At 39.8% G+C, this 165,799-nt stretch carries 151 protein-coding genes, 2 tRNA genes and 1 riboswitch (1 of these 154 running past the window's edge); of the genes, 77 read left to right on the top strand and 76 right to left on the bottom strand.

Features of this window, described 5'->3' with window-relative positions; all coding sequences use genetic code 11:
- Positions 1-180: 180 nt before the first annotated feature.
- The 7 genes from IE080_RS19710 to IE080_RS01680 all read right to left on the bottom strand — a co-directional run bounded on the left by IE080_RS19710 (position 181) and on the right by IE080_RS01680 (position 8,467).
- On the bottom strand, positions 181-477 hold the full coding sequence (locus tag IE080_RS19710; protein ID WP_189578695.1) for a four helix bundle protein: 297 nt from the start codon (positions 475-477) through the stop codon (positions 181-183).
- An 84-nt stretch (positions 478-561) separates the two neighbouring features.
- Positions 562-1,566: a type I-B CRISPR-associated endonuclease Cas1b gene (gene cas1b / locus IE080_RS01705; protein ID WP_189578694.1), complete on the bottom strand. Its 1,005-nt coding sequence runs from the start codon at positions 1,564-1,566 to the stop codon at positions 562-564.
- 64 nt (positions 1,567-1,630) lie between these two features.
- Positions 1,631-2,143 carry a CRISPR-associated protein Cas4 gene (gene cas4, locus IE080_RS01700; RefSeq protein WP_189578693.1) on the bottom strand — a complete coding sequence of 171 codons (513 nt, stop codon included), beginning with the start codon at positions 2,141-2,143 and terminating at the stop codon, positions 1,631-1,633.
- Between the two features lie 57 nt (positions 2,144-2,200).
- Positions 2,201-4,864, bottom strand: a complete 2,664-nt coding sequence (gene cas3 / locus IE080_RS01695; RefSeq protein WP_189578692.1) for a CRISPR-associated helicase Cas3' — start codon at positions 4,862-4,864, stop codon at positions 2,201-2,203.
- A 1-nt stretch (position 4,865) separates the two neighbouring features.
- Positions 4,866-5,648 (bottom strand): CRISPR-associated protein Cas5, encoded by a 783-nt coding sequence (cas5, locus tag IE080_RS01690; protein WP_189578691.1) that lies wholly within the window; start codon positions 5,646-5,648, stop codon positions 4,866-4,868.
- 2 nt (positions 5,649-5,650) lie between these two features.
- Complete coding sequence (locus tag IE080_RS01685; protein ID WP_189578690.1) at positions 5,651-6,592, bottom strand: type I CRISPR-associated protein Cas7; 942 nt, start codon at positions 6,590-6,592, stop codon at positions 5,651-5,653.
- Between the two features lie 12 nt (positions 6,593-6,604).
- The gene (locus IE080_RS01680; RefSeq protein ID WP_189578689.1) at positions 6,605-8,467 is read right to left on the bottom strand and encodes a hypothetical protein; all 1,863 of its coding nucleotides are present in this window, start codon (positions 8,465-8,467) and stop codon (positions 6,605-6,607) included.
- Between the two features lie 184 nt (positions 8,468-8,651).
- Between IE080_RS01680 and IE080_RS01675 the strand changes: the two genes are divergently transcribed.
- Positions 8,652-8,927, top strand: a complete 276-nt coding sequence (locus IE080_RS01675; protein ID WP_189578688.1) for a hypothetical protein — start codon at positions 8,652-8,654, stop codon at positions 8,925-8,927.
- A gap of 29 nt (positions 8,928-8,956) precedes the next feature.
- Positions 8,957-9,124, top strand: coding sequence for a hypothetical protein (locus IE080_RS01670; protein ID WP_189578687.1), 168 nt, complete (start codon positions 8,957-8,959; stop codon positions 9,122-9,124).
- Positions 9,125-9,460: 336 nt separating this feature from the next.
- Here the strand turns inward: IE080_RS01670 and cas6 are convergent, their stop codons facing one another.
- Together cas6 and pckA are read right to left on the bottom strand one after the other, a co-directional pair.
- Positions 9,461-10,246, bottom strand: a complete 786-nt coding sequence (gene cas6 / locus IE080_RS01665) for a CRISPR-associated endoribonuclease Cas6 (RefSeq protein ID WP_189578686.1) — start codon at positions 10,244-10,246, stop codon at positions 9,461-9,463.
- A 448-nt stretch (positions 10,247-10,694) separates the two neighbouring features.
- Positions 10,695-12,302 carry a phosphoenolpyruvate carboxykinase (ATP) gene (gene pckA / locus IE080_RS01660; RefSeq protein WP_189578685.1) on the bottom strand — a complete coding sequence of 536 codons (1,608 nt, stop codon included), beginning with the start codon at positions 12,300-12,302 and terminating at the stop codon, positions 10,695-10,697.
- A 295-nt stretch (positions 12,303-12,597) separates the two neighbouring features.
- Between pckA and IE080_RS01655 the strand changes: the two genes are divergently transcribed.
- Positions 12,598-14,160, top strand: coding sequence for a peptide MFS transporter (locus IE080_RS01655; RefSeq protein ID WP_189578684.1), 1,563 nt, complete (start codon positions 12,598-12,600; stop codon positions 14,158-14,160).
- A 39-nt stretch (positions 14,161-14,199) separates the two neighbouring features.
- On the opposite strand, the gene IE080_RS01650 is transcribed toward IE080_RS01655, so the two are convergent.
- The 6 genes from IE080_RS01650 to IE080_RS01625 all read right to left on the bottom strand — a co-directional run bounded on the left by IE080_RS01650 (position 14,200) and on the right by IE080_RS01625 (position 16,616).
- Positions 14,200-14,340, bottom strand: coding sequence for a hypothetical protein (locus IE080_RS01650; protein ID WP_189578683.1), 141 nt, complete (start codon positions 14,338-14,340; stop codon positions 14,200-14,202).
- A gap of 117 nt (positions 14,341-14,457) precedes the next feature.
- A complete protein-coding gene (locus tag IE080_RS01645) occupies positions 14,458-14,661 on the bottom strand; it encodes a hypothetical protein (protein WP_189578682.1) in 204 nt (67 codons plus the stop codon).
- Between the two features lie 69 nt (positions 14,662-14,730).
- Positions 14,731-15,216 (bottom strand): hypothetical protein, encoded by a 486-nt coding sequence (locus tag IE080_RS01640; RefSeq protein WP_189578681.1) that lies wholly within the window; start codon positions 15,214-15,216, stop codon positions 14,731-14,733.
- Between the two features lie 70 nt (positions 15,217-15,286).
- Positions 15,287-15,643 carry a response regulator gene (locus IE080_RS01635; protein ID WP_189578680.1) on the bottom strand — a complete coding sequence of 119 codons (357 nt, stop codon included), beginning with the start codon at positions 15,641-15,643 and terminating at the stop codon, positions 15,287-15,289.
- 89 nt (positions 15,644-15,732) lie between these two features.
- Positions 15,733-16,056: an Mpo1-like protein gene (locus tag IE080_RS01630; RefSeq protein ID WP_189578679.1), complete on the bottom strand. Its 324-nt coding sequence runs from the start codon at positions 16,054-16,056 to the stop codon at positions 15,733-15,735.
- Positions 16,056-16,616 carry a DUF4136 domain-containing protein gene (locus IE080_RS01625; protein ID WP_189578678.1) on the bottom strand — a complete coding sequence of 187 codons (561 nt, stop codon included), beginning with the start codon at positions 16,614-16,616 and terminating at the stop codon, positions 16,056-16,058. The genes IE080_RS01630 and IE080_RS01625 overlap by 1 nt, the downstream gene beginning before the upstream one ends.
- 166 nt (positions 16,617-16,782) lie before the next feature.
- On the opposite strand from IE080_RS01625, the gene IE080_RS01620 reads away from it, so the two are divergent.
- A complete protein-coding gene (locus IE080_RS01620; RefSeq protein ID WP_189578677.1) occupies positions 16,783-17,673 on the top strand; it encodes a DUF3078 domain-containing protein in 891 nt (296 codons plus the stop codon).
- Positions 17,674-17,873: 200 nt separating this feature from the next.
- On the opposite strand, the gene IE080_RS01615 is transcribed toward IE080_RS01620, so the two are convergent.
- The 3 genes from IE080_RS01615 to sucC form a co-directional block, all read right to left on the bottom strand.
- Entirely contained in the window at positions 17,874-18,707 is an 834-nt protein-coding gene (locus IE080_RS01615; protein WP_189578676.1) for a universal stress protein, read from the bottom strand.
- A 144-nt stretch (positions 18,708-18,851) separates the two neighbouring features.
- A tRNA-Arg gene (locus IE080_RS01610) sits at positions 18,852-18,925 on the bottom strand.
- Between the two features lie 9 nt (positions 18,926-18,934).
- On the bottom strand, positions 18,935-20,149 hold the full coding sequence (sucC, locus tag IE080_RS01605) for an ADP-forming succinate--CoA ligase subunit beta (protein WP_189578675.1): 1,215 nt from the start codon (positions 20,147-20,149) through the stop codon (positions 18,935-18,937).
- Positions 20,150-20,286: 137 nt separating this feature from the next.
- Here sucC and IE080_RS01600 point away from each other — a divergent pair, with 137 nt between their 5' ends.
- Positions 20,287-20,952 (top strand): ABC transporter ATP-binding protein, encoded by a 666-nt coding sequence (locus IE080_RS01600; protein WP_189578674.1) that lies wholly within the window; start codon positions 20,287-20,289, stop codon positions 20,950-20,952.
- Between the two features lie 17 nt (positions 20,953-20,969).
- Here IE080_RS01600 and IE080_RS01595 read toward each other — a convergent pair whose 3' ends face one another.
- Positions 20,970-21,419, bottom strand: a complete 450-nt coding sequence (locus tag IE080_RS01595) for a DUF6252 domain-containing protein (protein WP_189578673.1) — start codon at positions 21,417-21,419, stop codon at positions 20,970-20,972.
- 166 nt (positions 21,420-21,585) lie between these two features.
- Between IE080_RS01595 and IE080_RS01590 the strand changes: the two genes are divergently transcribed.
- From IE080_RS01590 to pncA, 4 genes are all read left to right on the top strand, one after another.
- Complete coding sequence (locus IE080_RS01590; protein ID WP_189578712.1) at positions 21,586-22,386, top strand: DMT family transporter; 801 nt, start codon at positions 21,586-21,588, stop codon at positions 22,384-22,386.
- A gap of 81 nt (positions 22,387-22,467) precedes the next feature.
- Positions 22,468-23,949: a nicotinate phosphoribosyltransferase gene (locus IE080_RS01585; protein WP_189578672.1), complete on the top strand. Its 1,482-nt coding sequence runs from the start codon at positions 22,468-22,470 to the stop codon at positions 23,947-23,949.
- Positions 23,936-24,856 carry a ribose-phosphate diphosphokinase gene (gene prs / locus IE080_RS01580; RefSeq protein ID WP_189578671.1) on the top strand — a complete coding sequence of 307 codons (921 nt, stop codon included), beginning with the start codon at positions 23,936-23,938 and terminating at the stop codon, positions 24,854-24,856. The genes IE080_RS01585 and prs overlap by 14 nt, the downstream gene beginning before the upstream one ends.
- A complete protein-coding gene (pncA, locus tag IE080_RS01575; protein ID WP_189578670.1) occupies positions 24,853-25,470 on the top strand; it encodes a bifunctional nicotinamidase/pyrazinamidase in 618 nt (205 codons plus the stop codon). Before prs ends, pncA begins: the two co-directional genes overlap by 4 nt.
- Positions 25,471-25,785: 315 nt before the next feature.
- On the opposite strand, the gene IE080_RS01570 is transcribed toward pncA, so the two are convergent.
- The 4 genes from IE080_RS01570 to mnmA all read right to left on the bottom strand — a co-directional run bounded on the left by IE080_RS01570 (position 25,786) and on the right by mnmA (position 29,723).
- On the bottom strand, positions 25,786-27,273 hold the full coding sequence (locus tag IE080_RS01570; RefSeq protein ID WP_189578669.1) for a M28 family peptidase: 1,488 nt from the start codon (positions 27,271-27,273) through the stop codon (positions 25,786-25,788).
- 116 nt (positions 27,274-27,389) lie between these two features.
- Positions 27,390-28,115 (bottom strand): pseudouridine synthase, encoded by a 726-nt coding sequence (locus tag IE080_RS01565; RefSeq protein WP_189578668.1) that lies wholly within the window; start codon positions 28,113-28,115, stop codon positions 27,390-27,392.
- Positions 28,108-28,503 carry a VOC family protein gene (locus IE080_RS01560; protein ID WP_189578667.1) on the bottom strand — a complete coding sequence of 132 codons (396 nt, stop codon included), beginning with the start codon at positions 28,501-28,503 and terminating at the stop codon, positions 28,108-28,110. Before IE080_RS01560 ends, IE080_RS01565 begins: the two co-directional genes overlap by 8 nt.
- 8 nt (positions 28,504-28,511) lie before the next feature.
- A complete protein-coding gene (gene mnmA / locus IE080_RS01555; protein ID WP_189578666.1) occupies positions 28,512-29,723 on the bottom strand; it encodes a tRNA 2-thiouridine(34) synthase MnmA in 1,212 nt (403 codons plus the stop codon).
- A 413-nt stretch (positions 29,724-30,136) separates the two neighbouring features.
- On the opposite strand from mnmA, the gene IE080_RS01550 reads away from it, so the two are divergent.
- The 7 genes from IE080_RS01550 to IE080_RS01520 all read left to right on the top strand — a co-directional run bounded on the left by IE080_RS01550 (position 30,137) and on the right by IE080_RS01520 (position 38,766).
- Positions 30,137-31,513, top strand: coding sequence for an OmpA family protein (locus IE080_RS01550; protein ID WP_189578665.1), 1,377 nt, complete (start codon positions 30,137-30,139; stop codon positions 31,511-31,513).
- A 170-nt stretch (positions 31,514-31,683) separates the two neighbouring features.
- Positions 31,684-32,568, top strand: coding sequence for a lipase family protein (locus tag IE080_RS01545; RefSeq protein ID WP_229800448.1), 885 nt, complete (start codon positions 31,684-31,686; stop codon positions 32,566-32,568).
- 17 nt (positions 32,569-32,585) lie between these two features.
- Positions 32,586-33,101: a hypothetical protein gene (locus tag IE080_RS01540; RefSeq protein WP_189578663.1), complete on the top strand. Its 516-nt coding sequence runs from the start codon at positions 32,586-32,588 to the stop codon at positions 33,099-33,101.
- 10 nt (positions 33,102-33,111) lie between these two features.
- Positions 33,112-34,446, top strand: coding sequence for a hypothetical protein (locus IE080_RS01535; RefSeq protein WP_189578662.1), 1,335 nt, complete (start codon positions 33,112-33,114; stop codon positions 34,444-34,446).
- Positions 34,447-34,453: 7 nt separating this feature from the next.
- Positions 34,454-35,086: a hypothetical protein gene (locus IE080_RS01530; RefSeq protein ID WP_189578661.1), complete on the top strand. Its 633-nt coding sequence runs from the start codon at positions 34,454-34,456 to the stop codon at positions 35,084-35,086.
- Between the two features lie 10 nt (positions 35,087-35,096).
- A complete protein-coding gene (locus tag IE080_RS01525) occupies positions 35,097-35,651 on the top strand; it encodes a hypothetical protein (protein ID WP_189578660.1) in 555 nt (184 codons plus the stop codon).
- A gap of 58 nt (positions 35,652-35,709) precedes the next feature.
- The gene (locus IE080_RS01520; protein WP_189578659.1) at positions 35,710-38,766 is read left to right on the top strand and encodes a CHAT domain-containing protein; all 3,057 of its coding nucleotides are present in this window, start codon (positions 35,710-35,712) and stop codon (positions 38,764-38,766) included.
- Here IE080_RS01520 and IE080_RS01515 read toward each other — a convergent pair.
- Together IE080_RS01515 and IE080_RS01510 are read right to left on the bottom strand one after the other, a co-directional pair.
- Positions 38,746-39,468 (bottom strand): tetratricopeptide repeat protein, encoded by a 723-nt coding sequence (locus IE080_RS01515; RefSeq protein ID WP_189578658.1) that lies wholly within the window; start codon positions 39,466-39,468, stop codon positions 38,746-38,748. The two genes, IE080_RS01520 and IE080_RS01515, sit on opposite strands and share 21 nt — an antisense overlap.
- Positions 39,461-40,006, bottom strand: coding sequence for an RNA polymerase sigma factor (locus tag IE080_RS01510; protein ID WP_189578657.1), 546 nt, complete (start codon positions 40,004-40,006; stop codon positions 39,461-39,463). Before IE080_RS01510 ends, IE080_RS01515 begins: the two co-directional genes overlap by 8 nt.
- Before the next feature lie 252 nt (positions 40,007-40,258).
- On the opposite strand from IE080_RS01510, the gene leuS reads away from it, so the two are divergent.
- Entirely contained in the window at positions 40,259-43,033 is a 2,775-nt protein-coding gene (gene leuS / locus IE080_RS01505) for a leucine--tRNA ligase (RefSeq protein WP_189578656.1), read from the top strand.
- A 57-nt stretch (positions 43,034-43,090) separates the two neighbouring features.
- On the opposite strand, the gene IE080_RS01500 is transcribed toward leuS, so the two are convergent.
- Together IE080_RS01500 and rluF are read right to left on the bottom strand one after the other, a co-directional pair.
- Positions 43,091-43,852 carry a hypothetical protein gene (locus IE080_RS01500; protein ID WP_189578655.1) on the bottom strand — a complete coding sequence of 254 codons (762 nt, stop codon included), beginning with the start codon at positions 43,850-43,852 and terminating at the stop codon, positions 43,091-43,093.
- Between the two features lie 26 nt (positions 43,853-43,878).
- Positions 43,879-44,610, bottom strand: a complete 732-nt coding sequence (rluF, locus tag IE080_RS01495) for a 23S rRNA pseudouridine(2604) synthase RluF (RefSeq protein WP_189578654.1) — start codon at positions 44,608-44,610, stop codon at positions 43,879-43,881.
- A 113-nt stretch (positions 44,611-44,723) separates the two neighbouring features.
- Here rluF and IE080_RS01490 point away from each other — a divergent pair, with 113 nt between their 5' ends.
- Positions 44,724-45,164, top strand: coding sequence for a hypothetical protein (locus IE080_RS01490; RefSeq protein ID WP_189578653.1), 441 nt, complete (start codon positions 44,724-44,726; stop codon positions 45,162-45,164).
- 751 nt (positions 45,165-45,915) lie between these two features.
- Here IE080_RS01490 and IE080_RS01485 read toward each other — a convergent pair.
- Genes IE080_RS01485 through IE080_RS01475 form a run of 3 tightly spaced genes read right to left on the bottom strand, consistent with a single transcriptional unit; the run spans position 45,916 to position 48,615 of the window.
- Positions 45,916-47,103 (bottom strand): ATP-grasp domain-containing protein, encoded by a 1,188-nt coding sequence (locus IE080_RS01485; RefSeq protein WP_189578652.1) that lies wholly within the window; start codon positions 47,101-47,103, stop codon positions 45,916-45,918.
- Between the two features lie 28 nt (positions 47,104-47,131).
- On the bottom strand, positions 47,132-47,548 hold the full coding sequence (locus tag IE080_RS01480; RefSeq protein WP_189578651.1) for a DUF2141 domain-containing protein: 417 nt from the start codon (positions 47,546-47,548) through the stop codon (positions 47,132-47,134).
- A complete protein-coding gene (locus IE080_RS01475) occupies positions 47,521-48,615 on the bottom strand; it encodes an AMP-binding protein (protein WP_189578650.1) in 1,095 nt (364 codons plus the stop codon). Before IE080_RS01475 ends, IE080_RS01480 begins: the two co-directional genes overlap by 28 nt.
- 75 nt (positions 48,616-48,690) lie before the next feature.
- Here IE080_RS01475 and IE080_RS01470 point away from each other — a divergent pair, with 75 nt between their 5' ends.
- Positions 48,691-49,530: a 1,4-dihydroxy-2-naphthoyl-CoA synthase gene (locus IE080_RS01470; RefSeq protein ID WP_189578649.1), complete on the top strand. Its 840-nt coding sequence runs from the start codon at positions 48,691-48,693 to the stop codon at positions 49,528-49,530.
- 91 nt (positions 49,531-49,621) lie between these two features.
- On the opposite strand, the gene IE080_RS01465 is transcribed toward IE080_RS01470, so the two are convergent.
- A complete protein-coding gene (locus IE080_RS01465; protein WP_189578648.1) occupies positions 49,622-50,020 on the bottom strand; it encodes a hypothetical protein in 399 nt (132 codons plus the stop codon).
- Between the two features lie 221 nt (positions 50,021-50,241).
- On the opposite strand from IE080_RS01465, the gene IE080_RS01460 reads away from it, so the two are divergent.
- The 3 genes from IE080_RS01460 (at position 50,242) to cydB (ending at position 54,788) form a co-directional block, all read left to right on the top strand.
- Complete coding sequence (locus IE080_RS01460; RefSeq protein WP_189578647.1) at positions 50,242-52,146, top strand: acetate--CoA ligase; 1,905 nt, start codon at positions 50,242-50,244, stop codon at positions 52,144-52,146.
- 221 nt (positions 52,147-52,367) lie between these two features.
- The gene (locus IE080_RS01455; RefSeq protein ID WP_189578646.1) at positions 52,368-53,744 is read left to right on the top strand and encodes a cytochrome ubiquinol oxidase subunit I; all 1,377 of its coding nucleotides are present in this window, start codon (positions 52,368-52,370) and stop codon (positions 53,742-53,744) included.
- 6 nt (positions 53,745-53,750) lie between these two features.
- Complete coding sequence (cydB, locus tag IE080_RS01450; RefSeq protein WP_189578645.1) at positions 53,751-54,788, top strand: cytochrome d ubiquinol oxidase subunit II; 1,038 nt, start codon at positions 53,751-53,753, stop codon at positions 54,786-54,788.
- A gap of 145 nt (positions 54,789-54,933) precedes the next feature.
- On the opposite strand, the gene IE080_RS01445 is transcribed toward cydB, so the two are convergent.
- The gene (locus IE080_RS01445; protein ID WP_189578644.1) at positions 54,934-55,332 is read right to left on the bottom strand and encodes an STAS/SEC14 domain-containing protein; all 399 of its coding nucleotides are present in this window, start codon (positions 55,330-55,332) and stop codon (positions 54,934-54,936) included.
- A gap of 169 nt (positions 55,333-55,501) precedes the next feature.
- Here IE080_RS01445 and IE080_RS01440 point away from each other — a divergent pair, with 169 nt between their 5' ends.
- The 17 genes from IE080_RS01440 to IE080_RS01365 all read left to right on the top strand — a co-directional run bounded on the left by IE080_RS01440 (position 55,502) and on the right by IE080_RS01365 (position 71,103).
- On the top strand, positions 55,502-56,404 hold the full coding sequence (locus tag IE080_RS01440) for an OmpA/MotB family protein (protein WP_189578643.1): 903 nt from the start codon (positions 55,502-55,504) through the stop codon (positions 56,402-56,404).
- Positions 56,405-56,614: 210 nt separating this feature from the next.
- The gene (locus tag IE080_RS01435; protein WP_189578642.1) at positions 56,615-57,517 is read left to right on the top strand and encodes an NAD-dependent epimerase/dehydratase family protein; all 903 of its coding nucleotides are present in this window, start codon (positions 56,615-56,617) and stop codon (positions 57,515-57,517) included.
- Positions 57,518-57,580: 63 nt separating this feature from the next.
- Entirely contained in the window at positions 57,581-57,703 is a 123-nt protein-coding gene (locus IE080_RS19620) for a hypothetical protein (protein ID WP_262893047.1), read from the top strand.
- Positions 57,688-57,870: an alpha-amylase domain-containing protein gene (locus tag IE080_RS01430; protein WP_189578641.1), complete on the top strand. Its 183-nt coding sequence runs from the start codon at positions 57,688-57,690 to the stop codon at positions 57,868-57,870. The genes IE080_RS19620 and IE080_RS01430 overlap by 16 nt, the downstream gene beginning before the upstream one ends.
- A gap of 489 nt (positions 57,871-58,359) precedes the next feature.
- The gene (locus tag IE080_RS01425) at positions 58,360-58,554 is read left to right on the top strand and encodes a hypothetical protein (protein ID WP_229800447.1); all 195 of its coding nucleotides are present in this window, start codon (positions 58,360-58,362) and stop codon (positions 58,552-58,554) included.
- Between the two features lie 31 nt (positions 58,555-58,585).
- Positions 58,586-58,792 (top strand): hypothetical protein, encoded by a 207-nt coding sequence (locus tag IE080_RS01420; protein WP_189578640.1) that lies wholly within the window; start codon positions 58,586-58,588, stop codon positions 58,790-58,792.
- 5 nt (positions 58,793-58,797) lie between these two features.
- Entirely contained in the window at positions 58,798-59,706 is a 909-nt protein-coding gene (locus tag IE080_RS01415) for a helix-turn-helix domain-containing protein (RefSeq protein WP_229800446.1), read from the top strand.
- A 147-nt stretch (positions 59,707-59,853) separates the two neighbouring features.
- Positions 59,854-61,212: an alpha/beta hydrolase gene (locus IE080_RS01410; protein WP_189578639.1), complete on the top strand. Its 1,359-nt coding sequence runs from the start codon at positions 59,854-59,856 to the stop codon at positions 61,210-61,212.
- Between the two features lie 201 nt (positions 61,213-61,413).
- Positions 61,414-62,202: an alpha/beta fold hydrolase gene (locus IE080_RS01405; protein WP_189578637.1), complete on the top strand. Its 789-nt coding sequence runs from the start codon at positions 61,414-61,416 to the stop codon at positions 62,200-62,202.
- Positions 62,199-62,990: an alpha/beta fold hydrolase gene (locus IE080_RS01400; protein WP_189578636.1), complete on the top strand. Its 792-nt coding sequence runs from the start codon at positions 62,199-62,201 to the stop codon at positions 62,988-62,990. The genes IE080_RS01405 and IE080_RS01400 overlap by 4 nt, the downstream gene beginning before the upstream one ends.
- A 94-nt stretch (positions 62,991-63,084) precedes the next feature.
- Positions 63,085-63,843: a CPBP family intramembrane glutamic endopeptidase gene (locus IE080_RS01395; RefSeq protein WP_189578634.1), complete on the top strand. Its 759-nt coding sequence runs from the start codon at positions 63,085-63,087 to the stop codon at positions 63,841-63,843.
- On the top strand, positions 63,840-64,655 hold the full coding sequence (locus IE080_RS01390; protein ID WP_189578632.1) for a type II CAAX endopeptidase family protein: 816 nt from the start codon (positions 63,840-63,842) through the stop codon (positions 64,653-64,655). The genes IE080_RS01395 and IE080_RS01390 overlap by 4 nt, the downstream gene beginning before the upstream one ends.
- A gap of 94 nt (positions 64,656-64,749) precedes the next feature.
- Positions 64,750-65,613 (top strand): LytTR family DNA-binding domain-containing protein, encoded by an 864-nt coding sequence (locus IE080_RS01385; RefSeq protein WP_189578629.1) that lies wholly within the window; start codon positions 64,750-64,752, stop codon positions 65,611-65,613.
- A 147-nt stretch (positions 65,614-65,760) separates the two neighbouring features.
- Complete coding sequence (locus IE080_RS01380; protein ID WP_189578628.1) at positions 65,761-68,085, top strand: TonB-dependent receptor; 2,325 nt, start codon at positions 65,761-65,763, stop codon at positions 68,083-68,085.
- A gap of 75 nt (positions 68,086-68,160) precedes the next feature.
- Positions 68,161-68,928, top strand: a complete 768-nt coding sequence (locus IE080_RS01375) for a hypothetical protein (RefSeq protein WP_189578626.1) — start codon at positions 68,161-68,163, stop codon at positions 68,926-68,928.
- Positions 68,925-69,950 carry a S41 family peptidase gene (locus tag IE080_RS01370; RefSeq protein ID WP_189578625.1) on the top strand — a complete coding sequence of 342 codons (1,026 nt, stop codon included), beginning with the start codon at positions 68,925-68,927 and terminating at the stop codon, positions 69,948-69,950. Before IE080_RS01375 ends, IE080_RS01370 begins: the two co-directional genes overlap by 4 nt.
- Positions 69,951-69,960: 10 nt before the next feature.
- A complete protein-coding gene (locus tag IE080_RS01365; RefSeq protein WP_189578623.1) occupies positions 69,961-71,103 on the top strand; it encodes a hypothetical protein in 1,143 nt (380 codons plus the stop codon).
- Between the two features lie 179 nt (positions 71,104-71,282).
- Here IE080_RS01365 and IE080_RS01360 read toward each other — a convergent pair whose 3' ends face one another.
- Positions 71,283-72,401 carry a fatty acid desaturase family protein gene (locus IE080_RS01360; protein ID WP_189578621.1) on the bottom strand — a complete coding sequence of 373 codons (1,119 nt, stop codon included), beginning with the start codon at positions 72,399-72,401 and terminating at the stop codon, positions 71,283-71,285.
- Between the two features lie 232 nt (positions 72,402-72,633).
- Positions 72,634-74,091, bottom strand: a complete 1,458-nt coding sequence (locus IE080_RS01355; protein ID WP_189578620.1) for a Gfo/Idh/MocA family protein — start codon at positions 74,089-74,091, stop codon at positions 72,634-72,636.
- A 206-nt stretch (positions 74,092-74,297) separates the two neighbouring features.
- Here IE080_RS01355 and IE080_RS01350 point away from each other — a divergent pair, with 206 nt between their 5' ends.
- The 3 genes from IE080_RS01350 to IE080_RS01340 all read left to right on the top strand — a co-directional run bounded on the left by IE080_RS01350 (position 74,298) and on the right by IE080_RS01340 (position 77,124).
- Positions 74,298-75,896, top strand: coding sequence for a beta-N-acetylhexosaminidase (locus tag IE080_RS01350; RefSeq protein WP_189578618.1), 1,599 nt, complete (start codon positions 74,298-74,300; stop codon positions 75,894-75,896).
- A 196-nt stretch (positions 75,897-76,092) separates the two neighbouring features.
- Entirely contained in the window at positions 76,093-76,350 is a 258-nt protein-coding gene (locus IE080_RS01345) for a hypothetical protein (RefSeq protein WP_189578616.1), read from the top strand.
- A gap of 3 nt (positions 76,351-76,353) precedes the next feature.
- Positions 76,354-77,124 (top strand): LexA family transcriptional regulator, encoded by a 771-nt coding sequence (locus IE080_RS01340; RefSeq protein ID WP_189578614.1) that lies wholly within the window; start codon positions 76,354-76,356, stop codon positions 77,122-77,124.
- Here the strand turns inward: IE080_RS01340 and IE080_RS01335 are convergent.
- The 4 genes from IE080_RS01335 to IE080_RS01320 all read right to left on the bottom strand — a co-directional run bounded on the left by IE080_RS01335 (position 77,114) and on the right by IE080_RS01320 (position 80,512).
- On the bottom strand, positions 77,114-77,623 hold the full coding sequence (locus IE080_RS01335; RefSeq protein WP_189578613.1) for a hypothetical protein: 510 nt from the start codon (positions 77,621-77,623) through the stop codon (positions 77,114-77,116). The two genes, IE080_RS01340 and IE080_RS01335, sit on opposite strands and share 11 nt — an antisense overlap.
- 141 nt (positions 77,624-77,764) lie before the next feature.
- Positions 77,765-78,121, bottom strand: coding sequence for a hypothetical protein (locus IE080_RS01330; protein WP_189578612.1), 357 nt, complete (start codon positions 78,119-78,121; stop codon positions 77,765-77,767).
- A gap of 57 nt (positions 78,122-78,178) precedes the next feature.
- Entirely contained in the window at positions 78,179-79,291 is a 1,113-nt protein-coding gene (locus IE080_RS01325) for an AEC family transporter (RefSeq protein WP_189578611.1), read from the bottom strand.
- Positions 79,292-79,348: 57 nt separating this feature from the next.
- On the bottom strand, positions 79,349-80,512 hold the full coding sequence (locus IE080_RS01320) for a pyridoxal phosphate-dependent aminotransferase (RefSeq protein ID WP_189578610.1): 1,164 nt from the start codon (positions 80,510-80,512) through the stop codon (positions 79,349-79,351).
- A gap of 522 nt (positions 80,513-81,034) precedes the next feature.
- Here IE080_RS01320 and IE080_RS01315 point away from each other — a divergent pair.
- The 5 genes from IE080_RS01315 (at position 81,035) to pgi (ending at position 90,490) form a co-directional block, all read left to right on the top strand.
- A complete protein-coding gene (locus IE080_RS01315) occupies positions 81,035-84,493 on the top strand; it encodes a 1,3-beta-D-glucan phosphorylase, GH149 family (protein WP_189578609.1) in 3,459 nt (1,152 codons plus the stop codon).
- Positions 84,494-84,629: 136 nt separating this feature from the next.
- Positions 84,630-86,705 (top strand): S9 family peptidase, encoded by a 2,076-nt coding sequence (locus IE080_RS01310; RefSeq protein WP_189578608.1) that lies wholly within the window; start codon positions 84,630-84,632, stop codon positions 86,703-86,705.
- 184 nt (positions 86,706-86,889) lie between these two features.
- The gene (gene fahA, locus IE080_RS01305) at positions 86,890-88,161 is read left to right on the top strand and encodes a fumarylacetoacetase (RefSeq protein ID WP_189578606.1); all 1,272 of its coding nucleotides are present in this window, start codon (positions 86,890-86,892) and stop codon (positions 88,159-88,161) included.
- A gap of 69 nt (positions 88,162-88,230) precedes the next feature.
- A complete protein-coding gene (locus IE080_RS01300) occupies positions 88,231-88,782 on the top strand; it encodes a hypothetical protein (RefSeq protein WP_229800445.1) in 552 nt (183 codons plus the stop codon).
- 55 nt (positions 88,783-88,837) lie between these two features.
- On the top strand, positions 88,838-90,490 hold the full coding sequence (pgi, locus tag IE080_RS01295) for a glucose-6-phosphate isomerase (protein ID WP_189578604.1): 1,653 nt from the start codon (positions 88,838-88,840) through the stop codon (positions 90,488-90,490).
- A 93-nt stretch (positions 90,491-90,583) separates the two neighbouring features.
- Here pgi and IE080_RS01290 read toward each other — a convergent pair whose 3' ends face one another.
- From IE080_RS01290 to IE080_RS01280, 3 genes are all read right to left on the bottom strand, one after another.
- Entirely contained in the window at positions 90,584-90,991 is a 408-nt protein-coding gene (locus IE080_RS01290; protein ID WP_189578602.1) for a hypothetical protein, read from the bottom strand.
- A gap of 946 nt (positions 90,992-91,937) precedes the next feature.
- Positions 91,938-93,110 (bottom strand): trans-sulfuration enzyme family protein, encoded by a 1,173-nt coding sequence (locus IE080_RS01285; RefSeq protein WP_189578600.1) that lies wholly within the window; start codon positions 93,108-93,110, stop codon positions 91,938-91,940.
- Positions 93,111-93,307: 197 nt separating this feature from the next.
- Positions 93,308-93,410, bottom strand: a riboswitch (SAM riboswitch).
- Between the two features lie 99 nt (positions 93,411-93,509).
- Complete coding sequence (locus IE080_RS01280; RefSeq protein WP_189578598.1) at positions 93,510-93,920, bottom strand: hypothetical protein; 411 nt, start codon at positions 93,918-93,920, stop codon at positions 93,510-93,512.
- A gap of 93 nt (positions 93,921-94,013) precedes the next feature.
- On the opposite strand from IE080_RS01280, the gene IE080_RS01275 reads away from it, so the two are divergent.
- Positions 94,014-94,619, top strand: a complete 606-nt coding sequence (locus IE080_RS01275; RefSeq protein WP_189578596.1) for an alpha-ketoglutarate-dependent dioxygenase AlkB family protein — start codon at positions 94,014-94,016, stop codon at positions 94,617-94,619.
- Here the strand turns inward: IE080_RS01275 and msrB are convergent.
- Positions 94,608-95,708, bottom strand: coding sequence for a peptide-methionine (R)-S-oxide reductase MsrB (msrB, locus tag IE080_RS01270; protein WP_189578594.1), 1,101 nt, complete (start codon positions 95,706-95,708; stop codon positions 94,608-94,610). The genes IE080_RS01275 and msrB overlap by 12 nt on opposite strands.
- Before the next feature lie 162 nt (positions 95,709-95,870).
- Here msrB and IE080_RS01265 point away from each other — a divergent pair, with 162 nt between their 5' ends.
- On the top strand, positions 95,871-96,455 hold the full coding sequence (locus IE080_RS01265; protein WP_189578592.1) for an outer membrane beta-barrel protein: 585 nt from the start codon (positions 95,871-95,873) through the stop codon (positions 96,453-96,455).
- 634 nt (positions 96,456-97,089) lie between these two features.
- Here the strand turns inward: IE080_RS01265 and IE080_RS01260 are convergent.
- From IE080_RS01260 to IE080_RS01215, 10 genes are all read right to left on the bottom strand, one after another.
- Positions 97,090-97,962 (bottom strand): dienelactone hydrolase family protein, encoded by an 873-nt coding sequence (locus IE080_RS01260; protein WP_189578590.1) that lies wholly within the window; start codon positions 97,960-97,962, stop codon positions 97,090-97,092.
- A gap of 71 nt (positions 97,963-98,033) precedes the next feature.
- Positions 98,034-99,437 (bottom strand): NAD(P)(+) transhydrogenase (Re/Si-specific) subunit beta, encoded by a 1,404-nt coding sequence (locus IE080_RS01255; protein WP_373295115.1) that lies wholly within the window; start codon positions 99,435-99,437, stop codon positions 98,034-98,036.
- Positions 99,434-99,751, bottom strand: coding sequence for an NAD(P) transhydrogenase subunit alpha part 2 (locus IE080_RS01250; protein WP_189578588.1), 318 nt, complete (start codon positions 99,749-99,751; stop codon positions 99,434-99,436). Before IE080_RS01250 ends, IE080_RS01255 begins: the two co-directional genes overlap by 4 nt.
- A 4-nt stretch (positions 99,752-99,755) precedes the next feature.
- Complete coding sequence (locus IE080_RS01245; RefSeq protein ID WP_189578586.1) at positions 99,756-100,880, bottom strand: NAD(P) transhydrogenase subunit alpha; 1,125 nt, start codon at positions 100,878-100,880, stop codon at positions 99,756-99,758.
- Positions 100,881-101,020: 140 nt separating this feature from the next.
- Positions 101,021-102,211, bottom strand: coding sequence for a hypothetical protein (locus tag IE080_RS01240; RefSeq protein WP_189578584.1), 1,191 nt, complete (start codon positions 102,209-102,211; stop codon positions 101,021-101,023).
- A gap of 8 nt (positions 102,212-102,219) precedes the next feature.
- The gene (locus tag IE080_RS01235) at positions 102,220-103,044 is read right to left on the bottom strand and encodes a type 1 glutamine amidotransferase (RefSeq protein WP_189578582.1); all 825 of its coding nucleotides are present in this window, start codon (positions 103,042-103,044) and stop codon (positions 102,220-102,222) included.
- 110 nt (positions 103,045-103,154) lie between these two features.
- Positions 103,155-104,261 carry a carboxylate-amine ligase gene (locus IE080_RS01230; protein ID WP_189578580.1) on the bottom strand — a complete coding sequence of 369 codons (1,107 nt, stop codon included), beginning with the start codon at positions 104,259-104,261 and terminating at the stop codon, positions 103,155-103,157.
- A 3-nt stretch (positions 104,262-104,264) separates the two neighbouring features.
- Positions 104,265-105,221 carry an ATP-grasp domain-containing protein gene (locus IE080_RS01225; RefSeq protein ID WP_189578578.1) on the bottom strand — a complete coding sequence of 319 codons (957 nt, stop codon included), beginning with the start codon at positions 105,219-105,221 and terminating at the stop codon, positions 104,265-104,267.
- Positions 105,222-105,328: 107 nt separating this feature from the next.
- The gene (locus IE080_RS01220; RefSeq protein WP_189578576.1) at positions 105,329-106,042 is read right to left on the bottom strand and encodes an esterase family protein; all 714 of its coding nucleotides are present in this window, start codon (positions 106,040-106,042) and stop codon (positions 105,329-105,331) included.
- Positions 106,043-106,381: 339 nt separating this feature from the next.
- Positions 106,382-107,287, bottom strand: coding sequence for a DUF1684 domain-containing protein (locus IE080_RS01215; protein WP_189578573.1), 906 nt, complete (start codon positions 107,285-107,287; stop codon positions 106,382-106,384).
- 175 nt (positions 107,288-107,462) lie between these two features.
- Between IE080_RS01215 and IE080_RS01210 the strand changes: the two genes are divergently transcribed.
- From IE080_RS01210 to IE080_RS01185, 6 genes are read left to right on the top strand one after another with little or no spacing between them, the layout of a single operon-like run.
- Entirely contained in the window at positions 107,463-108,914 is a 1,452-nt protein-coding gene (locus IE080_RS01210) for a circularly permuted type 2 ATP-grasp protein (protein WP_189578571.1), read from the top strand.
- Between the two features lie 29 nt (positions 108,915-108,943).
- Positions 108,944-109,924 (top strand): alpha-E domain-containing protein, encoded by a 981-nt coding sequence (locus IE080_RS01205; RefSeq protein WP_189578569.1) that lies wholly within the window; start codon positions 108,944-108,946, stop codon positions 109,922-109,924.
- The gene (locus IE080_RS01200) at positions 109,921-110,661 is read left to right on the top strand and encodes a proteasome-type protease (protein ID WP_189578567.1); all 741 of its coding nucleotides are present in this window, start codon (positions 109,921-109,923) and stop codon (positions 110,659-110,661) included. The genes IE080_RS01205 and IE080_RS01200 overlap by 4 nt, the downstream gene beginning before the upstream one ends.
- On the top strand, positions 110,658-111,500 hold the full coding sequence (locus tag IE080_RS01195) for a transglutaminase family protein (protein ID WP_229800444.1): 843 nt from the start codon (positions 110,658-110,660) through the stop codon (positions 111,498-111,500). The genes IE080_RS01200 and IE080_RS01195 overlap by 4 nt, the downstream gene beginning before the upstream one ends.
- A 48-nt stretch (positions 111,501-111,548) precedes the next feature.
- Positions 111,549-112,805 carry a metallophosphoesterase gene (locus IE080_RS01190; protein WP_189578565.1) on the top strand — a complete coding sequence of 419 codons (1,257 nt, stop codon included), beginning with the start codon at positions 111,549-111,551 and terminating at the stop codon, positions 112,803-112,805.
- A gap of 1 nt (position 112,806) precedes the next feature.
- Complete coding sequence (locus IE080_RS01185) at positions 112,807-113,226, top strand: DUF4174 domain-containing protein (RefSeq protein WP_189578563.1); 420 nt, start codon at positions 112,807-112,809, stop codon at positions 113,224-113,226.
- A 296-nt stretch (positions 113,227-113,522) separates the two neighbouring features.
- On the opposite strand, the gene IE080_RS01180 is transcribed toward IE080_RS01185, so the two are convergent.
- Entirely contained in the window at positions 113,523-113,939 is a 417-nt protein-coding gene (locus IE080_RS01180; RefSeq protein WP_189578561.1) for a CBS domain-containing protein, read from the bottom strand.
- 177 nt (positions 113,940-114,116) lie between these two features.
- On the opposite strand from IE080_RS01180, the gene IE080_RS01175 reads away from it, so the two are divergent.
- The gene (locus tag IE080_RS01175) at positions 114,117-114,872 is read left to right on the top strand and encodes an SDR family NAD(P)-dependent oxidoreductase (protein WP_189578559.1); all 756 of its coding nucleotides are present in this window, start codon (positions 114,117-114,119) and stop codon (positions 114,870-114,872) included.
- A 467-nt stretch (positions 114,873-115,339) separates the two neighbouring features.
- Here the strand turns inward: IE080_RS01175 and IE080_RS01170 are convergent.
- Positions 115,340-115,413 (bottom strand) — tRNA-Pro (locus IE080_RS01170).
- A gap of 214 nt (positions 115,414-115,627) precedes the next feature.
- Between IE080_RS01170 and IE080_RS01165 the strand changes: the two genes are divergently transcribed.
- Positions 115,628-117,019: an MATE family efflux transporter gene (locus IE080_RS01165; protein ID WP_189578557.1), complete on the top strand. Its 1,392-nt coding sequence runs from the start codon at positions 115,628-115,630 to the stop codon at positions 117,017-117,019.
- A 9-nt stretch (positions 117,020-117,028) separates the two neighbouring features.
- Here the strand turns inward: IE080_RS01165 and IE080_RS01160 are convergent, their stop codons facing one another.
- The 3 genes from IE080_RS01160 to IE080_RS01150 all read right to left on the bottom strand — a co-directional run bounded on the left by IE080_RS01160 (position 117,029) and on the right by IE080_RS01150 (position 121,722).
- The gene (locus tag IE080_RS01160; RefSeq protein WP_189578555.1) at positions 117,029-117,676 is read right to left on the bottom strand and encodes a Crp/Fnr family transcriptional regulator; all 648 of its coding nucleotides are present in this window, start codon (positions 117,674-117,676) and stop codon (positions 117,029-117,031) included.
- A gap of 112 nt (positions 117,677-117,788) precedes the next feature.
- Positions 117,789-121,025: a TonB-dependent receptor gene (locus IE080_RS01155; RefSeq protein ID WP_189578553.1), complete on the bottom strand. Its 3,237-nt coding sequence runs from the start codon at positions 121,023-121,025 to the stop codon at positions 117,789-117,791.
- Between the two features lie 172 nt (positions 121,026-121,197).
- Positions 121,198-121,722: a gamma carbonic anhydrase family protein gene (locus IE080_RS01150; protein ID WP_189578551.1), complete on the bottom strand. Its 525-nt coding sequence runs from the start codon at positions 121,720-121,722 to the stop codon at positions 121,198-121,200.
- Between the two features lie 130 nt (positions 121,723-121,852).
- Between IE080_RS01150 and IE080_RS01145 the strand changes: the two genes are divergently transcribed.
- A complete protein-coding gene (locus tag IE080_RS01145; RefSeq protein ID WP_189578549.1) occupies positions 121,853-122,569 on the top strand; it encodes a YceI family protein in 717 nt (238 codons plus the stop codon).
- A 73-nt stretch (positions 122,570-122,642) separates the two neighbouring features.
- A complete protein-coding gene (locus IE080_RS01140) occupies positions 122,643-123,893 on the top strand; it encodes an anthranilate synthase component I family protein (protein WP_229800443.1) in 1,251 nt (416 codons plus the stop codon).
- Positions 123,894-124,078: 185 nt separating this feature from the next.
- Here the strand turns inward: IE080_RS01140 and IE080_RS01135 are convergent, their stop codons facing one another.
- Positions 124,079-124,405, bottom strand: coding sequence for a tetratricopeptide repeat protein (locus IE080_RS01135; RefSeq protein ID WP_189578547.1), 327 nt, complete (start codon positions 124,403-124,405; stop codon positions 124,079-124,081).
- Positions 124,406-124,479: 74 nt separating this feature from the next.
- Between IE080_RS01135 and IE080_RS01130 the strand changes: the two genes are divergently transcribed.
- The 4 genes from IE080_RS01130 (at position 124,480) to IE080_RS01115 (ending at position 128,183) form a co-directional block, all read left to right on the top strand.
- A complete protein-coding gene (locus tag IE080_RS01130; protein ID WP_189578545.1) occupies positions 124,480-125,217 on the top strand; it encodes an electron transfer flavoprotein subunit beta/FixA family protein in 738 nt (245 codons plus the stop codon).
- Between the two features lie 25 nt (positions 125,218-125,242).
- Entirely contained in the window at positions 125,243-126,211 is a 969-nt protein-coding gene (locus IE080_RS01125; RefSeq protein ID WP_189578543.1) for an electron transfer flavoprotein subunit alpha/FixB family protein, read from the top strand.
- A gap of 5 nt (positions 126,212-126,216) precedes the next feature.
- The gene (locus IE080_RS01120) at positions 126,217-126,816 is read left to right on the top strand and encodes a bifunctional nuclease family protein (RefSeq protein WP_189578542.1); all 600 of its coding nucleotides are present in this window, start codon (positions 126,217-126,219) and stop codon (positions 126,814-126,816) included.
- An 80-nt stretch (positions 126,817-126,896) separates the two neighbouring features.
- On the top strand, positions 126,897-128,183 hold the full coding sequence (locus tag IE080_RS01115) for a NupC/NupG family nucleoside CNT transporter (protein ID WP_189578541.1): 1,287 nt from the start codon (positions 126,897-126,899) through the stop codon (positions 128,181-128,183).
- A 94-nt stretch (positions 128,184-128,277) separates the two neighbouring features.
- Here the strand turns inward: IE080_RS01115 and IE080_RS01110 are convergent, their stop codons facing one another.
- Positions 128,278-128,715: a peptidylprolyl isomerase gene (locus tag IE080_RS01110; RefSeq protein WP_189578540.1), complete on the bottom strand. Its 438-nt coding sequence runs from the start codon at positions 128,713-128,715 to the stop codon at positions 128,278-128,280.
- Positions 128,716-128,906: 191 nt separating this feature from the next.
- Positions 128,907-130,226, bottom strand: a complete 1,320-nt coding sequence (locus IE080_RS01105; RefSeq protein ID WP_189578539.1) for an amidohydrolase — start codon at positions 130,224-130,226, stop codon at positions 128,907-128,909.
- Positions 130,227-130,322: 96 nt separating this feature from the next.
- On the opposite strand from IE080_RS01105, the gene IE080_RS01100 reads away from it, so the two are divergent.
- Positions 130,323-131,282 carry a YheT family hydrolase gene (locus IE080_RS01100; RefSeq protein WP_189578538.1) on the top strand — a complete coding sequence of 320 codons (960 nt, stop codon included), beginning with the start codon at positions 130,323-130,325 and terminating at the stop codon, positions 131,280-131,282.
- A 362-nt stretch (positions 131,283-131,644) separates the two neighbouring features.
- Here IE080_RS01100 and lhgD read toward each other — a convergent pair whose 3' ends face one another.
- The gene (gene lhgD, locus IE080_RS01095) at positions 131,645-132,847 is read right to left on the bottom strand and encodes an L-2-hydroxyglutarate dehydrogenase (protein WP_189578537.1); all 1,203 of its coding nucleotides are present in this window, start codon (positions 132,845-132,847) and stop codon (positions 131,645-131,647) included.
- Positions 132,848-132,951: 104 nt separating this feature from the next.
- Here lhgD and IE080_RS01090 point away from each other — a divergent pair, with 104 nt between their 5' ends.
- The 6 genes from IE080_RS01090 to rplT all read left to right on the top strand — a co-directional run bounded on the left by IE080_RS01090 (position 132,952) and on the right by rplT (position 138,727).
- Positions 132,952-134,139, top strand: coding sequence for a DUF4934 domain-containing protein (locus tag IE080_RS01090; RefSeq protein ID WP_189578536.1), 1,188 nt, complete (start codon positions 132,952-132,954; stop codon positions 134,137-134,139).
- Positions 134,140-134,144: 5 nt separating this feature from the next.
- Positions 134,145-135,365 carry a DUF4934 domain-containing protein gene (locus tag IE080_RS01085; RefSeq protein ID WP_189578535.1) on the top strand — a complete coding sequence of 407 codons (1,221 nt, stop codon included), beginning with the start codon at positions 134,145-134,147 and terminating at the stop codon, positions 135,363-135,365.
- A gap of 115 nt (positions 135,366-135,480) precedes the next feature.
- Positions 135,481-137,430, top strand: a complete 1,950-nt coding sequence (gene thrS / locus IE080_RS01080) for a threonine--tRNA ligase (RefSeq protein ID WP_189578534.1) — start codon at positions 135,481-135,483, stop codon at positions 137,428-137,430.
- An 85-nt stretch (positions 137,431-137,515) separates the two neighbouring features.
- A complete protein-coding gene (gene infC, locus IE080_RS01075; RefSeq protein ID WP_189578533.1) occupies positions 137,516-138,067 on the top strand; it encodes a translation initiation factor IF-3 in 552 nt (183 codons plus the stop codon).
- Between the two features lie 21 nt (positions 138,068-138,088).
- Entirely contained in the window at positions 138,089-138,286 is a 198-nt protein-coding gene (gene rpmI, locus IE080_RS01070; RefSeq protein ID WP_189578532.1) for a 50S ribosomal protein L35, read from the top strand.
- Between the two features lie 96 nt (positions 138,287-138,382).
- Entirely contained in the window at positions 138,383-138,727 is a 345-nt protein-coding gene (gene rplT, locus IE080_RS01065; protein WP_189578531.1) for a 50S ribosomal protein L20, read from the top strand.
- A gap of 388 nt (positions 138,728-139,115) precedes the next feature.
- Here rplT and IE080_RS01060 read toward each other — a convergent pair whose 3' ends face one another.
- Positions 139,116-139,469, bottom strand: a complete 354-nt coding sequence (locus tag IE080_RS01060) for a PEGA domain-containing protein (RefSeq protein WP_189578530.1) — start codon at positions 139,467-139,469, stop codon at positions 139,116-139,118.
- Between the two features lie 245 nt (positions 139,470-139,714).
- Between IE080_RS01060 and IE080_RS01055 the strand changes: the two genes are divergently transcribed.
- The 4 genes from IE080_RS01055 to IE080_RS01040 all read left to right on the top strand — a co-directional run bounded on the left by IE080_RS01055 (position 139,715) and on the right by IE080_RS01040 (position 144,276).
- Positions 139,715-140,830 carry a site-2 protease family protein gene (locus IE080_RS01055; protein WP_189578529.1) on the top strand — a complete coding sequence of 372 codons (1,116 nt, stop codon included), beginning with the start codon at positions 139,715-139,717 and terminating at the stop codon, positions 140,828-140,830.
- Positions 140,831-141,045: 215 nt separating this feature from the next.
- Positions 141,046-141,750, top strand: coding sequence for a DsbA family oxidoreductase (locus tag IE080_RS01050; RefSeq protein ID WP_189578528.1), 705 nt, complete (start codon positions 141,046-141,048; stop codon positions 141,748-141,750).
- A gap of 190 nt (positions 141,751-141,940) precedes the next feature.
- Positions 141,941-143,308, top strand: a complete 1,368-nt coding sequence (locus IE080_RS01045) for an exonuclease domain-containing protein (protein ID WP_189578527.1) — start codon at positions 141,941-141,943, stop codon at positions 143,306-143,308.
- A gap of 131 nt (positions 143,309-143,439) precedes the next feature.
- Positions 143,440-144,276: an alpha/beta hydrolase gene (locus IE080_RS01040; protein ID WP_189578526.1), complete on the top strand. Its 837-nt coding sequence runs from the start codon at positions 143,440-143,442 to the stop codon at positions 144,274-144,276.
- 72 nt (positions 144,277-144,348) lie between these two features.
- Here IE080_RS01040 and IE080_RS01035 read toward each other — a convergent pair whose 3' ends face one another.
- From IE080_RS01035 to IE080_RS00995, 9 genes are all read right to left on the bottom strand, one after another.
- Positions 144,349-145,755, bottom strand: coding sequence for an MBL fold metallo-hydrolase (locus tag IE080_RS01035; RefSeq protein WP_189578525.1), 1,407 nt, complete (start codon positions 145,753-145,755; stop codon positions 144,349-144,351).
- A 143-nt stretch (positions 145,756-145,898) separates the two neighbouring features.
- Positions 145,899-147,053, bottom strand: coding sequence for an MFS transporter (locus tag IE080_RS01030; protein ID WP_189578524.1), 1,155 nt, complete (start codon positions 147,051-147,053; stop codon positions 145,899-145,901).
- A 6-nt stretch (positions 147,054-147,059) separates the two neighbouring features.
- A complete protein-coding gene (locus IE080_RS01025; RefSeq protein WP_189578522.1) occupies positions 147,060-148,454 on the bottom strand; it encodes an aldehyde dehydrogenase family protein in 1,395 nt (464 codons plus the stop codon).
- A 7-nt stretch (positions 148,455-148,461) separates the two neighbouring features.
- Positions 148,462-150,090, bottom strand: a complete 1,629-nt coding sequence (locus IE080_RS01020) for an acetolactate synthase large subunit (protein WP_189578520.1) — start codon at positions 150,088-150,090, stop codon at positions 148,462-148,464.
- A gap of 732 nt (positions 150,091-150,822) precedes the next feature.
- A complete protein-coding gene (locus IE080_RS01015; RefSeq protein WP_189578518.1) occupies positions 150,823-152,031 on the bottom strand; it encodes a BamA/TamA family outer membrane protein in 1,209 nt (402 codons plus the stop codon).
- 326 nt (positions 152,032-152,357) lie between these two features.
- A complete protein-coding gene (locus IE080_RS01010) occupies positions 152,358-154,829 on the bottom strand; it encodes a zinc-dependent metalloprotease (protein WP_189578516.1) in 2,472 nt (823 codons plus the stop codon).
- Positions 154,830-154,900: 71 nt separating this feature from the next.
- Entirely contained in the window at positions 154,901-156,997 is a 2,097-nt protein-coding gene (locus IE080_RS01005) for a ComEA family DNA-binding protein (protein WP_189578514.1), read from the bottom strand.
- On the bottom strand, positions 156,994-157,824 hold the full coding sequence (locus IE080_RS01000; protein ID WP_189578513.1) for a PorV/PorQ family protein: 831 nt from the start codon (positions 157,822-157,824) through the stop codon (positions 156,994-156,996). The genes IE080_RS01005 and IE080_RS01000 overlap by 4 nt, the downstream gene beginning before the upstream one ends.
- An 89-nt stretch (positions 157,825-157,913) precedes the next feature.
- The gene (locus IE080_RS00995) at positions 157,914-159,368 is read right to left on the bottom strand and encodes a BamA/TamA family outer membrane protein (protein WP_189578511.1); all 1,455 of its coding nucleotides are present in this window, start codon (positions 159,366-159,368) and stop codon (positions 157,914-157,916) included.
- A gap of 61 nt (positions 159,369-159,429) precedes the next feature.
- Between IE080_RS00995 and yidD the strand changes: the two genes are divergently transcribed.
- Positions 159,430-159,651: a membrane protein insertion efficiency factor YidD gene (yidD, locus tag IE080_RS00990; RefSeq protein WP_189578509.1), complete on the top strand. Its 222-nt coding sequence runs from the start codon at positions 159,430-159,432 to the stop codon at positions 159,649-159,651.
- Here the strand turns inward: yidD and IE080_RS00985 are convergent.
- From IE080_RS00985 to IE080_RS00965, 5 genes are all read right to left on the bottom strand, one after another.
- Entirely contained in the window at positions 159,633-160,748 is a 1,116-nt protein-coding gene (locus tag IE080_RS00985; protein WP_189578507.1) for a prolipoprotein diacylglyceryl transferase, read from the bottom strand. The two genes, yidD and IE080_RS00985, sit on opposite strands and share 19 nt — an antisense overlap.
- Before the next feature lie 32 nt (positions 160,749-160,780).
- Positions 160,781-162,628: an NAD(+) synthase gene (gene nadE, locus IE080_RS00980; protein WP_189578505.1), complete on the bottom strand. Its 1,848-nt coding sequence runs from the start codon at positions 162,626-162,628 to the stop codon at positions 160,781-160,783.
- A 44-nt stretch (positions 162,629-162,672) separates the two neighbouring features.
- Complete coding sequence (rnc, locus tag IE080_RS00975) at positions 162,673-163,332, bottom strand: ribonuclease III (protein ID WP_189578503.1); 660 nt, start codon at positions 163,330-163,332, stop codon at positions 162,673-162,675.
- An 82-nt stretch (positions 163,333-163,414) separates the two neighbouring features.
- Positions 163,415-164,668: a beta-ketoacyl-ACP synthase II gene (gene fabF, locus IE080_RS00970; RefSeq protein ID WP_189578501.1), complete on the bottom strand. Its 1,254-nt coding sequence runs from the start codon at positions 164,666-164,668 to the stop codon at positions 163,415-163,417.
- Between the two features lie 21 nt (positions 164,669-164,689).
- On the bottom strand, positions 164,690-164,926 hold the full coding sequence (locus tag IE080_RS00965) for an acyl carrier protein (RefSeq protein ID WP_008629501.1): 237 nt from the start codon (positions 164,924-164,926) through the stop codon (positions 164,690-164,692).
- A gap of 151 nt (positions 164,927-165,077) precedes the next feature.
- Between IE080_RS00965 and IE080_RS00960 the strand changes: the two genes are divergently transcribed.
- Positions 165,078-165,506: an IPExxxVDY family protein gene (locus IE080_RS00960; protein ID WP_189578499.1), complete on the top strand. Its 429-nt coding sequence runs from the start codon at positions 165,078-165,080 to the stop codon at positions 165,504-165,506.
- A 14-nt stretch (positions 165,507-165,520) separates the two neighbouring features.
- Positions 165,521-165,799, top strand: partial view of a pyruvate kinase gene (gene pyk / locus IE080_RS00955; protein WP_189578497.1) — the start only. 1,152 nt of this gene lie beyond the right edge of the window; only the first 279 of its 1,431 coding nucleotides appear in the window; the start codon lies at positions 165,521-165,523; the stop codon falls past the right edge of the window.

Below are 165,799 nucleotides of genomic sequence, written 5' to 3'. Positions count from 1 at the left end.
TAATTTATGTTGTCGTAAACACAAAGTACACAAAATAGGGTAGGTTTAAGCAATTGAATCTACCCTTATTTTAAAATCGTTTCTCGGACACTAGTGATTTTGAATTTTTTCTTGCAGTTGAGAATATGCTCAATAATTCTTCAGATTCTTTGAATAACTTTTGAAATGTTTCTACATCAATTAATTGAGCTTCAAATAACATTTCAAGCAAAAGCATGTTTCATCAGCCTCTTCGACAACAATTGAAATTTTACTAAAAAATTCTGCTCCCGACCTTGCCCTACATGCTGCGCAGTAATTTGCTGATTGAGAAGTGGTACTTTTAATGATTTGATAAGATTTCACAGATGATGATTTTTTGCTTGGCAAGTCATCACAGATCTTAATTACCTCAAGCGCTAAATTCTTTGATCGATTTTGTACCTGCTTAATAAATGCAAACCGGTTATTCTCATTAAAATCCCTGCTCTTTTCCATTATTATAAAACATAAATTTAGTATTCAGTTCGTTAATTGATCTTTTCAACCCTTCAATTATTTAACCCTTCAATCGATCAATCCCTACCACCAAATTTTAAAAGGCTGATAGGTTTCCATTCCCAAAAGATGCTTGCTGAGTTTGTAACATTCCAATTTCACCAAACTTTTGTAGCTCACTTGCTTATTCAATGTGCGGTGCTTGATGGTTTCATTGAGTCGCTCCTCAAATGCCCGGATAAAAACCTTTTTTCCTGATTCTTTTAATATTACTTTGTTGACATGGAAATCAAAATCTTTAGATTGAATTTCTTTTTTGTTCAAAACCCTAAATATTGTTCTATCAACTAAAATTGGCTTGAAAATCTCTGCTAAATCAAGCGCCAAGGAATATCTCCTGTATCCAGGTTCATGCAAAAAGCTTATTGTTGGGTTCAATTGGGTATGGTAAATTTGATCCAAGCATAGGGTGTAGCACATCATATTCCCAAATGAAATCAAGGCATTAAGCTCATTCATGGGTGGCTGCTTGCTTCTGCCTTCCATCGCATGTTCCTTGACGATTATGTCAAATGCCTGATAATATACCTGTCGAATATTACCTTCTATACCCATCAGCCCAGGTATGGTAGTGGTATTTTCAATTTCTTTGGCATAGTGTTCAATTTTTGCTAGCTGAAGTTCCAGATCTTTACCTCGATTATGGTAATACCTAAGATTTTTGGACAAATTGAATGCCGCTCCAGTTATCAATTTCTGGGCGATGGCCATACGTTTTCCAGTATGGAGATAATGTTGGGTTTGGTTAATTTGCATTTTACCGGCTAGCAAGTATTCTTTAGATTGAAAACTTCCAGTATAGTGCTCGTAATAATCGAAAAAGTGCACGCTTATTCCATTTTTTCCTAAAAAATTGTAGAGTGCACTGTTAGCATCGAGTGAACCGAAACAATAGAAATCAGATACCCCCTCCACTGGGATGTACTTAGGCATACCTTCTTTACCAGATTCATCTACAGGAGTGAACTTGAGCGTATTGTCTTTTCTGCTCATTCTTCCTGGATTAAAGAGGTAGTAGGTCTTTTTCATAAGAATTGATTGGTCATTTTAAGTATTATATTCAAATTGAATTTGAGAAAGGAGGGTTTATATATTATTCAGGGTCTTCACCAGAATAACAAAAATCATAATAACTGCAGGAACGGCAAATGCTCTTTTTCTTCAGAGGCGGGCAGTTATCTTGGGCTATCAAGTCTTGAATGGCCTTCATCCACTCTTGAACCATTGAGTCATCTCCATCTTCCCATTCCACTACCTGTTTTTGGCGCATTTTGGGATATTCCAGTATGGCGGTGACTCCCTCAATTCCATGCTGCTGTAATACGTACATATAGTATTTCACCTGAGCGATGTGGGCATATTCCGCCTTGTCAGACTTCTTCACTTCATGGATTACTTTGTTTTTAGCATCGTAGTAGTCAATTTTGATGTTTCCAATTTGTAGTTCGGTATATTTCTGTGCTCTGTCTTGATAGGTAGTTTCGCCAATGAGTTTGCCTTCGGCTACCACCTCAGAATTATGCTCCATTCTGATTCCATGAGCATGCAGCCACATTTGGCGCTTGCAAACATGAAAGAGGTTGATTAGGGTAGCGTTTATTTGCATAAATTATAAATTGATTAATTATGGAATTACCGTTACATAACTTGCGTAATAATTGAACTACAAGAAAATCATTTCTCTAAACTTGTTGTCTTCCAATCCTTTTTCAAAATCATAAACCTGTTCATGTGATGCTAAATAAAGGTATCCATACTCTTCCCGATTTCCTCCAGCTTTAAGTTCTTTTACTACTTTACTATCGGAGAATAGAGAAAATGTGTACACAGACATGATGGATTGTAGCATTTTTAGATTTCTTTTTTTTGCATTAAAACCATCTAAATTACTTGTAATCAGATTTTTGTAAAGATTAAAAACCTCTTCTCCAGAAAGTTTACCCTCATAAATTTTTACCCCAAATTCTTCTAAAAATTGTAATTGTTGATTCGAAAAAACAGAAGATGCATCAGGTAGATCAAGAGGAACAAAGACACTTGTATTCGAATGTCCAATCAGCGTAAATTCTTCATCAATCTTTGGGAAGTTTAGTTTCCCTATTAACTCTTTCTCATACGAAGAGGCTGTTCCAGCTAAATTACTTTCCTGATTGGTAATACTTAGCCATTCCTTTACCTTTTCATAAAGCCTATCAAAGCTCTTATGTTTAAGAATATCGAAGTATTCATTTTCAAGATGTGATCTTGTTTCCTTAAACCTTCTATCCTTACCATAGATAACTGAGGCATCATCAAGTTCAAAGAGATAAACCATGCAGTTTTTCTTATTTACGTTTCTGTTGACTCTGCCAGCTAATTGTTCCTCTGAATCTATAATGGAACGGTTTTTAAAACCAAGATCCATATCAATATCCACTCCTGCTTCAACTACTTGAGTCGTAATTAGAAGAACATTTTTGCTCTTATTTTCTTCACTTTTAAGCTCTTCAATAATCTGTTTTCTTCTCGGCTCAAGAATAGTTCCACTTAAAATTTTGATTTCATACTCTTGAAATAATTTTTCTGCAAACAATGCAAATTCAGTAGTCGATTTTTTAAATATGAATTCAATGATTGTTCGTACTTGACCATTGGTTTGTCTGTATTGCTCCGACTTTTCAAAAACTACCTTTGTCAACCATTCAAGATATGATTCCCTTTCTTCTTTCTCAGGACGATTTTTTTGAAGTAGTTCATCACTAAAGCTTACACGATCTGCGAAATTTGGATTCACAAAATAGCGTTCGATAGCATTGGGAATAAGGTAGCAGAATTCAGAAGCAGCTAGATCACCAATCTTTGGCAAAGTTGCAGACATTACAATGAATCTTATATTTAGAGCATTTGCATATTCCCGAATCAAATAGGCCATTTTGTCCCAAAGTATTGGGTTGTATGCTTGGATTTCATCGATTACAACAATGCTATTGGCAAGTCTGTGCATTAAGTAAATACTGCTCTTGTCATTGGCTTTTAGAATGTCAAAAAATCGAACATGACTGAGAAAAGTATATGGATAGTTTACAAATTGATTGTGAATATCATCCAGACGTTCGTCTCCATACAATCCATCCTTATCTTTTTCAGGATCTTCTTTTTGTTTCCATGCAGCCCGACCATGCAGCTCCATCCACTCATCTGATTGTAATCCTAGCGTTTGTATTGCCGCTTTTTGTGTTTGGGTCACTAATGTTGTGAATGGGAAAACATAAAAAACCTTATTTAATTCAGGGTTCGCTTGAAGTAATTCTTGAGTAGCTATGAAAGCCATATTGGTCTTACCTCCTCCCGTTGGTGCTTCTATATAAAAAAGTTTTTTATCAGCATTTCCACGTATTTTTTCAATCGTTTCAGCAGCCATTTTAGAGCGTAGTTTGTTAAGGTGGGTGTTTGATGGCTCCTGAAGTTCCTCTAATGGTTGGCTGTGAAACTCTTTCTGTTTTAAATAGAGATTCTTATTGTGGGTTTGGGTTTCTTGCAAATTTTGAAAGTGTCGATCTTTTTGCTCAATAGATAGCACTCCAAACTCATCATAAGGTTTTGTCCATTTATTGCAGTAATGTGATGTAGCGTAATAATCAGATGCTGTTAGCAGAGAAAAATTTAAACGAATCAATGAAAACCACTCAAATCCTAGGTTTTTAAATATCACATTATTCCTTTTCAAGGAAACAAAACCATTCATCAATTCAGATGGCACAACTTGCTCGTAGCAAGAGAGATAATTTTCCAATTGATTTATTAATTCAGAATTGAGCTTTTGGAAAACGTTAGGGTCGGAGAGGTCATCTAGCTTTGAATTATGGTGCCTTATAATATTATGAGCAAATGCAAAAATTAGACAAATTATTTTTTGTTGCATTTCAGGTTCTTCCTCACTAAACAATTTATAGGCAACAGTCAATTGGTGCATTAGAAACAGATAAGCACTTAAGATAGAATGTTGTGAATCTATCCCATTTTTCACATTTTCAGAGAAGTGATTATAGTTTTTCAGCTTTCGCTGAAAATTTTCATTCACTTTCCCAAAATCATGGTAAAGGATTGCATTCCAAAAAAGTTGTTTACTATATTCAGCAATTGAGACAGATTGATTCGAAACTTTCAAAAACTGAAGGTCAAGCAAAGGTTCTAATCCATGTTTATTTACTAAACCTTGAAAATATTGAGTGACCAATTTCATATGGTCACTCAAAGTTTCATCGGGAGTATGAGCCAAGTAAATTTTCGGTTGCTTTAATAAACTAAAAACATCTGAAATTGATATTAACTCCTTAAATGATTTCATATTAATTCAGTTGAACTACTTCATTTCCTTCAATTACATATAGGTTATCTAATCTGTAGTCATTTGAAAATTTTGCATTGGAAAAAACAAAAGAATCAAGCTCATATTGATACTCTTTACCTCTCTTAGTATTAAACTCCTGAAAGCCTATTGGCAATCTTTCGAAATAGAAAAAAGAATCTATAAGTTTGGATAAAGTAGCTCCAAATCCTATACTCTTCATATTCACTTCTTGGCTTCTACTAACATCACCTTCTTTTTTAGAGAATAAGGTCTTTACCACATATTCTCGATCAAAGTCAAAAGGTTTCAAGTCATATTCCTTGAAACTATCCTTATGCCACCATACTGGAAATTCATTTTTCCCTAGATAGGGGATATACTCAGATTCACCGCTTTTAAGGTAGTCATATAGCGAATGATCGGATGGTAAAGAAATATATACTCTATAGCCAGGCTTTATCAAAGTATTTTCATAGGCAATAAAATTCCCATCCTTATTTGCATAGCCAACGGTATTGGTATATACGATGGTAGTTTTGGGGAAATTTCCCTTTTCAGCACCAATTGGCTCAATTCCTATTTTTAGGTCATGGAGTACTTGATAGTATTGGGGCAGTACACCTCTTTTCTGATAGCCTTCCAATCCTAGGATAGCACCAAATATTCCAATAACAGCAGGTTTATGGAGCATGTTATAACTCATGGCTATCCCGTCATTGGTATCAGGCTTCCTTAAGAATCCAAAATCGGCACATAGATCTATAGAAACTAGTTTTTCCATAATCAAAGATCTAGTTCAATAGCACCGCTAGGAAGGTTAATTACTGAGGTAGTCGCTTTATTGTAATAAACCTCAATTTTTTCAATCTCTGCCAGAATATGCTTTTGTTCTAATAAACCCGATAGGGCAGCTAAATCTATATCCCTTTTGTCATTATCCGTTACTTGAATTAACTCAGTAAAAGAAGGAAGCACCAGTTTAGAACCTTCTTTTAGTTCAACCCAAACAAGCATCTCATTGTCGGTACCAGCTTTTGCAGAGGAATTGTAGTAAGTAGCTCCACTTCTCAGTCCAAGTTTGAGTTTCTCTATATCATCCGTACTTAAATGATTTTCAGTACCCGAAAGCTGTGTAAGCATTTCAAGGTTTTTTGAATTAACCGAAACACCATGTACATAATGACCTTCTCTAAGTTTTGACTGAGAACCAAGGGTAGTCATGGCAGAGTCTGCTTTATCATCATTTGAGTTTCTAAAAGGAGACATGATTTGTTCGGAATAAATCTCTCCTCTTACAAATTGATTAATGCCATGTGTAATTTGTACAGGTCCGTGCATGGATAGATTAGTAGCTCCTGCATAGGTTCCTCCAAAAAGCCTTACATCAAGACATTGGAGCAGGTTACCTAGCATTTTCCTTTTTATCGATGCATCCTTTTCTGCGCCTTTCCCTTCGCCTTTAGGAATTTCTCCGAAATATTTCACATAGGTTTCATCTAGAGACCTGGGATTAAGTGTATCTTCCTTAAGCGTTTTGTAATAGAAGATTTTTTCGCCACCTTCGTGCTGTAGATAATTTCTTACCAAATACTTCAAGGCCTTATCTGTCGCATAAACACGGCCATCGGGTAAAGTTCTAGGTTGATGTGTGAAATCAGCATTGTAATTGGAGTTGATGCTTTTAATTACGACAGCTCCGTAGGCTCTTTTGTTAAACTTGCTCATATTTTTACTTTTTTAGTTTTGTGATTCAGTTTTTTTAGTGTAGAAAATGTTTGGACAGAAATAGCCAACAAGTAAAGTTGCTCTTAGTTCAGTTAGTTGTCCTTCTTTAATTGGAAAGCCCAATGTCTCACTAAGGAGTTTATTTAGTTTTTTCCTTCTTAAACTAAGCTTGTGTTTGTATTTGTTGAAAGTGTTGATTATTGCATCCTGAAATGGTTTAGCTGTTGTCTTTTGTAAAAATGGTTCAAGTAAAGCATGAGTTTTTTCATTAGTCTCGCTTTGGTCCAATAGGAAATAAATTAATTGACCAGCTCCAAAAGCAAAAAGTTCTGCATCATTTTCATGATGATAATGTAGATCATCATTTTCAAGAACCTCCAATAGTCGGATCTTGTATTCTTCTATTTTATTTGGCATAATTGATTGATTTAGATTATTTGCAAAATATTGGCACAGACTGAAATATATGTTAAGTTTTGATCTTATAGTATTGGCTTTATTTTCTTTCAAATCATCCATAATTCCAGCCATACAGATGTCCGTAAATTGCTGCCATCCTAAACTTGATCTCATGGACTTATAAATAAAATCATAGACAGGCTTTCGGTATTTGAGCATAAGTGAAAACATTGTTGGTCGATACCATTTAGATTCGATTTCCTCAAAATATTTAAATGTAGCTCCTTTTTCTTCATCATAATTTACTAGTTTATAATCAAATAAGCGACCTATCACTTCTCTTTCAAAGTCAAAGACATCAGTAAGGTAGATTGCCTTGACTAGTTCCTGCTCTTTCTTATTGATATATTTCTCATTCTCTGTTACATTCTCAATAATCCATCTTTTAGGATTTCCATCCTCATCTTTTACATTAGACAATAAATACTGGAATTTAGATATATATTCGAAATCCTTGAGTTCTACTTTTTTTCCGGTTGTGATATATAGTAAATAGTAATTGCCTATATCTTTTTGCTTTTTGAAAAGTAATTCTCTAATAATATCTCTGTGAGATAGTTTTTGATTTTCTGTTCGATGAAAATACTGTATAGCTTTTTCCGTTAATTCTGGTTCATCAATAAATATAGGCAAAGGATTTGGTAACAACCTTTTGTTGGCATAAAGCTGGAACTCTGTAAGCGCTTTAGCTTCTTGGGCACTTATTCTACCCGTGATATCGAAAGCTGCTGTTTGATGTGTTAAAAAAGGTTTTTTACTATTGAATCCATTATAAAAATTACTTGTGCCCAATATCTGATCTTCTACTTCAATATTGAACTCAGAAGTATTAAAAAGACCGTCAGCAATATAAAGTTCTTTAAAGTTAATGTACTTTTCAATTGGTTCATCTTTGTAAAAAATTATATAATTACTAGCATCCAGTTCCTCATATGCCGGTAGTTTATTTAAAATTTCATCTAACTGATTTTGCAGGAAATTTTTGAATTGTACAGCCTTTTGTTTCTCTAGATCATCCAGTTTAAACTTTATATCGAAGGTTTTTGAGAAATAACCCTCCAAACGTTCCTTGATGTTTGGCTTGGTACTGTCTTTTGGATACTTCTCTCCACCAATCCAAGATTCTCGTTTAAATGCTACACAAAAGGGGCTGGCAGAATGGATTCCCTTGGCAGGTAAGTCAAAACACTTATTTGTATCTATCATCCAAGCAGATTCCTGCTTTTTAGCACATTCCTTTAGGAATTGAGATGTTTCTCCATGTTTTTTTCCTAAGTAGCGTTCGCTTCCTAGAATATGAGCGTTACCTTCTTCATCAAATTTTATAAGAATATGAAGACCTGCCTTTGGCTCAAGTGCGCGTTCCTTTATTATTTCAGGAACAGTATATATGAATTGTGTGAGTTCTTTAATCATATTAGCAAATTAATATTTTTTTCTCAAGTATTATATTAGTAAGATAGTTTTTTTATCTTTACATCTCCACAGGAATTGAAAGAGTATCAGATTTGTAAGTTGAAATCTTTAATCGCACCAATGTGGATTCCCTGGAGGAATTTGTTTTCCTCCAGTTTTCTAATCAAATAAAAGCTAAAGGAATATGGATATAGATTTTTCTGAGCTAAGCCTCGCGAACGGAGATTATCCTGATGGAATCTCACAAAGAGAAATTTTGTCTGTTCTGTCAAATGCAAATCACAAATTGCATAATATCCCAGGTTTTCCTTTGAAAGAGTTTTATACCCTAGCTTGTGGCTATAGTCAAAGTAAGAGAATCCTGTTGATTGCTTCTCGTGTAGTAGAATTGAAAAGGCAGATAATTCAGGTGAAAGTTGCTGATGAAAATGAGATTGAATCCTATTATTGCAAAGGTTGAAATCACCATTTTTTTTATATATTTGGTCTATGAAATCAAAAGCTAACTTCAGTCCTAATCCATTTGCTAATGCCCATACAAAAGAAGAAAAAGAAAATGTATGGAATTTATTGAAATCAAAAGCTGTACGCTTGAGTAGGGAAGAGGCGGAAAAGCTTTTGAAGGAAGCTATTCGCTTACAAAAAGCAGAAAAGTAATTCCACAATGACTGTTTTGTTTTTTTGATTAAGTTTCCTCTGTAAAATAAATATGAGGTAATATGAAGGAATGTAGGATTTAATTGCTGCATGTAAAGATGTTTTTCAATTCGCTTGGTATCACTTATGTCCAAAAAATACATCCCAATTTGCTTTAATGATCGTAACCTACCAATCAATCCCATGTCAAAAGAAAGGATGAATGATTTGGAAAAGAAGTTTGCACCTTTTGTCGAAGAGATCAAGGAAAAACTAAAAAAAGATAGTTCCGAAAAGGTTAAATTAACTTCCACTCTTAAATCCTGACAATATGTTGGTTTTAGGATAATCATTTCTTTATTGTTTCACCTCCACACACCCAAATCCCTGACTACCCAAATGCCCAAATCCGGCATAATAACCTATTTCCTGAAGCTCAACCGGTGCAGTAAGCTGAAACTCGAACATGTACCCTATGAGATGAGAGGCCATATGAGTGTGTTGTTTAATGCGCACACCTTTTTTATATACTTTTCCATGGACCAATAATTCACACGAAGGAACGGATTCTGTTAAAAATTTATGTTCAGTTGTTAATGCAAATGCAAGAGACTTATTGCATAAGTTTTGAATCAGTATTTCTTTGTAAAAATCCTGATTAGGGGCTAAGTAATTTTCACCTCCATCTGCTCTTTTTTGCTTTATGAGTAAAGGGGAAATACATCTGTAGTTCATTTTTTCTTGAAATATTGGTGGAGTAGAGCCTTCTATCCCAACTACTTCAAAATCTATCCTTGAAATTTTGTCGCCAATGCTAATTTTTTGATGAATAAATAATCCCTTAACAAATTCTTCGGCAGCTTTATCTACCAAAAAGCTTATGTAAAAATAAGCATACTCACCTTGATGTTCTATCCGCTGCTCACTTGTGTAAACTTTACTCTTATCAAATTTTAGTTGAGAAAAAGTAAATAGTTTGAAACTATTCCCTTTGACAGTATAACCCGATTCATGCAAAAATTTTGCAAAATCACTATCTGAATTATTGATGATTTTATAAATGACGGATGATAATTCGTATTTATAGTTAATTGGAATAAATTTTCCTCGACTTGTTCTTGCTAGATTTATTTTAAACCTCATAACTATAAATTTTTCTGTAAGGTAAAAACTACTTCCATATAAGTAAAATTAGTGACATAAATTGTCAGTAAAATAATTTTATTACTCTTGTAAGGTTTGAAAAATAGGTTGTAGTTACAATACCCTGATCAGGGTATTTTTTAGGAGATTTTCTTGGAAAACAACAAAACGACACCTGCCTTTTTAGAAAAATGATGTTTTGCTCTTGTGTGAAAAGAATATAATTAACATTAAGGACGATCATCCAAAAACTGCTTCTTAGCTAAAAATATTTCTCCACGCATTTTTCTGTCCTTTCCGTGTGTTCTGTGAGATCCTCTTGTCTAACTTCTAATATCTAGCGTCTCACGTCTACCTTTAGGAAGATATCAATTTATTCACAGTATAAAAAAAGGGCACTTTTCAGCGCCCTTCTGTTTGGGTTTATAACTCGGAAAAGAGTTAGATTTTATAGGTTTGGAGCACCTGCCAGGATATCTTCGCTGGCAAATTCTTTGTACTTTTCAAAATTTTGGATAAATGCAGCTCCTAATTCTCTAGCCTTTTTATCATACGCTTCTTTGTCTGCCCAAGTTGCCCGTGGACTTAAAACTTCATCCGGAACATTTGGACAGGTCTCAGGAATGCCAACGCCAAACACGCTATGGGTACGATAGCCTACATTGTCCAAAGCTCCTTCTAATGCAGCAGTAATCATGGCCCGGGTATAGGCTAGCTTCATGCGATTGCCTACTCCATAGGGACCTCCTGTCCAGCCGGTGTTTATCAACCACACATTCACCTGATGTTTTTCCATCTTCTCACCAAACAGAGCTGCGTACTGCGTGGGGTGCAAGGGTAGGAAAGCAGCTCCAAAACATGCGGAGAAGGTGGTTTTAGGCTCTGTAATCCCTACTTCTGTTCCTGCTACCTTGGCAGTGTAACCTGAAATGAAGTGATACATTGCCTGACTCTTGTTCAGCTTAGAGATAGGAGGGATCACTCCAAAAGCATCTGCGGTTAAGAAGAAGATATTTTTCGGAATACCTGCCTCGGATGGAATCAATGCGTTGGAAATATGATCAATAGGGTAGGAGGTACGCGTATTTTCAGTAACTTCTTTATTGCTATAGTCCACCGTTCTGCTTCCAGGAAAAAACCGTGTATTCTCTACAATCGCACCAAATTTGATGGCATCCCAGATCTGAGGTTCTTTTTCACGGCTCAAATCGATTACTTTTGCATAGCAGCCGCCCTCAAAATTGAATATGGAGTCTTCGGTCCAAGCATGTTCATCATCGCCGATAAGCGCTCTTTTTGGGTCTGCTGAAAGGGTTGTTTTTCCTGTACCGGATAAACCAAAAAAAACAGCAGTGTCTCCATCTTTGCCCATATTTGCAGAACAGTGCATAGATAATACCCGATGTTCATGAGGTAAAATATAATTCAAAATAGAAAAAATTCCTTTTTTCATTTCGCCAGCGTATGCTGTGCCTCCTATTAGAAGCATGCGCTTGCTAAAGTTGATGATGGCAAAGTTTTTTTGTCTGGTGCCATCTACCGCAGGGTCGGCTTCAAATTCCGGAGCGCAGATGATCGTAAAGTCACTACTGAAGTTCTGCAATTCTTCCGCTGTAGGCCGGAGGAACATGTTGTTACAAAATAAATTATGCCAAGCTAAGGTATTGACAACCGTCAGGTTTAATCGGTAGCGGGCATCGACTCCTGCAAATGCTTGTCTGGTGTAAAGATTTTTATCTTTCAGGAAGTTGAGCATTTTGTCCAATAGAAGATCAAATTTCTCTTCCTCAAAAGGGATATTGATATCTCCCCACCATACGGAGTCCTTGGTCTGTTCATCAAGGACAACGAATCTGTCTTTTGGCGATCTTCCCGTAAATTCACCGGTATCGGCCATCAATGCGCCAACATCGGTTAGTGTGCCCTCACCGTTTTGAAGTGCATGTTCTACCAATTCGGCAGGTGTAAGGTTACAAAATACCTGTTTGGTGGTGTGTATCCCTAAAGAAGATAAGGTTTGGGTTGGTTTTTGTAGGATTAATTCTTGTGTTTCCATAAAAAGGATAGCTGTGCAAATGAAGCCCCAAAGATAGAGATAAAATTATTTCAATCCTGTGTAAAAAGTCCTTTTTTTTGCTTTTCAATCGATTTCGAAAATAATTTTTGCTTATTTAGTATAGCTATAATAATTTCAAAAACAACCTTGTTTTGATTGAATTTTTTCAAAAAACCAATAGTCTTACTGATGAAAATGGATTTATGTTGAGTAGTGTGAGGAAGCGAGAAAAAAATCTTATCATTGTAAGTATAACTATTTGAATGTATAGACAAAAAATTATTTATTAGACTGAATGAAAGATCAACAGATTGATTTGTTTCCTGGCCCAACCCTATTTGGCCATCCCAAAGGATTGATGACTTTGTTTTTCACAGAAATGTGGGAACGCTTCAGTTACTATGGTATGCGAGCTCTTTTAATCTTGTTTATGACTGCTGCCATCGCCGATGGAGGTTTGGGTTTTGATGATAAAACTTCGGGGGCTATCTACGGGCTGTACACGATGGGCGTATATTTATTTGCTTTACCCGGTGGTTGGTTTGCAGACCGTTTGTTAGGGTTAAAAAAGTCAGTGTGGTACGGTGGGATTATCATTGCTTTAGGTCACTTTACTATGGCTTTGCCGGGCTTGATGGCTTGGATATCTCCAGAAACGGGGGTCAAAGAATCCTTAACCGCATTAGATACCAATTCCTTCTTTCTAGGATTGATTTTGATCGTCTTGGGCACTGGCTTGCTAAAGCCAAATATCAGCTCTATCGTTGGGCAATTGTACCCTGCTGGTAGCTCTAAAAGAGATGCTGGATTTTCAATTTTTTATATGGGTATCAATATTGGTGCTTTTATTGCTCCAATTGCTTGCAGTACTATGGCTATTTACGATTGGCATTTGGGCTTTGGATTGGCTGGATTGGGAATGGTCATAGGATTGATTCAATATAAGTTGACGGGGGGAAGTCTTTACGGTTATGGAGAAGAAGTTTCATTTGTGACTTCAGAGGAGTTACGGAAAAAAGAGAAGTTACAACGGGCTATTTTGATGATTGGAGCCATCTTTGCGCTTATGCTATTACTCTTTTTTTTGGGAGTGATTCCGATTGATGTTACGGTAATTGCCAAAGCCTCAGGGAATATTATTGCTGCAGTCGCAGTTCTTTATTTAGGCTATGTTATTTTCTTCGGGGGCTTAGATTTGTCCGATCAAAAGAAAGTGGGAGTGATTGCTATTCTCTTTTTGTTTTCCGCTTTGTTTTGGTCTGGTTTCGAGCAGGCAGGTTCTACCCTGAATTTGTTTGCAGAGCGCTTTACAGATCGGGATTTATTTGGATGGGAAATTCCAGCAGGATACTTTCAATCTGTAAATTCCATGTTTATCATCCTTTTTGCTCCTTTTTTTGGTGCTATGTGGGTATGGTTAGGTAGAAGGAATTTGGAGCCTAGTTCTCCGTTGAAATTTGCATTTGGATTATTATTGTTAGGGTTAGGTTTCTTAGTTATGTATTTTGCTGCCAAGATTGCTGCATCGGGAGATTTGGCTGCACCAACTTGGTTAATCTTTACTTATATGCTCCATACCTTTGGAGAGCTGAGTTTGAGTCCTGTAGGGTTGAGTTTGGTTACCAAACTGGCACCGGCACAATATGGAGGTCAAATGATGGGCATCTGGTTTCTATCGGTTTCTTTGGGGAATTTGATTGCCGGACTGATTGCAGGTGAGGCGAGTGGGGGTACGGAAGAAGCATTGGCACAGATGCCAAGCCAGTATTTGATGATTGTCGCTACTACTGTCGGGACAGGTTTACTCTTATTATTATTGAGTAAACCAATTCGAAAAATGATGGGAAATGTGCATTGATAGAAAGACAATAAAAAAAGGAGGGAAAGCCTCCTTTTTTTATTCTTCGTCTTTTTTGGAGACGGTGTTTCTGAAATCAATAGCTGAAAGTCCTGCACCTAATCCTACAAGGATGCAAACAATCAACAAGAATAGCTGGGCTCCTGACTCAATTGGAGAACTGAAAATTTGTAGTAACATGATATGACTGTTTAATAGTTTTCTCTTTTTTAAACGTTCCAAAGATAAGGCGGTTGCACTTTCCTTCAAAGCCTTTAAAATAAAAAGCAGCGAATTAAGTACTCGCTGCATTTCTGATTAGTCAATTTCGTCATCGAAGTCATCAAAATCTTCATCGTCGAAATCATCATCAAAGTCGTCGTCGTCATCGAAGTCAACGAAATTATCATCAATCAATTCGTTTTCTTCGTCTGCATCGTAGACTTCGTCTTGGAAATCTTCTGCAAACTCATCCTCTTCAAAGTCATCGAACTCGTCGAAATCGTCATCTAATTCCTCCATAGTGTGATAATGATTTTAATATTAGTTTCAACTTGGTTTGTCTGCTGCTAAATACGTTAAAATATGTATTTAAGCCAATACTTTTGATGGGATATTTTTATTACTTATTTCTTCAAGGGTGACAGGATTTTGGCTAAGCCACTCATTTTCTAAGATATCAGCCCATGTTTCCATATATAAAATTACATCCTCTTTCCTGTTTTTTTCCATTTTCTCTCTGCGTTCAAATGGAATTTTTTGAAGAATTTTTGGATCTGACAAACGCTCAAGGTGTTTAAGCTCATCTATAGTCAACCCTGCTTCTGTCATTTTTGAAATCATCAAGTCCATAGGATAGCCACTTGTCGGACAATAATCGATCAATTGATCGTTCCAATCACCGCTTTTCTGCATTGCAAATTGGTGTATTTCCGCTTTTGTTAGCTGTGTTAATTCCTGTGCAAGATTACCACAATTGCAGGCTCCCATATGTCCCCATTGATATGGAGCGTTGTTTTTAAGTTTCTTAACAGTTTTTCTAAATGCCTCAATCAGCTTTAAACTTATTTTAGCCATATTCATCAAAATTTAATTCCATGAATATAACAATTAAAAAAATGAGGATGTTTACAGGTTTGTAAAAAAGCTACACAAAAATTTTCTTGATGAATTTCTTTATCAATGGTTTAGAAATATAATCTTTTACGATTTCATAATTGGATGCTTTGGAAATATCCCTTTCATCAACAGAACTACTTAAGATATAGACCTCAGGCTTATAATCGGATGGTTCATATCTTTCTAGAAAATCCCAGCCGTTCATTTCAGGCATGTTTAAATCTAAAAATAAAAAATTAGGTGTTATAGAAGATACCTTCTCTAATGCCTCAATAGCACTTTGATATTTGTAAATAATGTGAGGACAATCAATGTTACTTGAAATCAATTTTTCTGTAACAAACGAACTAATCGGATCGTCATCAATTAAAACTATTTTTAGCATTATGTTTCAAATAAGGTGTTGTGAAATACAAAAAACAATATACAAATATAATTGAGAAAAATCAATAAAAATTAAAAAGAGACTTTTTTTTACTTATTTTTTGGATTGAACTTTTGCTTTCCCATTAATAGATCAAAAAACAGAATAAAATCTGATGCTAAGCTGTACAATGGATATTGAAAAGTTGCTGGCTTATTTTTTTCATAAAAAAAATGGCCAATCCAAGCAAATCCATAGCCAATTAATGGAATAAGCAATAAAATCCATGCATTCACGAGGTAAATAGCTAAAAATAATACCATAAATACAAGGGCTGTTCCAATAAAATGCAGCCTTCTACAAGTGGGATTTTGGTGTTCTGATAAGTAGTAGGGATAAAATTCTTTTAAGGATTTGATTCGTTTAGTAACCATTATCGTTTGGGTTGATTGTTTGTATGTTCAAGATAAGCTTTACCTACTAATTTTACGGCTTTTTCTAGTTTTTTTTGTTTTTCCCGGGGATTGGCTGTTTCAGTGACAGCAGTAATCCTGATCACAAGCTTTTCTTGGGTAGGGTCTATAAAATCTACAATAAATTGAAATAGCTCATAGTTCTTTGTTGAAATTGGGTTCATTCGGTTATTCCACATGGGGTCAAACATCCATGGATCCCAAACACGCATTCCCCACATTGGCATCATAGGAGCGTTATAAGTTTCTTTTTGTCTGGGGTCTTGGTTGGATGTATATCGGATAACTACATCAGGGTTTGTTTTATCATAAACCATACCTTGGCTTTCCAAAAAATTTTGTAGGCCACTTGATGCAATTGCATCCAAAAATGTATCTTGAAAACCTGCTATTTTTGCCTCCTGATTGACAATGACAAATGTCTGATAGGAAGGAACAGGTCTTACTTCCATCTTCTCTTTGAAGATGTCAATAGAGCTACAAGCACATAGAAAAAAGGCCAAAAGGATTAAACTTCTCATAATTCTTTTTTTGTTACTAAACGTAAGTTCTGATTTTTAGATTAGGTTTATATTCATTTATAATTCGTTTTTTATTGCCAACAATTATTTGAAATTTTGTGGAGTTTTAAAAATCATCTTTTACATTTAAAAATAAATGTGTTTTAGAATTTTAAATTTCAAGGAAATGAGAAAAGTTTTATCATTAATTTTATTTATCATTATTTTCAATGGTTTACAAGCTCAAGATGGGGCTTCAACTGATTTGCCGCAAGACACGACCTATTGGGACTCTGAATTTAGTATTGGTTTTAATTTTAATCAAGCATCGTTTAGTGGTAACTGGAAAGCAGGGGGAGTTAACTCAATTGCATTTGGTTCCATTGCTACAGGAAAAGCCAATTATGCAAAAGATAAGTTTTCTTGGGATAATCAACTTGAGTTAATCTATGGGGTTGTGAAAAATGAAGGTCAGGAGTTTAGAAAGTCCAATGACCGGATTTTTTTAGATTCAAAAATTGGTTATAAAATTAATGATAAATGGGGTTATTTTTCATCTCTCAACTTTATCACCCAATTCACAGATGGATTTGATTTTTCAGGGCCAGAAAACAGACTTATTTCAGGATTTTTTGCTCCAGCATTTTTGACTACAGGTTTTGGTTTAGAGTATAAACCAAATAGTGACTTTGCGTTAAGATTAGCTCCTCTATCTCCTAGATTTACATTTGTAAGTAATTCTGCGATTAGTGATAATATTCCGGGTAATTATGGTGTTCCGATTGGACAAAACATACGCACTGAATGGCTAGCTTTTCAACTATTTGCAACCTACAACAAAAAGATTTCTGAAAATTTAAGCATCAATTCTCGCTATCAGTTATTTGCTAATTATGAGACTTTGGCATTTAAAACTATAGATCATCGATTGGATTTTACCGTGATTGCTAAAATTACAAAATATGTAGACGTTACTTTCACAAGTATTAATGTTTACGATATTGATATGGATCCAGGAATTCAATTTTCGCAAGCTCTTGCACTGGGTATATTGTACAAGGTCAGCAATAAAAAGTAGGTTTGAGAATTAGATTTTTCCAAAATATTTTGATTTTTATAAATATGTATTATTTTTGTTTCAATTGTGGTAGTTAAATAATAGTTGGTTTAGTTTTCATATAAAGGGCAGGGGAATTTCTCCTGCTTTTTTATTGTCTATAAACCAAATAAGGCAGCTCTTTTGAAGCTGCCGGAAAAGTGCAATAAATCTTCTCATTATTATTTTTTTACTCGGATACTAATAACCGGTAATTCTGTCATTGCAATTAAGTTTTCAGTAATACTTGGGGAGAAGTACTGCATCAAATCAGACTTTCCATAAGTAATGGCGGCAATTCCATCACCACTGATTTTTGTGGCATATTGAATGATTCCACGCTCCTCTTTAAAGGCATCATAGATTTCAATGTCATGATTATAAGAGGCGTATTCTTTCAAATATTCTTTTCCAACATGGTAAATGTCGTCAGTTTCCAAGAAATAGGTTGGTGTATTCACAAACAGCACTTTCAGTTTTGCCTTTAAAGACTCAGCTAAGCGTTCCACTTGTTGGAAACTCTTCCCTGTCTCTTCTTTGAAATTGGTTGCAAATACAATAGTCTGAAGATCTTTTTTTGGATTATTCTCTTTGACGATGATTACGGGTACTTCTGAGCGTCTAATCATAGAATACGTGTTTGTACCCAAAACATGCTCTTTGAAGCCGTATTGACCATGGGATCCCATGATTACTAAGTCAATGTTTTCAGACCTCACATAATGGTGTATTTTTTCATTTCCATCGTAGAAGACAAGTAATTTTTTAGCGCTTAGCCCTTCGCTTTCTGCTTTATTGACCAAGTCAGTGAGCTGTTTTTTAGCGAATGCTATTCGCTCCTTTGTCTCAGGGAATAACTCCTCCTGATCTTTTCTCAACTTACTCCAGTCTACCGGAGTAATGACAATATGGAGGAATAATAATTCGCTTTGAAGCTTTTTTGCGATGGCAAATCCATAATCCACTGCGGCATTTGCGCAAGAGGAGAAATCTGTAGGGATGAGTATCTTTTTCATGGCTTTCGTGGGTTTTGTTCTTATTGTACCCAAAGCTACCGTAAATTTTAGCCAAAAAAGATGTTCGAAATCAGGTCAAAAAATGATAAAAATCATAATGAGAAAGCCCTGCATAATTTCTTATGCAGGGCTTTGAATGATTTGTACACCCGGAAGGATTCGAACCCTCAACCCTCGGAGCCGAAATCCGATATTCTATCCAGTTGAACTACGGGTGCAACAAAATCTTATGCAGAAATAGCTGCTCTAACTTTTTCAGCTGCTTCTTTCAAAGTAATCGCAGAAGCAACTTTTAAGCCTGACTCATCAATAATTCTTGCACCTTCTTCAGCGTTGGTTCCTTGCAAACGAACGATGATAGGTACTCGAATATCTCCAATGGACTTGTAAGCTTCTACCACACCATTAGCAATTCTATCGCAACGTACAATACCTCCAAAAACGTTGATCAAAATAGCTTTTACGTTTGGATCTTGTAGGATAATTCTGAAACCAGCTTCCACAGTGGTTGCATTTGCACCGCCCCCTACATCTAGGAAGTTAGCAGGTTCACCACCGGACAACTTGATCATATCCATGGTAGCCATCGCCAAACCAGCACCATTTACCATGCAACCTACGTTTCCGTCAAGTTTCACATAGTTCAAGCCTGATTTACCAGCTTCTACCTCCAAAGGATCTTCTTCAGCCAAATCTCTCAAGTCAGCCAAATTCTTTTGTCTATATAAAGCATTATCATCCAAGTTAACTTTAGCATCAACTGCCAAAATTTTGTCATCAGATGTTTTCAATACAGGGTTAATCTCGAATTGAGCAGAGTCAGAACCAACGTATGCATTGTAAAGAGATGTGATGAATTTTACCATTTCTTTGAATGCATTGCCTTCTAATCCAAGTTTGAAAGCGACTTTTCTAGTTTGGAAACCTTGAAGACCCAATTTTGGATCAATCCACTCTTTGATGATTTTCTCTGGATGCTTTTCAGCAACCTCTTCAATATCCATACCCCCTTCAGTAGAAGCCATGATCACATTGCAACCTTTCGCTCTGTCTAAAAGGATGGATAAATAATATTCTTTAGGTTCAGAAGCACCAGGATAATATACATCCTCCGCTACCAATACCTTATTTACTTTTTTACCTTCTTCACCAGTTTGGATGGTTACCAAAGTACCACCAAGGATATCCGCTGCTTTAGTTGGAACATCTTCCATTTTTTTCGCAAGGACCACACCATTGGATCCGGTTTCCTTTACTTTACCTTTACCTCTACCACCTGCATGGATTTGAGCCTTGATTACGTACCAGGAGGTTCCCGTTTCCGCATTAAGTTTTTTTGCCGCTTCTAGGGCTGCTTCCGGTGTATCTGCTACAATACCTTCCTGAATTCTAACCCCGTAGCTTTTCAAAAGTTCTTTTGCTTGATATTCGTGTATATTCATCCTTGTAAATTTTTGCCCGAAGTTAAGCGCTCTCGGTCGATTTTTCAAAAAAGTCTGTGCTCTTTTTGGGAAAATTATCCCATTTTTGAAAAGAAATACATCAGTGGTTAGTTAATCAAGCGCGTACAAAGTAATTCATGTTAGAGGCAAAAGGCATTCAAAAAAAATACGGAGATCTCCATGTACTTAAGGGTGTGGATGTTATCATCAAAGAAGGGGAAGTGGTGTCCATCGTAGGTGCTTCCGGGGCTGGCAAAAGTACGCTTTTACACATTTTAGGTACCTTAGACCAACCAGATGCGGGGGAAGTTTCTCTGAATGGGAAAAAAATTTCAGGACTGAAAGGGGATCAACTCGCAGACTTCCGAAATCAACATATCGGTTTTATTTTCCAATTTCATAATTTATTGCCAGAGTTTACGGCAGAGGAAAATATTTGGATTCCTGGCTTAATTGCTGGTAAAAAATTACGTGACATTCAGAAAAGGAGCTCTGAACTGGCCAAAATGCTCGGTCTATCTTCCCGATTGTCTCACAAACCTTCCGAGCTTTCGGGAGGAGAACAGCAACGGGTAGCAGTAGCAAGGGCTTTGCTAAATTATCCACAAGTTGTTTTTGCTGATGAACCTAGTGGGAATCTAGACACAAAAAATGCCCATGCGCTGCATAACTTATTTTTCACCTTAAGGGAAAACTCCGGACAAAGTTTTGTAATCGTGACCCATAATCAAGAATTAGCAAAAATGGCCGATCGAACACTTACCATGAAGGATGGAGCCATTTTGTCTATGATGAACAGGTAAGCAGGGTTCACTAATTATTACTTCATTACATTAACATCTGTAAACTTTCCTTCAGTTATTTGTATATCCGAACCTCCGCCCATAGCGGGTTTACCAATGAAGGAAAAAGTGCCACTAATTTTGTTGCCTTCGAATGAGGAAATAGTGACAGTGCCTGAATTAGCTAAATATACAGTTTGATTAGCATCTGTGTAACTTGCATTTCCTGCCAAATTATAAGTCCCTGCTTTGTCGCTCATAATTGTAATTGAAAAGGCAGATCGGTCGCCTTTTCCTGCTCCGATATTTGTGCTCACTATACTCCCGACACCAACAATTCTACTGTTTCCAGAGCCTTTCCAAACTGTTCCGTCGACTTTTGCTTCAAAGTTTATTGCGCCGTTTGGACTATCGTCATCACTGCATGCCGTAGTTAACATGATTACTGCCAAAAGGAATAATGAGAAGATGTTTAAGAAATGTTTCATAGCTTTTTTATGTTAAAATTCGCTGAATGTTAAAGGAATTGAAATACCAACATCAGGGTATTTTCTAATCCGTGCTATTGGGTACTAGGTTTATTTCTTGGATTAAGCTTACTTTTGCCCAAGTAATATGAAACCTACCGATTTGGGGAATAAGAGTATTGTACACATGCTGTTGGCAGGCTTCTTTTTTGCCTTGATGAATGTATCTGTCAAGATGATTCCTCATATCCCTGCGATAGAAATCATCCTTTTTCGATCAATTTTCAGTTTCTTTTTCACCTATTCGGTTTTGACAAAGCGTGCGATTCCCATCTTGGGGACCAATAAAAAACTCTTGATAGCCCGTGGAGTGGTGGGGTCCATTGGCTTAATGGCTTTTTTCTACACACTGCAAGCAATTCCTTTGGCGAGTGCTGTCACCATTAATTATCTCGCGCCCATTTTTACAAGTATCCTAGGGATTTTTATAGTGAAAGAAAAAGTTGCAGTCAGGCAATTCATTTATTTTGGGATTTCTTTTCTGGGTGTTCTAGTGATTCAAGGTTTCGATCCTCGTGTTTCCATGATGGATTTGTCTATTGGTTTGATTGCGTCTATTGCCATGGGCTTGGCTTATAATATCATCCGGAAACTAAAAAACAGCGAACATCCACTCGTCATCATGATCTATTTTCCTATGATCACCATTCCAATTGCCTCCATTTTAACCTATTGGGTATGGGTTCCACCTGTAGGCTGGGATTGGATGTATTTATTATTAGTAGGGATTTTTACACAAACGGCCCAGTATTTTATGACGATTGCCTATCAAAATGCCGAAGTAGCTAAAATATCAAGCTTGAGCTATGTTGGAATCATTTATGCTTTGGGCTTTGGCTTTTTAATCTTTGGAGAGACGTATGATTTAGTGGTATATATTGGAATGGCGTTGGTATTGTTAGGTGTGATTTTTAACATTCGGAAATGATTTCGTAATAAAAATTTAAATTCTAGGCTATCAATCGGCATGATTGGTTATTTTTGATTCATCAAATTTTATTTTCTACCCATGAAAATCACCAAAGACCTGTACCAAGGTTCACTGGCTTTATTGACGGATTTTTATCAAATCACCATGGCTTATGCCTATTGGAAGTCAGGAAAAGCAAATGAGGTAGCCACTTTCAATCTGTTCTTTCGTAAAAATCCCTTTCAAAGTGGCTTTACGATTGCTGCCGGTCTGGATTATGTAATTGACTTTTGCCGAAATTTTCATTTTGATCCAAGTGATTTGAAATACTTGGGAGAAATGAAAAATAAAGACGGAGCGCTCACCTTTGAACCAGCTTTTATTCATTACCTGGAAAAAATGGAATTCTCCTGCGATGTGGAAGCAGTGGAAGAGGGGACGGTTATTTTCCCGCACATGCCCATAGTGAAAGTAACGGGACCTTTGGTGCAATGTCAGCTGTTGGAAACACCCTTATTGAATATCATCAATTTTCAAACCTTGATTGCTACCAAAGCGGCGCGGATTTGCGTGGCCGCTAAAGGAGATCCAGTATTGGAATTTGGATTGAGAAGAGCCCAAGGGATTGATGGAGCATTAGCGGCAAGTAGAGCGTCTTATATTGGTGGGTGTACCTCGACGAGTAATGTGATGGCAGGTAAGCTTTTTGGGATTCCGGTATCAGGTACGCATGCCCACAGTTGGATCATGTCCTTTGATTCAGAAATTGAGGCCTTCAAAGCCTATGCAGTTGCATTTCCTGAAAAATGTGTTTTTTTAGTTGATACCTATGATACCATCAACGGGGTAAAAAATGCGATTGAAGTTGGGTTATGGATGCGGGAACAAGGTCACGAGCTGTTTGGTATACGGATTGATTCTGGAGATTTGGCCTATTACAGTACGATTGCACGAAAAATGCTGGATGAGGCAGGTTTTCTAGATGTGAAAATTGTGGCAAGCAATGATTTGGACGAACATATCATTACATCCCTGAAGATTCAAGAAGCGGCAATCAATGTCTGGGGAGTTGGAACCAAATTGGTTACGGCCTATGACCAGCCGGCACTTGGGGCAGTGTATAAATTAGCAGCCATTAAAAATGACTACGGAGTTTGGGAACCCAAAGTGAAAGTTTCTCAGCAAAGCATAAAAATTAACATCCCTGGTAGGCAAGAAGTTGTCCGGTTTTTAAAAGATGGAAAAGCTATAGCCGATATGATTTGTTTGGAGGGGGCCTTGGATGATTCAAAGGAGTTTTTAATAATCGATCCAAACGATTCTACCAAACGGAAAAAAATCAAGACTACAAATTTGGAGGTAGTTCCCTTACTGAAAACGATTTTCAAAGCAGGTAAAAAAGTCTACCGTCGCCCAAGCATAGACGCCATTCGTATCAATGCTCAAGCCAATTTGCAACAGTTTGATAAGGCGCATAAACGATTAGTCAATCCGCATATTTACCCTGTAGGATTAGAAGAAAAACTGTTTGAAATGCGTACATCTCTGGTGCTTAAAATGAAAAATTATGAAGGAGAGTAAGTTAATCGTCTTTTCAATCAAAGATTATCAGTATTTGCTCAAAGAAGTATTAGCAGGAGCTGATGTTGAAGAAGGGAAAATCGATGTAAAAATATTTCCAGATGGAGAAAGATATCAGCGTATACTCACTTCGGTCAATGGAAGGGATGTAGCCTTAATTGGCGGAACGATTTCTGATACTGATACCTTGGAGATTTATGATTTGGCGTATGCATTGATTAAGTATGGAGCCCGTTCCATTCGTCTTATTTTTCCATATTTTGGCTATTCCACCATGGAAAGGGCTGTCAAGCCAGGTGAAGTAGTTACTGCCAAATCTAGAGCGGTGATGTTTTCTTCTTTGCCTAGAACAAGCTTAGGAAATCACTTCTACTTTTTTGATCTTCATTCTGAAGGCATTCCTCACTATTTTGAAGGGCAAGCATTGATATCTCACATTTATTGTAAGTCTATTATCATTGAAGCAGCACAGACGTTGGCAGATGAGGGATTTGTGATGGCCTGTACAGATGCCGGTAGAGCCAAGTGGGTCGAGTCTTTGGCCAATGAAATGGGGATCAATGCAGCTTTTGTTTTCAAAAGAAGGGTGTCTGGTGAAACAACTGAAGTAACAAGTATTTCGGCAGATGTACAGGGAAAAGATGTGGTCATTTATGATGATATGGTCCGCACAGGTGGTTCTTTGATCAATGCAGCTAAAGCATACAAAGCAGCTGGAGCAAAAAATATCTATACCATCACTACTCATGGGCTTTTTACCAATAATGCAATTGAAAAAATTAAATCCTCAGGAGTCATTGAAAAGGTTGTCACAACAAACTCACATCCAAATTCACTCCATTTAGATGAATCGTTTGTTGAAGTGAAAAGCATTGCGTCCATTATTGTAAATCAATTATCCCAATGAAAGCATTAATAATCGTAGACGTACAAAATGATTTTATCCCAGGTGGTGCCTTAGCAGTCAATGAAGGAGATCAAATTGTACCCTTAATCAATAAAATCCAGGCAAAGTTTGACTTTATCGTTGCCACACAGGATTGGCATCCAGCTAACCATGGCTCATTTGCGGCAAACCATAAAGGAAAGAAAGTAGGAGAGTTTATTGACCTGAATGGAGTGAACCAATTTTTGTGGCCTGTCCATTGTGTGCAGGGAACTACAGGAGCAGAGTTTCATGCAGACTTGGACAGTTCTGCATGGAAAGCGATCTTTCAAAAAGGAACCAATCCTTTGGTGGATTCTTACAGTGGTTTTTATGATAACAATAAACAAGGAGATACAGGCTTGTCCGCATATTTAAAAAATGCAGGTGTAAGCGAATTGTTTGTTTGTGGCTTAGCTACTGATTACTGCGTAAAGTTTACAGTATTGGACGGACTGTCTGAAGGTTTTGCTGTAAATCTTATTGCTGATGCAACCCGAGCGGTAAACATAAAGGAAGGAGATTTTGATGCTGCTATCGAAGAAATGAGGACAGCTGGCGCCATGATCGTCCAAGCTAAAGAACTTATTTTATAAAAAACCGCAACTGATGGGGATTAATAGAAGTCCATCAGTTGCGGCTTTTGAATTTTGATTAATTCCAGTTTACGTGTCTAGAAAATACGCGAGTCATTTTTTTATGGTGTTATTTCTAACACCTCACGATTTTTCACTGTTCGTTTCACTACCAAGTGAAGAGTGTCAACGTAGAAAAACCATTAAGGAATTAAGAGGATTAATAGTTCTGACATCCTAACACTAAACAATCAATAACTGCTCACTGTCCACTGACTTCGGCTTCACTCAGCCACCGTGGTAGTTCACTACTACTCACTGTTCATTGTTCACTGCTCACTTCCCACCATAAAGCTGTCTTCCAACTTCCTCATACTTATCCCCAGGAGCCCATTTTGGACGTTGGTTCCAATTCGCGATTTTTTCTGCGGCTAGAATATATGATTTCCAATAAGCGACGGCATAATCCAAATCAAAATTATCTACCTGATCGCCGGGCTGATGGTAATATTTATTGATCTCATCATCGAATGCTCTGAAACCTAAACTGAAGGTCGGCGCTGGTATACCTTTTCTTGCAAAATTGACATTATCAGATCTATCGTAGAGTCCTTGTTCTGGTGATGGGTCGGCAATGGCTTCTTTTCCAAATGCAGCAGCAGCCTCTTCCAGTAAAAAATCTGCGCTTGTTCTTCCCAAGCCGATCACGGTGAAAATAGACGTATCATTGTATCCCCCGTTGTCAATATTCAGGTTGTATATGATTTGATTCAATGGAACCAATGGATTTTCAGCGAAATATTCGCTTCCTAATAGGCCTTTTTCTTCAGCTGTCCAAGCACAAAATAGAATCGAACGCTTTGGAGGGTTTTCTGCGAAGTACCTTGCTGCATTGATAACTGCAACTGTTCCTACCGCATTGTCACGGGCTCCATTGTAAATAGAATCACCATCTGCATTCGGTCTTCCTACCCCAATATGATCATAGTGTGCAGAAAGCATCACATATTCATTTTTCAGCACAGGATCTGTCCCTTCGATGACAGCTACTACATTTTTACCTACAATTGCTTTGTTGATTTTTCCCTCGATTTGGAAGTCTGCATGGGTCAATTGACGATTACCAACGGCATTGATGGTCTCATTTTTGGTATCCTGAATCCAGATGTATGGAATGCTTTCACCTCCGCCTGTTTTATCTACGGTTAGCTGTGGATTGTTTAAGAAATTAGCCACTAATGGCCAGGGAACAGTAGGTACATTGTATACTTCTACCAAGCCGATAGCTCCTTTAGATTGTGCTAAGGCTAATTTTTGTCTTCCTGCTGCAAATAGTCCTCGGGGAGAAAGATTTCCTGGACCACCTACATTGCAAACTACCACTTTCCCACGAACATCTTTTCCTTCAAAATCTGCTTCCAGTCCATAACCCGCTACAATCAATTCGTAGGAGCCTGTCAAGGAAGGTCCATCTAATACCAACATGCCTTCTCCTTGTTTGAATGTGTTATCTCCAAAAGTCACTTCTCCTTTGGTGGGAGGGGAAGATAAGCGGAATGGAATATGTTGATAATAGCCGTTTGCATTGGTTAGTTCTTTGGCTCCATACTTCCAAAATTGCTCAGCAATATAGCGGGCTGCTGCGTCGATTTCTGGACGGATAGGGTCTCTACCCATCAATTCATCAGATGCGAGGTATCTGAAATGGGAAATGGCTTCCAGCTCATGGAAGTTTTTTTCAATGGCATCTTTGCCTCCTTGTGCGAAACTTGCGAAAGAGGCCGCTGTAAGCAATAAACTGAGTAGTATGGATTTTTTCTTCATATATACATGTATTGTAGCCTTGAAGATAGTACTTCTCGAAAAAATAAACAGGATTATTGCTGCTTTTTGTCTAAGCGGTTGCTGCCCGGGCTTATGCCTGAGATGAAAACGTAGGCTTAAAACCCACTTGGATCTGAGGGATCCCATGTAAATTCTAAACGCTTTAGGTACTTTTGAAAGATAGGCGAGACCACTGCTTGAATGGTAATCGGTTCTTGCGTAAATGGGTGTACACAAGATAGCTGCCAAGCATGCAGGAGGAGGTTATTGAGTCCCCATTCTTTTCTGAAAAAATTGTTTTGGGTGTTGTCTCCATGAGTGGTGTCCCCAAGGATGTAATGACGTATATGAGCCATATGTCTACGGATCTGATGCATACGACCTGTATGAGGATGACAGCGTAGTAGGGAATATCTGCTACTTGGATATCTTCCCGTCGTGTTGTAAGGAATGCTTGTTTCGTCCAAGACCCAATAACTTGTTTGAGCTTCTTGCAGCTCCCCATAGATTTTCTTTTTGAGTGGTTGATCGATTAAACCTGATTTCTCTTTCAGATGTCCTCTAACAATGCAGAGATAGTTTTTCTCAACTTCAGAGGAGCGCAAAATGGGCTGCATGCGAGAAGCTGCTTCGCTTGATTTGGCAAATAATAATACACCTGTGGTGGGTCTGTCGATTCTATGAATAGGAAATACTTTGATGCCTGTCTGGGCTTGGAGGATTTTAACAGCAATCAAATCCTCCTCTTCATCTGCCAAATGAGTTTTATGTACCAACACACCCGCAGGTTTGTTGATAGCGATAAAGTAATCATCTTCGAAGATAATCTCCAGCTTAATCATGAACTGCTGGTTCTATTAGGTCCCAAAGGTTGCCATAGAGATCTTCGAAAACAGCCACTTTTCCATACGATTCTACCACAGGACCTCTCACGATGGTCACTTGATGGTCCTGAAGTCTGGCGAAATCCCGGTCAAAGTTATCGGTGTGTAAAAATAGAAATACCCGTCCACCTGTTTGGTTACCGATGCTTTGCGCTTGTTTTTCATTAGCAGCTTTTGCAAGCAATAATCCACAAGATGAACCAATTGGTCTAACCACTACCCAACGTTTGGTAGGGGACTGAACGGTATCTTCTATCAATTCAAATCCCAAAACCTTTGTATAATACTGAATAGCTTCGTCATAATCTCTGATTACGATAGCGATTTGTACTAGTGATTGCTTCATTGTTTTAATCAAAAGATGGTACCTGAACCAATACTTTCCACTCCATCATACCAAGCCACAAACTGCCCGGAAGCAATGCCTTTCTGTGGCTGATCAAAAATCACATATAAACCTTTTTCCCGCATCAATAAAGTAACTCCTGATAAAGGCTGTCTATAACGGATTCTTCCTTGGTATCGTTGATGTTCTCCTACTTGCAGTTTCAGATCTTCCCGTATCCAGTGAACGTCATCTTTTTTTACAAAGAGCCCATTTCTATTCAATCCAGGGTGTTCTTCTCCTAATCCTGTATAGATGACATTCGCTCGGGTATCTGTTGCGATAACAAATAAGGGTTTTCCTGTTCCTCCCACCTGCAGTCCTTTTCGCTGGCCTACGGTGAAGTAATGCGCACCATTATGTTCGCCTACTTTTTTACCGTCTGATGGTTGGTAATAAATTGGTGTGCACAGTGCATCCAATTGCTCATCGCTCAGACTTGTAAGTTCAGTATTTACTGGAAGTGACCATTGTGCATATGCTGGATAGTCCTCTGATATGCTTAGAATGTTTCCTTTTTTTGGTTTTAATTGTTGCTGCAAAAAGTCAGGTAGACGTACCTTTCCAATAAAGCACAATCCCTGACTGTCTTTTTTCTCTGCAGTAATTAACTCTTGTTGCTTTGCGATGGCCCGAACATCCGATTTTTGCAGGTGACCGATAGGGAATAAGGATTTACTTAATTGCTCTTGGCTCAATTGGCACAAGAAATAGCTTTGGTCTTTATTGGGATCCGCACCAGCCAATAATCTGTGGATGGTTTGACCATCTTTTTCAAAGCTATCTTTCTGGCAATAATGTCCGGTGGCAACAAAATCCGCATGCAGCTTTTCAGCAGCTTTCAGAAAAATATCAAACTTGATTTCTCTGTTGCATAAAATATCAGGATTGGGTGTGCGGCCTGCTTCATATTCCGCAAACATGTATTCTACTATCCGTTCTCGGTAATCTTCACTCAGGTCTATGGCTTGAAATGGGATTCCCAATTTTTCTGCCACCAACATGGCATCTGTGCTATCCTCCATCCAGGGGCATTCATTGGATATTGTGACACTTTCATCGTGCCAGTTTTTCATAAACATCCCGATAACTTCATAGCCTTGCTCTTTTAGCAAGTAAGCCGCAACTGAGGAGTCCACTCCTCCAGATAAGCCAACAACAACTCTCTTTTTCTTTTCCATGGGCGAAATTATTCATGGATTCAAGGTCCATGAGTTTTCAATTCGAATATAAACACACCCCAACTTTGATAAGGTTCCCAAAGGTAGGGAATATTGTTTGCATAGAGGTTATGATAGCAGTCAACTCGTCAGCAAGCTCAGGAATCATGCCTCAACTAACAATTCATGGTTAAAAAGCTTTTCTTCTAAAGGTAAAAATTGACCCGTAGAGTAGTTCAGTTACAAATTGATTCTGATATCAAAAAAACTTCAACTCGCATTTACACCCGTTATTTTCTATACTTGACTTTTTTTTGAAAGTCATAAATTGCTTTTATGTGGTTATTGTTTTACATAATTTCAAATTTTTTTTAAATAAGATGTTAATGATTTGGAGCGATTGCTTACTAATGGAAAAACAAAATAAATAATCCATGATAAGCATCTTTTACAAAATTATTTTATTTCTGTGTTTAGGTTTGTTTTCAATAGTTGCCTCAGCTCAAAATGTTAAACAAAAGTTAAATGATCGCGCTGATCGTGCATCGGATCGAGCTCTTGACAATCTTGAAGAATCTTTATTTTCAACAAAAATAAAATTACCCGCAAAGAAGGCTAAGGAAAAAAACAATGTTCCAGCCAAGCAAAATGAAGAGTATGATGATTTTTTATTTTCAGAAAATTCTGAACAGTTGATTTCAGAAAATTTGACTTTTAATGAGAATCGATCGCTGCAATCCTATTCGAATTATGATTTCATCATGGGAACCTCCATTCTCTTCGCGGAGGATTTTTCACGTGCGAAGCTTGGGGATCTGCCAGATGGCTGGAATACTTCTAGTACCCTTGAAGTGGTTGAACTCAGCACATATTCTGGGAAGTGGTTGAAATTAGGTAAGGGACAGACTAACTTCACACCACTTGCCTTCGGGAAAATACCGGATGATTTCACTCTTGAATTTGATCTCGTTTTGGATGTAGATGGGCAAAAGTTTGCGCCTGGTACACGTATGTTTGGGGTCATATTAAATGATTTACCAGATGCAAGTATCAATCTTGGAAACAGAAGAGCAGGGGATCATTGGATTTATTTAGGTTTTAGCGGAGACCGTAAACAAATGGAAAAAAGGTGGAAAAAAAGTGAATTCAATGAGTTTAATGCCACACCATTGCCTCTGTTAAGCAAAAGTAACTTACAAAGAGGGGATAAAGTGAGAGTGTCACTTTGGAAGAGTAAAAACAGAGTAAGATTATACTTTAATGAGGAAAAAGTTTATGATATTGTTCAAGCCCAGTATCAGGATAAACCTTATCAATCGTTGAAGTTTTTCTCAGATCAAGCCAATGAAGGAGAGTTTTTTTATGTGTCCAACATAAGAATCGGAGACGCACCACCAGTAATAAAGTCTGATTTGGAAGAGAAAGGGATTTTTGAAGCTACTGGGATTTATTTTGAAACTGGCAGTGCCTCCATTAAGCCTGAATCCTATCCTTCACTTAAACAGATTTCTGATTTCATGAAGCAGCATGGAGGAAGTTTTTCAATTGCAGGTCATACGGATAATGTTGGAGACAGTGAATCTAATCGTCTGCTATCCGAGCAGAGAGCCAATGCAGTCCGTAATTCGCTAATTAAAGACTTTGGAGTCAATACCAATCAATTGGCATCTCGTGGATATGGCCTTTGGTATCCGATTTATTCCAATAATACACCTGAGGGAAGAGCCAAAAACCGTCGTGTGGATATCATTAACCTCGATATCGTGCCTAACTATGAAGAAAGACTTGCCAAGGCAGTCGGTACTCTATAAACTGAATTTTGCAATAAACTACGTCTTACCAACAAAAATCTTATCCTATGAAAACAAATTTTTGGATTGCTCTTGGGTGTTTCATTTTGCTTTCAACTTCCGATTGTTTTGGTCAAATGGGCTCTTTTTTGAGTTCCTCTAACCAATTTGGTTTAGAAAAGATTAGGACAATGAAGTCCATGCAAGAACATATTCAGTGGGTGTCATTGGAAAATGAGTCAGAAGTTGTGAGACAACTTCAAGCAAATGGATTTACTATGCTTAGCAATGGTGTTATTTCAGCAGCAGGGATTACCAATGAACGACTTAGATGCTATGTAGCCAAAAAAGATAATGCTGTGGTAATCGTTTTTAGAGGCACCAAAGCAGTCGGTAATCCAGGACAGACGTTCATAAATACAGTGGTGTCAGATGCCAATATCAAACAAGTGGTACCATCATTTATCAACTCTAACTCTGTTGCACCCTCCTCTAGTTATAGAAATTCGAAGGTACATCAAGGCTTTAATAATGCGTATATGAGGGTGCGGCAATCCATTTTGGCCGCTCTCCAAAATCAACCTAATACAGTTAATGTTTTTGTGTTTCATAGTTTGGGTGGTGCTTTGGGAACCCTTTGTGCGCTGGATTTAGCGGTTAATCAAAATAGAAGGTATGCTTCGATCACGCATATAGTATCAGGATCTCCAAGAGTGGGAGATGCAACATTCCGAGCATATTTTGAGCGTGCTGTTAAAAATAATTTAAGGATAGTGGTTAATTCAGATCCAATTCCATCAGTCCCTAATTTTTATGGTTTAAGGGCTGCAAACAAATACCATCATGCGGGCAATTTACTGGTATTAGGGAAACAGGATGCAAATATAGCCTTAGCTACTATAGATGTACATCCTAATATCAGGCATTTCCCCAATCATGCCAATGAACTCTACTTGCAGGTTGTTTCTTCCTTTCTTTCCAAATCAATTCAAAATCCTTCGATCTATGCACGAGGGAATAAGATCATAGAAGAAATCGCAGATAAGGAACGTGAGTTGGCCAATAAACGATTTTAAGCTTCACTAATAATCCTATGAAAAAAATCACATTAATTCATCTCTTCTGCGCTATCATGTCTTGGACAGGCGTCAATGCTCAAAGTTCTTCGGGGAACTTATTGATCAACAATAGTTCTAGGACTAAGATTGAAAACCCAATAAGTATAGTACATCACTTTGGTGACTTCAAAACAGGGAAAAATAAGATTGTGTTTAATCTGGAAACCAAGGGATTTCCTACTACTTCTGACGGTAAGGAAGTTGCAATTATTGTTTTTGAAACGATCGTCAAATCTAATGGTCGAGTTATTTCCCAATCTAAAGGAAAACCACTTCCGTTTTTCCCAGGGGAAATGGGTATGCCAATTGAAGCATTCGATATTATCTCACCTATTTTTTTACATCAATATGGGATAGATAAGTCTATTAGAGATAATCCCAAATTGAATCCTGTAGTGGACAAAGGCGCCACTTATGAGGTAGAGGTTAGGGCAGAGGTTCTAAATGGGAACGGTAAAGTTGATCCAGCATTTTTAATAATCATTATTTAATTACAGTCATATGAAAAGATATAGTTATATACTTGCCTTTTTTCTATTCAGCTTTCAATTTTCCTATGCGCAAGAGTTATGGGAAGGTAACTGGAAGATAAATGGTGAAAACACTTCCATGATGCGTATGGGGAGTATGGTGTATGGCGTTTCGAATACATCTTACTGGTTTGGAAGAGTTTACCCAGGGGGAAGACGCTTGGGAGGCGTATATATCAATACTACTAATTCCAATTCAGGTCGATTTGATATTCAAATCAATGGGGATAACTTGTCCTTTTCAGGTCTCATTGCTGCTGGAGAACAAATGCGAGGATTAGATAACACCAATGCCATGAATCTTAACGGAGAAAAATTGGAATCTGAACATGTTTTGATTAAAGTTTCGGATAAAGCTGGTTTGGTTGCTTCGGATATGGGTTTTACAGTTGGTATACTAGATGATAGTAGGGTATTTTTTGGAAAACTAAAAACAGCTAATTGGCAATTGTTTCTAGCAAATGTGACATTTACCAGAATCAATACTATCACCTGTGAGCGAATGGATAATGGCGCTGAAGGTGAAGTTCTTCTTACCCAAAATCAGCGAGGTGAACTCAGACTTATGGGAGGGCAAAGGGGTGGCTATGATAGGCATATAGCAGCATTGGAGGCGGAGGAGCGGAAAAAACAGCAGGAATTGGCTAAAGTAGAATCAGCAATTACGAATTCAAACCCTACTACCACGCATCGTCTAAGGGTTACACTGAACTCTGTAAAAATGACCAAAGCTAGATTTGGGAATAGACAAACAGGAGGACTTAGGTTAGAGGCACGGATAGTTGGCTCATCCAATAGAATGGAAAAAGTGGCCGTAATTGGGAATCATGCCAGAAGATTTCATTATACCCATAGCGATAAAAAGACATCGGTTTCAGGTGCGGTAATTGAAAATATGGGTAGTTACGCTACTGAAGGAGGGCCAAGATGGATTCAAGGACAGGAGCGAAAGTCAAGCAAGTCAGTTGTTTGGAGGATTGATTTAACTGCGCAAGAAATCACTACTTCAAAACTACAATTAGAATTTTATTCCCATTTTGGTTGGGGACCAAATTTGCTTGCAGCAGATATGTGGGCTGACAGGTCAAATAATCTAGGCGAGATCATTAAATTCCTTTCAGGGGAGACCACCGCCAATAGTTACCCTAATTTGGGAGGTACCAAAAGACGAATTCCAAATTCAGATGACGAGATTTTTTTGGAATCCATGGGAGGTAAAAGATACGTCCGTATCAAAAGCGATGTCTTTGATGATAAAAATCATGTCCGGTTTGAAGTCCAGTATACTCTTGAATTAATCAACTAATTATTCTATGAAAAATTTATTGCTATTGCTCGTTCTATGGTTGTCTTTGACCATGCGGGCGCTAGAATTTCTTGTGAGGTCGTCCCAAGAAAAAATCGAAATCCATTCAAAAGATGGAAATTATGAAGAGCTGCTTGCTGTATTGGCTTCTCACAAGTTGTCTTTGGGTCTGAATGCGAGCCTGGTGGAAAAGTCAAGTCCAAAAGATTTGTTGACTACTTTGGTGTATTCGGTAAGTGAAAATGGAAAAACCATCTATCAGTCAGATCGAAATTCTATCCAGTTAACAGCAAAAATGAAGACTATAGAGCTTTTTCCTAATGGTTTGGAGGAATCCATGATTTCTACATGGGAAAAACAAGGCTTTATCAGGAGACAGGTTGGGAGAATTGAAAATCCTGATAAATCAACAGGTAATCTTCCAAAACCACAAGGTCCGGGTGCTGGGAAGACAAATCCCAATGATGATAAAAATCAAGGAGAACTAGGTAAGCCCAATACTAAAATAGAGCAACAAGGATTTATCAGAAGACAAGTCGGGAGAATACCAAAATCTTCATATGAAGTGAAGGTTACTGTACATTCCCCAAAAGATAAGGGTCAAAGTCATCCATCTACTTTTTTGATTATAATCATTTAATAAAATAATTATGAAAAAGTTAAACTATGCTATTGTTGCGTTATTCTTTATAGTAGGAATGTCTGCATGTGGTCAAAATCAAAATCATGAAGAAGCTAATGAGCTTCAATTATCCAGTTTGCAAAAGGGTGGTAGTTTCAATGCTTGCAAAGGGATAACTGAAAACAATTTTAGGGAAACATTTAACATACCGTCTGATTATGTATTAGGAGATGTTGAGGCTTTCAATGTTATGCCCGAAATGTCTTGCGTGATGGCTGCTGGAAAAGATGGTAAACAGTTGGCTATTATGGTTTCCATGATGGCCAACCCTTCAACCTATGATTTTGTTGCCACTAGGGTAAAAGAAGAATTCAGCACTGCTCCAGAGGAAGATAAAATCAAAGGTTTGGGAGAGTTTGCTATATATCGTGAAAATAGAACCAGAAAAGAATCAGCATTGGTAGTATTTCAGGATAAACATATAATTTCAATAGCGTTTGATCATTCCAACACTTATGAAAAAGAACAGCTTAAAGAAATGATGCAGAATTTTTACAAAAAATGGCTTAAACTTCAATCTTAAGTATTTTATGTTTTAGTATATTTACAAAACTTTATGTTGATTTTTAAATTGATTGTGTATGAAATGGATGACATTTGTTCTCCTTGCGGTTATTTTATTTGAAGGGACTGGAAAACCTTCTTCATCAGAATTGGCAGTCTTATACGATCAACGGGTCAGACAAGGAAGTAAGTCCATTGATGATCAACTACTGAAACGTCATTACTCGTATTGGATGGACGTTTTTAAAGCCCCAACAGTTCCTGAGGATACCTCAGGACTGTTTTTGTTTTTAACAGTTTGCAATTTGGAGAAGAAGTATCAATGGTCAGATAATTTGATCAATCACAAATCTGATTTAGTAAGAAAAATTTTTAGTAGGAACAATTGGGAATTGGCTGTAATCGACTACTTAGATTATACTAATCAGGTTTCATTTACAGGTAAAACTGATGTTGAGTTTTTGAAAGGCAAAGTTCAAATTCTGTCAAGATTTAAAGACCACAACAAAGAGTGGGAAGCATTGGTATTGGATAGGTTGGGAAGAACAATGTATGATAAGAATAGCTATGATTCTGCTCTCCTATATTTGGAAAAAGGTGGAGAACTAATGCAAAAAAATAAGTTGAAGCTGTACCATGCCAATAACTTGACAATGCAAGGTGTAGTTTGGGATGCTAAGGAGAAATTTGATAAATCAGCACAATTTTATGATGCATCTCTAGAAGTTTTAGGGTCTTTGTCACAACCACCATTTGGAACCTTAGGAGCCAATGCATACAATATAGGGTTGATTTATGAAGATCGTTTTGGTAATGGGTTGAAGGGCTTGCCATATTACTTAAAGGCTTTGGAATATGACAAACAATCAGGAACTGCGGGGTTGGGTGTTGTTTCGGAGGATTATGCTGCAATCGCCCGATGTTATTTGAGGGAGGGAGATATCCTAAAAGCTGAGAAGTATGCGCTATTATCCCTAGATGTCGCTAAGCAGATTCAGCCTTCTGCAGGTTTTGAATATGCAAAATCATTATTGGTAACTGCTGAAGTTTATGGTTATAAGATGCATCTAGCAACTGCTTTGGTCAAGGCTTATGAAGCATTGGAAATCTTCGAAAAAATTGAAAAATCGTATAATTACGATCTAAGAAGGCAGAAAGCCATGACTTACAATTTGATTGGAAGTTTGAAAATTAAAAATAATGAACCCATTGAGGCTGAGTCCAATTTTTTGAAAGCAGTTGCAATTTCTCAAGAAATATCGCGAGAGGTGTTCCTTATTCAGGCATATCCGGGATTAATTGAATCAGCTATTCAAAGATCCATGTGGTCTCAGGCCAGAGAATACTGGGCGTCATGGGGGGTAATAATAGAACAGAAATTTAAAGCAGCTACATATCAGCAACAATTACATAGATTGAAAGGTCTGGAAATTTCCATTAAAAGCAAGGAATTTGCATCGAATCAGAGTTGGGAAAAAAGGTTGCAGGATTTTTTAAATGCTGATAGTTTGATTTCAGATATTTATCTGAAAGGACTATTTCTGCAAACTAGGTATATGAACCATCAAAATATGGAAAATGATCAAGTGATTAATCATTTGTTAAAAGTCCAACAAGCCTTAATTGATTATTTGAATTTTCAATACCATGTTGTCAATGCAGCTTTCCAAAGCCCTAACTTAAAAGCATTGATCAGTGAATCTATTCAACTCGGAATCAAGCATCAACATTGGGATACTGATGATCGCATAAAACTTGTTTTAGTGAATTTACTAAGTTTGAATAAAAGTATAGGCAGTATTCCCAAAAGAAATTTTCAGAATTCAACTGAAGAGTCAGGAGCTTCATTGATTTATCAAGAAAAGAAATTATCAGAACGCTACGCAGAAGTGTCGTTTATGATTTATGCTCATGAGATAGGTCAAAAACAAGTTACCAAAAATCAATTGGTTGAATTGACACAAGAGGAAATTAGACTTGAAAGAGATCTTTTATCCATAAGAGAACAACTTCAAGCGCAATTCTCCGCTTACTTCTATTCGTACTTTGTTGCTCCTATAGGTTCTTTGAAAGAATTTCAAAGTAAAATAGGTAAGGAGGAATTATGGATAGAAACATTTATTTATGAGGATAAAATATTTGCTCTTTATGCAAATAGATCTGAAGTTTATGTAAGAGAAGTCAAGTTGGATCAATCAATCAAAGACCGTTGGCTAATTAGAAATCCAAAAGATATTAGAAATGGTAAAGTATTTGAAAGTCCGCAATTAGAGAAATTTATCGGAGAAAAACTGCCAAATTTCCAACGGTTGATTTTTGTGCCTGATTCATGGCTTGCTTTGGTACCACTCGAAGTGTTTACCTATCAACAAGAGCCCTTACTCTTTACTAAGGAAGTCGTTTATGATGTTAGTTTATTGGACAGGGTACGACGTGAAAAAAAGTCATTATCTCCATACCAATTACAATGGAAGGGATTTGCACCATATTATGAAAATAATTCTTTGGTGTTTGCTGAACAAGAGATCCAGCGTATTCATCAGCTTACAAAGGGCAAAAGTTTTATAGGCCCTTTGGTTACTAAAGATCTGTTCAAAGAAGAAGCATCTCATTCAAAAATATTTAATTTGGCGGCACATGGATATGCAGATGTCAATAACCCTGGCTATAATGCTTTGATCTTTGGAGAAGAGTTGGAAGAATACCTGACAGTAAATGAAATCTATGATTGGGTCATTGATGCGGATCTCGGTGTACTTAGTGCATGTGGCTCAGGGGTTGTCAATACCAAAGAAGGGGCGGGGTTACTGAGCCTGGGGAGAGCATTTAATTTTGCTGGTGTTCCTAGCCTAGTAATTGGCTTATGGGAGATACCTGATAAGCAATCAGCAACAATCATGGAAATGTTCTATGAAAATTTACTCAATGGAATGAGTAAATCAGAATCTCTTCGCCAAGCCAAAATCCGATATTTGCAAATTACAGAGGATGAATTTTTCAAACATCCTTATTTTTGGGCAGGATTAGTACTTTTAGGAGAGGATCAACAAAAGAGTGAAAGAAGCTTTTTTTGGATTTTCTTACTTCCGGGTATTGTGATTGTAGGGTTTTTATTAAGGAAGTTTTTCCAATAGTTTTTGAGCTTTTTTTAACTCAAAATCACCATTGATTACTAAATCATTCAACAGGGTCTTCGCCTCTTCTACATTTCCAGATTTGACCAAGGCAAGTGCTCTATACCATTGTATTCGATATCTACTGGATTCATCATCCAGATTTGTAATAATTAACACTTCTAAAGCATTCTCAGTATCTCCTATGGCTAGATAACTAGATCCTAAATATAGTTTTAGTTCATTGAATTCATTTGACTCCTGAAGTTGCTTAAAGAGAATAAGGGCTTGTTCAAAGTTTTTACTTTCATAAGCTGAGAAAGCTAATTTCAGCTCATTATCAACGTTCCCTCTAGTGATTGGATAGTGTATATTCTCGGCAGGAGTAAAATAGGTCAAGAAAAGATCTTCATGAACATCCTTTGGCGTAAATGTACGGATGAAAACTAAGGCAAAAGCTATAATTAGAATGGCAGCTGCAGGCCATTTGATTAAAAATGAGATCGATTGTTTATTTGTTGAGCGATAAGATTTTTCTAAATCTTTTAATTTAGCCTTAAGGGCAGGCTCTCCTTCTGAAATCATTACTTGTTTGATAGCGATCTGTAAATTAAACTCCTCTTTTAATTCAATGTCTGATTCCAATAGTTTATCAAGCCTAAGTTTTTCTTCAGCGGTCAAGGTTCCTTCAAAATATTTTTCGATTAAGTTTTCTTTATCCATGAATATCCTTGTTTATCATTTCTTTTAATTTTTTCAAACACCTACTTTTTTGTGCTCTTACGGTGTTTTCATTTTCATACCCACCAGTAATGACTAATTCTTTTATCGTTAGTCCCTGCAAGTAGAAGGATGTTAACAGTTTTTTACAAGCACTTCCCATCGATAGCAGGTTTTTCTTGATTTTTTCAATTAATGCATCATTGCATTCCTCATCAGTCGCGCCATCATTTGTTGCAGGAAGATTATCGGTTATAAAGACAATAGATTTGTTTTCTCTATTCAATAAATCGTAAGCTTTATTTTTCCCAATCGCAAAAAAATATGTTTTAAAACTTACTTGAATCTCTTGTAATTCGTAATTAAAAGCTTTTTTACGCATAACTAAAATCGACTCGTGAAATATTTCAATAGCGTCTGCAGTACTTATCCCTTTTTTTGTTAAAAATTTTACAAATTCCTGCCTGTAAGTTTTATAGAAGTTTTTAAAAAACATTTCATTATCCGAACGAAACCCTTCAATAATACTAGAGTCGATCATGTATACATCCGTTTAAAATAAAGACATCTATATTACTAAAAATTGTGATAGTAAGGTAGGTTGAGCATTAAATAAAAATTGAAGTAGTTAATTATTCATATAGTAATAAGTAAAGAGGTGTTTATTTAGCAGAATCCTATTAATCGATTACTCAGCTTCATAAGCTACATTTTCCCATTTTTCTTCGTCTACTGTAAGATATAATCCTATTTTTGCAGCCAATTAGTTGACACTTTCTATACTTATCCACTCATGGCAGAGTACAATCATCAGGAAATCGAACAAAAATGGCAGGCATATTGGGAAAAAAACCAAGTATTCAATGCCCAAGTAAATCCTGACAAACCAAAATTTTATACCTTGGACATGTTTCCGTATCCATCTGGGGCGGGACTTCATGTGGGGCATCCACTGGGGTATATTGCCTCAGATATCATCGCACGCTTCAAGCGCTTACAGGGATTCAATGTCCTGCATCCTATGGGCTACGATTCATTCGGTTTGCCTGCGGAGCAATATGCTATTCAAACAGGACAACACCCTGCCATCACTACAGCGCAAAACATCCAACGTTACGAAGAGCAGCTGAAAAATATTGGCTTTGCTTATGATTGGGCCAAGGAAGTCAGAACCTCTGATCCGTCTTATTACAAATGGACTCAGTGGATTTTTATGCAATTGTTCAATAGCTACTACGATAAAAAAGCCGATAAAGCTCAGTCTATTGACAGTTTGATTGCCCACTTTGAAACTCAAGGAAATGCTAGAATCGACGCAGTATGTGACGACGATACCCCACAATTTTCTGCTGCTGAATGGAAGACGTTTACAGAAGTTCAGCAACAAGAATTATTGTTAAAATACAGACTGACTTTTTTGGCAGAGACTACGGTCAACTGGTGTGCTGCTCTTGGAACAGTGCTTTCCAATGATGAGGTGAAAGATGGTTTCTCCGAGCGTGGAGGACATCCCGTAGAGCGCAAGAAAATGATGCAATGGAGTATGCGGATTACTGCTTATGCAGAGCGCTTGCTTCAAGGCCTGGATACCTTGCAGTGGACAGAGCCGATCAAAGAAATGCAGCGCAACTGGATTGGTAAATCCATAGGTGCGGAGATGGTTTTCCAAGTCAAAGGTCAGGATAAATTGATCAAGGTTTTTACCACGAGAATAGACACGATCTATGGTGTGACCTATTTGGCTTTAGCTCCTGAACATGAATATGTGCAAGAGTTGATCACGGATGATCAGCGAGCCACTGCAGAAGCCTATGTAGAGGTGGCCAAAAACAGGTCAGAACGCGACCGAATGTCAGATGTTAAGACCATTTCGGGAGCTTTTACCGGTTCGTATGCGATCAATCCATTCAATGGTGAAGAGATTCAGATCTGGATTGCAGATTATGTATTGGCTGGATACGGTACAGGTGCAGTGATGGCTGTACCTGCCCACGATGAGCGGGATTATAATTTTGCCAAGCATTTCGGTTTGGAAATCCGACAGGTGATCGAAGGCAGTATGGAAAATGGTTCATTCCCTGGCAAGGGAGGGACTATCTGCAATTCTGATTTCCTTTCTGGGTTAGAAATGAAAGCTGCTATGGATAAAGCCATCGCATTCTTGGAAGAAAAGCAGATCGGAAAAGGTAAAATCCAATACCGCATGCGTGATGCCATCTTTACCCGTCAGCGATATTGGGGAGAGCCTTTACCAGTGTACTTCAAAGATGGGTTGCCATACTTGATTGATGAAAAGGATTTGCCTTTGGTCTTGCCTGAGGTGGATAAATATTTGCCTACAGAAGATGGTGAACCACCGTTGGGACGTGCCAAAGACTGGGTTTACAAAACTGCTGATGGAGAGTTTCCACTGGAGAAAAGTACAATGCCGGGTTGGGCTGGATCGAGTTGGTATTTCTTCCGCTACATGGATCCACAAAACACCGAGCAATTTGTTGATCCCGTAGCTGAACAGTATTGGGGATCTGTGGATTTGTATATTGGTGGAGCGGAGCATGCTACGGGTCACTTATTATATTCCCGATTTTGGACCAAGTTTTTGTTTGATAGGGGCTATGTATCCATTGAGGAGCCTTTCCAGAAGATGATCAACCAAGGGATGATTCAAGGAAGATCCAATTTTGTCTATCGATTGAAAGGAACCAATACCTTTGTGAGTCATGGCTTGAGAGAGCAATATGATACTATTCCTATGCACGTGGATGTGAATATCGTGCATAACGATGTGTTGAATCTCGATAAGTTCAAAGCATGGAGGCCTGATTTGGCCGATTCAGAGTTTATCTTGGAGGATGGTAAATATGTATGCGGTGCGGAGGTAGAAAAGATGTCCAAATCCAAATACAATGTGGTAAATCCGGATGATATTATCGAACGCTATGGTGCAGATACCCTCCGCTTGTATGAAATGTTCTTGGGTCCATTGGAGCAGTTTAAACCTTGGAATACCAATGGCATCGATGGGGTTTCGAAGTTTTTGAAGAAACTCTGGAAGCTATACCACAATGCAGCCGGTAACTTTGAAGTGTCTGATGCTGAACCTACCAAAGAGGAGTTGAAGACCTTGCATAAGACCATCAAAAAGACACAGGAAGATCTTGAGAATTATTCCTTCAATACATCTGTGGCTTCTTTCATGATCTGCGTCAATGAGTTGACAGCTGCCAAATGCAATAAGCGGGCGATCTTGGAGCCATTAGCTGTGTTGGTATCACCATACGCACCTCACATTGCTGAGGAGTTATGGGCTTTGTTAGGAAACAAAGATTCTATTATCTATGCAAGCTTTCCAGAATTCAAGGAAGAATATTTGGTGGAAAATGCGCATGAATATCCGGTGTCTATCAATGGAAAGGTCAGAAGTAAATTACCATTACCATTGTCTCTAAGCAAAGAAGAGATCGAATCAGCTGCTATGGCTGATGGTACGGTTCAAAAATGGTTGGAAGGAAAAGCTCCTAAAAAAGTGATTGTAGTACCGGGTAAGATTATCAATATTGTGATCTAACTGAATTATGCCTAAAGAGAAAGAGGCTGTCTCCTAAATGGGGATAGCCTCTTTTTTTTACAATAACTTTTGAAAGCCTTCTTTGATATGCTTGATAGCATCAAAGCTTGAATCAATATTGATCAACCCTTTATTGACATCGTGCCAATATCCATCCCCACACTCAATGTAGCTGCCTGGTTTGTTGGGTTTTTGCTCCTTGGCAATACCATAATCATAATCAGGCATAAATACATAGGAGAGTAGTTTTTTTGTATCTTCCCAATCGGCTGTTTTTGGCTTACCATTCACAATTACCTCCACAATTCGGGTGGCAAACTTCATCTGTAACTGCAGGTGTTTACTTTCGGAAGCACCAATCTCCAGAAAATTGATTTTCAAAGGAGCCTCTTTTTTGTTGATTTCATAGATCGCCTGAATGATATCTTGGGATAAAATCATCCAATCTTGCTGATTGGCTGGCACAGCTCGGGATACTTTATGATCTGCATCTTTCGCAAGGAGTTTGATACCTCCATCTTCCTCATTTAATTTGGTATTTGACCATTTGCTCTTGCCGAACAAGCCTTTGATAGTTTCTTCCCAAATCTTCGGAATCTCTCCCTGAAAGGTGTAATCATCATCCAAGGTAAAGCCTTCATCCAAGATTTCTTCCTCGGTGATTTCTTCCCGGTGTGTATACTCCAAATACAATTGGGTATTTAGTGTGTTTTTAGCAAAGCCAAGTTTGATTTTAAATATGTGCGCAAATGGTGGAGGAATGAATCCAGAATCGTATTCAATTTCCAATTTGCTTAGGTGTTCTGTTTTGAGTTGCATGGATGCAAGTATTTCGATAGGATAAATTATTCAAATGTTTTGGAGGAATCGGCAATGGACTCTTCAAGTAATGCCATCTCCTTCGGAGTCAGGTCTCTCCATTTTCCTACAGGCAGGTCTAGATGTATATGCATGATTCTGATTCTTCTAAGTTGTGTTACTTCATAATCCAGGTACTCACACATTCTGCGAATCTGACGGTTCAGTCCTTGGGTCAGGATAATGGAAAATTTAAATTTAGACAGTTGTTTGACTTCACAAGGATTGGTCACTGTTCCCAAAATTGGGATGCCTTTACTCATGCGGTCAATAAAATCCTTATTGATGGGTCTATTGACGGTGACGATGTATTCTTTTTCATGGTTGTTTTTAGCCCGCAAAATCTTGTTGACAATATCACCATCGCTAGTCAGTAGGATTAATCCTTCGCTAGGTTTGTCTAGCCTGCCTATAGGAAATATTCGTTCGTTATGCTTGATATAATCGATGATATTGTCTTTTTCAGATTTGGTGTCTGTGGTGCATACAATTCCAACAGGTTTGTTGAAAGCTATGTACACATGTTTGGATTTTGGTTGCCCCACAGGCTTTCCATCAACTTTGACCACATCACCTGGCATTAATTTGGTGCCCATCTCTGGTTTTTTCCCGTTGATTGTCAGTCGACCTTCTTCGATGAGTTTGTCAGCGGCCCTTCTGGAACAAAAGCCTATTTCACTCAAATACTTATTGATGCGTGTAGCGTTGGATTCAGTCATGTATCAATCACCCCATGGTAAATTCCTGCAAATATACTCAAAAGCTATCCAAGGATTTTGAGAATCGAGAATAAGTTCTAACTTGGTGACATAAACAAAACCCAAAAATGACTATGGAATCCACAAAATTTAAGAAAGTTGGTATTTGGTTAGATCACTCTTTTGCCTATTTCGTCGGGTATGCTGATGGGAAAGCAACGCTGATAGAAAAGCTTGATTCACCACATGAAAGTATGAAGAGAGTTGAAGGGGAAGGAAATGATACCACTTGGTACACGCCAAATCCAGAGCATGCTTCTAATAATGAACACAAAAAACATAACATCACCCAAAATGAATTGAAAGAGTATTTTAAAATTCTGGAAGGAAAAATCCAATCCTATGAGGATGTGTTACTTTTTGGGCCGGGTACAGCAAAAGAGCAATTGAGAAACCGATTGAAAGATAATAAGGCGTTTGATAAAAAGTGGTTTGCCGTAGAAAACTCAGATAAATTGACTGATAACCAATTATTGGCTTATGTACGGGAATTCTTCGATAAACACAGCATCTAAGTGGCTCGCAGAAAGCGCTGAATCCGCAGAAAGGAAGTAAAAAGAGCCTTTGAGGTCTTGCAGGCTTCGAAGGTTTTTTGTTGTCCACAGATTTGACGGAGTTTCAAAGATTTACAATCTCATCATTCGAAGTTGGACATTTATCATTCGACATTTTTTTCTCCGTCCATACATGCAAGGTGAATTCCCCTTCTTCCAAATCTAAATGCTACCCTCTAAAATCTAAAAGAGCATGGCATAAAAAAAGTGATAAAAACAGATTTCAGGGGCGTAGCCCTGTTATCTTCATAGAAAAACGGTGGATGATGGGGTCAGAGGCGCGTAGCGCTGAGGTCTTGATAAGGATAGTATTTTTTTTGGACACAGATAAAAAAGTGATTTTCACAGATTAACACAGATGGTTTGCTGACGCAAATTTGGGCTCTCAGAAGGCGCTGAATCCGCAGAAAGGAAGTAAAAAGAGCCTTTGAGGTCTTGCAGGCTTCGAAGGTTTTTGCCACTGAAATGAGGGTTGTCCACTAATGACACGAATTACACGAAAGAGGGGAGCTCGCAGAAAGCGCTGAATTCACAGAAAGTAAGGAAAAAGAGCCTTTGAGGTCTTGCAGGCTTCGAAGGTTTTTTGTTTTCTATGGATTTGACTGAATTTCAAGTATTTACAAACTCATCATACGGAATTGGACATTTATCATTCGACATTTTTTTCTCCGTCCATATACGCAAGGTGAATTCCCTTGGTTTGCTAAATTTTTTATCCAACAACCGGCTCTTGCAAACGAATATATTTTGTTAAATCGGAATGTAGGATTGTGTATAATTCTTCCTCATTACCTTTTGATGTGGAGGTAAAAAGAAATCCAAATACGCCATAATGATTCAATGGATGTTTGCGAACATGGAGGACCTCTTCAAAATCATTGCTGATAGCCTCGTAGTCAAAGGCTGCAAACGCTTCTTGCTTGACGTTAGCTTGGTTATCCAAGAGGATTAAGCTAAAGATTTTGTTTTTTCTTGCGGCAAATATTTTCTCCCAATTGGGTTTTTTGCCTTCTAAGAAATACTCGTAAGAATTGATTCCATAAGCAAACCAAGCTAAATCTCCCGTCGTGCACCATCCACCAAAACGCATGGGATTCACTTCAATAGGGATGATTTCTCCAGATGCCGTTTTGCGAATTTCAATATGTAAAGGGAAATTTTGAAGGTTAACTTTTTCACCCACCATTTTCAGGAATGAAAGTATTGGTTCATACATTTCCGTAAAAATCTCCTCAGAAGTGCAATAAACTCGGTCGCTTACATCAGCTTCTGAAGCAAACAAATGCTTCAAAATGTTCAGGATAACTGGATTTCCTTCCTCATCAAAGTAGCAATCAAAGGCATATTCATCTCCTTTGATGTAGGACTCAAGAATAAATTCCGCATTGTCTACTACCTCGGTAGGATACATATCCTGAATCCTGGAGACTGTTTCTTGGATTTGAACTATTGTTGATGACCAGTCTTCTTTACGATCAACTTTGAAAACAGCCAAACTAAAGAAGCCAACAGCGGGCTTGATGATAAAAGGAAAAGTTAATTCAGATAAATCAACATCTTCTAATGCATCAAATGTGATTCTTTGAAAGAAGTAATTGGGATAAGCATCTTGAATAAGCTGACGGAATTTGTATTTATTCTTGAATACTTCGATCAAATGAGCTTTTGGTGAGTTTGGAAGATGCTTATGAACCCAGCTGATGCTATTTTCAGAATTGGTGTATAATTTTTGGTTTGGATTCTTTTTGAAGGTCTCTCTTGCCTCCATTTCGCAGAGCCAATTGACAGCTTGATCATGCATGATGGTTTTGGCTTCGGCTGTGGCAATCACTGGGATTTGCTTGCGCACAATTGTTTCTTTCAAAAAGTCTGAAACATAAGGAAAATCCAGAAGTATCATAGTTGGCGTGTTTTGCACAAAAATAACCCTATCGCATGGAAATGGTTATAGAATTTTTACCAGTGGTGATGGGGAATGCTGCTTTTTCAAAAGAAGGTGGACCCATGATTCCCGTAGCATTATTCGAAAAGCCATAACGGTCAAGGGGGAAGCCAACGAGATTGGTCCTGATTTTACCAGATTTTGAGCTGTCATGGAACACTGCAATTGCATAATTTCCAGGGGGCAAGTCGTCAAAAGTAATCACTGCAATCTTATTTTTGATGGATAAGTTGGCCATTCTTACAGCTTTGCCAGCCTTATCAGGAAATCCATCAGCTTGATTAAATACTAACACTCTAACCAATCCTTGATCGTTTTTGGCATTTTCAATACGTAGTTCAAGCGAAGCTTGATTTGATTGAAAAGAAAACAGGCTTATGAGGAGGAAGATAAGTTGGAACATAGGAGTTCGAGTGTTCGGATTCTATTGATTTTCCCGGTGTCAGTTCTTACGAATTCAGGTAAGAAATGGATTTCCTTAGGTTGATGATATTTGGGCAAATTACTTGCCAATCTTTTTAAAAAATCTGCTTTGTCTAAAGTAAGTTGGTCTTTTTCAATAATCAGAATAACCTTTTGTCCCAAAGACTCATCCGGAACACCTCCTATAATAAAGTTAACCTCCCCGATAATTTCGTAGATGAGTTTCTCAATAGCTTTTTCTACAAGTTCTGGCTGCACTTTTATTCCGCCAGTGTTAATGGTAAAATCAGCTCTGCCCAGCCATTTGAATGTGGTCGGTGAATTTAGGGCTATAAGGTCATTGGTTTGGATACGGTGTTCTTTTGCCATGGGTGCTTCCAGCCACAAACAGCCTCTTTCGTCGGTTCCGATAATAACTCCTGGTAGGACTTCATAGGTCAAGTCAATATCTACGATAGGAGCCAAAGCAATATGTGAGACCGTTTCAGTCATCCCGTAGGTTTGGTATGCTGAGATTTTCTCGTCAAGTAGTTTGTTGATCAGTCCATCACCGCTGGGGGCACCACCAATTATTAATTGCTTGATTTGTTTTAAACCACTTAAACCCATTTCATCATTCAGGCAATGTTCTACTTGAAGGGGTACCATTGCCACAAGATCGTAGGGGATTTGAAGGTTAGGGCTTGTAAATGGTTTGGAGGAAGGCGTCACTAAATAGATGCTTGCTTTCCATTCCATTCCTCTTACGAGCATCATCTTTCCAGCTATAAACCAAGTGTTTAAACAGCAGAGTAGGGAGGGGTTTTCTCTGATTTGAAAATAATCTCTTGTGGCTTTTGCTGAAATTTCCATTTGGCTTCTAGCTATCTGAATGTTTTTGGGCATTCCGGTAGAACCCGAAGTTTGTAATTCGAAGGTCTGTTGATTACTCAGCCAAGATTGGCAAAAATGCAGGGCATGAGTGAAATAATGATCTGTTTCATTGAATTTCCCAGCTTGGATTTCTTCAAAACTGTAGCTTCTGTTTTCGATGATGATTCTTCCCATTTTTGAAAGCGCTTGTCCAAAATTCAACAAAATTCCTCGAAGGCTGTTATCTTGCAGGAAAATTAATTGAGAAATATGAGTATAGCTTGGCAAACCGTAAAGGAATACGAGGATATTACATACAAGAAGTGCAATGGGGTCGCCCGGATTGCCTTCAATAGACCGGAAGTAAGAAATGCTTTCCGTCCGAAAACCACTTCAGAATTGTTGGATGCATTTAAGGATGCCCATGAAGATACATCTATAGGAGTTGTGTTGCTTTCGGGTGAAGGACCTTCTCCCAAAGATGGGGGTTGGGCATTTTGTTCCGGTGGTGATCAACGTGCCCGTGGGCACCAAGGATATGTGGGTGAGGATGGATATCATCGTTTGAATATCTTGGAAGTGCAACGATTGATTCGCTTTATGCCGAAGGTGGTTATTGCGGTTGTACCAGGTTGGGCTGTAGGTGGAGGGCATAGTTTGCACGTGGTATGTGATTTGACCTTGGCGAGTAAGGAACATGCCATCTTCAAGCAAACTGATGCGGATGTTACGAGTTTTGATGCTGGTTATGGTTCGGCTTATCTGGCCAAATTGGTAGGGCAGAAAAAGGCCCGTGAAATCTTCTTTTTGGGTAGAAACTACTCAGCCCAGGAAGCTTTTGAGATGGGAATGGTCAATGCGGTGATTCCTCATGATGAGTTGGAGGATACAGCCTATGAGTGGGCCCAGGAAATTTTAGGTAAATCACCAACCTCTATCAAAATGCTGAAATTTGCCATGAACCTGACAGATGATGGGATGGTAGGTCAGCAGGTCTTTGCAGGGGAAGCTACCCGATTGGCTTATATGACCGAGGAAGCAAAAGAGGGTAGAAATGCTTTCTTGGAAAAGAGAAAGCCGAATTTCAAGCATATTAAGTGGATTCCATGAAAATAGTTAAGACCGAGATTTACTTTCCTATCTCGGTTTTAATATCACTTAAATTGAATTTTTACTTTTCAATTTTAATACAAAGATTATATTAAAAAGCCAATGCAGCCAAGCCTAATTGTTTGTTCAAAGGTTTGAGTAGATTACCTACGCCTTTGTTGTAATTTCCTAAAAGTTGCTGACCTAGCAGCTGTAAAAGAAAGTTTTGACGTGTCATTTTAAGATTAGTGAAACTGCTCTTTTTTGCATCATCTGAAAGACTGGAATTGTTCAAAACTTTGAATACATCATCAACAAATGATTTGTTATGTGCTTTTAACTTAGTATCCTGATCAGCCGTCAAGCCTAATTTATCAACCGTGTTTATTGCTGATAATACTTGATTAGTCAAATCACCACTTCCTGACGGAAGCTTTAAACGCTGTGCAGTGGCACCATTTGTAAATAACAAAATACAAATAAATGTTAGGGAAAAAAGAATCTGTTTCATTGAATAACTTGTTTTGATTAAAGATAAAAAAAACAATCATCTTCTCAAAAAAAATTCCTTTTAAATTAACTTGGATATTGGTTAGTTAAAAAGCTAGGTTTTTTGAATCTATAGCTATTTAGCTTTTTATTATATAACTCCTTCGTTTTTTTGCTTTACCTTAGATTCAGAGAATTTTATCTCCCAAAATAACGTATTAGCACTATTTATTTGCAGTATTAATGGCTTCTATCAATGATTATCAACACTCGCTTGCCAATCCAGAACAGTTTTGGAAAGAAAAAGCTGAGACATTAGCATGGTTTAAATTTCCTGAAAAAATACTTTCCACCAATGAGCAGGGATTTTATCGTTGGTATGAAGGAGGTCAGTTGAATACCTCTTATCTCTGTTTAGATTATCATGTGGAAACAGGTAGGGGTGAACAGGCCGCCTTGATTTATGATTCTCCAGTGACCAATACTATAATGGAGTTTACCTATCGGGAATTACGTGATAAAGTGGCCGTATTTGCAGGGCTGTTGGCTTCCAAGGGAGTGGTTAAAGGAGATACAGTCATTATCTACATGCCAATGGTCCCTGAGGCTGTGGTGGCTATGTTGGCATGTGCTCGTTTGGGTGCTATCCATTCTGTTGTGTTTGGAGGCTTTGCTCCGCATGAATTGGCAATCCGTATCGATGATGCCGAACCAAAGGTGATTGTTTCAGCATCTTGTGGGATTGAATTTGATCGGGTGATTCCCTACAAACCATTAATTGATCAAGCATTGAAAGAGGCTACTTTTGAGCCGGATTATCATATTGTATTACAAAGGCCAATGGCCCTTGCAGAGCTACGCTCTGACCGAGAGGTTGATTGGAATCAAGCTTTGGAATCAGTCGAGCCTCACACCTATGTTCCGGTAGATGCTTGGGATCCTTTGTACATTCTCTATACTTCGGGAACTACGGGGAAACCCAAAGGCATAATCCGTGATAATGGTGGGCATGCGGTAGTCATGAAGTATAGCTTGCAAGCGGTCTATGATACTAATCCAGGAGATGTATTTTGGGCGGCGTCTGATATTGGATGGGCTGTGGGCCATTCTTACATAGTGTATGCTCCTTTGATTTCAGGTTGTACCACCATTTTGTTTGAGGGGAAGCCTATTCGAACTCCGGATGCAGGTACCTTTTGGAGAATTATCGAGCAGCACAAGGTTAAAACCTTTTTCACCGCTCCAACGGCCATCCGTGCGATTAAAAAGGAAGATAGTGAGGGCAAGTTATTTGAAAAGTACGATGTGTCTTCTTTAAAATATTTGTTTGTGGCTGGTGAACGCTGTGATCCTGCTACCTATGAATGGGTCAGTGATTTATTGAAGATTCCGGTGATTGATCATTGGTGGCAAACAGAATCAGGTTCCCCTATGCTGGCGAATATGGCCGGTGTTGGTCTGAAACCTGTTAAACCTGGTTCCTCCTCAACTCCTGTTCCTGGATATGATGTACAAATCATGGGTGAAAACGGGGAGCTGCTTGGACCTAATCAAGAGGGATATGTAGTCATTAAGTTGCCATTAGGTCCTGGTTGTTTCCCTACCTTATGGAAAGATGATGAGCGCTTCAGAAAGGGTTATTTGTCAAAATTTGAAGGGTATTACCTCACCGGAGATGGAGGCTTCAAAGATGATGATAATTACTTCTACATCATGGGGAGGGTAGATGATGTGATCAATGTCAGTGGGCATAGACTTTCTACCGGTGAAATGGAGGAAATTGTAGCAGCCAATACAGTCGTTGCAGAATGTGCCGTGGTAGGTATTGCCGACAAATTGCGTGGACAACGACCAATTGCCTTAGTAGTTTTGAAAGATGGGCGAAATATCAGCAGGGAAGATTTGGAAGCTGAGTTGGTAAAAAGTGTCCGTGAAACAATTGGAGCAATTTCTTACTTTAAAACGGTTGTATTGGTCAAGCGACTACCCAAAACACGCTCTGGAAAAATCCTACGCAAGATTATTCGGAATATTGCTGATGATGTGCCTTTTGATATTCCATCTACAATTGATGATCCGGCGATTTTAACCGAAATCAAAGAGGTGTTAAAATCCCATCAAATCGGTTTGGAGTTTGAGATGGATTAAAGAATTTAGGAATCCGCAATAGCTTAAAGTTATTGCGGGTTTTTTGTATTATGCCTAATATTTTCTTTATCAATTGATAGTTTTTTTAGTTCTATTGGGTTCAATGTGATATTGGTCTCTATGGTTTTATGATATTCATCATACATTTAACGAACCATAGCAATTCATCAAATGAAGTAATGCTATATACGTACCGTTAAAACCTGTGATTATCAAATACCATGGATGTAGAAGTTTTATCCCGGATCCAATTTGCCTTTACCGTTGCTTTTCATTACATCTATCCTCCTCTCAGTATTGGGATAGGCTTATTGATGGTTGTTTTTGAAACAATGTATATCCGAACTAAAAAGAAGGATTATGAAATACTTGCGAAATTTTGGACAAAGATTTTTGCGATCACATTTGGTATAGGTGTTGTCACAGGCATTGTAATGGAATTTGAATTTGGCACCAACTGGGCTACCTATTCCCGCTATGTAGGAGATATATTTGGTAGTGCCTTGGCAGCAGAAGGTATTTTTGCTTTTGCATTGGAAAGCAGTGCCTTAGGTGTGCTGTTATTTGGTTGGAACCGTGTCAAACCATGGGTGCATTTAGTTGCTACTTGGGCTGTTTTTTTAGGATCTATGTTTTCAGCTGTTTGGATAGTCGTCGCAAACTCTTGGCAACAAACACCCGCTGGGTATCACATAGTAGGAGAAGGAATGCAAGCCCGTGCAGAAATTGTGGACTTTTGGGCAATGGTTTTTAACCCTTCATCGGTAGATAGACTTACGCATGTGTGGCTAGGGGCTTTTTTAGCAGGTGCATTTCTTATTTTAAGTGTTCATGCCTATTACATTATCAAGGGTCATTTTGTTGGTCTTTCTATCAAAGCATTCAAGATCACCTTGGTAGTAGCAGTGATTGCTTCTTTAGCCCAATTGTTTACCGGCCATAACTCTGCAGAGGGTGTGGCTGTCAATCAACCAGCAAAACTAGCTGCTTTAGAAGGGCATTATGCTAAAGAAGCTCCAGCAGACCTGTATCTTGTTGGTTGGGTGGATAATGAAACTCAACAAGTCACTGGATTAAAAATCCCTGGAGGCTTATCCTTTATGTTGCATCAGGATTTTGAAGCACCTGTCATCGGTCTTGATGCTTTTGCCAAAGAAGATAGGCCGAGTCAGGTAAATGCGGTATTTCAGTTTTACCATTTGATGGTGGCTATAGGGATGTTTTTGATTGCCTTGAGCCTATTTGCTTTATGGCAGTGGAAGCGGGGTAAATTGTTTGAGAATAAGTGGCTTTTATGGGTTTTTGTATTTACAGCAATCCTTCCACAGCTCGCCAATCAATTTGGCTGGTTTGCAGCCGAAATGGGTAGACAGCCATGGGTAGTCTATGGGTTATTGAGAACTTCTGATGCCCTTTCCAAAAGTGTGCAGGCCAATCAGGTGTTGTTTTCTTTGATATTGTTTTTCATTGTGTATGCAGTGCTTTTTTTGTTATTCATTTATCTGATGAACAAAGCAATTCAAAAAGGACCATCTACTGAGTCCGATCATGGGGAAGGTGGGATCAATAGTCAAATTGCCAGCATTATTTCTAAATAATCAACTATGGAAACTTTATTAGGAATAGATTATCCCACTTGGTGGTTTTTAGTAGTAGGAGCGCTTTTCTCAGGTTATGCGATTTTGGACGGATTTGATTTTGGAGCAGGTGCCTGGCATATTTTCTTTAGAAGGGAGAGTAGTCGGCAGACTGCCCTGAAGGCGATTGATCCAACTTGGCATGGGAATGAAGTATGGTTGGTGATTGGGGGAGGTACGCTTTTTGCTGGTTTTCCGGTATTCTATGGCACCTTGTTTTCGGCAATGTATACGCCATTTATTCTTTTTTTTATGTTTATCATTTTTAGAGGTATTTCTATCAAATTTAGAAACATGGAAGAAATGTCTTGGTGGAGAAGCATGTGGGATTGGAGTTATTCTGTATCAAGTGTAATGTTGGCTTTTCTACTGGGTGTAGTATTGGGTAATATCCTCAATGGAATGCCTCTGGATGAAAATTATGAATATATTGGAGCTGGATTTTTTGAATTTTTAAATCCATTCTCCATATTGGTCGGAATCACTAGTGTTGGTCTTTTCATGATGCATGGGGCTGTCTATTTGTTGTTAAAAACAGAAGGCTCACTTTATTTTAGGATTCAAGGATTTTTAAATAAGGGCATGGCCTTTTTCATCATTTCTTATTTAATCACAACCATTTATGGATTACTTACTTTAGATCATCTCCTGGTAGTTTTTAAGGAGAATCCCATTTTATTCATTGTACCTTTTTTGGTATTTCTAAGTATTGCCAATGTGCCACGTTTGGCAAGTAAAGAAAAATATGGATGGGCATTTGTGTTTACAAGTCTTACGATAGCATTGCTTTTAGTAATTGTTGCATTTGAACTTTATCCACGATTACTATGGTCTAATGGAATAGAGGCGAACAGTATCACTATCTATAATGCAGCAGCATCTACAAAAACCTTAAAAATAATGATGGGCTTTGTTGCTGTCGGCGGACCTTTGGTGTTGTTGTACAGTTATTTTGTGTATAGAACGTTTTGGGGGAGGGTCAATTCTGAATCTGAGGGGTATTGATATTTGGGTTGAACTTCTCTAATTGCTGGGCATCGGGCATGCGGCACTGTTTCAGAGCCCTCAAGCTAAAATCATTTTCAATAATTTTTTAAAAAGTAGAACTGAGTAGGAAGCTTGCTTATAAAAGTTTTATGGGGCTTATCTTTTAAGCTAAATTTTTAGATAAAGCTGATTTAATCCATACTTGGGCCTCATCTATATTTTCACAAATCTGATAAGGGACTGGCTGCTTTTGAATTGAAAATATGACTCGTAAAATGGATCGAACAGCTGCGCTGGGGATAACGTAGGCTGTTCCAAGGCAGTATGCTTCCATTAATCCTTTATTTTCTTTGAGCCAAGCAGCTTGCATTTGTTGATGTTTCAGTGAAGGAAGTGATGCGTTAGTTGCATCAAAAATAATTCCTAGCTTTTCTTTGTGTCTGTAGCAATTCTTATTTTCTTGTAAGTAGGCTATGAAATTTTCATCCGTACTTTTTGCGCCTGTAAACTGTATAGTTATCAGGGGAAATGCTGACTCATCAATAATTGCATATTTTTCCATAGGGGTTTAACAGCGGAAAGCCTAAAGAGTTTACTCCTATTTTTTTTGGCATGGAATTTTCTCCTTCTTAGAATCTATTTTGGATAATTATTTCCAAAGACTAGCCTAACTGAAATCATACATTTCCGTTAACAATCATTGAAAAATTTACTTCGAAATTAAAGTATTTATGCAAAAACTACATGCCTTAGCACTAATGGGTGGCTTTCTTATGTTAGCTGCCTCCTCCTGCGCTCCTGTCTACCGATGCGGAGACCGTGTACCAGATAAACTGCCTGGAGGTAAACGGCTGAAAGCAGTCATCATCGAACGGGATGAGCTTTGTACCAACCTTGCCATCAGTGAATCCGAAAATGCAGATCTCACTGCAAGACTCAATGAAAGCACTGAACAAAATCAGACGCTCCGACAAGAATTTAACGATTTAAGGGGGCTCTATGATGATTTGAGAAATGAAAATGTCTCTCAAGCTCAGCAGTTCAATACTGCTCTTCAACAAAAATCCAATGAGCTGAATGAAAAAGAACGTTTATTACTCGAGCGAGAAAATGCTTTGCGGGAAATGCAGCAAATTATTGCCCGTCAGGATTCTATCACCCAACGCCTGAATGACATTGTAAGAAATGCCTTACTTGGTTTTAATTCCGATGAGCTGACGGTAGAAGTCAGAAATGGGAAAGTATATGTATCCATGTCAGATAAACTTTTGTTCAGGTCTGGAAGTGCGGATGTAGAGCAAAAAGGAAGACAAGCTATCCGTGTATTGGGTGATGTCTTGAATAAAAATGAAGAAATCGATGTCTTGGTGGAAGGCCACACCGATAATGTTCCCATAAGAACAGCCCGATTTAGAGACAATTGGGATCTGAGTGTGGTAAGAGCGACATCTATCGTAAGGATTCTTACAGATGAACACAGCATTTCCCCAAATAGAGTGACTGCTTCCGGTAAGGGAGAGTTTATGCCTAGAGCTTCCAACGATACAGCAGATGGAAGAGCACTCAACAGACGCACGGAGATCATTTTGTCTCCGAAGCTGGATGAGTTGATGAAGATTTTGACTGGGAATTAATCCCTAGGTTCTCTAATCGACTTTGTGTCTTGTTGTCTGGAAGGTAATCTTTTTAGAATTTCCACGAGGGCATCAAGGCACAAAGCTTTTTTTAACGGGAAGAATTGATTTTGCTAAAATTCATAGTTCCTTTTTGGGTATTTTTAAATCATTTTTAAACTTTGTTGGGGTTATTTTTGTAATCAACTCAACCAACAAATCATCGGAATCATGAGAATATTCTTTACTGGAGGATCTGGAAAAGCTGGTAAACATGCCATACAGTATTTATTGGATCAAGGGCATCAGGTATTAAATGTAGATTTAAAACCTGTAGATATCCCCGGTGTCAATACATTGATAGCTGATATTACAGATTCCGGTCAAATGTTCAACGCCATGACTTCCTACACTTGGTTTGATGAATTGGAGGCAGGCACAGGAGTTCCCAAATTTGATGCGGTAGTGCATTTTGCTGCTGTACCAAGAATTTTGATTAATCCTGACAATGAAACTTTCCGTGTCAATACGGTTGGAACTTACAACGTGATAGAGGCTGCTGTGAAGCTGGAGATTAAAAAAATCATCATCGCTTCATCGGAGACCACCTATGGGATTTGTTTTTCAGATGGGCAGACCAATCCAAAATCCTTGCCTTTGGAGGAAGATTATGATGTAGATCCAATGGATAGCTATGGCCTTTCCAAAGTAGTCAATGAGCAGACTGCCAGAAGTTTTCAGCGTCGCTCAGGAGTTGATATTTATGCTTTGAGAATTGGTAATGTGATAGAACCGCATGAATATGAGACACTTTTCCCATACTACTTCAAGCACCCTGAAGTTAGGAGAAGAAATGCTTTTTGTTATATAGATGCCCGAGATTTAGGTCAGATTGTGGATTTATGCCTACAAAAAGATGGCTTAGGCTATCAAGTGTTTAATGCAGGGAATGATCACAACGGAGCAATTATTCCAAGTAAAGAATTAGCAGAGCGGTTTTTTCCTGGAGTTCCCCTTACACGAGATATAAAAGAGCATGAAGCACTTTTTTCCAATCGTAAGATCAGGGAAGTCCTAGGATTCAAAGAACAACATAACTGGAGGATGTATGTGGAAGGGATGATGAAGAAATAAAGCTAAACTTTAAATTTCTTTTTAAAACCTGCTTAAGTATATGTCAAACACGTATATGTCAATATGCCAGAAAATAACGGTGCTATGATCCAATACTTCCACTGGTATACGCCAGCGGATGGGAGTTGGTGGAAGGAATTGGAAAAATATGCTTCTGATCTGTCCAAGGCATGGCTGTCCTTTTAAGTAATGGGATGGATGGAACCAAAAATATGGAGACGGGTGCACCTAATACTACTTATTTCGATATCACCGTTCATATCGCTGAGCTTATTACTACCAATGATGATGGATGGGTAAAATTGCAATGCAAGGCCAACTCAGTTTCTGTCTGGGTTCCAAAACAAGATTAATTTGGTATTAGAGATTTAAGTATTTTTATGGGTTGTTCGGGATTAGCAATCCCGAACTCCGGATAAATAGGAATTATAATCCTCTTTTAAAAATATACCAATTAACCTGGGGGAAACCTTATAACCCTGCGCTACCGCAAAAAGTCCTGCAATCTCCAAGCTTGTATATGCTTGATGCCTTGATTTGATGGTAATTTCATATCATCCAGTGATACAACAAAATTTTCGTCCATACTCGAAAAATTTTATTCGATTACATAAATCTCCGAATATACTCGAAAAATTTTAGTGGCTTAAATCCTGCTGCCTTGGTACAAGCCTTCTATTGGGTATTTGCCATTCCAAACTCCGGATAAAGTGGATTTGCGGTCCTCCTATTTCAAACCATTTTAAAATTGAAATTCCCTGTCCTGTCTCCTTACTTTTTTTATATTTATAGAATGAACAAAACATTCAACCTAAGCTTACTCCAAACTGCCCTGGGAAAAATTGTGGATTCCAAGAATTCTGTTCCCCTTCAAATACCCTGGGGAAATACTTGGATTCTGGGGACAGACAGGCACTTTTGCTTTTTACAACCCTAAAACAGATTTGTATTTCTGTGGCGCTACCAATCAGGTCAATGGTAAAGGACACCGAAAAGCCACAGGGCTGATGATAGACACCATAAAAAGCATGCTTTGAAACTGAATTTTGGACAAAAATCAATTGAATTATGGAAAAGCTTGTTCCATTATTTCTGCTTCCTCTTTTCTGGAGCCAATCGTTCGCTCAGTCCCATCAGGTATTAACTTCAGATGGCGAATTGCTCTACATTACGGTTAAAGGCAATGGGATGCCCTGTTTGTATTTGCATGGGGGACCTGGAAGCGGAAGTTGGTGGCTGGAAAAATTTATGGGTGAGGAATTGTCGAACTTTTAACCAATATGGGAGAGGGCTTTCAAATACCGATTTATAGAGACTTTAATGAATATTACGAGGCGGCAAACACCTGCATGCGCGCTAGGGATAAGGAATTCCATGCTTTTAGATTTTCAGATTTGGGAGAGGATATTGTACCTTCCATGGGGCCATTTAGTGTAGGCTTCTTCCAAATTGCTATCGGTAGCGAACTGGCGGCTGAAGTTGGTGTATTTGATTTGAAAGAAGACATCCAAGAGTTTACAATGGTAATTTATTTACCGGGACAAATTTTGTATTGGGAGAAAAAAGGGATTTGGGATGGATATGTCATTCATGTCAAAGAGCCCTTTTTACATTTGGATAATATCAGCCATTTGACAGAAAGTTTTGGTTTTCTCCATAGTGTCAAGCCCTTGGTTGTTTCCTTAAATAGGGAACAATATGAATTGATGGGCCAATTTTTTGAATTGATCCTTAAGGAGGGAACACCTTTTAATGAAGAAAGTAGATTAGTAGTGCGCAATCTGCTGCAGGTAATTGTAGTATACATCAATAGAATTGTCTCTAAAAATAACCCACATGGAGATTATACCGAGTTGCAGTACCACAAAATAGCAACAAAATTCAAGGCTTTAGTGATAGAACATTTCATAAACGAAAAATCAGTTGGGTTTTATGGAAACTCATTGGGCATTAGTACCTCTTACTTGGCGGATGCTGTTAAAAAGGTTTTTCAGACCACACCCAAAAACATCATCAATGAAATCACCTATTTACACGCCAAGACCCTGTTGTCCTCCACAGACATGGGTATTAAAGAGCTTGCTTGGACGCTTAACTTTGATGATTATAGCCATTTTGTCAAATTTTTCAAAAAAATGAGCGGGCTAACCCCTGCAGCTTTTCGGAAAACCTTGAAAAAAGAGGGCTAGCGATTTTTCAACATTTTTTTACTTCAACATCACTTTAGCTCTACCTGATTTTTTACCAAAATCCCACCCTGTTTTTCCCATTAAATCTAGCTGTAATTATTGAAATTTACAGTAAATCAATGAGTTGAACACTTAAACCCCACTACGATGAAAGCGCAAACGATAAACAACCCGGCAGTAAAAAGTACCACTCCAGCGGTACCCAAACACAATAAGCCTTTGGTCGGAAGGATGAAGTTTTACTACAAAAACCCGATTGTAGATGCCTACTTTTCTTACCTACTTGCTTTTGGTGCAAGAGGAGGAGCGGATGTAGGTGAAGCATTTGCCGCCGTCAGCAATGTCAGTCAATACGATACGGAAGCTTGGGTACGGGAACTGACCAAAGTGGCAGACCTCGCAGAAAAGGATGCAGAAAGAAGCTTCTCCCGTGGACATTTTATCACTGCCAGAGAAACTTTCCTAAGGGTGTATTACCTCAACAGGGCCGCCCTGTTTAACCTTAGTCCTGTCAAAGAAACCAAGCGTTATAGTGAGATTCTGGACCATGCAGTCGCAAATTTCAGAAAGGCTGCTGCCTTATTCAATCCTCCTATAGAACCTATTGAAATTGATTTCGAAGGAAAGAAGTTGAGGGGTTATTTTATGAAACCTGACAACAGCAATGTCAAAAGGCCTACCATTTACAATGTAGGAGGAGGAGAGTCCTTTAGTGAGGACATGTGTTTCCTTTTTGGGATTGGAGATCAGGAGCGTGGTTACAATGTCATCACGGTAGACCTTCCCGGGATGGGCAATACAGCCATTCAAGGAATGAAAATGGAGCCTACCATGGAAAAGCCCGTCAGTAAAGTGATTGATTACTTAGAAAGCCGGCCTGATGTGGACATGGATAAATTGGCAGTCTTTGGCCCAAGTTTGGGAGGATATACTGTGGCCAGGGCAGCAGCCCATGACAAGCGTATCAAAGCAATGATTGCCAACAGCATCATTTTGAACCAATATGAGTACTTGGTTCAGGCCAAGGAGCTGAAGGTTTTGGCCAAATATGAAAACTTTCCCTTATTTAAAATGATTACCAGGCTATTTGGTTCCTGGTTGGCCGGTCTGTTTAATTTCATGGACATTTACAAATGGAGATGGCAGGTAAATACGATTCAGGAATGGTTGGATGCCTGTAAGGAATTTACGGTAGACCCTTCGGATATTTGCTGCCCCAGTCTTTTATTGGTAGGTGAGGATGAGTTGGCCTACTCGGCTACCGATGGATTTATAGCAGATGCCATGCAAAAGATCAAAAACCCCAAAGTGGATTTGGTGATCGGCAAAGGTGATCAAGGCGCTTCAGGCAAAAACATGCTACCCAATGTTACCCTGATACGCCATACAGTTTTTGATTGGTTGGATGAAGTTTTCCAAAAAAATGATGAGGAACGCTTAAAAATGAATAAACAACATAATTCAATAAATGGTAAAATTGACCTCATGCGTCGTGTTGGAGCATAGTTCTCCTATTAAATAGTTTTAAAAAAGGGGGAGCTTTCCTTTTGGCTTTTTTAACCAAGAGAGGTCTTCCTTTAACTCCTTATTTACCTTAATTTAGCTACATTTTTGGACGTAAATTTCACCAATAAAACTGATTTTTGTCATTTTTTAAACCAGAGCTTTAGGTGAATTTTGTGTTTTAAATGTCCACATCGAATTACAATGATCATAAATACCATTCAACTTGAGTACAGCATTAGGGGAAAAGAGAACCAAGAAACCATTCTTTTTGTACATGGGGCGGGGGGAAGCATGATCCAATTTCAGCGACAACAGGAATTTTTCTCGGAACAATACAAGGTAGTGCTGATATCCCTTAGGGGACATGGGGATTCTCCAAAGCCGATACCCAATACCACTGAGCAATATGCCTTAACCCTTTTTGCTGAGGATATTATCCAATTGATCAAAGACCTGGATTTGGTGCGCATCCATTTTGTCGGAAATTCTGCTGGAGGGGTATTAGGTTTCTTAGTAGTCAGCCAAACGGCTGAGAGGTTCGCAAGCTTGACCACTTTCGGTACTACCGGACAAATGAAATTCCCCAAGTTTTTGGCTCCTGTATTCAGAGGTTTCGATGCCTTGATGCTCCGTTATTTTAAAAATTGGTACCTGAATCTGATGGCTGACCAAACCGCCATGAATGCATCCGCAAAAGAAGTGTGCTTACAAATGTTTGTAAAGGCAGTGGCTGCCATTCCCCATTTCAGGTATAATTTGGTAAATTATGATTTCACGGGTTTCATATCCCAAAGTACTGTGCCATACACCTTGATCAGGTGTGAGTTTGACAAAGGGATCAATGGGATGTTAAAGTCAACGCTAAAGGCTATTGAGGCCAATCCATCAGCAAAGGTGATTGACTTAAATGGGGTCGGCCATGTGGGCAATCTCGACAACCCTACGGCTTTCAATAATTGCTTAAAGGACATCTTAAACAAGCTACCATGAAGAAAGGAATCATTTCAAGCGCTTACGGAGATATCCATTATAAACTGTCAGGTATAGACTCTGGTCCTACTTTGGTATTTATTCATGGAGTAGGGATGGATCATTTTACTTTCCAAGAACAGCTTACATCCTTAGAGCAGCATTCCAAGGTTTTGGTTTGGGATTTACCGGGCCATGGTGCTTCCACTTTGGAAAATTACCACAAGCGCTTCACTGAATTGTCTGCAGAATGTTTGAATGAGCTGATGGAGGCCTTACAAATTTCCCAGGCAGTTTTGGTGGGTCAGTCCCTGGGCAGTATGGTGACCCAGCATTTCCAACTCAACTTTCCGGGAAAAGTGATGGCTGTGGTACACGCCCCTGGAATTGAACTGAAATCACATATGGGTAAATGGGTCAAAATGCTGGTTCCCATTTTTATCTTTTTGATGGGCTTGATACCTGAGAAAATGTTCTGTAGCTCTTTTGGGAAACACAGGGCAGTAAAAAAGGAAGTTCAGGACTATTTAGCCAGTACAATAGGGAAAATCGGGAAGAAGTTAGCATTGAAAATCACCGCTGACATGTGCTATGATTTGATAGACCCTTCGCCCAACCCCCCCAAGGTCCCCCTCTTGATAATTTATGGGGAAAAAGATTTAGCTTTTATCAGAAATGCTTCCAAAGCTTGGCATAAAAAGGAACCCTCCAGCCAATGTGCTGAAATCCCCAATGCCAACCATATTGCCAGTCAGGATAATCCTAAACATTTTAACAAAACATTGAAAGCTTTTTTGGAAGGTTTGTAAACCATTAGAAAGACCTGACAGGTTTCCTGTACTATCCACAAATAATATCTATTAGTATCCAATATCAATCAATATCTTCAATTCCCCAGCATCCATGAATTCAAAAAAGTTTTATCTCGGGCTAAGTTTATTTTTCCTTGGTCTTTTGGGCATGTTGTCCATGTTGACGGTGGATTTTCCATTACCTGAGGAAATGCAATCTATTTTGGAGGAACAGTTTACTCCATCCCAAATCCAATGGCTGATCTTGATCAACCCCACTATCATCATGTTGATAGCAGTTATTGTGGGGACCCTTCTCTACCAAAAGGTAAGCCTTAGTGTTCCCATCCTCGAAAAGATGGTCGGCCTAAAAGAAGATTCCCCCCAAACCCGCGAAATACTGATCTATGGGATTCTCGGAGGATTACTTACAGGAATTGTATTGGGATTACTTGGGCTAATTGGTAGAGGCTTGGTACCTTCCGAATTTGAACAACTCACCGCAAACATTCAACTTACTTTAGCCGCCAGGTTCCTATATGGTGGCATCACGGAAGAAATCCTAATGCGTTTTGGATTGATGACTTTGCTGGTCTGGATAGCGGCAAAGATTTTTAGGGGGACCAAACCTTTGGCTTATTGGATAGGAATCACCTTGGCAGCGCTCCTCTTCGCCCTAGGCCATTTCCCTATAGTTTTTCAGTCAGTAGATCATCCTAGCAGTATCATGCTTGCTTATGTCCTTATCGGCAATTCGCTAGGGGGTCTTGTTTTCGGATGGCTGTACTGGAAAAAAGGTCTGGAGAGTGCTTTTCTGGCCCATATTTTTGCTCATGTGGGCATGGTTGTTCTTGAAAAAATTTACTTATGAAGCCAGAGATATCAAATAATAAATCCATTCCCATCCGGTTCTTTGTAATCACCTTTTTATGGTCATGGCTACTTTGGTTGCCTTTTGTTTTGGGCGGATTGGGTATCTGGGACTGGGACGAAAACCTTAGAAGTATTTTGAGTATGCCTACAATCATTTTGGGGGCATTTGGTCCTGGCATCGCAGCGGTTTATTCTATCAGGACCCTCCAAGGGAAATCATCAGTTAAACCCTTTCTCTGGTCATTTCTCTCTTTCAAATTTGGTTGGAAAGTATGGCTGATCATTTTCGGGGCTATGGGAATGGCCAATTTTTTGGCTTGGTACTTACCGGGATTTTTCGGCTATGAGCGCTTGCCCATGCTGCTGCCCACCATTTTGGTTTTCCCGATTTACTGGCTGGTCATGGTCTTTTTTGGTGGAGGCCAAGAGGAGATAGGTTGGCGTGGCTACATCATGCCTTACTTGGAATCCAGGTATGGCATTTGGTTGGGGAATATCATCTTGGGAATCATTTGGACCTTGTGGCATGCCCCCCTCTGGTTTATTCCGGATTCCTTTCAGGTCTTTATGCCATTTCCTGCCTTTCTGATCGGATGTCTCGGCTTGTCCTTTTTCTTTTCTTGGGTAGTAAAAGCCTCTAAAAACAAACCCTTATCTGCCCTGGTAGCACACGGAACCTCCAATGCGATGTTGCCCGTTTTCCCCAGTTTGGTCCTGGCTTCAGAAGTTTTCCAGTTCCATTTTTGGATTTTGGAGATTTTGTATTTGCTTATTGGTATAGTTGCTTTGGCATCACTAAAAAAACAATGAAAATATGCTTGTTTACCTTAAATTCAGCCTGCTATTCGGTTTGCTTTCTGCCTGGTTATTATTTTAATTGTGAAAGATTTGCTTCTTTTCCATCATGCAGTCCAACTGGTTAAAAAAAGAAATCCCCCAAAACTTTTTACTACAAAAGCCCTGGGCCGCTTTTGCGGCGGTTACTGTTTTTGGTTTGTTGTTCATGATCATTTACAGTCCATTTGCCAGTGGACAGGAAGCGGAAGGAAGAATGGTTGGAAAATTGATGGTATATGGCTTATTGGTTGGTGCTTCCGCTTTTTTGGCAACCTGGGCAATTGTGCACCCATTGCTCTCCAAAAAAGGAAGCTTTTGGAATATTGGCAAAGAACTCTTGGCTTTTGCAGTGGTTTTGTTGGCCATGGGCCTGACCATCTATTTTGCTGCCTTTTTGCTGGAGCCCTCAGCCGATCGCTGGAACTTGCCCACATTCCTTGACTCCTTCAAATATGCTGTTTTCATTTGTTTTCTTCCTTATGTCTTTTTCAGCCTGATCCATTTCCCTTTTTGGTTCAGTAATCTGCCTGTGCAGGAAGAATTTTTCAAACGCCTCCCCATGGAAAGGGCCGAACATGAACCCCTGATCAATATCAGCTCCAAACTCAAAAAAGAATCCCTGGATTTTTATCTTTCCGAACTCCTTTGTATCAGCTCTGAAGGGAACTATGTGGTTTTCTATTTGCAAAAAGCGGATAAACTGCAGAAAAAAATCATCCGAAACAGCATGAATGAAGTTGAAGTACAACTTCAAGGTCACGCTTGTCTGTTAAGGGTACACCGGGCTTTTTTAGTCAATCTCAAAAAAATCACCCATAAAAAGGGAAATGCATTGGGTTACCGGCTCCGCCTCCATGGACTGGATATGGAAGTTCCCGTTTCACGTAATAAAGTCAAGGATTTTGAGGAAAAAATGGCTGAATTTCACTAATCCATTTATCCCAAAATTTTGCTTTTGGTAACAAGCCCTTCAATTTTTTTGTCCTTCAACCCAAAAACTTGGTGTCTGTACCAGTAATTCGGCGATGTCAAAAGCCTTCTTTTCCTTTGTTCTGTACAACCAAAGGACCAAAAGGCCATGAAATCATTTCCCAACTTCCACAAAAGGTTTGCGTTCGCCCTGATGGCTTTCGCGCTGACAGTTTCCTTTCTGTCAAATGCCCAATCTACCGAAAAACTCACAGGTACTTTGCTCCATTCACAGACTGAAGCCCCAGTGGCTTATGCCAATGTGGTCATGTACCAGCTTCCTGACTCCCTATTCATTGCCGGGGCCAATACCAATATGGATGGTTTTTTTGAACTGTCTTATTTAGTGGGAAAGTCATTCTTTCTACGCTTCAGTTATATGGGTTTTGAGAGTTTTACCTTGTCTTCTGAAGAGTTGCAAGGGAACGCCTTGGGTACTTTGTATTTCCAGGAATCTGAAAGCTTGTTGGAAGCAGTACTCATTGAAGGAGAAAAAGAAAAAGGAATAACGGAGGGCGAAAAGGCTGTTTTTATGATTAATAAGCAGCATGTGGGAGCGTCCAATACCGGTATGGACATCCTCAACCTGATTCCTGGGGTTTTTGTAGATTTCAATCAAAACATCAGTATCAGTGGAAAAAATAAGGTATTGATCTTTGTCAACGGTGCAGAAAGGGACCACCGCTTTGTACAACAGCTGAGGGCAGGGCAAATTGATCAGGTAGAGGTGATTTTGAATCCTTCTGCCAGATTTGCAGCAGAAGCAGATGCAGTTATTCATATCCTCTTGGCAGAAAGAGAAAGTGGTTTTTCAGGAATGGTCTATGGAGAAATGCCCATTTCCAGGAATGAAGTGTACAGCTTTCCAAGCGCCAGTATGTCCTTTTACACCCCAAAATTTCACGCCTACACCAGCTACAATGGCGCATTCAGCATATTTGATGTGGTGCAGACATATGAGCGGAATACCACAGAGGGAACCCAAATCCAGATGGAACAAAAAACCCGTCAAAGAAGCATTTCCAATACAATCCATCAAGGACTCGAGTATGCCCTTTCTTCCAATACCTTGTTGCATGGATACATTGCAGGAAGTTGGTTTTCAGAAACCCATAATGGGAGCATTGAACTTCAAAGTAACCAAGGGGACACTTGGACTGCCAAGCGGGAAGAGGAAGACCGTAACAGATCTTTGACAACAGCACTGTATTTTCAGCATCGGTTTCATGGTGAAAAAGAAAGCAGTATATCGGTCGATTGGACCCAAAGCCGCTTACGTGGAGAAAATCAATTGCGTTTTTTGCAGGAAGAGGAGCGCTTCATCAACTATATCCGTCCCAGCCAACAGGTTTCCAACCTGCGCACCGATTACAGCACCCAATTGAATCCCAATTGGCGTTTGATAACAGTTTTTCAGTTGCAACTCCGGCATTTTGCTAATGGTCATGAAAATGATTTCGACTTCAGAAGCCAGGTCCGCGCGCTATATGGCTCCTTCATTTGGAAAGGGGAAGACTGGGATGCGGAATTTGGAATGAGGGTGGAAGAAATACAGCTTCGAACCCTCAGCCAGGAGGGCAGAAAAAACCATTTTTTCTTTCTTCCCAATGCCCGATTGGGACATGTTTGGAATGAAAAACATTCCACCAGGTTTTTCTTTCGGTCAGCCATGGTTTATCCCTTGTTTCACCAGTTGAACAACTTTGAGGCCTTCTTAGATCCATTTACCCTGTCTTTTGGAAATCAGGACCTTCAGCCCTATACTTTCCATCAGGCCAATGTGGAACATACCTGGAATACCGGTAATCTCTTGTTGATGAATGCGGTATTCTTTGAAAAAAGGAGCCAAATGATCAATGAGCTGTATGCACTCAATTCCGAAGGACTGATGGAGGTGACCTTTGGCAACTTGGGTGATTTGTTCCAGACCGGGATTCAATCCAGTGGAGCGATGCGCTTGAGCAAACAATTTTCGATCAACCACATGCTGAGGGTATTCCATAGCAGGGGTATTGGAAATGATCGGGAGCAGTTTCCTGTAAGGGACCGAGTGGCCATAGAAACCGGTTTTTCAGGAGTGCTTGCCTTGGAAAAGGATATCTTCCTCACTCTCCGCTTCCGATACCTTTCTCCGGTCAATGATATACAATCAGATTTTTTCAGCGGCCCCCTTTATTTTCTGGCCGCTGAGAAAAAACTCGGGGACCAATGGAAGCTGGGGATGACTTCGGCCCTTCCCTTTTCCCGAAGGTTTACCTATTATGGATTGGAAACCCGAGGAAAAGATTTTCAACAACGCAGCACAGGTCAGATCCACATGTCAAGGATTCCTCTCTGGTTCACCTTGAGCTACTCCTTCCAAAAAGGAAAGTCTGTGCAAAAAGAAAAGAAGGAAGTCTCCAGTGGCTTGCACATCAATAAAAAAGGTTTCTGATGTTTAAAAGAAACTGATAGATATCATTTTTTCCTAATAGCAAGAAACCTATCTTTAACGTTTTAAGACAAAAGAATGAGAAAGTACGTTTTTGTAGTGTTGTTCACGTTGGTGCAGACGGTAGTTATAGGACAAGAGAAGCAACGAACGCTTTTGTGGAATGCTGGCCCGCAAAATGCCTGGGAAAGGGACTTTGCCTATTCTCCATTAGTTTATAGAGGAGGGAGTACGGGTTTTTCCTTTGGATTTATCAGTGCATCTGAGAAAAAAATAGACGAGGTCTATATGCACTATGCCCGAATCCCCATGGAAAATGAGTTTGGAGCAGGAATGATAGGAACCCAGGCTAGTATCATGACCTATACTTTTTACAAGGCCTCTTGGCTGCCAAGTAAATGGATGATCGGTTGGTCCAATAATAATGCGCTCAGTCTTCGGAATTTTCAGGATTCCCAAAATTTTAATCCACGGTTTGATTTCCATACTTCCTTTGGTCCGGCGATTCGGTATGAATCAGTTTTCGGAAAAAATGAACAGTGGCGATACAGCTTTCAAGGGCACTGGCAAGTGATAGGTTTTTTGTTTTCAGCATCCTATGTCACAAGCCCTCCTGATGCATTTTTGCACGAACAACCTACATTCAATGCCTTTTTACAATCCATCCGGTTCTTTCAACCATTTCAGCAGCAAGACTTAGGCATGATTAATCAAGTTTTTTATAAACTCACCAATGGGAATGAATTTGGGTTAGGCTATCGCTTCAATTTCAGTAATCTGGTTAATGAGCAACGTTCCCAGCGTGCTGCGGGACACTATTTCATACAGTTTAATTTTCAGTTATGAACAAGCGTTTTTCAATCCATAATTGGTTTTTTATTTCAATCATATTTATTCTTGGGGCATGTGAAGAAATGCTTACGCCTCCAAGACCAGCGTCAAGTCCTCAAGTGGTATTTGATCATTTATGGAATGATATCAATAACCGCTATAGCTTTTTTGAAGAAAAACAGGTGGACTGGAATGCGGTCAGAGAAAAATACAGTCCAAGATTATTTGCCACGATGACAGAACATGAGCTTTTTGATGTCTTGGGTAATATGCTTGGGGAGTTGGAAGATGGCCATGTCAATTTATTAAGCACTTTTGACAGATCACGAAATTGGCTTTGGTATGAGAATTTTCCCTTGTTTTACAATCAACAATTGATTGAGCAAGTATACCTACGAACTAATTTTTGGATTATTGGTCCTTTACAGGCACAAACGTTGGATGATGATGTGCTGTATGTTAATTATCGTTCATTTGAGCGAGCGCTTACAGAGCAGCATATGGACCAAATTATGTTTTTGATGCGAACGCATAAGGGGTTGATCATAGATGTGCGGAGTAATGGTGGAGGGAATTTGCAAAATGCGCTGAACATCATGGCAAGATTTACGGATGAGGAGGTGATTTATGGTCAACAACGCTTTAAGTCTGGGCCAGCAAGGAATGATTTTACCCCTTGGGCTCCTTTGCGGATTACTCCAAGTTCGGGTTCCACGTATCTTGGGAATGTTGCCATATTGACCAATCGCCGATCGTTTAGCACCACCACTTTTTTTGCACAGATGGGAAGGTCTTTACCACAAGTTCGCCTATTTGGGGATCAGACTGGTGGAGGTGGAGGGATTCCGGTTTTTGCAGAATTGCCTAACGGATGGACATACCGTTTTTCCGGATCCCAAGCCATCGATTTGGAAGGGAATCATTTGGAATTCGGAGTACAAGTAGATGAGGATTTAACTTCTTTTTTAATGGTAAGAGCCGGGAGAGATCATTTTATAGACACAGCGGTATCATGGCTCAAAGGACAATCGGAATAATGAATACGGTATGAAAAAGGAGATTGTTAAAGTGTTACTGATCCTGCTTTTGATAGCGGCATGTTCGGAAAAAAATGTTAATGAACAGTTGACAGACACCTACCAATGGGTTTTTCAAGACTCCATGCAGGTGGAATATATGGGAGAATTGTTTTTAATAGACTACGATCCTCTGCAAGAACTGTATTTAGGAAGGTGGAATGCTCAAGAGGAATACGTAGTTTTTGATGAATCCGGAGCAATCAAGCATACTTTCAAGTTAACTGAAGATGGTCCCAATAAAGTAGGTTGGGCTACAGGAGTAAATTTATTGGATGGGAAAATCTGTGTGATGGATCAGACTCAAGGTATCTATTTCTTTGAGTTGGATGGTACTTTTAGTAGTAAACTTCCAATAGGAGAAGATTACTTTCATATCAATGGTTTACCTTTCGGAGCGCATCGATCGGGTGATGAGTTCTTGTATTTTCGTCCAGAAAAAGGCGGGAGTTTGGAAGATTTTAGGACCATGTATACAAATGTCTATTCATCAGATATTTTAGAAATTTATAATTCCAATACAGGAAAGATTCGTACGAGTATGCCTTTTCCACCCAATACTGTGTACAGTACCGGTAATTTTTACAATTGGACTTTCCCAGGTCTTTATAAGTACAAGGACGAATGGATATTGTGGATCTTAGCAGAGCTAAAGTATTTTGTCTACAAAGAACAGGAGGGGCAGATTGTGCTTTCTAAAGTGGTGGATATCAACTTGAAAGATGCGGTTCCAATGCCCGGAATTCCAATAGGAAGATACCAAGACTGGTATGAAGAATATGGAAATATAATTTTTGGAAGGATTGAACAAATTTATAGAAGGGAATCTGACGTAGTGGTCATTTACACTAAGGGGGTGAGTGAAGATATTGCTAGTCAATATAATCGTGATAATTGGGAAGAGTGGTCGGCCTTTCTTGATGGTATACAGAGGTATGCAGCTATCTTCGACTCCAATCATGAGTTGATTCAAAAGGATATACAAGTTCCTAAAGGGATATGGCTCTCATCAATAGTTCACCCAAGTGGCGCAATCATCGCCCAAAAAAATCAGGAATATTTTGGTGTTGAGGAGGATTTTTTAACGTTTTATCAATTGAATTTAGCTAAATAATTCTTCGGATGTCTCTCGCAGATAAATAGGATTTGACAGATTTGACGCAGAGGCTTGATATGGAAAATAATCTGAAATAGTAGCCTAGAGCAGGCTTGATGGGCTTCTTTTGAACATAAAAAATTAGGGGTTTATCTATTGATAAAACCCCTAATAAAGCATTTGTTTTAATTTGGTGCTCAATGCGAATAAGAATGCTCCCGCACTTCTTTTTTTGCGATAACAGGGGAGCCTGCTTCCTTGAGGAAATTATAATGCGATTTTAATGCACTTGCAAAACTTTCATTTTCATGGTAAGGTAGATCAAACTCATGTGCCGTACTTTTGACGATTTCAGAAATTTCCGGATAATGGATATGGCAGATTTTTGGGAATAAGTGATGTTCCACCTGGAAATTCAAGCCTCCGCATAAGAAAGTAGCAATACCGCTTTTTCTCGAAAAGTTAGCAGTGGTACGCAACTGATGTGCTGCCCAAGATTCTTCTATGCTTTCACCTTCTTTTGGTACTACCTGATGCGTGTCTTCTACTAAATGCGCCAATTGGAATACTAGACCCAACACGAGCCCTTCAGCAAAATTCATCAGTAAGAAACCAATCAAAAATTGTTGCCAAGTAATTTCCATCACCAATAAAGGAATGATGATAAAAAGTCCATAGTACACTAACTTGTAAAAGAAGAGGTTGAAGTATTCGATTTTGGGATGCTTATTGACGTGGGAGCCGATTTTTTTCTGGAAAAACTTAACGTAGTCTTTTCTGAAAAACCAAGAAAGAGAAGCTAAACCATACAAAAAGAAGGCGTAAATATGTTGGAAACGATGCCAAGGTTTCCATGGATCATTTTCTGAAATTCGCACGATTCCTGGAGCTAGTTCCAAATCCCCATCATGGCCTACGATATTGGTATAGGTATGATGGATTTGGTTATGCGTAATATTCCAAACATAAACATTGGCGCCAATGATATTGAAAATAAAACCAAGGCTTTTGTTGACCCAAGGATGTTTGGAATAAGAGCCATGCAGGGCATCGTGACAGATATTAAAGCCGATAAAGGCCATATTCATACCTAGAAGAATGGCTAGACCCAATGTGACTGACAAGGGAAGTCCTCCCAATAGTATCAGAAAATAAAGACCGACAAATGAACTGAGATAAATCGTGGTTTTGACAACCATTGCCTTGTTGGCTTTTTTGGAAATGTTATTGATTTTGAAATACTCATCGACACGTTGCTTTACTGTGGCGAAAAATTGAGAGTTCCCTTGATCATTAAACTTGAGGGATTGATTCATAAGAGGTAATTGGTAATTAAACTAAACTGTGATTGAAATTTTTGATTCCGTCTAAAGCATTTGATATGTCATTAAAAAAGAACCGAATTTATTAAATATCCAAAAATACTATTCAATATCCTAACAGATTGACATATATAACTCAAATAAAAAAGAATCCCCTGATTTTCAGCATGCTTTAGTAGCCTATTAATCAGGGGAATTGATTAAAATTAATAGATTATTATCTTATTTACAAGGTCCATCCATCTCTGTAGGTTCTTTTTACAAATTGGTTAGCAGGCTCAAAGTTGGTTACCCGCATATTTGGGCCGTCCCATACTAATTTAATACCTCTTCCGGGATAGTTAAAGCCATTACCTGTTTCTCTTGGTTCACGATAGTCATAACTTCTAATTGCCAGATTACCCATAAGGACAGATTCTGTCAATGGTCCAGCAATGGAGAAAGGAGAACTCAGGTTTTCAAAAGCAGCTGAACCATACCCAGCTATGCAAGCATCTACCCAATTATTGTAATGGCCTCTATCTCCTCCTTCTATTCTCTTTTCTGTTTGTGATACATTCGCTTCTTTGGTTTTGCTGGTAGGCAAGAGTTGTGGATTCATACCATAAGTCCCACACATCATTTTGCCTTTAGTCCCTTCAATAATTACTCCATTGCCTCCATCTCCCATGACTTCATTTGGTCCCAATTCGATAGGTCTTGTAGGTTGGATACCTCCATCCATCCAATGAAACTCCAGATCATCTTTACCAGGTCTTTCAAAACGGAGTGTGATATGGGAGGAGGGAGGGCAACTTTCAGGGAAATATCCCCGCTGAAACTCGCCAACATATACAGAACCTACACTTGCTTCGGCAGACTTCGGGTATCCCAATCCTAATACACGGAATGGAGGCTCCATGATATGACAGGCCATGTCTCCAAGTGCACCCGTTCCATAATCCCACCAACCTCTCCAGTTGAAAGGTACTAAGTTGCTTATATAGTCTCTGTAAGGAGCTGTTCCCAACCAAAGGTCCCAATCTAAATCTGCGGGTGGTGTTGCTGGTGTTGTAGGCCAAGGAATCCCCTGAGGCCACACAGGTCGATCTGTCCAGCAATATACTTTGGTTGCTTCCCCAATCAGTCCAGCATTGTACCATTCCACCATTTGGCGCACACCATCTCCGGAGGAACCTTGATTACCCATTTGTGTTACTACCTTATATTTGTCAGCTGCTTCCGTAAGCATTCGGGCCTCATAGATGTCATGAGAAAGTGGTTTTTGTACATACACATGTTTGCCTAATTGCATAGCTGCCATAGTCTGTACAGCATGCATGTGGTCAGGTGTGGAAATGGTGACTGCATCAATGTTTTTATGCTCTTTCTCTAACATTTCCCGAAAATCCCGATAGTAAGTGGCTTTTGTGTGAGCATCTACACTGGCTTTTGCACGGCTATCATGAACGTCACAAAGCGCTACTATGTCAACTTTGCCAGAATTAAAAACTCCCCTGATATCGTTTCCTCCCATGCCGCCTACACCAATACCAGCAACCCTTAACTTATCGGATGGAGCTGTAAATCCAGGGCCTCCTAATACATGACGCGGAACTAAATAAAACCCTGCAAGTGCAGTGGCAGAGGCTTTAATAAAATTTCGTCTTGAATTGCTCCCCTGCTTTTGATTTTCGTTTTTCATAATTTCGGATTGAGTTTATTGTGCAGGTAATTTATTCTAAAAATGCTAGATTGAAAACTGCCCTCCTATTTTTTGATAGCAACGGGTAATTTTAAAGGATGGATGGGAGTATAGATTCTTCTGGTAAAGTTTTTAATTCACTTCTAATCTTTTAAAAAAAAATTATCTAAGTTTGGGTACTTTCATAAACCAAATTAGAGAAACTCATGAATTCGTTAGTTAAAGATTACATTTTCATTGTTGGTTTTGTTGCATTAATGGTGACTTCATGTACCGATAAAGTAGTGGAAGTTTCTTTAGAAAAGCATGCAATTATTCCAGTTCCTGTCCAAGTGATGACATCATCCTCCGATTTTTTATTAGAAAAATCAGTAAAAATAACAGTGAAGGAGGAAATTGACTTTTTTGGGAATCAATTAAAAACTATAATCCAAGAGACAACAGGATTGCAGCTGATGGTGCAGAATGAAACTGCTACTAAGGCTATTGAATTGAAAATTGATGCAAGTTTTGCTCCTGTAAGAGAGGCTTATAAAATTGAAATACAATCAGACAAAATTCAGTTAATTGGATCAGATGAAGCTGGGTTGTTTTATGCCATTCAGACTTTTAAGCAACTGTTGGATGGGGTGGATGGAAAAAATATCCTTATCCAAGGAGGGCTGATTGAGGATTATCCGGAGTATGCCTACAGAGGAATGATGCTGGATGTGGCGAGACACTTTTTTCCTTTAGCTGATGTGAAGCATTTGATTGATCAACTGGCCATTTACAAGATTAATCACTTACATTTACACCTTTCGGATGATCAAGGATGGAGAGTTGAAATCAAATCTTGGCCATTATTGACCACTATCGGTGGTGCCAACGAAGTTGGTGGGGGAGATGGAGGGTATTATACCCAAGAGGAATATCAGGAGTTGGTGTCTTATGCAGCCAAAAATTTTATAACTATTGTACCAGAAATTGATATGCCGGGTCATACCAATGCGGCCTTAAATGCATATGGAATCCTTAATCCGGGTATAGAAGTACCCAATGAAACAGCTGTTCCTATTGATTGGTCTGTGTTTGGATTAGAATCGGATTCTTTGGCAACTCCTTATCATACAGGAATCGATGTGGGTTTTAGTACCTTGGATATTCATTCTGAAATTACCTATCAGTTTGTGGAAGATGTGATCCGGGAAATAGCGGCGATAACTCCCGGTCCTTATTTGCATATTGGTGGGGATGAAACCCTGATCGTACCCATGGAAGATTATGTGTATTTCATTGAGAGAGCTCAGGATTTGGTGACAAAATATGGTAAAATCACCATGGGCTGGGATGAAGTGGCTCATGCAAAGTTATTACCAAGCTCTGTTGCACAATACTGGGCCAAAGCTGAAAATGCTTTACTAGCCATTGATCAGGGAGCCAAAGTATTGATGTCTCCGGCAGTTCGTACTTATTTGGATATGAAGTATGACAGTACAACGAATATTGGGTTAAAATGGGCTGCATTTATAGAATTGGATGATGCTTATAATTGGGACCCAACCACTCTTCATGAAGGAATTCACCGAAAAGATATCTTGGGAGTAGAAGCTCCATTGTGGACAGAAACTATTGAGACGAGAGCTGATATAGAATATATGACTTTTCCTAGGCTTGCGGCTATAGCGGAGATTGCTTGGTCACCTGCCTTCAATCGAAATTGGGAGGATTTTTCCAGAAGGATTTCAGCCCATGGAAGAACTTGGGAACGGAAGGGAATCAATTTTTATAAATCTCCGAAAGTGAAATGGGCGTTCCCCGATTAGGATTTATGATGGAAGATGTATCTCGGTCATCAATTATGTGCTTTTAACTAGCTAAAAGAACATCTGATTTTCAGATTCGAAACTCATAAAAGCAAAAAATGAGACAATAAATGTCTCATAAATGTTATTTTTATAAACACACGTATGTTTATAAAAATAACATATGTATATTAGCTCTTGTTAATCGCTTAGAGCTATGGAATTGAAAGAGAAAATCAGTATCACTCAAAAAGAGCTTCCTTCGGGAAAGTGCCAAGTTAAATTTGTCATCGAGGATGATCAAGTGCCATTGTATGGATATCTGCTGACGCAGGAGCCAAAGCCTGTAGGAGAGATTATTGATGAGATTACGAGACGAATGTATCAGCGAATGGTTCAATTGGAAAACAACCAACATTTCTCCCTGACGAAGTCTGTTAAGGATGATCATCAGTTTTACCTGTATTCAGCTTGATCTATGCTACTTTCAAAAAATCTCAAATTCTTACGATCCTCTGTTCAGATGACCCAAGCAGAATTGGCGGAAAAATTAGGTCTTCAACGGACGATGATTTCTGCTTATGAAGACGGCCGCTCAGAACCTAAATTGTCTACACTTGGCCTGATCGCAGAATTGTTTCAAACTTCTGTGGATGAATTATTATATCATGATATTCCCGCCTTGGGAAGAAAGGTGCAGCAATCCAAGCAAATAAAAGTATTGGCTATAACAGTGGATAGGGAAGACCGCGAGCAGATCCCAATGGTCCCTCAAAAGGCGTCTGCTGGATATTTAAATGGTTTTGCCGATCCAGAATTTGTAGAAAATTTACCACAGTTCTCCCTGCCAAATCTCTCGAATCATGTGACTTACCGTGCATTTGAACTGAGTGGGGACAGCATGCTGCCATTAGTGCCAGGCACAGTTGTGATTGGCAGTTATGTGGAGCAGTTGCATGAAATCAAAAGTGGGAAAACATATGTGTTGGTGACAATTACCGAAGGGGTGGTTTACAAGCGGGTGTTTAATTATTTGGAAGAAAATGGGAAGTTATTTCTTGTATCAGATAATGACCACTACAAGCCTTACGAGGTAAAAGGAGAAGATGTATTGGAAATTTGGGAAGCCAAAGCCTATATCAGCACTGACTTCCCAAGTCCAAAAGATAAGGCTCAGCCTGCAAGTCTAGAGGACATTTCTAAGATGATTCTTGACTTAAAGTCCGAAATCCTGAAGCTCAAGAGTTAACCAATTCAGCTTTTTTTAGCTGCTTTTCGATAATTTCTTTCCAGCGCTTAGCAAACACTGGTTCGCCGAAAAGATCAGAGAAATAATCCGAATTGAAGACTTCCAGTGTAAGTGTTTTGGAAGTATCCTTGGATTGTATGCTCAGATGGATACTATCAATGATATTTCTCCCGTTTTTTTTATCACCCACATGATGCGAAGTTTCATGAATCGAAACAGAGAATATTTTTTCAAGATCAATGATCCGAAGCGTCATCTTTGAGATGTCTTGGACGTAAATTAGTTTGTTTTTGCTTTTATCCAAGCCTAAGAAATAGCGATCTCTCCAAATTTCTTCTTCTTGAACAGATAGTTGATTTTCTAGCAACTTTTCATTCAATTGTTGGCGGATTTTGAGTGTTGTTTTTTTATTGCCTTGATGCTTGATCAAAAAAGGAGCTATAAATGCTACTATTCCAACTATTGAGATAGCAAGTGTTGTTAAATCTATGTCAAACATGATTGTTGTATTTAAAATTTGGGAATTAATAGAATGGTCATGCCAAAGGAAAAGCGAAGGCTTTCCATTCATTCTTTGTATGATGTGAAGTTGTGAGCTGATAAATTTTGTTTTTTTAATCAGCTTTAGAAAAAGTTTGAATTACCAAAAAAAATGAAAAGGAAAGATTATCTCCCGAATACCGAATTGTCTTGGCGTCTGTTCTAAAAGTTTGAATGCAACTTCTTCAGAAAGCTCCATCCAATCCAGTCTTTGCAAAAAGTTTGCCCACTCATTACCCCAAGACCAATCAGGTGTTAGGTTATAGCCATTATTTCCTAAGCCGGAAGTAAATAAAACTACATACTCTTGATAGGATGTCTCTTGAGTAAGTTGATTTTGAGCTACTCCTTCCTTACTCTTCTGAGAGGTGTCAACAAGCAACAAACCACTCCACAGCTTCAACGCCAAAATGGCGATAAAGACAAAGCTTGGGTAAGATTTTTGAATTATTGACATGGTTATACTTTGTTGATTATATGTCAATATGTATGCCAACTTAATAAATGGTAGTGATCAACCCTGCTCTTTTTTCAGCATAGAATTTAATAACCAATCATTGATTTTTAGATAGGTAGGTTTGATGGCACTGATGGAAATCATTCCTAATCCTAAACTTAAAAGTAGCGTAGGAGAAGTAAAGGTTTCTCCAAAGGAAAAGACCAAAAGCATAATGGCCGTTGCAAAGGGAAGAGATAGTGCCAAAATGTTAATTCCAAGTGCTAGGTCAAAGGTTTTTTTCTGTGGCTGGGGAGTTACCTGTTCCATTGCTTGGATGGCGGACATGTGTGCATAAGGCCAAAAGCTTATAGCGCTTTGAGGGAAAACAACCATGACCAATATTGCCATAGGGGAAAGTCCGGGTACAAAAGAAATCAGGAGACCACTGAGCAAAAATGTCAATCCCGAACGGAGCAATAATAGGTTGAATATCTTTTTAATCTGAGCCCAATTGAATACAACAGCTATTCCAATGTACATCAATACCAAAGGAGTCATCAGATTACTTAAACTCGTGATTGAGCTGGATAAAAATGGAGGTAAGTTTTCCATACGGATGCCAAAGGCCAATAAAACCAGGGCTATCACTATCACCATATTAATAGGTTCATTTACTAGGCTAACCAATAAAGACTTTATTTTTCCTTTACCATTGCCGTCCACCGAAGGATGGATATTGAAGAACCAATGGATCGCTAGCATGTAGGCAAAAATCAAGACAAAAAACTTATTCCCGATATCTGCGAGCGCTCCCCAAGCTAATGCATCGTCTCCCAAATATTCTATTAAGAATGGAAAACAAGAAAGACCTGGAGCAAGCGATGGAAAGAGTAGGAGATAGGTTCTGTAAGTGGCTGTGTTTTTTTCTATACCATAGATCGGAAGAATAAATTGTAGCCCAAAAAACAGAACAAAGTTGAAAGCCAAAGCGATAATAGGCAGCCATAAGAGCTCTTGGGAAATTTCAGCTTTTAGTAAAGCTACGAATATGATTGCAGGAAGCGCAATGGTCAGGATGATGGTTTTTAAACCTTTTTGGTGTTCCGATGATTGAAACTTACTACGTAGCAAGAAGCCAATAAACAGAAGTAATAGAAAAGCTAGCGTCTTTTGAACTGCCGGATTCATACAATGTGATAGTTAATGGTAAATCAATTCAAAAGGTTATTTTGGGTTTGGCTTAATTTAGCCTTCTGTGATTTTTAGTGCTTCTATGAAGTAATTCATTTCTTCCATGGTTCCCATACTCACCCTACACCAAGGTTTGTTGTCGATGGCGTACATACGAATGCCAACACCTTGTTCAACCATGGTTTTGGAGAATGTTTCCGCTTTTGAACGGATAGGGAAGATCATAAAGCTGGTATGGGATGGGATTTCCTGGTATCCTAACTGATGGATTTGCTCGGATGTAAATTCTCTGGAAGCTTTATTCAACGCTCTACATTCAGCAATAAAGCCTTCGTCCTGAAAGCTTGCAATCGCTCCCTTCAATGAGGTAATGCAAAGCCCCATGGTGCTTCTAACCATGTCGGAAACTGATTTGACGCGCTCCTCCGTAGCTACCATATACCCGATACGCAGGCCTGCCATTCCATGGATTTTGGAGAATGTTCGCGCTACAATGACGTCATGACCCTCAGCCACTAAGTTTACAGCACTTTTTTCTTGCGGATTATCTAAAAACTCCAAGTATGCTTCATCTACAAAAATTGGAGCCTTGGTGGCATTTGCTTTACAAAATGTTTTTACTGCTTCAAAATCTGTAACCGATCCCATAGGGTTATTGGGGTTGCAGATATAGACTAGTTTTGTGTTGGAATCAATGGCTTGGGCTATACTTGTCAAGTCGTGGCTTTGATCGGCTGTTAAGGGGACGGCTTTCCAATTTGCACCCACTGCCTTGGCTGTATTGACAAGTGAGAGGTAAGATGGATCTGCTGAAATTACATTTCCTCCATGTCTGCAGAGCGCAATGGCAGTTTTTTCCAATAAATCTGTAGAGCCAGGCCCTAACATAATATTTGCAGGTTTGACCCCTTCTTTTTCGGCAATCATCTCTATCAAATACTGTGCATCGGAATGTCCATAACGATTTCCTTGACTGATGGACTCCATGATGGCTTTTTGCGCTTTTGGAGAAGGACCAAACGGATTTTCGTTCGCCAAAAGCCTTGCCCGCATAGGAATTTTGAAATTCTCCATGAAAGGAAGTTCTAGTACCAAACTTTTATAGCTACTGTTTGTAAGGTTGGTGCTGCCGTGTAAAGGAAGACTAGAAAGAGCAGAAATTCCGCCCAAACCGAATGCGCTGGTTCTTAACCAAGCCCTTCTGGATAAATTTTTCATATGATTAGTGGTTTAATGGTTTAAAAATAAACCAAAAAAATTTAAAAATGATTATTATTTGTGATTAGTGGTTAAAATATAAGCAGTGAATGTCTGGTTTTGTTGATAAAAGTTGAAAAGTGGGTTTGTTTTTTTGTGAGATTGCAATAATTGCGATTTGTATGATCTGATTTTTAATATTGGTATATTGTTTTAATTTTTTGGGCTGAATTTTGGGATTTTTCTTGACAATTATCGAGATTGGATTTACTCGAAAAGATTGTCTCTAACGAATTTCTGAAGTAGGTATTGAAAAAGGCAAAGATGAATTCTTTCTGAGATCTAGAAAATCTCGAAAAAATCATTAACTACTGAATATTAGTAAGTTTATGTGAGTCTGTATAGTTTTTGAGAAATGATTTTCATCGCTTTGATGTAGTAATGATGTATCAGTAAATTAGTCCTTCCTATGAATTATCACTTGCTTTGATTTTCGATTTTTGAATAAATCAACCCAATAATTTAATACAACCCAAACTACGTATGACCAAACCTCAAACCCACCGGGTAAAAATTGGAAGTTCATCGCTGAATTTTTCAGATCAAGAAGTCACCGGTTCCTTCGTAAAAAGAAATGGTGAATTGTACTATAAAGTTGGTCATGTCAATCGAATGGACCCTTTCTTTATGTCCATTGTAAGTCATGATGAGCATTGGATGTTTATCGGATCTAATGGCGCCTTAACAGCCGGTAGAAAAAATGAAGAGCATGCGCTTTTTCCATACAGCACGGATGATAAAATTTTAGAAGCTGAGGGAAAAGTAGGTTCATTGACCTTAATTCGTGTCCATGCAGGTGAAGAGTTAATCTTATGGAAGCCATTTTCTAAAGACTATGCTGGAGTATATGCATTGGAGCAGAATCTGTATAAAAGTCAATGGGGAAATGAAGTTGTTTTTGAAGAAATCAATCATGATCTAGGTTTGAGCTTTACCTATACCTGGCAGTTTTCTTCTAAGTACGGTTTTGTAAAAAAGAGTCAGCTACTTAATCTTACTGATAAAGAAATTACCCTTGAAGTGATGGACCTTGTGCAGGATTTGATGCCATTTGGTATATCTTCTGCCTTGCAGCAACAACGCAGTAATCTAGGGAATGCCTACAAACGCAATGAATTGCATGAAGGCACAGGACTAGGTGTATTTGCATTGAGTTCCTTAATTGTGGATAGAGCTGAACCAAGTGAAGCCTTAAAAGCAACTGTTGCTTGGCACACGGGTATAGTTGCTGATGCGGTGTTCTTGTCTTCTTTACAGACCCATGCATTTGCAATAGGAAAATCCATTGAAACTGAAAAAGATATCAAAGGAACTATTGGCTCTTATGGAATCAAAGCCTCGTTGGGTTTAGCTTCCCAAGAGAAAAAGGAATGGTTCTTCTGCTTGGATATTGACCAAACTCCAGCTCAGGTTCATAATTTGATCGCTGAGCTGACGAAAGCCAAAGATTTAATCTTACCGATCTTGCATGCAGACTTGGCCAAAGGAACTGAGGAGCTTAAGAAAATTGTAGCAAAATCTGATGGCTTGCAGCTGACGGCAGATCAGGCATCTGTTAGCCGACACTACTCCAATGTCTTGTTTAACGTCATGCGTGGGGGGATTTTTGAAGATGACTATTCCGTAGATAAGCAGGATTTCTTGCATTATGTCAAAGAAATCAACAAACCTTTAATGCAGGATCATGCTGCATTTTTTGATTCTTTAGTAGCACGAGAGAATTATCAGGCCTTGATATCCAAAGCAAAGGCTATTGGTTCCTCTGATTTGATCCGGGTTTGCATGGAGTATTTGCCATTAAGCTTTAGTAGAAGGCATGGGGACCCAAGTAGGCCATGGAATAAGTTTAGCATTGACTTGAAAAATCCGGATGGTTCCAAGCGTAGGGCTTATGCCGGTAACTGGAGAGATATTTTCCAAAACTGGGAGGCCTTGGCAGTCTCGTTTCCACAGTTTTTGGAAGGGATGATTTGTAAGTTTTTGAATGCATCCACGATGGATGGATACAATCCTTACCGGATTTCCTGTAATGGGGTAGATTGGGAAGTGATTGAGCCAGATGATCCATGGTCTTACATTGGGTACTGGGGAGATCACCAAATAATTTATCTTTTGAAACTTTTGGAGCTAGCCAAAAAACATCAAGTTTTATCCTTTAAAGAGTTAGCACCAAAAGAATGGTTTGTCTTTGCAAACGTGCCTTACCGCATTCGATCATTTGAGGAAATTGTTAAAGATTCTCAGGATACGGTAATTTTTGACGAAGCATTAGAGCATCGCATACAGCAACGCTTTGCAAGTATGGGTGGAGATGGAAAACTAGTTCCTGCGAAAAACGGGACTATCCTGAAAAGTAGTTTCTTGGAAAAGCTCTTCATTCCTTGGTTAACCAAATTGGGTAACCTAGTGCCAGATGCAGGTATTTGGATGAATACGCAGCGTCCCGAGTGGAACGATGCCAATAATGCCTTGGTTGGCAATGGAACATCCATGGTAACTTTGTACTATATGTACCGATTTACCAAGTTTATGGAAACTTGGATTCAAGAAGAATTAAGTGGGGAGATTCAATTCCATGAGGAAGTAGAAGCTTGGATGCAGGGAATGTACGAAGTCTTAAAATCACATGAGGGACAACTTAACCAAGGTTTTGATGCCAATACACGGTATGCTTTTGTGAAAGCATTGGGATTGCTGTCTGAGCGCTATCGGGAGCAAACTTATGCAGGATTGTCAGAGAAAAAATCAAGTGTTTCTACGGACCAATTAGTAGCAATCCTGAAGCTTACCAAAGAATATCTTCGCAAATCCATTGAGCACAACAAGCGAGAGGATGGGCTTTATCATGCATACAATTTGATTGATTGCAAAAAAGGTGCAATTCAGGTAGATTATCTATATGAGATGTTGGAAGGACAGGTAAGTATTCTTTCTTCCGGTTATTTGGAAGCTTCTGAAGCTGTAGAGCTATTGGAGCAAATGAAGAAGAGTGCCATTTACCGAGAAGATCAATATAGTTATTTGCTATATCCAAACCGAACGTTGGCAGGCTTTTTAGGAAAAAGTAGTGTGCCGACTACTACTGTACAGAAAAATCCATTGTTAGCTGCAATGATTGCGAAAGGAGATACCCGCATCATTGATCAGGATGCACAGGGTAATTGCTTCTTCAATAGTGAATTTAACAATGTAAAAGCACTCCGTACAATTTATGATGCAGTCAAAGCTGACTACCCATCAACGACAGACGAGGTCTTGGAAGAAGTAGAAGGGATTTATGAAAGCGTGTTCAATCATAAAGCCTTTACAGGAAGATCGGGTACTTTCTTTGCCTTTGAAGGATTGGGGAGCATTTACTGGCACATGGTTTCCAAGCTTTTGTTGGCTGTAAGTGAAATCCTAGCGGAGGATACACCAATGGATCCTGTGGTTCGAGGAAAACTAATTGATAATTACTATGAAATACGGGCAGGAATTGGGATCAATAAAACACCAACTGTCTATGGCGCCATTCCAACAGATCCTTACAGTCATACCCCTTCGCATAGAGGGGCACAACAGCCGGGAATGACCGGGCAAGTGAAAGAAGATATCCTGAATCGCTGGGCCGAATTGGGAGTTGGTGTAGTGGACGGTTGTATTCAGTTGAATCCTACGTTCTTGGCAGCTCATGAGTGGTTGAAAACGCCTCAAGAGTTTTCCTACCTAGACTTGAACGGAGAGTTTAAAGTATTGCCCTTAGAAAAAGACAGTTTGGGCTTTACGTATTGTCAGGTTCCTGTGAAATATGTCAAAGGTTCCAAGAACTTGATTCAGGTGATTGGTGAAAATTCGCTGATTCTTGAAAAAATAGAAGGAAATAAATTGTCCGCTGCGATGTCCTCTGAGATATTCAATCGGACTGGAAAAATTAAGCTGCTGTACTTTACAGTAGCAGGTTAATGTTTGGGTTTATTTTAATGCCAAAGGCCATCTCGTTGAGGTGGCTTTTTTTATTCCGTTTTAAAGTGAGGAAAAATCAAAGAGAATTCTGGGTCTTCGTGTAATTTTGAGCTTTCATACATTTTAAATAAAGCTGATGTCAACAAACGAATTTATCTACCCAAGTATACCCGCACCACAAGCAGCAATCAAACCATTCGACATTCATGCCAAACATGGACATGTTCGTACGGACAATTATTATTGGTTAAATGATCGAGAGAACCCCGAAGTCATCGATTACTTGAATCAAGAGAATGCGTATTTTGAACAAATGCTGGGACATACGAAATCTTTTCAAGAGCAACTGTTCAAGGAAATGAGGGCTAGAGTCAAAGAGGATGATTCCTCAGTTCCTGCAAAAATTGATAACTACTTCTATTACACCCGATTTGTAGAAGGGGGTGAGTATCCAATTTATGCACGTAAAAAAGACTCTTTGGAAGCGGAAGAGGAAATCTTGGTCGATGGAAATGAGTTAGGAAAGGATCAGGCATTTTTGAATTTCTTTGTTTCAGTAAGTCCCAACCACCAAGTGATGGCCATCATTATGGATACGCAGGGGAGAAATCTCTATCAGGTTAAGATAAAAAATTTAGAGACCGGAGCGTTTTTTCCCGAGCAAATTATGGATATCAGAAGTTCAACCGCTTGGACCAATGATAATCAGTCTTTTTACTACGCCATACCGGATAAGCAGACCCTTCGGAATTTTCAGATCAAAAGACATTTTTTAGGAACCGACCCGTCTCAAGATGAGCTTGTTTTTCAAGAAGATGATGCGACCCTTAATTGTGGTATTGGAAAGACCAAATCCAAGGATTACATCATCATTTCTTCTGGTAGGACGGATGCTTCTTATTCCTTATATATTGATGCAAATGCTCCATCTGCACCAACAATCATCGAGCCTCTGCAGGATAATGTACAATATGATGTAGACCATGCCGGCGGTGATCTTTTTTACATTCATACCAATAAGGATGCAGTGAATTATAAATTATGTCAATGCACTGTACAAAATCCTTCTGCGGATTCTTGGAAAGATGTGTTACCACATCGGAAGGATATCTTTTTGGAAACAGTGGAATTTTTTAAAGACTTCATGGTAGCCCAAGAAACGGTGGAAGGTTTGACGAGAATTCGAATTATCCAAATGGATGGAGGGGGAGAGCATTTCTTGGCATTCGATGAACCAGCGTATGCTGCTGGGATCAATTACAATCCTGCCTTTGATACGGAAATTCTTCGATTTGACTATACATCACTCACAACGCCTGCTTCGATTTTTGATTACAATATGCGGACTCAGGAGCGGGAATTGAAGAAAGAAATGCCTGTTTTGGGAGATTTTGATAAAAGTAATTACCAAACAGAGCGAATCATGGTGCCTGCAAGAGATGGTAAATTAGTACCTATGTCCCTGGTATACCGCAAAGACAAGTTTAAAAAAGACGGATCCATGCCTGGTTGGATTTATTCTTATGGTTCTTATGGCTATTCTACGGATCCAACATTCAGCAGGCCTCGCTTGAGTTTGTTGGATAGAGGGTTTGTATTTGCCATTGCTCATATCCGGGGAGGTCAAGAGATGGGGGGGCATTGGTATGAGGAAGGAAAAATGATGCATAAGAAAAATACCTTCTATGATTTTATTGATTGTTCCCGATGGTTGCAGGAGAATGGATATGTCGCCAAGGATAAGTTGTTTGCTTCGGGTGGAAGTGCAGGGGGCCTATTGATGGGAGCTGTGGTGAATATGGCTCCGGAAATGTACAGAGGGATTATTGCAGCCGTAGCTTTTGTGGATGTGGTTACCACGATGATGGATGAGAGTATCCCTTTGACCACCTTTGAGTGGTTAGAATGGGGGAATCCCAATATTCAGGAGGAGTATGAGTACATGCTATCCTATTCCCCTTACGATAATGTAGAAGCAAAAGCCTATCCTCATATCTTGGCTACTACAGGATTACATGATTCCCAAGTACAATATTGGGAGCCTGCCAAATGGGTAGCTAAATTGCGGACGTTAAAAACTGATAGCAATCACGTGTTTCTTTACACTAATATGGATGCAGGTCATGGTGGGGCAAGTGGACGTTTTGAAAGCTTAAAAGAGTTAGCAAGGGAATATGCCTTTGTTTTTGACATTCTAGGTATTCGATCATAGTGTTTTAACGTAGGTTACCTGATCAAAAGGGAAAGGATAAGTATTGGGTTTAGAGGGTTTGATGGAATCATTCCTTCCATTTGATACTTAGGTAGATAAGTAAAGCCGCTCAGTGATTCAAAGAGCGGCTTTCCCTTTTCAAGCAATATTCCTTACATTTGCAGCTCCAAAATCATTTAACAAGATGACAAACCAAGATTTACCTACCTTACACTCATGGGTTTCTGTGCCTAAAAACTCTGATTTTACCATTTACAATTTGCCATTTGGTATCTTTCAAAGCAAGCGCCTTTCAGCCCGCGTGGGTATAGCCATTGGTGATAAGATTGTGGATTTGTCTGTCTTACACGAGGAGGGTTTTTTTGCTGATTTGACCCAACTTCCGCATGATATCTTTTTGAGAGATGCCTTAAATGATTTTATCGCACTTGGAAAACCTGTGACTAGGAGAGTCCGGGAAAAAGTACAGGAATTATTGCTGGATACGAATGATGCTTTGAAAGAACATACGTGCAGAGGTAAAGCAATGGTTAACCGTACTGAGGCTCAAATGCTCATGCCTGTAAAGGTTGGGGATTACACAGATTTTTACAGTAGCATCGAACATGCAACCAACGTAGGAACGATGTTCCGGGACCCTAATAATGCATTGCTGCCAAACTGGAAACATTTACCTGTCGGTTACCACGGTCGTGCATCCTCTATTATTCCATCGGGAGTACCTATTTATAGACCAAAAGGTCAATACAAGGATCCTAACATGGAAGTTCCTGAATTTGGCCCAAGTAGACGTTTGGATTTTGAATTGGAAATGGCCTTTATCGTGGGTAAAACCACTAAAATGGGTGATTCCGTTTCTACTGATCAAGCGGAGGACCATATTTTTGGAATGGTTTTATTTAATGATTGGTCTGCCAGAGATATTCAGGCTTGGGAGTATGTGCCATTAGGTCCATTTTTAGGTAAGAGCTTTGCATCCAGCATTTCACCTTGGGTGGTGACGATGGAAGCTTTGGAGCATTTCCGTGTCAAAGGTCCGGAACAAGATGTTCCCGTGTTACCATATTTGGCCTGTGAAGCTGACCATGCATTTGATATTCAACTAGAAGTTTTTATCCAACCGGAAGAAAGTACTGCCAGCAAAGTATGTACGTCCAACTTTAAGTACATGTATTGGAATATTGCCCAGCAATTAGCGCATCATACAATCAATGGTTGTAATGTCAATGTGGGAGATATGATGGCATCTGGGACTATTTCCGGTTCTACTCCAGATAGCTTTGGTTCCATGTTAGAACTTGCCTGGAAAGGCACCAAACCTTTGACCTTGGAAGAAGGAGTAGAGCGTAAGTTTATTGAGGACGGAGATACTGTCATCATGAAAGGCTTTTGTGAAAAAGAAGGAATACGCATTGGTTTTGGAGAAGTTTCTTCAAAAGTTTTGCCTGCGAAATAATTTTAACATATTAGTTGGTGGTTTATGGAATTATTCTCAGATTTGATGGTTCATAAACCCTGACTAATGATGAAAAATTTAATTTTGCTGACATGCCTTTTTATGGTAATGGCTGTCACAGCTAAGGCCCAAGAATCAAATGGATCTCAAGCTTTTTATGTGGAATTGGGAGGTGCTGGTTTGGCATATTCCTTTAATTACGATTTTCGTTTCGATAAAAATGACATTAATTCCTGGGGGATGAGGATTGGTGCCGGAGGATGGTCTAGAAGAAATAGAACTTGGAGTAATTCCTCAGAAGGCTTGTTGACTATGCCAATCATGTTGAATAGACTTTATGGTAGGGAAACACATTTTTTTGAAATGGGATTTGGAACCACTTTCATTTATTACAGAGATACCTGGGAAGATTGGAATGGAGGTGGAACTACTACCTACAAAGAATTTGATTTCATCCTTCCATCGGGAAATACGCCCGCTTTTATGGGGGTGTTCAATTTAGGCTATAGAAGAGTTCCTGTGGATGGAGGTTTCACCTTCCGAGCAAATCTTACCCCCCTTTTCAATCATAATGGGTTTTGGCCATTATGGGTAGGTGTAGGTTTTGGCTATGCATTCTAAAGAGATTCAAGAATAATTTTAACTTTGTGGTTTATCCTATTAAACCTACAGATGCATGAAGGCAATTAATCCGACTAGTACACACGCGTGGAAATCATTAACGGATCTTTCCGAGGAGTTTAACACTATTCAAATAAAAAACTTATTCGCTGATTCTGACCGCTTTCAAAAATATTCCATTCAATTCGAGGATGTTTTAGTGGACTATTCCAAAAACCGGGTTTCTGATGATGTGAAGCAACAATTGCTAAACCTCGCTTCAGAGTGTGGCTTGCAAGAAGCAATTGAAGCGATGTTTACTGGCCAAACGATCAATGGAACAGAGGGCCGGGCGGTTTTACATACAGCGCTAAGAAATCGCTCTAACACTCCCGTATTTGTTGATGGAGAAGATGTGATGCCTGCCATCAACGGGGTATTGGCTCAAATGAAGTCTTTTGCAGATCAAATTCAGCAAGGAGAATGGTTGGGTTACACTGGAAAGCCTATTAAGCATTTGGTCAATATTGGCATCGGAGGTTCTGATTTAGGTCCTGTAATGGTTACAGAGGCATTAAAGCCTTATCAGCATGCAGATCTATCCATCTATTTTGTTTCAAATGTAGATGGTACCCATATTGCCGAAACATTAAAGCAAGTGGACCCTGAGACTACCTTGTTTTTTATTGCCTCAAAAACCTTCACTACTCAAGAAACCATGACCAATGCCCACTCGGCAAGACGTTGGTTTTTAGCGCATGCACAGGATGAAGCTGCTGTTGCGAAACACTTTGTGGCTTTGTCTACCAATGCACAGGCTGTTGCAGCTTTTGGTATTGATACAGCAAATATGTTTGCCTTCTGGGATTGGGTAGGAGGTAGGTATTCACTATGGTCAGCTATTGGTTTACCTATTGCCTGTGCCATTGGCTTTGATAATTTTGAAGCATTGTTAGCTGGGGCTCATTCTATGGATCAGCATTTTAGAACAGCTGAATTTGAAGAGAATATTCCTGTGATATTGGCATTAGTAGGCTTATGGAATACCAATTTCTTAGGAGCTACTTCAGAGGCTATTTTACCTTATGATCAATATTTGCATCGATTCGCAGCGTATTTTCAACAAGGAAATATGGAGTCCAATGGGAAATATGTAGCCCGTGATGGAGGAAAGGTGAATTATGCAACTGGTCCGATTATCTGGGGTGAACCTGGGACGAATGGCCAACATGCATTCTATCAGTTGATTCATCAGGGTACGCATCTGATTCCTTGTGATTTTATTGCTCCTGCTATTTCTCATAATCCTGTAGGGGATCATCATCCCAAGTTACTTTCCAATTTCTTTGCTCAAACTGAAGCCTTGATGAATGGGAAATCTTTGGAAGAAGTGAAGTCAGAGATGGAAAAAGCTGGGAAATCAGCAGAAGCTATTGAAAAAATAGCCCCACATCGAGTTTTCGAAGGCAATAGACCAACCAATTCCATTTTGGTGAAGAAAATTACTCCATATACCTTAGGACAATTGATTGCAATGTATGAGCACAAGATCTTTGTGCAGGGAGTCATCTGGAATATCTATAGCTTTGATCAGTGGGGAGTCGAGTTAGGAAAAGTACTTGCTAATGCTATTCTTCCAGAATTGGAATCAGAGGAAGCTGTGACAAGCCATGATGCTTCTACGAATGGGTTGATTAATGCGTACAAATCCTTCCGAAAAGAAGCGTAATTATACGATTGAAAATTATATACCTCACAAGCCTAGGAGATTTTAAGTCTTCTAGGTTTTTTTGTTTCTTGCTCAAAGATAATTATGCGCAGTTTAGTCAGGTAACTCAAACACTCTCACAAACCTAGGCTGTTCACTCATAAGGACATCAAGTGCTAAGGATTGTGTTTGCCCATTTTTTGTGATTGAAAATCCTATTCTGCTTTGAGGTGGCATTGAATACAAACAAGAAACACAGGAAAAATCAATGGAGGCAACGCAGGTTTTGCAAATTATCCACTCCAATAGTTGCTCAATAATCTCTTGTTCGGATAAATTAGATGGCAAGCTCCCCAAAAATGCATCCACGGGTATACCAACCTTATTTTTATCATCTTGTAATAAAGGATTACAAAATGCCGCGTCTAAAGTGCAGATCAAAGGGTCATTGCGGTGAAACAATTCGCAGGAACTGGTTAATAAAAACCAGCCTAAGAGTAGAAGCTTGATTTGATTTTTCATCTGTCAATATTCTGATTGTAGCTAGGACGTAAGAAAAGCACAATCCGCTACACCCTTGTCCGAAATTTTTTTTATATCGTGTTTAAAGTCAAAATTTCATGATCATTTTCACTAGAAAACACAAGGCTCCTCCATCCTTCATTGAGGATAAGCACCAATTACTTGGTAAGATTTTATGTAGAAAACGAGGTTTATACCAAGTTGAGGTGCTGAAGACTATTTCCCGAAGGGGATTGCAAATCCCCATTATCTACAGTCCGAGATTACAAATCTCGGACAGCTGGACAGCAAGGAAGCTTCTCGAAATTTGCAATTTCGGGAAACAGATAAATTGGGATTTGCAATCCCACTAGGGTTATCGTATTTAAATTCAAATATTTATAATTTTTTTCACTAAGAAGTACAAGATTTCTCCATCCGTCTTAAGGTTAAGTGCTTATTACTTGGTGAGATTTATGTTGAAGACGAGGCTTGTACCAAGTTGAGGTGTTGAAGACAATTGCTCAAAGGGGATTGCAAAGCCCCATTATCTACAGTCCGAGATTGCAAATCTCGGACAGCTGGATAGCAAGAAAGCTTCTCGAAATTTGCAATTTCGGGAAACAGATAAAGTGGGATTTGCAATCCCACTAGGGTTATCGTTTTCAATCTCAAATTTTTACGATGTAATCCATAAAAAAGCACAAAGCTTTTCCATCCTTTAGTAAGGATAAGGGTCATTCACTTGGTAAGATTTTATGTTGAAGACGAGGTTTATACCAAGTTGAGGTGCTGAAGACAATTGCTCAAAGGGGATTGCAAATCCCCATCATCTACAGTCCGAGATTGCAAATCTCGGACAGCGGATTCTGTCTCTTTATCTCGCACCTGCTTGCAACATGCAAGTCTAATCTCTCGCATCTAATCTCTCGCCTCTCAACTTATTTAGCGGTAGAATAACTATCTCCTACAACCTTGACTTCTCCAAGGCCCGCTCTATATCAGCAATGATATCATCCTGATGCTCCAGACCCACCGAAATCCTAACCAACCCATCCGTAATGCTTACACGTGCCCGCTCTTCGGAACTGAGTTTGCTATGGGTAGTGGAGGCGGGATGGGTGACAATACTTCTGCTATCTCCTAGATTAGGAGTGATAGAGATCATCTGCAAGTGATCAATAAATCGTTGGGCTCTTGCCAAGCCACCATGCAGATTGAGTGTGAGAATGCCACCCCCGAGTTTCATTTGCTTTTTAGCTAGCTCATATTGTGGATGGCTAGGGAGAAATGGGTATTTGACAAACTCCACATCCTTGCTGTCTTGGAAGTATGAAGCCACGGCTAAAGCATTATTGCAATGCCGGTCCATTCTCACAGCTAAAGTCTCCATACTTTTTGCCAATACCCACGCATTGAAAGGAGACATGGAAGGTCCAGTGTGCCTTGTAAAGTAGGTCACTTCATCCATCAATTCCTTGGTCCCCAAAATCAACCCACCCAAGACTCTTCCTTGTCCATCGATGAATTTTGTTGCTGAATGTGTGACAATATGGGCTCCCCATTTAGCAGGTTGTTGTAAGTATGGCGTCGCAAAGCAATTGTCAACCACCAAGATCAGGTTATGTGCAGCGGCAAACTTTCCAGCCCATTCCAAATCTATGATCTCCAAGCCTGGATTGGATGGAGTTTCTAAAAAAAGCATTTTGGTAGTTGGCTGCACTAACTTATCCCAGTTTTGATAATCAGAAATATCTCCATAAGTAGAGGTTATTCCCCATTTAGGAAAGATTCGGGTCAACAATTGATGCGTAGAACCAAATAAGGAGCGCGCAGCCAAAATATGATCTCCCTGCTGTAAGATGGAAGCGATTGAACCAAACATGGCGGCCATGCCCGAAGCCGTAGCGATTCCAGCTTCTGTACCTTCAGCTACGCATAGTTTGTGGATCAACTCTGCTGTGTTAGGATTGGAGTAGCGGGAGTAAATATTTCCATCAATTTCATCAGCAAACATTTGTCTCGCTTCCTCAGCACTTTCAAAAGTAAATGAAGAGGTCAGCGCAATTGGGGTAGAGTGTTCCCGCTGATGTGGGTTTCCTGGGATATTTCTGATAGCGTTTGTTTCGAAATTGGACATATAGGTAGTATTAATCTTTTAATTAGGAATCGAATAAATCTATTTCTGTCAAGTTTTTTGAAACTGACAAAAAGGAGATGGATAGGGGTGATAAAGGGAATAAGTTTAAAATAGGATTTATAAAAAAAATCAAAGACAGATATGTTCGTCTGAGGTAAGCAAATTGAAGAAAGGAATTAGTTGTGTACATAGTTGCTAATTTATAGTTCCCATTTGGGCAGGTTTTGGCACCTTTTCCTTCGCTTGGAGTGGTTGCCAGAGGTTCACAGAGCCTGTTCTCTCGCCTCTTCTTTATAAATCAGATAAAGAATCTGTCACAAAGAAAAATACACAAACGCAGAAAACCAAATTTTGTAAAATCTTCTGCTTCGTAAACTTCTCTTTGTGACAATAAAGGTACTAATTGTTGTTCGTTGGAATATCCCGATTGCCCCCACCTTCTCGTTCGCCAACTTCCACAACCTCATAAATAACATATTTGGAAGCGCCTCTCCAAGGAAGTGCATTGAGGTATTCTTTGTAGCGAACTTCTACAAATCGACCACTTGCACGCTCAAGCTGGTTAGCTACCTCATCTCCTAAGGCGCTGAATCGGAATTCATTGCTTTGAAGGGCACCTGCTGTGGGACTTTGGAAGCCTTCTTGGACCAATCTACCTTCCCAGGTTTTGAATACAAAGCCTTTTTTCTCAAAATAATTGAGTGTGCCACCTTTGACTCCTTCGCCAAAAACGAAGAAATATCTCCAATAAATCAATGCTGCAAGCACCAAGATGATGATTGGAATGCTGATTTTTAAAAATTTTGCCATGTGATTGTTGATGAATTTTAACTAAAAGTAAGAAAAGCTCCGTGGAATTTCTACTTTTTGCAAACAATTTCTCCCAAGAACTATTCTCACAGTATGCAACTCTTTCACGCTTCATCACAGGAAAATTTACTGCCCTCTCAAGGCGAGGCTTATTATTACCATGAATTTTTCACCGGCGACCAATCTGCCCATTTTTGGGAGAAGCTTTTAAATGAAATTGCTTGGAAACAAGAGCCCATTTGGATGTTTGGAAAGCAGGTGATGCAGCCTCGGTTGACGGCCTTATATGGTGATCCGACCAAACCTTATGGTTATTCAGGTATAGAGATGACACCATTCGCATGGACTGATTTTTTAATAGACATTAAAGCTGCTGTAGAAAAGGAAGCCCAAGAAGAATTCACCCACGTCCTGCTCAACTATTACCGAAATGGTGCCGATAGCATGGGTTGGCATAGGGACAATGAAAAGGTACTTGGGGTCAATCCTACCATAGCATCCGTAAGCTTTGGTTCAACCCGTGCATTTCAACTGAGACACTACGAAAACAAACAGCTTAAAAAGTCGGTAGAGCTGGAAAATGGTTCTTTGCTTTTAATGAAAGGGGAGTGTCAGCATTTTTGGGAACATCAAATCCCCAAAACCAAAAAGGTCTTGGGGGGAAGGATTAATTTGACGTTTCGGAAATTACTGTACTAGCCATTTATAGCTACCATAGCCTTCTTTGTCCATCTCCGCTAGAGGAATGAACTTCATGGCAGCGGAATTCATGCAGTATCGCAAATTGGTTGGATTTGGGCCGTCATTAAATACATGACCTAAATGGGAGTCTCCCAGTTTACTTCTCACTTCCACACGCATCATGCCATAGGAAACATCAGTAGGTTTATCTATCAAGCGGGCATCTATTGGCTTGGTGAAGGATGGCCAACCGGAATAGCTTTCATACTTATCTGAACTGCTGAATAATGGAGCCCCTGAAACTATGCAGACATATATTCCCTTTTCCTTGTTGTCATTGTATTGATTGTTCCAAGCACGCTCAGTAGCTTCGTGCATCGTAACATCATATTGTAACTTGGTTAAGCGTTTTTTCAACTCTGCATCACTAGGTTTTTTATACTGATCTGACAGATTCACTGGCCAATGCTTGGCAATGAAAGCATCTCGACCCGAACCTCTTCTGTAGGCATAATATTCTCCTGGTTCTTTTTTGTAGTAATCTTGATGATATTCTTCTGCTTCGTAGAAGTTAGTGTATTTGATTACGGGAGTAACAATCGGTTTTTCAAAGATTTTTGCTTGGTCTAATGCTTTGATTGCTTGTTCAGCTACTTCTTTTTGGGTTTTGTCATGGTAGAAAATGGCTGAAGAATATTGAAACCCTCTATCATAAAATGAACCTCCCTCATCGGTTGGGTCAAATTGTTGAAAGAATATATCCACCAATTCGGAATAAGAAATGACATCAGGGTTAAATGTGATTTGTACAGATTCCCTATGAGAGGTTTTCCCAGAAGAAACATCGGAGTATGTTGGATTTTTTTCCTTTCCACCTGCATAGCCGGAAATCACACTGATGACCCCATCAATTTCTTCAAATGGCGCTTCAATACACCAAAAGCAACCACCTGCGAAAGTTGCTAAGGAACGACTGTTGGAGAGTGTAGTGGCATCCGCAGCTGTATCTTCTGCTTGAAGTTGTTTGTTTTCGGCCGAAGAACATTGTGAGAATAGCAAGGCAATCCCTAAGAATAAGTAACTAAATGGAACTTTTATTGAGCGCATAGGTCTTTTGATTATAATTTTATTTTCAGGCACGATTTTGGAAAAGGTGTCGTTCTGAGGAAGTCAATATTTTATTTGGTTTTATTTACGAGTTAAAACCATGAAATAGATGCAGGTGTTTGTAAGATTTCCATCTTTTACCAACTCTTAACAAAAAGTGCTATGAAAAAAATCCTTCAATTAACACTCGCCATGGCAGGTCTATTGTTCCTGTCTGTAACGCAACAAGTATATGCCCAAACATCAGGAGGCTTCGGAATCCGAGGGGGTGTCAATTACAATTCCAGTGGTCAATACTTCAAAGATGCAGGTCTTGCATGGGGCAATCCTATGGATAATGTAGGATTCAATCTTGGAATGTTTGGAAAGGTAAATTTAGGTCCTGTGTTTTTACGTCCCGAGTTGAATTATACGCAAGTCCGCTCTGAAGTCAATTCGGAGATTTTTAAAACACAATTATTGGATGCGCCATTGCTTCTTGGAGTAAATGTACTAGGTCCTATCTTTTCTGTTTTTGCCGGTCCTGCCATGCATTATTACATACAAGATGAGTTAAGACCTTTTGAATTTGATAAATGGAATGCAGGCTATCAGTTTGGAATTGGCCTGAATTTCGGGAATTTAGGGTTAGACCTTCGCTATCAGCGTGTACTGAATGGACAAACGATTGTGATTGATGATGTATTTACCGGTAATGGGGATTTTGCTTTACAAAATTTGATGTTGGGATTGTCTATCAAGTTTTAGTATGAAATGAGGTTCGCATAAAGCAGGAGTGTGGCTCGCAGAAAGCGAATAAATCACAGAAGGAGTGTGAACTCTATGAGCTTACTAGGATTTCTCTGAAAACCTTGGGTTAATGCAGACCTTCTCATGCCCGTAAAATCAGTGAAAATGTAAATAAAAATCAGTACACATGAACAGCCTGAAAAATCAACTCTCATGTGTACTGATTCCTCCTTCATCCTTCCTTCCTTATCCTTCCTCCTTCCTCCTTCATCTTTCCTCCTTCATCCTTTAATTTGGTTGTCTGTCCACAGATTTCGCAGATTTGCACAGATGATTTTTTGAGGTTATTTCATTCCCCGACTATTTACTCCTCCTCCAATGCCGGGGATTAAAATCCACGGCAATTGATTTGGGACATTCTTTTGAAATTCGATTAAATTTTGTCTCAAAAAAATTACGGACGTAGGTTAAAACCCACAGCCGGATCCATTATTCCACATTTATAATGCTTCATTTTCGCCTCTCATTCTAAATTCTTCATTCCTCATTCTACATTTCACTACGCTTCTCACCTCCTGCTTACAGCAGTTCTTGGATCTTGATTCTAAAATCTCGCTTCTCGTCTCTCGCATCTCGCATCTCGCTTCCATCTCTACATCCCAAACTTCTCCTTCAAATACGCCATAGCCATTCCATAGGCTTCTTCCGTAGCAGCTACATCATGGCGTGGATTGGATGGGTTGGCAAAGCCGTGAACGGCATCGAAGATTTTGTAATTCAGACTTTTATCGGCTTCTTTCATTGCTGATGCAAATTCTTCTATGATCTCTTTGGAGATATTTTGTTCGGTTGCGAATAGGCCTAAAACGTCTGAATTCAAGGTTTTTAATTGCTCCACATCTCTCACAGGCATGCCATAATAGATGATTGAACCAATGTTAGAAGGACCCAAAATTAAGGCAGATTTCAAAGACCAAGCACCTCCGAAACACCATCCTACATTGGCAATCTGAGCTCTCGGCCCTGCGAAGTTTTGTGCTGCTTTTACAATGTTGGTTAATCGCTCTCCATCTGTACCTCTCATAAAGGTCATAGCCTCTTGAGGATTGGCAGTGACATTGCCATCGTACATGTCCAATGCTAAGACATTTACTTTTCCTCCAAGGTCATTGAAAAACTTTTCAGCTTCTTCTTTGATGTTATCATTCAGTCCCCACCATTCCTGATATACGAATAACCAAAGTTCAGATTGATTGGTAGCCGGCAAATAGTATCCACTCGCATCCTTTCCATCTGGACTAGGGAAGGAGATCATTTGTCCGGAAGGATCGAAGTCAAATGGAATAGGGGAGGGATGGAATGCCACAAAAGTAGGGTCATCCAAAAAAGCAATCATTTCTGATGGACCTGAATGACACATAGTGATAGCTGGAGCTAACTCATTGGTATCATTTACAGGTTTTAGTTGGTTCCAAGCCAATAGAGCTAAGAAGAATGCTTGAAAGTAAAGTGTTAATTTAAACATGGCTTGATGGGTTTTTAATAGTTTACTAGCAATATACTAGCCTTTTGATAACCCATCAAGCCTCAATTGGTTTAAATCTCCTTCACCTCAGCAGTTAATTTCTGTAAGGTTGCTTTGGCATCCCCAAATAGCATCTTCGTTTTGGGATAAAAGAAGAGTTCATTTTCAATCCCTGCGTAGCCAGCAGCCATCCCACGCTTCATGATAATGACATTTTTTGCCTGCTCTACTTCCAATATCGGCATGCCATATATCGGAGAACTTGGATCGTTTTTAGCAGCTGGATTGACTACATCATTGGCTCCAATGACTACAACCACATCTGTATTGGTGAATTTATCATTGATTTCTTCCATTTCCTGCATGCGCTCATAGGGCACATCTGCTTCTGCTAGCAGTACATTCATATGTCCAGGCATACGGCCGGCGACAGGATGAATGGCATAATTGACTTCTACCCCTTTTTCCTCCAGTAATTTTTCCAGCTCATGGCAAATATGCTGTGCTTGGGCGACAGCCAAGCCATAGCCAGGTACAATCACTACATTTTGTGAATAAGATAAGAGAACAGCCGTATCCGAAATGGATATTTCACGGACAGTTTGATCTCCCGACCCTGTTTTAGCAGCGCCTGTAGCACCACCTCCAAAGGCCCCTAGGAGTACATTGGTAAGTGAGCGGTTCATGGCGTTGCACATGAGAATGGTCAGGATGGTTCCTGCTGAACCTACCAAAATCCCTCCAGTCAGCATGGCTTTGTTTCCATATAGGAACCCACCAAAAGCCGCTGCCATTCCTGTAAAAGAATTCAGCAAAGAAATAACCACAGGCATATCTGCTCCTCCGATAGGCATTACAAAGAGTACTCCATAGACCAAGGCAATAACCAAAATTCCATAAAATACCAATGGACTGGATCCGGCTACCATTTGATAGACAATCAACACAATAATGGCCAATAACATGCTCATGTTGATTACCTGATTGAAGGGCAGGACTTTGTCTTTGATTTTTCCTTCTAGTTTTCCATAAGCAATCAAAGAACCTGAAAAGGAAACAGAACCGATTAAAAGCCCTAGAAGCATCACCAATAGCTCCCCATCAAAACCTGTGACCGTACTGTGCTGATGGTGCTGAAATTCGATGATCGCAATCAGCGCTGCACAGGCTCCTCCCATTCCATTAAAGAAAGATACCATTTGTGGCATGGCGGTCATTTGCACGCGTTTGGCCATGATGGTGCCGATTACGGAACCTACTACCAAGCCACCGAAAATTAAGCCATAGTTTAACAGTTTACTGCTATCGAAATCCTGATACAAGGTCAATGTCACCACAATGGCCAACAACATGCCTGCTGCCGCCACCAAGTTACCTTTTCGGGCCGAATCTGGATGTGAAAGCATCTTGAGTCCTATGATAAAAGTCAAGGATGCAATCAAGTAAGCGATTTCTAAGAATGTGAGTTGTATCATGATTTTTTCGGCTTTTTCTTAAACATCTCCAACATTCTATCGGTGACCACAAAGCCTCCTATCACATTTAAGGTGCCTACAATCACTGCTAAAAAGCCTACGCCTAATGCTAGGTAATTATCTGGAGAAGCTTGTAACATAACTATGATGGCTCCGACAACTACCACTCCGTGGATGGCATTGGCACCGGACATCAAAGGGGTGTGAAGGATGGCAGGGACATTGGAGATTACCTCTACCCCTAAAAGGATGGCTAAAATCAGGAAATACACCATTTCCATATTTTCGCCTATAAATTGTAGTATACTTTCCATAAGCTTAGGACGTTACACATTGGATGATTCGAGGACTGATAGCTGTTCCCTGATGACATACACAGGTTCCTTGGACAATATCATCTTCAAAATTTAGATGGATCTGACCTTCCTTGATAATCAGTTTCAGGAAGTTCAAATAGTTTTTGCCAAACATTTTGCTGGCATCTTGAGGCATTTGGGCTGCTAAATTGCTTACGCCTACAATTCGCACACCTTCCACATCAATAGTTTGTTCAGGTTGGGAGAGCGCACAATTCCCACCCGAGCTTGCAGCTAAGTCTATGATTACTGAGCCAGCTTTCATTGACCTGACAGTTCGTTCTTCCACTAATTGTGGGGCTTTTCGTCCGGGAATTTGAGCTGTAGTGATAATAATATCTGCTTTCAAAGCATGCTCATGTATGGTATCTTTTTGCTTTTGCAAATAGGCTTCACTTTGTTCGACAGCATATCCTCCGGCAGATTTATCTTCCGTAGCTCCTTCTACATCCACAAATTTAGCTCCCAAGGATAAAACCTCTTCTTTCGCAGCTTGACGCACATCAAAAGCAAATACATTGGCGCCGAGTCTCCTTGCGGTAGCAATTGCCTGCAAACCAGCAACACCTGCTCCTAGAATCAAGACTCGCGCAGGAGTAATACTACCAGCGGCGGTCATAAACATCGGGAAAAATCTAGGAAGCATAGAAGCAGCTAAGAGTACGGCTTTGTATCCAGTCACTGTTGCCATAGAAGAAAGTACGTCCATAGATTGTGCACGTGTGGTACGTGGGACCAATTCCATACTGAAGGCTGTTTTGTTGTTTTTCAAGAGAAAATCAGTCAGATCTGTATTGTAAAGCGCATCCAATTGTCCCATTAAAACAATTTCAGGACGCGTTTGGGCAATTTCTGATTGTTTGAGTGGCTGAATGCCACAAATCAAATCAGCCTTTGAAAGGATTTCATCCCTACTGTGGATGCTTGCTCCTTGAGCTAGGTATTGTTCGTCAGGAGAGAATGCCGAGACTCCGGCACCTTTCTCTACCCAAATATCTAATTTCCAGTCGATAAGAGTTTTTACAGCCTCTGGGAGAAAAGCAACTCTTGCTTCTCCTTCGGGTTCTTTGAGGATTCCAATAATCATGAGTAGGTGTTTAAAAGTGGATAAAATGCATCCAACTTTTAAAGCTAGGAAAAACAATGACAAAAAAAAGTGATTTTTGTCATGTAAAGTAGGAATGGCAAGTAATTGTACGTGAACCCAAAGAAAATTGTGTCAAGAATTTATTTGGAAAAAAGTCCAATTGTACCGCCAACCCAATCTTTGTCCTTGTTAAACTTCACACCTATCATTTCTCCCCGGCTCAGGCGTACAAGATTCCCGACTAGGGTAGGGGATTCATCCTTTTCAGGCCAAACAGCCAAAATCCGAAGTTCGGCTTTTACCTGACCTTCCAAGGCTTGAATAATAGGTTTGTAAGTAGCTTTCTTTTGGAGGATATACAGGTCTTTTTCCTCAACCTTCATCACATCTTCTTTGGTCACATGAAAAATCACCCCGCTTCCCGAAAAAGAAAATAGTGGCTTGAGTACATAGTTTTCTAGGTCACTCGGGATTTCTTTCAAGTCGGACAATAATACGGTATCGTTAAAATAAGGTCCTTGAAGGTAGGGAAGAATAAATTTACTGATTCTAGCAAACCAATTGGGATGTCCTGCCCATTCTACGTCCAATTCTTCAAAGAATGAAAAGCTCATATCCAAGTCTTTTCGGGCCATCAGTTCATCGAAAATCACCCGGTTGTAAATCCGTTTGATTTGGATTTTTTCACCTTCTTCATTGGTGTAAAATAGCTTCTTTCCCTTTTTTTCAATAGCAGTAACACAGATGTAAGGTACCCCCAAATCTTTTTTGCAATAGTAGAAATCTATTTTTGTATTCTGTTTTTCTGGCTCAATTTCCAATAAAACCACTTCATGCGGTGCGTAACCATTCAAGATGGTTTCTTTCACTTTTTCGAAATACGTTTGCTCATTCAACCCACTGAGATAGGGGGTAAAATCCGCTAAGAAAGGATAGGTTTCCTGAAATTTCTGGAAGAGATTGAATTGAAAATTAAAAATCGAAGGAAAGCCCTGCACCTCAATGAGTTTTGGAAGAATCTTTCCATCTTCCTCGCAGATACCAAAATCGATTGCCAGAAATTGGGTATGCGCATCCTGATTAGGAACATCAAAGTTCACATCAATCGCTTTTTGAGTTATTTGATTAAAATCAGGCCGATTGATAAAGTCAATCACTTGTTGACAAGCTTCTTCCACTTGTGATTTCAGCTCATCGGAGATAAAAAAAGGTGTTTCCGCTATGCGAAAGGTAGGCATATAGTCAAATTCCTGCGCGATACTTTGAAGTAAGGACTGGTATCTTTCCTGACTAAACTGCTGATTGAAAAATTGTCTGTGTTGACTAATCATAGGTAACGTTAATGAGTGTATGCGTGCTGTTGATTGATAAGGTCTATAGACTGACGAATAAAGTTTGGTATCAAGGTTTCGTTGGTCTTGTAAATGGTATGCTCCTCTACGAGATGCTCGAGCATGCGTAAATAGCGTACTCTGCCCCGCATGTTGATGATTTTCTCCCTAACTTCCGGTTTACGTAGATGCACATGAAAGCTTTCAGGATCGGCCTCAGGATGGAATTGGGTACCTACCATCTCAGGACTGAAACGTACAGCCATGATGGCACGTTCGTATTCCACATGAGTTCTGATTTTTTCCAAGGCGATGATTTGTGCGCCCATTTCCCGGAATTTTTTATGGTGGGGTTGTACCACTTGGTAATCCCGACTATCGACTGCCCAAAATGGATTATCCAAATTTTCAAATAATGGATCGTCCATTCCTGCATCTGTTTTATGAATAGTCATCACTCCAAAAGAGGTGGACTTTCGTTTCGTTATTTCTGCCAAGCCAAAATGCTTGATGGCCATTTGGTAGGAGTGACAGATAAACAAAATGTATTTCTTTTGTTCGTGCTGTTTGTTCCATTCGTAAATGCTATCCAACAAAGCATAGTATTTAACATCCCAATTGCCGTCACCTTCCAAAGGATTACCCGGTCCGCCGGAAGATATGTATAAATCATATTCGCTAACATCAGGGATTTCTGCATGTTGCCTTACATTATAAGTTTTGCAGGTGATCTCTGATTGAAAGCGTCCTAGAATATCCTGAATACAGCGCATCCCTTGATTTGGCTCTCCGTCGTACATATCGAGGATGGCTACATTTATTTTGTCTTGCATGGTGATTTTGTTTGGGACCGCAAAGGTACGTAAATTAATCCAAGTGGCTGTTTTTCAAGAGGGTTGAATTTCAATCATTTCATTTTCACTAGAAAAACAGCCAGCTAGAATCAAATATTCTTGGAGAATTCTCCAACTATAAAGTCAACGACCTTGGATAAGTCTTTGCTGTCTTCAAATACTTTCAATTGCTTATCAGCACCTGTGCCTTCTTGGAAGATTTTGTGGATATAGTTGATTTCATCTCTGCTACCCAATTCATCTACCACATCATCCACAAATTCCAAAAGTTCCAACATCAGTTCCTTGTAAGGGACTTCTTTCTTTTGTCCAAAGTCAATCATCATACCATCCGTACCATAACGGGCAGCTCTGAATTTATTTTCCCGAATCAATGCAATGCGGTAAATATTGAAGCTGGTGTTCATCAAGTGCATTTTGTACAGCTTGGCAACTACTGCTTGAATCAAAGCAACCACACACATGGTTTCGTCTACGGTCAGACACATGTCGCAGATTCTAAACTCGATTGTGCTGAAGAAAGGATGCATGCGCAAGTCCCACCAAATTTTCTTCGGATTATCAATACAATTCGTTTTGACTAAAGTCTCCAAGAAATTATCATAAGACTGCACGGAGTCAAAGTACTCAGGTAGCCCCGTTCTTGGGAATTTTGCAAACACATGGGCTCTAAATGCTTTAAAGCCTGTATTCCTACCTTCCCAAAAAGGGGAGTTGGTAGTCAATGCATAGATGTGAGGCAAGAAGTAGCAGGCTTGATTCATGATTTGCAGGGCAATTTCACGGTTTTCAATTCCTACGTGCACATGCAATCCAAAAATCAGGTTGGACCGTGCAGTGTCCTGAAGCTCATTGACGATCATGTGATAGCGTGGATCGTCCGTGATGGGTTGATCTTGCCACTTGGAGAAAGGATGGGTGCCTGAAGCACCTACAACCAATCCTTGTTCAGCTGCCAAATCCACAATTTTTCTCCGAAGGAAAGAAACTTCTTTCCGGGCATCTTTGATGTTTTGGCAAATGTTGGTACCCACTTCTACCACAGACTGATGCATTTCAGCCTTCACTTGCTCTTTCAAAAATATCTTCGCCCCATCCACAATTTTGGACATATGTGAGCGCAGATCTCGGGTTTGAGGATCGATAATCTGATATTCCTCTTCTACTCCTAAGGTAAAAACGGGTAATTTTCTCATATACTAGAATCGTTTTGCATTGCTGACGGCATCTTTCATAAAAGTGCCCCAAGTCAAATTGATTTTACCTGGCTTCTGTGCTTTAGCGTAAGCAATAGCCATTTTTGCAGCTTCCTCCACCACCCAATCAAAATTTGCCTGACCTACAGAATTTACATCGGCATCAGGCGCAGGGTTGCCAAAGTCAATGGCATATGGAATACCGTCTTTTACCGCAAATTCCACAGTGTTGAAATCATAACCTAGTCCTTGGCATAGGGCAATGGTATATTCTTTCACTTTGGAAAGGAGTTTTTTAGCGGAAGGTGGCCTATCTACCACATATCTCAAATGATGCGGATTTCTAGGTTCGTATTCCATAATTCTTACCGCTTTCCCACCTAAGCAGTACACACGGAAATATTCTTCAAATACAATTTCTTCTTGAAGAAGCATGACCAATTGTCCAGTTTCTCTATGTCTTTGGAAAAACTCTTCCTTGTTTTCCAAACGATATACATTTTTCCATCCACCGCCGGCATATGGCTTCATGTATGCAGGGAAACCTACATAGTCGAAAATCCCATCCCAATCCAAAGGCATCTTGAGATTGCGGAAAGATTTTGAAGTCGTGTCAGTCGGGTGTTCGGCTGATGGAAGGATTACCGTATTCGGAAGCGGAACTCCCAATTTATCCGCTAAAGCATTGTTGAAAAATTTATCATCAGCACTCCACCAAAACGGATTATTGATTACAGCAGTACCTGTTAATGCGGCATTTTTCAAATAAGCTCTGTAAAATGGGACATCCTGTGATATACGGTCAATGATTACTGCATACTCCGTCAATTGGTTTTGAATTACTTTGTCGATGGAAACGGGTTCGGCAATGATTCCCTTTTCGTTTTTTTCATTGACTCGCTCTACGAATGCATGGGGAAAAGTGTCTTCCATGCCAAATAAGATTCCAATCTTTTTCATGTGTATAGGGGTTGTTTTATTGTCATTAATTTAAAATACTTTCATCCGGAAGGGTTTTTCAATGGAAAATGATTGACCCTAACATCGATTAAAAGTTGTTTTTTATGCTAAGTAAACCTGATTCTGGATAAGTAATGGGGAAACATCTCTTTCCATACAGGCCAGTCGTGCTGTCTATCTCTTCGGACATCGAGCCAATGCCCAACACCTCTGGATTCCAAGACATCACTAAGTTTGATATTGGCATCGAAGCAGATATCCCAGTTGGAAGTTCCTAATACGATATCCATTCTCCAAAGCTCTTGATCATTTAAGCCTTTGAGGTATTCTAATGGAGAATTGTAAAAGACATCATCATGAATGTAGCCATCCATAAAGCTCCTGATTTCAAAAGCACCTGACATTGAAAACATGTGGCTAACATAACCCGGATGCCTGAAAGCAAAGTTTGCGGCATGATAACCACCAAAGCTACATCCTGCGGTCGCTACTTTGCCAGTACCTGTATTAAGGCGAACACGTTCCACAATCTCATGGCAGATCATCTTATCATAGCGCACGTGATTTTGTATGCGCTCATGGGGATGTACATGTTTGTTATAAAAGCTTGCACGGTCATTGGAGTCAGGGCAGAAGATCTGAATAAGTCCCTGTTCGATATACCATTTAGCAGATTCAATCAGACCCATGTCGCGGTTTTCATGAAAAGTACCCATAGACGTAGGGAATAATATCACGGGATAACCCCTGTGACCAAAAACTAACATCTCCACATCCCGATGCACGTGGGGGGAGTACCATTTAAAATATTCTTGTTTCATAAACTGTTTGTTCAAGCTGGAATTCATTAAAATTAATGGCCTTTTGTTGATTAGCAAAAAAATAGGGGTAAAGTTTTTGTTTTTTATAATTAATTTGATTAGCGCTTGTGAGAATTAAAATTTTTTTAAATAATCAATTGGTACGATAAATTTTGTTGAATGGTGAGTTCAAACGCACCTATGGTAGAAAATTTTGAATTTAATCGTCTTTAAAAAAGATTAAGTAGCAAATAATTTCTTTAACCTTTTACAAGGTTATTTGCGTTTGTTTTATCTACAATAATTTTTTGGAATTAAATATTAACAGTGATTAGATAATTGTTAGCGGGATAAGAAAAGCTATTTATCCATATATTTCTCACCAGCTGAAATATATAAGTCTAAAATATTTTCTCTAGGAGGCAGGGGACATGTGGCATAGGCAGTAAAAACACACGGTGGATTATATGCTTTATTAAAATCAATAATAACTTCTGTCTTTTTAGGTGCAGGTTTATCAATATACAAATAGCGTCCACCACCATAGGTTTCTAATCCACTGCTCGCATCAGCAAAAATTAAATAGAGTTGATTATTAGCATCTAGAGCATCCAGCTGATATACTTTTCCATCTTTTTCAAAGCTTACAAAACCAGGGGATAAATTAATGCTTGTTTGGCCAAGTACGTTTGTAATAGAAAGCTCTTTTCCAAATTCATAAGGTGTAAACTCCCCTTTCAATCTCCAGTCTAAACTGGTTGCAAACCTCGGGATTCCTTTGAAATCTGATATTGCAGAAGCATCTAAATCCCGAATTCGTACCCCTAAAGCATCGCCTCTTATAATTATAGTCCACAATAAGGAGCCTAAAGATAAAGTTTTTGTAGGTTCATCTAAACCTGAGGTATAAAGAATCATTGGACTTTCTACCATTTGACCATTGTAAGTGATGCCATCAATTTTCGGAGTAAAAGTTAGTATAGAATCTTGCCAGAAAAATGTTCCGATTTTTTCTGGAAATTTATCTGCAGGCAGAAGTATGTCATTGTAATCAGCTGATCCCATGCTGGTTTCACTGTTACTGATCCAATGAAGTCCAATTAAATTTAGCCAACCATCATCTTTTTTTAGTGATGCCAACCGATTCTCTACCCAAGAATCTATGAGTTCTTCATGTTCTTTTTGATTAAGTAGCTTGTTGGGTTTTTTATCGCAAGAGAAAAAATAAAGCAAGCAAATCAAGATTGGTAGAAGTTTTTTTTTCATCTTCTAAGTCTTTAGAGAGGTTTATTAAGTATTAGCAAAAATATACTTTTATATGAGTATGTTTTTATGCTGGAATAAATCATTTTTATAATCACAGATTTAGATTAAATTTTGACGATGATTCAAAATCCAGTATATTCAAAAATCAATAGTAAAAATTGCAAATTTTTGAATTATGGATACCAATTTATACCAACCGAAAGGTTTTTATGATGAAATGTTCACAAATGAAGGTGAATGTCGATCGCATTATTGTGATTTTTTGAAAATTCTCAAGAAAACCAGTTCGAAAAAAATGCAGCACCTTCAGCACTCTGCCAACAAAACTCAGGTGGCTATGGGGATGACATTCAATGTCTATCACGATAATCAGGGTGTAGAGAAAATCCTTCATTTGGATATTGTTCCCAGAATCATCGACCATGCAGAATGGAAGCACTTAGAAGCGGGACTGAAACAGCGGATTTATGCCCTGAATCTGTTTATTCATGACATGTACAATGATCAAAAGGCATTAAAGGATAAAATTATTCAAGAAGACTTGATTCTTGGAAGTAAAGATTACCTCAAAGCCTGCCAAGGATTGACTCCTCCGAAAGGGATTTGGTGCCACATCACGGGTACGGACTTGGTCAAAGATAAAGACGGTGAATATTATATTTTGGAAGATAATCTTCGCTGCCCTTCTGGTGTCTCTTACATGCTTGAAAGCAGGGAAATCATCAAACGGGCTTATCCCGATTTGTTCAATAAATTAGGGGTAATGCCTGTCTCTGATTATCCTGCCAAACTCCTGAAAATGTTGCAGTTTATCTCCAATAAGGAAAAGCCTGTAGTAGGGGTGCTGACGCCGGGTATTTATAATTCGGCCTATTTTGAACATTCCTATTTAGCCTTGCAAATGGGGGTAGAGTTGGTATCAGGGATAGATCTTATCACCAAGGGTAAAAAGGTTTATATGCAGACCACCAAAGGCTTGCAACAAATCGACGTATTGTATAGAAGAATTGATGATACTTTTCTGGATCCATTGACCTTCAATCCTCATTCGATGTTGGGAATACCGGGGATATTTGAGGCCTACAAAGCTGGAAATATTGCCATGGCCAATGCACCCGGTACAGGTGTGGCTGATGATAAAGCAGTGTATGCCTATGTTCCCCGATTGATTAAGTATTATCTTGGGGAAGAGCCTATCCTCAAAAATGTACCTACCTATCTCTGTAGGGAGGAAAAGGACCGACAGTATGTATTGGATCATATTGAAGAGCTTGTGGTCAAAGAAACCAATGCCGCCGGCGGTTACGGAATGCTGATTGGTCCGAAATCCACCAAGGAGGAACATGCCAAATTCCGGCAATTGATCAAAGATAACCCCACCAATTACATAGCACAGCCTACACTGTCCCTCTCCACAGTCCCTACTTGGACAGATGAAGGCTTAGAGCCTAGGCATGTGGACTTAAGGCCGTATATTCTTTACGGAGAAACCATAGAGGTGATTCCAGGAGCTTTGACACGAGTTGCTTTAAAGAAGGGATCTTTGGTAGTGAACAGTTCTCAGGGAGGAGGTTCCAAAGATACATGGGTCCTATATGGGGATGATACCAATGGTCAATCACATTAAATTATTTTTAACCACTGAACAATTAAAACATGTTAAGTAGAGTAGCAAACTCCATTTATTGGCTGGGAAGATACCTGGAAAGAGCAGAGAATTATGCGCGGTTTTTGGATGTGAATTTCAATTTGATGCTGGACCTGCCACAGGATTTGAAAGCACAATGGGAGCCCTTAATTTTTGCCACTGGTGATCAGGATTTATTTGCCAAGAAGTACAGCGAATTTGATAGAAGATCGGTCATACACTTTCTCACTTTCGATTTAGATAATCCAAACTCCATATTTTCTTCTGTCAGCTTTGCTCGGGAAAATGCACGGGTAATACGGGAAAACCTCACCAAAGAAACTTGGGAATATTTAAATGAATTGTACCATTTTGTCAAAAAGCGAGCGGAGAAGAAAGATTTTGGTAAAGAAGATCCAAGAGTTTTCTTTGAGAGTATCAAAAATCAGATTCTCTTGCTCTATGGATTGGCTGATAGCACCGTGGCGCGAACAGAGGGTTGGCACTTTCGGCAATTGGGGATGTATTTGGAGCGGGCGGATAAGACGAGTCGGATGGTGGATGTCAAGTACCATATGTTGCTTCCTTCTCCCAATTGGGTAGGTACTCCTCTGGATTTCCTTCATTGGACAGCATTGTTGAAGTCAGTTACCGCTTTCAATACCTACCGACGCTTGTATGGGAATATTGAGCCTTCTGCTGTAGTGGAGTTTTTGTTATTGAATAAATATTTTCCACGCTCTGTCTTTTTCTGTATAAAAGAAGCCGAACGTTGCTTGCACAATATTTCGGGTAATCGGGACACAGGCTTTCATAATTCAGCTGAAAAATCTGTAGGAGAACTACGCTCCAAATTGGAATTTACCGATGTGGAAGAAATAATACAGGTAGGTCTGCATGAGTACATTGACCAATTGCAAGTGAAAATAAATCAGATTTCTGACCGAATTAATGATAACTTCTTCCAAATAAAGGATAACTTTAGCCATCAAAATTCAGCACAAGAATGACCTTTTGTTTAGGAATAAAGACCAAGTATGGAATTGTGGGGTTGTCGGACACCCGTATTACCTCAGGCACAGAGACGACTACTTCCAAAAAGGTTTTTACCGTCAATCGGGATAAACATTCCTTTTTTATCATGACCTCGGGCCTTCGTTCCGTAAGGGATAAAGCGATAACCTATTTCTCCGAAGTGATTGAAGAACAGGATCAAACTTTCACCAAACTGTACAAAGCAGTCAACGAATTTGGAGATCAGGTGAAGCGGGTAGCCAAAGAAGATCAGGAGTTTTTGGAAGCTTCCGGATTATCCTTCAATTTGTTTTCCATCATCGGAGGACAGCTGGAAGAGGATAAGGCTCCTAAATTGTATTTGTTGTATCCCCAAGGGAATTGGATTGAAATCAGGAGAGGTACGCCATTTGTTTCGATTGGGAATACTGGAGCAGGAAGTCCCGTACTTAGACGGTCTATAACGTATGAGGATACGTTGGAATATGCACTCAAATGTGCCTTTTTGGCTTTTGATGCCACAAGGATATCCGCCAATGATGTGGATTTCCCGATTGATGTGGTCTTTTTGGAAAATGATCAATACCACACGATAGAAAAACGTTTTGAGAAAAAGGAATTAGAACATATCTCCGAATTTTGGAATGATCGGATCAAAGAAGGTATTCGGGCTTTGCCAGCTGAGCGTCTGATGCAGATTTTTGATGCCGAAGAAAAAGTTATCCATCCATGAAGTTATGCATTCAGCATACGTCACAATACTCCTACAATCAACCTGTACAGCTGAATGTACATGTCATCAACCTTATTCCCCAATTCAGAAACTATTTTAAGCTAGATTCTCAGGAAATTCAACTAATGCCCAACCCTCAAGGGCTTCAGACCCGATTGGATCTAGAAGGGAACCTTCATCATCAAGCTTGGTTTGAAGGTTTTACGGAAAGTTTAGCTGTGCAGATTTCCTATGAACTCAGTATTCAGGAGCTCAATCCTTATGGGTTTATTCTGAATCCGACCTTTTCCTTCAGCCAGCTAGGCCTTGCCTATGATGAAAATGATTATCGATTATTAAAACCGTTTTTAGAGGTAGCAATTTCAAACCCGGATATTAGACTATTCACGTTTGAAATTCTAAAGGAATCTGATGAAGCGGTTTCGTTTTTAGGTAAACTTGTGAGTCAGGTACATGCCCAATGGAGGTATGAAGTCCGACAGGAAATAGGCGTGTGGTCTCCTGAACAAACCTTCTACGCTAAACACGGTTCTTGCAGAGATTTGGCTTGGATGCTTATTCAAATGCTTCGATCGGCTGGATTTGCCGCAAGATTTGTCAGTGGCTATGCGTTTAATCCTGAGCTGGAAGAAGGGCATGAACTGCATGCCTGGACGGAAGTGTACCTTCCCGGGGCAGGTTGGATAGGCTTGGACCCGAGTTTGGGCTTGTTGACCGATCACCATTACATCCCATTGGCTTGCAGCGCTGATTTCGAGCGTGCAGCACCCATCATCGGAACGTATGGGGGAAAAGCCACGAGTGTATTGGAAACATATGTTTCCATGATGGCAAATTGAACATATTTTGTCTGAGAAATGTATATAGGTTAAACCAACTATTGATACATGAATTCTCTCGGAGCAATCATCTTTCTTGCTGCAGTATTTTTGTTTGCCACCTTTCTTAATTGGTATGTCTTTCAGGCGGTCAAAACCTTGAGTTTGACCTTAGCAGCTGAAAAACAGCGAACCATCGTTTCTGTCGCCTATTGGCTGATTTTCCAGGGTTTGGCTGTATGGTTGGTGTTGACGTTTCTAAAGGTATTTCGGATGGGAGAAATTACCGCTGAAATACAGACCGTCATGAATGTTTTCCTGACTATTATGGTCACGCAATTAGTATGTGTGATTTTTCTATTTGGAGAAGATATTATCCGTAATGCACAAGCAGGTCTTACGTATCTTGCCAATGGGTTTCAAGGCTATTCGTTTCCGTCTCGAAATAAATGGGTTTCATTGATCGCCGTAACAGTGGCGGCGGTACCTTTTTTCTCTTTTGTTTATGGAATTAAGTATGGAAAGTTTAATTACCAAGTCAAAGAGGAGGTCGTATATTTTGACCAGTTGCCGGAAGCCTTTGATGGTTTTCGGATAGTTCAGATTTCGGATATTCACTCCGGTAGTTTCAAAGATGATCGGGGAATCCAAAAGGGGATTGATTTGGTCAAGGAGCAAAATGCTGATTTGTTTGTATTTACAGGCGATTTGGTCAATCATAAAGCCGATGAAATCGAGCCTTTTATCTCCAATTTTGCCCAGATTCAAACTCCTTATGGGCAATTTTCTGTGATAGGCAATCATGATTATGGGGACTATGTGAGTTGGGAAAGTCCGGATGCCAAAAAGGCGAATTTTCAACGGTTGTTAGCGAACCATGAAAAGTTGGGGTGGACCTTGTTGAATGATGCCCATGTGCGAATCGAAAAGGACGGGCAAAGTATTGTGGTCATGGGGGTAGAGAATTGGGGTTTGGGCTTCAAAACCCAGGGCGATTTGGCCAAAGCATTGGAAGGATTAAGTAAGGAAGATTTTAAAGTGTTGCTTTCCCATGACCCTTCTCATTGGGAAGCAGAGGTGAAAAGCCATCCCATGCCCATTCATCTGACCTTGTCAGGGCATACCCATGGGATGCAGTTTGGGATAGAAACGCCCGTTTTTCGCTGGAGCCCTGTTCAATACAGGTATCCAAACTGGGCAGGACTTTCGGAATTTGGAGGGAGGTATTTGTATGTAAACAGGGGTTTTGGTTTTCATGCATTTTCAGGACGTGTGGGTATTTGGCCTGAGATTACAGTGATTGAGTTAAGAAAAAATAGTAGTTGATATGGCATTGGGATGGATTTGGATGTTAGGACTATGGGTTGGTTTAGTGAATCTTTCAGATCCTCCTGTTTCCTTAAAAACATTGCACTGGAAGCACCGGGTGGTACTGTATTTTCCAGCTGAAGCTAATTCATGGACTGAACCCTCAAAAGAACTGACCCAAGAACTTCGAGAAAGGAAACTTTTATATTGGGTGTATGCCAAAAATGTCAATAGTAACTCCAAGTATGTTTTATTAGATAAAGAAATCAGCCAGTTGAGACAGCAGTATGCCAAGAACTTATCGGAAGATTTATGGATTTTGATAGGATTGGATGGAGGGGTAAAAGCTCATGGACAATCAGAATTAAATTGGGGGACAATTTTTAAATTAGTTGATGGGATGCCTATGCGTAGGTCTGAAATTCAAAAAAATGGATAAAAAATACCCAATTTTGGGTATTTTTTATGGAGTCAATTTGCCATACTTTTAGGGTCGAAAAAAACCTAAGATGAAATTTTATTACCTAGCAACTAGTCCCAATACATCTGGTAAATTTTTAATTCATGCCAAAGATTGTCCACTTTTACCAGAACCGCTTGACAGAGATTACTTAGGCCCTTTTAATTCTTGCGCCGAAGCGTTGAGAAGAGCCCTCAGATTAAACCCTAATGCTGAATGTTGTGGAATGTGTACAGGAAAGACTTCTAATACTGACTTAACTAATATTCTTGCAACTAAGGCTTTCCTAGGAAATAAAGAATGACATCCGTGGTGGATACAATTCCAACGAGATTACCATCTTCTACTACAGGTAAGGTGTGAAACTTTTCTGTGGTAAAGATATGTGCCACCTCGTGAATGGACTGAGTCGCTTGGGCTACCTTGATTTTGGAAGTCATGACCTCGTTGATCGACAACATTTCCAAGACGGTCTCATCTGTTCCCTGTTGATTTTCAAAGAGGGCACCAAAACTTAGGCGGTTGATATCTGTGCGGCTGATCATTCCCACCAATTGCTTGCCTTTGAGTACAGGGACATGGCGGATTTTATGTTTTTTAAACATGTGAATGACTTCATGCAAGTCCCCGTCTTCCTGTACGGTGTAGACCTGAGCGGTCATGATAGTTTTGATAGGATCCTGGGTTTTCATGATATTTAATCGGTTGATTTCTTACCTACGAATCTACCATGTTTATTCTGCCCAAAAGCTGATTTTTATCATGTTTAGATTTGATAAATGCTCTTTGAAAACGGGTTGATTTAGTGGAAATTGGGGTGTTTTTCAAAACATTCTAATCTTATGCATAACCTAAACCCATATAACCCTATGAAAAATCTAGCAAATAAAGTCGCAATTATCACAGGCGCAAGTTCCGGAATTGGTGCAGCGATAGCCAAATTATTCGCTCAAGAAGGTGCCAAAGTGGTGGTCAGTGATATTGTGGAAGAGTCTGGAAAAGCAGTAATGAAGGCTATCCAGGATGCTGGTGGAGAAGCAATCTTTGTTTTCGCTGATACCTCCAAACCAGAAGATAATGCAGCTTTGGTAAAGGCTGCTATTCAGGAATTTGGTGCCCTCCATATCGCTGTCAACAATGCAGGGATTGGTGGTGCAGCTGCCTTGACGGGAGAGTATCCTATAGAATCCTGGCAACAGGTCATTGATGTCAACCTTTCAGGTGTATTTTACGGGATGCACTATCAGATTCCTGAAATGCTGAAGACTGGTGGTGGAAATATCATAAACATGGCTTCTATTCTTGGGCAAGTTGCTTTTGCTACTGCTCCGGCTTATGTAGCGTCCAAGCATGGAGTTGTAGGATTGACCAAAGCTGCGGCGGTGGAATATGGCCTGCAAAATATACGGGTAAATGCCATCGGTCCGGCATTTATTTACACAGGAATGGTCAATGAAGAAACCATGGGTAAGGAAACCATAGATTTTCTTGCGTCCAAACATGCCTTAGGCAGATTAGGAAAAGCAGAGGAAGTTGCAGAGTTGGCCTTATTCCTCGCATCTGAAAAATCATCCTTTATTACAGGGGCATATTACCCAGTGGATGGGGGGTATTTGGCAGTCTAATAGATCAATTTCACTTTTTGAGGTCCAAGAATAATTTCTACTAAAATGTATTCTTGGACTATTTTGCTTGTAGTCATGCCACATCCAAGATTTGCCATCTTTTTAAAGAAGAAAATTTTATTACGTATTCGTTAAGAGTTGGGACCGGTTTGGAGTGGAGTTATGAGATTTCCATGGATGAAGACGAGCAGGGCCTTCGGGTAAACTACTCTTTTGGAATGAGTACCTATTATCAAACTCAGTATTATAAGCGCTCTACGATAAAGTATGGGGATTTTGTGAGGGTAAGATGTTTTTATAATTAAAGGAAATGAATGCTAAGACAGGCTTTCTTTGTGGTGAGGTTTACACAATTCATAACCCTTAAAACTAGAGATAAACTCAATTAAAAAATCGGAGCCTTCAAAAGAATAATTGGTTGTCAAAAAAAAAGAGTCACGATCTCTCGCAACTCCTTGATAATCAAGTCGGGGTGACAGGATTTGAACCTGCGACCACACGCCCCCCAGACGTGTACGCTACCGGACTGCGCCACACCCCGATATGTTATTTCATTTGCTAAATTATTGGCTTCACTCAAATTATCAAAACATCTCTCCGGAATTTAAAATGCCCTGTTTAGAATTCCTTGATAAACAAATTTTTATACCAAGCTTTTGGATGAATCCGTATTTTTTCCTCACCTTTGCAGCATGAAGTCATAACGCAAACTCCGGTTTTTTTCTTTTTACTTATCCATATCCCTCGTTAAGCGTATGACGATCCGTAAATTCCTGCATCATTTCAAATTGGCCGTACAAGGCAAAGAAGAAGATTTTACCAGTATCAGCATCAAAAAATCCATCTTCTACCTCTCCATTCCCATGATTTTGGAAATGGTGATGGAATCCCTGTTTGCAGTTGTAGATATTTTCTTCGTGGGCAAACTCGGGGTCAATGCGGTTGCCACTGTTGGATTGACCGAATCGGTGTTGACGATCATTTACTCTATAGCTATAGGGTTAAGTATGGCCGCTACAGCGATCGTGGCGAGAAGGATAGGAGAGAAAAACCAACAAGCAGCCTCCATAGCAGCCTTTCAAGCCATTATGGTTTGTTCCATATTTGCGATTGCCATGGCTGTCATTGGCGTGTGGCAGGCACAGACTATGCTGCGCTTGATGGGTGGATCGGAAGAACTGATCGCTGAGGGCTATCGCTATACACAGATAGTCTTTGGAGGAAATGTGGCCATTATGTTGTTGTTTTTGATCAACGGTATTTTCAGAGGTGCTGGTAATGCTGCCTTGGCTATGCGTGCGCTATGGATTGCCAATGGGTTCAATATTGTCTTGGATCCCTTGCTGATATTTGGTTGGGGACCTATTCCTGCCATGGGTTTGGAAGGAGCTGCTTGGGCAACGACCATTGGAAGGAGTTTGGGGGTGGTCTTTCAATTGGTAGTTTTATTTAAGGGCATGTCCATCATCCGCTTCTATTGGGAGAGTTTACAGATGAACTGGAAGACTATCTGGACAATTTTAAAAGTGGCTTCGGGTGGTATGGGGCAGTTTTTGATCGAATCAGCCTCTTGGATTTTTTTGATGCGTATTATTTCTGAATCGGGTTCAGTGGCATTGGCAGGTTACACCATTGCCGTACGGTTAATCATCTTTGTCTTGCTTCCTGCATTTGGTTTTTCCAATGCAGCCGCAACCTTGGTTGGTCAAAACCTAGGAGCCTTGCAACCGGGTAGGGCAGAGCGCTCAGCTTGGCTATCAGCACATATTACTGCCCTGTTTCTAGGAGTTTGTTCCGTGGTATTTATCATTGGGGCCGGTTATTTCATTGCCATTTTCAATCAAGAAGCAGGAGTCATCGAGGTAGGGCGCTTGGGCTTGACCATTATCTGCCTAGGCTATGTCTTTTTTGCTTATGGCATGGTTATGTCCCAATCGCTTAATGGGGCAGGGGATACCCGCACCCCAACCATTATCAATTTGGCAGTTTTATGGGGTTTCCAACTTCCTTTGGCTTATGTGTTGGCGAATACGTTTGGCCTTGGAGCTGTAGGTGTTTTTTGGGCAATAACTGTATCACACTCCGTTCATGCGTTGGTTAGTATGTGGGTATTTAATAGAGGGAAATGGAAACTAGTCCATGTTTAAACGGTCGCATTAGGATACAGCCTTGTAATATTTCTTCATAGCTTGTTCGTGCTGTTCTTTAGAGATGATGATTTCTTTTCGGTTATAACTGATAATTCCCTTTTTCTTCAAATCATTCAAACAGGCAGTAATGTTTTGTCGGCAGTTTTTGAGAATACTTGCCAAATCATCATGTGTGAAGAAGTTTGGGAGGCTGATATGGGAGTAGCTCTCTTTTCCATAGAGTAAGCTAAAATCAAACAAGAGGAAAAACACCCGTTCCTCCAATTCCAAGTCAAAATTCTTCACCTTTTGCTGATGTATTCTCCGAAGTCTATCCTGATAAAAGTCAAGCATCAACATCGGGATTGCTTCTTTTTCAGAACTATCCAACTTGTGGATAGGGAGAAATCGGAGTTTCGAGTTTTTCATACATTCCAAGAAAAAAAGGTCATTGGATTGGTAGTTTTCTGGAGTTAGCCAAACGAACTCTTTTTCAAAAATTAAGTCAGTATTTACTTTCAGCCCCTTTTCGTTAGTTCCATAGATTTTGGCAAGGCCTGATTCTACCCAGGCAAGCCCTTCTTGGGTGAAGGGATTCAGTTGAAGTACTTGTACACATTCCCCTTCCTTTTGTAAAATATCGCTAAAATACGTCCTTAGCTTCGTCTTGTCCATCTAATCAAAGCTCCGAAAAAAGCATCAATCAAATGTGACCGGAATGTAAACAAAAGGTTAAAAAAAAGACCTGCCAGCGACAGGTCTCTTTTTGATTGGTAAGATTGTAAGATTAGAAGTTGTAGCGTACACCTAACTGAACTTGGAAAGGAGGATTGGCTTTCACTGTCTCTCCAAAAGTTGGGTTGACACGGTAGGCGTATTGAGGTCTTCCTTGTGCAGTTGCAATAGGATCTAATCCCAAGGTCTGCAACAACACTTGGTTACCACCCGGTACGGTTGGAGCACCACCCCACTCAGAGTTGATCAGATTGGTAAAGTTGAAAATCTCCCCGATAAACTCCATATAGCTTTTTCCTAATCCTTTGATGATAGTGTTGTCTAATTTGTAGGTCACTCGAACATCTACATTATGCCAGAATGGATTATAGATCTCATTTCTGGGAGCAATTTCACCCAAATTATCGATCAGTAGTCCTCTAGCAATGTTGTTCGGATTGTTGAGCACCACATCCATCCCGTCAGCGATGATATCTTCGAATGGGGTTCGGTTAGGGTTGGCGCGGATAGTCTCAGGGTTGAATACAAAAGCTCTTTTATTGGCGTTGATCAACAGGCCTGCACCGTCACCTACGATGTCACCAAATACCAATGGAGACCAAGGAGTGCCTGACTGCCCAACATAGCGTGCTGAAATGGAGATGTTTTTAATTGTAGGCGTAGTACCGAATAAAATAATTTTGTGTCTGAAATCTGTATTTGCACCGCCTCGGTTGGCAATCAAATCTCTCGGGTCATCCACGATTGCTGTCAAAACGGAGGTTCGGGCTATACAACAGTTATAGGAGTTGTTGTCCTCTGTTCTGTTCAAAGTATAGGTACCGGTGATGGTTCCACCTTTTCTGAAGATATAGCCGGATTCAAAGATGATTCCTCGTTGCCAGATATCAGAGTCCCCGTTTAATTCCAAAACTCTACCTAAATTCGGATTGGCATTGACTACCTCAGGATTGATTGGGTAGACCACCACTCCCGGATTGTTTACATTGACTGGGGTAATTTGGTCAGGTCTAGCAAATACACCTCGGTTATTTTCATTGGCCAGTCGGAATGCAAAGTCCTGTCTCAGATTCAAATCCTGATAGCGGTAATTATTGATAGTTCTTGCAAAATAAGCATTGGCGCCTACATAGAATTCATTTGTCAAGAATCGTCTGTAAGCTAGATTACCTTTCCAAGTGTAAGGAGCTTGGAAGTTGTCCCCAATCAAGTTGATGTAAGGGGAACGGCCTTGACCACCAGGAGGAACTCCTGGCACAGTACTAGGGTCGTTGATGAATGATGGGAAGTCAGGGAAAGGAACATCCTGTCCTCTGAGTAATAAGTCTGTTAAAATTGTTCCTGACTGAAGAATATTACTCAACTGGGCCCAGTGCACAATGTTAGCAGAGTATCCACCGATTCCAAATTTCAATACGTTTCGTTGGTCTTCATTGAAATCATAGATAAACTGTAATCGAGGCTGGAAGTTGTTTAGGTCAGAGGCTACTACGTCCGTTCTTCTGCCCAATTCACGTTCCACCAAAGGATTGAATTCCGGTGCAGTCAAAAACACGGTTGCATCCCAACGTAAACCAAAAGAAGCACTCAATTTGGAGCTGAAATTCACATCCGCTTGTGTAAAAGCGGATAAGTCTAAAGCAGTTTGTTGCAATTTAGGAGCATATCTTCCATCAGGATTGTTTGGAACCAATCTGGAATACTGGAAAGGAGTCTGTGCTTCCAGTGCATCCAAACTAGCAAATTGGAATAACCCACCTTGTTCATTGGTGTTGAGGGTGTTGGTAAATGTCACAATGTTATCAGTGCCAAAAGTCCAGAAGATTTTTCCTGTTTGAAGATAAGTAGTGTTGATCAATTGTAATTGTTTTTCACCTTGTTCCTCTGGAGCGATTCTATTACCCCCAAACTGAAACTGTCTAAATAAGCGGGTACCATCTTCCTGGAAAGATTCAATCCCTACAAAGCCTCTTGGCGCAAAAGATCGGGCTACAAAGTCACGTTGTGCCCGTAGGTACTGAATCTTTAGCTCATTGGTTAATTTTGGGGAAAAGGTGGATCGAAGTGCTAATTGGGAGTTAAGACCAAAAATTTCGATATCGCCTCGGGAGTCAGCCAAGGCAGTTTGGTCTCCACCTACGACAAATTCATTGGCTCCCCAAAATACATTGTTACGGAATGTTAGCTTATGAATATCATTGATCTGCCAATCTAAGCGAGCAAATACGGTTCTATTCGTGGGTCTTCGATTGAATAATCCCGTTTGTTGCCTAGTTGGATCTAGCCCATATTGGTTTTGCAAAATGCTTAGAAAACGATCCAAGTTTTGCTGGGTGATTTGCTCTAAGCGCTCTGTGGATGGATCCCGTACATCGATGATAGCAAATGGTTCGCTTCTGTCTTCAAAATCCAATGCGGTAAAAAAGTGTAACTTATCTTTGATGATCGGCCCACCCAATGAAAAACCGTATTGGTTAATGTTGAAGTCATTGATAGGTCTGCCGATATAGTCCTGATCTGCGGTCAATCGCTGATTACGGTTGAAAAGAAATGCAGAACCGGTAAATTCATTCGTTCCGGATTTGGTGACCACGTTGATAGCGCCACCTCCTTGGCGTCCTTCTCGTACACTGTATTCGTTGGTCGTTACCTCAAATTCCCGGATAGCCTCCATGGAAACCGTGTATTGGGAGATCAAACCACCGTTCATCATAAACCGCTGATTTCCTCCATCCAAGGTGATGGAAGTAGAACTTTCCCGTGTACCTCCGATAGCTAAAGAACCACCTGGTGCAGTTGTAGGTGCCAAGTTGGCCAAGTCCTGAAAGCTTCTGCCGTTGGTTGGCATATTTTTCATCTCGGTGATTCCAAGACGGGTTGCGCCACCGATAGGAGAAACTCTATTCGGGGCATAGTCTGATGCGGTGATGGTGATCATTTCCAATTCTCCATCCCCATCTCTTAAATCAAAATCTACCCGAATTTGATCTCCTAGATTAAGGTAATAGCCCGTTTTGCTGACCTGTCCTTCACCCACAAAAGATGCTGTAATAACATAAGGTCCGCCCAAAGGAAGCTGACTAATTTGGAACCGTCCTTCCAAATTGGTTACGGTACCAGTTACGAAACCGGTGGATTCATTTCTAATCTGTAGATTAGCTCCCGGGAGAGTTTCCCCCTCAGCATTTCTCACGCTGCCAAAAAATGAGGCAGATGCATTTTGTGCGAATGTATTCAAGCTAAGCAAGCTTAGGAATACAATGGCAGTGATGTGTACTAGTTTTTTCATAGAAGGTGTGATTTTGAGTCACGAATGTAGATCTCCTATGAAGGGGGAATTGTCGATATACGACAAATAACCCGAATTAACGCTTTCTTAATTTGGGCTTAAAAATGGCTTCAAATAAACAGTTTTTCTTAACGATAAATAAGTAGTTCGTGTAATTATGCACTGGGAGAAGCTATTTTCCTTCCGCATCCTTAAACCAACCTGCATATTTCGGGTAGTTGGCAGCAGTACGTTCGATTACGGCGAGCATTTCTGGACCGGTGGCCTTGACTTTTTTGGCAGGAGCTCCGGCATAGATACTGTTTGCTTCCACAATGGTCCCTGCTAATATCACTGCCCCAGCCGCAATCACAGCTCCCGAGTGAATTACAGCTTTGTCCATCACGATTGCGCCCATACCTATCAACACATTATCGTGAATGGTGCAACCATGTACTACTGCATTGTGAGCAATAGATACTTTATTGCCAATGATGGTTCCAGATTGCTGATAGGTCCCATGTATGACTGCCCCATCTTGGATATTGCTGTCGTCACCTATGCGGATTTCATGAACATCACCTCTTAAAACTGCATTGAACCACACGGTACAATTTTTTCCCATTTTAACATCTCCTACAATGGTTGCATTGGGAGCAAACCAGCAATTTTCTTCCCAAGTGGGTTGATTTCCATTGACTTCAAGGATAAGTGCCATAATTTTTTGAGTTAACGTGAGCAAAAATTTCTATCAAAAGTATTTTTTTTTGGAATAGCGTGAACTTTTTTAGCTCAAAATAGTTTTCGTGTATATACATTAAATACGAAACCAATTTATCTTAAAGTTTATGAAACTTATTCAAAAATCAGGCTTGTTTGTAGCCGCTGCTTTATTAGCTTTCGCTTGTGGCAAACCAGGCGACACAGTAGAGACCACAGATGCTCAGGATGTAGCTGCTGGTTCTGGTGTAACTCTTGCAATCAGCCCAGAAACTTCTTCTGTAAACTGGACTGGTTATAAGCCAACTGGTAAGCACTGGGGAATTATCCCTGTAACTTCTGGTGAAGTGATGGTAGAAGGTACTACCCTTACTGGTGCACGTTTTGCATTTGATATCACAGGTTTGAGAATTGATGATATCCCAGCTGACAACGAAAATTATGGTAAATTGTGGGGTCACCTACAGTCTGCTGATTTCTTCGATGCTGCTAACTTTCCAGAGGCAGTATTCGAAATGACTGGTGTGGAGCCTTTCTCTGCTGGTTCTATTGAGGACAAGGATGAGTTTGAAACTGAAAACACTCCTGCTTCTGATTCAGAATTGGCTGGTAACCCAACTCACTGGATTTCCGGTAACTTGACTATGAGAGGTACTACCAAAAACATCAAATTCCCTGCTACAGTATCTATCGTAGATGGTGCGGTAAGCGCTAAAGCTGGTTTCAACATTGACAGAACAGCTTGGGGTTTGGCTTACGGTGACGAAAGCAACGCTGTTGATAAAGCAAAAGATCAGTTCATTTACAATACGGTAAGTGTAGGATTTGATATCAAAGCGAACTAATATTACATAGATTGTTTGTTTGGTAAAAAGGGAACCTTCGGGTTTCCTTTTTTTGTATCCCTATATTTGCAGCATGTTTCAAATCGATTTAAAACCTACGGATACCAATCAAATTTTTGAAAAAGCCACGGCTTGGGCGATGGAAAACTTCCCATATGTGGCTGTTTTTCATGGGAATTCTTTGAAATATCCCCAGGGCACTTTTCCCCAGGCAATTTATGCAGGTCATCAAGCCAAAGCATTGAATGAACTGGAGAAAAAGAATGCCTCAATTGTTGGCATTGTATCGTACGATTATAAAAATCAGTTAGAAAAACTCTCCAGTGAAAATTCAGGCATCGTAGCTGTGCCGGATACCCTATTTTTTGAAGCAGCTATTACTTTAGCTTTCCAAGAAAATAGTCTAGTAATTCAAGGCTTGCAATCAGAAGAGCTGTATCAGCATATTCAGCGTTTTGAAATTGAAAGCTCCAAAAACCCTTCGGTTACCATTCAGCCATTAACATCCAAAGAGCAGTATATCGCCCATGTGCAAGCCATTCAGCAGCATATTGAAGAAGGTGATATGTACGAATTGAATTATTGTTTGGGATATGCCTTTGATGCTCCTCAATGGAGTCCGATTCAAGCCTTTCGAGATTTAATGCATGTTTCGCCCATGCCCTTTTCAGTGTTTTTCAAAGCCAAAGATCAGTATTTGATTGGGGCCTCTCCAGAGCGCTTTTTGAAAAGAACAGGTGACACATTAATTGCACAGCCTATCAAGGGCACTATCTGCAGGGGCAACACTCCAGAAGAGGATGAATTATTAGCAGCTACCTTATTGCATTCGGAAAAAGAGCGTGCCGAAAACTTGATGATTGTAGATTTGATGCGCAATGATCTGTCTAAAATCTCAGAAGTTGGTTCGGTGGAAGTGGAGGAATTGTTTGGAGTCTATGCTTTTCCCCGGGTGCATCAGATGATTTCTACGGTCAAGTCTCAAGTAAAGAAAGGAATAGATTTCTCGAGCATTTTACAGGCCACCTTCCCCATGGGAAGTATGACTGGCGCCCCTAAAATCAAATGCATGGAGTTGATTGATCGCTATGAGGATTTCCGTCGGGGATGGTTTTCAGGGACTGTAGGCCTACTTCAACCATCGGGGGATTTTGACTTCAATGTCATCATTCGCAGCATCATTTATGATCAAAACACAGGGAAAGGATATTTTGCTGTGGGTTCAGCCATCACCTACGACGCCGATCCAGCCTATGAATATGAGGAGTGTCAGTTGAAGGCTTCGGCGATTAGACAGGTGTTGGAGGGTACAGTGAGCAGTTAGCAGTGAAAAGTTAGGGGAATTAAGAATCAAGAGACAAGAAACAAGAATCAAGAGAGAAGCGAGATACGAGAAGGGAAAGATTTAGTGTTCTGTCACAAAAAGATCCGGCAGGATTTCAAATCCTGCCGGGTCTGATATTTTAAAATCTGTGCTCAATCTGCCAAATCCCCTGTATCTGCGAGCGTTTATTCGTATTCAAAAAGAAAATTTTGATAGGCATTTTGCAATTCTCTTAGTGCATTCATTTCTGAAAGATTCTTTGCTAAAGCAATGCCTTCTTCGTAGGTTATTTTGGCTTTTTCTTGTTGGCCAAACTCTGCAAATAGCGCAGCAGCATGGTAATAGGTCGGAAGGTAACTTTTATGCTCAATTAATAGTTTATCAAAATATGTTAGGGCTTTATTGGGTTCAGAGGCAATGTACTCCATAGCCAATGCATACCAGTTGAAAGGATTTTCAGGCTCTTGTTCTGCAAACGATTGTAAGATTGCTACGCGGGATAATTTGCTCATGATTTCTTTTTTTTCTTAAGGCCTTAATCACTAAATTCACGCAAATTTATAAATAATCAATCCAAATATACATAATGAAGATATTAGTTTGTATAACACACGTACCGGATACCACATCCAAAATCCAGTTTACTGACAATAATACCAAGTTTGATAAGAACGGTGTTCAATTCATTATTGGCCCGTACGATGATTATGCTTTGGCTAGAGCAGTGGAATTGAAAGAGCAATTGGGCGGAAGTTTGACTGTATTGAATGTAGGGGAAGCAGATACTGAACCAACGCTTAGAAAGGCTTTGGCAATTGGTGCTGATGACGCTATTCGTGTCAATGCCCACCCTACCGACTCTCTTTTTGTGGCTAATCAAATTGCTCACATCGCTAAGTCCAATGGATATGAGTTGATTTTGATGGGTCGTGAATCCATTGACTTCAATGGTGGAATGGTACATGGAATGGTAGGGGAAATTTTAGGAATGCCTTCTTTCTCTCCTGTGATGAAGTTAGAAATCGATGGTGACACGGTGAAAATGGCCAGAGAAATCGAAGGTGGTAAAGAGCAATTGGAAGCCAAACTACCATTGATTGCAGGTTGCCAAGAGCCAATTGCTGAGTGGAAAATCCCTAACATGAGAGGTATCATGTCGGCGAGAACCAAGCCGTTGCAAGTAGTAGATCCCGTAAGTGATGAAGTGGCTACATCTGTAAGTAATTTCCAATTGCCTCCTGCTAAAGGTGCTGTGAAGCTGATTGATAAAGATAATGTAGAAGAGTTAGTGAAGTTGTTGAAAAATGAAGCCAAAGTGCTTTAATCCTTAAACCCGAAAAAATAAGAACATGAGTGTATTAGTATATCTTGAGCACGCAGATGGTGCTGTAAAAAAATCAAGTTTAGAAGCAGTTTCTTACGCAAAAGCCTTGTCAGACAAATTAGGTGCAGGTGATGTGGTGGCAGTTGGATTGGGAAGCATTGTTAATGATGAGTTGGCGAAAGCGGGTACAGCAGGTGCATCCAAAGTATTACATGTATCAGATGAGCGATTGACTGCAGGAATTATTCAAGCACATGCATCAGCTATGGCAGAGGTCTATAAAAATGTAGGTGCAAGTACCTTGGTATTGGCCAAATCATCTTTGGGAGATGCTGTTGCGGCGCGTTTGGCCGTGAAATTAAATGCAGCATTGGTTTCCAATGTGGTTGAGTTGCCAGAAACTTCTGCTGGCTATCAGGTAAAAAGAAGTATTTACACTGGTAAGGCGTTTGCAATTACTGAAGTTACCAAAGAACATAAAATCCTAGCAGTTAAGAAAAATGCAGTGGATCTAAAAACCGATGGTGCTTCTGCCGCGGTTGAGGCAGTTAGTGTAAACCTTTCTGACGCAGATTTTGCTGGGAAAATTACAGCAACGGATAAAGCAGAGGGCGATATCTTGCTTCCTGAAGCAGATGTGGTTGTTTCTGGTGGTAGAGGTTTGAAAGGACCTGAGAACTGGGGAATGATCGAAACATTGGCCAAAGAGTTGGGGGCTGCGACGGGTTGTTCCAAGCCTGTTTCTGATATCGGTTGGAGACCTCACCACGAGCACGTTGGGCAAACAGGAGTGAAAGTTGCTCCAACTTTGTATGTTGCTGTTGGAATTTCGGGAGCTATTCAACATCTTGCAGGCGTAAATTCTTCAAAGTGTATTGTAGTGATCAACAAAGATCCGGAAGCCCCATTTTTCAAGGCTGCTGATTACGGTATTGTTGGTGATGCTTTTGAGGTTTTACCAAAATTGACAGAAGCAGTAAAAGCATTAAAATAATCAACGTGGATCAAGCAATTGAACTTGAAATTCTTGGGTTGACATCCAATCATTCTCAATCAGGGTCGTTTACACTCGTGATGGGAGAGGTTGGAGGTTCCAGACGTTTACCTATTGTCATTGGAATGTTTGAAGCGCAAGCGATTGCGATAGAGATAGAGAAAATTATCCCTAATCGCCCAATGACGCATGATTTATTCAAGTCTTTTGCAGATAATTTCAACTTTAGTGTTGATCATATTTTGATATCTGATATGAGAGAAGGTGTCTTTTATGCTAAAATAGTCTGCCGTTCAGGTTCTAAATTGGTAGAAATAGATTCCCGTCCTTCTGATGCAATTGCCATAGCCGTAAGATTTGATTCAGCGGTATTTTGTGCTGTAAAAGTAATGGAAGAGGCGGGATTAGAATCTAATGACGAAGAAGATCGAAAGCAAGAAGAATCAAAACCTTCTGCTTCAAGAAAGAGTAAATCTTCTAATACTTCGGATGCGTTAAAAGATTTTAGTTTAGATAGGCTTAATCAACTACTTGAAAAAGCAATTGTTGATGAAGACTACGAAAGGGCTGCCAGAATCAGAGATGAAATCAACAGACGCAATTAAATTGTAGGCCTGGTAAGTAGCCAGGCTTACTTGTTTTAAATAATGACCACCATCTAAAATTAAATTTACTTTACTTGCCCATGGATTATTTCAGAGGTCTGATTGGTATAGTTGTGCTTCTTTCAGTGGCATTTTTGTTTTCAGCAAATAAAAAGGCTGTTGATTGGCGTCTTGTTGGTATTGGAGTTGTATTGCAAGCTATTTTTGGTTTTTTAATTACTAAAGTTGATTTTGTAGCTAGAATATTCTCGGCAGTAAGTGAAGCTTTTGTAAAGTTTCTAAGCTTCTCTGAGGATGGGGCAATTTTTATTTTTGGTGATTTAGCCACCAATACCTTTGGATTTATTTTTGCATTTAAAGTGTTGCCGACGATTATATTTTTCTCAACTGTTTCATCAGGACTTTATTATTTGGGGGTATTACAAAAAATAGTCTACGGAATTGCTTGGGTAATGTCTCGCACTATGAGGTTATCTGGTCCTGAAAGTTTGTCTGCAGCAGGCAATATATTTTTAGGTCAAACAGAAGCACCCTTATTAGTAAGACCTTTTATTCCAACCATGACCCGTTCAGAGTTGATGTGCCTAATGACAGGGGGAATGGCCACAATTGCGGGGGGTGTTTTGGCTGGTTATGTAGCTTTTTTGGGAGGAGATAGTTTGGAAGAGCAAACAAAATTTGCAGCATATTTATTGGGAGCGAGTATTATGAATGCCCCTGCAGCAATTGTAATGTCCAAAATAATGATTCCCGAAACAGATAAAGAGGTGATCAATGATAAATTGGAAGTAAGTCAAGAAAATATGGGTGTAAATCTTATTGACGCAATGTCAATTGGAGCATCTGAAGGTCTCAAGTTAGCATTAAATGTTGGAGGTATGTTGCTCGCATTTATTGCAGTGATTGCAGCACTGAATTATATTTTGTCAGGCGTAATTGGAGAATTTACAGGGTTAAATGCTTGGGTTATCAGCAGTACCAATGGTCAATTTTCAGGATTTTCATTAGAATATATCCTAGGGAATATTTTTAGAGCATTTGCATGGATCATTGGTGTAGAGTGGAGTGAAACTTTGCAAGTTGGTTCTTTATTAGGTCAAAAAACGGTGATTAATGAGTTTGTCGCATACTTGAGCCTTGCTGATATGAAAATGGCAGAAGCACTTTCACCCAAGTCAGTGGTTATTGCAACTTATGCTTTATGCGGTTTCTCGAACTTTAGCTCCATTGCTATTCAAGTTGGAGGCATAGGAAGCATTGCCCCCAATCAGCAAGGGAATTTATCTAAATTGGGAATGCGTGCACTCTTGGCAGCTACGCTTGCTTGTTTGATGACAGCAACAATTGCTGGTGCCTTATTCGGATAATTATCGTGAATGATAATAAAAAACCTAGAGTATTGACCCTAGGTTTTTACTTATTTCATTGCATTAGAGGGATGGATATGCTATCCTTTTTAAGTTAATCCTCATTAATTACAATTTTTTCAATTATATCCCCCTGCTTAATTGCATCAATGACTTCTAGTCCATCTACTACTTTTCCAAAGCAAGTATGTCTCCTATCTAAATGACTTGTGTTTGTACGGCTATGGCAGATAAAAAACTGTGAGCCCCCTGTATTTCTTCCAGCATGTGCCATTGATAAGACGCCTCTATCATGGTACTGATTATCCCCATCCAGTTCACAGTCAATTTTGTATCCAGGACCTCCAGTACCATTGCCTATTGGACAACCGCCTTGAATCACAAAGTTTGGAATTACACGATGGAATGTCAAACCATCATAAAAGCCTTTTTTAGATAGGGTTAGGAAGTTTTCTACTGCTTTGGGAGCGTCCTTTTCAAAGAACTCCACTTTCATAATTCCTTTTGCAGTGTGGATTTCAGCTGTTTTCATATGGATTTATTGTTTAATGTTACTAATTTTTTTTTGTCAAATAAAAACGTCAATCACATGTTTTTAAAAACAATGAAAAATTCAAATAATGAAATTTTAATTTAGCGATGCCTCAGTTTAATTTACATCATACTCCAAAAATATTGAGTTTTCTTGTTACTTTAAAAACGAACGGTCTATATATGACAAAGTTATTTTTTTAAAATTTCTAAGGCTACGAAACTCATGGCTTTGACTCCGGTTTTGATAGTAGGCTCAGGAATGGGAGCAAAATAAGGACTGTGTAGGCCTGGAATTTCTAGGCCTTCTTTTTTGGCTTTTTCAAGGAAAGCAGGGTCGTTGGCTCCAAGGTAAAACATGCTGATAGGGATTCTTCTTTCAGCCAAACCGTAGCGGCTAAAATCTTCTCCAATCATTTGAGTTTGTACTTCTACTACATTTTCTTCTCCTAAATTGGTTTTGAAAACCTCAATCATTCGGTTTGTCAATTGTACGTCATTGATAAGAGCGGGGGTATGGGGTTCACGAATCCAGTAAGTAGGCATTTTTTCTTCCACTAGACCTGCTGAGCGTGCGATGTTTTCTGAGATGCGTTTGACACTACTGATCATTTCTTCTCTTACAGATGGAGAATATGATCTTAATGTCAACTGCATTTCTACTTTATCAGGTATGATATTATGAATCGTTCCTCCGTGAATGGAGCCAACTGTTACTACTGCGGGATCTGTTGGCGCAATTCTTCTACTGACGATTGTTTGGTAAGCTTGGATCATTTGAGCACTAAGCACAATGGGATCAATTCCCGTATGAGGAGCAGCACCATGAGCACCCTCACCATAGACTGTGACATTCATCATATCAACTCCTGCCATGAGCGCTCCAGTTTTATGGCCAACTTTTCCAGCCGGTAAGAAAGGATCATCGTGAAGAGCTATAGCAAAATCAGGATGCGGAAAGCGTTCATATAAGCCATCATTGATCATATTCCAAGCACCTAATCCATTTTCTTCGGCTGGTTGAGCTACCATTAATAGCGTTCCTCTCCAAGAGCCTTTATATTCCATCATTGTTTTCGCTGTTCCTACAAAAACAGACATGTGAATATCGTGGCCACAGGAATGGGTGACAAAGGTTTCTTTTCCATCATTACCAATAGTTTTTTTGGTAGACGCATAGGGCAAGCCCGTTTTTTCTTCCATAGGCAAAGCATCCATATCCGTACGGATCAGCAGGGTAGGACCTGCGCCATTTTTGAAAACTCCAACGACTCCATATCCTCCAATACCCTCTGTGACTTCATAGCCTAAATCTCGAAGTTCTTGGGCCATTCGTGCAGATGTTTCTTTCTCCTGTAGAGATAATTCAGGGTTTTGATGCAGATGTTTGTATAAAGCATCCAAGGATGGATAAATGGTGTCAATAAACTTATCGATGGTCTGGGAATGGAGGGCAGGAGCGTAGGTAAGCATGGTCATGATGACAAGGTAGATGGAGAAATGCTTCTTCATGGATTTATAATTTGAAACTCAAAGTAAGTAAAATAGCTTTATAAATTCAGATATGTTTTAATTTCACGGTTGAAAATTGATACCAACTGCAAGCAAATGCCAATAATCCAGGATTCTTCTTACTCTAATTATCCCAAATGGCTTTTCAATGGACATTTGGAGACTATTGTCCCAAGTATTTTTAGAAAAATCGAAGGGGTGAATTATTCTAGGGAGCGGATCAGTACACCTGATCAGGACTTCTTGGATTTGGATTGGTCAAGGGTCGGTTCGGATAGTTTATTGGTGATTTCCCATGGTTTGGAAGGGAGCTCTGAGCGACATTATGCCAAAGCACTAGCCAAACTATTTAATCAGCATGGAATCGATGCTTTGGCCTGGAACAATCGAAGTTGCAGTGGAGAAATGAATAGGGGACCTATTTTATATCATCATGGTGCTACCTACGATCTGGAAACGGTTTTACAACAGGTAGAAAATAAACATACGTATCAATCGATTTTCCTTGTTGGTATTTCGATGGGTGGAGCCCAAACGTTGAAATATTTAGGGGAGAAAGGCCTTGAACTGAATTCAAAAATTAAAAAAGCGGCAGTTTATTCTACCCCATGCAATTTACCCGATTCTGCAGCTACACTTCGTTGGAAGAAGAATTCCTTTTACAAGAAACGTTTTTTAGAAAAATTGAAAGCTAAGATGAAAGTAAAAGGTCAACAATATCCTGATTTGGTAGATGTAGAATTACTAGAGCGAGTAAAGGATTTTGATACCTTTGATACGCACTTCACAGCCAAACTCCATGGTTTTAAGGATGCGAATGATTTTTACCAAGGAGTCAGCGCGGACAGACACATGCCCAATATTCAAATTCCAACCTTGATTATCAATGCGCTCAATGACCCTTTGCTCTATGATCGTTGTTTTCCGATCAAACTCGCAGAAAAGTCTTCCAATATTTTCCTCGAAATGCCTAAACGCGGTGGTCATACAGGTTTTCAGGTTAAAGGGGAGGAGTTTACCTGGGCGGAGATGCGATTTTTAGATTTTCTAATTTAAGAAAAGATAATGCTCGCAGAAGGCGCTGAATCCGCGGAAAAAAATTGGAGAAAGATGTGGAATGAAAATAAAAAAAAGACCTCGAAGAGGTCAAATCGGTATAAAAAACTTGCTTGAAGATTTTAAACTCTAGAAAAGTTTTGGGCTTTATTTTAAAGGATTTATTTTCATTTACACCGAGTTTCACGGAGGAGACGTAGAGCTACACCGAGTAAATAACTGAGTATTCAAGTTAAATCTATGCTCCCAAATTATTTCGCGAAGCATATTTCAAACCTTACTTCGCGCAAGCATATTTCAATCTCTAATTTTCTAACCTCACGCTTCTCGTTTCTCGTCTCTCGTCTCTAAATTCTCACTTCTCACCCAAATCTCTTCAACACCAAATCACTCACGGAATCTCCAATCGACAAGGAACTTGTAGCTGCTGGAGAAGGAGCATTCAAAACATTGATAGCTTTTTCATTTTCTCGAATACAGAAATCATCCAATAAGCCTCCCGTCTTATCGCAAGCCTGTGCACGCACGCCAGCGCCACCATCAACTAGGTCAGATTCTTGTATATCAGGAATCAACTCTTGCAAGGCTTGGGTAAATGCTGTTTTGGAAAAAGAGCGATAGAGTTCCCCCATACCGGTTTTCCAATATTTTGATGCTACTTTTTGAAAACCTGGCCAAGCTAATGTTTCGGAGAGTTCTTTGATGTTGACACCAAAGCGGGTATATCCTTCTCGCTTGAATGCTAATACGGCATTTGGACCTGCTTCCACACCACCTTTTTTCATTCGGGTAAAGTGTACACCTAAAAAGGGGAAATTTGGATCAGGAACAGGGTAAATCAGATTTTTTACCAAGTACTCACGTTCTTTTTTGATTTTATAGTATTCCCCGCGGAATGGAATAATTTTAACATCCAATGGTTCATCTTGGGTCATTTGGGCAATTTTATCAGAGTATAAACCAGCACAGTTGACAATTAATTTTCCTGCAAATTCCTGATGCTGGGTTTGTACATAGGATATCCCGTTAAGGGTTTTCATGCCTTTGACTGTTTTTTGGAGGAAAATTTCCCCTCCCAATTCTTTAAATTTGCTGGCATAGCGCTGGGCGACTACTTTGTAATCCACAATACCTGTCTGGGGCACATGGATTGCTGCTACACCTGCACAATAGGGTTCGTATTCCTTCAATTCATCCAAGCTTATTTTTTTCGTACCGACTAAACCATTTTGTAAAGCTCTGTCAAAAAGGCCATTCAATATGGATAGTTGTTCTTTTTTGGTAGCGACTACCACTTTCCCAGTGAGTTCAAATGGAATGCCCTCTTCTTTGCAAAAATTGACTAGCTGATGGTAGCCATTGATGCAATTGACGGCCTTAAGCGAACCTGGTTTATAGTACAAGCCAGAATGGATTACCCCAGAATTATTACCAGTCTGATGTTTAGCCACCTCATCCTCCTTGTCCAAAATGGCCACTGTTAAGGATGAATTTTTTTGCTTGATTTTCAACCCTGTTGCGAGTCCAACAATTCCCCCACCTATAATTATGATATCGTATGTCATGCCTATTAAGCTTTGAATGGCAAATATACGCTTGGAACAATAGAATATGTAGGGATAGGATAGGAGTTTTTGTTTTAATTGATTAGTTTTATCAAATGACTCGTATGTTCAAACGCTTTACTCTCTTTTTACTAACCATTTGCTTAACCTCCTGTCAAAAAGATCCCAATCAGTCAAGTATTCCAACTTTGATTGTGGATATTGATAACGTCACAGAGGCCAAACTTTCTGATTATTTCGAATCCATAGACTATGTCTGGATGGAAGATGAATCCACTGAAGATGCTTCCATAGGAGTGATGCATCGCTTGATTTCACATCGAGATAAATTCTACATTTTTGATGAAGATATCTGTATTTGTTTTTACATTTTTTCGGATAAAGGCGATTTTATCAGAAAAGTAAGGGGGTATGGAGATGGTCCAGGCTCGTATATGTATCCATCATCGTTTCAAGTTGTCCAAGATACAATACGCTTAGTTGATATTTCTCAAAGGAAAATTCTTTCCTATGATTTAGACGGCAACTGGCTTTATGATGCCAAGCTAAGGTCACCAGCTTTGGAAGTTTTTGTGGACACCAAGGGTAATGAGTTTTATTATGCTGCATCTTATCTATCGACTGATATAATGAATCAGGTGCAAGTTTATGATCAGGTAGGGACATTAAATTTTGAAGGGTTTCCTTTTAGGGGAACTTTTGAAGAAATAAAAACAATCAATCGAGAACCTTTTATTGAAATCAATGAGCGAGTGGTTTTTCTCGAACAATATGCAGACACATTGTTCCTGCTAAAAAATGAAAAGTCAGAACCTTTCTTATTGTTTGATTTTTTAAAAAAGGGCTTCACCGAAAGTGATTTAAATCAAATCAAAGACTACGAACCCTTAGAGTATTTAGATTATTTGAATAACAGGATACCGTTATATTTTCTAGGTATGGCTGTTGGAAATCAAAGACACTTTTTGGGCTATTTTCAATATAGGAATAATCATTATTTAGGAATTTATGATTTCGAAAAAACATCTGGTTCTGTATTCAAATCTGGAATTATCAATGACTTGGATCAAGGTAAAGTAATTCATGGACTAAGTAATTTAAATGATTCCTCGGTATATGCTTGGACTACTGGAAGGGATTTGTACAAGCATGTTCAACATTTGAGAAGTAAAATGACAGATCAAACATGGGAGACCTTTGTAAAAGGAGAAGGGTACAAATTGGTATCTACGGCTAACCGAGCCAAGAATAGTGAAAACAGGGTTTTAATGATTTTGAAATGGAAAAAATGAAAATAATGATAAAAAATACAAACTTAAATTTCAGGTTGATTTTGGGAGGTCTATTCTTTTTTTTGAGTGCTTGTGGACCTATAGCTAACTCTGAAGAAGTAACTGAAAAGGATGGCGTTATCACCATTAAAATTGATGTCGACAACTTAAGAGAAGCAAGCCTTTCGGAGTTTTTTGAGCCAGAGATTGACTATTTATTGCTGAAGGAATCAGAAGATCCCGGTTCTCAAATTGGTGAAATTGCCAAACTAATTGAATACAAAGACATGATCTTTGTGTTTGATTGGTGGATAGGAAAAAGTGTTCAGATGTTTGATAGGCAAGGAAATTTTATTCATAGGATAAGAAATCTTGGAGATGGATTGGGGAAGTACATTGAATTGGCAGATCTTCAAGTTGTCCAAGATACAGTCTACCTACTTGCACATCCATTAAAAATCATCAAGTTTGATTTGGAAGGTAATTTTCTCGATGAGTTTAAGATTCCAGTAACGGGCAGGACATTTCACTATGATACCGATCGAAAGAGTTTCTTTGTATACCATGGTTCGGATGCGGAAAATTTAGTTTCAGAGATAAATCATGCTGGAAAGGTTCTTGGAAGTTTTTTCCCGAGGAATCCATCCATATTTTATGGAATTATGGGTGATCCTGTTAATTTTTATGCCTACGAAAATGGCTTTTATTTTACAAGAACCTATACCGATACTTTGTACACATTCAATCAAAATTCATTTGAGCCTTTGATGGTTTTTGATTTCGGTAAGTTGGCCATGGATCATACTCGGATGATAGAGAAAAAATTGGAATTGGATAATCGTGCATTTTCTGACTATTTTAAAGAAAACTCTGGATCATCTTACGCTCCCTATGGTTTTTCGAATTCCAACTATATCCTGAGCAGACTAATGATGCCAGGCTTTGGTGCAGTTTCAATTTTTGATAAAATCAATAAAAAGCATCATTTGGTAAAATTCGATTTGATAAATGATATTGATGAATCTTTTAACTTTTATCCACCAGTATATCAACTGCAAGAAAATAGAGTTGCTGTAGCTTACAGAGGCCCAAGCTTGTATAATAAGGCTGTAGAAAAGAAACAAACCATGTCAGAACAGGAATGGCAAGAGTACCAACAAGGAAAAGGTAAGGATTTTATAGAGGCCGCATTTTATGGGAAAGAAACAGAAAATTATGTTTTGATGATTCTAAAGACAAAAAAATAAACTCAACCAATCCGTAGTATCTTTTTATAAAGCCATAATGAATTTGCATATTTGCAGGCAAATAAAAAGCATCTGTTTGTAAAGATGCCATGTTTCATGTTTTACATCAATTTTAATGTCTAATCAACAAATTAAGATTACACTTCCCGACGGTTCTGTCCGGGAGTACGAAAAAGGAGTTTCAGGGCTACAGATTGCCAGTAGTATCAGCGAGGGTTTAGCCAGAAATGTTCTTGCCGCCAAAATAAATGGGGAAACTTGGGATGCCAATAGACCTATCCAAACAGATGCTTCTGTCCAGTTATTAACTTGGAATGATGCGGAAGGAAAAAATACCTTCTGGCACTCTTCTGCCCACTTGATGGCTGAAGCTTTGGAAGCTCTCTATCCAGGCGTTAAGTTCGGTATCGGACCAGCTTTGGAAAACGGTTTTTACTATGACGTAGATTTTGGAGATAAACCCTTGGATGGTGCTGAACTCGAAAAAATTGAGGCCAAAATGTTGGAGCTTGCACGTCAAAAGAATGACTACATTCGAAAGGAGGTAGGCAAAGCAGATGCTATTGCGTATTTCCAAGAAAAAGGTGATGAGTATAAGCTTGACTTATTAGAAGGCTTGGAAGATGGTAGTATCACCTTCTATGAGCAAGGAAATTTTGTAGATCTATGCCGTGGCCCTCATATTCCGAATACAGGATTTATCAAAGCTGCTAAGTTGTTGAATATTGCGGGTGCCTATTGGAGAGGAGACGAGAAGAACAAAATGTTGACCCGAATTTATGGTATCACCTTTCCGAAAGCCAAGGAATTGCAGGAATACTTGCATATGTTGGAAGAAGCAAAGAAACGCGATCACCGAAAGCTGGGTAGGGAACTTGAATTGTTTACTTTCTCCGAAAAAGTGGGTATGGGTTTACCTTTGTGGCTGCCCAAAGGTACACTTTTGAGAGAGCGCTTAGTCAATTTTATGAAGCGTGCCCAAGATAAATCGGGTTATCAGCAGGTTGTTACACCGCATATCGGACACAAAGTCTTATATGAAACTTCTGGACACTATGAAAAATACGGGAAAGATTCATTTCAGCCGATAGCCACTCCAAATGAAGGAGAAGAGTTTTTGTTGAAACCCATGAATTGCCCTCACCACTGCGAGATTTACAAGCATAAGCCACGTTCGTATAAGGATCTTCCTATTCGTTATGCGGAATTTGGTACAGTTTATCGATACGAGCAAAGTGGTGAATTGCATGGATTGACCCGTGTGAGAGGCTTTACGCAAGATGATGCGCATATTTTCTGTCGCCCTGATCAGGTGAAAGAAGAATTTGTAAAGGTTATTGATTTAGTTCTTTATGTATTTAAAGCTTTAGGTTTTGAAAACTTTACTGCGCAAATATCCTTACGTGATCCAAACAACAAAGAAAAATATATCGGTTCGGATGAAGCTTGGGAAAAAGCAGAGCTTTCCATTATCGAAGCTGCTGAGGAAAGAGGGCTTTCTACAGTTACTGAATTGGGTGAAGCTGCGTTTTATGGCCCTAAGCTAGACTTCATGGTGAAGGATGCTTTGGGTAGAAAGTGGCAGCTAGGTACCATACAGGTGGATTACAACCTTCCGGAGAGATTTCAGTTAGAATATATCGGTTCTGATAATCAGAAGCACAGACCAGTGATGATTCATAGAGCGCCATTTGGTTCATTGGAGCGTTTCGTTGCCGTGCTGATCGAACATTGCGCTGGAAAATTCCCATTGTGGCTATCTCCCGAGCAAATCACTATTCTACCAATTTCTGAAAAATACAAGGAGTATGCGGAAGAGATCAAAGCAGCTTTGGAAGAGCAGGATATTGTAGGGCAGATTGACAACCGCGATGAGAAAATCGGTAGAAAAATCCGCGATGCAGAAGTGAAAAAGATTCCTTTTATGCTGATCGTAGGGGAGAAAGAACAGGAAGAATCCAAAATCTCTGTACGTAAGCATGGAGAAGGTGATCTTGGAAGTTTGAGCTTGGATGAGTTTATAGCCCATTTTAAAGGGATTATAGCTGAATCATTAAATAATTAAATAAAACGGTAAAATAGTTGGGATTTTTTTTAATCTCGAAATTATTCCGATATTTGCAGTCGATTTCATTAAATACCATACTAATTTGAGAGGAAGACCACCTTACAATAGACAAAGACAAGAAGAGCCATATCGCGTAAATGAGAAGATTAGGGCTCGTGAAATACGCTTGGTAGGAGACTTCATAGAAGGCGGAAATGCTGTTATGACTGTCCCTCAGGCAATTAAACTGGCTCAGGAAAACGACCTTGACTTGGTTGAGATTTCTCCGAATGCTGATCCTCCTGTGTGCAAAATCATTGATTATGCAAAGTTTAAATACGAGCAGAAGAAAAAGCAGAAGGAAATCAAAGCGAATGCTGCAAAGACAGTTTTGAAAGAAATCCGTTTCGGTCCTAATACAGACGATCATGATTTCAATTTCAAATTGAAGCATGCCATTGGTTTCTTGAAAGAAGGTGCAAAAGTGAAAGCTTATGTTCATTTCGTTGGTAGAAGTATTGTCTTTAAGGAGAGGGGTGAAATGCTTCTCTTGAAGTTTGCCCAAGAATTGGAGGAGTATGGTATAGTGGAACAACTTCCTAAGATGGAGGGTAAGCGAATGTTTTTATTCCTTGCTCCCAAGGCTAAGAAATAATTTCAACTAACAAATACAGTTATGCCTAAAGTAAAAACAAAATCAGGTGCAAAAAAGAGGTTCAAGTTAACTGGAACCGGAAAGATTAGAAGAAAGCACGCGTACAAGAGCCACATCTTGACCAAGAAAGCTACGAAGAGAAAGAGAAATCTTACTCAGATGGGTATGGTCGATGTAACAGATGAGGGCAGAGTAAAAGCAATGCTAAGAATCGGATAATCCGACACTTCAATCAAAAATTAACAGGTTTATTTATTCACCAGACGCTGAGGTTTTAAGTCCAACAGGCACCTAGGGTCAAAAAATTACAAAACTATGCCAAGATCGGTCAACGCGGTTGCTTCAAGAGCACGTAGAAAAAAGGTTTTAAAAGCAACAAAAGGTTATTTCGGACGTGGTAAAAACGTTTGGACGGTAGCCAAAAACAAGTACGAAAAAGGTTTACAGTACGCTTACAGAGACAGAAAAGCTAAGAAGAGAGAATTCAGAGCTCTATGGATCCAGCGTATCAATGCAGGTGCCAGACAATTTGGCATCTCCTATTCACAATTTATGGGTATGTTGAAAAAAGCTGACATCGAATTGAACAGAAAAGTTCTTGCAGATTTAGCGATGAACCACCCAGAGGCATTCAAAGCTGTAGTTGAAAAGGTTAAATAAGACCGCACATCTTGTTTAACATAGGAACCTAATAAGTTCCATATAAAAAGCCCGTCACTTATGATGGGCTTTTTTCGTTCGGTTTTCATGGGGTATGTTCTCTCGCAGAAGTCGCTGAAAACGCTGAAAAATTAATTTTGAAATTCCATCCTCTACCAAATCCCTAACGGGAGAGACGACATATCGCTTTTAGCTAATGTTGATCGTGTCTACGACACTTGGCCTATTCGTGGTTGTTATTTTATCAACAGGTTGAAACCCGTTGCTAGCATGCACGCCGCTCCGATGGAGCTTATACTTGGATTATCGCATGTTTTTCAGAGAGAAAATGCCGTAGGCATGACAGACATACTAGCCGAGGGTTTCAACCTTGAGATAGCTTAAAATTTTAATAGTCGGTAGGTTTCAGTTCGAATGTACGGTTTGGCTTGTATTTCATAATCCACAAGAAAGGTACTAATACAAATAGACCACCAATCAAGGCACCTACATCTAGCTCCTCATCTCTAGAAAAGGCAGTATAAAGCGGATAATAACCTTCTTTTTCTAAAGTCACCAAATTGGTAGATGCGACAATTTTCTTATCTGTGTAGGTTACAGGGGTGTTTCCCATATATTCTCCATTGATGTAAAGCTTGGCGTCAGATGGGTAACTTTGGATAACGGTAGTACTTGCACAAGAACTGAACAGCAGTACAGCAATTAGCAAAATACTGGTAGTTTTTAACAATAAATTCTTCATAGGATGGTTTAATTATACGGCAATTTAAAGTCTAAATTGTAAAAAAGCTATGATCGAATCCAAGTAAATTTATTCCATGAACCAAATGCGGTCTACAGTGTTTTATACCCTATATTTGAATAGTTATCACAAAAAAAGAGTTTTATTGACTTCATACTTTTTCTTTGTATTGAGAGACTGTAAAATCAACTACATGATTGACACACAATCAACTCTTTATCTAGAATTAATCGATTAATTTAGGAATGTATCAACCCAAAGAATATCTACGCCATTTTATACTCTTCATCTTAACTTTAGCAGCTACTACCTTAGCCGGGGCAGAGTGGTTGTATGGAAAATCAATCATGGTGGGAGGGGAGCATGCCCTTACTTGGGAATATTTTTTAAAATCCCTTCATTTTTCTGTTCCCTTTATTGGCATTCTTTTAATCCATGAGTTGGGACATTTATTTACGTCCATTCATCATCGGGTGAAATCCTCACTTCCTTACTTTATTCCTGGTTGGTTAGGGTTTCTTGGAGCACTTTCCATAGGTACTTTTGGAGCAGTCATTCGAATCAAAAGTTTCATTAATAGCAGAAAAAAGTATTTTGATATTGGGGTAGCAGGACCTTTGGCAGGGTTTGTAGTGGCTGTGGGGGTCTTGTACTATGGGTTTACTAACCTGCCAGATGCGGATTATATTTATCAGATTCATCCCGAATATTTGGATGAAAACTTTCAGGGACATTCAGCTGAAGAAGGGTATATCACCATCAAAATTGGATATAATCTTTTGTTTTGGATGATGGAAAAGGGCTTGGCAGATCCTGAAAGAATGCCTGATGTATCTGAAATCATTCATTTTCCATACCTGTTTGCGGGCTACTTGGCTTTGTTTTTTACGGCTTTAAATTTACTGCCCATTGGTCAATTGGACGGAGGTCATGTGGTTTTTGGTCTGTTTCCTAAGCATCACAAACAAATCTCCCTCTTCTTTTACAGTGCTTTTATTTTCTATGCAGGCTTAGGAGTAGTTAACCCCTATGATGATCTCAGTCATCTATTGATTGCAATTCCATTGTACATTGGTTTTCTGTATATATGCTATCGTAAGTCGGGATTAGAAAATCAAACTATCTGGACCATAGTTCTAGGGATTGTTGCAGTTCAGTATTTGCTGGTTAACATTTTCCCATCCATCGAAGGTTACATGGGATGGTTATTCTTTGCATTTTTGTTAGGGAGAGTCATGGGACTTAACCACCCCGAAGTGAACGGATTTAAACCGTTAGACCGAAGACGCCAACTCATTGGTTGGATTGCAATAGTAATTTTTGTTATGTGCTTTACTCCACAGCCATTTATTATCGAGTAAAATTATAAGATTATCAATGCCAGAAAAAAGAGCGCTAAAATGATGGCTATCCACTGATAAATGGGATTTCTTTTAGGAAATTCGAATTGGCAGATGGGGCAGAAATCTACATTTTTATCTATATCCATTGCACATGAGGGACATTCTTTTGTTTTCATGGGAACCTTACAGAGATTTTTCGTTTTATGTATACGAATTTAAAATTAATTGGAGTCATGAAGATAGAAATTTGGTCGGATATCATGTGTCCTTTTTGCTACATTGGTAAAAGACGTTTAGAAAAAGCCTTAGAATCCTTTGAATACCGAGATCAGATTGTCATCGAATGGAAGAGTTTTTTGCTTAATCCTGGTATGAAAACTGATCCATCCAAAAACTCATTGGCCTACCTCTCTGAGGTGAAGGGTTGGTCCATGGAGCAAACAAAGCAAATTACCGAACAAGTGGTAGCCATGGCAGCTGCCGAAGGTTTGGATTACGATATGGAAAACACTGTAGTTGCTAATGCATATCAAGCACATCGATTATTGCATTTTGCAAAATCACATGGTTTTGGATCGCCTATGAAAGAGCGATTGTTGAGAGCGTATTTTACTGAAGGATTGAACATTGATGATACAGAAACGCTCATAAACTTAGCGAGTGAAGTTGGTTTGGAGAAAGTAGAAGTGAAAGCTTGTTTAGACTCAGATGCGTTCCTGAAAGAGGTCAATGAAGACGTTCAGGAAGCTCAACAACTGGGTGTAAGAGGTGTTCCTTTTTTTGTGTTGGATAGAAAATATGGTATTTCAGGAGCGCAACAGGATGAGGTATTTCAGCAGACCATCGCCAAAGCTTTTGCTGGTTATCAGGCATCTATGGGGATAAGTTTCTTGGATTCAGATGGACAAGCCTGTGATGTAGAGGGACATAATTGCTAGTTAGTATTGGTTCTAGTAGAGCCCTAAAATTAGCAGCTAGTTGTAAAATTCAATTTATTAGCTTATTGAAAAGATATAAATTCGAACTTGCCTAAATAGCAGATCTATTGCGGCTTTGCCCCTTTGCGAGAAATTCTGACAACCACCGTCACATACTTTATTCCTTCCTCAATCTTTTATACATTCGCCCATGCTATTTGCAATTGTAGATATAGAAACGACGGGAGGAAGTGCACGAAATGCCGGCATTACGGAAATAGCGGTATTGGTTCATGATGGATATCAGGTAGTAGACACCTTTCATACCTTACTCAATCCTCAGCAATATATTCCTGCATATATCACAGGTTTGACAGGCATTGATGAAGCAATGGTAGCTGATGCCCCTACATTCGAGGAAATAGCACAAGAACTTCTTGCCTTATTGGAAGACAAGGTGTTTGTAGCCCATAATGTAAATTTTGACTACGGGTTTATCCGAGAAGCTTTTTCTTCCATCGGTATTTCTTACGAATCCCCAAAGATTTGTACGGTTCAGTTAAGCAGAAAGGCTTTCCCCGGCTTTCCATCGTATAGTTTAGGACGTATTTGCGAACATCTTCGAATTCATATTCAGGATAGGCACCGTGCCTTTGGAGATGCTGAAGCCACCGCCCAACTCTTCGGGGTGATATTCGAAAAAAATGAAGATATTGTTCTTGGAAGCCTTCGAAAACGCCAAACTTTTCACTTTCTACCTCCTCAAATTTCGGAAGAAAAGTTTTTGAGTTTACCCGAAGAGACAGGTATTTATTATTTTTTAGATGAAAAGGGAGTTCCTATCTACATTGGAAAAGCACTTAACATCCGTAGCCGATTTAAACAACATTTCTCAGGTAAATCCGAAGAAGAGGAGAAATTCCAATTAAAATCATTGATTCACGATGTGCAATGGAAAATTACTGGAAGTGAATTTCTTGCTTACTTATTAGAACTTCAGGAAATCAAACAAAAATGGCCCAAATTCAATAAAGCTGCCAAATTCAAGACCTTTAGCTGGGGAATTGTCAGTTACGAGGACGGCAATGGTTATCTACGTTTACAGGTTGCCAAAATCAGTAAAGGAACCCAAAGCTTTGCTCAGTTTAACACTCATGCAGAGGCATTTCATTTGTTGAAGCATAAGGTTCTTGAATACGAACTGTGTCCCAAATTAGCGGGAATTCAGAAGTCCTCGCAATTTTGCTTTGACTATGAAAAAAATGAGTGCAACGGCGCGTGTGGGGGAGTTGAAGGTCCCGATGAATACAACCCAAAAGTCAAACAATTTATACAATCCTTTGCCAAAGAACGAGGGCGCTTATTAATTCAGGATTCAGGGAGAACAGTTGAAGAACAATGTGTTTTATATTTTGAAGATGGGATTTTTCATGGCTATGCTTTTTTGGAGGAAAAGTTGGAATATAATGCTGCAATAGTTGATAAACTCATCCGAGTTCAGCCAGAACGAGATACTCAATATTTGTTGAAAGCTTTTTTTGCAAAAATAGCCGTTGAAAAGATTCATGTTCTTTGGTAAATCGTGATAACCTTTGAAATGTTTGTCTAATTTAGGTTTACCGTAGTTATGACCCATTTTGAGAATACTTGTTCAAAGACAAAATCAATTTATTTTTATTTATTCGGAAAATTGAATTAATTTCAATAGCTATGAAACATTTAGAAACTTCTTATCAAACCCATGATGGCTTAACTTTATCCCTACAAGCTTGGATACCTGATGAGGAGGCCAGGGCATCTATCTTACTTGTGCATGGGTTAGGTGAACATAGTAGTAGATATTCCCATCTAGCAGAAAAATTAGTTAATGAGGGTGTTTCTGTATTTACTTTTGATGGAAGGGGGCATGGAAAGTCTGTATCAAAGCCAACAGCTTTTTTTGAGCGTTATGAAGACTATTTGAAAGACATTGATGCTCTTTATGAAAAAATAAAAAATTATGTACCGCAAAAGCCCTCCTTTATTTTTGGGCATAGTATGGGAGGTGGTTTAGTTGCCGCATATGCCTTGAGTTTTTCTCCAAATACTGATGGTGTCCTATTAAGCGCCCCAGCATTAAAGCCCGATCCAAAGGTATCACCTTTGTTAATTGGAATCTCGAGTATTGTTAGCATGGTTGCTCCAAAATTAAAGGTACTTAAATTAGATGCAACAAAGATTTCAAGAGATGAACGGGAGGTGCAAAAATACAAAATGGATCCTTTAGTGTATCAAGGAGCTATTCCTGCTAGAACAGGTTCGGAGCTTCTAAAAATGATGCAATCGATTAGGGAAAAATCGACAAATTTTAAATATCCCATATTATTAATGCACGGCACAAATGATCAGATGACTAACCCTCTCGGAACAGAGGAGTTTTTTAGGTCAATCCAGTCTAAAGATAAGACCTTTCATAGATACGAAGGTTTATACCACGAACTCATTAATGAGCTTGAAAAGGAAAGCGTAATACAGGATATAGTTGATTGGCTGAATGAAAGAATTTGATTCGTATTTCTGTTAAATAAAAAAAGCTGTTCCATTTTGTGGAACAGCCAATTAACTGAAATAGATACAAATTTATGCCGTTACTGCTACAGTTTTTTCTTCATCAGCCCAATCATTCATACCACCCGCATAATTTAAGATATTTTCAAAACCTTCTGCCTGTAAAATAGAGTAAGCAATAGCTGCCCGTCCTCCTGCTTGACAGTGGATAATTACAGGTTTATCTTTTGATATTTTGTCAAGATTGTCATATAACTTGCCAAGTACTAGGTTGTCCGCTCCTTCAATATGTCCTTTTTTAAACTCAGCAGCACCTCTCACATCAACAATTTGCACATCACTTGTTGAGATTTTTTCTTTGACTGAATCTTTTGATATTGGAGTGTAAGAACTTAGATTACCTTTTTCAAATTCCATTAATTGAGATGGAGTGATAAACCCAGACAAATTATCCAATCCAATGCGCATCAATTTTCGCATAATATCATCTACTTGATTTTCTTCGGCAATTACTATGAACTTCTCATCGTAATTCATGTACCAACCCATGTAAGTGGAGAATGAATTATTATTTGTAATACTTAAAGTTCCTTTCAAATTTGCCTCAGCGTATGCAGTCCAAGGTCTGGTGTCAATTATTTTCAAACCAGCAGATTTTGCATCTGAGAATTCTTCCCTAGAGAAATTCTTTATTTTTGGTACTTCTGTCAAAAGCTTTCTATCAACTTTATTTAGCTTTTTCATCATCGCAAAATACTTAGGAGGCTCAGGCTGATCAGCAAGTAGTTCCTGTGTAAATGCTTGTTTATCATTTAGAAGTTGGAGTGCCCAGTTTCTAATTTTTTCATATCCTACTGTGGTCATTGGAACTGCTCCTAAAGCTTTTCCACAAGCAGATCCTGCCCCGTGACCTGGCCAGACTTGGATATAATCACCTAGTTTTGCAAACTCATGTAAGGAATCATACATTTGAGCAGCTCCGATATCTTGAGTTCCTTTAATTCCAGCCGCTTGTTCTAATAAATCCGGTCTCCCAACATCACCTACAAAGACGAAATCACCAGTGAACAACATAACAGGTTCAGATGAGGCTGGTTTATCGGTTAGTAGAAAACTCACAGATTCTGGAGTATGTCCAGGAGTATGAATGACTTCAAAAGTCAAATTCCCCATTTTAACTACATCTCCTCCTTTAATTTTATTGTGAGGAAATTCATACTTCCAATTTTCATCACCTTCGTCAGAAAGGTATAGATCAGCACCTGTCAAAGCAGCTAGTTCCCGTGATCCTGATAAAAAATCGGCATGGATATGAGTTTCTAATACGTGTGTAATTTTAAGGTTATTTGCCTGCGCAATTTGTAGGTATGTATCTACATCTCTTTTAGGATCGATAACAGCGGCAATACCAGCTTTTTGGCATCCAATAACATAACTGGCTTGAGCCAAACTTTTATCATAAACAAGTTCGAAGAACATAGGTTAAATATTTAGAGTGTTTTCAATTTATTTTCTTTGTTGTTCAACAACAACATGACAAAAGTCAGACTTTTAGCGTTCATTTTTTGTGAGAAAAGTTACTTTTACAAAAGGCCTTAATAAGATAGATCTTTAAAGGAAGGTTAAAAACTTTTTTTAAAAAAGTATAAACCAAGTAACGGGCCTAATCCAAGAGCGAATAAAAGTAAGTGTGCCGGGATCGCATTGAAAAAAAATTGTGCTAATTGGATACTCGGAATGGTTAACGCAAACCCAATACTATTTACAATGGTCAGGGCGGTTGCTCTGGAATTTATCGGTGCATAGGTAGCAACCAAGGTAGAAAACATGGGTGAATCTGCTGTGACTGCCATCCCCCAAACCATTAGGAAAATCAGTAAAATGGCAGTTGATGGCTGTAAAAAAAACAAAGGAGAGAGGGCACTGCAGATCCCCGAGATTTTCAAAGCAGTTCCGGCTATAAAGGCAGGAGAAAGTTTCTCCGATAAAAAACCTCCCAAGGCGCAAGAAAGGCCCCCAATACCGATCACACAGAAGCTAATGAAGGGAATGTCAAGACTGATCGTATGAACCTTCATATAAGCGGCTAAAAAAACAGGCACAAAAGCCCAAAAGGTATACAGCTCCCACATGTGTCCAAAATAACCAAAGGCAGCAGCCCGGAATTTTGGTACCTGAAAAACCTTTGATAATGCTCTGAAATCAATTCCTTGACTCTTTTTTCGATGAGGCCCATCCGGGACACCCAGCAAAATCAATATCCCTCCAAGCATGGCCAAGGCAGATGTTCCGTACAATACCCAAGCCCAGGGCAAACCATCAGAAAAAGCTTTGATCAGGTGTGGAAAGGAGGTTCCCAATACCAAAGCCCCAACCAATAAGCCTAAGGATTTCCCCAAACCTTTATCAAAATAATCCGCCGCAATTTTCATCCCAACGGGATAAATCCCCGCAAGAAAAAAACCTGTTCCAAATCTGAGCGCTAAGATTTCCCAGCCTGTAGCAGCTAACCAGACAATCGATAGATTAAGACTTGCTGCCATCAGCGCACTGATAAAAAATACCTTGGAAGGAGAAAACCGATCTGCAATGGTGAAAATGGCAAAGAATAATGTCCCCACAATGAATCCTACCTGCACGGAAGAAGTGATATGGGCTAAATAGGTGTCTGCTAATCCATATTCCTGAGCGAGGTCCTGCACGACAGCATTGCCGGCAAACCATAAAGAAGTGGCGAAAAACTGCGCCACCACTATCTTACTCAGGATTTTATTCATATAGATTTATAGATACTTGCTTTTAAAGACCAGAAGTTTGGTTCGGGTCATCTCATGCATGCTGTAAGGAATTCCTCCCATACCTTCTCCGGATTGATCCCTTCCGCCAAATGGCATCCAATCCACCCGAAAAGCGGTATGGTCATTGACCATCACAGCATTGGCATCGAGCTTTTGCATCGTATCCAAAGCAATATCCAAGTTTTGAGTGAATACTGCTGATTGAAAATGATAAGGAACAGCATTTGCCTGCTGAATGGCTTGAGCTCGATCTTGGTAAGGATAGATACAAATCACCGGACCAAAAATTTCCTCCTGACTGACTTTCGAGTCCACAGAAGGATTCCAGAGGACTGTTGGTGCATAGCAATTGTTTGCTAAGACTTTTCCTCCAGTCAATAATTCAGCACCTTCGGATACAGCTTCCTGCACCCATTCATCGATACGACCCACTTCCTTAGGCAAAATCAACGGCCCCACTTCGGTATCTTCGGAGAGCGGATCGCCTACCTTCAGTTTTTCAGCTGCTTGAGCAATACCTTCGGCCAGTTCACGTGCAATGTTTTCATGTGCAAATACTTTTTGCACAGAGACGCATACCTGTCCTGCATGGTAAAAACCACCTTTTGCCAATGGGCCAATGAGCTCCGAAACATCACAATCCTCTGCAACAATCACTGGCGCAGTCCCTCCATGTTCCAAGGCGATTCTGGTTCCGGGAGCTAATTTTGACTTCAAATACCATCCCACTTTACCCGAACCAATAAAGGAAAGGTAATTTACACGAGGATCAGTTGCGAGCTTTTCTGCCAATTCATTGTCCAAAATTAAGCCTTGTACCCATCCTTCTGGAATACCGGCTTCTTCCAAAATCTTCAAAAACCGAATACAGGAGAGGGGAGTGGTGCCGGCGGGTTTGACGATAACGGGACAGCCTGCCGCAAAAGCGGTGATGGTCTGATGCACGATTAGGTTTAAAGGATGGTTAAACGCTGAAATGGATGCAACCACACCAATGGGTTCGCGCATTGTCCATGCTAAGCGATTCGTTGAGGCAGCAGTCAGACCCATAGGGATTTGCGTCCCGGTAAGCCTGCCGATTTCCTCGGCTGCTATTTTTACTCCGTTGATCGCTCGCAGCACTTCTACTTTGGAATCCTGATATGGTTTACCCCCTTCGGAAGCCGCTAATTTTGTCAGCTCTTCCACTTGTCCTTTCATCAGTTCCTGCACTTTCTCCAGCAACTCGATTCTTTGATGGGCAGGCATCCACTGACTTCTGTCTTGAAAAAGCCCATAAGCTGTTTGCAAAGCTTTTTCCAAATCCGAATCAGTGTTATATGGGATTTCTTTAAGAAGTTCGTTCGAAAAAGGAGAATATACACTCAATAGTTGGCTCATACCTGAATTACTTGTTTTTCAATAATACGTTTAAAATTTCATGATTTAGTGAGTAATCGACGGGTAAATCGATCAGATGAACCCCATCTTTACGTAGGCAGGTTTTCAAGATTTCTTGGAAATGGGCATCACTTTCAGCCCGGTATCCGTTGGCCCCATAACTCTGCGCATACTGCACAAAATCGGGATTTTTATAATCCAAACCAAAATCATCCAAAGCTAAATCTTCTTGTTTCCATTTGATCATTCCATACGCAGAATCATTGAGGATAATAACGGTTAGGTTTAGTCCTAGGCGCATGGCTGTTTCCAGTTCCTGACTGTTCATCATAAATCCTCCATCTCCAACCACAGCTACTGATTTCTTTTCAGGATGTAGGAGGTTGACGGCCATGGCTGAGGGTAGACCTGCACCCATTGTTGCCAGTGCATTGTCCAAAAGCAGGGTGTTGTGGCTGTAGGCAGGATAGTTTCTCGCAAACCACAGTTTATAAATCCCATTATCCAAAGAAACCACATCTTTTTCACCTAGATTTTCCCGGAGGATATTGACCAGCCGCTGAGGAAGCATAGGAAAGCGGGTGTCTTCAAAATACTTGCTCAGATGTTTAGTGACTTTTGTTTTTACCTCAGCAAAGAATGGAGTATCTGCTAAAGATTCTTTATTCAACATGCTGCCCAAAAGTGTGATAGACTGGAAAATATCGCCTACTACATTCAGTTGTGGGAAATATACTGCATCGATTTCAGATGGGTGATAATTGATATGAATCACCTGTTTGCCTCCGTGCTTCATGAAAAATGGTGGTTTTTCAATCACATCATGACCGATATTGATAATCAGGTCTGCTTCTTCTATGCCTTGGTGTAGGAAATCATCGCTGGAAAGTGCGGCAGTTCCCATGTATTTTGGATGACGCTCATCAATAACACCTTTACCCATTTGCGTAGTGAAGAAATAAAAGCCTGTTTGGTCGATAAATTGGGTTAAGGCATCGCAGTTCTTTTTACGATTAGCACCTGCACCAATCAAAACTAAGGGAGCTTTGGCAGCGCTAATCATCTTAACTGCTTTTTCCAAGGAGGATTTGGATGCAATAGGATAATCAATTGTTTCGGGCTGGAAAAGTGCCTCATCGGTAGTTTCACGAGCCACATCTTCTGGCAATTCCAAATGTACAGCTCCAGGTTTTTCAGCAGTAGCTATCCGGAATGATTCCCTAATTAATGAGGGGATATTGTTGGCATGGGTAATGCTTTTAGTGAATTTGGTAACAGGGCGCATCATGTCCACCACATCGATGATTTGGAAACGAGCCTGTTTGCTTTTTTTGATGGGTTTTTGTCCCGTAATCATCATCAGGGGCATGCCTCCTAGTTGCGCATAGGCTGCGGGTGTGACCAGATTGGTTGCTCCAGGACCTAAAGTCGCCATGCAGACCCCAGGATTACCATTCAATCTTCCATAAGTAGCTGCCATGAATCCAGCGCCTTGCTCATGTCTACATAAAATTAATTGGATGGATGAGTCTTTGATTGATTGAAGCAGATCGAGGTTTTCTTCCCCGGGAACTGCAAAAATATATTCCACACCCTCGTTTTCAAGGGATTGTACAAAAAGATCAGATGCTTTCATAAGGTTGTTTTTTTTAGATTAAAATGGAGAAGCGAGATGCGAGATGCGAGAGACGAGAAGCGAGAGTTTAGAAGCAAGAGTCAAGAAGCAAGAATCAAGAAGCAATAGTCAAGAAACAAGAAGCAGGAGTCAAGAAGCAATTAAGTTCCAAGAATTGATATACGAGATCGTTAGAAAATTTGAAACTTTTCTAAAGTTTCAAACTTTGGAAAAGTTTTCTAGTGCTAATTCTCGCTAGTTTATCTTTATAGCTTGCGAGTTTGAGACCTGGCAGGTTTTTGAAACCTGCCAGGTCTGTCACTACTACTCATTTGCCTACCAATGCCGGGGCTTAAAAGCCACGGCAATTGATTGGTGAACTCTTTTGTAATTGCTTGAATTTCATGTAGAAACATTCAATTCATTCGTAGGTTAAAACCTATAGGCGAAAGTTTTGACTAACTAATCACTAATCACTTAATCACTACACTGATCATTTCCCTACCAATGCCGTGGCTTAAAAGCCACGGCAATTGATTGGTGAGTTATTTTTTAATTGCTTGAATTTCATGTAGAAACATTCAATTCATTCGTAGGTTAAAACCTACAGACGAAAGTTTAGACTAACTAATCACTAATCACCAATTACTAATCACTTATCCACTACACTGTTCACTTCCAACTGCTTCCTATTAATCTACGGGCATTTGCAGAAAAAGTTCAATTTGAGCCTTTTAAAAGTATTATTTTAGCTCAGAACATCTCATTTACATTCAGGAATATTCCTGATGCTCCTGCAGCTCCCCAGCCGTAATCAAGAGCGATGTTGATACGTTTTTTTGGAAGCACCATGTAACGGACACCTAGACCATAACCTAATTGAAAAGTATCAAAAAGAGAAAGTTCTCTTCCTCTGGCAGATGCACTTGTGGTATTGGCAAAAATTGCACCTCCCCAGCGATCTTTCACCCGCTGCAAAGGGAATCTCCATTCAAGTTCAGTGTAAAAGAGATCTTCACCTCTAAATCTGCCTTGAGTGTATCCCCTCCCGGAACGGGAGAACATATCCCAACCAACGGCAGGCAGGAATAAGTAGGGTACATCACCTCCAGTAACCGTCCATGCATAGGACCACAACGCGAGGATGTTTCTCGGTCTTTCCTTGTTCAAGCTCAGATAATCCCGGTATTCCACCCATAATTGACCGGAGTTGGAGGTGCTGCCTAAAGCCTCTGAAAACCCTCTCCAGGAAGCATAAAGGTACTTGCCTTTGTAGGGATTGGCAATGTTGTCGCGGGTATCGTATACGGCATTGAGGGATAAACCTGTCTGTCTAAAAGAATCGGTCGGTAGGCCCAAGCTTTCATTATACTCCTGAAAAAAACCTACTTGCTGCTCGAAGTTCTGATCCTTCACTTCAATTCCATACATGGCATCGTAATGGAAGCCCAAGCCATAAAAAAGACGACTTGATCCAAGGCGTTTCTTGGCTGTTCCGTAAGCTCTGAAGTGATTGAAAAAAAGCATTTCCTTTCCTAATTCATTAGCGACCGAAAGGTCAGGGGGTGTTAAATCCCTTAGGAAGTTTAGACGAGAGCCCAATCCATAGGATGGTTGATTATTGATGTTGAAGCGAAAGTCGGTAAGTAATGTCCAGTTATCGTCTTTAAGAAAAACATTGGATCGGAGGGAGGTAAATAATTGTCTTTTGGTAGTTACCAAGGCCATTCCAATTGCCGTGGACATGCTTGTCGTCTCGGAATTACCCATCACCCAGTTGAAAGAGGGAGCCATTCCTAAAATCAATCCAGCAGTTGGATTGGCTGAAATTGCGGGAAGTGGTACGATAGATATGGATTTTTCCTTTGGTGTATTCCCAGTTGAATCTTCTTGTCCGTAAGATAGTATAGAGACCAACAATAGAATTGAAACTAACAATAGTCGTATCAACTGTGAAATCATAGTTTGGTTTTCAAATAAAACTAAATATAGGCACTTTATTTAAATTAAAAATTATGTAGTTACAATCAATTTGCATAAAATAATTACAGTAACACTTTACCCAGGGTTAATAGAGGTTTAACCCTTTTAGGCTTATAAGAAAACATCAGATACATCCCAAACTAAACACTTAATAATTACCATTTAATACAAACCTGACTAGTTCCAAAGAACCCATTCCATTCTAAATTCCTTATTTCACATCACCTAATCCTCTGGCTTCGATTCCTTTGGCTTCGACTCCGGTGGCTGAGCGGAGTCGAAGCCAAAGGAGACATGTTCACTGCTCACTGCTCAAAATCACAATAAATCTCATCCGTTCCGATCGGTGCGCCGTCGGGAATGGATAGCTCAGCTGGGATGCTAAGTTTTTCGGGCAACTCAAGGTAATTGAGGATTTTGTCGGCTAAATATTGATCAATGACCTGTCGGGGCGTTTGAGTACTTAGTTGGCGATTTCTGAACATGGTCCTATAGATATTTTGAGAACCAAGATCATTGTTTCTGACCAAATTTTTCAGCTGATTTCTTACGGTTGCCCTCACGGATACAGTAGCCTGCGGATGGTTCGCAAGTGCAATGAGGTGGTCAATCAATTTGTTTTCTGTCATTACTTTTATCTCTCCCCGGTAATCTTCGCTAAAGGAGTTGTCAAAGACTTGTTCCATCGTCTTCCCCAATACCGTTGAAAACGATGGAAGACTTTTGTCCATCATCGCCTGCTGATGCAGACGGTTAGCCCTTCCCACTTCAAACAAAAAGCTGAAAACCATATCGACAATATTTTCTGCCGGTGCCAATGGATCAAAATTCAATCCATTTCTAGAAGGAAAGGTTTCACGGTTACGTCCATAGCCCATCGGTCTTGGTGGAATTCTGTCCAAAATATGTGTAGGGACCATGAGGTTTTCAGGTCTAATGGTCAACAGCAAACTGGAAAGTGCTCTATCCTGCATAGTCGCATCCAAACGCGACTGAATGCGCTGATTATCCCCTTTCACTTTGTAGGTATAATCCAAGCCTCCCAAAAGTTTGGAAACAGCCTCCACTTGATAGCGGTGCATTAGGAATAAGGGAACTAACGCTTCTTCCATTAACGCTTCCGGCTGTCCATCTTGGATGGTATTTAATCCAAATGTTTTTAAGCGATCGTTGCGGATACGAAGTAAGCGCACTAATTCATCACTTGCGGACTCTCCATTATCCCATAAATGGGCAGTAGGGTGTGAACCACTCGGATGGCGGGAATCTGTATCTGAGATGAAGGTATGTCCAGCTGCGTAGGTATCTTCCAATAATTTTTTCAAATGTGCTTCTTCAGATTGCCCAGCAGGAACAGTTTCATACCCATAGCGAACAGCCCATTTGTCCCAATCCCCGATTTTATCATCATATGCATTGGATAAGTCGATGCTGCCATCCTCTTTTTGCTGAATCAAAGGGTAGGGATAATCCATCACAGAAGCGCGATTAGTAGGAGAGGAGGCATAGGCATGGGCCAACCCAATGGTATGGCCAATCTCATGGGCGGATAATTGACGTAATCTGGCCAAAGCCATTTCCAACATAGCAGGATTGGCAGGTTTACCATCCTCAAAAGGCTGCAATAAGCCCTGAGCGATCAAATAGTCCTGACGTACCCGAAGGGAACCCAAGGTTACATGCCCTTTGATGATTTCTCCTGTACGAGGATCTCTTACCGATGAACCATACGACCAACCTCTCGTAGAACGGTGCACCCATTGAATTACATTGTATCGAACATCCATAGGGTCCATTCCCTCAGGGGCTAATTCTACTCTGTAAGCATCTTTAAAACCAGCTGCCTCAAAAGCCTCAGCCCACCAGTTGCCACCTTCCAATAAGGCTGAGCGAACAGGTTCTGGAGTTCCTCTATCCAAATAGTATACAATCGGTTTGATTGGTTCTGAAACAGCAGCCGTAGGATCTTTCTTTTCCAAGCGGTGGCGGGAAATGTATTTTTTGGTCATCATATCCCCGATAGGAGAGGTGAAATCCATGTAGCTGATATGGAAGTAACCAGAGCGGGGATCAAATACGCGTGGCTGATACCCATCATCCGGCAATTCAATAAAGGAATGTCGTTGCCTCACGGTTACTGCTTCCGGAGAAGGTGTAACTGAACGGATATAGCCACCTGCTGGAGTACCGGTCACTGTAATGATTGCTTCAACTTCTGTATTTTTCGGAAAGTTTTTGGTCATATCTGAATAAATAGCGCTACGGCTATTATCCAAGCGATAAGCGCCCTGTCTGGAATTGCCCAGCTTCTCTGCTACTTGGTGCGCATCTTGCAGGTAAAAAGCGGTGGCATCTACAATGAATTTCCCATTGCTTTCCTGTGCAATGTCAAAACCCCAGAGAACAGATTCCGCAAAGGCATCCTTCACAGACTTTACCTCTGCGGGATTATCACTAAAGGCACGGAAATCGTAATTTTTATGAAAAAGCAAGATTTTGTTCCCTGCTTTGCGGAACTCCACGATGCGTGTTCTACCTAACTGCCCTCTATCCAAGCCAATATCATTAGATCCCACTCCAGCAGGCATGGAGTTTACATAGAGGAATTCATCCTCCAATCGATCAACTTCCAGGTAAATTTTACCTTTGGAATCATCTAAGTAGAAATTGTAAAAACCTTCTTTCTTTTCCAGTTTGCTAAGATCTAGCGTTTGTGCTTGAAGGGATATAAAAGTGATGCAAAGAAAACTCAAGCAGATCAAAGAAATTGTTCGCATGGTGATTGGTGGTTGTTGATGAAGCCCTAAAATATCGAATATTTTCTACAAGTCCTGACCAATAGTGGAATTTATCGGAGGAATTGGTAGCGCACTTGAAAGACGACTTCTGTTTGTCTATTTCCTTGGATTTGCTGCAAGCCAGTGCCAATGATCTCCCGGTCTGTGTAAATTGTCCGCGCAAAACGAGCCCAACAGGTGATCCGCTCCCCCAACTTATACTGTCCGAGCAAGTAATAGCGCAATCCCTGCCCATTCAGTGCAGGTATGGAAAAAAGCCAGAGCACATTCCGCTCAAATAAAAATTGCCGATTATCAAAATCATCTGTGTCAAACAAAGCAAACCTACTGCTGATTCTCCAACGTTGATAATCTACATTTAAATCCTGCGAAATCGCAAAACCACGGGTAGTCTGCTGATTGAAGTGAAAACTACTGCCCATCACCCGACTTTTCATGCTAAAGTGCCGATTGATGCCCATATCCAAATTGACAACATAATTGTAGCGGGTACCTTGGTCTAGTAAGTAAAAGTTAGATGTATTGTCGGCTGCCCTAAGATTTCTAGCCTTGGATTCCTCTCTCAGTTGTGCAAATAAGAGGATCTTGCGGGAGGGCTTGTATTGTACGCGGCCTAGCCACTCATGACCAGAGGAAGGTGCATATACCCGAAAACGCAACCATGGGAAATGGAAGTAATCGTAGTAAAAGGACATTGACCATTGTTGATTGGCTTTGTAGTTTAAACCCATATAAAGTCCCGTTTCATTGATCGGACGACTATTTTCTGAGAAGGCATTCCCATAGAAACTATGAAAGTTTTTATCAAACTTCCTCCAAACCATGGAAAAGGCCAGTTGAGGATGCAAGGAGCTCATCAGGCCAAGTACTGCTCCTGTTCCTCCACTTTTTGATATGGCTGTCTCCCCGAAGAGGTAATGGTTTTGAAAATTATAGCCCAAATAGAGGCTATGGATGTGATTTTCCTGTCCCCGGAATTCAAATTGGTTATATCGCTGCCAATTCCGCTCAAAAGGTTGGGAGAACGTGGTGAATAGAGAATTGACGCCTGCTTGGAATTTCCGATCTCCACTTTGAAAATGGATGTTGCCGCCGAGGTTGGACTCGGCTGCTTGTCTGCGGTAGCTAATTTCAGTTGGGGTGCGGTGTAGCCCGGATGTTTGCAAGGAACTAATAGCGCTACGTTCCTGCTCCAAGCTGTCTGTTGTGAGAGTTAGGTTTCCATCTCTGGTAAGGTGGGATGCTAAAATGGTAAAGTCAACCAATCCCTTGCGGTAAGTAGCTGCCACCCCTCGGAAAAAATCAAACTCCAATGCTGCGGTGTAGGGCCTGATTCCAATGGTACTCCTTCTGACAGTAGTAATGGTTTCAGCGCCTTTTCCTGGAGAAAAGCCTGCACCAAATACCAAGCCTTGACCCACCTGTAACTGATAATCTCCCAAATGGATGGTTTTGAATTTACCGCGATTGTAGAGAGTCAGGTGATAGGAGAAAAAATTAAAGCCATAGCGCTGATTGCTACGATCCCAGATAAATTGCTCACCTGCATCTTTGTCTATGGTGAAGCCCAAGGAAAAATCCTTGGCTTGCTGTATGCGAAAGCGTCCATAAAGGCTATTAGGGTCTCCCAAGTAGCGGGAAGTCAGCCGGCCATTGGAGAGGGTGTCAGGTGGAGTGAAGCCTCTTCGGGTTTCCAGGACTCTGCTCACCCGGAAAATAAAATAGGCATCCCTACTTTCCTTCACCCGTTGCCAAAAGGGAACTTGCTTTTGAATATCTTCACCCACCTGCACAAAAGGTAGCAAGCGCTCAATCAGCATCAAGTCAAAACCCTCTACTGCTTGCAGTTCATAGAGGCTGATAAACTTTCCGAATTTTTCCCGATGGGAGACCAAGGCTTTTACCTGATGCGGTAGCAGGATAAAGAGTGACTTCAGATCTTCTTCATTGGCCTTGTTCAGATCAATGGGATTGAGAAGGAGTTGGAGTACATTTTCATAGAGGTCTTCATAATCCTCATCCTCCCGCTGCTGGGCAAAAAGTTCCTCTACAAAATTTTCCAAATTGATCTCACCCCTGCGATAGGTTTGTGCGAGGGTGCAAAAGTGCCCCAACAAAAAAAACCATATCAATACAGCATACCTCATTCATTGGACAGTTGGATGTTGAGAGAAAAATGATGGGTATTGCCCAATCGGGGATGCTGGGTCATGGAGTAGTCAAAAGCAAGGCGTTTCCCTGTGCAGCCAATGCCGAAGAAAAGCTGCTGAGGTTGATTGTTCATGCCTGCTCTGCCCCAAAGTTTTTGGTAAAAGTTGTACTCCAATCCAACTTTCAGAATGGCAGGATAGAGGACGTCTTTCTCTATCTCCACATTGGTCATCACCTTTTCATAGGGACGAAAAGAAATCCCGGATTTGACCACCGTAGGCACTCTGTCCCAAGATGCTCCCCCATAATTGGAGCGGGTAAGGTTGAAAATATGGGCAGCAAAAAAGAGATGGGGCGTCAATTCCGCAATTCCTCCAAAATCAACCAACCAAGACCCGCCTGTACCAAAGCCTTCCATGGCTGTTTGAAGGTAGCTTACTTTGAGCCCCAAACTCGTAATCCCCATCTGATTGGCAATGGCTGCCCCGATCAAATGTTGGGTAAATAGTTCCCCTCCAAAGCGTGAAGCAGCCAAGCCATAGCTGAATTTGTCCCGGGATTGAATCATCCCTGCGGAGAGGGTGGTCAGTTCATTCAGGTCTAGTCGATGGTCATAGCCGAAAAATACCTGTGAGTGTTGCAAACCGGATAAGCCTGCGGGATTATTGAAAATAGCCCATGCATCGGATAAGCTGGCACTCGCATTTCCCATCCCTATGCTGCGGGCACCACGGGGCAAGACTTCGGTCCCCATTTGTGCATAGACAAAAGGAATCTGCCCAAAGTAAATCAACAATGCAAGAAAACGGATGTTGAGAGCCATCTTTTCGTGATTTAATTTGCATGAAATTAGTCTTTTGAAAAGATTTCAACGAAGATTAAACGTTTCAATAAACGTTTAATTTTAGATGCTTAGAATGGAGCCCGAATGTTGATAAAAAGTGCCCCCTCGTTCATGCTGTTGATGGAGTATTCGAATCGGATAGTCATGTCATGCAGGGTTACCATATCCAAACCCAATCCATAGCCAAACAAATAGCGATTGGTCAGTCGAAGGTTTTCGGGCAGGCGATTTCTGTCCTGCACAAAGCCATGGTCAAAGTTTCCACTCAGATAAAACTTAAAGGGTAAGGTTGTAAACTGCTCAATCGGCATCAAACCCGTCAGGTCAAAATTCAGATTCAGCAAATTGTAACGCAGGGAGTTTTTCTGGACTAAAGTAGTCTGCCCTTCGATGACATTCAATTCATATCCGCGGATAAAGTAAGGGTTGTAGCCAATCCCTCGCACCAAGGTGTAGGGCTGACGGTCTCCAAAAAAGGCATTGAGAGAAGCTCCTGTGGCGACATGAAATTTTCTACTCAGTCGATGGTATTTGCTTGCACTCAAGGTAAACTCCATGTCCTGCACATCATCCCATCCGGTCAAACCATAGCGCATCAAACCCACATTCAGCAATTGCCCTTGAGTGGGGTAGGCTACATTGTCCCGATTGTCATGGCGGAAGGTGTAACCCAAGGCCAGAAAACCCAATTCAGGCTGTCCATGAAGGAAGAAGTTGGGATTTTGAACAAAAACATCTTCATTGATACGGGTATTGGTGTATCCAAAGGTGACAAAATGAAAGTTGTAGAAACTGCCCCGATACGTGTATCTCAAGAAAGCGGATGTATTTCTTCTCAGCACATCCTCGTTTTCATTGGTGAAGAAAATCTGTCGGTTATTTTCAGATTTTACAGCCAGATTTTTTTGGGTAAAGTACAAAAACTGGAAAGCTAACCCATGCTTTTGGTTTTTGTCTATGTAGGGTTTGTCATAGAAAAACTCAAACTCACGGATAAAGCCCAATTGCCCTCCGACCCGCAGTTTTTCATTTCTACCGCCCACATTGTAATGGGCCAATTTCGCTCCAAAGTTGATTCGTGAGAGATCCCGGTTTTGGTTGGTCCACCATTCCGCCAGGTTACGATCTGCAATATTTAATTTGATTTGAGGAATGATATACCAACGCTCAGTGACGGTTACCAATAATTCAATTTGTTCTGTACCTGTCAAGAGGGGAGTGATTTCCACCGAATTGAAAAGCATGAGGTTATAAATCTTCTTTTCATCGGCGATGATCTGTAGCAGAAATTCTTCCCAATCGTATTCAATTCCTGACTTGATGGTCAATTCCCTTAGGATGATGTTCTTTCGGGTTTTTTCATTCCCAATGACAAAAATATTATTGATGGTAACTTTTTGTGGAGCATTTTCAAAAATACTAGGCAAGCTATCCTGATCTTGTGCAAAGGCAACACTCCCTTTTCCAACGAGTAGAAAAGTGCTCAGTAGCCCAATGCAGATAAATGCCTGTATAATTTTCATGAATGGTGTACTCCTAAGGAACTATTCGCTATTTCTACTCATTTTCACGTAAATTGCATGTGTGAAAACGATCATCCGAAAAATAGCGATACTTCCCGTATTATTTTATCAATACTTGATATCTCCTTTATTTCCTCCCAGTTGCAGGTACACGCCGACTTGTTCCCAATATACGAAAGAGGCCATCCTTAAGCATGGCCCCTTCAAAGGTGGTTGGTTAGGAATCAAACGAATCCTCAGTTGCAATCCTTGGGGAGGTCATGGTCATGACCCTGTGCCCTGATCGATTGGTTTTAATCCTTTTTTCAGCGCCAATACGATCAGCACCAAACCCCCAATGACCAGTGGAATGCTGAGTGTTTGACCCATATTGAATGCTAGACCTTCTTCAAATTCCACTTGATTCTCTTTCAGGAATTCCCATACAAAGCGCATCCCGAACACAGAAATCAAGAACAAGCCTAGGAACAAGCCGTCAGGGAGTCTGGACTTGTATTTTTGCCATACGAAGAAAAGACCGATAAAGATCAAAAGATAGGATAAAGACTCGTAAATCTGCGTAGGGTAGCGGGCAACACCAAAAGTTTTTACAGTGACCAAATAATGGTCTCCCTTATCTGCCAACTCGTAGTTTAAGGCTGTTTCAGGACTTTCGGCCAAGTATTTCTGAGAACTTCTGTAGCGCGTCAATACAAACTTCACATCTGATTCAATCGCTGTGCGCAAATCAGCTTCCTGATAGGCTCCTTTGTCGATTTTGATATCGAAATTAACCGGTACTATTCCATTTCCGGCCAACTCTGATGCTCGGTCGTTGGGTTTGTAGGCATCCACTGACGAAACAGGCATACGCATAGCAAGCAAGTATTCCTCTGCATCCCGAGCAAAAACAAAACCTGAGTCATCACCGGTAGCTTTTCCTCCGATTTCGGAATTCATCAGGTTTCCAATACGAATGAGTGCACCTGTCAGGGCTACAACGATCACGATCCTATCCACTACCCATAAATACGATTGGCTAGGGACTTTTTTGGAATACATGTACAGCGCAATCAGGATGGCGATGGCTGCACCGTGACTGGCCAATCCACCTTCCCATACTTTGAGGATGTCAATGGGATTGCTGAGGTATTTTTCAGGTTCGTAAAAAAGCACATGACCCAAGCGGGCACCGATGATAGTCGATAAGACCATGTAGATTGTTAATTTGTCTACAAGGGTATCATCCTGACCTTCTTTGCGGTAAATGTAAATCATGATTTGCTGGGAAATGATAAACCCCAAGGCAAACAATAAACTGTACCAACGAAGCCTATCGAAGCTGTCAAAAACAGCTGGATTGGGACTCCATACGATATAGTTGATAAGCGATTGTATCATAGTTTAGTAGTATTGCTGCGCAAACTGCGCTGTTATAAAGTATCCAATTCGTGTAATTCTTCTTCGTATCCTTTGGAAAGGATAGGGAAACGATACCAGGTTTTAGGGTCCACATTGAACTCATCCAAATGAAAGGATGGAGCCAAGCGTTCCCTTTTCCACTGATTTCGGGACCACAATCTAAAGAACTTTTTAATATAATCTTTCAGTTCTTGGTCTGAATAGCCCAATTCTTCCTGTAGGATGAGGTATACGTCCATTGGCGAGCGTCTGTCCCGGATAGCTAATCGCTCGATTTCCACAATCAGAGAATAAGGCATCAGATCGGCCTCATCTGTTTGATGGTTTTCCGAAGGACGCAATTCAGCAGTGGGTTGTAAGCTGTTGACCATTTTCAAACCTTCGTATTGTAAATGCTTTTCTGCCCATTGCAACCATTGGAGGATAAAGTATTTATCCACGGCAGCAATAGGAGAGATGCTGCCACTTGTGTCTCCATCCATCGTGGCATAGCCTGCATCCCCTTCACTTCGGTTGGAGGTGCTGAGCAATAAGGCATTGTTGATATTTGCCAGCATCCAAATGATCGGAGAGCGGGCCCGGGCTTGAATATTTTGCAAGGTCAGGTCGTCCTGCTCCCATGTCAGCTTTCTGCCGATAGCTGTTTCAATTTTACTTGTGTAGGATTGTACTTCCTCAGCGATCTCCCATTGGTAGAATACTGCGCCTAAATCCTCAGCCAATAAGCGGGCACTTTCGAAGGTATCTGTGGAGGAGTTGTTGGAAGCTTGGTAAGCGACGGTAAAGATTTTTCCTACAAATTCTTTGACAGGATTATCACTAGTGGGTTGGAATGGGATCCCGATTTTTTGGATGAATTTTTCCAATCCCAATTCTTGCATACCTCTTCTCACCATTTCGGCTACCAAGACGGCAATGGTGGAGGAGTCAGCCCCACCGCTTAAGCTGAGCACAAAGCCTTTGCTTTTGCTTTTTCTTAAATAGTCAAATAGTGCTAAAGCGGAAGCTTGGACAAATTCATGGTTCTTGTCTACCTGATGGGTGATGTCAGGATAGTTGCTGAGATCTTTTTGGTAATCAAAGCTGCAAAGTTGAAAATCTTGGAAGGATAAAAGCTCATTGCGGAGTAGGATGCGACCTTTATCGGCAACCAAGATCTCTCCATCAAAGATCATTCGACCAGCTTCATTTCCAAGTAGATTGACATAGAAATAGGTGGCATCCATTAGAATGGATGAATTTTTCATCAATTCCTCCCGCTGCAAGGTCTTGCCCATGGCAAAGTGACTGGCTGATGGATTGAAAACGATGTCCACATGCCTGTCTTTTAATCGAATTCCAGGCCTCTCGGCAGCTCTCCAAGCATCTTCACAGATTTCGAATCCATATTTGAAGCCATTTTTTTCAAAAATGATATCCCCCAAGGGTACAGGTTTGCCGAAAAAATCCAAGGAAACTATTTTGTATGCTTCCCAAGGGGTAAACCATCGGAATTCGTAATGTACTCCATCAATGGCCATAAACTGCTTAGCTACCAAACCCAACAATTCCCCATTTTCAATCACAGCCATGCAATTGTACACCTTGGATTCTATCCGAACAGGCAGACCTACTGCGACGGTGATGTCTTGGCAATAAGGTAAAAGGGTTTGTAGCTGTTTAAGGGCTTTTTTGGGAAACCAATAGCTGAGGTACAGATCCTCACTGCCATAAGCAGTAATAGCTAATTCGGGTAGACATAGTAATTCTACCCCCGTATTTCGGGCTTCTTCTATGGAAGCAATGATATGTTTTAGATTTCCTGTCCAATCAAGAGGTGTTTGATTGACAGTAGCGCAGGCAATTCTCACAGTTGACATGTTGTGTTTCAAAGGTATCAAACACGATAATCAAAGATACTGTTCTAAATTTGAATAGCGAGTTTCTCGCAGGCATTTTTGGAAGCTTCCTGCTCAGCTTTTTTCTTGGTATTTCCTTTCCCTGAGGCGGTGGATTCATTTTCGATCCATATTTCCACCAAAAACTCCTTGAATCGCTGATTGCCCGTCATGGAAACCATCTTGAATTCCACTTCTTTATTTTCTTTTTGGGCCCATTCGATGATTTTGCTCTTGAAGTTGGTGGTCGTATTGATGATTTCATCCACATCGTAATGAATAACAATGCGTTTGAGTATAAATTTCTTACAGAATTTATACCCCCTGTCAAGGTAAATAGCGCCGATCAAGGCCTCCAAAGAGTCTCCAAATATGGATTTATGGGCATTCAGATTTCTCCCTTCATAGGATTCGGAGATAAGTTTGGCCAAACCGATTTTGATGGCGATTTGGTTCAATGCTTCTCGATTGACCATGCGGGAGCGGGTTTCTGTGAGGAATCCTTCATCCCGGTAGGGGAATTTGATAAATAAAAATTCTGCAATCACGGCCCCTAGGACGGCATCTCCCAGGTATTCCAGTCGTTCGTTGGAGATTTTTAGGCCATTGACATACTCATCGGAGACTGAGGCATGCTTGATGGCCAATTTGTAGAGGGCTAAGTTAAAAGGCTTGCTACCAGCCATGTGTTTAATGGAAGCAGCAAGCCTTTTGTCTTTTTTCGTATAGAATATTCCTCGTAAGCGGAGTAAGCGGGAAAGTTTCAAGTTACTCTTCTATTTTTTTGAAGATGACCGAGCAATTATGCCCACCAAATCCAAAAGTATTACTCAAGGCAGCTCTCACAGTTCTCTGGTGAGCCTTATTCAAAGTCAAATTCAAGTTACTATCAATGTTTTCATCCGGTGTGGAGTGATTGATAGTAGGGGGTACCAGATCATTTTTGACCGATAGGATAGAAGCTAAGGCTTCCACCGCTCCTGCTGCACCCAGCAAGTGGCCAGTCATGGATTTAGTACTGCTGATATTGAGTTTATACGCATGCTCTCCAAAAACTTTCTGGATTGCTTTTACTTCCGCCACATCACCTAAAGGGGTAGATGTACCGTGTACGTTGACATAATCAATATCTTCCGGCTTCAAGCCAGCATCTTCGATTGCTAAGCGCATCACATTGCTAGCACCATCTCCATCCGGATGTGGCGCTGTAATATGATGGGCATCGGCAGTCATAGCGCCACCGACCATTTCAGCATAGATTTTGGCACCTCTTGCCACTGCATGCTCATACTCTTCCAAGATGATACACGCAGCACCTTCTCCTAATACAAACCCATCTCTTTCTTTATCGAAAGGTCTGGATGCAGTCTCTGGAGAATCGTTTCTTTGGGACAGGGCTTTCATAGCATTGAATCCTCCTATACAAGAAGTAGTCACTACAGCCTCTGAACCACCTGTGATAAATACATCAGCTTTATTCCAACGAATATAATTAAATGCATCTAAAATGGCATTAGTAGAAGAAGCACAAGCAGATACTGTAACAAAATTAGGTCCTTTAAAACCGTATTTGATGGATATGTGACCTGCGCAGATATCTACAATCATTTTTGGAATGAAAAATGGATTGTATCGGGGAGTACCATCACCTGTAGTGAAGTTGATTACTTCATCTTCAAGTGTTTTTAGACCTCCGATGCCTGACCCAAGAATAACACCTGCACGATTGAGGTCAATCTTTTCGGTATCAATGCCTGAATCTTCCACAGCTTGTTGGGCAGCAGCCAAAGCATACTGAGAAAATAAGTCTAATTTCCTTGCCTCTTTTTTGTCCAGATACTTTTCAACATCAAAGTTCTTTACTTCGCACGCAAACTGAGTTTTGAACAGGGAGGCGTCGAATTTAGTAATCGGCCCAGCGCCGCTTACACCATTAGACAGACCGTTCCAGAACTCCTCGACGGTGTTGCCTATGGGTGTCAGTGCACCAAGACCGGTTACTACAACTCTTCTTAAATTCATAAATGAATTTTATAGTGTTTTTTATTTTACGTTAGCTTCTAGGTAGCTGATAGCCTGACCTACAGTTCCGATTTGCTCAGCTTGATCATCTGGAATAGAGATATTAAACTCTTTTTCAAATTCCATGATAAGCTCAACAGTATCCAAGGAGTCAGCTCCAAGGTCGTTTGTGAAGCTAGCCTCAGGAGTAACTTCAGATTCTTCTACGCCCAATTTATCTACGATAATGGCTTTTACTTTTTGTGCAATTTCAGACATTTTTTGATCAGTTTAAATTAAAACACTTCGCAAAGAAATATATTTATAACCTTATTGCCAAAAAAATAAGGATATGAAATTATGGAAAATGCCGAATAGCTCAATCTTCCAGCTTTATTTCTACCTTTGTAACTAGGTAGGGGCTGCTTTTATGAAAAAGAATAAACTTGTTTTTGACTATCAATTTGATTTCGAAATTTTGGGTTTTGTAGCCCCTGTGAAGGATTATAAGCTTGCTTGGGCTATCAATAAGCAACTCGATCTCCGACTCAAAAAGGTTGATGACTACTATTTAGAATTAATAAATCAGCCCGATTTGTTTGTGCCACAATTTTTAGAGAAAAAAGAGCATGGTTTTGTGCAACTACTCAAAAACAAATCCAATACCTTTGGACCTACAGCTGCGTACTTGATTCCTGAATTGAAAATAATGGATTACTTCTTGCTCATACAGGACTTTACAGAGGAATTAAATTTAAATACGTATATTGAGCGCCTTTCAGACGTGGATTTTATCCAAAATGTGGTTAAAATTGACGTTACAAAATTAAAATCAAAAGAGAATCTACTAACCTATTAACTTAAAAATTACACATGAGTATTGCGCTATTTAACAAGACCAAAATACTAGCCACTGTAGGCCCTGCCTCTAACAATGAAGATATGTTGAGAAGTTTGGTTACTGCCGGAGCCAATGTTTTCCGATTGAATTTTTCTCATGGAGACCATGAAGGTCATGCGAAAGTGATTCAACTAATTCGTAAAATCAATGCCGAATCAGAATCAAACATAGGTATCCTGCAAGATTTGCAAGGTCCTAAGATCCGTGTAGGAGAAATGGAAAACGGTGGGGTTCAAATCAATCCAGGACAA

Source organism: Mongoliitalea lutea, assembly GCF_014652135.1.
GTDB classification, from domain to species: Bacteria; Bacteroidota; Bacteroidia; order Cytophagales; family Cyclobacteriaceae; genus Mongoliitalea; species Mongoliitalea lutea.
The sequence above is the reverse complement of the archived record's forward strand: the minus strand, read 5'-3'. Positions and strand labels throughout refer to the sequence as shown.

Bases quoted from the DNA above. Each gene is read 5' to 3' on its own strand.
- IE080_RS01040 (WP_189578526.1), top strand. From the start codon at position 143,440: ATGAAACATTTAGAAACTTCTTATCAAACCCATGATGGCTTAACTTTA.
- IE080_RS01525 (WP_189578660.1), top strand. From the start codon at position 35,097: ATGAAAAAGTTAAACTATGCTATTGTTGCGTTATTCTTTATAGTAGGA.
- IE080_RS01380 (WP_189578628.1), top strand. From the start codon at position 65,761: ATGAAATCATTTCCCAACTTCCACAAAAGGTTTGCGTTCGCCCTGATG.
- IE080_RS01115 (WP_189578541.1), top strand. From the start codon at position 126,897: ATGGATTATTTCAGAGGTCTGATTGGTATAGTTGTGCTTCTTTCAGTG.
- IE080_RS01345 (WP_189578616.1), top strand. From the start codon at position 76,093: ATGGAATTGAAAGAGAAAATCAGTATCACTCAAAAAGAGCTTCCTTCG.
- IE080_RS01320 (WP_189578610.1), bottom strand. From the start codon at position 80,512: ATGAAAAATTTATCCAGAAGGGCTTGGTTAAGAACCAGCGCATTCGGT.
- IE080_RS01640 (WP_189578681.1), bottom strand. From the start codon at position 15,216: ATGGCTAAAATAAGTTTAAAGCTGATTGAGGCATTTAGAAAAACTGTT.
- IE080_RS01535 (WP_189578662.1), top strand. From the start codon at position 33,112: ATGAAAAGATATAGTTATATACTTGCCTTTTTTCTATTCAGCTTTCAA.
- IE080_RS01060 (WP_189578530.1), bottom strand. From the start codon at position 139,469: ATGAAGAATTTATTGTTAAAAACTACCAGTATTTTGCTAATTGCTGTA.
- IE080_RS01485 (WP_189578652.1), bottom strand. From the start codon at position 47,103: ATGATACTTCTGGATTTTCCTTATGTTTCAGACTTTTTGAAAGAAACA.
- IE080_RS01530 (WP_189578661.1), top strand. From the start codon at position 34,454: ATGAAAAATTTATTGCTATTGCTCGTTCTATGGTTGTCTTTGACCATG.
- IE080_RS00965 (WP_008629501.1), bottom strand. From the start codon at position 164,926: ATGTCTGAAATTGCACAAAAAGTAAAAGCCATTATCGTAGATAAATTG.
- IE080_RS01240 (WP_189578584.1), bottom strand. From the start codon at position 102,211: ATGATTAGTCAACACAGACAATTTTTCAATCAGCAGTTTAGTCAGGAA.
- IE080_RS01015 (WP_189578518.1), bottom strand. From the start codon at position 152,031: ATGATTTCACAGTTGATACGACTATTGTTAGTTTCAATTCTATTGTTG.
- IE080_RS01110 (WP_189578540.1), bottom strand. From the start codon at position 128,715: ATGAAAACAGCTGAAATCCACACTGCAAAAGGAATTATGAAAGTGGAG.
- IE080_RS01415 (WP_229800446.1), top strand. From the start codon at position 58,798: ATGGGAGAGGGCTTTCAAATACCGATTTATAGAGACTTTAATGAATAT.
- IE080_RS01215 (WP_189578573.1), bottom strand. From the start codon at position 107,287: ATGAAAAAAAAACTTCTACCAATCTTGATTTGCTTGCTTTATTTTTTC.
- IE080_RS01145 (WP_189578549.1), top strand. From the start codon at position 121,853: ATGAAACTTATTCAAAAATCAGGCTTGTTTGTAGCCGCTGCTTTATTA.
- IE080_RS01315 (WP_189578609.1), top strand. From the start codon at position 81,035: ATGACCAAACCTCAAACCCACCGGGTAAAAATTGGAAGTTCATCGCTG.
- IE080_RS01210 (WP_189578571.1), top strand. From the start codon at position 107,463: ATGGATACCAATTTATACCAACCGAAAGGTTTTTATGATGAAATGTTC.
- IE080_RS01335 (WP_189578613.1), bottom strand. From the start codon at position 77,623: ATGTTTGACATAGATTTAACAACACTTGCTATCTCAATAGTTGGAATA.
- IE080_RS01370 (WP_189578625.1), top strand. From the start codon at position 68,925: ATGAACAAGCGTTTTTCAATCCATAATTGGTTTTTTATTTCAATCATA.
- IE080_RS01440 (WP_189578643.1), top strand. From the start codon at position 55,502: ATGCAAAAACTACATGCCTTAGCACTAATGGGTGGCTTTCTTATGTTA.
- IE080_RS01430 (WP_189578641.1), top strand. From the start codon at position 57,688: ATGGCTGTCCTTTTAAGTAATGGGATGGATGGAACCAAAAATATGGAG.
- IE080_RS01125 (WP_189578543.1), top strand. From the start codon at position 125,243: ATGAGTGTATTAGTATATCTTGAGCACGCAGATGGTGCTGTAAAAAAA.
- msrB (WP_189578594.1), bottom strand. From the start codon at position 95,708: ATGCGCTCAATAAAAGTTCCATTTAGTTACTTATTCTTAGGGATTGCC.
- IE080_RS01310 (WP_189578608.1), top strand. From the start codon at position 84,630: ATGTCAACAAACGAATTTATCTACCCAAGTATACCCGCACCACAAGCA.
- IE080_RS01685 (WP_189578690.1), bottom strand. From the start codon at position 6,592: ATGAGCAAGTTTAACAAAAGAGCCTACGGAGCTGTCGTAATTAAAAGC.
- rplT (WP_189578531.1), top strand. From the start codon at position 138,383: ATGCCAAGATCGGTCAACGCGGTTGCTTCAAGAGCACGTAGAAAAAAG.
- IE080_RS01625 (WP_189578678.1), bottom strand. From the start codon at position 16,616: ATGAGAAGTTTAATCCTTTTGGCCTTTTTTCTATGTGCTTGTAGCTCT.
- IE080_RS01675 (WP_189578688.1), top strand. From the start codon at position 8,652: ATGGATATAGATTTTTCTGAGCTAAGCCTCGCGAACGGAGATTATCCT.
- IE080_RS01470 (WP_189578649.1), top strand. From the start codon at position 48,691: ATGAGTATAGCTTGGCAAACCGTAAAGGAATACGAGGATATTACATAC.
- rluF (WP_189578654.1), bottom strand. From the start codon at position 44,610: ATGACTGAATCCAACGCTACACGCATCAATAAGTATTTGAGTGAAATA.
- IE080_RS01045 (WP_189578527.1), top strand. From the start codon at position 141,941: ATGCTATTTGCAATTGTAGATATAGAAACGACGGGAGGAAGTGCACGA.
- IE080_RS01475 (WP_189578650.1), bottom strand. From the start codon at position 48,615: ATGGGAAGAATCATCATCGAAAACAGAAGCTACAGTTTTGAAGAAATC.
- leuS (WP_189578656.1), top strand. From the start codon at position 40,259: ATGGCAGAGTACAATCATCAGGAAATCGAACAAAAATGGCAGGCATAT.
- IE080_RS01615 (WP_189578676.1), bottom strand. From the start codon at position 18,707: ATGAAAAAGATACTCATCCCTACAGATTTCTCCTCTTGCGCAAATGCC.
- IE080_RS01400 (WP_189578636.1), top strand. From the start codon at position 62,199: ATGAAGAAAGGAATCATTTCAAGCGCTTACGGAGATATCCATTATAAA.
- IE080_RS01500 (WP_189578655.1), bottom strand. From the start codon at position 43,852: ATGCAACTCAAAACAGAACACCTAAGCAAATTGGAAATTGAATACGAT.
- cas1b (WP_189578694.1), bottom strand. From the start codon at position 1,566: ATGAAAAAGACCTACTACCTCTTTAATCCAGGAAGAATGAGCAGAAAA.
- IE080_RS01280 (WP_189578598.1), bottom strand. From the start codon at position 93,920: ATGGCAAAATTTTTAAAAATCAGCATTCCAATCATCATCTTGGTGCTT.
- IE080_RS01285 (WP_189578600.1), bottom strand. From the start codon at position 93,110: ATGTCCAATTTCGAAACAAACGCTATCAGAAATATCCCAGGAAACCCA.
- IE080_RS01445 (WP_189578644.1), bottom strand. From the start codon at position 55,332: ATGGAAAAATATGCAATTATTGATGAGTCAGCATTTCCCCTGATAACT.
- IE080_RS01085 (WP_189578535.1), top strand. From the start codon at position 134,145: ATGATAAAAAATACAAACTTAAATTTCAGGTTGATTTTGGGAGGTCTA.
- IE080_RS01135 (WP_189578547.1), bottom strand. From the start codon at position 124,405: ATGAGCAAATTATCCCGCGTAGCAATCTTACAATCGTTTGCAGAACAA.
- IE080_RS01410 (WP_189578639.1), top strand. From the start codon at position 59,854: ATGAAAGCGCAAACGATAAACAACCCGGCAGTAAAAAGTACCACTCCA.
- IE080_RS01290 (WP_189578602.1), bottom strand. From the start codon at position 90,991: ATGAAAAATCAAATCAAGCTTCTACTCTTAGGCTGGTTTTTATTAACC.
- IE080_RS01235 (WP_189578582.1), bottom strand. From the start codon at position 103,044: ATGCAAGACAAAATAAATGTAGCCATCCTCGATATGTACGACGGAGAG.
- IE080_RS01560 (WP_189578667.1), bottom strand. From the start codon at position 28,503: ATGAAGCAATCACTAGTACAAATCGCTATCGTAATCAGAGATTATGAC.
- IE080_RS01020 (WP_189578520.1), bottom strand. From the start codon at position 150,090: ATGAAAGCATCTGATCTTTTTGTACAATCCCTTGAAAACGAGGGTGTG.
- nadE (WP_189578505.1), bottom strand. From the start codon at position 162,628: ATGTCAACTGTGAGAATTGCCTGCGCTACTGTCAATCAAACACCTCTT.
- IE080_RS01055 (WP_189578529.1), top strand. From the start codon at position 139,715: ATGTATCAACCCAAAGAATATCTACGCCATTTTATACTCTTCATCTTA.
- IE080_RS01570 (WP_189578669.1), bottom strand. From the start codon at position 27,273: ATGAAGAAAAAATCCATACTACTCAGTTTATTGCTTACAGCGGCCTCT.
- IE080_RS01520 (WP_189578659.1), top strand. From the start codon at position 35,710: ATGAAATGGATGACATTTGTTCTCCTTGCGGTTATTTTATTTGAAGGG.
- IE080_RS01000 (WP_189578513.1), bottom strand. From the start codon at position 157,824: ATGGCTCTCAACATCCGTTTTCTTGCATTGTTGATTTACTTTGGGCAG.
- IE080_RS01105 (WP_189578539.1), bottom strand. From the start codon at position 130,226: ATGAAGAAGCATTTCTCCATCTACCTTGTCATCATGACCATGCTTACC.
- thrS (WP_189578534.1), top strand. From the start codon at position 135,481: ATGTCTAATCAACAAATTAAGATTACACTTCCCGACGGTTCTGTCCGG.
- IE080_RS01140 (WP_229800443.1), top strand. From the start codon at position 122,643: ATGTTTCAAATCGATTTAAAACCTACGGATACCAATCAAATTTTTGAA.
- IE080_RS01565 (WP_189578668.1), bottom strand. From the start codon at position 28,115: ATGATTAAGCTGGAGATTATCTTCGAAGATGATTACTTTATCGCTATC.
- IE080_RS01680 (WP_189578689.1), bottom strand. From the start codon at position 8,467: ATGATTAAAGAACTCACACAATTCATATATACTGTTCCTGAAATAATA.
- IE080_RS01325 (WP_189578611.1), bottom strand. From the start codon at position 79,291: ATGAATCCGGCAGTTCAAAAGACGCTAGCTTTTCTATTACTTCTGTTT.
- IE080_RS01155 (WP_189578553.1), bottom strand. From the start codon at position 121,025: ATGAAAAAACTAGTACACATCACTGCCATTGTATTCCTAAGCTTGCTT.
- IE080_RS01245 (WP_189578586.1), bottom strand. From the start codon at position 100,880: ATGATTATTGGAATCCTCAAAGAACCCGAAGGAGAAGCAAGAGTTGCT.
- fahA (WP_189578606.1), top strand. From the start codon at position 86,890: ATGACAAACCAAGATTTACCTACCTTACACTCATGGGTTTCTGTGCCT.
- IE080_RS01260 (WP_189578590.1), bottom strand. From the start codon at position 97,962: ATGTTTAAATTAACACTTTACTTTCAAGCATTCTTCTTAGCTCTATTG.
- IE080_RS01090 (WP_189578536.1), top strand. From the start codon at position 132,952: ATGTTCAAACGCTTTACTCTCTTTTTACTAACCATTTGCTTAACCTCC.
- IE080_RS01275 (WP_189578596.1), top strand. From the start codon at position 94,014: ATGCAACTCTTTCACGCTTCATCACAGGAAAATTTACTGCCCTCTCAA.
- IE080_RS01585 (WP_189578672.1), top strand. From the start codon at position 22,468: ATGAAAATCACCAAAGACCTGTACCAAGGTTCACTGGCTTTATTGACG.
- IE080_RS01490 (WP_189578653.1), top strand. From the start codon at position 44,724: ATGGAATCCACAAAATTTAAGAAAGTTGGTATTTGGTTAGATCACTCT.
- IE080_RS01630 (WP_189578679.1), bottom strand. From the start codon at position 16,056: ATGGTTACTAAACGAATCAAATCCTTAAAAGAATTTTATCCCTACTAC.
- IE080_RS01655 (WP_189578684.1), top strand. From the start codon at position 12,598: ATGAAAGATCAACAGATTGATTTGTTTCCTGGCCCAACCCTATTTGGC.
- IE080_RS01465 (WP_189578648.1), bottom strand. From the start codon at position 50,020: ATGAAACAGATTCTTTTTTCCCTAACATTTATTTGTATTTTGTTATTT.
- IE080_RS00960 (WP_189578499.1), top strand. From the start codon at position 165,078: ATGAAAAAGAATAAACTTGTTTTTGACTATCAATTTGATTTCGAAATT.
- IE080_RS01515 (WP_189578658.1), bottom strand. From the start codon at position 39,468: ATGGATAAAGAAAACTTAATCGAAAAATATTTTGAAGGAACCTTGACC.
- IE080_RS01595 (WP_189578673.1), bottom strand. From the start codon at position 21,419: ATGAAACATTTCTTAAACATCTTCTCATTATTCCTTTTGGCAGTAATC.
- IE080_RS01420 (WP_189578640.1), top strand. From the start codon at position 58,586: ATGGAAAAGCTTGTTCCATTATTTCTGCTTCCTCTTTTCTGGAGCCAA.
- IE080_RS19620 (WP_262893047.1), top strand. From the start codon at position 57,581: ATGCCAGAAAATAACGGTGCTATGATCCAATACTTCCACTGGTATACG.
- mnmA (WP_189578666.1), bottom strand. From the start codon at position 29,723: ATGGAAAAGAAAAAGAGAGTTGTTGTTGGCTTATCTGGAGGAGTGGAC.
- IE080_RS01385 (WP_189578629.1), top strand. From the start codon at position 64,750: ATGCAGTCCAACTGGTTAAAAAAAGAAATCCCCCAAAACTTTTTACTA.
- cas3 (WP_189578692.1), bottom strand. From the start codon at position 4,864: ATGAAATCATTTAAGGAGTTAATATCAATTTCAGATGTTTTTAGTTTA.
- IE080_RS01340 (WP_189578614.1), top strand. From the start codon at position 76,354: ATGCTACTTTCAAAAAATCTCAAATTCTTACGATCCTCTGTTCAGATG.
- IE080_RS01150 (WP_189578551.1), bottom strand. From the start codon at position 121,722: ATGGCACTTATCCTTGAAGTCAATGGAAATCAACCCACTTGGGAAGAA.
- IE080_RS01190 (WP_189578565.1), top strand. From the start codon at position 111,549: ATGAATTCTCTCGGAGCAATCATCTTTCTTGCTGCAGTATTTTTGTTT.
- IE080_RS01670 (WP_189578687.1), top strand. From the start codon at position 8,957: ATGAAATCAAAAGCTAACTTCAGTCCTAATCCATTTGCTAATGCCCAT.
- IE080_RS01650 (WP_189578683.1), bottom strand. From the start codon at position 14,340: ATGTTACTACAAATTTTCAGTTCTCCAATTGAGTCAGGAGCCCAGCTA.
- IE080_RS01185 (WP_189578563.1), top strand. From the start codon at position 112,807: ATGGCATTGGGATGGATTTGGATGTTAGGACTATGGGTTGGTTTAGTG.
- IE080_RS01220 (WP_189578576.1), bottom strand. From the start codon at position 106,042: ATGAAACAAGAATATTTTAAATGGTACTCCCCCCACGTGCATCGGGAT.
- cas5 (WP_189578691.1), bottom strand. From the start codon at position 5,648: ATGGAAAAACTAGTTTCTATAGATCTATGTGCCGATTTTGGATTCTTA.
- IE080_RS00985 (WP_189578507.1), bottom strand. From the start codon at position 160,748: ATGATACAATCGCTTATCAACTATATCGTATGGAGTCCCAATCCAGCT.
- IE080_RS01180 (WP_189578561.1), bottom strand. From the start codon at position 113,939: ATGAAAACCCAGGATCCTATCAAAACTATCATGACCGCTCAGGTCTAC.
- IE080_RS01480 (WP_189578651.1), bottom strand. From the start codon at position 47,548: ATGTTCCAACTTATCTTCCTCCTCATAAGCCTGTTTTCTTTTCAATCA.
- IE080_RS01550 (WP_189578665.1), top strand. From the start codon at position 30,137: ATGATAAGCATCTTTTACAAAATTATTTTATTTCTGTGTTTAGGTTTG.
- IE080_RS01005 (WP_189578514.1), bottom strand. From the start codon at position 156,997: ATGAGGTATGCTGTATTGATATGGTTTTTTTTGTTGGGGCACTTTTGC.
- IE080_RS01265 (WP_189578592.1), top strand. From the start codon at position 95,871: ATGAAAAAAATCCTTCAATTAACACTCGCCATGGCAGGTCTATTGTTC.
- IE080_RS01200 (WP_189578567.1), top strand. From the start codon at position 109,921: ATGACCTTTTGTTTAGGAATAAAGACCAAGTATGGAATTGTGGGGTTG.
- cas4 (WP_189578693.1), bottom strand. From the start codon at position 2,143: ATGCAAATAAACGCTACCCTAATCAACCTCTTTCATGTTTGCAAGCGC.
- IE080_RS01365 (WP_189578623.1), top strand. From the start codon at position 69,961: ATGAAAAAGGAGATTGTTAAAGTGTTACTGATCCTGCTTTTGATAGCG.
- IE080_RS01250 (WP_189578588.1), bottom strand. From the start codon at position 99,751: ATGGAAAGTATACTACAATTTATAGGCGAAAATATGGAAATGGTGTAT.
- IE080_RS01035 (WP_189578525.1), bottom strand. From the start codon at position 145,755: ATGTTCTTCGAACTTGTTTATGATAAAAGTTTGGCTCAAGCCAGTTAT.
- IE080_RS01645 (WP_189578682.1), bottom strand. From the start codon at position 14,661: ATGGAGGAATTAGATGACGATTTCGACGAGTTCGATGACTTTGAAGAG.
- IE080_RS01590 (WP_189578712.1), top strand. From the start codon at position 21,586: ATGCTGTTGGCAGGCTTCTTTTTTGCCTTGATGAATGTATCTGTCAAG.
- IE080_RS01460 (WP_189578647.1), top strand. From the start codon at position 50,242: ATGGCTTCTATCAATGATTATCAACACTCGCTTGCCAATCCAGAACAG.
- IE080_RS01160 (WP_189578555.1), bottom strand. From the start codon at position 117,676: ATGGACAAGACGAAGCTAAGGACGTATTTTAGCGATATTTTACAAAAG.
- IE080_RS01130 (WP_189578545.1), top strand. From the start codon at position 124,480: ATGAAGATATTAGTTTGTATAACACACGTACCGGATACCACATCCAAA.
- IE080_RS01100 (WP_189578538.1), top strand. From the start codon at position 130,323: ATGCCAATAATCCAGGATTCTTCTTACTCTAATTATCCCAAATGGCTT.
- IE080_RS01350 (WP_189578618.1), top strand. From the start codon at position 74,298: ATGAATTCGTTAGTTAAAGATTACATTTTCATTGTTGGTTTTGTTGCA.
- IE080_RS01025 (WP_189578522.1), bottom strand. From the start codon at position 148,454: ATGAGCCAACTATTGAGTGTATATTCTCCTTTTTCGAACGAACTTCTT.
- pgi (WP_189578604.1), top strand. From the start codon at position 88,838: ATGAAGGCAATTAATCCGACTAGTACACACGCGTGGAAATCATTAACG.
- prs (WP_189578671.1), top strand. From the start codon at position 23,936: ATGAAGGAGAGTAAGTTAATCGTCTTTTCAATCAAAGATTATCAGTAT.
- IE080_RS01300 (WP_229800445.1), top strand. From the start codon at position 88,231: ATGAAAAATTTAATTTTGCTGACATGCCTTTTTATGGTAATGGCTGTC.
- IE080_RS01375 (WP_189578626.1), top strand. From the start codon at position 68,161: ATGAGAAAGTACGTTTTTGTAGTGTTGTTCACGTTGGTGCAGACGGTA.
- IE080_RS01255 (WP_373295115.1), bottom strand. From the start codon at position 99,437: ATGATACAACTCACATTCTTAGAAATCGCTTACTTGATTGCATCCTTG.
- IE080_RS01010 (WP_189578516.1), bottom strand. From the start codon at position 154,829: ATGCGAACAATTTCTTTGATCTGCTTGAGTTTTCTTTGCATCACTTTT.
- sucC (WP_189578675.1), bottom strand. From the start codon at position 20,149: ATGAATATACACGAATATCAAGCAAAAGAACTTTTGAAAAGCTACGGG.
- IE080_RS01510 (WP_189578657.1), bottom strand. From the start codon at position 40,006: ATGATCGACTCTAGTATTATTGAAGGGTTTCGTTCGGATAATGAAATG.
- IE080_RS01600 (WP_189578674.1), top strand. From the start codon at position 20,287: ATGTTAGAGGCAAAAGGCATTCAAAAAAAATACGGAGATCTCCATGTA.
- IE080_RS01405 (WP_189578637.1), top strand. From the start codon at position 61,414: ATGATCATAAATACCATTCAACTTGAGTACAGCATTAGGGGAAAAGAG.
- IE080_RS01360 (WP_189578621.1), bottom strand. From the start codon at position 72,401: ATGAATCAATCCCTCAAGTTTAATGATCAAGGGAACTCTCAATTTTTC.
- IE080_RS00995 (WP_189578511.1), bottom strand. From the start codon at position 159,368: ATGAAAATTATACAGGCATTTATCTGCATTGGGCTACTGAGCACTTTT.
- IE080_RS01175 (WP_189578559.1), top strand. From the start codon at position 114,117: ATGAAAAATCTAGCAAATAAAGTCGCAATTATCACAGGCGCAAGTTCC.
- rnc (WP_189578503.1), bottom strand. From the start codon at position 163,332: ATGGCTGGTAGCAAGCCTTTTAACTTAGCCCTCTACAAATTGGCCATC.
- IE080_RS01390 (WP_189578632.1), top strand. From the start codon at position 63,840: ATGAAGCCAGAGATATCAAATAATAAATCCATTCCCATCCGGTTCTTT.
- IE080_RS01230 (WP_189578580.1), bottom strand. From the start codon at position 104,261: ATGAGAAAATTACCCGTTTTTACCTTAGGAGTAGAAGAGGAATATCAG.
- IE080_RS01205 (WP_189578569.1), top strand. From the start codon at position 108,944: ATGTTAAGTAGAGTAGCAAACTCCATTTATTGGCTGGGAAGATACCTG.
- cas6 (WP_189578686.1), bottom strand. From the start codon at position 10,246: ATGAGGTTTAAAATAAATCTAGCAAGAACAAGTCGAGGAAAATTTATT.
- IE080_RS01195 (WP_229800444.1), top strand. From the start codon at position 110,658: ATGAAGTTATGCATTCAGCATACGTCACAATACTCCTACAATCAACCT.
- lhgD (WP_189578537.1), bottom strand. From the start codon at position 132,847: ATGACATACGATATCATAATTATAGGTGGGGGAATTGTTGGACTCGCA.
- IE080_RS01395 (WP_189578634.1), top strand. From the start codon at position 63,085: ATGAATTCAAAAAAGTTTTATCTCGGGCTAAGTTTATTTTTCCTTGGT.
- pckA (WP_189578685.1), bottom strand. From the start codon at position 12,302: ATGGAAACACAAGAATTAATCCTACAAAAACCAACCCAAACCTTATCT.
- IE080_RS01455 (WP_189578646.1), top strand. From the start codon at position 52,368: ATGGATGTAGAAGTTTTATCCCGGATCCAATTTGCCTTTACCGTTGCT.
- fabF (WP_189578501.1), bottom strand. From the start codon at position 164,668: ATGAATTTAAGAAGAGTTGTAGTAACCGGTCTTGGTGCACTGACACCC.
- IE080_RS01165 (WP_189578557.1), top strand. From the start codon at position 115,628: ATGACGATCCGTAAATTCCTGCATCATTTCAAATTGGCCGTACAAGGC.
- IE080_RS01225 (WP_189578578.1), bottom strand. From the start codon at position 105,221: ATGAAAAAGATTGGAATCTTATTTGGCATGGAAGACACTTTTCCCCAT.
- IE080_RS01030 (WP_189578524.1), bottom strand. From the start codon at position 147,053: ATGAATAAAATCCTGAGTAAGATAGTGGTGGCGCAGTTTTTCGCCACT.
- IE080_RS01355 (WP_189578620.1), bottom strand. From the start codon at position 74,091: ATGAAAAACGAAAATCAAAAGCAGGGGAGCAATTCAAGACGAAATTTT.
- cydB (WP_189578645.1), top strand. From the start codon at position 53,751: ATGGAAACTTTATTAGGAATAGATTATCCCACTTGGTGGTTTTTAGTA.
- IE080_RS01540 (WP_189578663.1), top strand. From the start codon at position 32,586: ATGAAAAAAATCACATTAATTCATCTCTTCTGCGCTATCATGTCTTGG.
- pncA (WP_189578670.1), top strand. From the start codon at position 24,853: ATGAAAGCATTAATAATCGTAGACGTACAAAATGATTTTATCCCAGGT.
- IE080_RS01050 (WP_189578528.1), top strand. From the start codon at position 141,046: ATGAAGATAGAAATTTGGTCGGATATCATGTGTCCTTTTTGCTACATT.
- IE080_RS01330 (WP_189578612.1), bottom strand. From the start codon at position 78,121: ATGTCAATAATTCAAAAATCTTACCCAAGCTTTGTCTTTATCGCCATT.
- IE080_RS19710 (WP_189578695.1), bottom strand. From the start codon at position 477: ATGGAAAAGAGCAGGGATTTTAATGAGAATAACCGGTTTGCATTTATT.
- IE080_RS01635 (WP_189578680.1), bottom strand. From the start codon at position 15,643: ATGCTAAAAATAGTTTTAATTGATGACGATCCGATTAGTTCGTTTGTT.
- IE080_RS01545 (WP_229800448.1), top strand. From the start codon at position 31,684: ATGAAGTCCATGCAAGAACATATTCAGTGGGTGTCATTGGAAAATGAG.
- IE080_RS01620 (WP_189578677.1), top strand. From the start codon at position 16,783: ATGAGAAAAGTTTTATCATTAATTTTATTTATCATTATTTTCAATGGT.
- IE080_RS01435 (WP_189578642.1), top strand. From the start codon at position 56,615: ATGAGAATATTCTTTACTGGAGGATCTGGAAAAGCTGGTAAACATGCC.
- rpmI (WP_189578532.1), top strand. From the start codon at position 138,089: ATGCCTAAAGTAAAAACAAAATCAGGTGCAAAAAAGAGGTTCAAGTTA.